At 61.5% G+C, this 225,113-nt stretch carries 209 protein-coding genes, 2 tRNA genes, 1 other RNA gene and 5 pseudogenes (1 of these 217 running past the window's edge); 141 read left to right on the top strand and 76 right to left on the bottom strand.

Features of this window, described 5'->3' with window-relative positions; translation table 11 throughout:
* The 9 genes in view from ACFOGH_RS16315 to ACFOGH_RS16275 are tightly spaced (at most 60 nt apart) and all read left to right on the top strand, a layout consistent with a single transcriptional unit that may run on beyond the window.
* Window positions 1-187, top strand: the 3' portion of a protein-coding gene (locus tag ACFOGH_RS16315; RefSeq protein ID WP_380074220.1) for a cytochrome c oxidase assembly protein. 410 nt of this gene lie to the left of the window's left edge; only the last 187 of its 597 coding nucleotides appear in the window; its start codon lies beyond the left edge, outside the window; it ends in the stop codon at window positions 185-187.
* Between the two features lie 27 nt (window positions 188-214).
* Window positions 215-1,021: a cytochrome c oxidase subunit 3 gene (locus ACFOGH_RS16310; RefSeq protein WP_380074219.1), complete on the top strand. Its 807-nt coding sequence runs from the start codon at window positions 215-217 to the stop codon at window positions 1,019-1,021.
* A gap of 56 nt (window positions 1,022-1,077) precedes the next feature.
* Window positions 1,078-1,746 carry an SURF1 family protein gene (locus tag ACFOGH_RS16305; RefSeq protein ID WP_380074218.1) on the top strand — a complete coding sequence of 223 codons (669 nt, stop codon included), beginning with the start codon at window positions 1,078-1,080 and terminating at the stop codon, window positions 1,744-1,746.
* 9 nt (window positions 1,747-1,755) lie between these two features.
* Entirely contained in the window at window positions 1,756-3,141 is a 1,386-nt protein-coding gene (gene thrC, locus ACFOGH_RS16300; protein WP_380074217.1) for a threonine synthase, read from the top strand.
* Complete coding sequence (locus tag ACFOGH_RS16295) at window positions 3,138-4,412, top strand: M16 family metallopeptidase (protein ID WP_380074216.1); 1,275 nt, start codon at window positions 3,138-3,140, stop codon at window positions 4,410-4,412. The genes thrC and ACFOGH_RS16295 overlap by 4 nt, the downstream gene beginning before the upstream one ends.
* The gene (locus ACFOGH_RS16290) at window positions 4,412-4,996 is read left to right on the top strand and encodes a GNAT family N-acetyltransferase (protein WP_380074215.1); all 585 of its coding nucleotides are present in this window, start codon (window positions 4,412-4,414) and stop codon (window positions 4,994-4,996) included. Before ACFOGH_RS16295 ends, ACFOGH_RS16290 begins: the two co-directional genes overlap by 1 nt.
* 60 nt (window positions 4,997-5,056) lie before the next feature.
* The gene (locus ACFOGH_RS16285) at window positions 5,057-5,599 is read left to right on the top strand and encodes a DUF1697 domain-containing protein (RefSeq protein ID WP_380074214.1); all 543 of its coding nucleotides are present in this window, start codon (window positions 5,057-5,059) and stop codon (window positions 5,597-5,599) included.
* Between the two features lie 36 nt (window positions 5,600-5,635).
* On the top strand, window positions 5,636-7,051 hold the full coding sequence (locus tag ACFOGH_RS16280) for an FAD-binding oxidoreductase (RefSeq protein ID WP_380074891.1): 1,416 nt from the start codon (window positions 5,636-5,638) through the stop codon (window positions 7,049-7,051).
* A gap of 59 nt (window positions 7,052-7,110) precedes the next feature.
* Window positions 7,111-7,503, top strand: coding sequence for a DUF1428 domain-containing protein (locus ACFOGH_RS16275; RefSeq protein WP_380074213.1), 393 nt, complete (start codon window positions 7,111-7,113; stop codon window positions 7,501-7,503).
* A gap of 420 nt (window positions 7,504-7,923) precedes the next feature.
* Here the strand turns inward: ACFOGH_RS16275 and ACFOGH_RS16270 are convergent, their stop codons facing one another.
* From ACFOGH_RS16270 to ACFOGH_RS16255, 4 genes are read right to left on the bottom strand one after another with little or no spacing between them, the layout of a single operon-like run.
* Window positions 7,924-8,454 carry an adenine phosphoribosyltransferase gene (locus ACFOGH_RS16270; RefSeq protein ID WP_380074212.1) on the bottom strand — a complete coding sequence of 177 codons (531 nt, stop codon included), beginning with the start codon at window positions 8,452-8,454 and terminating at the stop codon, window positions 7,924-7,926.
* Between the two features lie 10 nt (window positions 8,455-8,464).
* Complete coding sequence (locus tag ACFOGH_RS16265; protein WP_380074211.1) at window positions 8,465-8,935, bottom strand: DUF2269 family protein; 471 nt, start codon at window positions 8,933-8,935, stop codon at window positions 8,465-8,467.
* Window positions 8,935-10,188 (bottom strand): SDR family oxidoreductase, encoded by a 1,254-nt coding sequence (locus ACFOGH_RS16260; RefSeq protein WP_380074210.1) that lies wholly within the window; start codon window positions 10,186-10,188, stop codon window positions 8,935-8,937. Before ACFOGH_RS16260 ends, ACFOGH_RS16265 begins: the two co-directional genes overlap by 1 nt.
* Window positions 10,185-11,057, bottom strand: coding sequence for an S-methyl-5'-thioadenosine phosphorylase (locus tag ACFOGH_RS16255; RefSeq protein ID WP_380074209.1), 873 nt, complete (start codon window positions 11,055-11,057; stop codon window positions 10,185-10,187). The genes ACFOGH_RS16260 and ACFOGH_RS16255 overlap by 4 nt, the downstream gene beginning before the upstream one ends.
* A 145-nt stretch (window positions 11,058-11,202) precedes the next feature.
* Between ACFOGH_RS16255 and ACFOGH_RS16250 the strand changes: the two genes are divergently transcribed.
* From ACFOGH_RS16250 to rnpB, 6 genes are all read left to right on the top strand, one after another.
* Entirely contained in the window at window positions 11,203-11,832 is a 630-nt protein-coding gene (locus tag ACFOGH_RS16250) for a dimethylsulfonioproprionate lyase family protein (protein WP_380074208.1), read from the top strand.
* A 153-nt stretch (window positions 11,833-11,985) separates the two neighbouring features.
* Window positions 11,986-12,273, top strand: coding sequence for an Asp-tRNA(Asn)/Glu-tRNA(Gln) amidotransferase subunit GatC (gene gatC / locus ACFOGH_RS16245; protein WP_380074207.1), 288 nt, complete (start codon window positions 11,986-11,988; stop codon window positions 12,271-12,273).
* Between the two features lie 2 nt (window positions 12,274-12,275).
* Complete coding sequence (gatA, locus tag ACFOGH_RS16240; protein ID WP_380074890.1) at window positions 12,276-13,760, top strand: Asp-tRNA(Asn)/Glu-tRNA(Gln) amidotransferase subunit GatA; 1,485 nt, start codon at window positions 12,276-12,278, stop codon at window positions 13,758-13,760.
* Between the two features lie 114 nt (window positions 13,761-13,874).
* Window positions 13,875-14,582: a hypothetical protein gene (locus tag ACFOGH_RS16235; RefSeq protein ID WP_380074206.1), complete on the top strand. Its 708-nt coding sequence runs from the start codon at window positions 13,875-13,877 to the stop codon at window positions 14,580-14,582.
* A 71-nt stretch (window positions 14,583-14,653) separates the two neighbouring features.
* Complete coding sequence (locus ACFOGH_RS16230) at window positions 14,654-15,268, top strand: N-acetylmuramoyl-L-alanine amidase (RefSeq protein ID WP_380074889.1); 615 nt, start codon at window positions 14,654-14,656, stop codon at window positions 15,266-15,268.
* A 12-nt stretch (window positions 15,269-15,280) separates the two neighbouring features.
* An RNA gene (gene rnpB, locus ACFOGH_RS16225) (RNase P RNA component class A) lies at window positions 15,281-15,729 on the top strand.
* Between the two features lie 9 nt (window positions 15,730-15,738).
* Here rnpB and ACFOGH_RS16220 read toward each other — a convergent pair.
* A complete protein-coding gene (locus tag ACFOGH_RS16220) occupies window positions 15,739-16,845 on the bottom strand; it encodes a hypothetical protein (protein ID WP_380074205.1) in 1,107 nt (368 codons plus the stop codon).
* The gene (locus ACFOGH_RS16215) at window positions 16,835-18,520 is read right to left on the bottom strand and encodes an Hsp70 family protein (protein ID WP_380074204.1); all 1,686 of its coding nucleotides are present in this window, start codon (window positions 18,518-18,520) and stop codon (window positions 16,835-16,837) included. Before ACFOGH_RS16215 ends, ACFOGH_RS16220 begins: the two co-directional genes overlap by 11 nt.
* 199 nt (window positions 18,521-18,719) lie before the next feature.
* Between ACFOGH_RS16215 and rpmG the strand changes: the two genes are divergently transcribed.
* Complete coding sequence (gene rpmG, locus ACFOGH_RS16210; protein WP_054005708.1) at window positions 18,720-18,887, top strand: 50S ribosomal protein L33; 168 nt, start codon at window positions 18,720-18,722, stop codon at window positions 18,885-18,887.
* A gap of 297 nt (window positions 18,888-19,184) precedes the next feature.
* Here rpmG and ACFOGH_RS16205 read toward each other — a convergent pair whose 3' ends face one another.
* The 7 genes from ACFOGH_RS16205 to ACFOGH_RS16175 are packed head-to-tail and all read right to left on the bottom strand — an operon-like array spanning window position 19,185 to window position 29,899.
* Window positions 19,185-20,063, bottom strand: coding sequence for a hypothetical protein (locus ACFOGH_RS16205; protein WP_380074203.1), 879 nt, complete (start codon window positions 20,061-20,063; stop codon window positions 19,185-19,187).
* Window positions 20,060-21,565 carry an AlbA family DNA-binding domain-containing protein gene (locus ACFOGH_RS16200; protein ID WP_380074202.1) on the bottom strand — a complete coding sequence of 502 codons (1,506 nt, stop codon included), beginning with the start codon at window positions 21,563-21,565 and terminating at the stop codon, window positions 20,060-20,062. The genes ACFOGH_RS16205 and ACFOGH_RS16200 overlap by 4 nt, the downstream gene beginning before the upstream one ends.
* A 13-nt stretch (window positions 21,566-21,578) precedes the next feature.
* Complete coding sequence (locus ACFOGH_RS16195) at window positions 21,579-23,189, bottom strand: hypothetical protein (RefSeq protein ID WP_380074201.1); 1,611 nt, start codon at window positions 23,187-23,189, stop codon at window positions 21,579-21,581.
* An 11-nt stretch (window positions 23,190-23,200) separates the two neighbouring features.
* Window positions 23,201-24,469: a restriction endonuclease subunit S gene (locus ACFOGH_RS16190; protein ID WP_380074200.1), complete on the bottom strand. Its 1,269-nt coding sequence runs from the start codon at window positions 24,467-24,469 to the stop codon at window positions 23,201-23,203.
* Entirely contained in the window at window positions 24,466-25,941 is a 1,476-nt protein-coding gene (locus tag ACFOGH_RS16185; RefSeq protein WP_380074199.1) for an HsdM family class I SAM-dependent methyltransferase, read from the bottom strand. Before ACFOGH_RS16185 ends, ACFOGH_RS16190 begins: the two co-directional genes overlap by 4 nt.
* Window positions 25,938-29,291 (bottom strand): type I restriction-modification system endonuclease, encoded by a 3,354-nt coding sequence (hsdR, locus tag ACFOGH_RS16180; protein ID WP_380074198.1) that lies wholly within the window; start codon window positions 29,289-29,291, stop codon window positions 25,938-25,940. The genes ACFOGH_RS16185 and hsdR overlap by 4 nt, the downstream gene beginning before the upstream one ends.
* Window positions 29,292-29,338: 47 nt before the next feature.
* Entirely contained in the window at window positions 29,339-29,899 is a 561-nt protein-coding gene (locus tag ACFOGH_RS16175; RefSeq protein WP_380074197.1) for a site-specific integrase, read from the bottom strand.
* Between ACFOGH_RS16175 and ACFOGH_RS16170 the strand changes: the two are divergent.
* The 7 genes and pseudogenes from ACFOGH_RS16170 to ACFOGH_RS16140 all read left to right on the top strand — a co-directional run.
* Window positions 29,838-29,996 (top strand): annotated as a pseudogene (locus ACFOGH_RS16170) (hypothetical protein); the annotation flags it as partial. The gene ACFOGH_RS16175 and the pseudogene ACFOGH_RS16170 sit on opposite strands and share 62 nt — an antisense overlap.
* A 24-nt stretch (window positions 29,997-30,020) precedes the next feature.
* Window positions 30,021-31,058 carry a tyrosine-type recombinase/integrase gene (locus tag ACFOGH_RS16165; RefSeq protein WP_380074888.1) on the top strand — a complete coding sequence of 346 codons (1,038 nt, stop codon included), beginning with the start codon at window positions 30,021-30,023 and terminating at the stop codon, window positions 31,056-31,058.
* Window positions 31,059-31,178: 120 nt separating this feature from the next.
* Complete coding sequence (locus ACFOGH_RS16160; protein ID WP_380074196.1) at window positions 31,179-31,379, top strand: hypothetical protein; 201 nt, start codon at window positions 31,179-31,181, stop codon at window positions 31,377-31,379.
* A 159-nt stretch (window positions 31,380-31,538) separates the two neighbouring features.
* Window positions 31,539-32,180 carry a hypothetical protein gene (locus ACFOGH_RS16155; protein WP_380074195.1) on the top strand — a complete coding sequence of 214 codons (642 nt, stop codon included), beginning with the start codon at window positions 31,539-31,541 and terminating at the stop codon, window positions 32,178-32,180.
* A gap of 700 nt (window positions 32,181-32,880) precedes the next feature.
* On the top strand, window positions 32,881-34,107 hold the full coding sequence (locus ACFOGH_RS16150) for a hypothetical protein (protein ID WP_380074194.1): 1,227 nt from the start codon (window positions 32,881-32,883) through the stop codon (window positions 34,105-34,107).
* Window positions 34,071-34,586, top strand: coding sequence for a site-specific integrase (locus tag ACFOGH_RS16145; RefSeq protein ID WP_380074193.1), 516 nt, complete (start codon window positions 34,071-34,073; stop codon window positions 34,584-34,586). Before ACFOGH_RS16150 ends, ACFOGH_RS16145 begins: the two co-directional genes overlap by 37 nt.
* A 382-nt stretch (window positions 34,587-34,968) precedes the next feature.
* Window positions 34,969-35,661 carry a VIT1/CCC1 transporter family protein gene (locus ACFOGH_RS16140; RefSeq protein WP_380074192.1) on the top strand — a complete coding sequence of 231 codons (693 nt, stop codon included), beginning with the start codon at window positions 34,969-34,971 and terminating at the stop codon, window positions 35,659-35,661.
* A 74-nt stretch (window positions 35,662-35,735) separates the two neighbouring features.
* On the opposite strand, the gene ACFOGH_RS16135 is transcribed toward ACFOGH_RS16140, so the two are convergent.
* From ACFOGH_RS16135 to ACFOGH_RS16125, 3 genes are all read right to left on the bottom strand, one after another.
* Complete coding sequence (locus ACFOGH_RS16135) at window positions 35,736-35,942, bottom strand: hypothetical protein (RefSeq protein WP_380074191.1); 207 nt, start codon at window positions 35,940-35,942, stop codon at window positions 35,736-35,738.
* Between the two features lie 114 nt (window positions 35,943-36,056).
* Window positions 36,057-36,791 carry a Bax inhibitor-1/YccA family protein gene (locus ACFOGH_RS16130; protein WP_380074190.1) on the bottom strand — a complete coding sequence of 245 codons (735 nt, stop codon included), beginning with the start codon at window positions 36,789-36,791 and terminating at the stop codon, window positions 36,057-36,059.
* A gap of 141 nt (window positions 36,792-36,932) precedes the next feature.
* Window positions 36,933-37,163 carry a DUF1127 domain-containing protein gene (locus ACFOGH_RS16125; protein ID WP_380074189.1) on the bottom strand — a complete coding sequence of 77 codons (231 nt, stop codon included), beginning with the start codon at window positions 37,161-37,163 and terminating at the stop codon, window positions 36,933-36,935.
* Between the two features lie 133 nt (window positions 37,164-37,296).
* On the opposite strand from ACFOGH_RS16125, the gene ACFOGH_RS16120 reads away from it, so the two are divergent.
* Complete coding sequence (locus ACFOGH_RS16120) at window positions 37,297-38,169, top strand: LysR family transcriptional regulator (RefSeq protein WP_380074188.1); 873 nt, start codon at window positions 37,297-37,299, stop codon at window positions 38,167-38,169.
* 90 nt (window positions 38,170-38,259) lie between these two features.
* Here the strand turns inward: ACFOGH_RS16120 and ACFOGH_RS16115 are convergent, their stop codons facing one another.
* Complete coding sequence (locus ACFOGH_RS16115; protein ID WP_380074187.1) at window positions 38,260-39,234, bottom strand: NADPH:quinone oxidoreductase family protein; 975 nt, start codon at window positions 39,232-39,234, stop codon at window positions 38,260-38,262.
* Between the two features lie 416 nt (window positions 39,235-39,650).
* Between ACFOGH_RS16115 and ACFOGH_RS16110 the strand changes: the two genes are divergently transcribed.
* The 7 genes from ACFOGH_RS16110 (at window position 39,651) to ACFOGH_RS16080 (ending at window position 46,337) form a co-directional block, all read left to right on the top strand.
* Complete coding sequence (locus ACFOGH_RS16110) at window positions 39,651-40,010, top strand: helix-turn-helix domain-containing protein (RefSeq protein WP_380074186.1); 360 nt, start codon at window positions 39,651-39,653, stop codon at window positions 40,008-40,010.
* A gap of 160 nt (window positions 40,011-40,170) precedes the next feature.
* Window positions 40,171-40,971: an inositol monophosphatase family protein gene (locus tag ACFOGH_RS16105; RefSeq protein ID WP_380074185.1), complete on the top strand. Its 801-nt coding sequence runs from the start codon at window positions 40,171-40,173 to the stop codon at window positions 40,969-40,971.
* Between the two features lie 195 nt (window positions 40,972-41,166).
* Complete coding sequence (locus ACFOGH_RS16100) at window positions 41,167-42,501, top strand: 8-oxoguanine deaminase (RefSeq protein WP_380074184.1); 1,335 nt, start codon at window positions 41,167-41,169, stop codon at window positions 42,499-42,501.
* Between the two features lie 359 nt (window positions 42,502-42,860).
* Window positions 42,861-44,036 carry an aspartate aminotransferase family protein gene (locus tag ACFOGH_RS16095; protein WP_380074183.1) on the top strand — a complete coding sequence of 392 codons (1,176 nt, stop codon included), beginning with the start codon at window positions 42,861-42,863 and terminating at the stop codon, window positions 44,034-44,036.
* Between the two features lie 147 nt (window positions 44,037-44,183).
* Window positions 44,184-45,110: an ornithine carbamoyltransferase gene (gene argF, locus ACFOGH_RS16090; RefSeq protein WP_380074182.1), complete on the top strand. Its 927-nt coding sequence runs from the start codon at window positions 44,184-44,186 to the stop codon at window positions 45,108-45,110.
* Between the two features lie 178 nt (window positions 45,111-45,288).
* Entirely contained in the window at window positions 45,289-45,777 is a 489-nt protein-coding gene (locus tag ACFOGH_RS16085) for a DUF1993 domain-containing protein (protein ID WP_380074181.1), read from the top strand.
* 2 nt (window positions 45,778-45,779) lie between these two features.
* Window positions 45,780-46,337 (top strand): isochorismatase family protein, encoded by a 558-nt coding sequence (locus tag ACFOGH_RS16080; protein WP_380074180.1) that lies wholly within the window; start codon window positions 45,780-45,782, stop codon window positions 46,335-46,337.
* 214 nt (window positions 46,338-46,551) lie between these two features.
* Here the strand turns inward: ACFOGH_RS16080 and ACFOGH_RS16075 are convergent, their stop codons facing one another.
* The 3 genes from ACFOGH_RS16075 to ACFOGH_RS16065 all read right to left on the bottom strand — a co-directional run bounded on the left by ACFOGH_RS16075 (window position 46,552) and on the right by ACFOGH_RS16065 (window position 49,761).
* Complete coding sequence (locus ACFOGH_RS16075; RefSeq protein WP_380074179.1) at window positions 46,552-47,709, bottom strand: MFS transporter; 1,158 nt, start codon at window positions 47,707-47,709, stop codon at window positions 46,552-46,554.
* A gap of 102 nt (window positions 47,710-47,811) precedes the next feature.
* Window positions 47,812-48,762 carry an aldose epimerase family protein gene (locus tag ACFOGH_RS16070; protein ID WP_380074178.1) on the bottom strand — a complete coding sequence of 317 codons (951 nt, stop codon included), beginning with the start codon at window positions 48,760-48,762 and terminating at the stop codon, window positions 47,812-47,814.
* A 60-nt stretch (window positions 48,763-48,822) separates the two neighbouring features.
* The gene (locus ACFOGH_RS16065) at window positions 48,823-49,761 is read right to left on the bottom strand and encodes a zinc ABC transporter substrate-binding protein (protein ID WP_380074177.1); all 939 of its coding nucleotides are present in this window, start codon (window positions 49,759-49,761) and stop codon (window positions 48,823-48,825) included.
* A 69-nt stretch (window positions 49,762-49,830) separates the two neighbouring features.
* Between ACFOGH_RS16065 and ACFOGH_RS16060 the strand changes: the two genes are divergently transcribed.
* The 4 genes from ACFOGH_RS16060 (at window position 49,831) to ACFOGH_RS16045 (ending at window position 54,757) form a co-directional block, all read left to right on the top strand.
* Window positions 49,831-50,340 carry a transcriptional repressor gene (locus tag ACFOGH_RS16060; RefSeq protein WP_380074176.1) on the top strand — a complete coding sequence of 170 codons (510 nt, stop codon included), beginning with the start codon at window positions 49,831-49,833 and terminating at the stop codon, window positions 50,338-50,340.
* Window positions 50,337-51,110, top strand: a complete 774-nt coding sequence (locus tag ACFOGH_RS16055; RefSeq protein ID WP_380074175.1) for an ATP-binding cassette domain-containing protein — start codon at window positions 50,337-50,339, stop codon at window positions 51,108-51,110. Before ACFOGH_RS16060 ends, ACFOGH_RS16055 begins: the two co-directional genes overlap by 4 nt.
* Window positions 51,103-51,894 (top strand): iron chelate uptake ABC transporter family permease subunit, encoded by a 792-nt coding sequence (locus tag ACFOGH_RS16050; RefSeq protein ID WP_380074174.1) that lies wholly within the window; start codon window positions 51,103-51,105, stop codon window positions 51,892-51,894. The genes ACFOGH_RS16055 and ACFOGH_RS16050 overlap by 8 nt, the downstream gene beginning before the upstream one ends.
* Window positions 51,895-52,261: 367 nt before the next feature.
* On the top strand, window positions 52,262-54,757 hold the full coding sequence (locus tag ACFOGH_RS16045) for a GcvT family protein (RefSeq protein WP_380074173.1): 2,496 nt from the start codon (window positions 52,262-52,264) through the stop codon (window positions 54,755-54,757).
* Window positions 54,758-55,021: 264 nt separating this feature from the next.
* Here ACFOGH_RS16045 and ACFOGH_RS16040 read toward each other — a convergent pair whose 3' ends face one another.
* The 7 genes from ACFOGH_RS16040 to ACFOGH_RS16010 form a co-directional block, all read right to left on the bottom strand.
* Window positions 55,022-55,813 carry a glycoside hydrolase family 25 protein gene (locus ACFOGH_RS16040; RefSeq protein ID WP_380074172.1) on the bottom strand — a complete coding sequence of 264 codons (792 nt, stop codon included), beginning with the start codon at window positions 55,811-55,813 and terminating at the stop codon, window positions 55,022-55,024.
* 117 nt (window positions 55,814-55,930) lie between these two features.
* Entirely contained in the window at window positions 55,931-57,007 is a 1,077-nt protein-coding gene (locus ACFOGH_RS16035; protein ID WP_380074171.1) for an NAD(P)/FAD-dependent oxidoreductase, read from the bottom strand.
* A 131-nt stretch (window positions 57,008-57,138) separates the two neighbouring features.
* Window positions 57,139-57,621, bottom strand: a complete 483-nt coding sequence (locus ACFOGH_RS16030; RefSeq protein WP_380074170.1) for a VOC family protein — start codon at window positions 57,619-57,621, stop codon at window positions 57,139-57,141.
* Between the two features lie 117 nt (window positions 57,622-57,738).
* Window positions 57,739-58,821, bottom strand: a complete 1,083-nt coding sequence (locus tag ACFOGH_RS16025; protein WP_380074169.1) for a BMP family ABC transporter substrate-binding protein — start codon at window positions 58,819-58,821, stop codon at window positions 57,739-57,741.
* Between the two features lie 21 nt (window positions 58,822-58,842).
* On the bottom strand, window positions 58,843-59,787 hold the full coding sequence (locus tag ACFOGH_RS16020; protein WP_380074168.1) for an ABC transporter permease: 945 nt from the start codon (window positions 59,785-59,787) through the stop codon (window positions 58,843-58,845).
* On the bottom strand, window positions 59,784-60,860 hold the full coding sequence (locus ACFOGH_RS16015; protein ID WP_380074167.1) for an ABC transporter permease: 1,077 nt from the start codon (window positions 60,858-60,860) through the stop codon (window positions 59,784-59,786). The genes ACFOGH_RS16020 and ACFOGH_RS16015 overlap by 4 nt, the downstream gene beginning before the upstream one ends.
* Complete coding sequence (locus ACFOGH_RS16010; RefSeq protein WP_380074166.1) at window positions 60,850-62,394, bottom strand: ABC transporter ATP-binding protein; 1,545 nt, start codon at window positions 62,392-62,394, stop codon at window positions 60,850-60,852. Before ACFOGH_RS16010 ends, ACFOGH_RS16015 begins: the two co-directional genes overlap by 11 nt.
* Window positions 62,395-62,919: 525 nt before the next feature.
* Between ACFOGH_RS16010 and ACFOGH_RS16005 the strand changes: the two genes are divergently transcribed.
* Entirely contained in the window at window positions 62,920-63,396 is a 477-nt protein-coding gene (locus ACFOGH_RS16005; protein ID WP_380074165.1) for a nucleoside deaminase, read from the top strand.
* Between the two features lie 157 nt (window positions 63,397-63,553).
* Here ACFOGH_RS16005 and ACFOGH_RS16000 read toward each other — a convergent pair whose 3' ends face one another.
* Genes ACFOGH_RS16000 through xdhA form a run of 4 tightly spaced genes read right to left on the bottom strand, consistent with a single transcriptional unit; the run spans window position 63,554 to window position 69,515 of the window.
* Window positions 63,554-64,843 carry an amidohydrolase family protein gene (locus ACFOGH_RS16000; RefSeq protein ID WP_380074164.1) on the bottom strand — a complete coding sequence of 430 codons (1,290 nt, stop codon included), beginning with the start codon at window positions 64,841-64,843 and terminating at the stop codon, window positions 63,554-63,556.
* 16 nt (window positions 64,844-64,859) lie between these two features.
* A complete protein-coding gene (xdhC, locus tag ACFOGH_RS15995) occupies window positions 64,860-65,789 on the bottom strand; it encodes a xanthine dehydrogenase accessory protein XdhC (RefSeq protein WP_380074163.1) in 930 nt (309 codons plus the stop codon).
* Window positions 65,782-68,124: a xanthine dehydrogenase molybdopterin binding subunit gene (xdhB, locus tag ACFOGH_RS15990; protein WP_380074162.1), complete on the bottom strand. Its 2,343-nt coding sequence runs from the start codon at window positions 68,122-68,124 to the stop codon at window positions 65,782-65,784. The genes xdhC and xdhB overlap by 8 nt, the downstream gene beginning before the upstream one ends.
* Complete coding sequence (xdhA, locus tag ACFOGH_RS15985) at window positions 68,121-69,515, bottom strand: xanthine dehydrogenase small subunit (RefSeq protein ID WP_380074161.1); 1,395 nt, start codon at window positions 69,513-69,515, stop codon at window positions 68,121-68,123. Before xdhA ends, xdhB begins: the two co-directional genes overlap by 4 nt.
* A gap of 748 nt (window positions 69,516-70,263) precedes the next feature.
* Between xdhA and dnaE the strand changes: the two genes are divergently transcribed.
* Together dnaE and ACFOGH_RS15975 are read left to right on the top strand one after the other, a co-directional pair.
* The gene (gene dnaE / locus ACFOGH_RS15980) at window positions 70,264-73,767 is read left to right on the top strand and encodes a DNA polymerase III subunit alpha (RefSeq protein WP_380074160.1); all 3,504 of its coding nucleotides are present in this window, start codon (window positions 70,264-70,266) and stop codon (window positions 73,765-73,767) included.
* A gap of 299 nt (window positions 73,768-74,066) precedes the next feature.
* Window positions 74,067-74,828 carry a sulfite exporter TauE/SafE family protein gene (locus ACFOGH_RS15975; RefSeq protein WP_380074159.1) on the top strand — a complete coding sequence of 254 codons (762 nt, stop codon included), beginning with the start codon at window positions 74,067-74,069 and terminating at the stop codon, window positions 74,826-74,828.
* Window positions 74,829-74,948: 120 nt separating this feature from the next.
* Here the strand turns inward: ACFOGH_RS15975 and ACFOGH_RS15970 are convergent, their stop codons facing one another.
* Window positions 74,949-75,143, bottom strand: coding sequence for a SlyX family protein (locus ACFOGH_RS15970; protein ID WP_380074158.1), 195 nt, complete (start codon window positions 75,141-75,143; stop codon window positions 74,949-74,951).
* A 73-nt stretch (window positions 75,144-75,216) separates the two neighbouring features.
* Here ACFOGH_RS15970 and hisS point away from each other — a divergent pair, with 73 nt between their 5' ends.
* From hisS to ACFOGH_RS15950, 4 genes are all read left to right on the top strand, one after another.
* Window positions 75,217-76,899, top strand: coding sequence for a histidine--tRNA ligase (hisS, locus tag ACFOGH_RS15965; RefSeq protein WP_380074157.1), 1,683 nt, complete (start codon window positions 75,217-75,219; stop codon window positions 76,897-76,899).
* Window positions 76,896-77,987: an ATP phosphoribosyltransferase regulatory subunit gene (locus ACFOGH_RS15960; RefSeq protein ID WP_380074887.1), complete on the top strand. Its 1,092-nt coding sequence runs from the start codon at window positions 76,896-76,898 to the stop codon at window positions 77,985-77,987. The genes hisS and ACFOGH_RS15960 overlap by 4 nt, the downstream gene beginning before the upstream one ends.
* Entirely contained in the window at window positions 77,984-78,688 is a 705-nt protein-coding gene (gene hisG / locus ACFOGH_RS15955; RefSeq protein WP_380074886.1) for an ATP phosphoribosyltransferase, read from the top strand. The genes ACFOGH_RS15960 and hisG overlap by 4 nt, the downstream gene beginning before the upstream one ends.
* Before the next feature lie 69 nt (window positions 78,689-78,757).
* Complete coding sequence (locus ACFOGH_RS15950) at window positions 78,758-79,099, top strand: hypothetical protein (RefSeq protein WP_380074156.1); 342 nt, start codon at window positions 78,758-78,760, stop codon at window positions 79,097-79,099.
* Here the strand turns inward: ACFOGH_RS15950 and ACFOGH_RS15945 are convergent, their stop codons facing one another.
* Together ACFOGH_RS15945 and ACFOGH_RS15940 are read right to left on the bottom strand one after the other, a co-directional pair.
* Entirely contained in the window at window positions 79,100-79,978 is an 879-nt protein-coding gene (locus ACFOGH_RS15945; RefSeq protein ID WP_380074155.1) for a DMT family transporter, read from the bottom strand.
* 129 nt (window positions 79,979-80,107) lie between these two features.
* Window positions 80,108-80,536 carry a DUF1489 family protein gene (locus tag ACFOGH_RS15940; protein ID WP_380074154.1) on the bottom strand — a complete coding sequence of 143 codons (429 nt, stop codon included), beginning with the start codon at window positions 80,534-80,536 and terminating at the stop codon, window positions 80,108-80,110.
* 192 nt (window positions 80,537-80,728) lie between these two features.
* Between ACFOGH_RS15940 and ACFOGH_RS15935 the strand changes: the two genes are divergently transcribed.
* Window positions 80,729-83,005 (top strand): adenosylcobalamin-dependent ribonucleoside-diphosphate reductase, encoded by a 2,277-nt coding sequence (locus ACFOGH_RS15935; RefSeq protein ID WP_380074153.1) that lies wholly within the window; start codon window positions 80,729-80,731, stop codon window positions 83,003-83,005.
* Between the two features lie 41 nt (window positions 83,006-83,046).
* A tRNA-Gly gene (locus ACFOGH_RS15930) sits at window positions 83,047-83,120 on the top strand.
* A gap of 139 nt (window positions 83,121-83,259) precedes the next feature.
* Here ACFOGH_RS15930 and ACFOGH_RS15925 read toward each other — a convergent pair.
* The 4 genes from ACFOGH_RS15925 to fabA all read right to left on the bottom strand — a co-directional run bounded on the left by ACFOGH_RS15925 (window position 83,260) and on the right by fabA (window position 86,665).
* Window positions 83,260-83,628, bottom strand: a complete 369-nt coding sequence (locus tag ACFOGH_RS15925) for a site-2 protease family protein (protein WP_380074885.1) — start codon at window positions 83,626-83,628, stop codon at window positions 83,260-83,262.
* Window positions 83,629-84,045: 417 nt separating this feature from the next.
* Window positions 84,046-84,834 (bottom strand): enoyl-ACP reductase FabI, encoded by a 789-nt coding sequence (locus ACFOGH_RS15920; RefSeq protein ID WP_380074152.1) that lies wholly within the window; start codon window positions 84,832-84,834, stop codon window positions 84,046-84,048.
* Window positions 84,835-84,860: 26 nt separating this feature from the next.
* Window positions 84,861-86,090, bottom strand: a complete 1,230-nt coding sequence (fabB, locus tag ACFOGH_RS15915) for a beta-ketoacyl-ACP synthase I (RefSeq protein WP_380074151.1) — start codon at window positions 86,088-86,090, stop codon at window positions 84,861-84,863.
* 65 nt (window positions 86,091-86,155) lie between these two features.
* Complete coding sequence (fabA, locus tag ACFOGH_RS15910; RefSeq protein WP_380074150.1) at window positions 86,156-86,665, bottom strand: bifunctional 3-hydroxydecanoyl-ACP dehydratase/trans-2-decenoyl-ACP isomerase; 510 nt, start codon at window positions 86,663-86,665, stop codon at window positions 86,156-86,158.
* Between the two features lie 160 nt (window positions 86,666-86,825).
* On the opposite strand from fabA, the gene irrA reads away from it, so the two are divergent.
* Window positions 86,826-87,278: an iron response transcriptional regulator IrrA gene (irrA, locus tag ACFOGH_RS15905; protein ID WP_380074149.1), complete on the top strand. Its 453-nt coding sequence runs from the start codon at window positions 86,826-86,828 to the stop codon at window positions 87,276-87,278.
* A 315-nt stretch (window positions 87,279-87,593) separates the two neighbouring features.
* On the opposite strand, the gene ACFOGH_RS15900 is transcribed toward irrA, so the two are convergent.
* Together ACFOGH_RS15900 and ACFOGH_RS15895 are read right to left on the bottom strand one after the other, a co-directional pair.
* Window positions 87,594-88,136: a fasciclin domain-containing protein gene (locus tag ACFOGH_RS15900; RefSeq protein WP_380074148.1), complete on the bottom strand. Its 543-nt coding sequence runs from the start codon at window positions 88,134-88,136 to the stop codon at window positions 87,594-87,596.
* 105 nt (window positions 88,137-88,241) lie between these two features.
* Complete coding sequence (locus tag ACFOGH_RS15895) at window positions 88,242-89,750, bottom strand: bifunctional metallophosphatase/5'-nucleotidase (RefSeq protein WP_380074147.1); 1,509 nt, start codon at window positions 89,748-89,750, stop codon at window positions 88,242-88,244.
* A 145-nt stretch (window positions 89,751-89,895) separates the two neighbouring features.
* Between ACFOGH_RS15895 and ACFOGH_RS15890 the strand changes: the two genes are divergently transcribed.
* The 7 genes from ACFOGH_RS15890 to ACFOGH_RS15860 all read left to right on the top strand — a co-directional run bounded on the left by ACFOGH_RS15890 (window position 89,896) and on the right by ACFOGH_RS15860 (window position 95,053).
* Complete coding sequence (locus ACFOGH_RS15890) at window positions 89,896-90,234, top strand: DUF952 domain-containing protein (protein ID WP_380074146.1); 339 nt, start codon at window positions 89,896-89,898, stop codon at window positions 90,232-90,234.
* A complete protein-coding gene (locus ACFOGH_RS15885; protein WP_380074145.1) occupies window positions 90,231-91,286 on the top strand; it encodes a quinone-dependent dihydroorotate dehydrogenase in 1,056 nt (351 codons plus the stop codon). Before ACFOGH_RS15890 ends, ACFOGH_RS15885 begins: the two co-directional genes overlap by 4 nt.
* Before the next feature lie 44 nt (window positions 91,287-91,330).
* Window positions 91,331-91,723 carry a GNAT family N-acetyltransferase gene (locus ACFOGH_RS15880; RefSeq protein WP_380074884.1) on the top strand — a complete coding sequence of 131 codons (393 nt, stop codon included), beginning with the start codon at window positions 91,331-91,333 and terminating at the stop codon, window positions 91,721-91,723.
* 120 nt (window positions 91,724-91,843) lie between these two features.
* Window positions 91,844-93,073, top strand: coding sequence for a tryptophan synthase subunit beta (trpB, locus tag ACFOGH_RS15875; protein ID WP_380074144.1), 1,230 nt, complete (start codon window positions 91,844-91,846; stop codon window positions 93,071-93,073).
* Window positions 93,074-93,404: 331 nt separating this feature from the next.
* On the top strand, window positions 93,405-93,881 hold the full coding sequence (locus ACFOGH_RS15870; protein ID WP_380074143.1) for a PepSY domain-containing protein: 477 nt from the start codon (window positions 93,405-93,407) through the stop codon (window positions 93,879-93,881).
* 101 nt (window positions 93,882-93,982) lie between these two features.
* Entirely contained in the window at window positions 93,983-94,477 is a 495-nt protein-coding gene (locus ACFOGH_RS15865; RefSeq protein ID WP_380074142.1) for a hypothetical protein, read from the top strand.
* A 54-nt stretch (window positions 94,478-94,531) separates the two neighbouring features.
* Window positions 94,532-95,053: a helix-turn-helix transcriptional regulator gene (locus ACFOGH_RS15860; protein ID WP_380074141.1), complete on the top strand. Its 522-nt coding sequence runs from the start codon at window positions 94,532-94,534 to the stop codon at window positions 95,051-95,053.
* Between the two features lie 22 nt (window positions 95,054-95,075).
* Here the strand turns inward: ACFOGH_RS15860 and ACFOGH_RS15855 are convergent, their stop codons facing one another.
* The 3 genes from ACFOGH_RS15855 to ACFOGH_RS15845 are packed head-to-tail and all read right to left on the bottom strand — an operon-like array spanning window position 95,076 to window position 97,390.
* The gene (locus ACFOGH_RS15855; RefSeq protein WP_380074140.1) at window positions 95,076-95,786 is read right to left on the bottom strand and encodes a hypothetical protein; all 711 of its coding nucleotides are present in this window, start codon (window positions 95,784-95,786) and stop codon (window positions 95,076-95,078) included.
* Window positions 95,783-96,157: a DUF2237 family protein gene (locus tag ACFOGH_RS15850; protein WP_380074139.1), complete on the bottom strand. Its 375-nt coding sequence runs from the start codon at window positions 96,155-96,157 to the stop codon at window positions 95,783-95,785. Before ACFOGH_RS15850 ends, ACFOGH_RS15855 begins: the two co-directional genes overlap by 4 nt.
* A gap of 21 nt (window positions 96,158-96,178) precedes the next feature.
* Complete coding sequence (locus tag ACFOGH_RS15845) at window positions 96,179-97,390, bottom strand: FAD-dependent oxidoreductase (protein ID WP_380074138.1); 1,212 nt, start codon at window positions 97,388-97,390, stop codon at window positions 96,179-96,181.
* 117 nt (window positions 97,391-97,507) lie between these two features.
* Here ACFOGH_RS15845 and ACFOGH_RS15840 point away from each other — a divergent pair, with 117 nt between their 5' ends.
* Entirely contained in the window at window positions 97,508-100,282 is a 2,775-nt protein-coding gene (locus ACFOGH_RS15840; RefSeq protein ID WP_380074137.1) for a DUF2339 domain-containing protein, read from the top strand.
* Here the strand turns inward: ACFOGH_RS15840 and ACFOGH_RS15835 are convergent.
* The gene (locus ACFOGH_RS15835) at window positions 100,259-100,663 is read right to left on the bottom strand and encodes a group III truncated hemoglobin (RefSeq protein ID WP_380074136.1); all 405 of its coding nucleotides are present in this window, start codon (window positions 100,661-100,663) and stop codon (window positions 100,259-100,261) included. The genes ACFOGH_RS15840 and ACFOGH_RS15835 overlap by 24 nt on opposite strands.
* A 521-nt stretch (window positions 100,664-101,184) precedes the next feature.
* Here ACFOGH_RS15835 and ileS point away from each other — a divergent pair.
* Complete coding sequence (ileS, locus tag ACFOGH_RS15830) at window positions 101,185-104,112, top strand: isoleucine--tRNA ligase (RefSeq protein WP_380074135.1); 2,928 nt, start codon at window positions 101,185-101,187, stop codon at window positions 104,110-104,112.
* A 178-nt stretch (window positions 104,113-104,290) separates the two neighbouring features.
* On the opposite strand, the gene ACFOGH_RS15825 is transcribed toward ileS, so the two are convergent.
* Window positions 104,291-104,482: a hypothetical protein gene (locus ACFOGH_RS15825; protein WP_380074134.1), complete on the bottom strand. Its 192-nt coding sequence runs from the start codon at window positions 104,480-104,482 to the stop codon at window positions 104,291-104,293.
* Window positions 104,483-104,564: 82 nt separating this feature from the next.
* Between ACFOGH_RS15825 and ACFOGH_RS15820 the strand changes: the two genes are divergently transcribed.
* The 3 genes from ACFOGH_RS15820 to ACFOGH_RS15810 all read left to right on the top strand — a co-directional run bounded on the left by ACFOGH_RS15820 (window position 104,565) and on the right by ACFOGH_RS15810 (window position 106,870).
* Window positions 104,565-105,473: a LysR family transcriptional regulator gene (locus ACFOGH_RS15820; RefSeq protein WP_380074133.1), complete on the top strand. Its 909-nt coding sequence runs from the start codon at window positions 104,565-104,567 to the stop codon at window positions 105,471-105,473.
* Complete coding sequence (locus ACFOGH_RS15815; RefSeq protein WP_380074132.1) at window positions 105,473-105,919, top strand: methylated-DNA--[protein]-cysteine S-methyltransferase; 447 nt, start codon at window positions 105,473-105,475, stop codon at window positions 105,917-105,919. Before ACFOGH_RS15820 ends, ACFOGH_RS15815 begins: the two co-directional genes overlap by 1 nt.
* 90 nt (window positions 105,920-106,009) lie before the next feature.
* A complete protein-coding gene (locus ACFOGH_RS15810; RefSeq protein ID WP_380074131.1) occupies window positions 106,010-106,870 on the top strand; it encodes an EamA family transporter in 861 nt (286 codons plus the stop codon).
* Between the two features lie 103 nt (window positions 106,871-106,973).
* Here ACFOGH_RS15810 and ACFOGH_RS15805 read toward each other — a convergent pair whose 3' ends face one another.
* From ACFOGH_RS15805 to fsa, 4 genes are all read right to left on the bottom strand, one after another.
* Window positions 106,974-107,672, bottom strand: a complete 699-nt coding sequence (locus ACFOGH_RS15805; protein WP_380074130.1) for a CDP-alcohol phosphatidyltransferase family protein — start codon at window positions 107,670-107,672, stop codon at window positions 106,974-106,976.
* Between the two features lie 49 nt (window positions 107,673-107,721).
* Window positions 107,722-108,648, bottom strand: coding sequence for a tyrosine recombinase XerC (locus ACFOGH_RS15800; protein WP_380074129.1), 927 nt, complete (start codon window positions 108,646-108,648; stop codon window positions 107,722-107,724).
* Window positions 108,645-109,337 carry a DUF484 family protein gene (locus ACFOGH_RS15795; protein WP_380074128.1) on the bottom strand — a complete coding sequence of 231 codons (693 nt, stop codon included), beginning with the start codon at window positions 109,335-109,337 and terminating at the stop codon, window positions 108,645-108,647. The genes ACFOGH_RS15800 and ACFOGH_RS15795 overlap by 4 nt, the downstream gene beginning before the upstream one ends.
* A gap of 102 nt (window positions 109,338-109,439) precedes the next feature.
* Window positions 109,440-110,093, bottom strand: a complete 654-nt coding sequence (gene fsa, locus ACFOGH_RS15790) for a fructose-6-phosphate aldolase (protein WP_380074127.1) — start codon at window positions 110,091-110,093, stop codon at window positions 109,440-109,442.
* Window positions 110,094-110,166: 73 nt separating this feature from the next.
* Between fsa and ACFOGH_RS15785 the strand changes: the two genes are divergently transcribed.
* The 3 genes from ACFOGH_RS15785 to ACFOGH_RS15775 all read left to right on the top strand — a co-directional run bounded on the left by ACFOGH_RS15785 (window position 110,167) and on the right by ACFOGH_RS15775 (window position 113,728).
* Window positions 110,167-112,359 carry a primosomal protein N' gene (locus ACFOGH_RS15785; RefSeq protein ID WP_380074126.1) on the top strand — a complete coding sequence of 731 codons (2,193 nt, stop codon included), beginning with the start codon at window positions 110,167-110,169 and terminating at the stop codon, window positions 112,357-112,359.
* Between the two features lie 27 nt (window positions 112,360-112,386).
* Complete coding sequence (locus tag ACFOGH_RS15780) at window positions 112,387-113,259, top strand: 50S ribosomal protein L11 methyltransferase (protein ID WP_380074125.1); 873 nt, start codon at window positions 112,387-112,389, stop codon at window positions 113,257-113,259.
* Between the two features lie 172 nt (window positions 113,260-113,431).
* The gene (locus tag ACFOGH_RS15775) at window positions 113,432-113,728 is read left to right on the top strand and encodes a hypothetical protein (protein WP_380074124.1); all 297 of its coding nucleotides are present in this window, start codon (window positions 113,432-113,434) and stop codon (window positions 113,726-113,728) included.
* Between the two features lie 165 nt (window positions 113,729-113,893).
* On the opposite strand, the gene ACFOGH_RS15770 is transcribed toward ACFOGH_RS15775, so the two are convergent.
* Window positions 113,894-114,097 (bottom strand): DUF1127 domain-containing protein, encoded by a 204-nt coding sequence (locus ACFOGH_RS15770; RefSeq protein WP_284323863.1) that lies wholly within the window; start codon window positions 114,095-114,097, stop codon window positions 113,894-113,896.
* A 342-nt stretch (window positions 114,098-114,439) separates the two neighbouring features.
* Between ACFOGH_RS15770 and ruvC the strand changes: the two genes are divergently transcribed.
* From ruvC to ACFOGH_RS15685, 17 genes are all read left to right on the top strand, one after another.
* Complete coding sequence (ruvC, locus tag ACFOGH_RS15765) at window positions 114,440-114,958, top strand: crossover junction endodeoxyribonuclease RuvC (protein ID WP_380074123.1); 519 nt, start codon at window positions 114,440-114,442, stop codon at window positions 114,956-114,958.
* Window positions 114,955-115,635 (top strand): Holliday junction branch migration protein RuvA, encoded by a 681-nt coding sequence (ruvA, locus tag ACFOGH_RS15760; protein WP_380074122.1) that lies wholly within the window; start codon window positions 114,955-114,957, stop codon window positions 115,633-115,635. The genes ruvC and ruvA overlap by 4 nt, the downstream gene beginning before the upstream one ends.
* Window positions 115,635-116,660: a Holliday junction branch migration DNA helicase RuvB gene (gene ruvB, locus ACFOGH_RS15755; RefSeq protein ID WP_380074121.1), complete on the top strand. Its 1,026-nt coding sequence runs from the start codon at window positions 115,635-115,637 to the stop codon at window positions 116,658-116,660. Before ruvA ends, ruvB begins: the two co-directional genes overlap by 1 nt.
* Before the next feature lie 214 nt (window positions 116,661-116,874).
* Complete coding sequence (locus ACFOGH_RS15750) at window positions 116,875-117,486, top strand: hypothetical protein (RefSeq protein WP_380074120.1); 612 nt, start codon at window positions 116,875-116,877, stop codon at window positions 117,484-117,486.
* Window positions 117,483-118,163 carry a DUF2161 family putative PD-(D/E)XK-type phosphodiesterase gene (locus ACFOGH_RS15745; RefSeq protein ID WP_380074119.1) on the top strand — a complete coding sequence of 227 codons (681 nt, stop codon included), beginning with the start codon at window positions 117,483-117,485 and terminating at the stop codon, window positions 118,161-118,163. The genes ACFOGH_RS15750 and ACFOGH_RS15745 overlap by 4 nt, the downstream gene beginning before the upstream one ends.
* Window positions 118,150-118,548, top strand: coding sequence for a tol-pal system-associated acyl-CoA thioesterase (gene ybgC / locus ACFOGH_RS15740; RefSeq protein ID WP_380074118.1), 399 nt, complete (start codon window positions 118,150-118,152; stop codon window positions 118,546-118,548). Before ACFOGH_RS15745 ends, ybgC begins: the two co-directional genes overlap by 14 nt.
* A 154-nt stretch (window positions 118,549-118,702) precedes the next feature.
* Window positions 118,703-119,398, top strand: coding sequence for a protein TolQ (gene tolQ / locus ACFOGH_RS15735; RefSeq protein WP_380074117.1), 696 nt, complete (start codon window positions 118,703-118,705; stop codon window positions 119,396-119,398).
* 1 nt (window position 119,399) lies between these two features.
* Entirely contained in the window at window positions 119,400-119,864 is a 465-nt protein-coding gene (gene tolR, locus ACFOGH_RS15730) for a protein TolR (RefSeq protein ID WP_380074116.1), read from the top strand.
* 6 nt (window positions 119,865-119,870) lie between these two features.
* Complete coding sequence (locus ACFOGH_RS15725; RefSeq protein WP_380074115.1) at window positions 119,871-121,115, top strand: hypothetical protein; 1,245 nt, start codon at window positions 119,871-119,873, stop codon at window positions 121,113-121,115.
* 107 nt (window positions 121,116-121,222) lie between these two features.
* Window positions 121,223-122,539 (top strand): Tol-Pal system beta propeller repeat protein TolB, encoded by a 1,317-nt coding sequence (gene tolB, locus ACFOGH_RS15720; protein ID WP_380074114.1) that lies wholly within the window; start codon window positions 121,223-121,225, stop codon window positions 122,537-122,539.
* Between the two features lie 96 nt (window positions 122,540-122,635).
* Window positions 122,636-123,166, top strand: a complete 531-nt coding sequence (gene pal, locus ACFOGH_RS15715; protein ID WP_380074113.1) for a peptidoglycan-associated lipoprotein Pal — start codon at window positions 122,636-122,638, stop codon at window positions 123,164-123,166.
* Between the two features lie 66 nt (window positions 123,167-123,232).
* The gene (gene ybgF, locus ACFOGH_RS15710; RefSeq protein ID WP_380074112.1) at window positions 123,233-124,072 is read left to right on the top strand and encodes a tol-pal system protein YbgF; all 840 of its coding nucleotides are present in this window, start codon (window positions 123,233-123,235) and stop codon (window positions 124,070-124,072) included.
* The gene (tilS, locus tag ACFOGH_RS15705; RefSeq protein ID WP_380074111.1) at window positions 124,063-125,292 is read left to right on the top strand and encodes a tRNA lysidine(34) synthetase TilS; all 1,230 of its coding nucleotides are present in this window, start codon (window positions 124,063-124,065) and stop codon (window positions 125,290-125,292) included. The genes ybgF and tilS overlap by 10 nt, the downstream gene beginning before the upstream one ends.
* A gap of 84 nt (window positions 125,293-125,376) precedes the next feature.
* Complete coding sequence (gene ftsH / locus ACFOGH_RS15700; RefSeq protein WP_380074110.1) at window positions 125,377-127,290, top strand: ATP-dependent zinc metalloprotease FtsH; 1,914 nt, start codon at window positions 125,377-125,379, stop codon at window positions 127,288-127,290.
* Window positions 127,291-127,514: 224 nt separating this feature from the next.
* A complete protein-coding gene (locus tag ACFOGH_RS15695) occupies window positions 127,515-128,783 on the top strand; it encodes a tyrosine-type recombinase/integrase (protein WP_380074109.1) in 1,269 nt (422 codons plus the stop codon).
* 443 nt (window positions 128,784-129,226) lie between these two features.
* A complete protein-coding gene (locus tag ACFOGH_RS15690) occupies window positions 129,227-130,300 on the top strand; it encodes an AAA family ATPase (RefSeq protein WP_380074108.1) in 1,074 nt (357 codons plus the stop codon).
* The gene (locus tag ACFOGH_RS15685) at window positions 130,242-132,728 is read left to right on the top strand and encodes a S8 family serine peptidase (RefSeq protein WP_380074107.1); all 2,487 of its coding nucleotides are present in this window, start codon (window positions 130,242-130,244) and stop codon (window positions 132,726-132,728) included. Before ACFOGH_RS15690 ends, ACFOGH_RS15685 begins: the two co-directional genes overlap by 59 nt.
* A gap of 104 nt (window positions 132,729-132,832) precedes the next feature.
* Here ACFOGH_RS15685 and ACFOGH_RS15680 read toward each other — a convergent pair whose 3' ends face one another.
* From ACFOGH_RS15680 to ACFOGH_RS15665, 4 genes and pseudogenes are all read right to left on the bottom strand, one after another.
* Window positions 132,833-133,000, bottom strand: coding sequence for a Pam3-gp28 family putative phage holin (locus ACFOGH_RS15680; RefSeq protein WP_380074106.1), 168 nt, complete (start codon window positions 132,998-133,000; stop codon window positions 132,833-132,835).
* A gap of 13 nt (window positions 133,001-133,013) precedes the next feature.
* Window positions 133,014-133,259: pseudogene (locus ACFOGH_RS15675) on the bottom strand (TIGR02594 family protein); the annotation flags it as partial.
* Window positions 133,258-134,193: pseudogene (locus ACFOGH_RS15670) on the bottom strand (baseplate megatron protein TIM-barrel domain-containing protein); the annotation flags it as partial. The pseudogenes ACFOGH_RS15670 and ACFOGH_RS15675, both read right to left, overlap by 2 nt.
* Window positions 134,187-134,564 (bottom strand): annotated as a pseudogene (locus tag ACFOGH_RS15665) (phage terminase large subunit family protein); the annotation flags it as partial. The pseudogenes ACFOGH_RS15670 and ACFOGH_RS15665, both read right to left, overlap by 7 nt.
* Before the next feature lie 228 nt (window positions 134,565-134,792).
* Between ACFOGH_RS15665 and ACFOGH_RS15660 the strand changes: the two are divergent.
* Window positions 134,793-135,047: a hypothetical protein gene (locus tag ACFOGH_RS15660; RefSeq protein WP_380074105.1), complete on the top strand. Its 255-nt coding sequence runs from the start codon at window positions 134,793-134,795 to the stop codon at window positions 135,045-135,047.
* Window positions 135,044-135,379, top strand: coding sequence for a hypothetical protein (locus tag ACFOGH_RS15655; RefSeq protein ID WP_380074104.1), 336 nt, complete (start codon window positions 135,044-135,046; stop codon window positions 135,377-135,379). Before ACFOGH_RS15660 ends, ACFOGH_RS15655 begins: the two co-directional genes overlap by 4 nt.
* A gap of 50 nt (window positions 135,380-135,429) precedes the next feature.
* Here the strand turns inward: ACFOGH_RS15655 and ACFOGH_RS15650 are convergent, their stop codons facing one another.
* A complete protein-coding gene (locus ACFOGH_RS15650; protein ID WP_380074103.1) occupies window positions 135,430-136,317 on the bottom strand; it encodes a DUF4238 domain-containing protein in 888 nt (295 codons plus the stop codon).
* A gap of 285 nt (window positions 136,318-136,602) precedes the next feature.
* Window positions 136,603-137,079, bottom strand: a complete 477-nt coding sequence (locus ACFOGH_RS15645; RefSeq protein ID WP_380074102.1) for a pyridoxal-phosphate dependent enzyme — start codon at window positions 137,077-137,079, stop codon at window positions 136,603-136,605.
* A 293-nt stretch (window positions 137,080-137,372) separates the two neighbouring features.
* On the opposite strand from ACFOGH_RS15645, the pseudogene ACFOGH_RS15640 reads away from it, so the two are divergent.
* From ACFOGH_RS15640 to ACFOGH_RS15610, 7 genes and pseudogenes are all read left to right on the top strand, one after another.
* Window positions 137,373-137,576, top strand: a pseudogene (locus tag ACFOGH_RS15640) (integrase core domain-containing protein); the annotation flags it as partial.
* A 206-nt stretch (window positions 137,577-137,782) separates the two neighbouring features.
* Window positions 137,783-141,106: a helicase-related protein gene (locus ACFOGH_RS15635; RefSeq protein ID WP_380074101.1), complete on the top strand. Its 3,324-nt coding sequence runs from the start codon at window positions 137,783-137,785 to the stop codon at window positions 141,104-141,106.
* On the top strand, window positions 141,099-145,241 hold the full coding sequence (locus ACFOGH_RS15630; RefSeq protein WP_380074100.1) for an Eco57I restriction-modification methylase domain-containing protein: 4,143 nt from the start codon (window positions 141,099-141,101) through the stop codon (window positions 145,239-145,241). Before ACFOGH_RS15635 ends, ACFOGH_RS15630 begins: the two co-directional genes overlap by 8 nt.
* Complete coding sequence (locus ACFOGH_RS15625; RefSeq protein ID WP_380074099.1) at window positions 145,238-146,884, top strand: hypothetical protein; 1,647 nt, start codon at window positions 145,238-145,240, stop codon at window positions 146,882-146,884. Before ACFOGH_RS15630 ends, ACFOGH_RS15625 begins: the two co-directional genes overlap by 4 nt.
* 9 nt (window positions 146,885-146,893) lie before the next feature.
* Window positions 146,894-147,814, top strand: a complete 921-nt coding sequence (locus ACFOGH_RS15620) for a DUF5655 domain-containing protein (protein ID WP_380074098.1) — start codon at window positions 146,894-146,896, stop codon at window positions 147,812-147,814.
* A 174-nt stretch (window positions 147,815-147,988) separates the two neighbouring features.
* Window positions 147,989-148,777 carry a methyltransferase domain-containing protein gene (locus ACFOGH_RS15615; RefSeq protein WP_380074097.1) on the top strand — a complete coding sequence of 263 codons (789 nt, stop codon included), beginning with the start codon at window positions 147,989-147,991 and terminating at the stop codon, window positions 148,775-148,777.
* A gap of 1 nt (window position 148,778) precedes the next feature.
* Window positions 148,779-149,375 carry an MOSC domain-containing protein gene (locus ACFOGH_RS15610; protein WP_380074096.1) on the top strand — a complete coding sequence of 199 codons (597 nt, stop codon included), beginning with the start codon at window positions 148,779-148,781 and terminating at the stop codon, window positions 149,373-149,375.
* Here ACFOGH_RS15610 and ACFOGH_RS15605 read toward each other — a convergent pair.
* The gene (locus ACFOGH_RS15605) at window positions 149,372-150,634 is read right to left on the bottom strand and encodes a calcium-binding protein (RefSeq protein ID WP_380074095.1); all 1,263 of its coding nucleotides are present in this window, start codon (window positions 150,632-150,634) and stop codon (window positions 149,372-149,374) included. The genes ACFOGH_RS15610 and ACFOGH_RS15605 overlap by 4 nt on opposite strands.
* Window positions 150,635-150,938: 304 nt before the next feature.
* Between ACFOGH_RS15605 and ACFOGH_RS15600 the strand changes: the two genes are divergently transcribed.
* The 6 genes from ACFOGH_RS15600 (at window position 150,939) to ACFOGH_RS15575 (ending at window position 156,003) form a co-directional block, all read left to right on the top strand.
* The gene (locus ACFOGH_RS15600) at window positions 150,939-152,615 is read left to right on the top strand and encodes a formate--tetrahydrofolate ligase (protein WP_380074094.1); all 1,677 of its coding nucleotides are present in this window, start codon (window positions 150,939-150,941) and stop codon (window positions 152,613-152,615) included.
* Window positions 152,616-152,702: 87 nt separating this feature from the next.
* Complete coding sequence (locus ACFOGH_RS15595; protein ID WP_380074093.1) at window positions 152,703-152,999, top strand: chorismate mutase; 297 nt, start codon at window positions 152,703-152,705, stop codon at window positions 152,997-152,999.
* 56 nt (window positions 153,000-153,055) lie between these two features.
* Entirely contained in the window at window positions 153,056-153,307 is a 252-nt protein-coding gene (locus ACFOGH_RS15590) for a hypothetical protein (RefSeq protein WP_380074092.1), read from the top strand.
* A complete protein-coding gene (locus tag ACFOGH_RS15585; RefSeq protein WP_380074091.1) occupies window positions 153,288-154,166 on the top strand; it encodes a bifunctional 5,10-methylenetetrahydrofolate dehydrogenase/5,10-methenyltetrahydrofolate cyclohydrolase in 879 nt (292 codons plus the stop codon). The genes ACFOGH_RS15590 and ACFOGH_RS15585 overlap by 20 nt, the downstream gene beginning before the upstream one ends.
* Before the next feature lie 12 nt (window positions 154,167-154,178).
* Window positions 154,179-155,069, top strand: a complete 891-nt coding sequence (gene folD, locus ACFOGH_RS15580) for a bifunctional methylenetetrahydrofolate dehydrogenase/methenyltetrahydrofolate cyclohydrolase FolD (RefSeq protein WP_380074090.1) — start codon at window positions 154,179-154,181, stop codon at window positions 155,067-155,069.
* Between the two features lie 190 nt (window positions 155,070-155,259).
* Window positions 155,260-156,003 carry a LytTR family DNA-binding domain-containing protein gene (locus ACFOGH_RS15575; RefSeq protein WP_380074089.1) on the top strand — a complete coding sequence of 248 codons (744 nt, stop codon included), beginning with the start codon at window positions 155,260-155,262 and terminating at the stop codon, window positions 156,001-156,003.
* Window positions 156,004-156,272: 269 nt separating this feature from the next.
* On the opposite strand, the gene pdeM is transcribed toward ACFOGH_RS15575, so the two are convergent.
* Entirely contained in the window at window positions 156,273-156,920 is a 648-nt protein-coding gene (pdeM, locus tag ACFOGH_RS15570; protein WP_380074088.1) for a ligase-associated DNA damage response endonuclease PdeM, read from the bottom strand.
* A gap of 104 nt (window positions 156,921-157,024) precedes the next feature.
* On the bottom strand, window positions 157,025-159,415 hold the full coding sequence (locus ACFOGH_RS15565) for a ligase-associated DNA damage response DEXH box helicase (RefSeq protein WP_380074087.1): 2,391 nt from the start codon (window positions 159,413-159,415) through the stop codon (window positions 157,025-157,027).
* Between the two features lie 145 nt (window positions 159,416-159,560).
* Between ACFOGH_RS15565 and ACFOGH_RS15560 the strand changes: the two genes are divergently transcribed.
* The 5 genes from ACFOGH_RS15560 to ACFOGH_RS15540 all read left to right on the top strand — a co-directional run bounded on the left by ACFOGH_RS15560 (window position 159,561) and on the right by ACFOGH_RS15540 (window position 163,877).
* Window positions 159,561-160,373 carry a TIGR00282 family metallophosphoesterase gene (locus tag ACFOGH_RS15560; RefSeq protein WP_380074086.1) on the top strand — a complete coding sequence of 271 codons (813 nt, stop codon included), beginning with the start codon at window positions 159,561-159,563 and terminating at the stop codon, window positions 160,371-160,373.
* Entirely contained in the window at window positions 160,370-161,305 is a 936-nt protein-coding gene (locus ACFOGH_RS15555; protein ID WP_380074085.1) for a DMT family transporter, read from the top strand. The genes ACFOGH_RS15560 and ACFOGH_RS15555 overlap by 4 nt, the downstream gene beginning before the upstream one ends.
* An 84-nt stretch (window positions 161,306-161,389) precedes the next feature.
* Window positions 161,390-162,133 (top strand): YebC/PmpR family DNA-binding transcriptional regulator, encoded by a 744-nt coding sequence (locus ACFOGH_RS15550; protein ID WP_380074084.1) that lies wholly within the window; start codon window positions 161,390-161,392, stop codon window positions 162,131-162,133.
* Window positions 162,134-162,315: 182 nt separating this feature from the next.
* Window positions 162,316-163,515, top strand: a complete 1,200-nt coding sequence (locus ACFOGH_RS15545) for a GTP-binding protein (protein ID WP_380074083.1) — start codon at window positions 162,316-162,318, stop codon at window positions 163,513-163,515.
* Window positions 163,512-163,877: a DUF6525 family protein gene (locus tag ACFOGH_RS15540; protein ID WP_380074082.1), complete on the top strand. Its 366-nt coding sequence runs from the start codon at window positions 163,512-163,514 to the stop codon at window positions 163,875-163,877. Before ACFOGH_RS15545 ends, ACFOGH_RS15540 begins: the two co-directional genes overlap by 4 nt.
* Here the strand turns inward: ACFOGH_RS15540 and ACFOGH_RS15535 are convergent.
* The 5 genes from ACFOGH_RS15535 to ACFOGH_RS15515 all read right to left on the bottom strand — a co-directional run bounded on the left by ACFOGH_RS15535 (window position 163,874) and on the right by ACFOGH_RS15515 (window position 167,394).
* Window positions 163,874-164,290, bottom strand: a complete 417-nt coding sequence (locus tag ACFOGH_RS15535; protein ID WP_380074081.1) for a GFA family protein — start codon at window positions 164,288-164,290, stop codon at window positions 163,874-163,876. The two genes, ACFOGH_RS15540 and ACFOGH_RS15535, sit on opposite strands and share 4 nt — an antisense overlap.
* Before the next feature lie 17 nt (window positions 164,291-164,307).
* A complete protein-coding gene (locus tag ACFOGH_RS15530) occupies window positions 164,308-164,772 on the bottom strand; it encodes an SRPBCC family protein (protein WP_380074080.1) in 465 nt (154 codons plus the stop codon).
* On the bottom strand, window positions 164,769-165,107 hold the full coding sequence (locus tag ACFOGH_RS15525) for an ArsR/SmtB family transcription factor (protein WP_380074079.1): 339 nt from the start codon (window positions 165,105-165,107) through the stop codon (window positions 164,769-164,771). Before ACFOGH_RS15525 ends, ACFOGH_RS15530 begins: the two co-directional genes overlap by 4 nt.
* 101 nt (window positions 165,108-165,208) lie before the next feature.
* Window positions 165,209-166,024: an SDR family oxidoreductase gene (locus ACFOGH_RS15520; RefSeq protein WP_380074078.1), complete on the bottom strand. Its 816-nt coding sequence runs from the start codon at window positions 166,022-166,024 to the stop codon at window positions 165,209-165,211.
* A gap of 482 nt (window positions 166,025-166,506) precedes the next feature.
* Window positions 166,507-167,394 (bottom strand): LysR family transcriptional regulator ArgP, encoded by an 888-nt coding sequence (locus ACFOGH_RS15515; protein WP_380074077.1) that lies wholly within the window; start codon window positions 167,392-167,394, stop codon window positions 166,507-166,509.
* Window positions 167,395-167,490: 96 nt separating this feature from the next.
* On the opposite strand from ACFOGH_RS15515, the gene ACFOGH_RS15510 reads away from it, so the two are divergent.
* From ACFOGH_RS15510 to galE, 8 genes are all read left to right on the top strand, one after another.
* Complete coding sequence (locus ACFOGH_RS15510) at window positions 167,491-168,096, top strand: LysE/ArgO family amino acid transporter (protein WP_380074076.1); 606 nt, start codon at window positions 167,491-167,493, stop codon at window positions 168,094-168,096.
* Window positions 168,097-168,114: 18 nt separating this feature from the next.
* On the top strand, window positions 168,115-168,996 hold the full coding sequence (locus ACFOGH_RS15505) for a DMT family transporter (RefSeq protein WP_380074075.1): 882 nt from the start codon (window positions 168,115-168,117) through the stop codon (window positions 168,994-168,996).
* Window positions 168,997-169,120: 124 nt separating this feature from the next.
* Entirely contained in the window at window positions 169,121-170,722 is a 1,602-nt protein-coding gene (locus ACFOGH_RS15500) for a DUF2793 domain-containing protein (protein ID WP_380074074.1), read from the top strand.
* Between the two features lie 10 nt (window positions 170,723-170,732).
* Window positions 170,733-171,146 (top strand): hypothetical protein, encoded by a 414-nt coding sequence (locus tag ACFOGH_RS15495; protein WP_380074073.1) that lies wholly within the window; start codon window positions 170,733-170,735, stop codon window positions 171,144-171,146.
* Window positions 171,146-172,012 carry a hypothetical protein gene (locus ACFOGH_RS15490; protein ID WP_380074072.1) on the top strand — a complete coding sequence of 289 codons (867 nt, stop codon included), beginning with the start codon at window positions 171,146-171,148 and terminating at the stop codon, window positions 172,010-172,012. The genes ACFOGH_RS15495 and ACFOGH_RS15490 overlap by 1 nt, the downstream gene beginning before the upstream one ends.
* Window positions 172,013-172,167: 155 nt before the next feature.
* Window positions 172,168-173,472, top strand: a complete 1,305-nt coding sequence (locus ACFOGH_RS15485; RefSeq protein WP_380074071.1) for a UDP-glucose dehydrogenase family protein — start codon at window positions 172,168-172,170, stop codon at window positions 173,470-173,472.
* A 72-nt stretch (window positions 173,473-173,544) separates the two neighbouring features.
* Window positions 173,545-174,462: a hypothetical protein gene (locus ACFOGH_RS15480; protein ID WP_380074069.1), complete on the top strand. Its 918-nt coding sequence runs from the start codon at window positions 173,545-173,547 to the stop codon at window positions 174,460-174,462.
* Between the two features lie 98 nt (window positions 174,463-174,560).
* On the top strand, window positions 174,561-175,547 hold the full coding sequence (gene galE, locus ACFOGH_RS15475; protein ID WP_380074883.1) for a UDP-glucose 4-epimerase GalE: 987 nt from the start codon (window positions 174,561-174,563) through the stop codon (window positions 175,545-175,547).
* A 544-nt stretch (window positions 175,548-176,091) separates the two neighbouring features.
* On the opposite strand, the gene ACFOGH_RS15470 is transcribed toward galE, so the two are convergent.
* Window positions 176,092-176,859 carry a nitrilase-related carbon-nitrogen hydrolase gene (locus ACFOGH_RS15470; RefSeq protein WP_380074068.1) on the bottom strand — a complete coding sequence of 256 codons (768 nt, stop codon included), beginning with the start codon at window positions 176,857-176,859 and terminating at the stop codon, window positions 176,092-176,094.
* A gap of 105 nt (window positions 176,860-176,964) precedes the next feature.
* Here ACFOGH_RS15470 and ACFOGH_RS15465 point away from each other — a divergent pair, with 105 nt between their 5' ends.
* From ACFOGH_RS15465 to cydX, 6 genes are all read left to right on the top strand, one after another.
* Window positions 176,965-177,918: a glycosyltransferase family 2 protein gene (locus tag ACFOGH_RS15465; RefSeq protein ID WP_380074067.1), complete on the top strand. Its 954-nt coding sequence runs from the start codon at window positions 176,965-176,967 to the stop codon at window positions 177,916-177,918.
* Between the two features lie 93 nt (window positions 177,919-178,011).
* Window positions 178,012-179,664, top strand: coding sequence for a thiol reductant ABC exporter subunit CydD (gene cydD / locus ACFOGH_RS15460; RefSeq protein ID WP_380074066.1), 1,653 nt, complete (start codon window positions 178,012-178,014; stop codon window positions 179,662-179,664).
* Entirely contained in the window at window positions 179,661-181,298 is a 1,638-nt protein-coding gene (locus tag ACFOGH_RS15455) for an amino acid ABC transporter ATP-binding/permease protein (protein WP_380074065.1), read from the top strand. The genes cydD and ACFOGH_RS15455 overlap by 4 nt, the downstream gene beginning before the upstream one ends.
* A 91-nt stretch (window positions 181,299-181,389) precedes the next feature.
* Window positions 181,390-183,000 carry a cytochrome ubiquinol oxidase subunit I gene (locus ACFOGH_RS15450; RefSeq protein ID WP_380074064.1) on the top strand — a complete coding sequence of 537 codons (1,611 nt, stop codon included), beginning with the start codon at window positions 181,390-181,392 and terminating at the stop codon, window positions 182,998-183,000.
* Window positions 183,001-183,004: 4 nt separating this feature from the next.
* Window positions 183,005-184,168, top strand: a complete 1,164-nt coding sequence (gene cydB, locus ACFOGH_RS15445) for a cytochrome d ubiquinol oxidase subunit II (protein ID WP_380074063.1) — start codon at window positions 183,005-183,007, stop codon at window positions 184,166-184,168.
* A 12-nt stretch (window positions 184,169-184,180) separates the two neighbouring features.
* The gene (gene cydX / locus ACFOGH_RS15440) at window positions 184,181-184,297 is read left to right on the top strand and encodes a cytochrome bd-I oxidase subunit CydX (protein ID WP_380074062.1); all 117 of its coding nucleotides are present in this window, start codon (window positions 184,181-184,183) and stop codon (window positions 184,295-184,297) included.
* Window positions 184,298-184,390: 93 nt separating this feature from the next.
* Here the strand turns inward: cydX and ACFOGH_RS15435 are convergent, their stop codons facing one another.
* From ACFOGH_RS15435 to ACFOGH_RS15425, 3 genes are all read right to left on the bottom strand, one after another.
* Window positions 184,391-185,392, bottom strand: a complete 1,002-nt coding sequence (locus tag ACFOGH_RS15435) for a hypothetical protein (protein WP_380074061.1) — start codon at window positions 185,390-185,392, stop codon at window positions 184,391-184,393.
* A 178-nt stretch (window positions 185,393-185,570) separates the two neighbouring features.
* Entirely contained in the window at window positions 185,571-186,362 is a 792-nt protein-coding gene (locus tag ACFOGH_RS15430) for a dimethylarginine dimethylaminohydrolase family protein (RefSeq protein ID WP_380074060.1), read from the bottom strand.
* Window positions 186,363-186,428: 66 nt separating this feature from the next.
* Window positions 186,429-187,337 (bottom strand): LysR family transcriptional regulator, encoded by a 909-nt coding sequence (locus tag ACFOGH_RS15425; RefSeq protein WP_380074059.1) that lies wholly within the window; start codon window positions 187,335-187,337, stop codon window positions 186,429-186,431.
* 165 nt (window positions 187,338-187,502) lie between these two features.
* Between ACFOGH_RS15425 and ACFOGH_RS15420 the strand changes: the two genes are divergently transcribed.
* The 7 genes from ACFOGH_RS15420 to ACFOGH_RS15390 all read left to right on the top strand — a co-directional run bounded on the left by ACFOGH_RS15420 (window position 187,503) and on the right by ACFOGH_RS15390 (window position 196,964).
* Window positions 187,503-188,327 (top strand): aldo/keto reductase, encoded by an 825-nt coding sequence (locus ACFOGH_RS15420; protein WP_380074058.1) that lies wholly within the window; start codon window positions 187,503-187,505, stop codon window positions 188,325-188,327.
* Window positions 188,328-188,336: 9 nt separating this feature from the next.
* Complete coding sequence (locus ACFOGH_RS15415) at window positions 188,337-189,500, top strand: MFS transporter (protein ID WP_380074057.1); 1,164 nt, start codon at window positions 188,337-188,339, stop codon at window positions 189,498-189,500.
* A 206-nt stretch (window positions 189,501-189,706) separates the two neighbouring features.
* Window positions 189,707-190,525 carry a PRC-barrel domain-containing protein gene (locus tag ACFOGH_RS15410; protein WP_380074056.1) on the top strand — a complete coding sequence of 273 codons (819 nt, stop codon included), beginning with the start codon at window positions 189,707-189,709 and terminating at the stop codon, window positions 190,523-190,525.
* A gap of 187 nt (window positions 190,526-190,712) precedes the next feature.
* On the top strand, window positions 190,713-193,604 hold the full coding sequence (locus ACFOGH_RS15405) for a hybrid sensor histidine kinase/response regulator (protein ID WP_380074055.1): 2,892 nt from the start codon (window positions 190,713-190,715) through the stop codon (window positions 193,602-193,604).
* Between the two features lie 159 nt (window positions 193,605-193,763).
* Window positions 193,764-194,753, top strand: coding sequence for a ligase-associated DNA damage response exonuclease (locus ACFOGH_RS15400; protein ID WP_380074054.1), 990 nt, complete (start codon window positions 193,764-193,766; stop codon window positions 194,751-194,753).
* On the top strand, window positions 194,750-196,303 hold the full coding sequence (locus ACFOGH_RS15395; RefSeq protein ID WP_380074053.1) for a cisplatin damage response ATP-dependent DNA ligase: 1,554 nt from the start codon (window positions 194,750-194,752) through the stop codon (window positions 196,301-196,303). The genes ACFOGH_RS15400 and ACFOGH_RS15395 overlap by 4 nt, the downstream gene beginning before the upstream one ends.
* A 235-nt stretch (window positions 196,304-196,538) precedes the next feature.
* Window positions 196,539-196,964: a response regulator gene (locus ACFOGH_RS15390; RefSeq protein WP_380074052.1), complete on the top strand. Its 426-nt coding sequence runs from the start codon at window positions 196,539-196,541 to the stop codon at window positions 196,962-196,964.
* A 98-nt stretch (window positions 196,965-197,062) separates the two neighbouring features.
* Here the strand turns inward: ACFOGH_RS15390 and ACFOGH_RS15385 are convergent, their stop codons facing one another.
* The 3 genes from ACFOGH_RS15385 to ACFOGH_RS15375 form a co-directional block, all read right to left on the bottom strand.
* The gene (locus tag ACFOGH_RS15385; protein WP_380074051.1) at window positions 197,063-198,160 is read right to left on the bottom strand and encodes a sensor histidine kinase; all 1,098 of its coding nucleotides are present in this window, start codon (window positions 198,158-198,160) and stop codon (window positions 197,063-197,065) included.
* A 138-nt stretch (window positions 198,161-198,298) separates the two neighbouring features.
* The gene (locus ACFOGH_RS15380) at window positions 198,299-199,102 is read right to left on the bottom strand and encodes a metallophosphoesterase family protein (RefSeq protein WP_380074050.1); all 804 of its coding nucleotides are present in this window, start codon (window positions 199,100-199,102) and stop codon (window positions 198,299-198,301) included.
* Window positions 199,099-200,046 carry a diacylglycerol/lipid kinase family protein gene (locus tag ACFOGH_RS15375; RefSeq protein ID WP_380074049.1) on the bottom strand — a complete coding sequence of 316 codons (948 nt, stop codon included), beginning with the start codon at window positions 200,044-200,046 and terminating at the stop codon, window positions 199,099-199,101. The genes ACFOGH_RS15380 and ACFOGH_RS15375 overlap by 4 nt, the downstream gene beginning before the upstream one ends.
* A gap of 297 nt (window positions 200,047-200,343) precedes the next feature.
* Between ACFOGH_RS15375 and ACFOGH_RS15370 the strand changes: the two genes are divergently transcribed.
* From ACFOGH_RS15370 to ACFOGH_RS15350, 5 genes are all read left to right on the top strand, one after another.
* A complete protein-coding gene (locus ACFOGH_RS15370) occupies window positions 200,344-201,660 on the top strand; it encodes an RsmB/NOP family class I SAM-dependent RNA methyltransferase (RefSeq protein WP_380074048.1) in 1,317 nt (438 codons plus the stop codon).
* 217 nt (window positions 201,661-201,877) lie between these two features.
* Window positions 201,878-202,498, top strand: coding sequence for an SOS response-associated peptidase (locus ACFOGH_RS15365; protein WP_380074047.1), 621 nt, complete (start codon window positions 201,878-201,880; stop codon window positions 202,496-202,498).
* Between the two features lie 499 nt (window positions 202,499-202,997).
* Window positions 202,998-203,120, top strand: a complete 123-nt coding sequence (locus tag ACFOGH_RS15360; RefSeq protein ID WP_380074046.1) for a hypothetical protein — start codon at window positions 202,998-203,000, stop codon at window positions 203,118-203,120.
* A complete protein-coding gene (locus ACFOGH_RS15355; protein ID WP_380074045.1) occupies window positions 203,113-203,517 on the top strand; it encodes a hypothetical protein in 405 nt (134 codons plus the stop codon). Before ACFOGH_RS15360 ends, ACFOGH_RS15355 begins: the two co-directional genes overlap by 8 nt.
* Window positions 203,514-203,894 carry a hypothetical protein gene (locus ACFOGH_RS15350; protein ID WP_380074044.1) on the top strand — a complete coding sequence of 127 codons (381 nt, stop codon included), beginning with the start codon at window positions 203,514-203,516 and terminating at the stop codon, window positions 203,892-203,894. The genes ACFOGH_RS15355 and ACFOGH_RS15350 overlap by 4 nt, the downstream gene beginning before the upstream one ends.
* 117 nt (window positions 203,895-204,011) lie before the next feature.
* On the opposite strand, the gene ACFOGH_RS15345 is transcribed toward ACFOGH_RS15350, so the two are convergent.
* Window positions 204,012-204,101: transfer RNA gene (locus ACFOGH_RS15345), tRNA-Ser, on the bottom strand.
* Window positions 204,102-204,295: 194 nt separating this feature from the next.
* Between ACFOGH_RS15345 and ACFOGH_RS15340 the strand changes: the two genes are divergently transcribed.
* The 8 genes from ACFOGH_RS15340 (at window position 204,296) to ACFOGH_RS15305 (ending at window position 211,954) form a co-directional block, all read left to right on the top strand.
* Window positions 204,296-205,141: a hypothetical protein gene (locus ACFOGH_RS15340; protein WP_380074043.1), complete on the top strand. Its 846-nt coding sequence runs from the start codon at window positions 204,296-204,298 to the stop codon at window positions 205,139-205,141.
* 309 nt (window positions 205,142-205,450) lie between these two features.
* Window positions 205,451-205,903, top strand: coding sequence for a 50S ribosomal protein L21 (gene rplU, locus ACFOGH_RS15335; protein WP_380074042.1), 453 nt, complete (start codon window positions 205,451-205,453; stop codon window positions 205,901-205,903).
* A 6-nt stretch (window positions 205,904-205,909) separates the two neighbouring features.
* Entirely contained in the window at window positions 205,910-206,179 is a 270-nt protein-coding gene (gene rpmA, locus ACFOGH_RS15330) for a 50S ribosomal protein L27 (RefSeq protein WP_380074041.1), read from the top strand.
* Window positions 206,180-206,511: 332 nt separating this feature from the next.
* A complete protein-coding gene (locus ACFOGH_RS15325) occupies window positions 206,512-207,072 on the top strand; it encodes a GNAT family N-acetyltransferase (protein ID WP_380074040.1) in 561 nt (186 codons plus the stop codon).
* A 202-nt stretch (window positions 207,073-207,274) separates the two neighbouring features.
* Entirely contained in the window at window positions 207,275-208,306 is a 1,032-nt protein-coding gene (locus tag ACFOGH_RS15320) for a GNAT family N-acetyltransferase (RefSeq protein ID WP_380074039.1), read from the top strand.
* Between the two features lie 160 nt (window positions 208,307-208,466).
* On the top strand, window positions 208,467-209,489 hold the full coding sequence (gene obgE / locus ACFOGH_RS15315; RefSeq protein ID WP_380074038.1) for a GTPase ObgE: 1,023 nt from the start codon (window positions 208,467-208,469) through the stop codon (window positions 209,487-209,489).
* On the top strand, window positions 209,477-210,604 hold the full coding sequence (proB, locus tag ACFOGH_RS15310; protein ID WP_380074037.1) for a glutamate 5-kinase: 1,128 nt from the start codon (window positions 209,477-209,479) through the stop codon (window positions 210,602-210,604). Before obgE ends, proB begins: the two co-directional genes overlap by 13 nt.
* 90 nt (window positions 210,605-210,694) lie before the next feature.
* Window positions 210,695-211,954, top strand: coding sequence for a glutamate-5-semialdehyde dehydrogenase (locus ACFOGH_RS15305; protein ID WP_380074036.1), 1,260 nt, complete (start codon window positions 210,695-210,697; stop codon window positions 211,952-211,954).
* Here ACFOGH_RS15305 and ACFOGH_RS15300 read toward each other — a convergent pair.
* Window positions 211,944-212,549 carry a histidine phosphotransferase family protein gene (locus ACFOGH_RS15300; protein ID WP_380074035.1) on the bottom strand — a complete coding sequence of 202 codons (606 nt, stop codon included), beginning with the start codon at window positions 212,547-212,549 and terminating at the stop codon, window positions 211,944-211,946. The two genes, ACFOGH_RS15305 and ACFOGH_RS15300, sit on opposite strands and share 11 nt — an antisense overlap.
* A 34-nt stretch (window positions 212,550-212,583) precedes the next feature.
* On the opposite strand from ACFOGH_RS15300, the gene ACFOGH_RS15295 reads away from it, so the two are divergent.
* The 3 genes from ACFOGH_RS15295 (at window position 212,584) to ACFOGH_RS15285 (ending at window position 214,525) form a co-directional block, all read left to right on the top strand.
* Window positions 212,584-212,769 carry a DUF3553 domain-containing protein gene (locus ACFOGH_RS15295; protein WP_380074034.1) on the top strand — a complete coding sequence of 62 codons (186 nt, stop codon included), beginning with the start codon at window positions 212,584-212,586 and terminating at the stop codon, window positions 212,767-212,769.
* A 116-nt stretch (window positions 212,770-212,885) separates the two neighbouring features.
* Window positions 212,886-213,671 carry a GNAT family N-acetyltransferase gene (locus ACFOGH_RS15290; RefSeq protein ID WP_380074033.1) on the top strand — a complete coding sequence of 262 codons (786 nt, stop codon included), beginning with the start codon at window positions 212,886-212,888 and terminating at the stop codon, window positions 213,669-213,671.
* Complete coding sequence (locus tag ACFOGH_RS15285) at window positions 213,668-214,525, top strand: lysophospholipid acyltransferase family protein (protein WP_380074032.1); 858 nt, start codon at window positions 213,668-213,670, stop codon at window positions 214,523-214,525. Before ACFOGH_RS15290 ends, ACFOGH_RS15285 begins: the two co-directional genes overlap by 4 nt.
* A 61-nt stretch (window positions 214,526-214,586) precedes the next feature.
* Here the strand turns inward: ACFOGH_RS15285 and ACFOGH_RS15280 are convergent, their stop codons facing one another.
* Entirely contained in the window at window positions 214,587-215,207 is a 621-nt protein-coding gene (locus ACFOGH_RS15280) for a thiamine phosphate synthase (protein ID WP_380074882.1), read from the bottom strand.
* 102 nt (window positions 215,208-215,309) lie between these two features.
* Between ACFOGH_RS15280 and ACFOGH_RS15275 the strand changes: the two genes are divergently transcribed.
* From ACFOGH_RS15275 to ACFOGH_RS15260, 4 genes are all read left to right on the top strand, one after another.
* Window positions 215,310-216,050, top strand: a complete 741-nt coding sequence (locus tag ACFOGH_RS15275; RefSeq protein ID WP_380074031.1) for an RNA methyltransferase — start codon at window positions 215,310-215,312, stop codon at window positions 216,048-216,050.
* 177 nt (window positions 216,051-216,227) lie between these two features.
* Complete coding sequence (ctaA, locus tag ACFOGH_RS15270; RefSeq protein WP_380074030.1) at window positions 216,228-217,397, top strand: heme A synthase; 1,170 nt, start codon at window positions 216,228-216,230, stop codon at window positions 217,395-217,397.
* Window positions 217,394-218,872: a carboxypeptidase M32 gene (locus ACFOGH_RS15265; RefSeq protein ID WP_380074029.1), complete on the top strand. Its 1,479-nt coding sequence runs from the start codon at window positions 217,394-217,396 to the stop codon at window positions 218,870-218,872. The genes ctaA and ACFOGH_RS15265 overlap by 4 nt, the downstream gene beginning before the upstream one ends.
* The gene (locus tag ACFOGH_RS15260) at window positions 218,869-220,047 is read left to right on the top strand and encodes an MFS transporter (RefSeq protein WP_380074028.1); all 1,179 of its coding nucleotides are present in this window, start codon (window positions 218,869-218,871) and stop codon (window positions 220,045-220,047) included. The genes ACFOGH_RS15265 and ACFOGH_RS15260 overlap by 4 nt, the downstream gene beginning before the upstream one ends.
* A gap of 23 nt (window positions 220,048-220,070) precedes the next feature.
* Here ACFOGH_RS15260 and ACFOGH_RS15255 read toward each other — a convergent pair whose 3' ends face one another.
* Entirely contained in the window at window positions 220,071-220,859 is a 789-nt protein-coding gene (locus ACFOGH_RS15255; RefSeq protein ID WP_380074027.1) for an enoyl-CoA hydratase, read from the bottom strand.
* A 54-nt stretch (window positions 220,860-220,913) separates the two neighbouring features.
* Here ACFOGH_RS15255 and ACFOGH_RS15250 point away from each other — a divergent pair, with 54 nt between their 5' ends.
* A complete protein-coding gene (locus tag ACFOGH_RS15250; protein ID WP_380074026.1) occupies window positions 220,914-221,333 on the top strand; it encodes a PaaI family thioesterase in 420 nt (139 codons plus the stop codon).
* A 55-nt stretch (window positions 221,334-221,388) separates the two neighbouring features.
* On the opposite strand, the gene ACFOGH_RS15245 is transcribed toward ACFOGH_RS15250, so the two are convergent.
* Window positions 221,389-221,766 carry a bactofilin family protein gene (locus ACFOGH_RS15245; RefSeq protein WP_380074025.1) on the bottom strand — a complete coding sequence of 126 codons (378 nt, stop codon included), beginning with the start codon at window positions 221,764-221,766 and terminating at the stop codon, window positions 221,389-221,391.
* Window positions 221,767-221,948: 182 nt separating this feature from the next.
* Here ACFOGH_RS15245 and ACFOGH_RS15240 point away from each other — a divergent pair, with 182 nt between their 5' ends.
* Together ACFOGH_RS15240 and ACFOGH_RS15235 are read left to right on the top strand one after the other, a co-directional pair.
* Window positions 221,949-222,932, top strand: coding sequence for an agmatinase (locus ACFOGH_RS15240; RefSeq protein ID WP_380074024.1), 984 nt, complete (start codon window positions 221,949-221,951; stop codon window positions 222,930-222,932).
* Between the two features lie 74 nt (window positions 222,933-223,006).
* Window positions 223,007-224,668 carry an amidohydrolase gene (locus ACFOGH_RS15235; protein ID WP_380074023.1) on the top strand — a complete coding sequence of 554 codons (1,662 nt, stop codon included), beginning with the start codon at window positions 223,007-223,009 and terminating at the stop codon, window positions 224,666-224,668.
* Window positions 224,669-225,113 lie beyond the last annotated feature (445 nt).

The following is a 225,113-nucleotide window of genomic DNA, read 5'->3' as shown; positions in this document are numbered from 1 at the left end:
CGGCGAGCGTGTGCAGATGCCGGTCAGCTTTTACGTCGATCCGTCGATTGTGAAAGACCCTGAGGCCAGCCTGATCAAGGAAATCACGCTGTCTTACACCTTCCATGTGGCGGATATTCCGGAAAAGCAGGCGGCCAATACCACCCCGCCTGCTCTTGCCGAGACACCCGTCAAGCTAGTACAATAAGACCAAGAAAACCGAGGGAACCCCAATATGGCCCACGCCAAGAACCACGACTATCATATCTTGCCGCCGTCGATCTGGCCGTTTGCCGGTTCGCTTGGCGCGTTCATCATGCTGTTCGGCGCGGTGCTGTGGATGCACGGCTCGGGCCCCTGGATGGGTCTGGTGGGGCTGGCACTGGTGCTTTACGTCATGTTCGCCTGGTGGTCGGAAGTGGTGCATGAAGGTCAGACCGGCGATCACACCCCGGTGGTGCGGATCGGCCTGCGTTATGGCTTTATCCTGTTCATTATGTCGGAAGTGATGTTCTTCTCGGCGTGGTTCTGGACCTTCTTCAAGCACGCCATGTATCCGATGGGGCCGATGAGCCCGCTGAAAGATGGCGTCTGGCCGCCGGAAGGCATCGTGCTGTTCGACCCGTGGCACCTGCCGCTGATCAACACGCTGATCCTGCTGTGCTCGGGCTGCGCTGCGACCTGGGCGCACCATGCGCTGGTGCATGAGAACAACAACCGTTCGGCGATGAAGCAGGGGCTGATTCTGGCGGTGCTGCTGGGCCTGCTGTTCACGTTCTTCCAAGCCTATGAATACAGCCACGCAGCCTTTGGTTTTGCCGGCAACATCTATGGCGCGTCGTTCTTCATGGCGACCGGGTTCCATGGTTTCCACGTGATCATCGGCACGATCTTTTTGCTGATCTGCCTGATCCGCACCTACAAGGGCCATTTCACCCCTGAACAGCACGTTGGCTTTGAGGCTGCGGCTTGGTATTGGCACTTTGTGGACGTGGTCTGGTTGTTCCTGTTTGCTGCGGTCTACATCTGGGGCAGCGCATAACCATCAAAGACAGCGCGCGGGCCCGGTGGCCCGCGCAGCTTTTTCAAGGTTGGCTGATGAAATTCCGTTTGATGTCTGCGCTGCTGCTGGGTTTGGCTGGCGTGGGTTTTCTGTGCAGCCTTGGCATCTGGCAAGTGCAGCGCATGTATGAAAAGCGCGCGCAACTGGATGAGATGACAGCGGGGATATCCGAACCTGCGGTGGTGGTGCCTGCGGTGCTGGACCCAGCGCGCGACAGGTATCGCCCGGTGATTGCGGCGGGGCGCTTTACGGGTGAGACGCTGTATGTGCTGTCTGGCCAGCCGATGATTGGCGCCGGTGTGCAGGTGATCTCGGTTCTGCAAATGGCGGATGGGCGGCGGTTGCTGGTGGATCGCGGCTTTCTGCCGGATGATGAAAAGCACAAGGCGCTGCATGTCACCGATCTGACGGTGCAGGGCAATCTGATGTGGCCACGCGACAGCAATCAATACACACCGCCACCAGACCCCAAGACCGGCATGTGGTTTGGCCGCGATGCCGAGGCGATGGCGGCAGTTTTACACACAGAGCCGACATTTATTGTCGCCCGCGAGCCAACTGGTGACGGGATAGAAGCGATGCCGGTCGATACATCGTCTATTCCAAATGATCATTGGGGCTATGCGATCACCTGGTTTTCGCTGGCCTTCGTTTGGGCGGTGATGACAGCGGCGCTGGTCTGGCGTATCAGGCGGCAAATCTAGGGGAAGATGATGCGGTATATCTCGACGCGGGGGCAGGCTCCGGTTTTGAATTTCGGCGAAGCGATGATGACGGGGCTGGCACGCGATGGCGGGCTGTATGTGCCGGAAGTTGTGCCTGCGCTGTCAAAGGCCGAGATCGCTGCGATGGCCGGGCTACCGTATGAAGACATCGCGTTTCGGGTGATGCGGCCCTATCTGGGTTCGACCTTTACGGATGATGAGTTCAAGGGCCTGATCGCCAAGGCTTATGCGGGCTTTGGCCATGCCGCGCGCGCGCCTTTGGTGCAACTGGGGCCGAACCATTTCCTGCTGGAGCTGTTCCACGGGCCGACGCTGGCGTTCAAAGACTTTGCCATGCAGTTGATCGGCCAGATGATGCAGGCGGCTTTGGCCAAGACGGGTGAGCGGATCACCATTGTCGGGGCCACCTCTGGCGATACTGGGTCGGCTGCGATGGAGGCGTTTCGGGGCTTGGCGAATGTCGATCTGTTCATCCTTTATCCGCATGGCCGGGTGTCGGATGTGCAGCGCTGCCAGATGACCACGCCGTCTGAGGCCAATGTCTATGCGCTGGCGATGGATGGCGATTTTGACGATTGCCAAGCCCGCGTGAAGGATATGTTCAACGATTTTGGCTTCCGTGATGGCGTGCGGCTGGCGGGCGTGAACAGCATCAACTGGGCGCGGGTGCTGGCGCAGGTGGTGTATTACTTCTACGCGGCGGTGGCTTTGGGTGCGCCGGAGCGTGCGGTATCGTTCACCGTGCCGACGGGCAATTTCGGTGACATTTTCGCAGGCTACATTGCGCGCAAGATGGGCTTGCCGATTGAGAAACTGGTGATTGCGACCAACCAGAATGACATTCTGGACCGGGCGATGAAGTCGGGCGATTATGTGCAGAACGGGGTGAAAGCCTCGATCAGCCCGTCGATGGATATTCAGGTGTCGTCGAATTTTGAGCGCGCGCTGTTTGATGCTTATGGGCGTGATGGTGCCGCGATCTCGGCTTTGATGGATGAGTTGAAAGCGGGCGGGTTCCATATCAGCCAAGGCGCGATGGGGATGCTGCGCGAGACCTTTGCTTCGGGGCGGTGTTCCGAGGAGGAAACCTTGGCCACGATCACCCGCGCCTATGCCGAAACCGGCGAGGTGCTTTGCCCGCATTCGGCGGTGGGGGTGAAGGTGGCGGAGGAACATCTGGGCGCGGCGCCGATGATCACGCTGGCGACGGCGCATCCGGCGAAGTTCCCCGATGCGGTCGAGAAGGCGATGGGGGTGCGTCCGGCACTGCCGCCGCGCATGGCGGACTTGTTTGAGCGCCCGGAACGTGTCACCCGTGTGCCGAATGATCTGGGCGCTTTGCAGGCGCTGATCCGCGAAAGGATTGCCCGTTGAGCCACGCATCTGCCGGTCTGCGCCTGACCACCCTGCCGAATGGCTTCCGCATCGTCACCGAGAACATGCCGGGGCTGCTGTCTGCCAGCGCCGGAATCTGGGTGATGGCGGGCGGGCGGCATGAGACTCCGGCGCAGAACGGCATCGCGCATTTCCTGGAGCATATGGCGTTCAAGGGCACCAAGCGGCGCACCAGTTTGCAGATTGCCGAAGAAATCGAGGATGTCGGCGGCTATATCAACGCCTATACCAGCCGCGAGATGACGGCCTATTACGCGCGGGTGTTGCAGGCCGATGTGGCGCTGGCGCTGGATGTGATTGGCGATATTGTGCTGAACCCGTCCTTTGACAAAAAGGAAATCGAGGTTGAGCGGCATGTGATCTTGCAGGAAATCGGGCAGGCGCTGGATACGCCCGATGATATCGTGTTCGATTGGCTGCAAGAGGCAAGCTACCCGGATCAGGCGTTTGGCCGCACGATTCTGGGGCCGGAAGAGCGGGTTTCTTCGTTCACGCGCAAGGATTTGCAGGGCTTTGTCGCCGAGCATTATGGCCCCGGCCAGATGATCTTGGCCGCCGCCGGGGCTGTGGATCATGATGCGATTGTGAAACAGGCCGAGGCGATGTTTGGCGGCATGAAGGCCAAGCCCGCGACCAGCTTTCAGGCGGCGGTGTTCAAGGGATCAGAGCGGCGTGAGGTCAAGGATCTGGAGCAGGTGCATTTCGCCATGGCGTTTGACGCGCCGGGCTATCGCCACCCGGATGTCTACACAGCGCAGGTCTATGCGATGACGATGGGCGGCGGCATGTCGTCCCGGCTGTTCCAGAAGGTGCGGGAAGAACGCGGCCTTTGCTATTCGATTTTCGCGCAGTCGGGCGCTTATGAGGATGCCGGGCAGATCACGCTTTATGCGGGCACTTCTGCGGAAGAAATCGGCGATCTGACCCAGATCACCATGGATGAGTTGAAGCGCGCGGCGGATGATATGTCCGAGGCCGAAGTGGCGCGGGCGCGCACGCAGATCAAGGCGGGGATGCTGATGGGGCTGGAAAGCCCGTCGAGCCGTGCCGAGCGGATCGCGCGGCTGCTGGCGATTTATGATCGCGTGCCGGGGGTGGATGAGGCCGTGGCGCGGATTGATGCGGTGTCTGTAGCCGATGTGCGGCGCTATGCGGGCGAATTGGCGGCGGCGGATTCGGCGCTGGCGCTGTATGGGCCGGTCGCGGATGCGCCCTCGCTGGAGGATATCCGCAAGCGTCTGGCGGCGTAATGCTGTCGTTTCGCCGCAGGCCTGTGGTTGAAACCGAGCGCATGACATTGCGGCTGCCGACCCATGCCGATTATCGGGCGTGGTCGGGGTTGCGCGAAGCCTCGATCGAGCATCTGCGGCCGTGGGAGCCTGTCTGGTCGCATGATCATCTGTCGCGCAAGGCGTTTACCAACCGGGTGTATTGGGCGGGGCGGGCCGAGGCGGCTGGCACGGCGCTGCCGATGCTGATGTTTCGGCGGGCGGATCAGCAGTTGCTGGGGGCGGTGACGCTGGACAACATCCGGCGTGGTCCGGTGCAGGCGGGCACGATGGGCTATTGGATCGGCGCGGAATTTGCGCGGCAAGGGCTGATGAAGGAAGCCGTGCAGGCGATGGTGCATTTTTCCTTCGCGCAGCTTGACCTGAGCCGGATCGAAAGCGCCTGTTTGCCGGAAAATGTGGCCTCGCGCGGGGTGCTGGAGAAATCCGGCTTCAAATACGAGGGCGTGGCGCAATCTTATTTGCAAATCAACGGGCGTTGGCGAAACCATGTGTTATACGCCAATTTACGGAATGACCGACGTGGTCGCACGGACGTAGGATAAGCCACTGGTTTCAGCGGTAGCCCTACGCTGGAGCGGGTGGGGTCTTGCCGGGAGAATCCCATGAGCGAAATCAAAGTCCTGCTGCTGCGCGGCGTCAATGTCGGCGGTGCCAACCGTCTGCCGATGCCGGAATTCCGGCAAATGCTGCTGGAACTGGGGCTTCAGCATATTCACACCCATCTGCAAAGCGGCAATGCGGTTTATCTTGATCCGGGTGTGGCGGGGGTAGAGGCGAAGATCACTACGGCGATGAAAGAGCGGTTCGGCTTTGCGCCGCCGATGTTCGTAATGACCTTGGCGGAATATGACGCTGTGCTCGCGGCAAATCCGTTCAAAAAGCAGGGCGAGGCCAATGGGGCAGCGGTGCATATCTGGTTTCTGGAAAGCCCGGCCTCGATCAGCGCGCAGGCCTTTGCGGCGCATGCGGCGCAAGGCGAGCAGATCTTGTTTTCTGACAAGGCGATTTATCTGCTAGCGCCGAATGGCATTGGTCGGTCTGTGTTGGCGGCCAAGCTGGAAAGCGGGCTGAAAATGGTGAAAACTGCGCGCAACTATACCTCGGCCCTTGCGATTGCGGCCTTGGCGCGGACGATTCCGCTGTGATCAGGGCCGCCCTGACCGATGGCTACAAGTGAGACTGTGATGCTGAACCCTGCCGATACTGCCTTTGTTGATCACCTGCGCGCGCTGTTGCCTGAAGGTGCGCTGCATGCCCCCGAGCCGCGCTATCTGGAAGAGCCGCGCGGGCGCTGGCTGGGGCAGGCGGGTGTGGTGGCGCTGCCGCGCTCGGTTGATGAGGTGGCGGTGGTGGTGCAGGCCTGTGCTGCGGCGCGTGTGGGGCTGGTGGCGTGGGGCGGCGGCACTGGGCTGGTAGGCGGGCAGTTGCTGCCGGATGGACCTGCGCCGGTGGTGATTTCGCTGGAGCGGATGGCGGCTTTGCGCGGGATTTACCCGGATGAGAACGTGCTGGTGGTCGAGGCCGGGATGATCCTCGCGGATGTGCAGCGCCATGCCAGCGATGTGGGGCGGGTGTTTCCCTTGGCGCTGGCATCGGAGGGCACCTGTCGGATTGGCGGCAACCTTTCAACCAATGCCGGGGGTTTGAACGTGCTGCGCTATGGCAACACGCGCGATCTGTGTCTGGGTATCGAGGCGGTTTTGCCGGATGGCAGCGTTTTCAATGGCTTGAAGCGTCTGCGCAAGGATAACACCGGCTATGATCTGCGGCATCTGTTGATCGGGGCCGAGGGGACGTTGGGGGTGATCACGGCTGCAAGCCTGCGGCTTTATCCGCAGCCCGCAGTCGTGGGCACCGCGTTGATGGCGGTGGAAAGCCCGGAGGCCGCGCTGAAACTGCTGTCTGTGGCGCAGGAACGGCTTTCGGGGATGGTGTCAGCGTTTGAGTTGATTGGCCGGATGGGGTTGGAGTTTCTGGCCGAGAAAATCCCCGAAGTGATATCGCCGATCGGGATGCCCGACTGGATGGTGTTGATCGAGATCGGTCTGCCTGCCGGCTTTGGGCTGGCCGAGGATCATCTGGGCGGGCTGTTTGAGGCGGGTTTGGCGGCTGGGCTGGTGTCGGATGGGGTGATTGCGGCATCCGAGGCGCAGCGGGCGGGTCTGTGGCGCATCCGCGAGGCGATCCCCGAGGCGAACCGGCTGATTGGCGCGGTCAGCAGCCATGACATTTCGGTGCCGCTGGGGCTGGTGGCAAAATTCATCGCCAAAGCGGGGCCACGGTTGGCGGCGATGGGGGATTTCCGGGTGAATTGTTTTGGTCATCTGGGTGACGGCAATCTGCATTACAATGTGTTCCCGGCCTTGGGGCGCAGCCGGAAAGACTATGAACATCAACGCGATGCGGTGAAGGCTTGTGTGCATGATCTGGTGGCGGAACTGGGTGGCTCGATGTCCGCCGAGCATGGGTTGGGCCGTCTGAAGGTGGATGATCTGGAAAAGTATGGCGACCCCGGCAAGATCGCGGCGATGCGGGCGATCAAGGCGGCGCTGGACCCTGCGGGCATCATGAACCCTGGTGCTGTGCTGCGCGGATAGGGAACGGATTTTAGGATCGGTGGTTTTTGGGGTATGATTCCGAAACAGGAGGGGTAGGCATGAGCTATATTCAAGGATTTCTGATCGCGGTGCCGAAGGACAAGAAGCAGGCCTATATCGACGCAGCGCGCGCCTCGGCCCCGATCTTCAAGGAATACGGCGCGTTGCGGGTGGTGGAGACCTGGAGCGAGACCACCCCGGACGGCAAGATCACCGATTTCAAGCGCGCGGTGCAGGCAAAGCCGGATGAGGCGGTGGTGTTTGCCTGGATCGAATGGCCGGATCAGGCAACTTACGAGGCTGCCTCGGATCGGATGCAGACCGATGAGCGTTGGCGTGCGATGCCCGAAATGCCGTTTGACGGGCAGCGCATGGTGTGGGGCGGGTTCGATCCGATCTTTGACACCGCAGATACAGGCTGGCCGGGGGCTGGGTTTGCCAGTTCTTCGTGATGGAGCCTAAAGAAACGCCCTGCCGGTAAACCGACAGGGCGCTGGGGTTGGGTGGGTCACGTGTTGCAAGCAGCGTCACCCTAAGGCTGGGTAGGCCTTAGGTGTTCCGGTGTAGGATGATTCGGTAAACAAGCCGTTAAGGGTGATGTTAACCTGTCTTCAGCATTCCCCAACACTGGGCACCACACAGGGCAGTGCCAGACCGCCGGGTGGGCGAGCCACCGAATTTCTAGGCGCTTTATGGTTCAGCATACTCCCCAGAATTTCTAGGCGAGACATGGCAATAGCGCCCGCCCGAGGGGGCGGTCGGGCGCTGCCCGGCGGCGCATTCGCGCCTTGATTCCGGGCTTGGGTGGCTTGCTTGGTGTGAGTCGGAAGCCCCGGATCAAGTCCGGGGCGGCGAGGGGAGAGAGAGATGCTCTACAGCCCCTCGAACGCGCAGAGGGCGTGCACGTCCATGCCCATGCTTTCCAGCTTTTTGCGCCCGCCCAGATCGGGCAGATCGACCACAAAGGCGCAGCCGATCACTTGCGCGCCAAGGCGTTCGATCAGTTTGATGCCTGCCTCGGCGGTGCCGCCGGTGGCCAGCAGATCATCGACCAGCAGAACCTTTTCGCCCGCCTGCATGGCGTCGTCATGCACCTCGACCACGGCCTCGCCATATTCCAGCGTATAGGCTTGGGAAATTGTCTGGCCGGGGAGTTTGCCTTTTTTGCGGATCGGCACAAAGCCGGTGGAAAGTTGATGCGCGACAGCGCCGCCAAGGATAAAGCCGCGGGCCTCTAGCCCCACCACCTTGTCAATCCGCATCCCGGCATAGGGGGCAAGCAGTTGATCAACGCACATGCGAAAGCCGCGTGGATCGGCGAACAGGGTGGTGACATCGCGGAACAGGATGCCTTCGTGCGGGAAATCGACGATGGTGCGGATGTAGTCTTTGACGGTTTTCATCGGTATCCCCTTAGAGCTCGGGCCTGTTTACCATCAGCCAGAATACCGCCACAAGGGCGGCAAAGGCGGGCCAGCCCAAGGCGAACCAAATGCGGTAATAGTGGTGCGCAAGGGCGGGGAGCGGCGTGCCTGCGGCCAAGGCTTGTGCGGCCATGTCGCGGATGCGCAGTTGCAGCACGACCACCGGAGCCCAGCACAGGAACGCGGTGGCATAAAGCGCGTAGGTGGCCAGCAACCACGGCTCGGTCAGGCTGTAACCTGCGAGGTGGATCAGCCAGAGGCCGGTTAGCGGCTGGATCACGCCTGCGGGCGTGGTGAAGATCCAATCGGCGACAACCACGCCAGAGGCGACGGAATGGATGGTCTCGACCCGGCCGGTGCGCATCGCCCAGACCATCTGGAACGCGGTGCCCATGCCGGTGCCGAACAGCACGGTCGAGGACAGGATATGCAGCCAGCGGGCGGTGAGATAGGCGTCCATCACCGTTCTTCCACCAGCGCAAGATGGGTCAGGATCAGCGCCAGCACAGGCAGGTTCTTGAGCAGGCTGCCGAAGGGGTCAAGCCACAGGGCGGGGGCGATCAGCGTCAAGCCCAGCGTATACCCCGCGACCAGCAGCAGTTGCAGGATCGCGGTGGTTTTGGGCCGCCAGTCGCGCAGCAGGGCAAGGCCAAGCGCCGCGTCGGCGAGGCCGCCGGCTTTGGCGAGGATCACCGCGAGCGATGCGGGCAGGTCGATTTGCGGCAGATAGCTGGCCGAGGGCGTCAGCAGGCCGAGGGCTGCCGAGGCCAGCCAGAGCGCCGCGAGTGTCAGCCGGATCAGCGGTTTCAGCAGGTAGAGCCGGGCTTGCCACAGGTCTTGCGTGCCTGCGGGGCGGGTTTGCAGGAACTGGGTGAACGGGCGCGGCTTGTGGTGCAGCGTTTCCAGCAAGGGGGTGGCATCGGCCAGCACGCCTTGGTGCAGTTGCGCGACGGAAGTGGCCGAGATCGGGCCAAGCCGCAGCGCATCGCCGATCTGACCGAAGCGGCGGGCGAGGGGCAGCGGGATGCGCAGCAGGGGCCGTTGCGGCAGGCCTAGCCAGCTTTGCGTGGCGCGCAGCAGGCCGGTTTGGCTGACGGTTTGCGGACCACCAATGTCATAGGTGCCGGGGGTGGGGTTTTGTAGGCATTCAAGGGCCACAGCAGCAAGGTCACTGGCGTGGATCGGGTTGAAGGCTTGTTCGCCATTGCCGATCACCGGGGTGACAAAGGGCAGCGCGGCAAGGGCGCGGATCAGTGACGAGCCGCCGTAGGACGTATCGGCCAGCACCAGCCCCGCGCGCAGGATGACGGCTTCGGTGGCGCGGGCGGCAGCCTCGCCTGCGCGCCGCCATTGGGCAAAGGGGGTGTCGGCCTCGATGCCGACGGCCGAGATCAGCAGGGCCTGGGTGCCGGGATGGCGGGCGGCATAGGCGGCGGCGGGCGCCAACACATGCACGGCCTCGAGTGCCGCAGCGGTGCCGGTCAGCAGGCCAGCGGCGTTCAGGATATGGGTTTGTGCATCCAGATGCGGTGCCCAGAACGCTGGCGCGTGGGTGGCGCGGTTGGCAAGGTCGGCTTGCAGCGTGGCAAAGCCCATGCGTTTCAGGCGGGCAGGGTTGCGGGCTTGGGCTATGACATGCACGCCTTGGGCGCGCAGATGAAAGGCTGCGTGGCGCCCGATGAAGCCATCAGCGCCCAGCAGCAGAACTTTCATTTCAATACGCGCCCAGCGACGGCGTCGAGTTTCGCCAGCAGATCGGGATCGCGTTTGTCGGGCGCTGTCATCAGTGCGTAGGTCAGGGCGTGGTCGCAGCCGTGCGGGCAGGTGGGATGGTCGGGCAGCAGCGCGGGCAGTTCGCTGATCAGGTTGCGGGCGGCATTGGCGTTGGCGGTCAGGGTCTGGATAACCTGCGCCACATCCACCGCGCCGTGATCCGTGTGCCAGCAATCGAAATCGGTGATCATGGCCAGCGAGGCATAGCACAGCTCGGCTTCGCGGGCGAGTTTGGCCTCTGGCATCCCGGTCATGCCGATCACATCCGCGCCCCAACTGCGGTAGAGGCGCGACTCGGCGAGGGTCGAGAATTGCGGGCCTTCCATCGCGAGATAGGTGGCAGAGGCGTGGGTCTTGATGCCCGCTGCCTTGGCGGCGGTAAGGCAGGCGGCCCCAAGGCGCGGGCAGGTCGGGTGGGCGAGAGAGACATGGCCGACACAGCCGGGGCCGAAGAAGCTTTTCTCGCGCGCGAAGGTGCGGTCGATGTATTGATCGACCAGCACGAAATCGCCGGGCTGGTAATCGGGGCGCAGGCTGCCCACCGCCGAGACGGCGACGACATCGGTGCAGCCCAGCCGTTTCAGCGCGTCAATATTGGCGCGGTAGGGGACGGATGTGGGGGTGTGGACATGGCCGCGTCCGTGGCGGGGCAGGAAGGCCATCGGGGTGCCATTCAGGCGACCGACAAGGATTTCATCCGAAGGTTTGCCCCAGGGGGTGCTGACTTTGACCCAGCTTGCACCCTCAAGCCCCTCGATCTGATAGACGCCAGAGCCGCCGATGACGCCGATCATGGGGGGCGGGGGCATTGGGGGCATTGCAGGCTCCGCTATTGGGGTTTGGGCGAGTTTAGGGGCGGATTAGGCCGAGGGGAAGGGGAATCTCTGATGCTACCGCGTTGGGGCCATTGTTTTCATGGGGGAATTTCAGGGGGGTGGGGTGTAGGGTGAATGGGTGGTAAACAGGTTGTCGATCAGCCGTGGCGCGGCTGCGTTTGGTGTTTGGGATGAGGGCGGGATGGAGCGTTTGCTGGGCAAGGTGCGGCAGGCTTTTGCGGGTGTGCCAGAGGCGGCGGCGTTTTTGGCGGATTGGCCAGAGGCTGATGTGCGGCGGGTGGTGTCGCCGTCTGCGCTGCCTGTTTGCGATTGGATTGCGGGGTTGCAAGGCGTTGCGGCGACGCAAGCGGTGTTGGCCGAGGTGCAGCGTTTGGCGGGTGGTCTTGCGTGGCGGCAGACCTATGGGGCTGCGGATTTTGGCGCGGATTTTCTGCGCGGCTATGGCTGGAGCGAGTTCATCGGCCTGCGTGGTCCGGTGCCGAGTGAGCGGATTGCTTGTGGGGTGTTGTTGCTTGCCCCCGGTATTACCTATCCGGCGCATGCCCATGCGGCCGAGGAGGTTTATCTGCCGATTGCGGGCGTGGCTGCGTGGCAAAAGGGCGATGCGGCCTTTGCCGATGTGCCGGTGGGGCAGGCGATTCATCATCCGGCTTGGATGCCGCATGCGATGCGGACCAAGGATCAGGCGCTGGCGGCGCTGTATCTGTGGCGGGGCGGTGATCTGGCGGCGAAATCGGTGATTTTGTAGGCGAGTCGCGTCTGGCTGGCGCAAGGCGATTTCCGCGCGGAAATCGTAGACGGAATTCGCGCGAATTCCGCGCCCGACGGGATTGGTGCGCGCTACTTGCGGCATTTGATCTTGGCGGGTAAACGTCGCGCAATCAATTTGCGGAGAGACCCCATGTCTATCGACATCGACACCGCGCGCAAGGTGGCCAAGCTGGCGCGTATCCGGGTGGAGGAAGCGGCTTTGCCCAAGCTGGCAGAGCAGTTGTCTGGTATCCTTGGGTTCATGGAGCAGTTGAACGAGGTCGATGTCACGGGCGTCGAGCCGATGGTGTCGGTGACGCCGATGCGCCTTGCGCGCCGTGCCGATGTGGTGACGGATGGCAACCAGCAGGCGGCGGTTCTGGCCAATGCGCCGGATGCGCGGGAAGGGTTTTTTGCAGTGCCGAAGGTGGTGGAATGAGCATGACTGGACGCGCGAACTCTTGGACGATTGCGGCGGCGCGGGATTGCTTGCGCAAGGGTGAAATCTCGGCCGTTGATCTGACGATGGCTTGCCTTGCGGCGATGGATGCGGGCGATGGGCTGAACGCCTTTGTGCACAAGACCCCGGAACTGGCGCTGGAGCAGGCACGGGCGGCGGATCTGCGCATCAAGGCGGGCGATGCGCCGGATCTGTGCGGGATTCCGCTGGGGATCAAGGATGTGTTCTGCACCAAGGGCGTGGCGTCGCAGGCGGGGTCGAACATTCTGAAGGGCTTTGTGCCGCAGTATGAATCCACCGTCACCGCCAAGCTGTTTGATGCGGGCGCGGTGATGCTGGGCAAGCTGAACATGGACGAATTCGCCATGGGCTCGACCACGGAAAGCAGTTGCTACGGCCCTGCGGTGAACCCGTGGAAGGTCGACGAGGTGTTGCGGACGCCGGGGGGGTCTTCGGGCGGCTCGGCGGCGGCGGTGGCGGCGGATTTGTGTCTGGGGGCCTTGGGCACCGATACCGGCGGCTCGATCCGCCAGCCTGCGGCGTTTACCGGCACGGCGGGGATCAAGCCAACCTATGGCCGGGTCAGCCGTTGGGGCATTATCGCCTATGCGTCCAGTCTGGATCAGGCGGGGCCGATGGGCAAATCGGTGCGCGATTTGGCGATCATGCTGGGCGCGATGGCGGGGCATGATGCCAAGGATTCCACCAGCGCCGATCTGGCGGTGCCGGATTTTGAGGCGGCACTGACCGGCGATATTCGCGGCAAGAAGATCGGTATTCCGCGCGAATATCGCATCGAGGGCATTCCGGCTGAGATTGATGCGATCTGGGCGCAGGGGCGCGAGATGCTGCGCGATGCCGGGGCCGAGATTGTCGATATCTCGCTGCCGCACGCCAAATACGCGCTGCCCGCCTATTACGTGATCGCGCCTGCCGAGGCGTCGTCGAACCTCGCCCGCTATGACGGGGTGCGCTATGGCCACCGCGCCAGCTTGGCGGCAGGTGATGGCATCACCGAGATGTATGAGAAGACCCGCGCGGAAGGCTTTGGCCCGGAAACCCAGCGCCGGATCATGCTCGGCACTTACGTTCTGTCGGCGGGGTTCTATGACGCCTATTACAACCGCGCGCGCAAGGTGCGGGCGCTGATCAAGCGCGACTTTGAACAGGCGTTTGCATCGGGGATTGATGCGGTGCTGGCACCGATCACGCCCAGCTCGGCCTTTGGTCTGGGTGAGATGGACAAGGCCTCGCCGGTTGAGGCCTATCTGAACGATGTGTTCACCGTGACCGCGAACCTTGCCGGATTGCCGGGCGTCGCCGTGCCGATGGGGCTGGATGCCAAGGGGCTGCCGATGGGGCTGCAACTGCTGGGGCGGCCTTGGGATGAGGCCGGTTTGCTCAATCACGCTTATGTTTTGGAGCGTGCTGCGGGCTTTGTGGCCAAGCCCGAAAAATGGTGGTAAGCGCCAATATCAGAATAAATCGCCGAGGCAGAGACGATGCGTAGCGCAGTGATGATTTTGGCCGCTCTTGGGTTGGCTGGGTGTGGAACCGCCGTTCCTGATTCGGGGGCGGGCGTGGGTTTTCAGGATTATGACAGCTATAACGCCCCGGCTCCGGCCCCGGCGGCACCTGCGCCTGCGGCGGGGTTCTCGACCGGGGGGGCGTTGGCGGCGATCGACAAGGCCGAGGGCAAGAACACCGATACCGCGCTGACACCGACCAACCAGCCGCTGAGCGCGCAGGCGGCGGCTTCGCCCTATGCCCAGCCGCAGCAGGGTGCGGTGATTGGCGGCACGACCAGCAGCGGCGAGCGTCCGCGCGGCAACGCGCCTGCGGGGATTGCCGAGACCACCTCGGAGATGGCGAATGTGCCGGGGTCTTCGGCGAATGTCGGCACCGTCTCGGACGAGCAGGATTTTCAGGCGGTGACCAAGCGCGAGACCATCGAAAGCGACAAGGCACGGATCGAGCGCAACCGGGCGCAGTATCACGTCGATCAGCCGACGGCTTTGCCGCAGCGCGTGGACGACGGGGCACCGAATATCGTGCAATTCGCGATTTCGACAAACCATCCCAAGGGCACGCAGATGTACAAGCGTGGCGGGTTGCGGCTGAACAGCTATAACGCGGCCTGTGCCAAGTTTGCCTCGCCCGATCTGGCGCAAGAGGCGTTTCTGGCGGCGGGCGGGCCGGACCGTGACCGCAAGGGGCTGGACCCGGATGGCGACGGCTATGCTTGCGCGTGGGATCCGACGCCGTTCCGGGCTGCCGTTCAGAATTGAGCGCCACCGCAGAAGCGCTGCCCTGGCCCTCGCCGAATTATGGCGCGCGGCGGGGTGGGGTTTTGCCGTCCATGATTGTGATCCACTACACCGCCATGGCGACCTGCGCCGAGGCGCGGGTGCGGCTGTGCGATCCGGCGTTTGAGGTCTCATGCCATTGGCTGATCTCGGAAGCGGGCGCGGTCGAAGGGCTGGTGCCCGAGGATCAGCGGGCTTGGCACGCGGGCGCTGGGGAATGGGCGGGGGTGACGGATGTGAACTCAGCCTCCATCGGGATTGAGCTGGCGAATACCGGGCGGCAGCCGTTTGCCGAGCCGCAGATGGCGGCGTTAGAGGCGTTGCTGGCAGGGATCATGGCGCGCTGGAGTATTCCGCCGCATCGCGTGATTGGCCATTCGGACATGGCCCCCAGCCGTAAAGGCGACCCCGGTGCGCGGTTTGATTGGCGGCGACTGGCGTTGCAGGGGCTTTCGGTGTGGCCCGATGCGCGCGCGGCGGATGTGGCGGCGTTCTGGCCTGCCTTGCGGCAAGTTGGCTACCCCGAGGCCCCGGAGGCCGATCTGCTGGCGGCATTTCGGCTGCGCTTTCGGCCATGGGCGCGTGGGCCTTTGGACGCGGTGGACGCGGGGCTGGCCTGCGATCTGGCGCAGCGCTTCGCGGTTGACCTGCCGCCTGCGCCAGCGTAAAGCCCGCTTCGCGCGGATGGCTGGATGACCGCGGGGCGCAAGTCTCGAGGAAAGTCCGGACTCCATGAAGAAAGGGTGCCGGGTAACGCCCGGCGAGGGTAACCTCAGGGAAAGCGCCACAGAGAAAAGACTGCCGTGGTTCTGGGCCAATCTCGCAAGGGACGCTCAGGCACTCCATGGTGATGGTGAAACGGTGGGGTAAGAGCCCACCACGGACTTGGCAACAAGGACGGTATGGCAAGCCCCACCCGGAGCAATGCCGAATAGGGGCCTCGCGTGGTAAGGTCCGCGACTGACAAGGGCGCAAGCCCGCGACGATAGCGGAGACCACCACAGGGACCTTCAGCCCAGAGGCCCGGGTTGGCAGCTTGACTGCCCGTGGTAACACGGGTGGCAGAGGAATGGTCATCCAGAGGCGGCAACGCCTTGGACAAAATCCGGCTTACAGGCCGTCCGCGCAATTTTAGCTGTTATCTTGTGCTTGCGCGCCGCGCGCGGAAGCGCTTCAGCCGCTGCCATAGTGGGGCGAGGAGCAACACGTAAGCTGAAATGAGCAGGGTTGGGGCAACCCATAGTCCGAGCAGAGTGTAGTCGGCGGACCCATCTGGGCGCGCCATTGGCAAAACCAAAGCCGGTAGGAACAGGCCGAACCAAAGCGCGATGGCTGCGGCGAAGCGTGTTGGACGTATGCGCCGCTGAGCGGTGAAGAACCACGCCATGATCGCAATGTCGGCCAAGACCACGGTCAAAACTATCAGGGGTGTTTCGTAGGCTGTTCCCTTAACCGATGCAAAGAGCAAGGGGAACAGTTTGATCAGGGCGATGAGTGTGACGACTCTGACGACTACATTCGAGAATATAGCTTCTATCGGCCCTTGTGGCTTGGGTGGTGCGGCGGCTGCCCTCTGGAGACTGCCATAGGCGCGGCTGGCGAGTTCGTGTTGAAGGGTGGCGTCGTGGCCGAAATCTTGCCGGAACGCGATGTAATCGTTCAGCCAGCCAAAGCGGGCATCAAGGGCCAGCAGGGCTTCGGCAGTGATCTGGGGCGATAGGGTCGGGATGCCATCGTCGCTGTCCCGCAGCATGTCGCGCAGCAGTTGGGCGCAGGCATGACGCAGGGGAATTTGGGCCTCGGGCGCGTGGCTGAGCGGGTTGTCCAGCGCTTGCAGGATGCGCGCCGAGGCGGGCGCGAACAGGTTGCCATTGCTGATCATGGCGATCATGTCGCGCATGGCGGCTTCTTTCGCAATCTGTGCGACTTCTTCGGGGCTGGGTGGCGGCGGGGTGGGTGGCACTTCGGCCACCAGATCGCCTTCTGCATGGTTTGATGCCGCTGCGGTGGCCTTGCGGGTGCGGCGTTGGGCATTCTGGGCGCTGCGGCCCTCGCGGATCGCCATGGCGGCGTCGTAGGCGTGGCGCAGGGCGGCAAAGGCTTCGGGGTCGCGAGCTTGGTCGATCTGTTTCAGCGCCTGCGCGTAGGCGCGGCGGATGTCGCGGGCTTCGGACGGCATTTTGGGCAGGTGCAGCACTGACCATGGCCAGGCAGCGGTTTCGGCTTCGGGGGTGTCAGGTGACATAATGCGCCTCGAACTCGTCCAAAGCTTGATGCAGATCGCGGCGCAGCTCGGTCAGAGCGTGGGGGTCTTGCGCCTCAATCGCCGCGTCAAGTTGCACCAGAAGGTTGGCCACCCAATCGCGGGCATCGGCGCGCGCCATGCCATAGGCGGCTTCGATCCGGGTGCGCAGGTGGATGTTGGCGGCATCGTCGCGGGGGTGCTGTTTCAACGCGGCCATTTTCTTCAGGGCGGCGGCGATTTCGGCTTCCGACATCTCGCCCGCCAGTTTCGAGATCACCAGCGACGCCTTTTTGCCGGTGGATTGCACCGTCACGTCAACCTCCAGCAGACCCGAGACGTCGTAGGTAAAGCGGACCACGGCGGTTTCGTGGTATTCCATGTTGCGCGGCACTTTCACCTCGATCTCTCCCAAAGCGAGGTTGTTCATCGCCAAGGGCGACTCACCTTGGAAGATGCGAAAGCGCAGGGTTTCTTGACCAAGCTGGACAGTTGAGAATATCTCTTCGCGTGAGGTGGGGATGATCGAGTTGCGCTCGATGATCGGTTGAAAATAGCCCCCACGGTGGCTGTTGCCGATCTGGCGCGTGGTGTCACAGCCCAAAGTGAAAGCGGACACATCGGTCATCACCACATCATCAAGTGCGGCGTCGCGGGCAACAAGGGCGGCTTGCACAGCGGCCCCCAGCGCCACCACTTGATCGGGGTCGAGGCCCATCACCGGGAATTGCCGCAGCTTGCGGCCGGCATAGGCGCGCACGGCGGCCATGCGGGTGGCACCGCCGACCAGCACCACTTTGTCGATCTGCCCCGCGTTGAAGCCCGAATCGTGCAGGGCGCGATCCAATGGGGCGGCAAGGCGGGTCAGCAGCGGCGCGGTGATGTCGTCAAACCGCTCGCGCGAAAGGTGCAGGTCGATGGGTTTGCCGCTCAGTTCGGCTTGCAGATGGATTTGCGCATCGGACGACAGGCCCAGTTTGGCTTGCTCGGCCAGTTTGATCAGCGCGGGGCGGAAGGCGGGGTCGTTGGCATCAAGGCCGGACTGCGTGGCGATATAGCGGGCGAGGGCGTCGGTGAAATCTTCGCCGCCCAGAAAGGCATCGCCGGCGCTGGCGCGGACTTCGATGACGCCATCGAACAGATCGAGGACCGAGACGTCAAAGGTGCCGCCGCCCAGATCGAACACCAGAATCTTCGCCTCGGCATCGCGCTCGTGCAGGCCATAGGCGAGGGCGGCGGCAGTCGGCTCGTTGATCAGGCGGGTGACGTTCAGCCCGGCAATGCGGCCTGCGGTGCGCACGGCTTTGCGCTGCAACTCGTTGAAATAGGCCGGAACCGAGATCACCACATCGCTGACAGGCACGCCGCAATAGGCCTCGGCATCGGCCTTCAGCGCTGCCAGCACCATCGCGGAAAGCTCGGGCGCGTTGTAGTCGGTTTGCCCCAAGCGATAGACGCGGTCGGTGCCCATGGCGCGTTTGAACAGGGCTGCCGATTGCGCGGGCGCAGTCAGCGCGATGGCGCGGGCGGGTTCGCCCACCACAAGCCGACCCTGATGCAACGCCACCACCGAGGGCGTCAGCACCTGACCCAAAGCGTTGGGGATCAATTCGGATGTGCCATCCCGGAATACGGCAATCAGCGAGTTCGTGGTGCCCAGATCAATTCCAAAATGCACTGTCTTCTCCGGGGCAAATCACAAGGCTTTCGCAGGTTTGCACAGTTAGCGGGGCCGCCCAAGGGGGATTGTGGCTGGCCTGCGGGAAATGCTGGCTTTCCTGCGGTTTGGCTGTTGACTCTGCCGCGCCCATCCGTAAAAGGCAGGCTTCAAGGATTTCGCGGGGCAACGGTGTTTCCCCGATCTAGGAGAGACGACTATGGCCAAACCGGCGACGATCAAGATCCGTCTGAACTCGACGGCTGGCACCGGGCACTTCTATGTGACCAAGAAGAACGCTCGGACCATGACCGAAAAGATGACGGTCAACAAGTATGACCCCGTCAAGCGTCAGCATGTTGAATACAAAGAAGGCAAGATCAAGTAAGGTCTTCTGCCGCTAAGCCTGTTTTTCCCTTTAACTTCATCACGTTGGGGGGTGGCGAATAGCGGCGGCAAAAAGTTGTGTAGGCGACTGTGTAGGCAGTCGCACATTTGCAGGGTGTTGCAGAAATGCAGCGCCCTTTTGCTTTTGGACTTCACTTAGTCAAGCCGCCGCCGCCGCTGACTGCCCATTGTGCGCATAAATGCGTGTATGGCCCGCCAAGTTTTTCCGCCATTTCCGAGCGTACTACGGGGTCGTGATAAAAACCAAACGGCAATTGCGCCGAACTTCATGGAATGCTTAGGCACTCGACAGGTCTCTCATGACCAATGCAATCGCAGATTGGACCAGGACAGGATCGACGCCGCCAAGTATCTCCCCATTGCTGGCAAGTTTGTTTTTGGAGAAGCGTTTCAGCACCGCTTGCTCAACTTCCCGTGCTACATCTTCACTGGACGTAGGCTGCTGGAACTCGGCCCGCCACCGCAGCCCTGTCACTTCGAATGCCATCGGGTCATTGTGGGCGGCCTCCCGGGCCTCGGGCGCGTTGGAGTATCCGACCTTCACGGCGAGCGCCTTCTTGCGTTCATCGCGCAGAATGAGGGCGTAGACATACCAGACATCGTGATCCCCAAATGACCCGGTGAAACTGCCATGATGCTTGGGGGCCAACTTGCTGTTTTTCTTTATCACCAGCCCCTTGCCGAACTCGGTCGTCGGCATGGCAGGCGGCACCTCGCGTCGCTCAAGCTGCATCAAAGGCTCAGCGGTGATCGCGTCGAGTTCGACGATCTTCGATTGGGCTTGCAAGTGATGGTTCGGTGTCAGTGGCCCGACCAGTTCCGCGAACATGCTGTTCGGGTCTATGATCTCCCAGACAGTGATCGGGTGGAGGGCGAACGGGAAGCGCGTCACGCTATCGAATCCGGGATTGTGCCGCTCGCGGGGCAGGTCATAGTTTTGCGTGTTCACTTCCAGATCAGAAACGCGAAATGCGCCAACGACGCGGCCCTTGTGAGCTTCTTCCGTTGGCTCTCCTCTGGTGCCCACTGCGAAAACCAGATCGCCCTCAGTCAGAACCTTGCGAGCGTGGGACCGGGCGGCTTTGGTGGCGAATGTCAACGGCCAAGCCGGGTTTCCGGGCGGACCCCAGACGTAGGTGAAGAAGACTTTGGTCATTTCGGTTGCTCATTGCTTTCAAGTTCATCAAGGCGAGCAGCGGCTCTGAAAACGCCACTGCGGACATTTGCGTCGCCATCTGCATCTCGATAGATGTCTCTGAGAAGATCGAAGAGTGGTTCGGTCAGTACAAAGCCATTGGGTAGGCTACGAATGCCGCGCACGATCTGGAAGTCGTTAAACCCTTGTCGCAATTCTTCAAAGTGACCAGCTTGTAGGGCCGCAACAACTTCGAGGATAGCGCCACTTGGCTTTTCGAATGCAGATCGCTGCTGGCGCAGACGTTGAAGGGCGTTTGCCCTAGATACCCGGTAGACAGCGTTCGTAGCGTCTAGCGCCGCAATGGCAGTGTCCAGGTCACCACCCGCAAGCCTGACGAAGTAGAAAATGGGCAACCATCTATTTTGTACCTTTGCCGACATACATACGTATTCGAGCGGAGTGTGAACCTCTTCGTGGGCCAAGAAAGCACAAAGAACGGCATCAGCATCCAGCGCCCGCCCCTCGATCCGTGCGACTACCTGCCCCGCTGGGTCTACCGCATGAACATCACCGACCAGCCGCAAGGCAGGTGCCCCGGCGCGTTCTTCAAACTCGCCTTCGCGAATGAAATTGAGCTGGTCGGCTAAGGCGCGGTCGATCACGATACGCTTTGATCCAGCGTCCAACTCGCCCTTTTCGGTATCCACGATCAACGCCCTATCCGCGCCGATTTCACTCAATCGGGTCGCACTTGCAAGCAAGATTTGGGTCGCTGCCCGGTCGCGTTCGCGCAACATGGCCAGCAGATCACCAAACTTGATCTTTCCAGACTGCCCCGGATAGCGAAACAGGATCGTGCCGTCCTCTAAACCCTCCGCATCTTTGCAGACAATCACTGGCGGGTGCGGATACTTCTCCACATGAATGACGCCAACTACCAAGCCCCCCAGGTTGATAACTTCCTTTGCGAAATCCGGCGTCGGGGTTAAGAGCGTTTTCACTTTGTCGGTGATCCGAACAATGTCGGTATCCTGAAAGGAAGAATTTGGCATTCCGACAACGCGACAGTCAGTATTCTGGACACCGACAAAGACACGGCCGCCTCGATTATTCGCTAGTGCGGCAATCGCCCGAACAATTGGCTCCAAACGGCGTGGGTTAAATTCTGCCTTGCACTCCTGATCCGAGGTCTCTCCGTCCGCGAGAAACCAATCGCCGTCACGTTGCACGAAGCGGGCGAGCGCCCTTTCAGCCAATGTGGGTTCACGCGAAGCTCCGGCTTCGATTACCACCCCCACCTCGGTGGGTGCAAATCCAGCAAGGAAGGCATCCAATGCGGCTTCCGTCGCCACTGGCACCTCAGGGCCATAATGCCCCGCATTGATGCCGGTGATCCTGCCAGAGTTCACCGGCCGATCTTGGCGGTTGAAGTAAAACTGGATGTCTCGGTTCCGCATCCCCCGGCGCAACATCGCCTTGATCAGGCCGATTTCTTCATCTGTGATGCTTCTTCGCGGCATTGCTCGACAATTGTTAAGTTGCGTTGGTGTGACGATGGCTTGGCAAGTGATCGATCACCGTCTGTTGCAGTTCTGGTTCCCAGAAATAGTAGATGCGCAGACAGCGTTTGGGATCGCGGGAGTTCCCCCCAGTCTTCACGTGCCAATCAAGGTCATAGGACCGGCCTTTCCATTCAGCCCGATATGTGTCTCCACCGCACGGGGAATTTAGAATTCCGCTCTCTACGGGCATATCTCTTAATGAGCCGCCCCCTGCCTGCCGGATTTCATGCTGTACTGTCGCAAGCCAAGTGACAACACGTGCGACCAGCTCAACATTCTCGTATTCAGGCGATTTGACCATTCGACGGGCAGCGGGCGTCATCAATACGCGGTCGGGATAAGTGTTATCGAACCAATCTAGGAAATCGCCCCAGACCAATGGCATGGGTGGTTCGAGGGTTGGGGTTTCACCGCCCTTAGCCAATGCCTCTTTGAGCTGCTTGACTTTGAACAGAAGCGCCCTGTTTTCTTGTTCTGCCGCAAGTGCACGCGCTTCCGACGCTTCACTCAAATCAAGGTATGCGTCGATCTCGCCTGTCTTTTCGACAATCTGCTTTTCAAGACTGTCGATAAGCTGCTGTGCTGTCTCCAGCAGCTCAGCGTCGGGGGCGGCACGGTCGCTTTTGTCTTGAGCTTTGATGCGATGACTTGCGGTCCGGACGCTCGAAAACTCCAAGACCTCTTTGCCCAAACGGGTCGTAGCAATGCTGGTATCAGCCGCCACTGTTCTTAGCCAATTTACACAGGCGTTTGCTGCTCCAGCGATACGCAGAGCATCGCCAAGAAATAGGCGGTGCCCATAAGGATCATCAGCAGCCGAAAAGCCCGCCATATAAACCCGCACGCCACCGTTAAAGACCGACCGATAACGGCCAAAGCGGTTTGTCAGAACCCGACTAAAGGCTTCGGGGATGCGGACCACACGCGCCAGTCCTGCTGTTGCTTTTGCCAATTCGACATCATTGATGGGCGGAGGGCCGCCATCATCGGGAGTGACGATAACAAACACAGGCAGACGGCGATCCGGGTCTTCAAGATGATCGCAAAGGTCTTCGGCGTCGTTTTCTGACTGGATCAATCTGGGTACCGCTAGCAGAGGCCGCGCGCCTCGGATCAGACCGGGCGCTTCGATCATCTGCAACACAGTGCCCGGAACGTGAGGTTCGATCCGAAAGTCTGCTTCATTGGTGCTGACGATCAGGCGCAAGCTGAGGTGCGGACGTTTTCCGGCCTCACCGCCGATCACTACCTCGGTGGACCAGATGCGTCCGGCTACAGTCTTGTCTGGGTCTTCTGCCCGCAGAGCCCATAAGTCCATTTCGTCGTTTGAAATACGAACAGCTGTACTGTTGCGCCCCCCTGCCATGAGGTCAAAGTCCCGCTGTTCCCAGGCATCTTTCGGCAACACTGCCCCAGCGCGTTTACTTGCCCATTTCAACACGGCTGCGCGGGCCCTGTTTGCAGACGCGTCGAAGCCATCGCCGTCCAATTGGGCCGAGACACGAAGGATTTCGATACTCCGCGCCGCGCGGGGCATCGTTCGGGCGAGGGGTGTCAAAGCATCGGCGAAACTGGTTGCCATGGAATACCTTTCTAAGCTGACGGTTTTCTCACCCGCTTTCCCTTTACCGCGCTCAACCGCTCTTCGCGGATGCGGGCGAGGAGGGTTTCGGCGGGTTCGTCGGTGGGGTCTTGGGGGACGAGGTCGCCTGCGAAGGCTTTGGCCAGAATGCGCTGGTCGAGGTGGCCCACCAGTTTCAGGGCCTTTGCGGCCTCAGCGGCGAGGCGGTCGATCTTGGCGAAGGCGGTTTCGATGCGGCGGACGATTTCGTGTTGTTCGTCGGTGTCGGGCACCCAGAACGGTGCAGCCATGAGTGAACGCTGATAGATCGCAGCAACGCTTGTGGTCGCACTGATGAAGCCCTCGATGTAGCGGCGGAAGGGCGGTGAGGACATCTGCCAAAAGGCAAAGGCGGGCACGACATCTTCCGAGAAGCGCATGCGAAGTAGGTTGTTGTTGAACAGGTAGCCGTCCTTGCCCTCTGGCCAGATCGCCACTTTGCCAACCAGTTCCGCACTGTTCCGTGTGTTGAAAAGCAGGTCGTGTGCCCTCAACTGGTAACGCTCAAACTCGGACGAGGTAGCCGCGACATACGTGAGGTCGCGGTCATTCCACCTGCCAGCCAAGTCATAATGGTTCATTCGGATGTATGGGTAACCTTCGTCTGCGGTCTGCTCGGCTTTGCTTCTGACGAGACCGGTTTCGGCATGCTCCAAACAGCCTGCAATGGTGGTATTACACCCCGCGTCCCATGCCGTCCGAAACGCAGCCTCCAGAACCGCCGTCCGATACCGCTCTGCCAGCTTTTCGATGGCGGTGAGGTGAGAGCGGGCTGTGGTGCTTCGGGCGCTGAGGGTGTCGAGCTTGCGCGCAATCCGCCGCTGCTCGGGGAGTGGCGGGAGGGGGATTTCACGCTCAAAGGTCGCGTTCACCTTTACAAAAGGTTGTGCTGAACCGCCTTTCTCCCAGAAGTTCTCATCATTCAGAAGCAACTGAAGCCAGTCGGTATCGACGGCGATTTCTTCCGGCCAGACGATGTGGGTATTCGCTACTGCGCTCCATTGACCAGTAGCGCGAAAGGTCTTGCCACATCGCGCTCCGACCGCCGAAATGATGATGGCATTTCCCTCGTGTTCGGGATGGGCTACCCACACGTCCTGACCTGAGGCGCTGAACGCGGGGAACAGGCCCGCCGCTGGTTCCTGCGCCTGTTGGCCCTTGATGAGTTTCGAGTTCCCGGAGCGGGACCGGGCAAACGTGTTGATTGGAGCCAGTGCCCACCCAGTCGGCATCCCCGTCATTGCGCCGCCTCCACCATCGGCGCGGCGTCGAGTTCCTCGGCCAGCCCTTCGATCTCTTCCATTGCGGCGCGCAGGTGGCCCATGATCGCGGCGGCGATCTCATCGGGTTCGGTCATTTCGTCTTCGGGATCACCGCTTTCATCACGCAGCCATGTCCAATCAAGGTTGTCGCCCCGCGCGGCGATCTGTTCCCGCGTCAGCTTGCGCCAGCGACTGGCGTCACCGCCTTCTTCGCGTTCTGATCCGCCCTTTGGGTCGGGGCCGAACAGCCGCTCAAACTCCTCGAAATGCGCTGCCGTCAGGGCGTTGGTCTTGCCAAAGGATGGCATGTTGGTGCGCAGGTCGTAGAACCAGACGGCTTCGGTCGCCTGCACCTTATGGTTGGCGGGATAGACCTTGTCGGTCACGCGGGTGAAGAACATGACGTTGGTCTTGACGCCTTGGGCATAGAAGATGCCCGTTGGCAGGCGCAGGATAGTGTGCAGGTCGCAATTCACCATTAGGAAGCGCCGCAGATCTGCGCCCGTACCATCGCCGAACAGGATGTTGTCGGGCATGACGATGGCGCAACGCCCGCCAGGTTTCAGGCTGCGGATGGCATGTTCAAGGAACGGCATTGGGCCGACCCGTTCGCCCGCTGTCAAAGTAAAGTCAGGCCGATTGACGTTCGACGGCATCTTGTTGAAGGGCGGGTTCGTGAGGATCACATCCGCGCGGCCCAAGACCTCGCCCTGTGGCGCGCAGCTGTCTTCACAGCCGACGAGGCTTTCGATCCCGTGCAGCAGCATGTTCATGGCGCACAGGCGGCGCGTATCCGGCACCCATTCGTGCCCACGGAAAGCCATGCGGCGCTGAAAACGGCCTTGATCCTCGGACAGTTTGAACAGATCGTCGGTTGCGTCTTTGATAAAGCGGTCAGCCGCGATCAGGAAGCCAGCGGTGCCAGCGGCGGGGTCTTGCACAATCTCGCCCGCCTGCGGTTTGATCACGCGTATGATGCTGTCGATCAGTGCGCGGGGGGTGAAGTACTGGCCAGCCTTGGACTTGGTGTCTGACATGACCTTTTGCATCAAACCTTCGTACATGTCGCCAAGGCCGTCCTCGCGGGCGGTGAACCAGTCGATCTTGTCGATGTTGGTGGTCAGCGTTTTCAGGTCTTTGGGTTCGCGCAGATGGGTGATGGCATCGGTGAAGATGGCCAGCACCATGGGGTTATGGACGATTTCGGGATCGCCCAGATCAAGCAGCAGTTTTTTATAATAACGCAGCTGGTCGCCGCCTTCGGCTTTGGAAAGCTCGATCCAGCTGTATGCGGGCGGGATCAGACTGGTTTGGCCGGTTTCCTCCAGCATTTTTAGGAAAAGGAGGTAGGTGAGTTCATTCACGTAATGCATAATCGAGATACCCGCGCCTTGCAGCGTCTTGGCTTCGCGCCATAGTTTGGCGACGATGTCGGCGGTATTCGGGTTCATGCGCTCACTTTCCAAAGTTCTTCGTTGAAGTCGTGCAGGATGGTTTCCAGCTGACCGTTAAACACCTTATTCAGCCGGGTGAAACCCCCATGAGCGGCGAAGTTGCCGTGGTCGATGCTGTCGCGGTCGAGCACGATTTCTTTGGCGATCTGTTCGGCGATCCTGCGTAGCCACTGCTTTTGCGGATCGGTCCATTTCGTTTTGGCGATGATTGCCTTGGTGGCCTGCTGGACGCGGGTTTCAAACGGGATCAGAGGATCGCCAAGCGCAGCTTGACGGACGAAGCCGATGATAGAGGCGGCGATATCCTCATTCGAGGCATCGTTCCACGCTCGGCGCAGGCTGGTTTCAGAAAAGCCCATCTTGTCGAGTTCAAGGCGTAGGCTGCGAAGCTCGGCCCGCGTTAGGTCGCGCGGGCGCTGCACGACCACTGTGAGCGCCGCGATCTGGTTCTGGTTGTTCTTTACGAAAGAACGGAAGGTGTCGAGGAAATCCTCGGGCTTGTCATATTCGCCATAACCCGTAGTGACGGCGTGCATGCTGTCTTGGTGGTGCGAAATTGGGATTAGGTTCGGCCCTGATCCGTCCGGGTTCCAGTCAAGGATTTTGCCAAGGCTGATAAATCTCTTGGCATGTGCTGCGGCATCGCCGGGCGAGCCTTGGTGCAGTCGGTCGCGGAGCTGTTCCACCGTCTCGCCGGTCATGTCCTCAACCATCTGTGCGACCTTGCTGGGCAGCTTTCGCAGCTTGCGGTGCAGTTTGGCCAGAACCTGATCGCGGACGAGTTCGCGCTGGTCTTCCTCGGTCACGGTCGCCAGTTCATCGAAAAGCTGCTCGAATGTCAGCTTCGGATTGCTGGCAACCGGCTTCATCTGTGTCAGGTCTTGCAGCGTGGCGTAGAGGTCCACCGCGTCGAAGATGCGGAAAACTTCCTTGCCGATTTCATCGCATCGGCGGGTGGCCCGGCCCAGCATCTGTTCATAGAGGATGCGGCTGTTGACGCGACGGATGAACACGAGGTTGGTGATCTTGGGCACGTCGATGCCGGTGGTCAGCAGATCCACCGTCACTGCGATCTGCGGGAAGGCGTCGTTGCGGAAAGACCGGATCAGGGTGCCGACCTTGTCCACGCTGCCCGTGATCTTGCGAACGGCGGCATCTTCAATCGACCCATATTGCGCAGCGAAGGCCTTTTTCAACTGATTGACCACGATGTCGGCATGCGCATCCGTCGCGGCAAAAACAAGGGTTTTCCCCTCAAGACTGGGATCAATGTGCTTGGCCAGTTCTACTGCAATGACCTTATTGAAGGGCTGGGTGATGACTTTTCGGTTGAAGGCCTCGACCTGAAAACTCAGTTCGTCCGGTGCCGTCGCGTTCTGCACCTCGCCAGTCTGACTATTCAACAATTCAACGTCTTCACCGGCTTCAAAGATGATACCGGCTTTGGCCAGTGCCGTTTGGAAGCGGATTGGCGGTTCGTGGTCGATCAGCCAACCGTCCACCACTGCCTCACGGTAGCTATAGGTGTAGATGGGATCACCGAAAATCTGGGCCGTATGAAGTGCAGGGGTGGCTGTGAGGCCAATCTTCACCGCATCGAAGTGTTCGAGCACGCGACGATACTTCGATACGTAATCCTCTTGCCCCCGAAAGCTCAGCTCAGCGTCCGACATTTCCCGGTCTAGCAGATAGCCACGGTGACATTCGTCAATCACCATCAGGTCGTATTGACCGATGGGCGGCACGTTTGCGGGTTCGGCATTGTATAGAACCCGCTTAACGAGCCCTTGGATCGTGCAGATGTGCACGCGGGTCTCCGGGTCTGGCTTAATGTCCTCAAGCCCCTTGATACCGAACAACTGGCCAAAGGTCTTTGGCCCTTCGATGGCCGTGCTCATGAATTCGTCGGTGGTTTGCGTCCCAAGGGCGGAACGGTCAACGACGAAGCAAATGCGGCGGAAGCGCTTGGTCGCCAACAAGCGATATAGCATAGCGATGGCCAGCTTGGTCTTACCCGTGCCGGTCGCCATGGCCACAAGCATTTCTCGCTTTTCGGTGGCGAGTGTCTTCTCGACCTCCCGGATCGCCGCTTCCTGATAGGGACGCAGATCGAACCCGAAGTCGAAAGATTTGGCCTGCAATGCAGCCTGCGCCTTTGCCTTCTCCACTTCGAGCATCGAAATCAGTTCTTCAGGCCGGAACCACCCCGCCAAGGCGCGACGCAGGTTATTGGGGAGCCGCACATCCCGAAACCAGATGCCGCTCTCTGTCTCCACCTGTTTAAGATATGGGCGTCCATTCGTGGCAAAGACGAATGGAACAGCAAAGCCATCACCCCAAGATTCCGAATTGTCGGGCCACGAAAAACCTTTCGAATAGCGCTCAGCTTGATCGACTGACGCAGGGATGTTTTTTCGGTAACGCTTTGCCTCAACGATACCGACACAGGTTCCTCCCACAAAAAGCGCGTAATCGGCAGGCCCAGACTGCGTCGGCCATTCTGCAATCGCCATGTAGCGGCCCTTGACGGGCCGAGAGCCCTTGCCGTAGCGCAAGTCAACGCTGTGGGCCTCCCAGCCTCGATCCCGAAGTTGCTGGTCGATCAGGGCACGGGTCGCCTGTTCGTCTAGGTCGATCACGCCCGCCGCTTCGTTGGCAGCCGCTACGAAAGACATCTTCGCAGCAGGCGCTTGGCGCTGTGCTTGTTCGACGAAATCGCGCAGTTGCTGATCTGCATCCTGCGCAAGGGCTTCCCAAGTCTTCCGTTCTTCCTGTTCCCGAAGATGCCGCGCTTCTGCGGTTTCTGCGGCCAAACGTGCTTGTTGATGCGCTTCCTCTGCCCTTTGGGCCGCGCTCAGTGCATCGTTGCGTTCGACACGCAGCCGCTCAAGTTCTTGCTGCAATTCTTCGTTCGGGTTCCGGGGCGACGCGGGAGGCAGGAAAGGCCCTGACGAAAAGTTTTTATCTGCGGTACTCGTGCGAACATGCCAGACGCCGAGCTGGACTGCCATTTTCAAACAAGCCAGCGCTTCGCGGTGATTGCCTGCGCCATCGTGAACTGCGGCATTTCCGAGTTTCCGAATGTGGTGCAGAACATCAAGAACCCGATCCGGGGCAGACCGTTCATAGTGAAGGCGGCGCAATACATCGGCTTGGGTTTCACCATCCTGCACATCGCTCCCGACCAGAGCAGCATGTCGACGAGTCAGTCGCTCGCCGAATTGGCGCAACTTAATCAGGCTGGTGCTGGGATCCTCTTGAAAATAGCTCTCTGCTAGCCTGCCGAGGTTGGCAAGTTCACTGTCCAAAAGGTCGAGAAACTCGAAATTACTATGACGCTGATCCATCGCACTATTTCTGCGCGAGCCCTGCCAAAAATGCAACGTAGCATCGCTTACAATAGCACCCCCGCCGCGTTGCCGTCGAACATTCCGGCGTCCCTGACATAGCGGGCGAGCATCATGTCCGAAGCGTGGCCTGTCTGTGCCCGTACCTTGTAGGTCGGCACCCCGGCCTTGATCGCGCTGGTAGCAAGGCCTGCCCGCAGGGAATGGCCGCTGTAGCCTTCGGGGTCGATCCCCGCCCCGGTGAGGCGGTCGCGCAGGATGGTGGAGACGGCATCGCCACGCAAGCGGTCGGGTTGGATGTTGCCGTGGCGATCAACCGGGCGGAAGAGGGGGCCGTGATCGGTGGCTAGCACCTCGCGCCATGCAGTTAGGGCAGCAACGGGGCAGTGGCGGGTTCTCCCTAGTGGAATGCCGATCTTTCGGCCTTGGCCCGTTTGGTCAGTCTTGGAACGGCGCAGGTGCAGGATCAGCCCTTCCCTCGCCTCTTCCACATCGGCCAGATCAAGCCCGGCCAGTTCGGAGCACCGAAAGCCCCCGGCCCAGCCGATGAGGAGCAGTGCCCGATCACGGCGCTCGCGGGGGGCGGTTCCGATGGCGTCTAAGATCAAGAAGAGGTCTTACTATGCGGAAAGCAGGGTGGCGGGCCGCACTCGCCGCGTCACTATCGGGCGGTCTGACTTGTTCACACTGGATGAGGCACGGAAGCAAGCCCGCGTAACCCTTGGCTCAATGGCCACCGGGATTGATCCTACAAAGGCCAAGGCGGATGCCCGTGCCAAGTCCATCACCCAAGAGGACGCCGTGACTAAGTTTCTTGCGGGCCGTGACCTCAAAGCGGGAACCCGCGCCGATTATACGATGATCCTTGAAACCTACTTTGGTGGCTGGAAAAAGAAGCAACTCAAGGACATTACCCCTAACGATTGCGTTGCGCGGTTCGATAAGATCACTCGCGAAAATGGCCCTACAACGGCGAACCTCGCCTTTCGCGTCTATCGGTCAATGTATGGCTATGCCCGCGCGGCAACGGCGGGGCCTGATGGCCGCTACACTCTGCCCGAAAATCCCGTGAAGCGGCTTTCAGACCTGCGCCGCTGGCACAAGGCCAAAAGACGGCAAAGCTATCTGCCTGACGACCTGTTTCCGGCCTTGAAAGCGCACCTTGATTCCCTTCGTTCCGATCTGCACCCGGCAGCGCCTGTCTTCGCTGACTACGTTGAATTGTTGCTGAGGACAGGGCTTAGAAAATCGGAGGGGCTAGGCTTGCTCTGGTCCGATGTAAACATGACTGCCCGCACCTTCACCGTCCGAGACACCAAAAATAGAACCGATCACACTCTGCCAATCTCCGTGCAATTACTTGAACTGTTGCAGCGGCGGTTTGAAAGTAAGACAGATGAATTTGTTTTCCCCGGAAGGGATGGGGCCAATACTGGCTTTCAAAGTCGCCTTACAAAGCTGCGGGAAATTATCGGTTACCCCCTGCAATATCATGATCTTAGGCGGAATTTCAGTATTTTAGGGTCGAATCTTAATATTGAGCACTATGCCCTGAAAAAATTGCTAAACCATACGACTAGTACCGACGTAACGGCGGGCTATGTGATTATTACCGTCGCGAGGCTCAAAGGGCCAATCCAAACTATAAGCGATGAAGTTGACAGACTGTTCGGCTCTGCCTCGGTCACGCAATCCGACTCTGTAGAAATTGAAAACAAAAAATATACTGGCGCAATACCTCTTGCAAATCTTTCGCTACTCTCCTAGATTCGTTCTTGATCTTGCATTTATGGTTGGCGAACTGTGCAAGACGCCATGGAGGGCTACGCCTGATCGTTCCGGGATTATCTCGGGTCGGTGTGTTAGCTCTCTCATGGAGTGCCTACCATGGCGCAAGAAAAACGTTATCTGTCCAACAAAGAATCCGCTGATCTGATTGGAATGAGCGAGTCCTATCTAAATCAGGATCGCTACTTAGCCAAGGCGTCCGGGGCAACTCCGAGGTTTCCGTTTATACGCATTGGCCGCACCATCAAATACGACAGGGACATTCTTGCGCAGATCATGGCGCAAAGTCTGGTGGATTGACGGGCGAGTTTGCCCGCCAAGTCAACAGAAAAGGGGACCAGTTTGGCCTGATCCCCTTTTGTAATCTTTGGTGAATTTGCATGTCTAGTGCTTGACTATAATACCGCAATCAATCTGCGAAGCAAGCGTTGGCATGCCTCTAATTTGGAGGTTGATGAAATGCGGAGCGACAAACAAGAGCGGCATGACCGCTTGTGTGGTTTGATACTAAAAGCAGTTGCCGACAATGGGCAAGAGAAAGATGGGCAGATTTGGGCGTTGAAGCCAATGACAGAGTGGGAGAAATTGATGGGGTTAACTCGTCGCAGCATTCACGACCTCATAAAAATTGAACCGATCCAGACCCTCGGTACGGGTGCATATGAGGATGACGGCTCCTTTCGTCGGATTGTCGCGCTTCGGGTAGGTGAGGTGGGCAGCACCGTGGAGAAGACAAAACGCCACCTCGCCAATATCATGGCCAAGATATTCCGGGAGAAGACAGGAAAATCGGTTCACCGCAAATCCTACGGTTGTCTAATAGGTTTGGCAGAAATTTGGCCGGAAGGGCATCAGGTAGCGATATTCAAGGACATGCTGCACAACTGGGGTTCATTCATGGTGGCGGCGAAATTCCGAATCAACATTGATCAGAATGTGCTTGGGATAGAGGGGCTGAAACAGCGCTACTATCGGTTCCCAATTATCGGCCTGTTGCGTAGATATCCATACGTCGCACAGGATGCGTTTCTCACGCATTTACAGATAGGCAGCGGCGGCAAGGCCATCCTACCTTTTCCCTACCACTACACCGACCATTAGACCCAACCATGCAAATATTTGCATACATCTTGGCCTACTGGTCCTAACTTTCCCAACCCTCCTAATCCAATGTAATAGACACTAGAGACTCTAATCACTCTCATAATGAGCAGTATGGACAGGATAGTTGAGAAAGTTATGAGAGTGATTAGACGTGCCCCTCACGGGTCACGTCGTTTCGAGAAGAAGTTACGACAGGATTCCGGAAAGAAAGATATTAGCTGCGCAGGGGCGGGCCAACGGGGGCGTTGGGGTTATTGGCGATAAACCTTTGCCGGATACCAGGGATGCCCCCCACACGGCCACCCTATTGAGTCTGGCAGGCATATGCGGGAAAGTGTCTCAGTGCGGATTCATTATCCGTGAGATAAAATAGCTTCGAAAGCATGTCGGGAGTGGCGCTGCTCCAACTCGTCGTGCTATTTGCCGTGCAAATATTTGCACAGATTGTCGACTGCTAACCGTCCGCAGCAAACGTGAAGAGCAGGTATAGCTTTTTGATACCGCCCACTTCGTACCTCTGTAAGTGAATCTGAGATACAAGTTTGTGACACTTTGGATTTAGCCGTCTTTGATTTTTGTCAGCCTTTGAGCGGTTCTCTCGATTTTTGTCAGTAATTCGCACTGTTCTTGACACTAATGACACAAAAACATGGCGATTGCCCGGTATGCGTTTGCCGTGCAAATATTTGCACACTTAATGAACAAACGCGCACCGTCTCTATACAAACCCACTGAATTAAATCCCTTATTGCAAATTTTTCTATGCAGTATAGTGATAACGAGGGTAACTAACGCCTCCGCAAAAAACGGAGACGTGACGATGCTTTCTCTAAATTTCTGTCAAGATGCCATATTGGGTCGATTGCACGACCTCACCGCATCGTATACCGCAAGGTCGCTGACAAGCCTGCCCACTTTTGATCGTTACCTCGCAGCCAGTTTGCTGCAAAAGGCCATACGGCGAGATGAATTCGAATTGGCATGGCAAGCATCAAGTTTTCTGCTAGAAAACTTTCCAGATTATTTTTGGCGGCGCGTTCCCATCATCGCGCTGGAGGACATTGGATTAGGCGATCTCGACGTCACGATGATGGCGATCATGGTCGGCACAAATGCAGAACTTCGAGTGAGGCTTGGAGGATGCACTACTGTCGCAAATGCAATAATCCATGCAATGGCGGCGGCAACAAAGGACAGATCATCCGACGACCTATACGACGTGGTATCCCGGTGCCACATCTTGCGCGAATCTCGCATCGCCCTATTTGAAGCTGCAGAGACCGAAGAAATGCCTCGGCACTCACCCCCGGTAGGAGGGGTTCTGCACACAGCAAATCTCATGTCGGTCCGGGCGGGATTTGTGGGAGACCTTCCGTCGGCTGGCATAAACAAAAAGGTTTGGGCTGACGCGATCAATCGCGCTGCTTCGGATGGCACTCAGGAAAGATTGATCGAGACTAGCCTGCTAGGACTCCAAAAGACTGGTTCCATTCTTGCGCCGATGCTGTTTGCTGCTGGCGAGTGTGATAGGGAGATTGGCCCAGCAACTGACGACATCTTTCTCGACAGCCCTCCGCGAACGGTTCTCCCCATATGGGTTCTTGGGCAACACACGAGGGTGGGTTTGGAGGGATTTCGAAAATACGTCGGCATGTCACAGAAAATCCGAGATTTCCTTGTCGAATTTGCAGATGGCTCAGTGTCCCGGCCTCGGGTAGTCGGTGCGCTGATTTTTAGAATGGATTGCGGTCAGCTTCGACATCGCCGCGCCTCTCTAGCAGCGTCAGGTTTGAAAACATACGCCACTAGCCTCGGATGGGGAATTCCAGATTTGGCAGTGCCCCAAGCGCTTTCAATTATCCGGGAGGAGTTTGACCTTGTGAACGAATGTCGCTCTCAAGCCCTGACCGAATATTTCAAATGAGCACATTGCCTCGTTTCAACACCAACCCCCATCATCCTCTAACTCGGGATAATATTCACTTATCCCGGGCCATAAATGACCCCATGAGCGACCCAGCGGCTGCCTCAAATACAACAGAAACATTCATCCGGGCCAGTATTTCCGAAAGCACGCGTAGAGCCTATCGTGCTGACCTTGCCCATTTTGCGGCATGGGGCGGGGCTATGCCCGCGACAAAAGAAATGGTTGCCCGATACCTTGCCGAACATGCTGACACCCTCGCCCCCGCCAGCCTAGCGCGGCGGGTAGCGACGCTCAGCAAGGTTCATGCCGCGAACGATTGGTCTAACCCCTGCCAAAGTGAGATGGTGCGAGCAATACTCCGGGGGATTAAGCGTGTGAAGGGTGCGGCCCAACATCAGGCCAAGCCGCTGGTACGGGAAGCCTTGCCACCCGGCGTTGCCCTAACGCCAAAGCCTTGCAGGGTTTCGTCATTATAGAGAACCTGCCCGCTATTGGGCGTCGGAAGGTCGCGGACGGTAGCGGCGGTCAACTTCAGTTTAGGCATCCCCATGGCCCTCCTATGGCCGCTGATTTGCCTTGCTGCGCCCCATTGTGTAGGCAATCTGTAGGCAAAAAGCATGAAACCAGTTAGAAGGCGCTGAATCATCATGCAAGAGTAAGCCGCGGATAACACAGCATTTTTGTAAGAGCCTGCAACACAAAGGAAGGCGAAAAAAGACGTGGAGGCCGAGGCAAGATCAAGTAAGGTCTTGCAGCTTCTCTGTGCGGAAGTGCCGCGCCCCATCGGGCGCGGTTTTTCGTTATGCGCGCCCGACTTTCCATGCTTAAAGCTGCATATGTCAAGCAGGGGAATCTCCGATGGAGCGCAATCACTACGAGGAGCATTATGTCGCGCGGGTCGGATGGCTGCGCGCGGCGGTGCTGGGGGCGAATGACGGCATCATCTCGACCGCCTCGCTGATCATGGGGGTCGCGGCAGCTTCGGGTCGGGCCGAGGTACTGGTGGCGGGGATGGCGGGGCTTGCCGCCGGGGCATTGGCGATGGCGGCGGGGGAATATGTCTCGGTCAGCTCGCAAGCCGATACCGAAAAGGCGGATGCGCTGCGCGAGCAGGCCGAGATTGCCGCCGACCCCGAGGAAGAATTGCGCGCGCTGGCGGGGATCTATGAGGATCGCGGGCTGACACCTGCGCTGGCGTTAGAGGTGGCGACGGCGCTGCATGCCAAAGACCCGCTGGCGGCGCATCTGCGCGATGAGTTGGGATTCTCGCCCCATTCCGAAGCCAAGCCGCTGGTGGCTGCCGGTGCATCGGCTGCGAGTTTTGCGATTGGTGCGGCGCTGCCGCTGGCGACCGCGGCGCTGGTGCCAGAGGCGGGGATCAGCCTGTGGGTGACGGTGGTGTCGCTGGGGTTTCTGGCAGCGCTTGGCGCGGTGGGGGCCAAGGCAGGTGGTGCGCCGATGGGGCGTGCTGTGGTGCGCGTCACGTTCTGGGGCGCTGTGGCGATGGCGGTGACGGCTTTGGTCGGCAGTTTGTTCGGGGCGGTGGTTTAGCGAGAGTTTATGCAGATTCCAGTGAATTTGAACTTGATAGAAGGCCGGGCGTAGACCCGGCTTTTCACTGAAAACTATTCGCCGCCATTGGTGGCACGATCATTCTGGCGGGCCTTGCGATCCCCCGCTTCGCGGTTCTGGCCGCCAGCATTCGGCTCGGTGTTGCCGCGCATGGTGTTGGCGTGCTTCGCAGCCGCCGCGTCCATCTTTTGCTTTTGCGCGTCGGCCTGCACGTTGAACTTGGTGTCGGTGGTCTGCTTTGTTTGATCGAGTTTGCTCATGTTCAGTCCTCCTGTGGCAAGCAAACGCGCCGCAGACGCTGGGGTTCCTCGCAAAGAAAAACCCCGCCAGCGCTGGGCTGGCGGGGTTTGAATGTTGTTCGCTGTCGCTATGGCTTATTCGCGGTTGCCCAGGAATTGCAGCAGGAACATGAACATGTTGATGAAGTCGAGATACAGACGCAGCGCGCCCATGATCGCCGATTTCCCCAACCAATCCTGATCGCCGTATTGGGCGTGCTGGATGTATTCGTTCTTGATGCTCTGGGTATCAAATGCGGTCAGACCTGCGAAGATCAACAAGCCGATCACCGAGATCGCGAAAGCCAGCGCGCCAGAACCCAAGAAGATGTTCACGATCGAGGCGACGATGACGCCGATCAGGCCCATCATCAGGAACGTGCCCATGCCCGACAGGTCTTTCTTGGTGGTATAGCCATAGAGGCTAAGCCCCGCGAAGGCGATTGCGGTCACAAGGAAGGTCTGCGCGATCGAGGTTTGCGTGTAGACGGCAAAGATGAAGGCCAGCGACAGGCCCACCGCAGCAGCATAGACATAGAAGAACAGTTGTGCAGCGGCGACCGACAAGCGGTTGATCAGCGCGCCAAAGGCGAACACCATGATCAGGGGCGCGAACATCACGACCCATTTCAGCGGGGTCATGAAGATTTGCTGTACCAGCGTTTCATTGGTGCCAATGGCCCAAGCAACGCCGCCGGTGATCAGCATGGCCACGGACATCAGCCCGTAAACCTTGTTCATATGCGCCCGCAAACCTGCGTCGATGTTGGCGCTCCGTGCGCCAACGCCGGCGGTCTGGCCCGAGGGGCGGATCGTCTGATAGTCAGCCATGGAAGCCTCCGAATAGATGGACTGAAGGTCGCGCGGGTCTCCGCGCTGCCTAATGCTGTCAATATCGGGACTGTTGGGCGTGATTTCAAGGATTTCCGATACAGGAAATCCTTGGGGCGTAAATGTCGCAGTAACGACGTTTCAGCGCAGCCAGTTGCTGGGCACATCCCATGCCGAACGCGCGGCTTCGGTGGCGGCTTGACGCGGCGAGATGCCGATATCGGCCAGCATTGCATCATCCAGTTTTGCCAGCTGTGCGCGCTGGCGGCGGGCGATCATGGCAAGGCGAAAACGCTTGGCCAGATCCGCAAGAGTGCCGCGCGACTGCACATGGGCTACGGCCAATGTGGAGGTGTGGAGCGAGGCGAACATAGTGATATCCTTTCAGGTTCATCGGCGTCGGTGATGTGAGTCGTTTGTTTCATCACAGCACTTGATCCTTATGCCCGAATCTGTGACATTATAAAAATGAATGCTTTTGACTTCTCGCATCAAGGATTGTGATATGACGCGGAATCTCGATCTGACCTCGCTGCGCTCTTTCGTGGCGATTGCCGATGCGGGCGGTGTGACCCGTGCGGCAGGCTTTCTCAATCTGACGCAATCGGCGGTGTCGATGCAGATCAAGCGGCTGGAGGAAATGCTGGACACGCAGCTTCTGGATCGCTCGGCGCGGCAGGTCGGGCTTACAGCGGCGGGTGAGCAGTTGCTGGGCTATGCGCGGCGGATGCTGTCATTGAACGACGAGGTGTTCGGGCGGCTGACCCAAGCCCAGCACGAGGGTGAGATCGTGCTGGGTGTGCCGCATGACATCGTGTACCCGGCGATCCCGCAGGTGCTGCGGCGGTTTGCCAAGGAATATCCGAAGATGAAGGTCTCGCTGATCTCCTCCTTCACGCGAGTGCTGAAGGCGCAGTTTGCGCGCGGCGAATGTGATGTGATCCTGACGACCGAGGCGGAAGTGTCGCCGGGCGGGCAGACTTTGGCCGAATTGCCGCTGGTCTGGGTGGGCGCGCCCGAGGGCACAGCGTGGAAGGGGCGGCCATTGCGGCTGGCCTTTGCGCATAACTGCATCTTCCGCCAAGGTGTGCAGGCGGCGCTGAATGAGGCAGGCATGCCGTGGGAGATGGCGGTCGAAAGCGACGACACCCGCGGGATTGAGGCGAGCGTTTCAGCCGATCTGGCGGTGCATGCGGTGCTGGCAGGATCAGAGCCGCCGTTTGTCGAGCGCATCGCGCATGGCGGGGCACTGCCCGATCTCGCGGTGATCAAGGTCAATATGTATGTGGCCGACCCGGTGCATTCCGAGGCGGTTTCTGCGCTGGCCGGGATGGTGCGGCAGCATTACCTGTCGCGGGCTATCCGTTCGGTGGCGTAACCCAGCGCACTAAGCCACCCAGGACTTGTTCCGGGGCCTCCGCTTTGGCCATGAGGCCCCGGATCAAGTCCGGGGCGGCTTGGGAAGGGGTTAGAGCGTGATCACCACTTTGCCGGTGGCTTTGCGCGTGCGCAGCAGTTCCAGCCCTTTAGGGTAATCGGCGAAAGGCAACTCGTGGCTGATATGTGGGCGCAATCCGCCCTCGGCAAACCACTGGAACAGCGTGCGCAGGCTGTCGGCCAACACTTGCGGTGCGAAGGTCATATAGCCGCCCCAATACAGCCCCATCACGCTGAGGTTTTTCACCAGCAGGTGATTGGCAGGGATATCGGGCAACTGACCCGAGGCAAAGCCGATGGTCAGCAGGCGGCCCTCTGGGCGGCAAGCCGACAGGGCAGCGGCAAAGGCCGGGCCGCCGACCGGATCATAGACCACATCCACACCGCCCCACGGCTTTGCGGCGGCCTTGAGCGCGGCTTTCAGATCGGGTGTATCGCTGTCGATCAACACATCTGCCCCGGCGGCGCGGGCAATCTCCAGCTTTTCTGCCCCACGCGCGCAGGCGATCACCCGCGCGCCCATACGCTTGCCGATTTCCACCGCCGTCAGCCCGACACCGCCTGCTGCACCAAACACCAGCAGAACCTCGCCAGGTTGCAGGCGGGCCTTGCGGTCAAGCGCCAGATGCGAGGTGCCATAGGCAATCTGAAATGCGGCCGCCTGCGCAAAGCTCATGCTGGCGGGCAGCGCGATCAGATGTGCGGCCTGTGCTGTGACATACTCGGCCAGTGCTCCGCCACTGGCAAAGCCTGCGACGCGATCACCGGGTTGCAACCCAGTGGCGCTATCTGGGGCGATGCTGTCGATTGTGCCTGCAAACTCCATCCCCGGAATGAACGGGAGAGTGGGGCGTTCCTGATACTTGCCCTCCGCCATGAGCAGATCGGCGAAGTTCAATCCCACCGCAGCTACTTTCACCCGCGCCTGCCCGGAAGAGGCGACTGGCAGCGCCCGCTCTGTGCGCTCTGCCGGATGGCCCAGGGCCGTGACTTGCCAAACCTGCATATTCTTCCTCTGCCTTGCGCGACGTGGTGTCAGATAGTGTGAAAAAAGGCCAAGAAAAATGCCAGTTTTGCGTGTTTCGAGACAATTTCTGTTGCGCAGCATCATCGCCGATTTACTGGAAACGATGCCACATTCGTTAACCTTCGCAATATGCGAAGAATGGGCGATTTTCATTGCATATTGCGATGCAAAATAGAACACACGCTAAAGCAGAGTTGCGCGCCTGACGTAAACGCGTGGGGGTGTAGGCTACATCCGGGGGCTGTTTCTTGTTCGCCTGTATAATTGGACATATCCAAAAAGACAGGTTTTCAGATGGCTTTCAGAGAATCTGAGGAGAAAATCGAATTTACGAAAATTGGCACGGAAATTGCTTATATGAGGGTGTTAAGGTAGCATTGAAAGTGGAGACTGTTATGAAGCACCCCGTTGACGCCCATGTCGGCAAACGTGTCCGCCATCGCCGGTGGATGATCGGCATGACGCAACAGCAGCTTGCCGATAAGGTGGGTATCAAGTTTCAGCAGATTCAAAAATATGAAACCGGGATGAACCGGGTTTCTGCCTCGCGGCTGTGGGATATCGCAGATGCGCTTGGGGTGACGATTGCATTTTTCTTTGAAGGTTTGGCCGATGGCGCGCAGGCTGCTGCGGCTGGTCACGATATGATGGCGGACAAGGAAGCCCTGGAACTGGTTCGGTCCTACTACGCCATCCCCGAAGCACAGCGCCGGCGTTTGTTCGATCTGGCGCGCGTGTTGAGTGAAGCTGCGTAACGAGTGCTTTGGTTTCTGTAACGAGTAAAGCGACGTTTCTGTTGCGTGAATTGCCCCCAATTACGTGATTGACGAAGCTTGACCGCTCGCCCGCAAGTGCTTAGCCAAGGCTGAACACTTTGCGGGCGACGGGCGTTTTAGCCCTGTGATGGGGCAAGAGATGAGAAATTTCTCCGACAATGAAGCGCAAGACATCATCGCCACGGCGGCAGCTTTGGCGGATGCGGCGCGTGTGGCGACGTTGCAGCATTTTCGCAGCGATGGGTTGACGGCAGATAACAAGGAAGCGGCGCGGTTTGATCCGGTGACGGTGGCGGACAGGCTGTCTGAGCAGCGGATGCGGGCGATCCTGGCCGAACGGCGACCTGCGGATGGGATTCTGGGCGAGGAATTCGCGCCGGTTGCGGGCACTTCAGGGCTGACATGGGTGCTGGACCCGATCGACGGCACGCGCGGCTATCTTTCTGGCACGCCAACCTGGGGTGTGCTGATTTCGGTCCGCGATGCCGATGGCGTGATTTATGGTGTGATCGACCAGCCCTATATTCAGGAACGCTTTGAGGGTGGCCTGGGTCGGGCCGAGGTGAATGGGCCGATGGGGCGGCGGGCGCTGAAAACCCGCCCGGCGCGGCCGCTGTCAGAGGCGATCTTGTTTTCGACCTTTCCCGAGGTGGGCACGGCAGACGAGGGTGCGGCGTTTCGCCGGGTGGCCCCCAAGGCCAAGCTGGTGCGCTATGGCATGGATTGTTACGCCTATGGTCTGATCGCGGCAGGGCAGATTGATCTGGTGATCGAGGCGGGGTTGCAGGCCTATGATGTGCAGGCGCCGATTGCGGTGATCGAGGCGGCGGGCGGGATTGTCACCGATTGGGCCGGCAAGCCCTGTCTGGATGGCGGGCGGGTGCTGGCGGCAGCGAATGCCGAGATCCACGCCGAGGCTTTGGCTTTGCTGAACGGCTAGACGATTTTTGAGAAAAATCGCGGGGGCTGTCTGCCCCCGACGGGCTTCGCCCTCCCCCCGAGAGTATTTCTGCCAAGATGAAGGGGCTTGGCCTGTGCGCGCGGCTTTGGTAGGTTTTGTGGGCGCGAGTCCTTCACTCCCCCTTCTGTCGCGCATTCCCTGATCCACCGAAGGGGGTGGTGAAACGGGGAAATCATGTCTGAAATTCTGATCAAGAACGCCGATGTCGTGGTGACGATGGACGGCGCGCGGCGCGAGATTGCGGGCGGCGATGTGCTGCTGCGCGATGGGGTGATTGCGGCTGTGGGGCAGGGGTTGACGACGACGGGCGCGGTGGTGGAGGCGCGGGGCTGTGTGGTCACACCGGGTTTGGTCAACACGCATCATCACCTCTATCAGACGCTGACGCGGGTGGTGCCGGGGGGGCAGGATGCGCTGCTGTTTGGCTGGTTGCAGACGCTCTATCCGATCTGGGCGAAGTTCGGGCCGGAGGAGATGTTTGTATCCGCGCAGGTGGGCTTGGCGGAATTGGCGCTTTCGGGCTGTTCGCTGACCTCGGATCATCTGTATCTGTTCCCGAATGGCGCGCGGTTGGATGATACGATTGCGGCGGCGGGCGAGGTCGGCTTGCGGTTTCACCCCACACGCGGGGCGATGAGCATTGGCGTGTCGGATGGCGGTCTGCCGCCCGACAGTCTGGTGGAGCGGGAAGCGGCCATTCTGGAGGATTGCATCCGGGTGGTGGACCGCTTTCACGATAAAGCCGAGGGGGCGATGGTGCGGGTGGGGATTGCGCCTTGCTCGCCGTTCTCGGTTTCCCGCGATCTGATGCGGGAAGCGGCGTTGCTGGCGCGCGACAAGGGGGTGATGCTGCACACCCATCTGGCGGAGAATGACGAGGATATCGCCTATTCGCTGGCGAAGTTTGGCTGCCGTCCGGGGCAATATGCCGAAGATCTGGGCTGGACGGGTGCGGATGTCTGGCACGCGCATTGTGTCAAGCTGGACGCGGGCGAGATTGACCTGTTTGCGCGCTCGGGCACGGGGGTGGCGCATTGCCCCTGTTCCAACTGCCGCTTGGGGTCCGGCATTGCGCCGGTGCGGGCGATGCGGGATCGCGGCGTGAAGGTGGGGCTTGGCGTTGATGGCTCGGCCAGCAATGATGCGGGCAATCTGGTGCTGGAGGCGCGGCAGGCGCTGCTGTTGCAACGGGTGGCCCGCGGTGCCGATGCGATGGCCGCGCGCGAGGCGTTGGAGATTGCGACGTTGGGCGGCGCACAGGTGCTGGGCCGCGGTGATTGCGGCAGCCTTGAGGTCGGCAAGCGCGCTGATCTGGCGATCTGGGATGTGTCGGGGATCGAGGCGGCGGGGTCTTGGGACCCAGTGGCCAGCCTGATCCTGTGCGGGCCTACCCGCGTCCGCGATCTGTTTGTCGAGGGGCGGGCGGTGGTGCGCGAGGGCCGGATAGCGACGATTGATCTGCCTGCCGTGATCGCGCGGCAGAACCGCTTGGCGCGGGCCTTGGTCTGAACCGGCGCAGGCTTGAGAGGTATGCCGTGAGAAATGCGCATTCCCAGCTGGGAATGACTTGTGTATTTCTGTCAAATTTTGGCCATTTTATACCATATGTTGTGATTGCGGGCTGTCCTGTGGCCAATGGGGCCCGCAATTGCTGCAAAACAGCCTGGAAATAGATTTACAGCCCAAGCCGCATCCGCTAAGACCGCGGCCATGATCACACGGACCGCCCTTATTGCCCGTCCCCGACGCCTGCGCTGAAAAGCCCAGACGTTTGATCCGCTTTGGCCCGGCGAAATGGGCTGACCCTCGTTGACTTGTCCCCTTGTCCTTGGCTACGCCTAAGGCATATCCCGTGAAAGGCCCCGCCTATGATCACCGCCGTTTTGCCCACCTATAACCGCGCGCCGATGGCTTTTGTCAAAGGCGAAGGAAGTTGGTTGACCGCCGAGGATGGCAGCCGATATCTGGATCTGGGTGCTGGCATTGCGGTGAATTCCTTGGGCCATGCCAACCCGGCGCTGGTGGCGGCTTTGAGCGAACAGGCGGCGCAGTTGTGGCATGTGTCGAACCTTTACCGCATCCCGCAGCAGGAAAAGCTGGCCGAGATGCTGGTGGACAAGACCTTTGCCGATACCGTGTTCTTTACCAATTCCGGCACCGAAGCCTGCGAATTGGCGATCAAGATGGCCCGGAAATATCACTATGACAACGATCAGGCCGACCGGGTGGAGATCATCGCGTTCGAGGGGGCGTTCCATGGTCGCTCAACCGGGGCGATCGCAGCGGCGGGATCGGAAAAGATGGTCAAGGGCTTTGGCCCGCTGATGCCGGGGTTCCGGCAGTTGAAATGGGGCGATCATGATGCGCTGCGGGCAGCGATCACCACCCGCACCTGTGCCGTGATCATCGAGCCTGTGCAGGGCGAAGGCGGTATCCGGGTGGTGCCGGATCAGTGCCTGAAGGGCCTGCGCGATCTGTGCGATGAAACCGGCACGCTGTTGATTTTCGACGAGGTGCAATGCGGGGTCGGGCGGACGGGCAAGCTGTTTGCGCATGAATGGTCGGGGATCACGCCGGATATCATGATGGTCGCCAAGGGCATCGGCGGCGGCTTTCCGTTGGGCGCGGTGTTGGCCACGGAAAACGCTGCCTCTGGCATGGTGGCGGGAACGCATGGGTCGACCTATGGCGGCAATCCGTTGGGCTGTGCGGTGGGGGCCAAGGTGATGGAGATTGTGGCCGAGGATGCGTTCCTCGACACGGTGTCGCGGCGGGCTGCGCAGTTCCGGCAGGGGCTGGAAGGGCTGGTCGCCAGCCATCCGACGGTGTTCGAGGCGGTGCGCGGGCAGGGCCTGATCCTGGGGCTGAAGTGCAAGGCGGCGAATTCTGATGTGGTGAAGGCGGGCTATGCCGAGCATCTGCTGACGGTGCCCGCGGCCGATAATGTCTTGCGGCTGCTGCCTGCGTTGAACATCACTGAGGCTGATATTTCGGAAGCGCTGGCGCGGCTGGACCGGGCGGCGGCGCGGGTTGAGGCGGCCTGATGTATCTGACCCATCCCAGCGCTGAAGCCGCGCATTGTGCGTCCCGACGAGTAGGGTGCTGACCCTTTGGTCATCCTCTCTGCTCAAATATCCCACGGGGGTTTGGGGGTGTGAAACCCCCAATCTTCGCCCAACAAGAGACGCGACATGAAACACTTCCTTGATATCCACAAAACCGATGCCAGCGATTTGCGGGCGATGATCAACTCGGCGCATGCGATGAAGCAGGCCCGCAACAACCGCCCCAAGGGCACGCCGGATGATGACCAGCCGCTGGCGGGGCGCATGGTGGCGCTGATTTTCGAGAAACCCTCGACCCGCACGCGTGTGTCGTTTGATGTCGGTGTGCGGCAGATGGGCGGGCAGACCATGGTGCTGTCGGGCAAGGAAATGCAACTGGGTCATGGCGAGACGATTGCCGATACCGCGCGGGTGTTGTCGCGCTATGTCGATCTGATCATGATCCGCACCTTTGAGGAAGCCACGCTGCTGGAGATGGCGGAACATGCGACGGTGCCGGTGATCAATGGCCTGACCAACCGCACGCATCCCTGTCAGATCATGGCGGATGTGATGACCTATGAAGAGCATCGCGGCCCGATTGCGGGCAAGAAGGTGGTCTGGGCCGGGGACGGCAACAACGTCTGCGGGTCGTTCCTGCACGCGGCGGGGCAGTTTGGCTTTGATTTCACCTTTACCGGGCCAGAGACTTTGGACCCAGAGGGCAAGTTTGTCGGCTTTGCGCGTGAGAAGGGCAGCCGGGTGACGATTGAGCGGGATCCGGTCAAGGCTGTCGCCGGGGCCGATCTGGTGGTGACGGATACTTGGGTTTCCATGCACGACCCGGAATCGGCCAAGGAGCGCCGTCACAATCAGTTGCGGCCCTATCAGGTGAATGAAGCCTTGATGAGCCGCGCCAAGCCTGACGCCTTGTTCATGCATTGCCTGCCGGCGCATCGCAATGATGAGGCGACCAGTGCTGTGATGGACGGCCCGCATTCGGTGATTTTCGATGAGGCGGAAAATCGGCTGCATGCGCAAAAGGCTGTGATGCGCTGGTGTCTGGGCGTTTGATCGCGGCCTGCCCGTGCGCGGGCAAGCTGTATTTCATATCAAAATCAATGGCTTAATGGGAGGGTATTGACCTCTAGTCAGGCCTTGAACCCCGGCGTGTGTGCTGCGCCGGGGCTTGCAATTCGCGGATTTGTGCGGCCTTGTGGCGGGCGAAATCATCGCCCGAAAGGCCCTTAAAATGCAGAACCCGGTTCCGTTCTTCACCCATTCGCTGACCGCTTTGTCGAAGATCCTTGATAAGGCCGAGGCCTTTGCCGAAGCCCGCAACATCAAGCCCGAGGTGATCCCGCAACTGCGTCTGATCGCCGATATGCTGCCGCTGTGGCGGCAAGTCACCATCGCCTGCGACCATGCCAAGGGCGCGCCTGCGCGGCTGGCGGGGCTGGACGTGCCGAGCTTTGCAGATACCGAAACCACGCTGGCCGAGCTGAAAGAGCGGATTGCCAAGACCATCGCCTTTATCGCCACCATCCCGGCGGATGCGTTTGAGGGCGCCGAGGCGCGCACGATCAGCGTCAAGGCAGGCCCGCGCGAGTTGAGCTTTCCGGCGGCGCAATATTACCACGGCTTTGCGGTGCCGAATTTCTATTTCCACATGAGCACCTGCTACAATATCCTGCGCGCCAATGGGGTTGAGATCGGCAAGACCGATTTTCTGGGGGCATAAACATGGCGACGGCATTGCTGGTGATTGACGTGCAGATGGCTTTCGTCGAGCGGCGGGCCAAGGGCTTTGTCTGGGGCAATCCAGAAGCCGAGACCAGCATTGCCGCTTTGCTGAAAGCCTTTCGCGACAAAGGCTTGCCGATGGTGCATGTGCATCACCACGACCCGAACCCCGGCGACAGTTTTCATGCCGATCAGCCCGGATCAGCGGTGCAGCCTTGCGCGGCACCGCTGGCGGGTGAGGCGGTGTTCATCAAGCAAGGCTCGTCCGGGTTTATCGGCACGGGTTTGGGTGATCATCTGGCGGCGCAGGGCATCACCGATCTGGTGGTGATTGGCGGGGCTGCGAATTACTGCGTGGAAAGCACGGTGCGGATGGCGGGGAACCTTGGCTATGCCACGACGGTGGTGGGCGATGCGCTGATCAACTTCCGCCAGATTTTGCGCGATGGCCGGGAAGTGGCGGCAGCGGATGTGTTGGAGATGACGCTGGCCAATCTGGATGGCGAGTTCGCGCAGGTCGCCAGCGCGGATGAGGTTTTGGCGCGGGTGGCGGCGTAATTTTCATTGCGGTTTGGGTGTCTTGCCCGATTTGGCCCGTGACAAATCGGGGCGCGCCTGCCTGCCCCTTGGCAGGCGCGAGTCCGCGCCCGCCCAGTCAGGCGCGCCCCGATTTTCATGGCGAAGGTTTGTGGCACAACGCCCCTTGCTCAACGGCGTTCCGCCTTATGAGCAATGAAGCGGAAAACTCTGCCCCGCAGAGTTTTCTTTCGCTTCAAAGGGGCTTCACCCCATCAGCGGCTTTGACCCTTGGCGCAAGCGCTGTGACCACCAGCAGCACCACGGCCAAAGCGGCATAGGTGGCACGGAAGCCGATGTGATCGGCGACAAAACCGATGGTCGAGGGGGCAACGAGGATGCCTGCGTAACCGACCATGGTGACGGTGGAAATCGCAGCCCCTGCCGCCATGCCGGGGTGGTTTCCGGCGGCAGAAAACATGATCGGCACCATGTTTGCCACGCCAAGGCCTGCAAAGGTAAAGCTGGCGATGGCCACGATGTCATTCGGGGCAAGCGCGCCGCCCAGCAGGCCTGCGGCCGAGATAACGCCTGAGATTTGCAGGGTTCTCACCGCGCCAAAACGATTGCGCAGACGGTCGCCGGCAAAGCGCATCACGGCCATGGCGGCGGCGAAACCAGCAAAGCCCAGACCGGCGCGGAAGATGTCGGCTCCAAGCTCGCGGCCGAGATAGATCGCGGCCCAATCCAGCACGGCACCTTCGGGCACCATCGAGAACAGCGCCATGAAGCCCAAGATCCACAGGCTTGCGTCGCGCGGCAACAGCGCATGTGGGGCGGGCTTTTCGGCTGTGGGGTGGGGCGCGTCGGTGATCAGTTTCGGCTCGGCCAGCAGCACCGTAGCCAAGGCAATCGCGGCGACCATCAGTGCCTGCGGCTCTGCCCCCCATCGCGCGATCACATAGCTGCCGCCAAGGCCGCCGACAAAGCCGCCAAGGCTCCAGAAGCCGTGGCTGGAGGACATGATGGCGCGGCCCAGGCGGCGCTCGACCTCGACCGCATTGGCGTTCATCGCCACATCCATGCAGCCGATCAGCGCGCCCATCAGGGCCATGGCGGGGGTGAGCAGCCACAGGTTCGGGGCCAGCACCACCAGCGGCAAGGCGGGGGCGGTGGCCAGACCAAAGGCGCGGGCGACGCTGCGCGAGCCGTAGGATTGAATCAGGCGGCCCGCAAACAGCATCGCACCGACAGCGCCCAGGCCAAGGGCCAGGATCAACAGGCCAAGGGCGGTGTTGCTGATGCCGTGGCGCGACAGCAGCAGCGGGATTTGCGGTGCCCAAGCGCCCATGACAAAGCCGTTGGTGGCAAACATTGCCGCGACGGCCCAGCGACCGATGTTTGGTTGTGACATGCTGCCTCTCCCTCGTTAGCGCTGACAGCAGTAGAATCTGTTCAGCGGCGGGGGAAGGGGGCGGGCTGCACCTTTTGTTTCAACTGTTTCAGGTCGGTGTGTTCAGACTGGTGGGGTGAAGCGCCATTCGGTCACTTGGGTCAGCGTGTCGCCTGCGCGCAGGGTGATCGGCGGGAAACCGGGTTTGTTGGGCGCATCGGGCCAGCCTTGGGCCTCGATCGCGACACCTTTGAAATGGTCGTGGCGGCAGTCGTAGACTTGAATGCCGGGTTCGGTGGTGGCGACGGTCAGTTGCAGGCCGGATGCGCCCGTCAAGGTCAGCGCATCGCGCAGTGGGGTTTGCTGGGTGCCTAGACAAAAGCAATTATCAAGGTCGGGGGTGTGGGTGGAAATGGCCTTGGGTTTGCGGAAATCGAACATTCCGGCGGCGGCGCGGATTTCGCCGGTGGGGATGAATTCGGGCGTGGTGGGCAGGTAGTGGTCGGCTGGGATTTGCAGGCTGTGGCCGCTGAAATCGGCGCTGCCGTCAAGGTTCCAATAGCTGTGGTTGGTGGCGTTCAGGATGGTGTCGGCGTCGGTTATGGTGGTGATGGTCAGGCGCAGGGTGGCGGGGGCTTCGGCGGTAAAATGCGCCTCGATCCGGCGGTTGCCAGGGAAGCCGCCTTCGCCATCGGGCAGGGTCAGGGCAAGGCGGCATTCGGATTGCGTGGCGTGCAGGATTTCCCACACTTTCAGATGCGTGCCCGCATCGCCGGAGTGCAGGGTGTGCTGGCCGTTGAAATTGACCTGAAACTGCAGGGTTTTGTCATCAAGCGGGGCTGTGGCATTGGTCAGGCGGTTGACGACGGGGGCGATGATCGAGCCGTGGTAGCGCAGATCGCCTTCGTAATCGGCGAGGGTTTCGGAACCTAGGGTCAGATCATGCGGGATGCCCGCCAGACGGACGGACTGCAGCACAGCCCCCCATGTCAGGATCTGGGCTGTCAGATCGCCTGCGGTCAGGGTGATGCGATCAACCGTTTCACCCGCTGCCGTTGTGCCGAAATATGCCATATGCCCCTCCTGTGCGCGGCGATCAGGGACCATCGCCGCGCCGAGGTCAAGTCGAGACGTTTAGGGTTTGGCGTTCAGGCAATCTGCCAAGGTGGTGGCGATAGAGCGCATCAGCGTGTCATAGGCATCCGGGCCGAAGGGCAGCGACGAGCCGACGGGATCCAGCGCTGCGCCGAGTTTGGTGGTGCTGCCCTGCATCAGTTGCGTCAGCAGGGCGGGGTCGTGCTGCACTTCCGGGAAGGCGCAGGCGTAGGCACCGGCCTTGAGATCGGCTTGCAGGGCGGTGAGTTTGGCAGCGCCGGGGGTGGTGGCATCGCCCAAAGCCAAGGAACCGTGGTGGGCAAGGCCGTAATGGGCGGCGAAATAGCCATAGGCGGCGTGGAAGGTGACGAAGGGTTTGTCTTTGATCGGGGCCAGTTGCGCGGTGATCTCGGCATCCATCGCCACAATGCGGGCCTTGGTGGCGGCGGCATTGGCGGCGTAGGTCGCGGCATTGTCGGGGTCGAGGCTGGAAAGGTCAGCCGCGATCAGGTCAACCCAGATTTCCGCGTTGGCGGGGTTCATCCAGGCATGCGGATCGGTGCCGTCATGGGCGTGCTCGGCGTGGTCATGCGCGGCGTGGTCGGCCTCGTCTTCGTGATGGTCCTCTTCTTCTTCGCCTTGGCCTTCGGGATAGGCTTGGGTCTGGGTGCCTTTTGCATCCAGAAGCGGCAGGGAAACCGCTTTGCTGTCTGTCATCGCACGGTCGAGCCATGGGGTCAGTTCCGGGCCGATCCAGATCACGGTATCGGCGTCTGCGATGCTTTGCATCTGGCTGGGGCGCAGTTGAAAATCATGCTCGTCTGCGCCCTTTTCCAGCAGCAGAACCGGCGTGCCAAGGTCGCCCATCACTTGGCTGACCAGCGCGTGGACGGGGGGGATGTCGGTGACAACACGCGGCACTTCGGCAAGGGCGGCACAGGGCAGGCTGGCAAGGGCGAGGGATATGATATAACGCATCGGTTGGGTCTTTCGTTTGGCGACGAAGGGCGGTATGATTGTTATATTATAACATGTCAAGGGGCCGAGATGGCAGATGATCACGCGTGTCCGGGCTGCGAGGTGCCCGATCTGGCCTTTGCGGCGCATGACCATGCGCATTGCGCGGCGGATGCTTTGACGCGGGCCGAGACTTTGGTGGCCGAAAAGGGCCTGCGGCTGACCCCGGTGCGCCGCCGTGTGCTGGAGATTTTGCTGGAGGAGCATCGCGCGCTGGGCGCTTATGATGTGCTGAACCGGCTGGCGGCCGAGGGTTTTGGCAATCAACCACCCGTGGCCTATCGCGCGCTGGATTTTCTGGAAGAACAAGGGCTTGCGCATCGCATCCGCCGCCTGAACGCCTTTACCGCCTGCATGCATCCGGGTGAGGCGCATGCGCCTGCGTTTCTGATCTGCCGCGCTTGCAATATTGTCGCCGAAGCACCTGCCGCCCCGGTGATGGTGGCCTTGCAGGGCGCGGCGGCGCAAAGCGGCTTCGTGATCGAGCGCAGCACGGTTGAGGCGTTGGGGCTGTGCCCAAGCTGTCAGGTGGCAGCATGAGCTTGCTGGCGGCGAAGGGGCTTTCGGTGCGGTTTGGCGCCGAGCCGGTGCTGAGCGATGTGTCGCTGGCGATTGAAGCGGGCGAGATCGTGACGATTCTCGGCCCGAATGGCTCGGGCAAATCGACGTTGCTGCGGGCATTGTTGGGGATTTTGCCGCTGGCGGCGGGGACGGTCACACGCGCGCCGGGGCTGCGGTTGGGTTATGTGCCGCAAAAGCTGTCGATTGACCGCAGTATGCCGATGACGGTGCGGCGGTTCTTGTCGCTTCCCGTCCGGGTGACGGATGCCGAGGCCACCAAGGCCTTGGCACGGGTGGGCTTGCCGGGGGTCGAAGAGAGGCAGATGGTGGGCCTGTCGGGCGGGCAGTTTCAGCGCGTGCTGCTGGCGCGGGCTTTGCTGGTGCGGCCACAGGTGCTGATGCTGGACGAGCCGACGCAGGGTCTGGATCAACCCGGCGAGGCGGGGTTTTACCGGCTGATCGACGAGGTGCGGCGCGAAACCGGGGCGGCGGTGCTGATGGTTTCCCACGATCTGCATGTGGTGATGGCGGCGAGTGACCGGGTGATCTGTCTGAACGGGCATATCTGCTGTCAGGGCTCGCCAGTGGTGGTGTCGAATGCGCCGGAATATCGCGCGTTGTTTGGCTTGGGGTCGCAGGGCGCGCTGGCTTTGTATCAGCACCAGCATGATCACAGCCACGAGCCGACCGGGGTGGATGCTTTTGGGCGGGCGCCGTCTGACCCGCATCATGGACATAATCATGCTTGACGACTTTCTGATGCGGGCGGCTTTGGCCGGGGTGGGGTTGGCGCTGGCGACGGGGCCGCTGGGGTCTTTCGTGGTCTGGCGGCGGATGGCGTATTTTGGCGATGCCACCAGCCATGCGGCGATTCTGGGCGTGGCTTTGGCGCTGGCGCTGCATCTGCCGATTGGGGTGGGCACGCTGATTGTGGCGCTGGCGATGGCGGGGACGGTCTCGACCCTGGCGGCGCGGGGCTGGGCGATGGATACCACTTTGGGCGTGCTCGCGCATTCGGCGCTGGCGTTCGGGTTGGTGGCGATTTCCTATGTGCCGGGGGTAAGGGCGGATTTGTCGACCTATCTGTTCGGCGATATTCTGGCGGTGTCGAAACAGGATCTGGCGTTCATCTGGGGCGGGGCGTTGTTGGTGGTGGCGCTGCTGGTCTGGCGTTGGCAGGCGCTGTTGACGGCGACGCTGAATGAGGATCTGGCGCATGCCTCGGGGTTGAACCCGGACCGCGAGCGGCTGGTGCTGACGCTGGCTTTGGCGCTGGTGGTGGCGGTGGCGCTGAAGATCGTGGGGGCACTGTTGATCGCGGCGATGCTGATCATTCCGGCGGCGGCGGCGCGGGGGCTGGCGCGGACGCCCGAGGCGATGGCGCTGTATGCGGCGGGGTTTGGGGCCTTGGCGTGCCTTGTCGGGTTGCGGCTGTCGCTGTGGCAGGACACGCCTGCGGGGCCGTCGATTGTGTCGGCGGCGGCGGTGATTTTCGCGCTGGTGGCGGTGTTTGGGCAGGTGCGGCGGGGGTAGGGGGTTGGCAGATTTGGCGTCAAGTCGTTTGCCAAGCAAACCGCCACCGCCCGGAATCAAGGCGCTTTAGCGCCGCCGGGCAGCGCCCGACCGCCCCCTCGGGCGGGCGCTATTGCCATGTCTCGCCTAGAAACCCTGGGGGATTTGGTGAGGCATAAAGTGCCTAGAAATTCTGTGGCTCGCCCACCCGGCGGTCGGGCGCTGCCCTGTGGTGGGCCTTGTGACTTAGTTGAAAATCCACGTCACAATCGCGCTTCCATGCCGCTTTCTGACACTCATGTCGTTTTTATCCGCCAGATGTCGGCTGGCCTTGCCCGCGCGGGCGTGCTTGCGGCACATATGGGGCAAATTTCCTTCGGAGAGACTCATGAAGACTCATGTCAAGGCGCTGGTTGTAGGCGGTGGTGCGGTCGGCAATGGCATTGCCTATCATCTGGCCAAGGCCGGATGGGATACCATGCTGGTAGAGCGGGACGAGCTGACCTCGGGCTCGACCTGGCACGCGGCGGGCTTGTTGCCGTTGTTCAACATGAGCTTTGCGACCACGCATATCCACAAATACTCGGTCGATTTCTACAAAAGCCTTGAGGCTGAAACCGGCCTGAACGCAGGCTTCGCGGTGGTGGGCAACCTGCGGATGGCGCAGCATCAGGAACGCATGGACGAATACATGCTGTATTCCTCGGTGGCCGAAACCGCGGGCGTGTATCACGAATTCCTGACGCCAAAGGAAATGAAAGATCGCTGGCCGCTGTTGCGCACCGACGATCTGGTGGGCGCTTTGTATCACCCGCAGGATGGCTACATTAACCCCGCCGACGTCACGCAAGCGATGGCCAAGGGCGCGCGGCAACATGGCGCGACGATCGAGCGCAAGATTCAGGTCGATGGCTACAAGTGGACCGGCAGCGAATGGATCGTGTCTTGCACCCGCATGGTGGATAAGGGCGGCAACCTGATCGCTTCGGAAGAAAAGTTCGAGATCCGCGCCGAGCATGTTGTGACCGCAACCGGCAACCATGCACAGCGCACCGCTCGGCTGTTGGGCATCAAGATCCCGGCGATTCCGGTGGAACATCAGTTCATCGTGACCGAGCCCGATCCGATGCTGCAGGAATACCGCAAGAACAACCCCGAACACCCGGTTCTGCGCGATGCAGATGCCAAATGGTATGTGCGTGAAGAACGTGGCGGCTGGATTCTGGGGCCGTATGAAAAGGGCGCACCGGCCCGGTTTGAATATTCGGTGCCAGACAGCTTCCGCGCCGATCTATTCCCGTTGGATCTGGAGCGGATCGAGGCGGAATATATGTCGATGTTGCATCGTCTGCCGTCGTCGGAAACCGTTGGTCTGAAAGACGATTTCAACGGTCCGATCTGCTACACCCCCGACGGCAACCCGCTGGTTGGCCCGGTGCCGGGCTTGCGGAATATGTGGATCGCGGAAGGCTTCTCGTTCGGTATCACCGCCGCTGGCGGCACCGGCTATTACCTCGCGCAGATGATGGTGAATGGTGAGGCCGAGATCGACATGGCCAGCCTTGACCCGCGCCGCTATGGCAGCTGGATGACCACCGAATACGCCGCGCGCAAGAATGAAGAATGTTACGATCACGTCTTCATTCTGCACCACCCGGATGAAGAACGCGAAGCGGCACGTCCGCTGCGCACCGCCCCGGTTTATGATCGGCAGAAGGCTTTGGGCGCGCAGTTTGGTCAGGTGAATGGCTGGGAGCGTCCGATCTATTACGGCCCGCTCAACGCGCCGGAAGATTTTGATCACCACACCCGCAGCTTCCGTCGTGGTGGCTGGTGGCAATATGCGGTGGATGAGGCCAAGGCGATCCGCGAAACCGCTGGTCTGATCGATGCGACTGCCTTCACCAAGCATGTGGTGAAAGGCCCCGGAGCGACGGCGTTCCTCGATTGGTTCACCTGCAACACGCTGCCGAAAGTGGGCCGGATCAACCTGACGTATGCGCTGACGCCCACCGGCACCACGCGTACCGAATACACCATCGTGCGCAACGGCGAGAACGATTATTACCTCGTTTCGGCAGGGGCTTGGACGGCTTACGACGCCGACTATCTGCGCAAATGCGCGGAAGATAAGGCGCCGGAGTTTGGCTATATCGAGATCCATGATGTGACGACCCAGTGGGGCGTGTTCGCCCTTGCCGGGCCGAATGCGCGCAAGATTCTGGCCGAGGTGATCAAGGACGAGTTCCCGGAAACCGCGCTGTCGAACAAGCGCTTCCCGTGGCTGTCGGCGCGCCGGATTGAACTTGGCATGTGCCCTGTCAATGCGATCCGCGTGGCTTACACCGGCGAATTGGGTTGGGAATTGCACCACCCGATCGAGATGCAGCGCTATCTTTGGGATCTCCTGCTGAAGGCTGGAGAGAAGCACGGGATGAAGCTGGTTGGCGCACGGGCGCAGAACTGGCTGCGGCAGGAAAAGTCGTATCGTGCGTTCGGCAACGAATTGGGCCGCGATGCAACGCCGCTCGAGGCCGCTTTGGATCGGTTCGTCGATCTGAAGAAGGATTTCCAAGGCAAGCAGGCGATGCTGGATGTGGGCATCCGTTCCAAGTGCTGCACGCTGCTGATCGACGGGCCGAGCGATACCGATCCGTGGGGCAAAGAGGCGCTGTTGCTGGATGGCGTCAAGATTGGGCGTCTGACTTCGGGCGGCTACTCGGTGGCTTTTGGCAAGCAGATCGGCATGGGCTATGTGCGGCCTGATCTGGCGGAGGTCGGCACCAAGCTGAAGGTGCGGATGAACCGCGAGCTTTGGGATGCTGTGGTGGTTGAGGATAGCCCGTTTGACCCGAGCAACGCGCGTATTCGCGTGGATGGGTGATCTGACGCAGGTTTGAGGCATGGGGCGGTGGGAGTGATCCTGCCGCCCTTTGCTTTTGGGGCTGGCGTGTCTCTATAGGCCCGAACCGAAAGAAAACTCTGCGGGGCAGAGTTTTCCGGTTCGTTGCTTGTAAGGCTGAAAGCCGTCGAGCAAGGGGCGTTGTGCCACAAACCGTCGGGTTGGAAATCGGGGCGCGCCTGCCGAGGGCAGGCAGGCGCGGCCCGATTTGTTTTCGAACAAATCGGGCAAGAATGGCGAGGTTGATTAGTGCTGGCTGGCCGCCAGCCATGCGCTCCAGTCGCGGGCGTTGCCTGCGAAGGCGTTCAGGTCGACCTTGCCGATGATGCCCGGCACCTGGCCGGTGCCGCTGTATTGCCAGAATGTCCAATGCTGGCCCGCGTAGAGGTCGCTCGGGTGGGCTGCGACCGAGCGCAGCCAGAAATCTGCGCCTTGGATCTTCCACATCTGGTTGTCTTCGAAGAAGTCGATGGCGGTGTAGACGATGGGGCGTTGGCCGTAATGCGATTGCAGGGCACGGATGAAGATTTGCGCCTCTGACCGGATATGCTCGGGGCTGTTGCGGATGCGGCAGGTGGGTGAGGTCGGCGTCCATTCCATATCCAGCACTGGGGGCAGCGCGCCACGGGTGCGGGGGACATGGGCGATGAACCAGCGCGCCTGTTCGATCGCGGGGCGGCAGTGGTAGAAGAAGTGATAGGCGCCGCGCGGGATGCCTGCGCGGGCGGCACCGTTCCAGTGCTGATCGAACATCGGGTCGGCCTGATCGCCGCCCTCCGTCGCCTTGATGAAGGCAAAACTGACGCCATTGGCCTGCGCGGTTTGCCAATCGACGGCGGTCTGGAATTTTGACACGTCAATGCCGTGGATGCGGTGGTCTTGTGGTGCGACCGAGCCGAAATCCTGCGGATGGGCATCGCCAAAATTCGCCCGCTGCGGTGTGGCGGTGTGGGAAGCGGTGGATTGCGTGGTTTCCCGCGGGCGACCGCCGCAGGCGGCGAGGGTCAGGATCAGGGCGATGGTGAGGATGTGGCGCATCGCCGCAATTTGCCAGAGGCCGCGGGGTTTGTCAGTGGGGGATTTTCGGGGGTCGGCGGGAATCCCCAAGCTGACGACGAGGCCCCGGCCTGCGCCGGGGCGGCGTGGTGTTGGGTTTTAGCCGAAGCGGGTGGGCGACAGGGCGGCGATCAGGCTGGGGCTGACGCTGGGGGTTTGGCCGGTGATCAGATCGGCGGCGAGTTGGCTGGCGGCGGGGCTGGATTGAAAGCCGTAGCCGCCCTGACCTGCCAGCCAGAAGAAGGTGGGGTCGGTCGCATCGGGGCCGATCACCAGCACGCGGTCGGGCGAGAAGGTGCGCAGGCCCGCCCAGTTCGACAGCAGTTTGGTGACGGGTTCGGTGACAAATTCTTCATATCGGGCCAGACCTTCGGCCAGCACCATATCATCGGCCCAAGCGTCGTGTGGATCCATCGGGTGTTCTTCGGCGGGCGAGACGATGAGGGCACCGGCGTCGGGCTTGGCATACCATGTCTCACCACAGCCAAACATCATCGGCCAGCAGCTGACATCATGGTCGCCGGGGGCGGGGATGCGGGCCATCGAGCGGCGATTGGGCTGGAATCCCAAGGGCTTGATGCCTGCCATTGCGGCGATCTGATCTACCCAAGCGCCAGAGGCGTTGATCAGAACGGCGGAGTCATAATCGCCCGTGGCGGTGCTGACACGCCAGCCTGCGGCGGTTTTGGCGATGGCGGTGACACGGGCATTCAGGTGAAACTCGGCACCGTTGGCGCGGGCTTCGCGGGCGAAGTTTTGCAGCAGCAGGTCGGTGTCGATGTCCCAGGCGTGATCGGCCAAGGCGGCGCGGCTGACGGTCTCGGGATTCAGGATCGGCACCAAGGCGCGAGCCTGCTCGAACGGGACTTCGGGCAGGTGCATGTCGGCGATGTCATGCGCGAAGGCGGCATCCTCGCCGGGGCGGCCGAGGATCATCAGGCCGCGTGGCGACAGCACGTTTTCGGCGGCGCGGAAGAAATCGCCGGACGCGAGCGACAGCTCGACCACCGGCGCGAGACCATAGCGCGGTTCATAGAGCGCGGCCGAGCGGCCCGAGGCGTGGTGGGCGAGGTTCGATTCCGCTTCCAGCAGGGTGACCTTGCCGTGGTGTGACAGCCGGGCGGCTGCCGAAACCCCTGCGATACCGCCACCGATGATCAGGAAATCTGTCTGCATCTTTGCCCCCTTGTTGGCGCGATTGGTCAGCAGGCTTGCGCAGAATGCAAGGGGGCGGCGGCGAAATGTTGTGAGATTCCGGCGATGTGGCGGCTGGGCCGCGTGCCGGGTGGGCGGAGTGCCGGGGGTGGTCAGCCGCGGCGTGCAGCCTCGATTTGCGCCACGTCGATCTTTTGCATCGTCATCATTGCGGCAAACGCACGTTGGGCTTCACCGCCGCCTGCGGCCATGGCTTCGGTCAGGGCGCGCGGGGTGATTTGCCAGTTGATGCCCCATTTGTCTTTGCACCAACCACATTCGCTGGCCTGCCCGCCGTTGTTGATGATGGCGTTCCAATAGCGGTCGGTTTCTTCCTGATCATCGGTGGCGATCTGCATCGAGAACGCTTCGGAATGTTTGAACATCGGGCCACCGTTCAGTCCGATGCAGGGGATGCCGCAGACGGTGAAATCGACGGTGAGGACATTGCCCTTTTGGCCGGAGGGATAGTCACCGGGGGCGCGGAACACGCCGTTGACAGAGGAATCGGGGAACAGGCTGGCGTAGAAATTGGCGGCCTCTTCTGCGTCTTTGTCATACCAGATGCAGATGGTGTTTTTTGCAGCTTTGCCCATGAGAATCGCCTTTCGGATTTGCTTTGAATTCAAGGTAGTTTTTCATCCAAGCGCGGCGATGGCAAGCAAAAGGCCCGCGCAACGCGGCGCGGGCCTTCTATGTTGGCAGAGATTGGCTTACGAAGCGCTTTCGACGCCCTTCACGAACCAGTCGATGGTGGCGAGTTGCTCGAGCGTCATCACCTCGCCCGCCTTCACCTTCTCATTGCCGTCCTGATCAAAGATCGGGCCGGTGAAGATGTCGTAGCTGCCATCCTTGTAGCCCGCCTGAACGGCATCGGCCAAGGCCACCACATCAGCGGGCACGGCGGCGTTGTAGGGCGAGATCACCACGGTGCCTTCTTTCATGCCATCCCAGGTGTCGGTCGAGGTCCAGGTGCCATCGACAATCGCCTGCGCGCGGGCGACGTAGTAGGGGCCCCAGATGTCTTCGATTGCGGTCAGGTGGGCGGTGGGGGCGAAGGCCGACATGTCAGCGCCTTGGCCAAAGCCGTAAAGGCCTTTTTGTTCAAGGATTTGCAGCGGGCCGGGGCTGTCGGTATGGGTGGTGACGATATCGCAGCCGAGGTTGATCAGCGTATCGGTCGCAGCGGCTTCTTTCGGCGGATCGAACCAGCTGTCGATCAGCACCAGTTTCACCTTGGCATCGGGGTTTTGCTTTTGTGCGGCCAAAGCAAAGGCGTTCACGCCCAACACGACTTCCGGCACCTTGTAGGAACCGAGATAGCCCAAGGTGCCGGATTTCGACATCTTGCCCGCGATGGTGCCCAGAACGGCGCGGCCTTCGTGGAATTTCGAGTTGTAAGTGGCCACGTTGTCGGCGCGTTTGAAGCCGGTGCAGTGTTCAAACTTCACATCGGGGAATTCTTTGGCGACGGTCAGGGTCTGTTCCATGTAGCCATAGGAGCAGGTGAAGATCAGCTTGCAGCCTTGGTTGGCCAGATCGCGGATCAGCGGGATCGCCGAGGCGTCTTCGGCGACGTTTTCGACATAGACCGTCTCGACCTTATCGCCGAGCGCGGCATCGACAGCCTCGCGGCCTTTGTTATGCGCCCAGGTCCAGCCGTAGTCGCCGATGGGGCCGAGGAAGATGAAGCCGATCTTGATCTTGTCTTCGGCCCGCGCGGCGGTGCCGACCAGAGAAAGCGTCGCGGCAGCGCCTGCGGCTTTCATCAGGTTGCGACGGTTGAGTGTCGTCATTTTAGTCTCCTAGTTGGTGTTTCAGGTCGAGGGTAGGAAAGGTTTGCCAAGGCAGGCGGGCGCGGATGCGCCGATATTGCCGCGCGACGAGATCAGGGTCAGCGCGACGACGGTCATCACATAGGGCATGGCGGCCCAGACTTGCGAGGGGACGTTTTGCAGGAAGGGAAGGCTGTCGCCAAAGCCGTTGGCCTTGGCGAACAATTCCAGCCACATCAGGAAGCCGAAGAAATACGCGCCCGCCAGCAGGCGGCCGGTGCGCCATCCGGCGAAAACCACCAGCGCGAGGGCGATCCAGCCTTTGCCTGCGGTCATTTTCTCGGCCCACATCGGGGTGATCACCATGCTGAAGTATGCGCCGCCGATGCCTGCCATCGCGCCACCAAAGGCAATGGCGGCATAGCGGACGCCGATGACGGAATAGCCGATGGAATGGGCGGAATGATCGTTTTCACCGACGGCCCGCAGGATCAGGCCCGCGCGGGTGGATTTCAGGAACCAAGCGGTCAGCGGGATCATCGCCAGCGCAAAATAAACCAGCGGCGAGTGGCCAAACAGCAGCTTCCAGATCGGGTCTTTCGCCAAGGCGGCGGGGAAGACCGAGCCGAACTGCGGCACGATGCGCCCGGTAAAGGCATTGCCGATCAGCGATGACAGCCCGGTGCCGAAGATCGATAGCGCAAGTCCGGTGGCGACTTGGTTAGAATTGAGTTGCAGCACCAGAACGGCGAACAGCATCGACGACAGCGCGCCACCTGCGGCAGCCCCCAGCACACCCAGCCAAGGGTTGAAGGTATAGGCGGTGATGGCAAAGCCGGTGATGGCGCCCATCAGCATCATGCCCTCGACCCCAAGGTTCAGCACGCCGGATTTCTCGGTGATCAGTTCGCCCAAGCCCGCCAGCAGGATCGGGGTGGTCAGGCCGATGATGGTGACGATGGCGGCGATGATGAACTCGGGGCTCATGCGCGCGCTCCTTTGGGTTTGACGATGCGAACGCGGTAGCGGATCAGGATATCCGAGGCGAGGATGAAGAACAGCATCATCGCCTGGAAGATGCCTGCGGTCGAATTGGGGATATGCACGGTAGTTTGTGCCACTTGGCCACCGACATAGGTGATGGCCAGCACGATGCCCGCGATCAGGCAGCCGATGGGGTGCAGGCGGCCCAGGAAGGCGACGATGATGGCGGTAAAGCCATAGCCCGAGGGGAAGCCGAGGTTGACGGCCTTGAGGCTGCCAGTGAACTCCAACGCGCCCGCAAGGCCCGCCATGCCGCCGCCAATCAGCAGGGCGGCCCAGATGGTTTGCTTGGCGTCAAAGCCGCCGTGGCGGGCGGCATGCGGGGCCGAGCCTACGACGCGGATCTGAAACCCAAACACCGAGCGCGACATGATCAGCCAGAACACGAAGGGCAGGATCAGCGCAATGGCGACGCCCAGATGCACGGTGGTGCCTTGGAACAGGATCGGCAGGGTCAGTTGCTCGGGCAGGGGGGCGGTGGCGGGGAAGTTGCGGCCGTTCGGGTCTTGCCACGGGCCACCGACAAGGTAGCTAAGCACCTGGAACGAAACGTAAGTCAGCATCAGCGACGACAGGATTTCGTTGACATCCCAACGGGTTTTCAGAAACGCCGGGATCGCGGCCCACAGCGCACCGCCAAGGATGCCTGCAAGGATCATCGGAATCAGGGTAAGGCTGGAGGCATCGGGGCCAGCGGCGATGCCGACGCCTGCGGCGAACAGTGCGCCCAGCACGTATTGGCCTTCCGCGCCGATATTCCAGATTTGCGCACGGTTGCCGATGGAGAGCCCCAGCGCGATGATGATCAGGGGGGCTGCCTTCACCGCCACGTCTTGCCATTTGTAGCTGGCAAGGATCGGGGTAAGGAAGATGTCGATCACCGCGCGCTCGCCCTGAATGCCGATGGCATCAAACACGATCACGCCGATCAGCATGGTCAGCAGCACCGAAGCAATCGGCGTGGCGATCAGCATGAAGGTGCTGGGGGCGGGGCGTTTTTCCAGCTTAAGACGCATGGGCAAGCTCCGCTGCGGGATGGGTTTCGCCATGGATGCCGCCCATCAACAGGCCGATTTCTTCGATATTGGCACCGGGGACGGGGATGGGCTTGGACAATTTGCCCTCGTTGATCACCGCAAGCGTGTCGCAAAGCGAAAGAAGTTCATCAAGATCCTGGCTGATCACCACAATGGCCGAGCCAGTGGCGGCAAGGTCCACCAGCGCCTGATGGATCGCGGCGGCGGCCCCGGCATCGACGCCCCAGGTCGGCTGGCTGACCACCAGAACCTGCGGTTTCTGCATGATCTCGCGGCCCATGATGAACTTTTGCAGATTGCCGCCTGACAGGCTGTCGGCCATGGCTGCAGGCCCGGTGGCTTTGACCGAAAAGGCCGCAATCACCTCGCCCGCGTAGGTTTTGGCGGTGCGCGCGTTGACCATGCCGCCCGAAACCATGCCCATCCGGTCGCGCGCGGTCAGGATGGCGTTGTCGGACAGGCTGAAATCGGGGACGGCGGCGTGGCCGTTGCGTTCTTCGGGCACGCTTGCCATGCCGGACAGGCGGCGTTGCTTGGCGGTCAGTTGGGCCACGCGCTTGCCGTCGATCTGAATGGCGTCAGGGTTGGCCGAGGGGGTTTCGCCCGACAGCGCCAGCAAAAGCGCGTTCTGGCCGTTGCCCGCCACACCGGCGATGCCGAAAATCTCACCGGCTTTCACCGAAAAGCCGATGTCTTTCAATGCGATGCCGAAGGGGCCGTCTTTGGGCACCGACAGGCCCTGCACCACCAGCTTGGGCGCACCCAAGGCGCGACCCTCGCCGCGCGTGATATCCTTCAGGCTGCCGCCGATCATCTTTTCCGCCATCGAGCGCGAGGTTTCTACCGCCGGATCGCAGGTGTCCACCAGTTTGCCACCGCGCAGGATGGTGGCGGTGTCGCACAGAGCTTTGATTTCATGCAGTTTGTGGCTGATATACAGGATCGAGCAGCCTTCCTTGGCCAATTGCCGCAGCACGACGAACAACTGTTCCACCTCTTGCGGGGTCAGCACTGAGGTGGGCTCGTCCATGATCAAAAGGTTCGGGTTCAAAAGCAGGGCGCGCACGATCTCGATGCGCTGACGCTCGCCCACCGACAGGGTCGAGACGATGCGGTGGGGTTCCAGTTTCAGCCCGTATTGCTGCATCACGGCGATAATTTTCGCCTCAAGATCACGGGCGGGGATTTTGGCATCCATGCCAAGGGCGATGTTTTCCAAGACCGTCATCGCCTCGAACAGCGAGAAATGCTGGAACACCATGCCGATGCCCAGTTTGCGCGCGGCCTTGGGGTTGGCGATGGTCACGCGCTGGCCGTTCCAGGTGATTGCCCCGGCATCGGGTTGCATGATGCCGTAAATCATCTTCACCAGCGTCGATTTTCCGGCGCCATTTTCGCCCAGCAGAGCGTGGATTTCACCGGGTTGCACCGCGAAGCTGACGTTGTCATTGGCCAGCACCCCGGGGAAGCGTTTGGTTATGCCCGAAAGGTCAAGACGTGGCGGGGTTTGCATCGGGCGCTTGGTCCTTCGGGCTACAGTTACCGGGTGGGCAGAACACGGGTGGGCAGAAATGCGGTCGCATAGTTGATAATCGGCGCGCCGCTCTTGCCTACGCGGTTTGCGCTTGAAGCACTTTCAAGATTTTGCGGGGTAATTGCCATGGCTTTTCTTGAAAGCGGGCAAGGTTGTGGCGGATGGATCGGCACGTTGAACGCTCCCCGAGGCGATGAGTTCTGCGATTTTTGTGCAGATCGTTGCGGCAAGGTTAGACCGGATGGACAAAGCCTCGCAAGGGGCGCGTAGGGATTATGCAGAGAATTGTGACAGGCTGCGCGCGACGTAAAGTGAATTTATTTCAATGTGTTATGCCGGATTTCGTGGTCCGGTTGCATGATGGCTTGCGTGGGGGATGCCGTATTTTCAGGCAAAGCCTGCAACAGTTGTTGAATTTTGCCGCGCAGTGAAGGCGAAACGGCGCTTGATTGCGGGGGGCGATGCGGCTTCTCTGTGGGGGTGGATCAGCAAGGAAGGCGGAAGATGGCGGAACTCGATCATGTGGCGTTGCTGCGGGTGGCGATTGCGGAATCGGAGAAAGCCAAGCAGGCCGGGGTGCATCCGTTTGCCTCAATCCTCGTCGGGCCGGATGGTGCGGTGCTGATGACGCAGCACAACGCCTTCATGCCCGATCACGATATGACCGGCCATGCCGAGCGGGTGCTGATGACTCGGGCCTCAACCAGCTTGCCGATGGAGCTGCTGCGCGAATGCACGATCTACACCTCGGCCGAGCCCTGCGCGATGTGCGCGGGGGCGATCTATTGGACCGGTTTGAAGCGGGTGGTTTACGGCATGTCCGAGCATCAGTTGAAAGAGATCACCGGCAACCATCCCGAAAACCCGACGCTGGATCTGCCCTGCCGGGTGGTGTTCGCGGCGGGGCAGCGGCAGGTCGATGTGATTGGGCCGATGCTGGAGGATGAGGCAGCGGTGGTGCATCAGGGCGTGTGGGGGTAGCGATTTTTCTGCGAAAAATCAGGGGGGCTTCCGCCCCCCTCGGCTGCGCCTCACCCCCTGAGAGTATTTAGCCCAAGATGGAGAAGCGGGCCCGGTGCGGCTTCATCTTGGGCTAAATACTCCCGCCGGAGGCTTCGACAGCGCGGAAGGGGATAGGTTAGTAGTCTGGTGCAAAGCCGATGGCAGGGTCGATGCTGCTGGGGCGGCCTTGTAGCGACAGTTGGGTGATGCGGGGTTCGGTGCGGGCGATGATCTGGCCTGCCTTGATCACCAGCAGTTTGGTGGCTTTCAGCCGCAGCGCTTCGGCAGGGTCGCGGGCTTGCAGCAGGACCAGATCGGCGTTGCGGCCTTTTTCCAGCCCGTAGTTTTCAAGGCCCATGGTTTTGGCGGAATTCACGATCAGGGCGTTGAAAATCTTGGTTTTGTCGTCAAGGCTGCCCATCTGCGCCGAATGGATCGCCATATGGCCGACCTCGAGCATATCGCCCGAGCCCATCGCATACCATGGGTCCATCACGCAATCATGGCCGAAAGACACGTTGATGCCTGCGGCCATCAGCTCGGGCACGCGGGTCATGCCGCGGCGTTTGGGGTAGGTGTCGTGGCGGCCTTGGAGCATGATGTTGATCAGGGGGTTCGGGATCACGTTCATCTGCGCTTCGGCGATCAGCGGGATCAGTTTGCTGACGTAATAATTGTCCATCGAATGCATCGAGGTCAGGTGCGAGCCTGCGACGCGGCCTTGCAGACCATGGCGGATGGTTTCTGCAGCGAGGGTTTCGACGTGGCGGGAATGGGGGTCGTCGGTTTCGTCGCAGTGCATGTCGACGGGCAGGCCGCGGTCGGCGGCGAGGCGGCAGAGCGCTTCGACCGAGGCCTGGCCTTCGGCCATGGTGCGCTCGAAATGCGGGATGCCGCCGACGATATCGACGCCCATGTCGAGGGCGCGGGTGAGGGAGGCTGCGCCTTCGGGGGCGCGGTAGTAGCCGTCTTGCGGGAAGGCGACAAGTTGCAGGGTGATGTAGGGGGCAACGCGCGCCTTGACCTCTAGCATCGCCTCAACAGTGGTCAGTTTCGGGTCAGAGGTATCGACATGGGTGCGGATTGCCAGCAGGCCTTGGGTCACGGCGAGGTCGCAGTAGCGCAGGGCACGCTCGACCAGTGCGTCGATGGTCAGGGTGGGGCGGAGTTCGCCCCAGAGGGCGATGCCTTCCAAGAGGGTGCCGGAGCGGTTCATCCGGGGCAGGCCCAGCGACAGGGTGGCGTCCATGTGGAAATGTGGGTCGACGAAGGGCGGCGATGCGAGTCGGCCGGTGGCGTCGATCTCTTGCCGTGCGGTGGCGTCGATGTTGGGGGCGATTTCGGCGATCTTGCCGGCGCGGATGGCGATGTCTTGGGCTTTGCGGCCATCGGGCAGGTTGGCGCGGCGCAGGATCAGGTCGAACATGGGGCCTCGTTTTCGGTCAGGCGGTGAGGGTTTGGGCGGTTGTGGCGCGCGGGCGTAGTAGGTGTGCGGCGACGCTGATGGCGATGGCTTGCGGATGTTTGCCAAGGGCGGGGTCGCCGATTGGGCAGGTGATCTGCGCGATGGTTTGCGGGGGATGGCCCAGCGCGCGCAGGCGGGATTGGAAGCGCGCCCATTTGGTTGCGCTGCCGATCAGGCCGCAGCTTTGGAAGCCGTGCAGCAGCAGGCGGTGGCAGAGGTCGAGGTCGAGCGCGTGCGAATAGGTCAGGATCAGGTGTTCGGCATAGCGCGGCGCAAGGCGGACGGCATCGGCGGGGTTGGCGACGGGCAGGGCGGTGGTGTTGGGCGGGATTTCGTCGGGGAAGCGATTGGGGGCGGTGTCGATCCAAGTGATTTGGAGATCGGGCAGCGGGGCGAGGGTGTGGACCAGCGCGCGGCCAACATGGCCAGCGCCCCAGACCCAAAGCGCGCGCTGGGGTTTGGCGAGCGGTTCGATCATCCAGCCTTGTAGCAGGTGCGGGGCGGGCAGGGTGCCTTGGTTGCGGGCATCGGCCAGCAGGCGTTTGACGGCCAGCGGCATCGGTTGGTCGGTGGTCGGGCGGGCGATCAGGGGGGTGGCTTCGGGCAGGGTTTCGGCACTGAATACCTCGGTGAACAGGGAGACGGCTCCGCCGCAGCATTGGTTGAGTTTTGGGCCTAAGGCGGTATGGGTCAGGGATTTTCCCTGTGTTGCCAGCAGGGCGCGGGCCTGTTCGGTGGCTTGGTGTTCCAGGGCGCCGCCGCCGATGGTGCCGGATTGGCCGGTGGCCCAGACCAGCATCGCCGCCCCCACTTCACGCGGGGACGATCCCTTGTGCGCGGCGATCACCACGCGGGCGGTGGGGCCGTGGCGGGCGACGGTTTCGGCAAGGGTGGGAAGGTCAAACATGGCGCTGCGCCTGCACCGCCATCAGAATGCGTTCGGGCGTGGCGGGGGCGTTGAGGTTGGGATAGCGGCTGCCATCGCCACAGGCGGCAATCGCATCCGACAGCGCGAGGAAGGCGGAAATTCCGAGATTGAACGGCGGCTCGCCCACGGCTTTGGATTTGCCGACGGTGTCTTCGCGGTTGGGTTCATCCCACAATGCGACGTTGAAAATCGGCGGGCGGTCGGAACAGGCCGGGATTTTATAGGTGCTGGGGGCGTGGGTGGTGAGCGCGCCCTTGGCGTTCCACACCAGTTCTTCGGTCGTCAGCCAGCCCGCGCCCTGCACATAGGCGCCTTCGACTTGGCCAATATCCAGCGCCGGGTTCAGCGAGGTTCCGGCATCGTGCAGGATGTCGGTGCGCAGGATGCGGTTTTCGCCGGTGAGGGTGTCGATCACAACTTCGGTGACGGCGGCACCATAGGCGAAATACAGGAAGGGGCGGCCTTGGCCTTTCACGCGGTCCCATGTGATTTTGGGCGTGGCGTAGAAGCCGGTCGAGGACAGCGAGATGCGGGCTTGATATGCCCAGCTTGCGACTTGCGCGAAGGGGTAGGATTGCGCCCCGGCGTGAACTTGGCCGTTCTCGAAGCGGATGTCGTTGGCGCGGCTGCCGAGTTTATCGGCGAGGAAATCGGCCATGCGGTCGCGGATGATCTGGCAGGCGTTTTGCGCCGCCATGCCGTTCATATCGGCCCCGGACGAGGCGGCGGTGGCCGAGGTGTTGGGGACTTTGGCGGTGTCGGTGGCGGTGATTTTCACCTGCGCTGTGTCGACCCCGAACACCGAGGCCGCGACCTGCGCGACCTTCTGGTTCAGCCCCTGACCCATCTCGGTGCCACCGTGGTTCAGGTGGATCGAGCCGTCTTGATAGACATGCACCAGCGCGCCCGCTTGGTTCAGCCATGTCAGGGTGAACGAGATGCCGAACTTGACGGGCGTGAAGGCGAGGCCGCGCTTCAGGATCGGGTTTGTGCTGTTCCACGCGGCGATTTCGGCGCGGCGGGCGGCGTAATTGCTGGATTTCTCCAAGGCATCGGTGATGTCTTGGCCGATGAAATCCTCGACCTCCATGAAATAGGGGGTGGTTTGCGGGGCGGAATTGGCAGGCGAATAGGTGGATCCGATGCGGTGGCCGGTGCCGGGGCCCGTGGGGCCTGCGGCGCGGTAGTAGTTGAGTTTGCGGATGGCGTTGGGGTCTTTTTTCAACGCATGGGCGATATGGTCGATCACCCGTTCAATGCCGACAATCCCCTGCGGGCCACCAAAGCCGCGATAGGCGGTGGCGGATTGGGTGTTGGTTTTCAGCCGATGCGATTCAATGCGGATATCGGGCAGATGATAGCAGTTGTCGGCGTGCAGCATGGCACGGTCGGCCACCGCGAGGCTCAGGTCTTGCGCCCAGCCGCAGCGGATCAGATGGGTGAAGTCGATGCCCAGAATCCGGCCTTCGGCGTCGATGCCCGTGCGGTAATTGATGCGCAGATCGTGGCGTTTGCCGGTGATCATCATGTCGTCGTCGCGGTCATAGCGCAGCTTGCAGGGGCGGTTCAGATCGCGCGCCGCAATGGCGCAGGCGATGGCGAGCGCGTTGCCTTGGCTTTCCTTGCCACCGAAACCACCACCCATGCGGCGGGTTTCGACCCGCACGGCAGACATCGGCAGATGCAGCGCGTGGGCGACTTTGTGCTGAATCTCGGTCGGGTGCTGGGTGGAGGAATAGATATGCACGCCATCTTCTTGTGGCAGGGCGGCGGCGATCTGGCCTTCGAGGTAGAAATGCTCCTGCCCGCCGACTTCCATCGTGCCCTCGATCACTTGGGGGGCGTTGGCGATGGCTGTGGCGGCGTCGCCCTTGGCCCAGATGATCGGCCCGGATTCAAAGCGCGAATTGGCGGCGAGGGCATCGTCGACCGTCAGTAAGGCGGGGCGTTCGGCGTATGTGATTTTGCCAAGCCGGGCGGCTTTGCGGGCATTCAGGTGGGTGTCGGCGATCACCAGAAAAACGGGCTGGCCGAGGTAGTGGACTTCGCCTGTCGCCAGCAGCGGCTCGTCATGGGTGGAGGGCGAGCAATCGGGCATCTCGGGGAAATCGGCGGCGGCATAGACTTTCACCACGCCGGGTGCGGAGTGGACTGCTGAAAGGTCGATGGCGGTGATGGTGCCATGGGCGCAGGTGGACAGGCCGAAGGCGGCATGCAGGGTGCCTGCAGGCAGCGGCAGATCATCGAGATAGCGGGCCTGGCCGGTGACGTGCAGCGGCGCGCTGTCGTGCGGAAGGGGTTTGCCCATGGTCATAGCGCGACCTCCAACACGTTGGTTCTGGTGCCGTTCAGATCGTGGAAATAGCGGATCAGCAGGTTCTGCGCGGTGGTGAGGCGGTAGGTGGAGGAGGCGCGCATATCGGTCAGCGGTTGGAAATCACGCGCAAAGGCGGGCAGGGCGGATTGCAGGGTTTCCAAGGTGAAGGGGCGGTTCAGCAGGGCGGCCTCAACCGCGGCGGCGCGTTTGGGGATGCCTGCCATGCCGCCGAAGGCGATGCGGGCTTGGGTGATCTGGCCTGCTTCGATGGAGAGGTTGAAGCAGCCGAGCACTGCGGAAATGTCTTGGTCAAAGCGCTTGGTCAGTTTGTAGCAGCGCAAGTTCGGGGCGTTGGTGGGCAGGGTGATGCCTGCCACGAATTCACCGGGCTGGCGGTCTTGTTTGCGGTAGTCGAGGAAGAAGTTTTCCAACGGCATGGAGCGGGAGTCGTCGCCCCGGCGCAGGTGCAAGGTGGTGCCAAGGGCGATCAGTGCGGGCGGGCCGTCGCCGATGGGCGAGCCGTTGGCGATGTTGCCGCCGATGGTGGCGGCGTTGCGGACTTGTTCCGAGGCGTAGCGGCGCAGGAGTTCGGCGAAAGAAGGGTGGTGCGGGGCGAGGGCCGTGCGGAGTTGGGTGATGGTGACGCCCGCGCCGATGTGCAGGTGGCCGGGGGTTTGCTCGATCTGTTGCAGGTCGGAGACGGCGTTGAGGAAGGCGATGGGGCCGAGGTCTTTGAGTTGCTTGGTCACCCAGAGGCCGACATCGGTGGCCCCGGCGATCAGGGTGGCGGTGGGGTTTTCGGCATACCAGTCGGCGAGATCATCCGAGGTGGTGGGGCGGTAAGCGCCGGAGAGGCTAACCGCCTCCCCGGACCCCACCACGGCGGGCAGGTTGTGCTGGTCGGTTTGCATCCAAGCGGGGATGGGGGCCATGGCTGCGGCTTCGGCGGCGCGGATGATCGGGGCGTAGCCGGTGCAGCGGCAGAGGTTGCCCGCAAGGGTGGTGTCGTGGTCTTGCCTGCCGGTGGTGTGGGCGGTGGCCATCGAGGCGATGAAGCCGGGGGTACAGAAGCCGCATTGGCTGCCGTGGTGGGCAATCATCTCGGCCTGCACGGGGTGAAGCTCGCCTGCGGGGCCGGAGATGCCTTCGACAGTGCGGACGGCTTTGCCGTGAAGCTGGGGCAGGAACAGGATGCAGGCGTTCAGCGCGCGGGGGCCGTTTTCATCTGTCACCATGACGGTGCAGGCGCCGCAATCGCCTTCGTTGCAGCCTTCCTTGGTGCCACAGAGATGTTGGTCTTCGCGCAGATATTCCAGCAGGGTGCGGGTGGGGCTGTCGCCTGATACGCGCACCGGCGTTCCGTTCAAGAGAAACGCTGTGTCGGTCATGGTCTGTCCTGCCGCGGTCTGCCTATAGGGCCATGTCGCGCGCCCGCCCGATGCGGCGTAAAGCGGGGGCGCTGGCTGTGGGGCTATCAAGCCTTGGTCGCGGGGTTTGTGCAAGCGATAGATTGATCGGTTTTGCGAAAGGAGTTTTCGGGAAAAGATGGGGGTGGCGGGGTGGTCCCAACTCGGGACCTTTTTTAGTTGTTTTATATCAGTGGGTTGGGGTGGTGAGTTTAAGGGTTTGTTAAGGATTTGGGCTGGGGCATGTTGCGGGTGGGGGCCAGGCCTGCGCTGGTTTGGGTTGGGGGGATGCACATGGAGTGAGCAGAGTTTGCTTTGACACGCTTGAAAAGCAAGCCGTCCAAGCCCGGAATCAAGGCGCTTTAGCGCCGCCGGGCAGCGCCCGCCTCCCGGCCCGGCCACGGGCCGGGCGTTCTTCGCGGAAATCCTCCACTGGAGGATTTCTGATCGGTCATCACCCCCCTCGGGCGGACGCTATTGCCATGCCGCGCTTAGAACTTCTGGGGAGTATGCTGAACTATAAAGTGCCTAGAAATTCTGTCACTCGCCCACCCGGCGGACGGGCGCTGCCCTAGGTTGCTTGTGGGCTTTAGGGTTGAGGCCACGGCCTGCGCCGGGGCGGCTTGGGGGAGGGGGATGGTTCGCCCACCCGGCGGCCGGGCGCTGCCCTGTGGGCTGATGGCGGAACTGCCTCCTTTCCCCCGCCACTCTGCCGGGTTACTCTGCCCCCATGTCAGCACCTCGATTCATCCATCTGCGCACCCATACCGAACACTCGCTGCTGGAAGGGGCGGTGCCTGTGAAGGCGCTGATCAAGCTGTGCGTCAAGCATGAGATGCCCGCGGTGGCCGTCACCGACAGCAATAACATGTTCGCCGCATTGGAGTTTTCGGTTTACGCCAGAGACGCCGGGGTGCAGCCGATTGTGGGCTGTCAGGTCTCGGTCAACTATGATCCGGGCGCGCCGGGAGAGAAGGTGAAGGCTGCGGCCTCGGTCGTGCTGCTGGCGCAGGACGAAGCCGGTTACATGAACCTGATGAAGCTGAACTCTTGCCTTTATATCGACAAGGCTGGGGCTTTGCCGGAGGTGACGGTTGGTGAGTTGGAGCGGTATTCAGCCGGGTTGATCTGCCTGACGGGTGGCGCAGATGGCCCGCTGGGGCGTTTGGTGCAGACGGCGCAGATGCCAAAGGCGAAGGCCTTGTTGCAGCGGATGGCAGCGGCTTATCCGGGGCGGCTTTACGTGGAATTGCAGCGCCATCCGGTTGAAGGTGGGGCGGGTGAAGGCGGGCGGCTGACCGAAGCCGAGGCTGCGACCGAGCGGTGGTTCATCGAGACCGCTTATGAGTTGGACCTGCCGCTGGTGGCGACAAATGACGTCTATTTCCCCGCGCCGACGATGTATGAGGCGCATGACGCGCTGATCTGCATCGCCGAGGGCGCTTACGTCGATCAGCAGGGCCCGCGCCGCCGTCTGACGCCGCAGCATTACTTCAAGACCGAAGCCGAGATGGTGGCCTTGTTCGCCGATCTGCCGGAAGCGGTTGAAAACACGGTCGAAATCGCGCGGCGCTGTGCCTTTGCCACCTACAAGCGCAAGCCGATCCTGCCGAAATTCGCCGATGACGAGGTGAACGAGTTGCGGCGTCAGGCCAATGAGGGCTTGCAGCGGCGGTTGGCGGTGATCCCGCATGCGGTCAGTGTCGAGGAATATCAGGCGCGGCTGGATTTTGAGCTGGGCATCATCGAGAAGATGGGGTTTCCGGGCTATTTCCTGATCGTGGCGGATTTTATCGCCTGGGCAAAGCAGCATCATATTCCGGTGGGGCCGGGGCGCGGCTCGGGTGCGGGCAGTCTGGTGGCCTATGCGCTGACGATCACCGATCTGGATCCGTTGCGCTATGCCTTGCTGTTTGAGCGGTTTCTGAACCCCGAGCGGGTGTCGATGCCCGACTTTGATATCGACTTCTGCATGGATCGCCGCGAAGAGGTGATCCGCTATGTGCAGGGCAAATATGGCCGCGACAAAGTGGGGCAGATCATCACCTTTGGCGCGCTTTTGTCGAAGGCTGCGGTGCGCGACGTGGGCCGGGTGTTGCAGATGTCTTATGGGCAGGTGGACCGGCTTTCCAAAATGATCCCGGTGGAGGGGGTGAAGCCTGTCAGCATCACAAAGGCGTTGGCGGATGAGCCTCGGCTGCGGGAAGCGGCGAAGGAAGAGGTCGTCGCGCGGCTGCTGGATTACGGCGCGCAGATTGAAGGGCTGTATCGTAACGCCTCGACCCATGCCGCCGGGGTGGTGATTGGCGACCGGCCTCTGGATGAGTTGGTGCCGCTCTATCAAGATCCGAAGTCGGACATGCCGGCGACGCAGTTCAACATGAAATGGGTGGAACAGGCGGGGCTGGTGAAGTTCGACTTTCTCGGGCTGAAAACGCTGACGGTCATTCAGAACGCGATTGATCTGATTGTGGATGAGGGGCGCGGGCGGCCCTTGCATATGCACGCAGACGGGCGGCAGCTTTATACGCCGCCGCCGGGGGCCGAGAACGACATCGGCCATATCCCGCTGGACGATAAGGCGACCTATGAGCTTTACGCCGCCGCCAAGACGGTTGCGGTGTTTCAGGTGGAATCCAGCGGCATGATGGATGCTTTGCGGCGGATGAAGCCGACCTGCATCGAGGATATCGTGGCGCTGGTGGCTTTGTATCGCCCCGGCCCGATGGAGAATATCCCGACCTATTGCGAGGTGAAGAACGGCCAGCGCGCGCTGGAATCGATCCATCCGACGATTGACCATATCTTGGCCGAGACCCAAGGCATCATCGTGTATCAGGAACAGGTGATGCAGATCGCTCAGGTGATGGGCGGGTATTCGCTGGGCGGGGCGGACCTTTTGCGCCGCGCGATGGGGAAAAAGATCGCCGAGGAGATGGCGAAAGAGCGGCCCAAGTTTGTCGAAGGCTGTGCGAAGACCCATGGCATCGACGGCAAGAAATCGGGCGAAGTCTTTGACTTGCTGGAGAAGTTTGCCAACTATGGTTTCAACAAAAGCCACGCGGCGGCCTATGCGGTGGTCAGCTATCAGACCGGCTGGCTGAAGGCGAACCACCCGGTGGAATTCATGGCCGGGGTGATGAATTGCGATATTCATCTGACCGACAAGCTGGCGGTCTACAAGCGCGAGGTCGGCAAGCTGGGCATCAAGACGGTGGCGCCCTGCGTCAATGCGTCTTTGGCGACCTTTACCGTGCGCGATGGTGCGGTGGTTTATGGCTTGGGCGCGCTGAAGGGTGTCGGCGTTGAAGCGATGAAGCTGATCACCGAGGCGCGGGCGGGCAAGCCGTTTGCGACGCTGTTCGACTTTGCCCGGCGCGTGGATATGAAGCGCGTGGGCAAGCGCCCGTTGGAGATGCTGGCGCGGGCGGGGGCGTTTGACGTGCTGGATGGCAACCGGGCGCGGGTGTTTGAGGGCCTGGATGCGCTGGTGGCCTATTCGGCGGCGGTGCATGAGGCGCAGAACTCGAACCAGGTCAGCCTGTTTGGAGAATCGGGGGCGGATATTCCAGAGCCGCGCTTGCCCTATCGCGACGACTGGCTGCCGGTGGAGCGGTTGGCGCAAGAGCATCTGGCGATTGGCTTTTATTTGTCGGGGCATCCGCTGGACGACTATATGTCGGCGCTGAAGAAAAAGGATGTGCTGACGCTGACCGAACTGACCCAAGTGGCCGAGCGGGGCACGGTGATCAAGAAAATCGCAGGCTCGGTTGCCAGCAAGCAAGAGCGGAAATCGGCCAAGGGCAACCGCTTTGCCTTTGTGCAACTGTCGGACCCGACCGGGCTTTATGAGGTGACGGTGTTTTCCGATACGCTGGAAGCCGCGCGCGATCTGCTGGAGCCGGGGATGAACGTGGTGCTGACGGTGAAGGCGGAGCTTGAGGGCGAGACGCTGAAACTGCTGGCCAATGCGGTGCAGCCGGTGGGCCAAGTGGCCGAGGCGGCGGGGGCGCAGGATTTGCGCATCCATCTGAACAAGCCCGAAGCGGCGGCCTCGATTGCCCTGCTGCTGACGAAGCTGGAAGGGCGCAATCGCGCGCAGATCACGCTTTGCGTGCCGGATGAGGACGGGCGCGAGATTGATCTGCTGCTGCCCCAGCCCTATCCGGTGACGGCGCAGATCAAGGGCGCGATCAAGGCGATGCAGGGCGTGGTGATGGTGGAAGAGGTTTAGGCTGGCAACATTGCCGGGTCACCTATCCCACGCCACCCCGGACTTGATCCGGGGCCTCTGTTCACAGCACGAGGCCCCGGATCAAGTCCGGGGCGGCGTGAGGAGGGGGCGAATCCGCGTTTGAGGTCGCGCGGCGTTGCGGCTTCGGGGTGTGCGGAACCTCGCCGATCATGCCGCTTTTATCCGCAAAACGGTCGAATCCCTCTCTAATTGCTGCAAAAGAGAAGAAAATGGTTGTTTGCTGCCTTAAATCTGTAAATATCTACGGTAATAGTCGTAATTAAGAGGGCGGAATCGGTATGGATAGTATCTGGGACTACATGCTTATTGGATTCATCGCGCAACTGGTGGATGGGTCTTTGGGTATGGGCTTTGGGGTGATCTCATCCGCGGTTCTGCTGGCGCAAGGTGTGCCGCCGCCCTTGGTCTCGGCTTCGGTCAATGCGGCGAAACTGCCGACGGGGGGGACGGCGGCGCTGTCGAACCTGTATCACAAGAACATTGACTGGCGGATTGTTGGGGCGCTGGCGGTGTTTGGATCGCTGGGCGGGATTTTGGGGGCGACGCTTTTGTCGGGGTTGAAGGGCCATGCGCTGCAATATCTGGTCAATGGCTATCTGCTGCTTATGGGCGGTTACATCGTTTATCGCGGGTTCAAGGGCATTGCGGTGCGGATGGTGAAAACCCGGCGCTTTCAGACCATTGGCTTTGCGGGTGGCATCATCGAGGGCATTGGCGGCTCTTGGGGGCCGATTGTGAACACCGGGCTTTTGGGGTCTGGGGTTGAGTCGCGCTATGCGATTGGGTCCACCAATTTTTCCGAGTTCATCGTCAGCTTTGTGGTGTTTGTGGCTTTGGGGATTGCGTATTTATTTGGCTGGTGGGGCGAGGAAACCGATTGGAGCCAAGTGCGGATGACGGTGTTCGGGCTGGCCTTGGGTGGTTTGCCGGCGGCATTCTTCGGCGGTTATCTGGCCAAGATGGCGCCGCGCCGCCCGTTGACGATTGCGGTCGGGCTGTTTGCGCTGGGCGTGGCGGTTTACCGTTTGGCGAACATGTAATCAGCAGGGTTCGGCCATGATCTGGGCGGAGTGCGGTTTTCCCAGCTGGGAGTGACTTGTATGGCGGGGCGGCTGGCACACCATATGTTGTGTCGCCGATAGGCCAGCCTTGATAAACCGTTACCAGTGCGGCGGGCGGACATTGGCTTCGGGCGCTTGGCCGGTGGCTTCACGCTCGGCCTCGCGCTCGGCCAGAAGTTGCGTCAGGCGCAGCAGGCGATCGAGGTCTTTGGATTGGCGCGCAACGACATCGGAGAGGTCTTCGACGGTGCGGGTCAGATGGGCGATGCGTTCTTCCAATGCGGTGATGTCCATGGCCCTGCCTGTGCTTGCTGCGGATGCCCCCATCCGTTACACGGGGCGCGAGAAAAAGCGAAGGCTGCAAGCTATGGCAAACGACAAAACTCCAGTTGCAAAAGCGGCGCGTCGCCCGCGTGCGGAAACCCCGCGTGGGTTTCGGGATTACTTTGGCGCGGAAGTGACCGCACGCAAAGCGATGCTGGACAAGATTGCCGAGGTTTATCATCGCTATGGCTTTGATCCGCTGGAGACGAGTGCGGTCGAGACGGTTGAAGCCTTGGGCAAGTTCCTGCCCGATGTGGATCGCCCGAATGAGGGGGTGTTTGGTTGGCAGGATGAGGATGCCGACTGGCTGGCGTTGCGCTATGACCTGACGGCACCGCTTGCGCGGGTGGCGGCGCAGTATCGCAACGATCTGCCCTCGCCTTACCGTCGCTATGCGATGGGGCCGGTTTGGCGGAATGAAAAGCCCGGTCCGGGGAGGTTCCGGCAGTTTTATCAATGCGATGCCGATACGGTGGGGTCGGGATCGGTGGCGGCTGACGCCGAGATTTGCGCGATGCTGTCGGATGCGTTGGAGATCGTGGGGATTCCGCGCGGCGACTATGTGGTGAAGGTCAACAACCGCAAAGTGCTGAACGGCGTGATGGAAGTCGCGGGTTTGGCCGGGGATGACAAGGAAGCCGAGCGCGGGATCGTGCTGCGGGCGATTGATAAGATCGACCGGCTGGGCGACGAGGGAGTGCGGGCGCTGTTGGGCGCGGGGCGCAAGGATGAAAGCGGCGATTTCACCAAGGGCGCGGGGCTGAGTGACGCTCAGGCGAATGTGGTGATGGGGTTCGTTTCGGCAAACAAAGCGGTGACGGCGCGTCTCTCCAATGAGCAGGATGTCGCACTTGCCGCGGGCGATACGGTGCTATCGACTATTCTCGGTTATGCTGCGGCGATTGGAATTCCCGGTATCGAAAGAAAAGAACGAGGAAATATTCCAGCCGAAAGTTTTAGGCTTCGCAACCACAAAACAATCGAGCATCTTCTCAGCATTGTTGACCAGTCAGTGGCCGGGCGCGAGGGCGCTCTAGAACTTGCAGAAATCGCTAGGTTGCTGGAGTCTCAAGGCTACTTCGCTGACAGAATTAGGATTGATCCAAGCGTTGTACGCGGCCTCGGCTACTACACCGGTCCGGTCTACGAGGCGGAACTAACCTTCAATATTGTCGATGAGAAAGGCTATACTCGCAACTTCGGCTCGGTTGCGGGCGGGGGGCGGTATGACGATCTGGTCAAGCGCTTCACGGGTCAGGCGGTGCCTGCGACGGGGGTTTCCATCGGGGTGGATCGGTTGCTGGCGGCGCTGTCGGCCAAGGGGCGGATGGCTGCGGATACGGCGGGGCCGGTGGTGGTGACGGTGATGGACCGGGACCGGATGGCGGATTACATGGCGATGGTGGGCGAGTTGCGGCAGGCGGGTATCCGGGCCGAGGTCTATCTCGGCAACCCCAAGCAATTCGGCAATCAGTTGAAATATGCGGATAAACGGCAGTCTCCGATTGCGGTTATTCAGGGTGGGGATGAGGCGTTAACCGACGAAGTTATACTGAAAGACCTGATCCTCGGCTCAAAAATTGCAGAAAGCGCGACTTTGGAAGAGTGGAAGGGGCGGCCTGCTCAGGTGAAAGTGAAGCGTGAGGACTTGGTGGAGCGCGTCAAAGCTATGCTGGAAGACCAAAAAGCTATGCGGGATGCGAAGCCGCTGAGCGAATGGTTGTGAGCAAGGCAGCGATCCGGGCCGAGGCGGGACGGCTGTTCGCGGCGTTTCAGGCGGCGGGTGCGGTGCCGGTTGAGGCTGATCTGCTGCTGCCTGCCGAGACGATGCTGGACCTTTACGGCGAGGATATTCGGGCGCGGGCTTATGTGACGACCGATCCGCTGCGCGGTGAGATGATGCTGCGGCCGGATTTTACCGTGCCGGTGGTGCAGGCGCATATGGCGGATGGTGCGGACCCGGCGCGCTATTGCTACATGGGCGAGGTGTTTCGCAAGCAGGAGCACTTGGGCAACCGGGCCAGCGAGTATTTGCAGGTCGGGTTCGAGGTGTTCGACCGGGCAGCACCTGAGGCGGCGGATGCCGAAGTGTTCGCGCTGTTCGCGGGGCTGGTGCAGGGTTTGGGCTTGCGGGCGGTGACGGGGGATATCGGTATCCTGATGGCCGCGGTGCGCGGGCTGGAGACGACCGAGCGCCGTAGGGCGGCGTTGTTGCGGCATATCTGGCGGCCCAAGCGGTTTCGGGCGCTGCTGGATCGGTTTGCGGGCCGGGCGGCGGTGCCTGCGGGGCGGGTGGCGTTGCTGGAGCGGTTGGCGGGCGGTGCGCCCGAGGATTTGATCGCGCAGGCGGGGGCGTTTATTGGCTTGCGCGCGCCGGAAGATATTGCAGCGCGGGCGCAGGCGTTGATCGAGGATTCTCAGGCGGCGCCGATCAAGGCGCCCGAGGCGGCGTTGCTGTATGATCTGTTGGGGTTGCAGGCCCCGGCTGAGGCGGCTTTGGGGCATTTGCGCGGGATAACCCCGTTGCTTCCGGCGATTGAGCCTGCGGTGGATCGGTTTGCGGCGCGGCTTCAGGCGTTGAGGGCGCGTGGGGTGGCGGTGGAAAGCCTCGCGTTTGAGGCGAGCCTTGGGCGGACCTCGATGGAGTATTACGACGGCTTTGTGTTCAGCTTTCACGCCGAGGGCATGCCAGCGGTGGCGACGGGTGGGCGCTATGATGCGCTGACGGCGGTGCTGGGGGCGGGGCGGTCTATTCCGGCGGTGGGCGGGATCATTCGCCCTCACCTTGTGGCGGCGTTGCGGGGGGCGGTCTGATGTTGAAGATCGGGGTGCCCTCGAAGGGCCGGTTGATGGAAAAGACCTTTGAATGGTTCGGCAGCCGGGGCGTGACGATGCGCCAGACCGGGGCCGAGCGGGAATACTCGGGGGCGGTCGATGGTGTCGAGGGTGTAGAGCTGGTGATGCTGTCGGCGGGGGAAATTCCGCGTGAGTTGGCGGCGGGGCGGATACATCTCGGCGTGACCGGCAGTGATCTGGTGCGCGACAAGCTGGCGGATTGGGCGGTGCAGGTGGCGGAACTGGCGCCGCTTGGTTTTGGCCATGCCGATCTGATCATCGCGGTGCCAAGTTGCTGGATTGATGTCGATACGGTCGATGATCTGGACGCGGCGGCGGCGGCGTTTCGGGCGGTGCATGGCTTTCGCTTGCGGATTGCCACCAAATATCACCGGCTGGTGCGCGAGTTTCTGACGGCGCAGGGGGTGGCTGATTATCAACTGGTTGATAGTCAGGGCGCGACCGAGGGCACGGTGAAGAACCTGACGGCGGAAGCGATTGCGGATATTACCTCATCCGGCGAGACGTTGCGGGCCAACCATCTGAAAATCCTGTCAGATTCGGTGATCTTACAAAGTCAGGCGATGCTGTTTGCCAGCCGATCTGCCGACTGGGCCGAGGCGCGTGAGGTGCTGGAGCGGTTGGCGGGGCAGGTCGGGTTGGCGATGCCCGAGATTTAGCTGCGCTTCAAGTCGCTTGACCTCGGCGCGCGCTGCGTTAACTCTGGCGCCAACCTGAGGAGGCTTGCCGTGCGCTATATCCTGCCGTTGCTGTTGCTGGCGACCCCCGGTTTTGCGGCCGATCTGGCGACGGGCGATGCCATTCGCGCGGCGCTGGTTGGCAATACAGTCACCGGCAGCATGTCGGCCTCGGGCGGGTATGCCGAGTTTTATGCCCCTGATGGCAGTATTCGCGCGGCGGATTACACCGGGGCTTGGGCGGTGAAGGGCAACAAGATGTGCTTCACCTATGGCCAAGACCCGGAAGTGTGCTGGTCGGTTGCGATCAATGGCAGCCAAGTCACCTGGATGAGCGAAGCCGGTGAAGAAGGTCATGGCAAGATCAAGCCGGGCAATCCGGGCGGCTGGTGATCAGGCTTTTGGTTTGCGGCTGACCAAAGCCACACCCAGACCCGCCAGCGCCATTCCTGCCCAGGCCAAGGGCGGCATCGCCTCGCCCAGCAGTGGCCATGCGAACAGGGCTGACAGCGCGGGCACAAGGTAGAACAGGGCCGAGACTCGGGCGACTTCGCCTGCGCGGATCATGGCCAGCAACAGGCTGATCGCGAGGATGGAATTGCCGATCACCAGATAGCCGAGAATGGCGAAAAACTCGGGCGTCCATGCCACGGCCATGCCTTCGGTCAGATAGGCGGCGGGCAGGGTAAACAGCGCGCCGGTGGCGTATTGGATCAGGTTGGCGGTGATCGGGTGCTGGCTGGTGCCGAAGCGTTTTTCGTAAAGCGTGCCTGCGGTGATGCCGATCAGCGCCCCGAAGGTCAGCAGGATGCCCCAGGCGTTTTCTGCCTGCACCGAGGAGCGCGACAGGATCACCACAGCCGCCCCGGCAAGGCCAAGGATCAGGCCGATCCAGCCCTTGCCGCTGGTGGCCTCGCCCACCGTGTAGGGGGCGGCGAGGGCGACGAGAATCGGTTGCAGGCAAACGATGATCGCCACACCGCCCGCCGAGACGCCGGATTTGAACGCGACGTAGCAGAGGCCGAAATACACCACTTGGATCAGAAAGCCGGTGATTGCGATATCGGCCCAGGCGCGCGGGGTTTTCGGCAAGGGCGGGCGGATGATCAGCGCCAGCGGCAGCAGCAGCGCCAGAACGCAGGTGTAGCGCAGCGCGAGCAGGGTGAGCGGTTCGGCATGTTGCAGGCCAAGTTTGGCAATGGCAAAGCCCGCCGACCACAGCAGCAGAAAGATCACGGGGGCTGCGACGAGCCAGAGCGGGCGTTTGATCATATCGCGGTTGTGGCGCGGATTGCAGGGGAAGGGAAGGGTGGATGTGGTGGAATTGGGGGTTTCACACCCCCAAACCCCCGTGGAGTATTTGGGCCAATGTGAAGGCAAATTTTAGTTAAATTTTACGGGTTAGCGCAGGCCTATTTCTGCCAAGGCGGCGGCGAGGGCCGGGGGCAGGGTATCGTCATTGGCGCGGGTTTTCGGCAGATCGGGCGGGGATTCAGCTGCGGGCAGATAGCGCCAGCCTTGGAACGGGCGGCGCAGGGCGTTTTCGGTGCGGATCACCTCGGCATTCAGCACGAGGGCGCAGCGCAGGATGCCGTCAGAGCCGCGGCGTTCGGCGAGGCCGATCAGGCGCTGGCGGGCTTGGATCACGCCCTTGATCACCCAGTAGAGCGAGCCGCCGTTGAGAATCTCATCCTCGCGCTTGGGCCACATGCGGGTGACGTGTTCGGTGGTGCCGGGGGCCCAGATGTGGCGGTGGGCATCGTGCCATGCGGTGAGGTCTTCGACCGACTCGGTGCCGACGCTGAGTTTGATAAGGTTGAGCGTGGCCATGAGTCGCTTGATCTGTCCATCAAAGTTAGATGGTGTAGAATAGGCCTAAATCTGGTAGGCTCAAGGCTTGCTCGTTCAAATGTGTTGTGCTGAACACAATGTCTCAGATGGACATTCTGTCGCTTGCCCGTCGCTTCGCTTGCCGTTAACAGTCGCCCCTTATTCGATGCCCCCACAGGAAGGACCGCCCTCATGTCGCGCTTTGCCGCCCCTATTGCCGAGCAGATTTGGGACATGAAATATCGGCTAAAGGCGCAGGATGGCACGCCGATTGATGGCTCGGTCGAGGATAGCTGGCGGCGAATCGCCCGGGCTTTGGCCGAGGTGGAAGCTGAGCCTGCGGTGTGGGAAGAGCGGTTCTATAACGCGCTTGAAGGCTTCAAGTATCTGCCTGCGGGGCGGATCACGGCGGGGGCTGGCACGGGCCGCAATGTGACGATGTTCAACTGTTTTGTCATGGGCACCGTGCCGGACAGCATGGGCGGGATTTTTGATGCGCTGAAAGAGGCCGCGCTGACCATGCAGCAGGGTGGCGGCATCGGTTATGACTTTTCCACCATCCGCCCGCGCGGGGCAGAGGTGAAGGGTGTGGCGGCGGATGCTTCGGGGCCGCTGTCGTTCATGGATGTGTGGGATGCGATGTGCCGCACGATCATGTCGGCAGGCTCGCGTCGTGGTGCGATGATGGCGACGATGCGTTGCGATCACCCGGATGTAGAAGCCTTTATCGAGGCCAAGAAGGATGCCGCCCGGCTGCGGATGTTCAACCTTTCGGTGCTGATCACTGACCCCTTCATGGATGCCGTGAAGGCGGATGCGTCGTGGGATCTGGTGTTTGAGGGCAAGGTGTATCGCACGTTGCAGGCGCGCGATCTGTGGAACAAGATCATGCGCAACACCTATGATTTTGCCGAGCCGGGCGTGATCTTCATCGACCGGATCAACAAGGCCAACAACCTGGGCTATTGCGAGACGATTGCGGCGACCAACCCTTGTGGTGAGCAGCCGCTGCCGCCTTATGGCGCGTGTCTGCTGGGGTCGATCAACATGCCGACGCTGGTTTCGGGGGCCTTTACCAAGGCTGCGAAGCTGGATCAGGTCGCGCTGCAGGATCTGGTGCGTCTGGCGGTGCGGATGATGGACAACGTGGTGGATGCCAGCCGTTTTCCGCTGCCAGAGCAGCAGGCTGAGGCGAAGGCCAAGCGGCGGATTGGCTTGGGTGTGACCGGGCTTGCGGATGCGTTGCTGATGGTGGGTTTGCGCTATGGCAGCCCTGAGGCTGCGGCGCAGACGGAAGTTTGGATGCACGCGATTGCGCGGGCGTCTTATCTGGCGTCGGTCGATCTGGCCAAGGAGAAGGGCGCGTTTCCGTTGTTTGAGGCTGAGGGGTATCTCGCTTCCGGCAACATGATGCAGATGGATGACGATGTGCGCGAGGCGATCCGCACGCATGGGATTCGCAATGCGCTGCTGACCTCGATTGCGCCGACGGGGACGATTTCCTTGTATGCAGGGAATGTCAGTTCGGGGATCGAGCCGGTGTTTGCCTATGCCTACACCCGCAAGGTGTTGCAAAAGGACGGCTCGCGGACCGAGGAAGAAGTCGTTGATTACGCGGTGCGGTTGTGGCGCGAGTTGAAGGGCGATGCGGCGTTGCCGGATTACTTTGTCAACGCGCAGACGCTGCCGCCGCTGGACCATGTGCGGATGCAGGCGGCGGCGCAGAAGTGGATTGATAGTTCCATTTCTAAGACGATCAACTGCCCGGAAGATATCAGCTTTGAGGATTTCAAAGAGGTCTATATGGCCGCTTGGGATCAGGGCTGTAAGGGCTGCACCACTTACCGCCCCAATGCGGTGACGGGTTCGGTTCTGACGGTTTCGGAAAGCACCGATAAAGTGCCGGCCGAAGCACCGGCAATGGTGGCGGGCGGTGAGGTGGTGTATCTGACCGATCCGCTGGACCGTCCTGCGGCGTTGGAGGGGCAGACCTATAAGGTGAAATGGCCGGGCTCGGAACACGCGCTGTATATCACCATCAATGACATCATCATCGCGGGGCATCGGCGGCCGTTTGAGGTGTTCATCAACTCGAAAAACATGGAACATTTCGCCTGGACCGTGGCGCTGACGCGGATGATCTCGGCGGTGTTCCGTCGAGGTGGCGATATTTCGTTTGTGGTCGAGGAGTTGAAGGCGGTGTTCGATCCGCGCGGTGGGGCGTGGATGGAGGGGCGGTATATTCCGTCTATCCTCGCGGCCATCGGCGGGGTGATTGAGCGGCATCTGGTCAGCATCGGCTTTATTGAAGGCGAGGGGATGGGGCTGAAAACCGATCCTCATGCCGAGGTGATTGCGGTGGGTGAACGGCCGAAGGGGAAGGCTTGTCCGTCGTGCGGGTCTTATGCGTTGCAGATGAAAGAGGGCTGCATGACCTGCAATGATTGCGGCCATTCGAAGTGTGGCTGAGGGTTGAGCCTGCCGTTCTGGGGTGCTAGAAGGCAGGCAGCGCGGGCGTTGTGTAATGGTAAGACCTTAGCCTTCCAAGCTAAAGACACGGGTTCGATTCCCGTCGCCCGCTCCAGAAATTTTGGTCTGATAGGATGGTCCCGGTTCGGGACCATTTTTGTTTGCGCGGGTTTAGGGGACATGAGGGCCGCTGACGCGAGCCAAGCAGGCTATTCACCGCCCGGAATCAAGGGCGTAGCCCTGTGTCGTGCTTTTCAGAACAGGCTTTGCACGAATTGCGCGGCACCGAGGTAAAGCGCGCCTGCTGTGCTAAGGTAGGCGGCCAGCGCGATCCATGCGGTGGATTTGCGCATCGGGCGTTGGATTTCGATCAGTTGCTCGGATTGGATCAGGCCTTGCCAGCCCAGTAGCACGAAGAACAGCAGGATATAGGAATGCGTGGCGACGCAAAGCGCTGCTGCGGCGGCTGACATCAGGATTGACACCGCGCGGGTGGCTTTGGGGAAGAAGGTGTAGGTCAGCAGGCGCACGATCTTGCCGCCGTCCAGTGGCCAGAATGGCAGCAGGTTGAACAGGTTCAGCCCGCCCAGCACAAGAGCCTGAATATAAAGGAAACTCGCCACGCCGGGGGCTTGGGTAAAGATCAGATCGGCCAAGGCAAAGCACAAGGCCATCGGGCCAAGGCAGATGGCAGGGCCCATCAGGCTGATGAACAGGTCGCGGTCGTGGCTGGCGGGCAGGCTGCGCGACACGGCGACGCCGCCGAACAGTGGGATCAGGCGGAACTGCGCGTCTTTGTGGCCGCAGACGCGGAAGGCTGCGACGTGGCCAATCTCGTGGATCATGATGGCGATGATGAAGGCAAGGCCATATTGCCAGCCGAAAAACCAGATAGCGGCGACGACAGCAACCGCGGAAAGCCCAAGGGCGTTGACATCAAAGCCGACGCGATTCCAGCCCGCGCCGCTGAAGCCGCCGCGCAGGGCAACGCCGGTGCCTGCGATCAGGATAATCGAGAGGATGAGAGCAAGCACCTGAGTTTACAGGTTTTCCTGCTGCGGCATACCCAGCACGTGATAGCCGCTGTCGACATGGATAATCTCGCCCGAGGTGCAAGCGCCGTAGTCCGAACACAGGTAAACGGCGGTGCCGCCGATGGCTTCCAGCGTGGCGTTGGTGCGCAGGGGGGCGTTGGCCTCGGTATGGCGGAAGGTGGCGCGCGCGCCGCCGATGGCGGCCCCTGCAAGGGTTTTCATCGGGCCGGGGCTGATGGCGTTGACGCGGATTTGCTGCGGGCCAAGGTCATTGGCAAGGTAGCGGGTGGCGGATTCGAGCGCGGCTTTGGCCACACCCATGACGTTGTAATTCGGTGTCACGCGGTTCGAGCCGCCATAGGTCAGCGTGATCAGGCTGCCACCGTTTGGCATCAACTCAGCGGCGCGGCCTGCCACGTCGATGAAGCTGTAGCACGAGATGCACATCGAGTTCTTGAAGTTCTCGCGGCTGGTGTTGATGAAACGCCCGGTCAGTTCGTTTTTATCCGAGAAAGCAATGGCATGGATCAGGAAATCCATAGTGCCCCATTTGTCTTTCAGCGTGGCAAAGCAGGCATCAAGGCTGGCGTCGTCGGTGACATCGACATCCACCATGACCTCGCTGCCAACGCTGGCGGCGAGGGGGGCGAGGCGTTTGCCGAAAGCATCGCCCTGATACGAAAACGCCAGCTCTGCACCTTCATCGGCCAAGGCTTTGGCAATGCCCCAGGCGATCGAGCGTTCATTCGCCACACCCATGACAAGCCCGCGCTTGCCCTTCATCAGATCAGCCATACTGGCACTCCCGTTTTGGTGGCGGATTAGGCCAGATACTTGCTCATCAGAAGGGTCGCGTTGGTGCCGCCGAAGCCAAACGAGTTCGACAGGACCGAATCGAGTTTGACGTTCTCGCGCAGGGTGGTGACGATTTCCGACGGATCAAGCGCGGGGTCGAGGGTGGTGATATTGGCGGAAGCGGCGATGAAATCACCGTTCATCATGATCAGGCTGTAGATCGCCTCGTGCACGCCGGTGGCACCCAAGGAGTGGCCGGTCAGCGATTTGGTCGAGGCGACGGGCGGGGTGTTGCCACGGCCCCAGACGCGGCGGATCGCCTCCATCTCGGTGACGTCGCCGACCACGGTCGAGGTTCCGTGGGAGTTGATGTAATCGACGTGGCGGCCTTCGGGCAGGGTCGCCAGCGCAAGTTTCATCGACCGCTCACCACCTTCGCCCGAGGGGGCGACCATGTCGTAGCCGTCCGAGGTGGCCCCGTAGCCGGTGACTTCGCCGTAGATTTTCGCGCCGCGTGCAAGGGCGTGGGAGAGTTCTTCCAGCACCACAACACCGCCGCCGCCTGCGATGACAAATCCGTCGCGGGTGGCATCGTAGGTGCGCGAGGCGGTTTCGGGGGTGTCGTTATATTTGCTGCTCATCGCGCCCATTGCGTCGAACAGGCAGGACAGGGTCCAGTCGAGTTCTTCGCCGCCGCCCGCAAAGACCACGTCTTGCTTGCCCATCTGGATCAGTTCCACGCCATTGCCGATGCAATGCGCAGAGGTCGAGCAGGCCGAGGTGATCGAATAGTTCACGCCTTTGATCTTGAACGGGGTGGCGAGGCAGGCCGAGTTGGTGGAGGACATGCAGCGCGTCACCATGAACGGCCCCATTTTCTTCGGCGCGCCCTTGTTGATCACGGCGTCGAAGGCGAGGAAGAAGTTTGAGGTGGACGGGCCGCCCGAGCCCATGATCAGGCCAGAGCGTTCGTTCGAGACGTCTTTTTCTTCCAGCCCGGAATCGGCGATGGCTTGCTGCATGGCCAGAAAGTTATAGGCCGCACCCGGCCCCATGAACCGCATGTCGCGTTTGTCGATATGTGCGGCAAGGTCGATCTGCGGCATGCCGTGGACCTGGCTGCGGAAGCCGTGTTCGGCATATTCAGGGGCAAAGACGATGCCCGACTTGCCTGCGCGCAAGGAGGCTTCGACCTCGGCGGCGTTGTTGCCGATGGGGGAAACGATGCCGATTCCGGTGATGACGACGCGACGCATGGGCTGTCTCCTTTTGTGCAGTGGGCTTGTCGGGGCGCTGGCCCGACGCGCAAGGTCTTGTCGGATCAGGTTTCCGACAGGGCCACTTTCATATCTTTGACAAGGTAGATGGTTTCGCCATCGGCCTCGACCCGGCCATCCGCGACGCCCATGGTCAGGCGACGGGTTTGGATGGCTTTGGTGAAATCAACATAATAGGTCAGGCGCTTGCGGTCAGGACGGACCATGCCGGTCAGCTTGACTTCGCCGACGCCAAGCGCGTAGCCGCGCCCCTGCCAGCCGCGCCAGCCGAGGTTGAAGCCGGTCAGCTGCCAAAGCCCATCAAGGCCAAGGCAGCCCGGCATGATCGGGTTGCCGGGGAAGTGGCAGTCGAAGAACCACAGATCGGGAGTAATGTCGAACTCGGCCACCACATGACCCTTGCCATGTGCGCCGCCGTCTTCGGAAATATCGGTGATGCGATCCATCATCAGCATCGGTGGGGCGGGCAGTTGTGCGTTGCTGGGGCCGAACAGCTCTCCGCGCGCGCATTTCAGCAGATCGTCCTTGGTGAACGAAGTTGGAAAACTGCTCATGCCCTCGAAATCTCCCCAGTGATTGGCCGTGCGGTTGGCCGTTTTCCCCATGTAACACCCGCCGCAGAGGCGAACAAGTGTGGGGCAGAGGCGCGGAGGTGGCGAGTTTGGGGTTTTCGTTTGAAAAGCATCGCCAATCCACATTATATAGGGGGCGGGGATGAATTTGGGCTGCGGCCCGACTTGGAAAGTGACGATGACTTTGGTCGAACAACAGCGCAGCACGGTTTGGCTTGCTCGGGGCGGATTGCGCCCAACGCGGCAGCGGCTGGCTTTGGCCGGTTTGCTGGTGGGCGACGGGATGGACCGGCATGTCACGGCGGAAAGCCTGTATGCGGCGGTCGGGGCTGCGGGCGCGAAGGTGAGCCTTGCCACGGTTTACAACACGCTGCGGGCATTTTGTGAGGCAGGCTTGCTGAACGAGGTCGTGGTTGACGGCGCGCGCAGCTATTTTGACACAAGGCTGGATGATCATCCGCATTTCTATTGGGAGGACAGCCATCAGCTGACCGATGCCCCGGCGGAAGATCTGGTGATCGCGGGCCTGCCCGACGCGCCCGAGGGCATGGCGGTGAGCCGGGTTGATGTGGTGATCCGTCTGAAACGCGCCTGAGCGCTGCCAAGGCTTTTCAAATAGCGCGGCCAAGGCCGCTTTGTCTTTGGCTCGCCTGCGCGGCGTGCCGCCGCTTGTCTCGGTGGGGAGGCTGCATCGGGGGATTGCGCGATGGGCCGTGCTGCGGCTGGCATTTGCGGCGGAGCCTCCGGCGGGGATATTTGTGCCAATGTGAAAGTGTCAGGTGCTAGCTGTGTGGGTTGCTGCGATGGTGTGAAAAAAGGCGCGATCTGCGACTAGGCAGACCGCGCCGCTCAGGTCAGCGCGGGGAGGAGAGCCACGCTGAATTGGCACTGGTTACTTGGAACTCGTTACTCACTTCGGCAGCAAAACTTTGTTCACGACTTGAATCACACCATTGGATTGCTCGACATCTGAGATGGTGACTTTCGCGGCTTTGCCGGATTCGTCGTAGATATAGAGGCTGCCGCCCTTCATCTTGGCCGACAGATGGTCGCCCGACAGGGTGGTCATGTTGAAATAGCCGTCTTTCGAGGCTTTGGCTTTTTTGGCCATCTGCGCGGTGGTGAACTTGCCAGCGACGACATGCGCGGTCAGGATTTTGGTCAGCATGTCTTTGTTTTCGGGCTTCAGCAGGGTTTCCACCGTGCCTGCGGGCAGGGCTGCGAAAGCGTCATTGACGGGGGCGAATACGGTGAACGGGCCTGCACCTTGCAGCGCATCGACCAGACCTGCGGCTTTAACAGCGGCGACGAGGGTGGTGTGGTCTTTGGAATTGACGGCATTCTCGACGATGTTCTTGTTTTCATACATCGCAGCGCCGCCGACCATCGGGTTTTCGGCAAAGGCGGGGGCAGAGATCAACGCGAAGGCAAGCACAAGAGCAGAGGTTTTCATGGCGACTCCCTTTCATCGGCCGGTTTATTCCGGGCGTATGCAAGGGAAACGGGGCGGCTGGGGGGGAAGTTTCAGCCGCCCTGCTTGATCACGCTTTCGTGATCTCTATTGACCCAGCTTCTTGATGCGCCCCTCGACCTTGGCACTCACGGTTTTGGATTTTTCAACGTAGTTCATCACATCGGTGGCCACGAGATTGCCCGCGCCAGTGTCGGTGATCAGACGCCCGCCGCCCAAGGCGTCATAGCCATCGCCTCCGCCAAGGATGTAGTCGTTGACGGCCACCTTGTAGAGCGCGTCGGGGTTCAGCGGTTGGCCGCCGACCATCACCTCGGACACGCGGGCACCGGGTTCGGCGCTGGCGTCATAGACGAAGGTTACGCCCGAGACTTGCGCAAAGCGGCCCGCGCCCTTTTCGACTTGGCTGACGCCGTTCTCCAACGCGCCGAGCAGTTGGCTGCCGGGGATTTCGGTCAGCACCGTGACATTACCGAAGGGCAGTTCGGTCAGGATATCGCGGCGGGTCAGTTTGGTGCCAGCGTCATAGGTGCGGTCGGCGCGGATGCCGCCGCCGTTCATGATCGCCACATCGGCTTTGGTGGCGTCGCGCATTGCATCGGCGATCAGGTTGCCGATGGCTGCTTCCTCGGCGCGCACCACGTTGCGGCGGCTGTCCAGCGGGGTTTCGGTGGTGCCGATCTCGACATTCAGCGTCTCATCAAGGCCCGCGGAGAGTTTATCGACCATGGCTTGCGTTTCGGGATCTGGGGCAACGCTGGCCGTGTCGACGAAGCGGAAGGCTGGGGTCCAGGCGATGGTGCGCTTGCCGTCTTTCTCGCCGACCGTGATATTCAGATCGACGGGCGACAGGAACTGGCCGTCGATCGAGGTTTCAACATAGGCGGTGACGCCATCGTAGGCGGTGGCGTAGGAATGATCATCGCCCGACAGGATCACATCAAAGGCGTGCGATTTCAGCAGTTTGCGATCGTTGTCCATATCGGTTTGCACCACGCCCACCACGATATCGGCACCATCCTCGCGCGCGGCTTTCGCGGCTTTGATCGCGGTATCGACGGTGGGCAGGAATTTCAGATCGCCGGTCGAGGCGACTGAGGGCGAGGTGTCTTGCGCCACCGGGATGAGGGCGACTTTCAGGCCTGCGATGTCTTTGACCATCACGCCGCCGAAACCGTCGAGCGGTTTGTCATCGGCTGTGGTGATGTTGATCGCGGCCCATGGGTATTTCGAGGCCTTCACTTTCTCGAGGAAATTGGCAGGGCCGAAATCAAACTCGTGGTTGCCGGGGACGGCGAGGTCAAAGGGCACGATGTTGGTCAGATCAATGGTGTTCTGGCCCTTGTCAAAGCCCGACAGCAGCGAGGGCGACAGCATATCGCCGTCAAACAGATAGAGCGTGTTGGGATTGGCGGCGCGCTCGGCGCGGGCGACGGCGTTCAAGCGGGCAAAGCCGCCGCGCCCGTCCTCCTCGGTGAAGTTATAGACATCGCCGACGCCAAGCAGGGTGAGTTTCACGGACTCCGCCTGCGCTGCGAGGGGCAGCAAAGCTGTGGCGCAGAGCAGGGCGGCGAAGAGCGGGCGCTGGGCTGGCATGGTAATCTCCACTGTGAACGAGGCTTTGAGTGTGCAACCGGGGCTTGAGTCTGTCAAAGCCCGCATCGCGACAGTTTTCCACTGGGCCATGACGCGCCGATGACGCAGGCTTGACCGAAAGCCCGCAGAAGGGCATGAGGCGCACATGCTGATTTACAAGATATTCCGGCGCGTCGAATGGGACGCTTTTCGTGAAGCGGGTCACACGGCGGGTGCGCCGGTTGATCTGGCGGATGGCTTTGTGCATTTCTCGGGTGCGCCGCAACTGGCGGAAACGGCGGCGAAGTATTTTGCCGATGTGTCCGATCTGGTGCTGGTGGCCTGCGATGCTGATCGGCTGGGGCCTGCGCTGAAATGGGAGCCTTCGCGCGGCGGGGCGTTGTTTCCGCATCTGTATCGCGATTTGGTTTTGGCTGATGTGGTGTGGGACAAGTCGCTGCCCTTGGGGGCTGCGGGCCATATCTTCCCGGAGGGCGTGTTTTGATCGAGGCTTTGGGGCTGGCGGTTCTGCATCGGTTTGATCCCGAGCGCGCGCATGGGTTGTCGATCAAGGCGCTGGCGGCGGGGTTGGTGCCTTTGACGGGGGTGGTGACATCGGATCGGCTGCGCACGCGCATGGCGGGGTTGGATATGCCCAATCCGGTTGGGCTGGCAGCGGGGTTTGACAAGAACGCGAACGTGGTCGGGCCGTTGTCCCGCGCGGGCTTTGGCTTTGTTGAGGTGGGCGCTGCGACGCCGCGCCCACAGCCGGGCAATCCGCAGCCGCGGCTGTTTCGGCTGACCGAGGATCGGGCGGCGATCAACCGGTTTGGCTTTAACAACGAGGGGGCCGAGGCAATTGGCGCGCGGCTGGCTGCGCGCAAGCCTACGGCGGTGCCGGTGGGGCTGAACCTTGGGGCCAACAAGGATTCGGGCGACCGGGCGCAGGATTTCGCGCGGGTGCTTGCGGTCTGCGGGCCGCATGTCGATTTCGCCACGGTGAATGTCAGTTCTCCCAACACCGAGAAGCTGCGGGATTTGCAGGGGCGGGCTGCGTTGTCGGCGCTGCTGGCGGGGGTGATGGAGACACGGGCGGCGCTGGCGCATCCGATCCCGGTTTTCCTGAAGATCGCGCCCGATCTGAACGCCGATGAATTGGCCGAGATTGCCGAGGTGGCCTTGGCATCCGGTGTGGCGGGGATCATCGCGACCAATACAACCTTGTCGCGAGAAGGTTTGATAAGTGCAGATAAAGCACAGATGGGCGGGCTTTCTGGCGCGCCATTGTTCGAAAAATCCACGCAGGTTCTCGCTCAGCTTTCGGTTTTGACAGATGGCAAGCTGCCGTTGATCGGAGTTGGCGGGATTTCCAGCGCTGAGGAGGCGTTTGTGAAAATCCTCGTTGGCGCTTCGGCGGTGCAGTTTTACACGGCGATGGTGTATCAGGGGATTTCGCTGGCGGCGAAGATCGCGCGGGGTCTGGATGCGCTGCTGGAGCGCGAAGGCTATGCCTGCGTGGCCGATGCAGTTGGGAAAGGGCGGGCGCAGTGGCTGTAAAGTTTCGCGATGCCAAGGCCGGGGATGTTGCGGCATTGGTGGCGATGCTGGCCGATGATCCTTTGGGGCAGGCGCGGGAAAGCAGCAATCTGGCCCCCTACGAGGCGGCCTTTGCCGAGATAGCCGCCAACCCGATGCATCAGCTGATCGTGGGCGAGTTGGACGGGCGGATCGTGGCGACCTGCCAGTTGACCATCCTCGCGGGCCTATCGCGGCAAGGTGCCAAGCGCGCGCTTGTCGAGGCGGTGCGGGTGGTGGCCGATCTGCGCGGGCACAGGATTGGCGAAGCGCTGATGGCGGAATGTGAGGCGCGCGCGCGGGCTGCCGGGGCGTCGGTGATCCAGCTTACGACTGACAAGACCCGCCTGCGGGCGCATGCGTTTTATGATCGGCTTGGCTACACGCCCAGCCATATCGGCTACAAGAAGTCGCTCTAGCGCCTTCGGACCGCTGAAATCGTCACGGGGGGTGAGCCCGACAGGGCGAGGGGGCCGGAAGGCCCCTTTTCCCCGGCGCACAAGGGCGCTACATCCTGTGCAACACAAGGGAGATCAGCGATGGAAGACGGCATCAACAGCTTTATGACCGGGCCGGACGAGCAGGGCCGCTTTGGCAAGTTTGGCGGGCGGTTTGTCTCGGAAACGCTGATGCCGCTGATCCTTGATCTGGAAGAGCGTTATGAATTCGCCAAGACTGATCCGACGTTCTGGGCGGAAATGGATGATCTGTGGAAGCATTATGTGGGCCGCCCCTCGCCCTTGTATTTCGCGCCACGGCTGACCGAGCATCTCGGTGGTGCAAAGGTCTATATGAAGCGCGATGAGCTGAACCACACCGGCGCGCACAAGATTAACAATGTGCTGGGGCAGATCATCCTCGCCCGCCGCATGGGCAAAACCCGGATCATCGCCGAAACCGGCGCGGGGCAGCATGGCGTGGCCACAGCTACTGTCTGCGCCAAGTTTGGGCTGAAATGCGTGGTCTATATGGGCGCGCATGATGTGGAGCGGCAAGCGCCGAACGTGTTCCGCATGCGGTTGCTCGGGGCAGAGGTGGTGCCGGTGACGAGCGGTCGCGGCACGTTGAAGGATGCGATGAACGACGCCCTGCGCGATTGGGTGACGAACGTGCGCGACACGTTCTATTGCATCGGCACAGTGGCCGGGCCGCATCCTTACCCGGCGATGGTGCGCGATTTCCAAAGCATCATCGGCAAGGAAGTGCGCTGGCAGTTGGCTGAACAGGAAGGCGAGGGCCGTCTGCCCGATACCGTGGTGGCGGCGATTGGTGGCGGCTCGAACGCTATGGGGCTGTTCTTCCCGTTCCTGGATGATCCGTCGGTGAACATCATCGGGGTCGAGGCCGGTGGCAAGGGCGTCGATGATCGGATGCAGCATTGCGCCAGCCTGACCGGCGGTCGCCCCGGCGTGCTGCATGGCAACCGCACCTATCTGTTGCAGGACAATGATGGGCAGATTCTGGAAGGCTTCAGCATCAGCGCGGGCTTGGATTATCCGGGTATCGGGCCAGAGCATAGCTGGCTGCACGACATGGGCCGCGCGCAATATGTCAGCATCACTGACGCCGAGGCTTTGGAGGCGTTTCAGCTTTGCTGCAAGCTGGAGGGTATCATTCCCGCGCTTGAGCCGAGCCATGCGCTGGCCCATGTGATGAAGATCGCGCCGACGCTCCCGCGCGATCATATCATCGTGATGAACATGTGTGGGCGGGGCGACAAAGACATCTTTACAGTCGCCAAGCATCTTGGTTTCGATATGAAGATCTAAGGCACAATCTGATCTGCCATAAGCCGCGCCTGTGTAAACGGGCGCGGCTTTTGCATGATTGGTGCGAATCGCTGAATTTGGCCGTTCGGACCATGGTCTGATGTTGACGCGCAAAGCCTTGGACCAATGTCTTAAGCATTTGATATAGGGATATTTTTGGCAGGGCGCTGGCGGTGTTTTACCCTAAACTGCGGTTTATTCCCGCAAACTGGCGGCGCATTTCGCAGCACTAAACCCCACGCCAATATCCAGCGCCGTTCTGGGCTGGCATTGCTGATCTTGTCGCCGGATGCGGCATGATTTGATCTTTCAGCAAAGTTGGGAACACAAAATGAAACGGACAGCGAAGCCTTTGATCCTTGCCCTGATGCTGGGCTTTTCGGCCAGCATGGCGCAGGCGATCACGGTGGCCGATGTGGTGCGCACCTATCAGGACGGCGCCTATACGGGCATCGAGGTGAAGGAAAGCCCGAACCAGATCAAGGTTGAGGCCGTCAAGGATGGCGTCAAGGTTGAGGCGGTTTATGACAAGGCAACGGGTGAAGTGATCAAGCAGGAATCCGAGACCGTGGGTGCGGGTTCGACTGGAACGGGTGTCGAGGTTTCCACCACCGATCACGACTTTACCGACGATGACAATGGCGACGACAACGGCGCATCGGACGACGATGGGTCTGACGACAATGGCTCGGACGATGGTCCCGATCATGACGTTGGCGATGATCACGGTGGCAGCGGGCATGACGATGGTGGCCACGACGATGGCGATCACAGCGGCAGCGGCCACGACGGCAGTTCGGATGATTAAGCCCTGACGGGTTCTGCCAGACGCGCCGGACTTGCCGGGGCGTCTGGCTTGGGTGATAATGCAGCAGACCGGGGTTGAAATCTGACCCTGAGGGAAACCGGATGAACCGCAGAGTTTTCTTGACGCGTTGTGCGGCTGGCGTGCTGGGCGCTGTCGGGGTGGCGCAGGCCGCGTCTGCAGGCAGCTTTGAAGAGTCGGTGGTGACGCAACTGCGTGGGCAGGGATATCGCGACATCAATGTGGCGCGCACCATGCTGGGCCGGGTGCGCATTGTCGGCGCGCGGCGCGGCATTACGCGCGAGATCATCCTGAACCCCCGCACAGGTGAGATTTTGCGGGATGTGGTGCTGGGCGATGACGGCCAGGTTTCCGTGCAGATCAGCGATGACGATCCCTCGGGCAGCGGCCGGTCGGGCGATGACAGCTCTGACGATGATGGTGGCGACGACGGCGGTGATGACGGCGGTGACGACGGCGGCGGCGATGATCACGGCGGCGAAGATGGCGGTGGTTCTGGAAGCGGCTCTGGCAGTGGCTCGGGCGGGGGATCTGGCAGTGGTCATGGCGACGGCGGGGGCGATAATGGGGACGATTGATCGCCCGATGCCGCAGTGGCACTGCCGCAAAACCCTGCGCTGGAAGGGGTGGATGTGAGACATCCGGCCTTTGTCTTTGCGATCTTTCTGTTGCAGGCGGCCTGCGCGATCTTTTTCGTGTCCGATATCCTGTCGTCTTTCGTGGGCATCACCACCACTCCGCTGCCATGGGAAGTGCGAGAAATCCTTGAGATTTGGGCCGCGTTCGGATTGATTGTCGGCGTGGTGCTGGGGGCAATCTTGCTGCGCCGCGCGATTGTGGATCGGCGCGAGGCCGAGACCCGGCTGCGTCGGGCCTCGGGTGCGTTCATGGTGTTGCTGGCAGAGCGGTTCGCGGAATGGGGGCTGACGCCTGCCGAAAAGGATGTGGCGCTGTTTGCCATCAAGGGTATGTCTACCGGAGAGATCGCGGCACTGCGCAGCACTTCGGAGGGCACGGTCAAGGCCCAGACCAACGCGATCTACCGCAAGGCAGGGGTCAGTGGGCGCTCGCAACTTTTGTCGCTGTTCATCGAAGATCTGATGCGGGACGAGGACGGCACCCTGCGTCTGCCCAGCACGCAATCGGCTGCCTAAGCGGACGGGCAGCAATCGTTGGTCAGGGGCTTGGGGGCAGGCTATCCAGCGCTTCACGCGCAAAAACGCAGGCGGCGAAGCCTTTGTCTTTGGCCAGATTACAGGCTTCGAGATAGTGCTGGCGGGCGGCGACGGCATCTGGTGCGGTGCCCTCACCAAGCGCCTGCGCTTGCCCCAGCATGGCACAGCCCCAGCTATCGCCAGCTGTGCAGGCGGCCTGAAAGCTGCGGTAGAGGCAATCTGACTTGGCAGTCTCTTGCTGAACTGTCGCGGGTTCTGGCCACCACGGATCGCCTACGGCAGGCACGTTGCGCATGCCGCCGCCGCGATTGGTGCAGCCGCTGGCCTGACCCAGCGCGCAGGCCAAGGCGTGATAGCGACGGGCTGGCAGTTCGAGGTCCGGCAGGCCGGCCATTTCCAGCGCATGGGCCAAGGCGAGGCAGGCCTTGCCATCCAGATCGGTCTTGCAGGCTTCGGCGCAGGCCGCGGCATGGTCGTGGCAATAGCTGTGGCTGTGCGGGGCGTCAGATTGGAACATGTCGCGCAGCAGATTGCGGCGGCTGGCATAGATGTCGGCGGGGCAGGCGGCCAGCAGCGCGTCGCTGTCAGGCAGCGATGTGGCTTGGGCTGCGGCGGCGCGCAGGGCATTTTGTGCTGCGATTTCTCGCTCGGTTTGGTCCGCCAGGGCGGGCGTCGTGGCCAATAGAAGTGCCAGAAGCGTCGCGCGGGTCATGGAGCGTCGGTGGCGTAACGCTCCAGCAGGTCACGCGCCACCACATCCAGCGTGCGTTGATGCGTGGCTTTCAGGCGGATTTGCGGGGCGACGCCTTCTTCATGCGCTTGCAAGAACCGGCCCGCGCACAGGCACCATTGATCGCCGGGTTTCAGCCCCGCAAAGCCATATTCCGGTCGCGGGGTGGACAGATCGTTGCCGAGGTATTTCGAATAGGCCAGAAATTCGGCCGTCATCAGGGCGCAGACGGTGTGCAGGCCCTGATCCATTGGCCCGGTGTTGCAGCAGCCATCACGGAAGAACCCGGTGACGGGCGCGGTCGAGCAGCTTTCCAGAGCGCTGCCAAGCACGTTGAGAGAGGGATCACGCATCGGGTTTCCTTTGGCATCAACCTAGCGCTTGGGGGCGCGCTGTCCAGCGGTTTGCGGCCAATCCATCCCGGCGATGGGCGGCAGCATGGTGCCCGAGACCAGCGCTGTCAGCAGCCGATTGATCGGCCAAAGCGCGGCCATCGGGGCCAGCAGATGATCGCGCAAGCCGGGCAGGATGGTGCTGTGCGATTGATACATCGGGGTGAAGGCGGCTGACATGGTCTGGTAGGCACGCACATGCCAGCGGCGCATCTGTGCATAGCGGGGCAGCGCCTGATCCAGCGGCAGGCGCAGGGCCTGGGTCAGCGCAAAGGCATCGAGCAGCGCCATATTCGCGCCTTGGCCCAGTTGCGGGCTGGCGCGGTGGGCGCAATCGCCGATGAAGGCGAGTGCGGGCGCATAGGGGCGGCGCAGGGTGCCGTGGCTGTAGCGCGCAGGCGTCAGATCGGCGGGGCTGTGCAGGCTGGTCAGGAACGGGGCCATTTGCGGCCAGAGGGTAGTGACTTCGGCTTTCCACGCGGGCAGGTCTTGGGCAGGCCAATCATCCAAGGCGGCGCGGGGCAGCGACCAGAATACTGCCGCTTGTGGGGTGGGGTTGTCGGGCAGCCGCCCGATCGGTAGCACCCCGGCCATATGGCGCGCGGCAAGGTAGCGTTGGCTGAGTTCGTGGCGGGCAAGTGGGGTTTCTTCGGGCCAAGGCACGGTGCCCCAGACCGCGCCAAAGCCAAGCGGGCGCGCCTGCATCGGCGTCAGCGCCGATCCGGCACCAGAGGCGTCGATCACCAGATCAAACGGGCCAAGTGGCTCGGCCCCGTCGCGCAGGATCAGGCGTTTGCCGTTCTCTAGCGGGGCGGCGTGGCAGGCAGCCCCGGTTTGCAGGGTGATGCCTGCGGCGGTTGCGGCCCTCCACAGCACGGAAAACAGGCTGGCGCGGTGGATGGCAAGGCCGGGGGCTTGGGGCGCATAGGACACGTCCAGAACCTGCCGCCGCCCGGCATGGCCGCGCATGCGGGTGATCGGGGCACCAAAGGCGCGGGCATCGGCCCCGATGGCATCCAGCACCGCAAGCCCAACGGGTTGCAGCACAAGGCCCGAGCCGAGCGGTTTCGGCGTGGCAAAGCGTTCGACCAAGGTGACAGCATGGCCCGCTTGGGCGCAGAGGGCAGCAGCGGCCAGACCGCCGATGCCCGCGCCGACGATACCTATGCTCAGCAAGGGGGAAGCGATGCTCATGCTGGGTATTTTGCGGGGAATTGCTGCGATGGCAAGGCTTTATAGGGTGCGATATTCCCCACTGTGCAGCGGCGCGGGCTGGGTCTAAGGTGGCGCAAAGTGCTGGAGGGGACGCGGATGGAAGGGTTGCTGGTTCTGCTGGCTTTGGTGGCGCTGGCGATTCCGGTGCTGATCATCGTGCTGTTGGTCGGGCAAAGCGGCTTGCGCAGCCGTGTCGGCATGTTGGAGCATCGGCTGGCCGAGCAGGACAAACGCTTGCAGGATTTGCTGGCGACGGCGGTGGGGCCGGTGTTGGCACCCGCGACGGTGGTTGTGGTGGACCCGGTGTTGCCCGAGCCTTCGCCGGTTGAGGATGCTCTGCCGATCACCGCGGCGCCGGTTGCCGAAGTGGCGGGGACAGAGGCCGTGCGCCCGATGACACCTTGGGATCGCGCGGCGGCGCGGGCAGCGGGTGTCGCCTCTGCAACAACCCCTACCGAGGCAGCGCCCCCCTTGCCGCGCGCTCCGTCCGGCCCGAGCGTGTTCACCCGGTTTGCGGCTTGGCTGAAGCTGAACTGGGTCTATGCGGTTTCCGCCGCCTCGTTGGCTTTGGCGGGGGTGTTTTTCGTGCAATATGGCATCGAAAATGGCCTACTGCCGCCTGGATTGCGGGTCTTGGCGGGGATTGCCTTTGGCCTGTGCCTGATCGCGGCGGGGGAATGGTTGCGCCGCCGCTCGGGCGATGGCGAAGATGTCTCGACCGCCTATCTGCCTTCGGTTTTTGCCGGGGCGGGGCTGGTTTCGGTGTTTGCCGCCGTGTTGTCGGCGCGGCTGATGTATGGGCTGATCGGGCCGCAGATGGCGTTTGTCGGCCATGTGGCGACGGCGGCACTGGCGCTGGTGCTGGGCTGGTTCTATGGGCCGCTGCTGATCGCGGTGGGTCTGCTGGGCGCTTTTGCAGCGCCGTTTGTGGTGAATGGCGGAGCGCAGGCGGCCCCATGGCTTTACGGCTATTTCGCCCTGATTGCGGCTTTGGGCTTGGGTGTGGATACGCTGCGGCGCTGGGCTTGGGTCTCGGTGCTGGCGCTGGTGCTGGGCTATGCGGGCGGCTGGCTGTCGCTGATGGGCGGCGCGGGTGTGGCCGGTTGGGTGGCGCTGCTGGTGGTGCTGCCGATGCTGGCGGTGGCGGTGCCCGAGCGTGGGCTGATCCCAGCGCAAGACGGGCCGTCTGTGCTGATGGCCGCCATGCTGGGCAAACAGCGCCCGCCGTTTCCGGTGCTGCTGGCGGCAGGAGCGGGCGTGGCCTCGACCGTCGGGCTGGTCCTGCTGGCGGGGGCGACGAGTGCCGAGGCGATGCTGGCGCTGGGCGGTCTGGTGCTGTTGGCACTGGCCTATGTGATCTGGGCCGAGCGGGCCGAAGGGCTGGCGGATCTGGGCTTTGTGCCTGCGGTCGGGTTCTGGCTGGTGCTGGTGCAGGCGGGATCGGCGGGCTTGCCGCTGTATTGGGATTTCCTGGGCGCGATGGATCGCGCGCCAGAGGTGCCAGCACCGATGACGATCACTTGGCTGGTCGGCATGGCGGCGCTGATCTCGGCGGCTTTCGCGTGGCGCTCGCGGCAGATGGGCGTGCTGGCCTTGCTGCATGGCGCGGCGGCGGCCTTAGTGGCCCCGGTGGCGGTGGCGATTTTGGCGCTGCTGTGGCTGCCCGAGCGGGTGATCGGGGCCTATCCTTGGGCGCTGCATGTGATGGCGGTGGCGGCGGGGATGGTGGCGCTGGCGGTGATGTTCGCGAAGGGCGAAGATCGACGCCGCCCGGCCTATGCCACCTTGTCGGCGCTGTCGCTGATCGCACTCGCGCTGTTCCTGCTGACCACCCACACTGCGCTGACCTTGGCGCTTGCGGCTTTGGCGCTGGTGGCGGCGGGCTTGGATCGGCGGTTCAAATTGCCCGAGATGGGTTGGTTCATTCAGGCGGCGGTGGCGGTGCTGGGCTATCGCTTGCTGGCCGATCCGGGGCTGGATTGGGCGTTCATCGCCCCGCTGCGCCAAGTGCTGCTGGCCTTTGTCGGGGTGATTGTGGCGCTGGTGGCGGCGTTGCGTATCCTGCCTGAAGGGCGGGTGCTGCCCAAGGGCGTGTTGGAATCGGCGGCGGCGGGGTTGTCGGCGATTTTGGCCAATATCCTGATCACGCGCTGGGTTCTGCCGGAAGGGGCCTTTGGCAGCCTTGACACCCATTACTCGATGAGCCTGAACGCGCTGCCGTGGCTGGTGTTGATGCTGATGCAGATCTACCGAGCGCGACTGGGCGGCGTGTTGTTGCGCCTGCGGCAAGCGATTGCGCTGGTGGCGGGGCTGCTGGCGGCGGGGGCTTTGGCGCTGGCGGTGGGGCCGTTCAACCCGTTGTTCAGCTATTACGCCGAAGATCCGGGGGCTTTGGTGGTGGGACCGATGCTGCTGGACAGCCTGCTGCTGGCTTACGGTGTGCCGGGCCTGATCTTGCTGGCGGCGGTGTGGAAACTGCCGGGGCTGGGGCGGCTGCGCATGGCCTTCCTGACCGTGGGGCTGGCACTGCTGGCGCTGTATCTCGGGCTGGAGATCCGGCGGTTCTGGCAGGGCGATTGGCTGGGTGCGCCGGGGGTGAAGCAGGGCGAGCTTTACAGCTATACCTTGGCGCTGATGCTGCTGGGGGCGGGGCTTTTGTATCAGGCCATCGCGCGGCGGTCTGGCACGTTGCGACGGGTGGCGATGGCGGTGATCGGCTTGACCATTGCCAAGGTGTTTCTGCTCGATGCGGCGGGCCTGACCGGGCTGACGCGGGTGGTCAGCTTCCTTGGGCTGGGGCTGTGTCTGGCGGGGCTTGCGTGGCTGAACCGCTGGGCGGGCGAGGTTTCAACGCAGAAGCGGGACACCTGAGGCGGTTTTCGCGCTATCGACCAAGCCATAGCGCAAACCGCGCCCGATCCGGTGGGCAAGGGCGGACCATTGGGCGGCAGTCTCGGGCGGCAATTCGCGGGCCAGGGTGGCGTCGAACACCGCCAGCCAGCCGTCAAACATGCCGGGATGCACATTGCCCGCCGCCTTATGCACCGCCATCGGATTGCCGTTGTAGCCGCCCTCCAGCAGGATGGCATTGCGCCAGAACCGGGCGATTTTCGCCTCATGCGCGGGCCAGTCTTCGACATGGGCGGCAAAGATCGGCGCCAGCATCGGATGGCGGCGCACGGCGGCATAAAACGCGGCGACCACGCGGTCGATTTCTGCGGCGGTGATGGCAAAGCGGGCGAGGGGGGGCATTGGATACTCCTGTCCGATACAGCCTCGCGGTTCTGCCGGGGCTGCGCAATGCTGCGCATAGTCGCAGGCAGGCCGAGGGCCGATCGACAGTCGCGCACATGGGTGCAGGCAGTTCCGGGCGGAAACAGGAAACGCATTGCGTTTCCCCGCCCGCGGGCGCGGCCTCATCCTGTAGTCGGCTCAGCAAGAAACCCCCTGAGGCCAGTGCCCGACCCGGCGGGCGAGAAGCGCCCGCCGAGGGCGGGGCGGGCGCTGGCCGGGCCTTTGGGGCCCGGCGGTTTCAGCGGCAACCGCATCGCATGGCGAAGGCGATGGCCTTCGCCAAGGCGTGCGAGATGACTGTCGATGCACCTTTGACGCAGCGGGCTTTGACCTTTCCGTGCGGGCTTTCTATAAGGCGCGCATGGACCGCATATTCGTGAGCATGTTCCGAATTATCGGCCCGGCGCTCTGAGCTTTCAGACGCCGGGATTCTGGTGCTTGGCACCCCGCAACCCGATCATGTTCAAAGGACTGCCGCGATGTGCGCTGACGTAACTGCCGATTATTCCAACACTGTTTTTCTGCCCGAAACCGAATTTCCGATGCGCGCGGGCCTGCCTGCGCGTGAACCCGATTGGCTGGCCCGTTGGGAACAAATCGGCGTCTATGACCGCCTGCGCGAAAAGCAGGGCCGGGTGCCGTTCATCCTGCATGACGGCCCTCCTTACGCCAACGGCCATCTGCACATCGGCCATGCGCTGAACAAGATCCTGAAGGATATGGTGGTGCGCAGCCAGCAGATGATGGGCCGCGACGCGCGCTATGTGCCGGGTTGGGATTGCCACGGTCTGCCGATCGAATGGAAGATCGAAGAACAATACCGCGCCAAGGGTCTGAACAAGGACGACGTGAATGTAGTGGCCTTCCGCCAGGAATGCCGCAAATTCGCCGAGGGCTGGATTGACGTGCAACGGTCCGAGTTCAAGCGGTTGGGCGTGACGGGGAAGTGGGAAAAGCCCTACCTCACCATGGATTACCACGCAGAAGCGGTGATCGCGGATGAGTTCATGAAGTTTGTCACTAATGGCTCGCTGTACCAGGGCTCCAAGCCCGTGATGTGGTCGCCCGTGGAGAAGACGGCTTTGGCCGAGGCGGAGATCGAGTATCACGATCACACGAGCCATACGATCTGGGTGCGGTTTAAGCCGCATTCAGTTCCACAGACCAATGACATTGACCTGCGCACTCATGAAGATTTGCGTAACGCCGCAGTCGTAATCTGGACGACGACGCCTTGGACGATCCCACAAAACCGGGCCATCGCGTTCAATCCAACGATTGAATATGGCCTGTATGAGGTTGTTGAGGCTGCTGACAACTCGACGGCTAAAGTTGGCGAACTTATCGTTCTCGCGAACAAGCTTGCTGAAAGCGTAATGTCGGCTGCAAAAGTTACGCAGTTTGCGAAACGCCGGGACGTGCCGGCGATCCAGTTGGAACAGATGAACTTTTCGCATCCGTATCGCGGCATTGAAGGCGGAAACGGTGAGTGGGACTATAATGTTCCGATGATCGCGGGCGATCACGTCACCGACGATGCGGGCACGGGTTTTGTGCATACCGCGCCCAGCCACGGAGATGACGACTACCAGATGGGGCTGAAGTTCCAGCTGCCGATGACCTATAATGTCGAGGCGGATGGGTCTTACCGTGCCGACCTCCCGCTGTTTGGCGGGCAGTTCATCATTGGCGCGGATGGCAAAGAGGGGGCGGCCAACGTCAGCAATATCAAGGCCCTTCACGCGCAGGGTGCGCTGCTGGCCAAGGGCAAGGTCAAGCATTCCTACCCGCATTCCTGGCGTTCAAAGGCTCCGGTGATCTATCGCAACACGCCGCAGTGGTTTGTCGCCATCGACAAGCCGCTGGATGACGGCATGTCGACCTATGGCGACACGATCCGCAAGCGGGCGCTGAACTCGATCAACCAGTTGGTGACTTGGACGCCGATTGCCGGGCGCAACCGCCTGCATTCGATGATCGAAGCGCGCCCCGATTGGGTGCTTTCGCGTCAACGCGCCTGGGGTGTGCCGCTGACCTGCTTTACCAAGGTGGGCGCCAAGCCGACCGATGCCGATTTCATCCTGCGCAATGCAGAGGTGAATGCGCGGATCAAGGCAGCGTTCGAGGCCGACGGCGCGGATGTCTGGTATGTGCAAGGGTTCAAGGAAAAGGTGCTGCAAGGCATCGTTGATCCGTCGCAATATAACCAAGTGTTCGACGTGCTGGACGTGTGGTTCGATAGCGGCTCGACCCATGCTTTCGTGCTGCGCGACCGCGAGGATGGCTCGGCTGACGGCATTGCTGACCTGTATCTGGAAGGCACCGATCAGCATCGCGGCTGGTTCCATTCCTCAATGTTGCAAGCCTGTGGCACCAAGGGCCGCGCGCCTTACCGCGGTGTGCTGACGCATGGGTTCACGCTGGATGAGAAGGGCATGAAGATGTCCAAATCCATCGGCAATACCGTGGCACCCGAGGAAGTCATCAAGGAATACGGCGCGGATATTCTGCGGCTGTGGGTGGCGCAAAGCGACTACACGGTCGATCTGCGCATCGGCAAGGAAATCCTGAAAGGCGTGGCCGACAGCTATCGCCGCCTGCGCAACACCATGCGGTTCTTGCTGGGCAATCTGGCGGGCTTCACCGATGCCGAAAAGGTCGCCCCTGCCGATATGCCGGAACTGGAGCAGTGGGTGCTGCACCGCTTGGCGGAACTGGACGGTGAGGTGCGCAAGGGCTATGCGGCCTATGATTTCCAAGGCGTGTTCCAGAAGCTGTTCACCTTTGCCACCACCGATCTGTCGGCGATCTATTTCGATATCCGCAAGGATTGTCTGTATTGCGACCCGGCGGATGCCCTGCGCCGCCGCGCCGCGCGCACGGTATTGGATATCGTGTTCCACCGCCTGACCACCTGGCTGGCCCCGGTGCTGGTGTTCACCATGGAAGAAGTCTGGCTTTGCCGCTTCCCCGGTGAGGGCTCGTCGGTGCATCTGCTGGATATGCCGGAAACCCCGGCGGAATGGCTGAACCCGGCGCTGGCCGCGAAATGGGAAGGCATCCGTGTCGCCCGCCGTGTGGTTACAGGGGCGCTGGAAGTGCAGCGCACCGCCAAGGTGATCGGGGCAAGCCTTGAGGCGGCACCCGTGGTGCATGTGGCCGATACGGCCATTCTGAGCGCGCTGAAATCGCTGGATTTTGCCGAACTCTGCATCACCTCGGATCTGCAACTGACCGCTGACCCGGAACCTGCCGAGGCGTTCCGCCTGCCCGACACGCCGGGCATCGGTGTGGTGTTTGAGCGGGCGATGGGCGAGAAATGCCAGCGCTGCTGGCGGATTTTGCCGGATGTGGGCAGCCACAAACACCCCGGCACTTGCCAGCGCTGCAACGATGCTTTGGGTTGAACCAGCGCCGCCCCGGACTTGATCCGGGGCCTCCACGCCGCCCATGAGGCCCCGGATCAAGTCCGGGGCGGCGTGGGAATTGTGGCAGGCACAAAAAAACGGGCAGAGGCTGCGACCTTTGCCCGTTATAGTTTTCAGGGAAATCTCTGGCCCGATGGTCGTCGGGCCGCGATCGTCGTCAGGCGTAAAGCACCGCATAAACCTCGGATTTTGCTTGCCGGGGCAGGCGGGCGGCCAGAAGCGATTCCATCTCGGCGCGCGTCAGACCGATATCCTCAAGCAAATGATCATCAGCACGACGCAGCAGGCCGTTGACGGACTGACGCAGAGCATGGCGCTGGCGCAGATTGGCAAGAATGGAACGGATCATGGCGGACTCCTTCATGGGGCGGATCGTTTCGGACAAGGCGGTTTTGCCAGAATCGTTGACATAAGACAAACGCATAGAAATTATGCCAGCCATCGGTTTTATAGATGGCGCCAGCATGATCCCCCTCGACAGTGATTTGATGCGGGCGTTTCTGGCGGTGGTGGACGAAGGCTCGGTCACGGCGGCGGCGGATCGCATTGGGCGGACGCAATCGGCGGTGTCGATGCAGATCCGCAAGCTTGAGGAAAGTCTGGGTCAGCCGCTGTTCACCCGACTGCCGCGCGGGGTGGTGCTGACGCCACGGGGCGCGCAACTGTTGCCTTATGCGCGGCGGGTGACGAGTTTGCTCGAGGAGGCCGCCACCGCCTTGCGGGAAAAGCCGCTGGCGGGGCCGGTGCGGATTGGCATCCCGGATGAATATGCCGAAACCATCCTGCCGCGGGCACTGGCCGCGTTTTCCGAGCGGCATCCGGGGGTGGAAGTGACGGTACGCTGTGATTTCACAGCACCCCAGCAGGCGGCGCTAGAGGATGATCAGCTTGATCTGGCGGTGATTTACGACAGCAGCCACACCTCGGGCGATGAGGTTTTGTGCCTTGATCCGACGGTCTGGGTGACATCCATCGCTCATGCCCAGCATCTGCAACAGCCGGTGCCGGTGGGGGTGTATTTCCGGTCTGACTGGTGCCGCGATTTCGCGCTGCGATCCTTGGATCAGCAAAGCATCCCGTGGCGGGCGGCGTTTGAATGTGACACCTCGGCCAGCCTGCGGGTGGCGGCGCGGACCGGGCTGGCGATTTCGCCCTTGTCGCGCAGCACGATTCCGATGGGGTGCCGCGAGCTGACCAATGTCGATGGCTTTCCCATCGTGGATCGGGCGCGGGTGGTGTTAAAGCGCAATCCGCGCGGCGGATCGCCGGCGATTGAGGGGCTGGCGGATATGCTGCGTGAGGCGTTTCGGCCTTTGGCATCTGCCAATGTGGTGGCGTGATGCAGGCGGGGATGGACAGCCCGCTGGGGCCGATCAGCGTGACCGAAACGGCGGGGGTGATCACGGCGCTGCATTGGCAGACGGGGCCAGCGCCTGAAACGCCGCTGCTGGCCGAGGCTTTGGCGCAGTTGCAGGCCTATTTCGACCGCCGCCTGACCGCGTTTGATTTGCCGCTGGATTTTGGCACTGGGTTCTCAGAGCAGGTGCGCCGGGCGATGGCGGCGATCCCCTATGGCCATACCCGGCAATATGGCGATCTGGCGCGCGAGATCGGTGCGCCTGCGCAGGCGATTGGGCAGGCCTGCGGGGCCAATCCGATCCCGGTGCTGATCCCGTGCCACCGCATTCTGGCCGCCAAGGGATTGGGTGGGTTTTCTGCGAAGGGCGGGGTGGAAAGCAAGGTGTTCCTGCTGAAGCTGGAAGGTGCAGCCAGTTTGCTGATCTGATCTGGCCTTATCGGCAGGACCGCGCCGGATATTGCCGCCGCTGCAAAGGCTCTGTAACAGTTCTGTAAAATTATTCGGGGCGGGCTGATTTTGAGTTTAGCTATCCTGCTGGCCGTCCTCGGCTCGGCTTTCCTGCATGCCCTCTGGAACGCGCTGATCAAAACCGGAACTTCGCGGCTGGGCGCGATGATCATCCTGTCGATTGGCGAGGTGCCGATTGGCCTTGCGGTGGCCAGTTTCTGCCCGTTGCCCGCGCCCGAGGTGTGGAAATGGGTGCTGATGGCGGGTTGTGCGCATTTCTTTTACAAATCCTTCCTGACCTATGCCTATGAGCATGGCGATCTGAGCCGGGTTTACCCGATTGCGCGGGGTTCGGCCCCGTTGATCGTGGCGGTGCTGGGGCCAGTGCTGGCGATGGTGTTTCCCACCGCGATGCCCGCCGATACGCTGACCTTGCACGAATATGCCGGGATTTTCGTGCTGGGCTGCGGGATTTTGCTGATGGCGCAGGGGATTTTCTCGAATGGCGAGAACCGCAAGATGCTGCCGTTTGCGCTGGGCTCAGCCTGTGCGACCGCCAGCTACACGCTGCTGGATGGCCATGGCGCGCGGGTGGCGGGGGATGCGATTGCCTATGTGGCTTGGGTTTTTGTCGCCGATGGTTTGATGTTTGCGACCGGCATGCTGGCCTACAAGGGGCTGGATGTGCTGCCGCGGCAGGGTAAGGCCTGGGGTGTGGGGATGATTGCGGCGGCGGCGTCTTATGGCGCTTATGGCGTGTCGGTTTGGGCAATGACCAAGGCGCCGATTGCCGTGGTGGCGGCGGTGCGGGAAACCTCGATCCTGTTTGCAGTGCTGATTGGTTGGCTGGCCTTTGGCGAGCGGATGACGCGCGGCAAGGCGATTGCGGCGGTTGTGATCGTGGCAGGCGTGATCCTGACGCGGCTGTAGATGTCTTCCCATCTGGGAATGACTTGTGTATTGCGCAGCATTTTGGCGGGTTTTATACCATATATTGTGGTTGTCGCCGCTTTTCGGGCCGCGCGCCGATGGACTACTGCGGCGATCTGTCGGGGATGATCTGCTGCACGATGCCTGCAAGGCAAAGGTAAAGCGAGGTCAGCACCAAGCCCCAATGCGCCAGGGAACCTTCGGAAAAGTTCACCCAAGCCGCCCATGCGGCAAAGATCACCCAAGCGAGCGAGGCGGGCAAGGTGATCCAGCGCCAGCGTTTGGTGCGGGTGGGGTGGACGAATTTCAGCCGCAGGAACATCGCCACGGTCAGCAGCACCACGAAGAACAGGATCACCCATTGCGACGGATCAACCGCGAACAAGACCAGCACCACCATGTTCCAGCAGGCCGGAAAGCCTGAGAAGCTTTTGTCTTTCGTCTTCATCCGGGTATCGGCAAAGTAGATCACCGAGCCGTAGCAGATTGCGATGATGGCAAACCAGCCGGTCCAGCCATCCAGCATGCCGGATTTGAACAGGGCAAAGGCGGGGATGAACACATAGGTCAGGTAATCGACGATCAGATCCATCAACACGCCGTCATAGATCGGGAAGTTGTTGGGCGTGTCGAAGCGTCGTGCCAAGGGGCCGTCGATGCCATCGACGATCAGCGCGACCACCAGCCACAGGAACATCACGCGCCAGTTGCCCTCTACCGCTGCGAGCATCGCAAACATCGAAAGCACTGCGCCGGTGGCGGTCAGCAGGTGGACGGAAAGGGCTTTGAGACGAATATCCATAGGCTTTGATCGCTTAAATCGGGATTCGGGGCAAGTCTTGGGGCGGGGGTCAGGCGCGGGGATGCGCTTTTTCATACACTTCCATCAGGCGGGCGGCATCGACAGCAGTATAGGCCTGGGTCGTGGAAAGCGAGGCGTGGCCCAGAAGTTCCTGAATGGCGCGCAAGTCTCCGCCAGCCGAAAGCAGGTGGGTGGCAAAACTGTGCCGCATCGCGTGGGGGGTGGCGGTGGCAGGCAGGCCAAGCTGCATCCGGGCTTTCTCCATCACCAAAGCGATCAGGCGCGGGTTCAGCGGGCCGCCCCTTGTGCCGCGAAACAACGGCGCGGTCGCGGCCAGATCATAGGGGCAAAGCTGGGCATAGCGGGCAAGCGCCTCGCGTGCGGCGGGCAGGGTGGGGACAAGGCGCTCTTTGCCGCCCTTGCCGTGGATGCGCAGGGTGTCAGGCAGCGGGTGGGCGGTGCCGGTCAGATTGAGCGCCTCGGATATGCGCAGACCGCAGCCGTAAAGCAGGGTCAGCACGGCGATGTCGCGCGCGGCGATCCAGTCTTCGCGGGCTTGCGCGCCGACTTGGGCGATCATGTCGCGCGCGCCATCGACCGACAGCGGGCGCGGCAGTTTGCGGCGGAATTTCGGGCCACGCGTGGACAGCACCGCGGTGGCGTCGATGGTTTCGCGGTCAGCGACCCAAGCGATGAAGTTCTTCACAGCCGAAAGTTCACGCGCGAGGCTACGGGACGAGATTTTACGCTCGCGCTCATGTGCCATCCAGGCCCGCAGATCGGATTGATCGACCTTGGCGATGGCGCTTAGGCCTTCGGATTCTCCGTGATGCACGGCAAGGAAGGCCAGAAAGCCTGTCACATCGCGGGCGTAGGCGGTGACGGTGTGGGCGGCGGCGGCGTCCAGCGCGCGCAGGTGATCCAGCCAACGCGCCAGCGCGTCGCGTTGCGCGGGCGGGATGGCCAGCGTGTTCACGACAGCCAGCGGCGCATGGTGCGTTCAAACACACCGGCGAAGAACGCCAAAAGGTCAGTGCCATGGGTGGGTTTGAACTGATGCGGGTCTTCAGCGCCCAGCACCAGCATCCCCGGCAGGCGACCCTTGCCGAAATCGAGTTTCATCAAGGCTTCGGAGCGCACCCAACCGGCGCGTTCACCGTAAAGCGCATCCGATTGCGGTAGCACTTGCCGCAGCACGACGGGGCGCAGCGGCACATTGCGCCCGGCCGAGATATAATCGGCGACAAAGCCGGGTTCGGCCACGTAAAGCACATCACCCAGTTTGCGTAAGCTGGGGTCTTCGGCATCCTGCACCGATTCCAGCACGAGGCGCACACAATCGACGCGCAGGGTGCCTGCCACATCAGAGGCAAGGGTTTTCAGAAACTCTTCGAAACTCAGCGGGTCCATCATTTGCAGGATGGCACGGTGCACTTGGTTGGTGCCGGCGAGGTTTTCATAGGCGGCAGCAATAACGGTGCGGTGGGTGTCTTCCAGACGGTCCAGCCGGCCTTCAAGACGTTCCATCGCGATGCCGCGCAGATCGACGATATTGCTGCCCATCAACCGCTCATTCGCGCCGATCAGCGCATTCATCACATCGCGGTCTTCCAGCAGAACCTCGGGTTCCGCGAGGATTTTGTCGCGCAGTTCTGGGTCGATCATGCTTGGCCTATCTTGGGGTTTTCGTCGGCATGGGGCGCATTGAATCAGAATTCGCCCACAGGTGTGAGCGAATTCTGCCGGTATCGGTCAAAAAACCGCTGGTTACAGAATCTTCTGCCCGGTCTTGGCCCAGTCTTTTTCAAACTGCGCAAGGCCCGCGTCGGTCAGCGGGTGGTTGGCCAGCGCCTTGATCACAGCCGGAGGGGCGGTGATCACATCGGCGCCGACGAGGGCGGATTGGGTGACGTGGTTCACCGTGCGGATCGAGGCCGCGAGGATCTGGGTGTCAAAGCCGTAGTTGTCATAGACCTGGCGGATGTCGGAAATCAACTCCATCCCGTCAAGGTTGATGTCATCGAGACGGCCCACGAAAGGCGAGATGAAGGTCGCCCCAGCTTTGGCTGCGATCAGCGCCTGATTGACGCTGAAGCACAGGGTGACGTTGACCATTTTACCTTCGCCCGACAGCACCTTACAGGCTTTCAGGCCGTCCCATGTCAGCGGGACTTTCACGGTGATGTTGGACGCGATCTCGGCCAGTTTGCGACCTTCGGCGATCATTGCATCGGCGTTCATCGACACCACTTCGGCCGAAACCGGGCCGGACACGATGCTGCAAATCTCACGCGTGACTTCCAGAATGTCGCGGCCTGATTTCAGGATGATCGACGGGTTGGTGGTGACGCCATCCACCATGCCCAGATCGTTCAATTCCTTGATGGCGGCGACATCGGCGGTATCTACGAAGAATTTCATCGGCGTATCCTCAGGGTGGGTTGCGACTGCTTGGGGCGGGGTTTACCTCAAACAGGCGAAAAGAAAAGGGTGGATGGTGGTCGAACGGGTCTATCAGGCGGGGGATTTGGTCGGCGTGCTGACCACCGAGCCTTTGGGCCGTGTGTTGGATTATAAAGCACCCGAGGGCGGATGTGGAGATGGCGATTTCGTCGAGGTGCCGCTGGGGCCGCGCCGCGTCATCGGTGTGGTCTGGGGGCCGGGCGAGGGCAAGTTTGACCCCGCGCGGATAAGGTCGGTCAATCGGGTGCTGGATGCCGCACCGATGCGGGCCGAGTTGCGGTCTTTTCTGACGCGGGCGGCGGAATATACGCTGACGCCGATGGCGGCGATGTTGCGGCTGGCCACGCGCGCGCCGGGGTTGGGCGACCCGCCGTCGATGCGCAAGACTTATGTGCTGGGGCCGGTTATCCCGAACCAGATGACCGAGGCGCGGTTTCGCGTGGTTGAGGCTTTGCGGCGGTTTGGGCAGGCTCCGGTCACGTTGGGCGAGTTGGCCGAGGAAGCGGCTTGCGGGCCTGCGGTGGTCAAGGGCTTGGTCAAGCTGGGCGTGGTGCTGGAGCAGGACGCGCCGCGCGATCTGCCCTATCCGCCGCTGAACCCGGTGACGAACACGCGGCTGGCGGGTGATCAGGTGGCGGCGGCGGATGCGCTGGTGGCGCTGGTGGCGCAGGGGGGATATTCTGGCACGTTGCTGAAGGGCGTCACCGGGTCGGGCAAGACCGAGGTTTATCTGGAGGCGGTGGCGGAATGTTTGCGCCGGGGGCGGCAGGCGCTGGTGCTGTTGCCCGAGATTTCGCTGACCGCCGATTTCCTGACGCGGGTGCAGGCGCGGTTTGGCGCGCGGCCTGCCGAGTGGCACTCGGGTGTCACGATGACCGAACGGCGGCGGCTGTGGCGGATGGTCGGGCAGGGCGAGGCGCAGTTTGTGGTGGGGGCAAGGTCGGCGCTGTTTCTGCCCTACCGCGATCTGGGGCTGATCGTGGTCGATGAGGAACACGACACGTCTTATAAGCAGGAAGAGGGCGTGTTTTATAATGCCCGCGATATGGCGGTGCTGCGGGCGGCGATCGTCGGTGCGCCGATTGTGCTGGCCTCTGCGACGCCGTGTCTGGAGACTTGGGCGAATGTCGAGGCGGGCAAATATGGCCGCTTGGATTTGGGCGCGCGGTTTGGCGCGGCGGAACTGCCGGATATGCAGGCGATTGACATGCGGGTGCAGAAACTGGCGTCAAACGCGTGGATTTCGCCGAAGCTGGCGGCAGAGGTAAAGCTGCGGATTGAACGGAAGGAACAGTCGCTGCTGTTCTTGAACCGTCGTGGCTTTGCGCCGATCACGCTCTGCCGGGCTTGTGGGCATCAGGTGGGCTGCGACGATTGCGATGCGCGGATGGTCGAGCATCGTTTTTTGAAGCGTCTGGTCTGCCATCAGTGCGGAGCAACCAAACCGATCCCAACGGAATGTCCGGCTTGCAAGGTCGAGGGCAAGATGGCCCCCGTCGGGCCGGGGGTGGAGCGGTTGGCCGAGGAGGTTGCCGCCCTGTTCCCCGATGCGCGGGTGGCGGTGCTGTCGTCTGACCTGTTCGGATCGGCCCGCGCGTTGAAAGAGCAGATCGTGGCGATTGCCGAGGGGGCGGCGGATATCATCATCGGCACGCAGATCGTGGCCAAGGGGCATAACTTTCCGCTGCTGACCCTGGTGGGGGTGATTGATGCGGACCTTGGCTTGCAAGGGTCGGATTTGCGGGCGGCAGAGCGGACCTTTCAACTGATGCGGCAGGTGGCGGGGCGGGCGGGGCGGGCGGATAAACCGGGCACGGCACTGTTGCAGACGTTTCAGCCCGAGCATCCGGTGATCCGCGCAATCCTTGGTGGCGATGAAGAGGCGTTCTGGCGGGCGGAAGCGACCGAACGGCGGATGGCGGGTGTGCCGCCCTATGGCCGGATGGCGGGGATCATCCTGTCGTCGCCCGATGTGGCGCAGGTGTTCGATTTCGGGGCCGAGCTTGCCCGCCGCGATGGGCCGCTCCGCAAGATCGGCGCGCAGGTTTACGGGCCAGCCCCTGCGCCTGTCGCGCGGGTGCGGGGACGGCATCGGGTGCGGCTGCTGATCAAGGCCGAGAAGACCGCGCCGCTGCAAGCTGCCTTGGCCGAATGGGTGGCGCAGTTCAAACTGCCGAACAATCTGCGGCTTTCCATCGACATTGACCCGCAAAGCTTTTACTAGGCGCGCAACCCTAGAACGGATACGCCCATGCCCACCTATACCGCTTTGACCACCCTGATGGGCGAAGACGCCGCCAATGCCTTGGCCGAGGCCATCGAAAAGATGGAACCAGAGCCCACGGGTGTGGGTGTGTTCGAGATTGAAGATGACTCGGGGCTTTGGGAGGTCGGCGCCTATTTCCTTGAGCCGCCGAATGAGGTGATGCTGGAAGTGCTGGCGCTGGCGTTTGATGCCAAGCCGTTTGCGCTGTCGGAATTGCCGGAAATCGACTGGGTGGCGAAGGTGCGCCGCGAACTGGCCCCGGTCGAGGCGGGTCGGTTCTTTGTTTATGGCAGCCACGATGCCGACAGGGTGCCCGCCGACCGGATCGCCTTGCAGATTGAGGCGACGGTGGCCTTTGGCACGGGGCACCATGGCACGACCTTGGGCTGCCTGCGGGCGTTTGACCGGCTGTATGGGGAAGGTTTCCGCCCTGCCAAAGTGGCCGATATCGGCTGCGGCACCGCTGTTCTGGCGTTGGCGGCGGCGGCGGTGCTGCCCGATGCGCTGGTGCTGGCCAGCGACATCGACGAAGTGGCGGTCGATGTGGCCGAGGCCAATGTGGCGATCAACCATATGGATGGCCGGATCGAGACGATGGAGGCCGCAGGTTTCGCGCATCCGCGTCTGGCCGAAGCCGCACCTTATGATCTGGTGTTTGCCAATATCCTGAAAGGCCCGCTGGTCGAGCTTGCCCCGGATATGGCCAAACATGTGGCGCAAAATGGCCTTATTATCCTGTCAGGTCTGCTGGTGGTTCAGGCCGACTCGATCACCGCAGCCTATGTCGCTAATGGCTTTACCCCCGAGGCCCGCGAAGACCTTGGCGAATGGTCCTGTCTGGTGATGCGGCGGAACTAAGACGTGATCTGCGGCTTCGCGGCGAAATGGCGGCAATTTTAGACAAGCGCCCAAATTTTGCCACAATCCGCTTGTAGTAAGTTGTCAGGCGGGGGCCAATTCGTGTGGAGTAATTCGGATGGCCGACCCGAATCTTGTAGATTTTTACAGTAACGTTGCGCGCTTTGAAAAAATGCGCGCCAAAGGCTATGGCTTTGATGCCGCTGGCACTTTGGGACGCTCGCATTTCAACCCGACCGCCCGCAAACGCCGCAGCTATCTGTTCCCGATCGTGATGGTGCTTTGCGCAGGCTTTGGCCTGAAAGGCATGATCTATCAGTCGGTTGGTGCGAAATCCTATGATCAGCGTGTGCAGGCCTTGCAAGTGGGCGAAGGCTTTGACCGACTGGGCGGCTGGCTGATGCAGGCTGATCCGGTGACGGTTTATGTCGCAGGCAAGATCACCGAGGGTTTGAAGCTTTTCAAATAAGCCGGGCGATACGGATAAAAGCGGGCAAGGCCACGGCGGCTTTGCCTGTTTTTGTTTGCGCGCAGATCAATATCTGCGGGTCTGTTAAAACCATGATTCCACAAACGCAAAGGGTCGATGCCTGATGGCACCGACCCTTTTTACATCCGATAAGATCAGAGCCAGTTAACGGCCGATCAATTCCACATCACCACGGCACAGACCGATATCATCAAGCTCACGGTCAGACAGTTTGCCCAGAGCGCGACGCGTCACGCGTGCATCATTCCAGGCAGCGAAGCTGTTCGCGAACGTCGAAACGAACTGAACAGAGCGGAAAATCGAGATGGCGCCAAACGGCGCCGCGCGGGACGACTCATAGGCGGCCATAGCGGTAATCCTTTTCTAAACTTGCATCTCCGGTAAGCCCCTTGCTTCCGGTGAGGCCTATCTAGCTATGCTGCATGTGCGAAGCAATGGTTGCGCAAGCAAGTCTGCATTGCGCCTATTGCATAGCCTTTCGCCACAATTTCGCCGTTATTTTATAGGCGGTTTGGAAACAACGTGTTTTCTGGTCGTGTTTCGCTTGCGACATGTCGTTTTGCTGCATCTGCATAATCCCCGGTTGTGGGGGCGGCAAGCCATAAATCACACTTGGCGGATGTTCTCTTTTCGTGCTAATTCAGGAAAAAGCAGAAAATCTGTGCAGAACAACAGAAAAAAGGGGCGCGGATGCGGGTTTTGGGAATCGATCCCGGTTTGCGCAACCTCGGTTGGGGGGTGATTGATGTGGCAGGCTCGAAACTGTCGCATGTCGCGAATGGCATTTGCCATTCAGCCCCCGGTGAGGGTGACGGCGATCTGGCGCAACGATTGTTCTCATTGCACAGCCAGTTGACCGAGGTGTTGCGGCAATACGCGCCCGATGCGGCGGCGGTCGAGCATACCTTTGTCAACAAGGACGCGGTGGCGACGCTGAAGCTGGGGCAGGCGCGTGGCATTGCGCTGCTGGTGCCGGCGCAATTTGGCCTGACGGTGGGCGAATATGCGCCGAATGCAGTGAAGAAAACCGTGGTCGGCGTGGGCCATGCCGACAAGGGGCAGGTTGATCATATGGTGAAGGTGCAACTGCCCGGGGTGAAGATTGCGGGGCCGGATGCGGCGGATGCGCTGGCGATTGCGATCTGCCACGCGCATCATCTGCAATCGGCGGGGCGGTTGCAGGCAGCGGTGAAAAGGGCTGTGGGATGATCGGAAAGCTTTCGGGGCGGCTGGATTGGCGCGGGTCTGATCAGGTGCTGATCGACGTGCGCGGCGTGGGCTATATTGTGCATGTGAACGAGCGGACGCTGGCGGGCCTGCCCTCGGTCGGTGAGGCGGTGTCGCTTTATACCGAACTGCTGGTGCGCGAGGATTTGCTGCAACTGTTTGGTTTCCCAACGATGTTGGATAAAGAGTGGCACAAGCTGCTGACCACAGTGCAGGGTGTAGGGGCCAAGGCCGCGATGGCGATCATGGGCACGTTGGGGGCCGAAGGTGTGGCGCGGGCGCTGACCTTGGGCGATCAGCGCGCGATACAGGCGGCGCCGGGTGTGGGGCCGAAGCTGGCGCAAAGGGTCATTCTGGAACTGAAATCCAAGGCGCCCAGCATCATGGCGATGGGGGCGAACCTCGCCGTGGCGGCGGAAGCCGACGATTCCGTGCTGGAACCCGTGGCCCCGATGGCCCCGCGCAAGACAGCGGCCCCCTCGGCTGCGCAGAACCGGGCGGGGTTTACGGCGGATGCCTTGTCGGCGCTGGTCAATCTTGGCTATGGGCATGGCGAGGCGGCGCAGGCGATCAGCACGGTTGCCGTCGATCAGCCAGAGGCTGACACCGCCGCGCTGATCCGGGCTGCGTTGAAATTGCTTGCTCCGAAGGCGCGCTGATGAAATCTGACCCCGATCTGCGCCCCGAAGCCCTGCCCGAAGACCTTGACCGCGCCCTGCGCCCGCAGGTGCTGGAGGAATTCGTTGGCCAGCAAGAGGCTCGCGCCAATCTGCGGGTGTTCATCGAAAGCGCCAAGATCCGCGGCGAGTCGATGGATCATACGCTGTTTCACGGGCCGCCGGGGTTGGGGAAGACCACGCTGGCGCAGATCATGGCGCGCGAGTTGGGGGTGGGGTTTCGGATGACCTCGGGCCCGGTGCTGGCGAAACCGGGTGATCTGGCGGCAATCCTGACCAATCTGGAACCGCGCGATGTGCTGTTCATTGACGAGATTCATCGGCTTTCCCCGGTGGTCGAGGAGGTTCTCTATCCGGCGATGGAGGATTTCGCGCTGGATCTGGTGATCGGCGAAGGCCCTGCAGCGCGGACGGTGCGGATTGATTTGCAGCCGTTTACGCTGGTGGGGGCGACGACTCGGTTGGGTCTGTTGACCACGCCGTTGCGGGATCGGTTTGGGATTCCGACGCGGTTGCAGTTTTATACCGAGGATGAGCTGGATCTGATCGTCACCCGCGGCGCGCGGCTGCTGGGGATTGCGTCTGACCCCGACGGCACGCGGGAAATCGCGAAACGGGCGCGGGGCACGCCTCGGATCGCCGGGCGGCTTTTGCGCCGGGTGGTGGATTTCGTCACGGTCGAGGGCGATGGGCGGCTGACGCGGGCGATTGCGGATCGGGCGCTGACGCGGTTGGGGGTGGATGAGATTGGCCTTGATGGCGCGGACCGGCGGTATCTGATGCTGTTGGCCGAGCATTATGGCGGCGGGCCGGTCGGGGTGGAGACGATTGCTGCGGCTTTGTCGGAGGCCAGGGATGCGGTGGAGGAGGTGATCGAGCCTTACCTGCTGCAACAGGGGTTGTTGCAACGGACCCCGCGTGGGCGGATGCTGGCGGCGCGGGCTTGGCGGCATCTGGGGCTGGATGCGCCGAGGCCGCCGGGGCAGCAGGATCTGTTTGAGAGTTAGGTGTGGTCAGGCCTTGATGCGGCGGGCCTGCGGCTGTGGCGGAGCCTCCGGCGGGAGTATTTGGGCCAATGTGAAATGGGCAGGGGTTGGCTTTGTGGTCATCCTCTCTGCTTAAATATCCCCGCCGGAGGCGCAGGTTTCCGGCAGATCAGCGGTGCAGGATTGAGCCTTGTCGCAAGCCGCGCTATCCGGTGTCTGCAAGACGGAGGCCGCTATGACACCCGAACACGTCCAGACATTCTTCACCCGTAGCGACGGCAGTTATCTGTGCGCGCGTTGGGGGCGACCGATCGTGCCAGTGGTGTTTGGGGTTGAGGATGCGACCTTGCGGGTCGTCAAGGGTGCGATCGAGGCGATGGTGACGCTGGCTGGGCATAAGATGGCCGAGACTGATCCCGAGCTTGGCGCAAATTTGATGGTGTTCTTCTTTCGGGAATGGGCGGAGTTGCCGCAGGTGCCGAACCTGGAGCGGCTGCTGCCGGATTTGGCCCCGCTGTGCGCGCGGCTGGAGCAGGCAGAGGCCAATCAGTATCGGTTTTTTCGCTTTGACCCGGATGGCGCGATCAAGGCGGCGTTTGTGTTTTTGCGGATGGACGACCATTTGGCCGCCATTGCTGCCGAGGATCTGGCGCTGGCGCAGGCGGCGCAGGTGATTTGCCTGTGGTCGGACCGGGCTTTTGCCGAGGTCTCGCCGCTCGCGCGCGTCGAGGATCGGGTGATTTTGCGGCCTGATGTGGCCGGGATCATCCGTGCGGTTTATGCCCCGCACATGCCGGTGGTGGCGCGCGATGCCTCGCATGCTTTGCGCATCGCGGCCCGGCTGTGAAAGAAGCCGATCTTTACCCCGCCCTCAAAGCCTATCTGGAGGCGCAGGGCTATGTGGTGAAGGGCGAAGTGGGGGCCTGCGATATTCTGGCGCGGCGCGGCGATGAACCTGCGGTGGTGGTCGAGATGAAGTTGTCGTTTTCGCTGGCTTTGGTGATGCAGGGCATCGCGCGGCAGGGGCTGTTTGACGATGTGTATCTGGCGGTTCCGGTGACGGAAAAGGGCTGGAAGCTGCGCTACAAGGATATTGTGGCGTTGTGCCGGCGGCTGGGGCTGGGCCTCTTGGCGGTGAGGGGCGATCAGGTGGAGGCGCATCTTGATCCGGGGCCGTATGTTCCGCGCAAGAACAGCGCGCGGGCGGGGCGGCTTTTGCGAGAGTTTGAGCGCCGGGTGGGCGATCCGAACCGGGGCGGCACCACTGGGATCAAACGGGTGACGGCGTATCGTCAGGACGCGTTGCGCTGTTTGGCGGTGCTTTCGGCGGGTGAGATGAAGGCGGCGGCGGTGGCCAAGACCGCTGGCGTGGCACGGGCGGGGGATTTGCTGCGGGCGGATCACTATGGCTGGTTTGAGCGCGTCTCGGTCGGGGTTTACGCTGTCACACCGCAGGGGCGGGCGGCGATGCTCAGCGAGGCTGCCGAGATTGCGCGATTGGGAGGGGCGGATGCACAGGTTTGATTTGCGGGTGTATTATGAAGACACCGATCTTGCCGGCATCGTCTATTACGCCAATTACCTAAAGTTCATTGAACGCGGGCGCAGCGAATGGGTGCGGGATTTGGGCGTGGATCAGGTGGCCCTGAAGGCGGTGCAGGGATTGGTATTTGCCGTGCGCCGGGTTGAGGCGGATTATCTGCGGCCTGCGAAGTTTGACGATGCGTTGACGGTGGTGACGGAATGTCTGGCGATCACCGGGGCGCGGATCGAACTGCGCCAGCAGGTTTTGCGGGCGGGTGAGGCATTGTTCGTGGCTTTGGTTACATTGGTTTGTCTGGGCGGCTCTGGCCAGCCTGCGCGGATTCCGGCGGATATACGGGCCAAGCTTTTGCAGGCATTGCCTTAATTTGCCGCAACACCGCAGCATTTGCGTTCACGCGGCCTGAAATATGGGGCGGTTTGTTGCCGCAATCGCGCCATTGTGTTGGCAATAGGGTTCAATTCTTGTTAAGATTGGGGCAATAGGCGGCCAAAGAGCCGTGATAACAAGAGCAGGCGTTATGAACACTGAAGCCGTCGGTATGGCGCAAGAGATTGATTTCTCTATGCTGGCCCTATTTTTCCGCGCAACCCTCACGGTGAAACTCGTGATGATGTGCTTGATCGTGATGTCGTTCTGGTCATGGTCGATCATCATCCGCAAACACATCCTGTTTCGCCAGTCGCGCGGTGAGGCGACGATTTTTGACCGCGAGTTCTGGTCGGGGGAGCCTTTGGACGGGCTGTTCGAGAAGATTGGCGGCGATCCGCAGGGGCCTTCCGAGAAGATTTTTGCCGCCGGGATGCTGGAATGGCGGCGTAGCCATCGGCAGGATGGCGGCTTGATCGCGGGCGCGCAGGCGCGGATTGACCGGGCGATGGATGTGGCGATTGCGCGTGAGTCTGAGGCTCTGAACAAGGGATTGTCGTTTTTGGCGACGGTGGGGGCGACCGCTCCGTTTATCGGGCTGTTCGGCACGGTTTACGGGATTATGCACGCGTTTACCGAGATTGCGGCGTCGAAAAACACTGATCTGGCGACGGTGGCGCCCGGCATTGCCGAGGCTTTGATGGCGACGGGGATCGGTCTGGTTGCGGCTATTCCAGCGGTTATCTTCTACAACAAGCTGAATTCTGACAGCGAGCATATCATCAGCGGCTATGAGGCCTTTGCTGACGAGTTCGCGACGATCCTGTCGCGCCAGTTGGACGCGTAAGATGGGCGCGGGGGTTGTCAAGAAATCCGGTGGCGGCGGGCGCAGGCGCAGGCGGGGTTCGTCGGCGGCGATGGCCGATATCAACATCACGCCGTTTGTGGATGTGATGCTGGTGCTGCTGATCATCTTCATGGTGACAGCGCCGATGCTGACCGTGGGCGTGCCGCTGGAACTGCCGAAGACGGCGGCGGCCAGCCTGCCGACCGAGCAGGAGGAGCCACTGACGGTGTCGCTGACGGCGGATGGTCTGGTGATGATCCAGACCTCGGCTGTTGATGAGGCGCAGTTGATCCCCAAGCTGCAAGCCATTGCCTCGCAACGCAAATCTGACAAGATCTTCCTGCGCGCCGATGGCACGCTGCCCTATACGCGCGTGGCGGAGGTGATGGGTGCGCTGTCGGCGGGCGGGTTCAGCAACATCGGGCTAGTGACTGATGCAGGCGGGCCGAAGATGGACGGCAACTGACGCGCGATGGACAAAAGCCAGATCCTTTCCGGCGTGGGCCATGCGGCTGTGATCACCTGGGTCGTCCTGGGCGATTGGCTGTTTGCGCCGCGTGAACTGCCGCCGCCGGATTCCGTGCAGGTGTCGATGGTGTCGGAATCCGATCTGAAAGCCATGCAGGACGCGGCGGCGAAATCGGAAAAGCCGCCCGCGGAGGTGCCCGAGGTGAAGCCCGCCACGCGCCCCAAGCCGCAAGTGGAAGCGCCGCCACCGGTAGAGCCCGAGGCCGCAGCGCCTGCCGAAACTGCGCCTGCGCAGCCCAGCCCGGATATTCCTGTGGCGGATAATCCGCAGCCGAATGAGGCTCCGCCTGCCGTGGCCCCGATCGCCGAGGAAGAACAGCCGATCCCGGTGCCGACGATTGACAAAAAGCCCAAACCCCGGCCCGCCAAGCGCATCACCGACACGCCGGTCGAGCAGACGGTGGACACGCCAGTTGAGGCCGATACGCCCTCGCCCGAGGTGACGGACCAGCCGACCGATCAGCCGCCGGTGGAAGAAAACAAACCCGCCGCCGCCCCGCAGGAATCGGCCGCGCAGACCGCCCCTGATGCCGTGGTGGAAGACGCGCCGGAACTCGCGCCAACTTCTAGCCGTCGCCCGCAGACGCGGCCCGATAAGCCTGTCGTCGAGACGCCTACGGAAGACCCGCAGGTGGCGATTGACGAGCAAGCGGCGAAGGATGCAAAGGCCAAGGCTGACGCACAGGCCAAAGCCGATGCGAAAGCCGCCAAAGAGGCCAAGGCGAAAGCCGATGCGCAGGCCAAGGCCGATGCCGAAGCCGCCGACAAGGCAGCGCTTGAGGCCGCACTCGCCGATGCCGCGACCGACGCCCCGGCGCAGGATGGTGGCCAGACCGATATTCCCGAAGGCCCGCCGATGACGGCAGGCGAGAAGGAAGGCCTGCGGGTGGCGATCAACCAATGCTGGAACATCGGCACGCTTTCGACGGCGGCGCAGCGCATCAAGCTGACGCTGCGGGTCGAGATGAAGGAAGACGGCACGCCCGACAGCAACGGCATCACCATGACCACCTTCTCGGGCGGTGACGATGCCGCAGCGGCGCAAGCGTTCGAAGCCGCCCGCCGCGCCGTGATCCGCGGCGTCAAGGGCTGTGGCGGCAAGGCGGGCTACGATCTGGACCCCGCCAAATATAGCGAGTGGAACGTGATGAACCTGAACTTCGACGCCAGCGGTATGAGGCTGAGATGAGTTTCATATCTTTCCCCTGCAAAACCCGCCCTAAAACCATACATTCCGAAGGCCAGAGCAGGCCAACGTATTCGCCACAAAAATCGCCCTTGAAAAACGAGGACAATATGCGCCCATTCAAATCTCTGACCGCTGCCCTGCTGATCGGGCTTTTCAGCCTGACCACAGCGGCGCAGGCCGAAATCACCATCGACATCAACTCTCCGGTGATCGAGCCGATGCCTTTCGCGGTGCCGGATTTCATCGACGAAGGCGGCGCTGGTGATTATGCCCGCGATATTTCGCGCGTGGTGGCGGCGGATCTGGCGGGGACGGGGTTGTTCATCGAGACGCCGAAAGACGCCTATATCAGCAATGTCACCTCTTTTGACGCGCCGATTTCCTACCCGGATTGGCAGGCGATCAACACCCAGGCCCTGATCACTGGGGCGGTGCAGGCGGGGGGCGACCGGATTGTGGTTAAGTTCCGCCTGTTTGACGTGGCATCGGGGCAGCCGCTCGGCGAAGGGCTGCAATTCGCAGGCACCCCGGCTAGCTGGCGGCGGATGGCGCATAAGGTGGCGGATGCGGTCTACAGCCGGATCACCGGCGAGGGGCCGTATTTCGACAGCCGCGTGGTCTATGTCGCCGAAAGTGGCCCGAAAAACCAACGCCAGAAGCGTTTGGGCGTGATGGATTACGACGGTGCGAATGTGAAATATCTGACCGACAGCAGCAGCATCGTGCTGGCGCCGCGGTTCTCTCCCACCGGCGACCGGATTTTGTTCACCTCTTACGCATCGGGTTTCCCGGCGATCTATGTGATGAACGTCGGCAATCTGAAAACCCGCAATCTGGGCGAAGTGCCCGGCACGATGACCTTCGCGCCGCGCTTCAGTCCCGACGGCAACACCGTGGTGTTCAGTCTGGAAAAGGGCGGCAATTCGGACATTTACTCGATGGACATCAATTCGGGTGCGATGACGCAATTGACCAATTCGCCGTCGATTGAAACCTCGCCCAGCTTTAGCCCAGATGGCAGCAAGATCGTGTTTGAGTCCGACCGCTCGGGCACGCAGCAGATTTACATCATGGGCGCAGGCGGCGGCGAAGGCGTGCGGATTTCCGCAGGCAAGGGGCGCTATTCCACCCCGGTGTGGAGCCCGCGCGGCGATATGATCGCCTTTACCAAGCAGAACGAGGGCCGCTTCCATATTGGCGCGATGCTGACCGATGGCACCGAGGAACGCCTGCTGACCGCGTCGTTCTTGGATGAAGGCCCGACCTGGGCCCCGAATGGCCGGGTGATCATGTTCACCCGCGAAGGCGCGGGCGCGGGCGGTCAGGCGGGGCTGATGTCGGTTGATGTGTCAGGGCGCAACCTGAAGGCGGTTCCGACCGACGGCCCGGCGTCTGACCCGAACTGGTCGCCGATGCTGCCGTAATAGGCTGCCACAAATCTTGTAGCGCCGCCGATTCCCATGGCGGCGCAAAGCTGATATAACGGGCGCAATCGAGCCCATAAGAAAAGGATAATCCTGATGACCCTGCTTCCCAAAGCCCTTCTGATCGTCGCCGCCCTTGGTCTGGCCGCCTGTAACAACCCCGACCGCTACAAGAATGGCAACGGTGCCAATGGCGCGAACAATGGTGCGGGCGTTGGCGGCATCAACACTGGCGGTCTGGGTGATCCGTCTGATCCGCGCTCGATCGCCTATTTCAACCAATCGGTTGGCGACCGCGTGTTGTTCCCGGTGGACCAATCGACGCTGACGCCGGAAGCACGCGGCATTCTGGCAGGGCAGGCGGCTTGGCTTGCGACCAACGCCGATTACGCGATCATCATCGAAGGCCATGCCGATGAGCAGGGCACGCGCGAATACAACCTTGCCCTTGGCGCGCGTCGTGCGGCTTCGGTGCAGGATTTCCTGATCAGCCAAGGCGTGAAACCTAGCCGGATGCGCACGATTTCCTACGGCAAGGAACGCCCGATTGAAGTGTGCTCGGATGAGGCGTGCTATTCGAAAAACCGTCGCGCTGTGACGGTGCTGTCGATGGGCGCAGGCGCGTAAGCCTGACCCAAGATTTACGGGGGCTGCTGGCGCGGCCCCCATTTTCGAAAGACGGAGACTGATCAGATGCGTTGGCTGCTGCTGAGTGCCGCTTTGCTTGCCTCTCCTGCCTTTGCGCAGGACAAGGCGCAAACCCTTGCCGATCTTCAGGCCGAACTGGCCAAGTTGTCGGCAGACTTCAATGGCTTGAAGGCCGAGTTGGTTCAGTCAGGTGCGGCTTCCACTGGGGTTGCGGGCGGCGATGCCTTGCAGCGGATGGATGCAATCGAGGCGGCGCTGACCCGGATCACCGCCAAGACCGAGGAAATCGAGCTGAAGGTCAACCGGGTGGTCAGCGATGGCACCAACCGGATTGGTGATATCGAATTCCGGCTGTGCGAGGCGACCGAGGGGTGTGACCCGTCGAATATCCCCGAAACCCCGGTTCTGGGCGGCGGTGATACGGCCGCGGCAGCACCTGCGGCGACGGCCCCGGCTGCTTCGGATACGACCACGGCTCCGGCGGCGGATGCACCGGAATTGGCAATGGGTGAGAAGAACGATTTCGACCGGGCTAAGGGGGTGCTCGGTCAAGGTGACTTTCGCGCCGCCGCGGACCTCTTTGCGACCTTTACGCAATCCTATCCTGGCAGCCCGCTGAGTGAGGAAGCCAATTTCAACCGCGGCGAGGCTTTGGCCAAGCTGGGCGATACTGCCAATTCGGCGCGGGCCTATCTTGAGGCGTTTTCGGGTAAACCCGACGGGCCTTTTGCGGCTGAGTCGTTGCTGAAACTGGGGCAGGCTTTGGGCACTTTGGGGCAAACCCCGGATGCCTGCGTGACCTTGGCCGAGGTTGGCAACCGCTTTCCCGGCACCATTCACGCCACCAATGCGCAGGTCTCGATGCAGGGGCTGGGGTGTCAGTAGACGCGCCTCTGCTGGAGATTGCCGCGCGATATTGTGCCGAGGGTTCTGCCCTCGGCATCATGGTTTCTGGCGGCGGCGATTCGATGGCACTGCTTGATCTGTTGCACCGGGCGGCGGTGGGGCAGCGGCTGGAGGTTCTGACGATTGACCACGGCTTGCGCGCGGCCGCGCGGGCCGAGGCAGAGATGGTTGCCGCCTATTGTGGCGCGCGGGGGATTGCGCATCAGATTAGCCGTTGGACGCGCGGCGAGGCTGCGGGCAATTTGATGGATGCGGCGCGGCAGGCGCGCTACCTGATTGCGGCGGATTGGGCGCAGGCGCGCGGGCTGTCGCGCGTGGCGGTGGGGCATACCGCCGATGATCAGGCCGAGACGTTTCTGATTGGGCTGGCGCGGCAGGCGGGCATTGATGGGCTGTCAGGGATGCGGCGGCACTGGATGCAGGGTGGTGTCCGCTTTGACCGACCCTTGTTAGGCGTAACGCGGGCCGATCTGCGCAGCTATCTGCGCCGCAATGGTGTGGTTTGGGCCGATGATCCGACCAATGACGACACGCATTACACCCGTGTCAAGGCACGCAAGGCCTTGGCGCAGCTTGGATCTTTGGGCATCACGGCGCAGGGTCTGGCTGCGGTCAGCGATCATCTGGAAACCGCGCGGCAGGCTTTACTGGGGCAGCTTGGCACGGCGGTGCAGAGTGTCACGGAAACCGCAGCGGGCAGTCTGATGATCCCGCGGGCTGGGTTTGAGGTTTTGCCAGCCGAAATCAAGCGTCGCCTGTTGATCGCTGCGCTGCGCTGGATCTCTGGGGCCAACTATCCGCCGCGCGAGGCGGCACTGGCGAACCTTATGCAGGTGATGGGGCGTGGCGGCGATACGACGCTGGGTGGTGTGCGATTTCGCAGCACCGCCAGCACCATCACGGTGCAGCGTGAGGCGCGGGCGCAGCGTGGCCAGATTTGTGCAACCTATCAGACTTGGGATGGCCGCTGGCAGCTTTCCGGCCCCCACGCGCCCGATCTGACCATCCGCGCATTGGGGGCCGATGGCTTGCGGCAGATCAAGGATTGGCGCGACACGGGCTTGCCGCGCGAGGCCCTGCTGGTGACGCCCGCGATCTGGCAAGGACAGACGCTTATTGCCGCACCCTGTGCTGGATTTTCCAATGGTTGGTGCGCAAATTGCAGCGCCAGCTTCGCTTCCTTTGTCTTATCGCATTGAACCCGGCAGACTTATCTCTATCTTAAGGACAATCGCCAAATATGGCCCCAAACGGGCCTCCCGGCCAATCAAACGGAGAAGTTCGTGGGTAACGCACGAAACATTGCATTCTGGGTCGTCCTCTTTCTGCTGATCCTTGCGCTTTTTCAGATGTTTAACAGCGGTGCTGGCACCTCGGCTTCGTCCAATGTGCCGTATTCTGAATTCATTCAGCGGGTTGACGCCGGTGATGTGGCCTCGGCCAAGCTCGACGGTGAAAGCGTGATCGTGAAGGGCAAGGATGGCTCGACCTATGCCACCATCGCGCCGAATGATCCGATGCTGACCGATCGTTTGCTGGCCAAGGGCGTTGTGGTTGAGGCAAAAAGCCAACAGCAATCCGGCATCCTGTCGCTGATGTCGGTCTGGCTGCCGTTCATCGTGCTGATCGGCGTGTGGATTTTCTTCATGAACCGCATGCAAGGCGGCGGGAAGGGCGGCGCGATGGGCTTTGGCAAATCGCGCGCCAAGCTGTTGACCGAAAAGCAGGGCCGGGTGACGTTTGACGACGTGGCTGGCATTGATGAGGCCAAGGAAGAACTGGAAGAGATCGTTGAATTCCTGCGCAATCCGCAGAAATTCTCGCGCCTTGGCGGCAAGATTCCGAAAGGTGCTTTGCTGGTTGGCCCTCCGGGCACCGGTAAAACATTGCTGGCGCGCGCGATTGCCGGTGAGGCAGGGGTGCCGTTCTTCACCATCTCGGGCTCGGATTTCGTTGAGATGTTCGTTGGCGTTGGCGCAAGCCGCGTGCGCGACATGTTTGAGCAGGCCAAGAAAAACGCCCCCTGCATCGTGTTCATCGACGAGATTGACGCGGTTGGTCGGGCGCGTGGCGTCGGCATGGGCGGCGGCAATGATGAGCGCGAGCAGACCTTGAACCAGCTTCTGGTCGAGATGGACGGTTTTGACGCCAACGAGGGTGTGATTATCGTCGCCGCCACCAACCGTCGCGATGTGCTGGACCCGGCGCTGCTGCGCCCCGGCCGGTTTGACCGCCAGATCCACGTCACCAACCCCGATATTCGCGGGCGTGAGAAAATCCTGTCGGTGCATGCGCGCAAGGTGCCGTCTGGCCCCGATGTTGACCTGCGGGTGATCGCGCGCGGCACGCCGGGGTTTTCGGGTGCTGATCTGGCAAACCTTGTCAACGAGGCGGCCTTGCTGGCGGCCCGCGTTGGGCGGCGGTTTGTGACGATGACCGATTTTGAGAACGCCAAAGACAAAGTGATGATGGGGCCGGAACGCCGCTCGATGGTGATGTCCGACGAAGACAAGGAAATGACCGCCTATCACGAGGCGGGCCATGCGATTGTCGGCATGAAGCTGCCGAAATGCGATCCGGTCTACAAGGCCACGATCATGCCGCGCGGCGGGGCCTTGGGCATGGTGATGAGCCTGCCGGAAATGGACCGTCACAGCTGGCACAAGGACCAGATGAAGGATCGTATCGCCATGGGCATGGCGGGCAAAGCGGCCGAGATCAAGAAATGGGGCGAAGACCGCGTGTCCTCGGGTGCCAGCGGCGACATTCAGAACGTCTCGCAAGTGGCACGCGCCATGGTGATGCGTTGGGGGATGTCTGACCAGATCGGCAACATCGACTATTCCGAGGCGCATCAGGGCTATGAGGGCAACACCGGTGGCTTCAGCGTGTCGGCGGCGACCAAAACCCTGATCGAAGCCGAGGTGAAGAAGATCATCGACGAGGGCTTTGAGCGCGCGATGAAGGTGTTGACCGACTATGAGGACGAGTTCGAGCGTCTCGCCAAGGGTTTGCTGGAATACGAAACCCTGACGGGTGAGGAAATCCGCAAGGTGCTGGCCGGTGAAGCGCCCGATACGCCCGACGATGGCATGGGCGATGGGCCAAGCGGTGGCTCGGGTGTGATCGCGATCCCGAAAACCCGGGCGCGCAAGCCGAAAGCGGCACCGCCCGCCGCGCCGGAGCCCTCTGCGTGAGCGCAAGCTCAAATGATTGGAACCCCGAAACCTACGCAAGGTTTCGGGCGTTTTTCTGCCCTCAACCTACTAAACCTTTGAAATAAAGCGATATAGCCCAAGTTTTCACCTTAGATAACGGCCTATATTCCCCGAGTATCCCCTGTTTGCTGCTCATTTTGCTGCACATTTATCATCACAGCACACCCTTGCAGCCATAGGGCGACTTCGCGCATGATGCCAAAATGAAGTTTATTCGCCGCGAATCCACCCTGCACATCCGAAAGCGCGTGCCCCGCAGGTATGTGTCTGTGGAGGAACGCGAGTATGTTTGGATTTCCCTGCATACCGACAGCGAACAGGTGGCGATGCGTAAAGCGCCCGCAATCTGGGATCACATGATCGAGGCATGGGAGGCAAAGCTCGCTGGTGCCGATGCTGATGCAGATGCGCAGCTGGCCGCAGCCAAGAACCTTGCCGCGATGCGCGGGTATCGCTACCTGCAAGCCGCAGAAGTTGCCAAGCTGCCACTGGACGAGGTGTTGGCGCGCGTTGAAGGCGTGGTGACGCCCAGCGGGAAGATCGACCGGCAGGAGGCGGATGCGCTGCTTGGCGGTGCCGTTTCTCCCAAGCTCACGGTGACGAAGGCGCTGGATGATTTCTGGGGTATTTCCAGGGATAGGATCGCTGGCAAAAGCCCTGAACAAATCCGCCGTTGGGAAAATCCGCGCAAGAAGGCCATCGCGAGCTTCGTCAAAGCAGTCGGAAACTTGGAATTGGCCGAGATCACCACCGCAGACATGATGACCTTCCGCAACTGGCTGGCCGGGCTTGTTGTCGAGGGCAAGGTGAACGAGGGAAGCGCCAACAAAGACCTGATGTTTCTGGTGGGCACCCTGAAGGATGTCGCCTTTGCCAATGACATCCCGATCAAATTCAATACCGATCGGTTGATGTTCAAGCCGGGGAAGCCCGTCACTCGGCCGCCATTCTCGCGCGCATGGATAACTGAAAAACTGCTGGCCCCCGGTGCGTTGGACGGCCTCAATGCCGAGGCCCGCTGCATTTTGCTCGGCATGATCAACACCGGATACCGACCAAGCGAAGGGGCGAGCCTTGGTGCAGCCCAGATCAGGCTGGATGCCAACATCCCGCACATCAAGATCGAGCCAGTTGGACGGAAGCTGAAAACCGATAGTTCGGAACGGATCATCCCGCTGGTGGGCGTCAGCTTGGAAGCCTTCCGGCAGTTCCCCAACGGCTTCCCCAGATATGCGGATCGCGGCGTCCTGTCCGACACGATCAACGACTATCTGCGCGAGAACAATCTGCTCGAAACTGACAAGCACACACTCTATGGGCTGCGCCACAGCTTCGAAGATCGGATGCTGGCGGCCGGAGTTGATGAACGAATCCGCATGGATTTGCTTGGCCACCAGATCAAGCGAGAGCGGTACGGGGCCGGGGCCAATCTGGAGCACTTGCAACGTGTTGTGCAGGAAATCGCATTGTGAGTTCACAATTGTTTGGCTTTTGCATTTCAAAGCATTTCCGCGTTTAGTGATTTACTAAGGCTCATAACCTGAAGGCCGCAGGTTCAAATCCTGCCCCCGCAACCAAAAAGACTATACAAATCAAGACGTTACAGGCAGCCCTCCGGGCGGCTTCTTGCTTTGCCGCAACCCAGGTCAACAATAGGTCAACAAAATCGACCAAGTTGCGACAAACGGTTCCGGGACGAGAGGTTCGGGCTCATTCCGGCTCGCGTTCGGCTGAACTTTCGTAGTAGACGCGTCCACAGTTGGTGCAACGAAAGCGCGCGCTACCTTCACAGGTAGGGCCGCCTGACTGACGGCCGAAGGGGCAAAGGGAAAAAACAGGCGACAAACGATGGCTGCCCGGCTACAATTTTGCAAGTCAGTCGTGGCTTGCCTCAGATCGATCTTCTAGGAATGTGATGGCCCATAGTGATCTCTTGGTTTCCCTAGTGCGTGCGGCAGCGGCCGGCGATCGGGAAACCTTGCGCTCAACAACTGAAGCCTTGGCTGCGGACGAGCGTTCGAAGAAACACCACATCTTGGCGGACCGGCTTCAAAGGGCACTAGCGGCTGTTCCAGTGACGCCGCCGCCGCTTACCTCCCCCAACAATACTGCTACAGGGTCCGGCAGAGACGCAATAATTGAAGTCGAACCGCGCGTTCGCCTTGATGATCTCGTATTGCCGCTGCCGGTTCGTGAAAATGCTAGGCAGCTGGTTGAGGAGCATGTTCGAACTGATGTTCTACGGGCCCATGGGTTTGAGCCCCGGCATCGTGTGCTGCTCTCTGGCCCGCCTGGAAATGGCAAAACATCGTTTGCAGAGGGCATCGCTGAGGCTCTCGCATTGCCGCTTTTGGTTGTTCGCTATGATGCTCTGATCGGAAGCTACCTGGGGGAAACGAACACTCGGCTCCGCAAGCTTTTTGATTTCGTCCGGACACAACCCTGCGTGTTGTTTTTTGACGAGTTCGATGCCATCGGCAAAGAGCGCGGTGATACTCACGAGACCGGCGAAATCAAGCGAGTGGTTTCGTTTCTCTTGATGCAACTGGACCAATTGCCCAGCTACGTCATCGTCATCGCCGCCAGCAACCATGCTGAACTGCTTGATCGCGCCGTATGGCGTCGCTTCCAGTTTCGGCTCGCCTTTCCTGCGCCCGATCGCAAGCACGTCGAGGTATTTCTTGACAGGGTTATTTCTAACTGGCCGGATCAGCCCCGTATTGGGGTGTCAAAGATCGCCGAGAAGCTTGGGCAAGTGAGTTATGCTGAAGCGCTAGATTTTTGTCAGAACGTGCGTCGTCGACAGATTTTGGGTCTGGGAGAGTTGGGTATTGATGAAGTGGTTAAGTCTGAGATCGATCTTTGGTCGTCTCGAGTCAGGCCTGAGGCACTGAATGCCGAGCGATCCGAACAAGCCACTGCTGCGGTTGATGCCCCAAGCCGAGGTGGCAAGACCCCTCGGAAGACAGCAGATCGTACCGAAACCTGATGGATTTCCGCAGGCGCGTCAAACAGGGCAGTTCTCTCCAAAATTCAATAGGCTGGCTGAGGTTCTAAATCGAGACCCGACAGGGCTCGAGTTGACGGCAGACCCTGCCGCTCTTGCACCGGAGCGGCTTCTAGTTTTTGAAGTTCGTGGCTCGATTGGAAATTTTGCCAAAGCCATTCGGAACGTGCCTGGCCTCGAACTGATTGACGAGGAGGAATTGGCGGCGGATGGCGAAGATAAGGCTCCGGTCGCGTATCTGATGGTCCCAGATATGAGAGCGCTGCGTGATCTGGAATCCCTTTGGCGCCGATGGCTTCGCGGTGAATTAGTGCGTGGAGAAACACCGTGGCGAGATGTGTTCTCCCTGTTGCGCGATCTTCGGTCCTGGGGGCCACGCGATCGCGTGCAAGCAATGGACTCGGAAGTCCTAAGCGAAATCATCGCAGGGCTTGCAGACGATGACCCTGTCCGGCTGGAAATTGAAATAGTATTTCGTTCCAATGGCGACGTAGCCAAAGCGCGCGAAGCTGATCTGCGAGCCGCCGTTCAGGCGCAAGGCGGACGTACAATTTCCACCTCAAGGATTATCGATATCGCCTATCACGCAGTTCTGGTTGATTTGCCCGTGCGATCGGTGCGTTCGATCATCGATCGCGCTGCTGACGGGATAGCAGCTCTAGAGCCCGTGATGCATATTCGGCCGCAAAGCATTGCAAGCTCGATTGAGCTTGGGGATACGGCAGAATCCGATGTGCAGCCTGTTGCTCCCGCGTTGGGTGATCCCGTACTCGCTTTGCTAGATGGTGTGCCTGTTGCCGCACATCGGCTCTTTGGCGACCATTTGGTTGTGGATGACCAATTTGGTTTGGAGCCCGATGCACTGGTTTCTGAGCGGGTGCATGGCACAGCGATGGCTTCCCTTATTGTTCATGGCGACAGAAATCGGCGTGAACCACCTCTACCCCGTAGAATCCATGTTGTCCCTGTTTTGGGGCAGCAAGACAGATTTCCGGCGGACCTCCTAATTGTTGACGTGATCTATCGTGCGATTTTTGCAATGCGCGATGGCCAACAGCCGACCGCTCCAGGAGTAGTGATTGTCAACATTTCCTTGGGGAATCCGCGGCGGCGGTTTTCGGGCCAACTTTCCGCATGGGCTCGACTACTTGATCGCCTAGCCTATCGATACGGAATCCTATTCGTCGTAAGTGCAGGGAATTGCGTCGAACATTTTGGAATTCAAGCCTTCGCCGGACGGATTCAACTGGAGGACGCAACCGCTGATGTCCGGGCTACGGAAACGGTTAGAGCCTTGGGTGCAATCTTAGCTGATCGGCGCCTGTTCTCTCCGGCTGAAACCGTCAACGGCCTGACGATCGGTGCCTGCAACACGGACGCCGTAACCGCCGCCGATCGAGTGGGTGCGCGAGTAAACGTCGATCCCTATTCTGGTCAGCTGATGGTGAATCCTTCGAGCGCCCTCGGCCCCGGTTTCGCACAGTCAGTCAAACCTGACCTATTGATGCCGGGCGCACGAGAACACCTTCGCTTCGTGAATAACCATGTCCATGTCGTGGTCTCTCCGGTCGGTCCTTCCCGTTCGGCTGGTCTGCTTGTTGCAGCGCCACCGTCCGGTGGAATGGAAAATAGAACTGGATACACGAACGGCACAAGCGCAGCTGCCGCTCTAGCATCCCGAACGGCCCATCAGATCCATGACGCGCTCGAATTGGAGTATGGCGAACTGTTCCGAATGCTGCCGCACCTTCAACGTGCAGTTCTGCTGAAGGCGCTGCTGGCGCACCCGGCTAAGTGGCCTGATGCGGCTGCATCCTTGATCCGCACAACGATTGGTCCAGCAGATGGCCGACAACATGTGCGACAAAAGGATAACATCCGTCGGTTTCTTGGATTTGGCATTGTTGACGCCTCAGACGCAGTTGCGTGTGCCGGAGACAGGGCGACATTCTGGGCAACTGGCTTGCTTCACGCTGACAAAATAGCCAACGTGGCTGTGCCCATTCCAATTGCTATGGCGGGGCTGGCGAGACCACACGCACTTGCGGCGACCTTGGCTTGGTTTACGCCGACGTCACCTGGTCGGAAAAGCTACAGATCCGTTAGGCTAAAACTGATCGAGCCAAATGATGTTGCTGCACTGCGGGTCAAGGCAAGCGGAAACCAGCCAGACCAGAACCAAACCAATCGGGGCACGCTGTTCTCGAGGATATGGACCGGTGACAAGGCGCCGGTAGTTGGTGCTGATATGAATATCGTGTTGTCAGTGCAGCGTGATCCTGATCAGGGAACGCCCATCGACGAACCGGTTCCATTTGGGCTGGCCGTTACCCTGTCCATGCCTGGGGTGATCGAAATCTATGACCAAGTGCGCCAACGGCTAGCGATCGCTCAGCGCGCACGCGCTTGATTTGTTTCAAGACTTTGTTAGTGGAGAACCCATTGTCTTCATTTGGGTGGAAGCTACCAGCACTGCATCCACCCAAATAGATAGGCTCGGGATGGGCCCAGTGCTCAGCGCCCTCGCTTGTCAGCGACTGACCAGACCACCGAACCGATGGTCAGCAGCGCTCCGATCACCGGTTCGACATCGGTGGCTTGGACAAGCCCCCTTGCGACCAGCGCAGTGCCAGCGACGGTCAGAACTTGGCGGATGAGTGCCAGAATTGCGGGTTTCAGCATGGTAGACACCTCTTCAGATTTCATTGGTGGTGGTCAGGAATTCGCCCGGCTTCATAGTCGGCAGGCGTTGCAGGCGAGGGGGATAGGTGAGGGGCCAGCGCGCGCCGAGCAGGCGGGATTTGGCGACCCGAGCGACCGTGACTGCATTGGATTGGTTGCCGCCCAGCACGAAGAAATTCGTGTCGTCCTGGCCGATTGCGAAGCCGACATGGCCGCCGAAACCGCGTTCGAATACCAGCACCGCGCCGATGCTCGGCTTCCAGCCGCAGCAGGGATGGCGGCAGCATGGCGGCAAAGGCCTCGATCCCGACCCAAGCCTCAAACAGCGCGCGGCGGCAGCGCCGCTCGGCTTCCTCCGGAGGGACGGCCAGCGGGAAGCTTTCTGATGCGGTGCGTGCCGAATCCGCAGTGATCCGCCGCGCCTCGACGCCCACGGAATCGTAATCCTCGTCTGATCGTACCACCGCCCATTTCAGGGCCTGCGGCAGATCGGTGGTCTGCGACCTGGTCATCTCGAACGGCTCGGCCTTGGCATCGGTTCCGGCCACCAGCTGGTCTGGCGTCAGGGACACGACCGCCGCCCGACCGCGCGCGACGAAGCGGATGTTGCCGTCGGATTCCACCGCATCGAAGCCGAAATGCCGCGCCAGAACCGCAATAGAATTACGCGGCGATTCCAGGGCCGCAATTACATAGCCTTCGACGGCGCCATGCAGCCCCGAGACGTCGATCCGGTTGGCCGGAAAGCCCGCTCGCAGGCACAAAGTCCTGACCAGTGCCGACAGCGACACCGCGCCGAGACGGCCGGTCAACCAATGGCCCAGCGTCCAGTTCGCCGAATCCGCCCAGACGTCGGTAAGCTCTGGAAAGAACGGATAGGGCCGGGCATCCCAGGTCCAGACCGCGCATTCATTGACCGACACCATCGGCTGGCCATAGACCGAGGACGTCGGGTTGTTGGCCGCATCGCCCCAGAAGGTCAGCGAGGCCTCGATATAGGCCCGCTGGATCGCATCATCCCTGTAGCCGCGCGAGAAATAGGGCACGAAGCTTTCCGATGACTTCGGGTCGTAGAACACATTTGGTTGGTTCGTGCCGCGATCGATCGCCGGGCAACCGAGTTCGGTGAACCGGATCGGTTTGGACTGTGGCACCCATAGGCTCGCGGCACCGGGCGTCCCACCGGGGCGGTGGTTGACCGCGACGGCAAGACCAGGGCCCGCAAATCCGGACTTTCCTCAATCAGCGGGTCGATCCGCTGTTGCGACAGGCGTTTCGCCAGATCGACGGTGGGCTGCACCGCCAGAAACGGACCCGGCGCCCGGTGCATGCAGAACCCGATCCAGTTGTTTCCGGCCTCGGTCGCACCCACCTGCGCCGCCTTCATAAATACCACGCGCTGCGCCGGGTTACGGGGCGACAGGGCGTCCATCACGGCTTTCATGTAAGGCGTCCGCGCCGTGCGGTAGGGCCCTGCCTCCGACGCCGCTCGCGACGACAAGACGCGGTGCCGATCGGCCCATTGCGAAACGGTCAGCGACGGATCGGGGGCAAGACCGGCCATCCAAGCGCGCCGAACCTCTTCGGACCCATCGAAAGTCTCAACGGAGCTCAATCTTGACCTCCGCCATATCCGTCAGATGGGCGCGCAGATACATGTCCAAAACCTGCTCCATCCGATGGGCATCGACGCCCAACTCAGCCGCCATGTTCGCCGCCACCCGCGGCGGCCAGTTCAGCCACCGACACAGCCTCGGCGATCGTCGAAGAACCGGCGGCAGCGATCGCACCGGTGATCGGCAAGCGCCAAGCCATCCTCGATCAGGTCCAAACTGGTGCATTGCCGCAGCCGCCAGATTTCTCCAAGCCTACCCACGCCCGGTTCCGCACTAAGCTGGCGCAGATCGTGGCTTTGGCCGAAGCGGGCGACATCGCCGGTTTGCAGGCTTTCGAGATCAACCCGGTCTCGTCCAGCCCGAAAGCCATGGCGCGCTACCGCGACCTTTGCGTGATCGCCATCACCGCCCGCGTGCAGGTGGCGGCATGAAGATCACCCACGAATTCTGCCCCGGCGATCGCTACATCTACGATTTCGGGCTTTGCAGCTACGAGACGGGCTGGGCGCAGGTCGATACGGCGCAGGATGCTTCCTATTTCGGGACTTGGGCCAACCCGACCCGGTTGATGATTTTCACCTATTGCGAGGGCGACACGACCTTGAAGGAGGCCGCGTCGCCCGAGGAGTTCGCCGCCGAACTGCGGGAGGTGGACGCTTGGAACCGGGCGCATGGCTATGGACCGGCGCGGATCGATCCGGGCTTTGATCCAGCGATGAAGGTGGCATTTGAGCGTCTTGGGTTGGTGCAGATGCTGCATTGATCGTGAAGGATAGAATGACTTGGCTTATTGATCAGCATAACTCTAGTATTCTAGAATAATGATTCCAAGACAGCGCGGTCGGGCCCAATGATTACAGATTTCATGCGGTCAGCTTGTTCGGTATTGACCAATGCAACCATTTCCGGCGTCGCTTCCCGTCTGCCGTAAATTACTTCCCGTCCGTCCCCCGGCATGGCCAATAGTGCCAAGTTTTTTGACAACGGCACAGTAAACCCAAATGCGAGGTCGTGGAGGGGCATTGGGCGGTCGGATAGGACGTAGTTGGCCCCTTTTGGCGCGTCCAAAAGGAATAGATTTAGGACGGAGATTTGTGTGGCCACGTTGTTTACAGCCGACAAGGAAATTTGCTCCGGCAACTTAGGGTCTTGCGGTGTGAGGTGTTCAACTTCTTCGGCTTCGGCAATGAGATTTGATGGATCAGCTAACAGAAGTCTTTGATATTCAGCAGTGCTCAAATCAACACCAAACTTTTGCTTTGTTTCGCCGAAGAAGGCAGCTGCATCGTTAAATGCCCGCACATCAGCTAAGTGCCAAGCCAGCTCCTTTGACCTTGTGTGACCAGTTTGCATTGTGTCAGGATGACGGCACACTGTTAGGGCTAGGAAATGGCAGAGGTCGATCCATCCTTTGTCATTTGGCTGAACGGGCGAAGTATGCAGCGACTCAAAAAGTTTCGCGGCGCGGCTTTCTTCTATTGATAGCGCATCCTCGAGTTCGTCGCTCGGTCTCCACCATTCATCGAAAACCGTGTATATCCAGTCACCGCTCATGATGTCAGCGACCGCGATTTGGGTAACGTCTTTGCCGTCTTTGATCGCCAAGACACGCCCATCCTGACCAGCAAAACGGCTAAGCCATGAACGTGGCACAAAGTGTTGGTTCTCCTTTACGGACCTAGGCGGGAGTCTGTTCGTCATCGGATCAAGGCCCTTTTCAACGAGGTGGCCACAACAAAAGCCAATGAATAAGCGCACTCATTGGCGAGGAAGCGGTGCTACGTTCCAGAACAATACCTTTCCCGGACCATGCATCGCAACGCATAACTCCCAAGCCTTCGCGTCATAATGCGGGTCCGCCGGGAAAGGCGCGCCCATGATGGCCACCTGTCCGAAGGCCCGAGGATAGATATGGATGCGGGCGCCAGCGACATCCTTTGGCGCAAGTTCCCGCCCGACTTGCACGACGTGGCGCCGCGCTTTCGGCTAGGCCAGAGCCAGCCCGCGCGCCAACACGCCCGAGCCTGCCGCGCACCAAACCTCGTCCGGTTCAAGGCCGGTCTCTCGGGCGGCAGCGGCGATTGCTTCGATGCCGCCAGGGATGTTTGCCCCGAACGGGATCAGCGATGCCCCACCGTTGCGGCAATATTCTCGGGCCCGGCTTTGCACGACAGCGAGATATCCAGGCGAGACGGGCACAACCTTGGCGCCGAGGCGGGCGGCTTCCAAAGTTCGGGCGTGAGGTTTGGCGCGTTGCGCCACAAAGATCGTCGCCTTCTTGCCCAGCGCCCGGGCGACATGCGCCAGGGCGGTTTGGGCGCCGCCCTCGGGCGGGCTGGCATATACGGCTTCCTGCCCGCCATCGAACACCCTGCCGATGAACCGGGCTTTGGTGCCGCCAGGGTTCAGGTCGTCACGGACCACCCAGATCCCCGAATGGGTTTGCACAACAGGCGCGGTCATTCCTGGGGTGCCTCGTCGGCGGTGCCATCGGCCTCGTCAATCTCACCGAATTCCACCTGCCCGATTAGCAGCTTAACCTGTGCAGATTCCGCTGGGTCGATACACACATTTCTTGATCTCCTTGCAATCCTTATCCCAGCCTCAGGCTGCGAGCTGGAATTCCACGCCTTTTCGCAGCATCGCCCAGATGATCCGGGCGTTTTTGTTTGCCACGGCGACGATTGTGCGGTTGACGCCGCGCCGCTCGCGCAGCGCATTGATCCATCGGCTGAGCGCATCGGTCTTGCCCGCGGCAACCCGGTCAGCCGCAGCAGAACGCTTATATCGAACGCTACAACCGAACCGTCAGGCACGAATGGCTCGACCAATACATCATCGAAACCATCGAGGAGGCCCAAGATCACGCCACACAATGGTTATGGACTTACAACAACGACCGCCCCAACATGGGCATTGGCGGCATCACTCCCGCCCAGAAACTAAAAATGGCCGCGTAAGTTCTACGAATGCACCCCGCTAAAAATGGGGGGATTACCTCAGGAATTCAACCCTCTACAGCATGTATCGTACTCGTGCTGCCAGCAAATCCTTGAACTCGATGGTGATCCAAGTAGGGTTGTGGCAACAGTCACTTAGCCCCAGACGAAGCCGAACCCCCGCCTTACAAGCAACGAGAACCCTCTGAAAGATCGAAGCCAACAGAATGAAGACAGAAAACCACCCTTCCTTGCACGGACTTCGAGATAATCATTCAAGAGGATCAGTTGCTGATTTCTTGAGATCCCGCATATCTGAAGGGTCAGATCTGTCTGTTGTTTCAGCCTACTTCACTATTCACGCCTACGCAGCGCTCCGTGACAAACTGGATGGAATAGAGCGGCTACGGTTCCTTTTTGGAGAGCCAAGTTTTATTGCTTCACTTGACCCCGAAAAGACTGATCGAAAGAGTTTTGCAATTGTTGAAGATGGACTCGAGCTCACGAATAGACTTCAGCAAAGGAAAGTTGCCTTTGATTGTGCTGAATGGGTGAAGAAGAAGGTTGAAATTCGCTCCGTCACCGATACTAGATTTGTGCATGGCAAAATGTATCACATTGATGATGGTCGAAGAGAGCATGCTATCATCGGGAGCTCGAACTTCACTCGTAGGGGCCTTGGGCTGTCCGGGGGAGCGAATATTGAACTAAATCTAATAGTGGACAGCGATCGTGATCGCGCTGATCTTAGAAGCTGGTTCGATGAACTCTGGAATGAGACTGGTCTTGTTTCCGACGTCAAAGATGATGTTCTTCAGTATTTGGAGCAGCTCTACGTAAACCATGATCCAGAGTTCATATACTTTAAAACCCTATTTCATGTTTTTGAGCGTTTCATTTCTGGGCAGGAAGCCGATAAGGCGCTCTTCGAGCAGACGGCGATTACTGATACAGATATATGGAAGGCGCTGTTCGACTTTCAGAAAGATGGAGTCAAAGGTGCGATCCATAAAATAAATGCGCACAATGGTTGCATTTTGGCAGATAGCGTAGGTTTAGGCAAGACGTACTCTGCCTTGGCGGTGATCAAGTACTTTGAGCTTCGAAATCATAGAGTATTAGTTCTGTGTCCAAAGAAGCTCAGAGACAACTGGACGGTTTATCTTGCGCAGAACAACAGCGATCTTAATCCTTTTCTGAAGGATCGGTTTAGCTACACTGTTCTTTCGCACACTGATCTTTCGCGGGAATCAGGTCGAGTTGATGGAGTCGATCTGGGCTCGATTAATTGGAGCAATTTCGATCTAGTTGTCATCGATGAATCTCACAACTTCCGAAACAATACCAAGGGAAAAAAGGACGAAGACGGCAATATAATAAAGAAGAGTAGGTACGAACGACTTATGGATGACGTCATCAGGAAGGGCGTCAAGACAAAAGTACTGCTGCTTTCTGCAACGCCGGTCAACAACGATCTGAGTGATCTGAGGAACCAAATATACTTCGTAACTGAGGGGCGCGATACCGCGTTCTCCAGCAATCTGGCCATTGGTAGTATCAAGGATACCCTAGCAACTGCACAGAAGACCTTTATGGAGTGGGCCCGCCGCAGCGGTGAGCGAGATGCTCGTGACCTGATGGACCGCCTGTCTGCATCGTTCTTCACCCTCCTTGATGAGCTCACAATCGCACGATCGCGGAACCACATAAAGAAGTACTATCGATCATCGCTTCAGCAGATAGGCCAATTCCCAAAGCGAAGAAAGCCCATTTCCGTTTACTCGGAGATCGACCTTCGAGGGCGGTTTCTCTCATATGACCGACTGAATGATGAGATTGGCAAGTATCAACTTTCCCTCTTCAATCCCTCAGCTTATGTTCTTGATGGTTTTAAGCAGAACTACGCTGAGCGAAAGATTGCCAATTTTTCGCAGGAGAATAGGGAGAAGTTCCTGATTGGCATGATCAAGGTGAACTTTCTGAAGAGACTGGAAAGCTCCATTCATGCATTTGCGATCACTATGGAGCGAACAGTTGCAAAGATTGAGGCGCTCGAAGAGCGTCTAAGGTCGTACAAAGTTCATGCCGATGCTATGGGGTCTTCTCTTCAAGGTGACCTCTTTTCTGAAGTGGACGAAGATGATGAAGAGCTGACGGAGGCCTTCCAGGTAGGCTCAAAGCTCAAGTTTGAGATGGCTCACTTGGATGTCGACGGTTGGTTGAGAGACCTCGCCACTGACAAGCAGCAGCTTTCTCTGTTGTGTGAGGCAGCGCAGGCTGTCGATCGCACTAGAGACGCAAAGCTCGCTGAACTACGTAAGCTCATCGAGGCAAAGGTCCTCAATCCGACAACAACTAACCAAGGAGAAAGGAATCGCAAGGTCCTTGTCTTCTGCGCTTTTGCGGATACTGCAGATTATCTCTTTGAGGCACTCGTTGATTGGGCTAAAGAAACTCTAGGGGTTCACATCGCGCTTGTTTCTGGCGGCGCGCGTCCGAATCGGTCAACCTTTGGTAAGCCAGATTTCGCAAACATTTTGACAAATTTTTCGCCGCGCTCGAAGAAGCGCGATAAGATAAAATCTATGCCACAGAACGGGGAGATCGATATCCTGATCGCTACTGATTGCATTTCGGAAGGTCAGAACCTGCAAGATTGCGACTACCTTATCAACTACGATATTCATTGGAATCCTGTACGCATCATTCAGAGGTTTGGTCGTGTTGACCGAATTGGAAGCCAGAACGCCCATATTCAGCTGGTGAATTTCTGGCCTACACCTGACCTCAATAAGTACATTAACCTCAAGAACAGAGTGGAAGCGCGAATGGCGCTTGTCGATATTGCGGCAACAAATGAAGATAATATTCTGAATACAAAGGATATTGAGGAGCTCGTCCAGAGTGATCTTCGGTACAGGGACAAGCAGCTGCTTCGATTGAAGGATGAAGTTCTTGATCTTGAAGACTTCAATGAGACCGTTGCTCTGAATGAATTCACCTTAGACGACTTTAGGGCTGAGCTACTCAGCTTCATTGAAGAAAATCGTGTCAAGCTTGAGAGCGCGCCGTTTGGCTTGTATGGAGTGGTCCCCGCCAGTGTAGCTTCCGGAGTTATCCAGCCAGGGACTATCTACTGCCTTCGACAGAGAAATGATGATCTTGGGTCAGAGAGCGTGAACGCGCTCCAGCCATACTTCCTCGTTTATGTTCGCGATAGCGGTGAGGTTCGCTATAACTTCACTTCGCCCAAGCAGATTCTTGAGATCTTCCGCGCGTTGTGTCAGGGCAAGGATCAGCCCTACTTGGAGTTGTGCAAGCTTTTCGACGTGGACACCAGTGACGGGCGAGACATGAGGCGTTACAGTGACCTTCTTGATGCAGCAATAAGGGCGATAGCTGCCCAGTCGGAGAAGAAGAACTTGGGTAACCTCTTTATGGGACGTGGCGGCAAGCTTGTCGATTCCACCAGCTTGCCGAAGACGTCGCTCGATTTCGATCTCGTCTCTTGGCTTGTAATCGTCGATCCTTCGAGGGCTCTCGATGAGTGATGTTCGAGCCGCAGTTCAGGCTGCATTACAAGAGACTGAACCTAGTTCCTTGAAGCGGTCCGTTATCGCTTTATTAGGCGCATTAGGTTATTCTAGTCAGAAGACAGTTAACCTTGATGGCACGCCCCGGGCGTTTCTCGATCTTGTTGATCGGGACAATAGACTAGCAGCAAGACGAGACGCCCAGACCAACTACTGGAAGCGCGTCGACTTTCTTTTTCAGCTTACGAATGATGAGATCCCGGCGCTTTCTCAGGGCACCCGCGATCTGTTTGGCGGAGCGCAAGACTACCGAGCGTCAATCATCGAGTCTTTTGTCTTCTTGGCCATCGAGTTGGATGGCGAGGACTGGAGCAGGACGGCGCTAGCCGGAATAAGCCGCGAGGTAAATCGGGTTTTCCCAATGCCTGCGGTCATCATCTTTCTTCATGGTAGCTTTGTGTCATTGGCGGTGATCGATCGGCGACAGAACAGACGTGACCTATCTCGCGACGTCATTGAAAAGCGAATTTCGATCGTCAAGGATATTCGGCTCGATGCCCCCCATCGCGCGCATTTGGACATTCTGGGCAGCATTGCTCTGGCCAACGTCAAAGTTCGCTCCAAGGGAGTCCCTACGAACTTTCGTGAGCTGTACGATGGATGGATTGAGGCTCTTTCTGCCCAAGCCCTGAACGAGCGCTTCTACCGCGAACTTGCCAACTGGTTCTTCTGGGCCACGAAGAATGTTGAGTTTCCCGCTGCAACAAGGGCGCGTGACAACGAAACAACGGAGAAGGCAAGGCGTGAGGCTTTCGACGCTCAGAACCAGATATCCGTAATTCGACTCCTAACAAGGCTGATCTTCGTCTGGTTTATCAAGGAGAAGGGCCTCGTGCCCAACGAACTGTTCGATGTGCCGTCGCTTCGAGCCTTGATGGTGGATGATCCCACCGAAAAACGGGACGCCAGCACCTATTACATGGCTGTGCTTCAGAACCTGTTTTTCGCCACGCTGAACACGGAAATGAGTGACGATCGAAAGTGGAGGACGAAGGGCAAAGATGGGGGGCTCGACGGTCAGTATCTGATCCACACCGTCTATCGGTTCCGCGACGCGTTTCGCGACCCGGACAAAGCTCTCGAGCTGTTTAAGCAGGTCCCCTTTCTTAACGGGGGGCTCTTCGAATGCCTCGACCGCGACGTTTCGGAACGTGACATTGAGCGCAACCCTGACCTGAAGAAGCGCATCACCCGAGAGGGCAAGAAGGACGTCCTTCGGATTGATGGTTTCTCGGAGCGTGCAGACAATGCTTTGCGTGTGCCCAACAAGCTGTTCTTCGCCTCTCGCGAAGAGGTCGACCTAAGTGAAGAGTACGACGCGAAGTCGCGGTCGGCCGAGAAGGTCGACGGCTTGATCGAGTTGTTTTCGCGCTACAAGTTCACGGTTGAAGAAAACACACCTGTTGAAGAGGAAGTGGCACTTGATCCTGAACTCCTTGGCAAGGTGTTCGAGAACCTTCTTGCAAGCTATAACGCTGATACGCGCACCACGGCACGAAAGAAGTCCGGCTCGTTTTACACCCCGCGCGAGGTCGTCGACTATATGGTCGACGAAGCGTTGATCGCCTATTTCGAGCAAAAACTTGCCGTTCAGCCGACCGTTGCCTCCTCTAGTAGGCCTCGGCAGCAGGCGCTGGGTATGGCGATGCCTGGAGAATTTGACCTTAGCAGCACAACTCAAGCTGAGAAGCGCGACACCTCTGGCGCAGATAGCCACAGACCACGCCTCGTCAATCTGCTCAACCTGGCGATCAAGGACGGCAATCCTTTCTCGTCGTCTGAGACGGACCTCCTGATTTCCGCCATCGACAACCTGAAGGCGCTTGATCCGGCTTGTGGTTCTGGCGCCTTCCCGATGGGGCTGCTTCAAAAGCTGATCCACGTCCTGCATCGGCTCGATCCGGACAATGCCCGGTGGAAGGCGCAGAACCGCAAGCCCTTGGAGCTGCGCCTCGCTGCCGCCCTGCAAACCCCAGATCCTTCCCGTCGAGAGATCGAGGTGGAAGAGGCCGAGGCTGCCCTCGCCAAGCTTGACCGAGATTTCTCGAACGCAAACAAGCCAGACTACGCCCGGAAGCTGTATCTGATCGACAAGTGCATCTTTGGTGTCGATATCCAGCCCATCGCTGTGCAGATCGCCAAGCTGCGCTTCTTTATCTCTCTGGTGGTCAGCCAGAAGATCGACCGCACCGAAGACAATGCTAACATCACAGCACTGCCGAACCTGGAGACAAAGCTCGTCGCAGCGAACAGCTTGATCCCGATCGAACGGCCGCGGATTGACGACCTCTTTCGGAACAAGGCGATCGAACAGAAAGAGGCCGAACTTCGCAGTATGAATGCGCGCTACTTCTCGGCACGCACGGCAAAGACCAAACGGGCGCGCCGCGAAGATATCGCCCGGCTTCGAGATGAACTGGCTGAACTGCTAAAGGCTGAGCGCGGGCTGCCAGCACAGGACGCCAAACAGATGGCCACCTGGGACCCGTTCGATCAGAACAGCAGCGCCGGGTTCTTTGATCCGGAGTGGATGTTCCAGCTTGCCCCACCGTCGAACAGCTTTACCGGCGACTATCGCGCAGGTGCTTTTGACCTTGTGATCGGTAACCCGCCCTATGTAAGGCAAGAGGCGATCAAGGATCAGAAGCCCGCCCTGGAAAAGCACTATGGCGGCAAGGATCGGCAGGGCAACCCGACTGGGGCTTATGCCGGAACGGCTGACCTGTTCATCTACTTCATTCAGCGCGGGATCGAGCTTTTGTCGCCTGGCGGGGCATTCGCTTACATCACCTCGAACAAATGGTACCGCGCCAAGTATGGTCAGAACCTTCGGGGCTGGCTTAACCGGAACGCGGAACTCCGGCGGGTTGTCGATTTCGGTGATGCCGAGGTGTTCGATGCTGTGGCCTATCCCACAATCTTGGTCGCGACGCGGCGGGCGGCGCCTGTGCCAGCCCCGAGTACCAGCGACACCCTGCGGGTCATGAACTGGCCGCAGGAACTAGGGCGCGAAGAGATCCCGAACTTCCCCGCGATGGTCGAAGAGATCGGCTTCGACATGCCGCAAAAAACCTTGGCAGCGGATGGGTGGCAGCTGGAGCCGCAGGCGAAGCGAGGGTTGCTGGATCGTATTCGGGCCGCGGGGATGCCGTTGGGCCAGTACGTCGAGGGGAAGTTCTACAGGGGCGTTCTGACAGGATTTAACGAAGCTTTCGTGATTGATGGAGCGACCAAGGATCGATTGATTGGCGAACACGCTAGCTCCGCTGAGCTTATCAAGCCCTTCCTCCGAGGCAGAGATATCAAGAGATGGCGGGTTGAGCCAAAGGATTTGTGGCTCATACGTATTGAGTCCTCTGAAAACCAAAGGCACTCATGGACTGGGTTGGCCGATACAGAGGCTGAGAAGGTTTTTGCGCTAGAGTTTCCTGCCATTCACTCATTCATGAGTGGATACCGAAAAGAACTCGTCAGTCGATACGATCAGGGGAAGTATTTCTGGGAGCTACGGTCGTGTGCGTACTGGGAAGACTTCGATGGGCCGAAGATTCTCTATCCAGACATATTTGAGCATCAGAGCTTTGCCTGGGACCTGGATGGATTCTACACAGCAAATACGGGCTACTTCATTCCAACACATGAACGATGGCTCATAGCTTTTCTGAACTCGACGCTGTCGGAATGGTTCTATTCTCAGATTTCGAACCGTATTCGCGGAGGCTACCTGCGCTCCTTTAGTGACTACATGAAGCAAATACCCATACCTAGCGATGCCAGCGTTTCGATGCGATCGCTCATGGATATCGGTGTTGGCATTCAGCTGGTTAAGTCTGACGGACGTTTCGAACAACTCCTCAACGGCTTCGTCTACGAGCTCTTCTTCAAGGACGACCTGCACACGCGGGGCTTGACCCTGTTCGAGGAAGCAGAGCGCGCGGGTCTTGGCCGCCTTTCCGGCCTGGAAGGCCCCGAACTTCTGAAAGCCGCAGAAAGCTTTGCCGCCACCCACCTGATCCCCGGCGCGCGGCTGCGAACCATGCTGTCCGATGTTGCCACGCTCGACGTCGTCCGCATCATCGAGGGCCGCGAATGACCGATGCAGCACCAGCCCCCGCCGCCCAAGCCCCCGCCGCTGCAGCCCAAGCAGCTGCGCCAGCCGCCGCCCCAGCCGCACCGGCTATCAAACCCCCGAGGATCAAATCCTTCACCCTATGCGACTTTCGCGCATTCGCCGGACCCGAGCCAGTCACTTTCCAATTGGATGGCAAGAACCTATTGATCTACGGCGAAAACGGGGCCGGAAAGTCGTCAGTTTTCTATGCCTTGGACGAGTTTTTTTCGGTCGCCCGACGGAATCCGCAAGCTCGTAAAGAACGATTGCTGGGACTGAAAAACGTCTTCTCAGGTCTGCCAGAGACTGGAGTGAGAATCGGCGTCGAGTTTGATGACGGAAAACCCGCTGCCGACTGGACGACAATCAGGCACCCGGTCGATATCACGCCCACCGCAGATGATCGGGTCAAGAACGCGGCTTACCGTAAGGCCATTCTGGATTATCGGTCACTTCTTGATACAAACTATCGGCATGGCGACGGCCCGGTGAACCTGTTCGACGTCTGCATCAATCTCCTGCTGCGGGACTTTGAGGCGCTGCATGATGGAAAGCAGCGCAAGATTTTCGACCTTTGGTCAGAGTTGCTGGAACTGGCTGATGTCGGATCGCGTGATCGCAAACGGCTCAGCAAGACCGAGAAACCCAAGGTTCTGGCGCTTCTGCCTTCGATCAATCAGGGTCTGCGTGATGCGGTAGCGGCAGTGCAGCCGAAGATCGATCCGCTCTTGAAAGCACTTGGATGGAAAGACCTTGACGGCATCGTCCTCGACGTTCCGGGCATCACCTACAAGGATGACGTGACGGTTCCGCCGCTGGATCGAATTCAAACCCGCGAGATTGGCATCACGATGAACTTTCGAAATCAACCTGTCGACCGACCCCAACTGTTCTTGAATGAGGCACGGTTGTCCGCACTTGCGCTGGCCATCTATCTGGCCGGGCGCAAAGTTTGCGCTGCTACGCTGCAAGCTGACACACCGCGCCTGATTGTGCTTGATGATGTGCTGATCGGGCTGGATCAATCAAACCGCCTGCCAGTCATCGATGTGTTGGCAGACCACTTCCAAGACTGGCAAATCATTCTTCTTACGCATGACCGAACTTGGTTTGAAATGGCGCGCACTTACCAAAGGCAACACAACGCGGATCGCTTTTGGAAGTACATGCGAATACACTCAGACGACAATCCTACCCGTGCGCCAGTAGTCTTCTCTGTCAGCTCAAGTGCCGCTGTCGATGCGATAAAGACTGCAGAAGGCTTCCTACGTGACGGTCATTTGAATGCAGCGGCAAACTATTCACGCATAGCTGCGGAATTTGGATTGCGTGAGTTCTGTGAGATCAAAAAGCTTCAAACAACCTATCGGCAGCAGCCCGACAAAACTCCGTTTAGCGAATTGCTTGCTGCGGCAAAGGCGCATAGTGCAACGCAGAACGGCGGAAAATTTGATGCCGTTTTGGCCTCGATTGAAGAATTTACTAGTATGCTCTTGAACCCTCTTTCTCATGGTGGCGTCAATAGTCTGACCGCGCACGAGGTTCATCGAGCAATTGTCGAGGTTGAGAAGTTGCTGTTTTCTTTGAAAGTTGCGCCTTATGGGGCAAAACCGAGATATTCATGAGGCCTGCCCATGTCAGACATCAAGCTGTTTCGCATCGCTTCTGGCGCCGTTACCGAACTGGCCGGAACGACTGACACTGTAGAAAAGTCCGTTCAGGTCCTATTCGAGAAGAACCTCGAGGCGCTGCTAGGCGTCCGCTTCCTAGCCACCGAGTACACAACCACCCATGGCGGCCGGATCGACACGCTGGGGCTGGACGAGAACGGCTGCCCGGTGATCCTCGAGTACAAACGGGCCAGCAACGAGAACGTCATCAACCAGGGGCTCTTCTACCTCGACTGGCTGATGGATCACCGCAAGGATTTCCAGTGGCTGGTGATGGAGACGCTCGGCAAGGCCGCCGCCGACGGTGTCGACTGGTCCGCACCGCGGCTGATTTGCATCGCGGGCGACTTCAACCGGTATGACGACCACGCTGTGAAGCAGATGCAGCGGAACATCGAACTGATCCGCTACCGGCGCTTCGGGCCCGAGCTTCTGATGCTCGACCTTGTCGCGGCGACATCGACCAAGGGTGTATTTATCGACGCGAAAGCCAGCCCGGCCGAAGGTGGGGTAGGTGGGGGAAACAAGTACAAGACAATCGGCACCGTCCTGCAGGAACTTGATCCCGGGATGTTGGACCGTTTTGAGGCCTTGCGCGCCTACATGATGGCTCTGGGCGACGATGTGCAGGAGACGACGCTGCGCTTCTACATCGCGTTCAAGCGGATCAAGAACTTCGCCTGCGTGGAGTTCCGCCCGACGACCGGCAAAATTCTGATGTTCTTGAAAGTTGACCCGTCGACGGTCCAGCTTGAGCCGGGCTACACCCGCGACGTCTCCAATCTTGGCCACTTCGGGACCGGCGACCTTGAGGTCATTCTATCAAAGGCCGAGGATCTGGAAAAAGCGAAGCCGCTTATCGAACTCAGCTACAGTGCGTCATGACGTATGACTTTGCCGTACCACTTCATTTTCGTGGGGTGCCATTTACCCACCTATAATGAAATTATCAAAGCTAAGTATAGGAGAATTAATGTTGACCTGATAGAGAATTAATCATGGAAAACGACTATGTATTGCTGCACATTTAGCAGCACAAATTTGGAATAATTTGGATGAATGAGTCTTATTTTGTTGGGTTTTGATTGGAACCCCGAAACCTACGCAAGGTTTCGGGGTTTGCGTTTGCGCCCCGGCTTAGATTTGTTGGCGCAGGTGGGCGAGTTGCCCGCAGGTGCGGTGGTTGATCTGGGATGTGGCGATGGCGCCGTTGGCCCGGCGCTGGCAGCACGGTTTGAGGGGCGCAGTTTGGTCGGCGTGGATAACTCGCAGGCGATGCTGACCACGGCGCGCGGCCTTGGTGTTTACGATGCGCTGGAGGCTGCGGACATTGCGGCTTGGCGGCCAGCGGCGGCACCTGCGCTGATTTTCTCCAACGCAGCACTGCAATGGTTGCCGGATCATGCCGCGCTGATGCCACGGCTGGCGGGGTATCTGGCCCCAGGTGGCGTGCTGGCCGTGCAGATGCCGCGGCAGTTCAATGCGCCTTCGCATCGGTTTTTGCGCGATATTGCAGCCTCGATGTTCCCGGATCGGTTTGATTTCAGTGGCGCGATCTCGCCCTGCGCCAAGGCCGAGGCGTATTTCGCCATGCTGTCGTGCTTGGGCGAAGTCATGGCTTGGGAAACTGAATATATTCAACGGCTTGAATCCGTGGCGGCAATGCATCCGGTGCGTGCCTTCACCGAAGCCACCGCGATGCGCCCGATTGCCGAGAAGCTGTCGCCGGGTGAGCTTGCCGCTTTCACCGCCGCCTATGAGGCAGGCCTTGCCGCCGCTTATCCGCTGCTGCCCGATGGGGCGGCTTTGTTCCCGTTCAAGCGGGTGTTCTTCACGCTAAAGGTCTGACATGGCAGCCATTATCCCCACCGACTTCTATGGCACGATCACTTGGCTTGGCCGTGTGGCCGACCGCGACGCGGCGCTTGAAAGCGCGCCGCTGACCGAGATATTTGCAGGCTTTGATGGCCCGGAAGGTGAGGCACATGGCGGCATCAATCGCCCTGCTTGCAGCCGGGTGGCCTCGCTTTACAAGCGCAACCTGCCGATCCGCAACACCCGGCAATTCGCGGTGATGTCGGCAGAAGATCTGACGCAGATCGCCGCCAATATGGGCTTGGAACGGCTGGACCCTGCGCTGCTGGGCACGTCGTTGGTGATCGAAGGCATCCCCGATTTCAGCCACCTGCCACCCTCTAGCCGCTTGCAGGCCGAAGGCGGCGCGACCTTGGTGGTCGATATGGAAAACCGCCCCTGCACCTTGCCCGCCCGCCCGATCGAGACCTCGCATCCGGGCTTTGGCAAGAAGTTCAAACCCGCAGCCCAAGGCCTGCGCGGCATCACCGCTTGGGTCGAGGCTGAGGGCACGCTGCGGATCGGTGCCAAGGTGCGGCTGTTCGTGCCCGACCAGCCGGCTTGGGCGCATCTGGAGCAAGCGCGCGGTTAAAGCATGAAGTCGGTCGAGACCATGTTGTTCACGCCGATGACAACGAAACTGAAATCGGTGATTCTGTCACCGTTCATGTCGGCCATCACCAGTGTATTCGCCCCCGAGTTCACCGCCCGCAACGCCCCAAGCGTGCCGTCAAAGCCCGCAGTGCCGCGCCAGGAAAACTGCTGATCATTGGCCAGTGCCAGATTGGTGTCGATGGCCGTAAGGTCGATCTTGTCACCTTGGGCACGGTTGAAATCGTAGATGACATCGCGCGCACTGGGCAGCGCCGTGCTGTCGGCCACTTCGACGAACACGAACCGGTCAGCCCCGAGGCCGCCATAAAGCCGATCCAACCCACTGCCGCCAATCAACCGATCTGCGCCGTTGCCGCCATAAAGACTGTCATTGCCAACGCCACCCTCCAGCCGATCAATGCCATCTTCGCCGCGCAAAGTGTCGTTGCCCGTGCCGCCATAAAGTGAATCGTTGCCAATACCGCCATAGCCGCTGTCGTTGTTGCCGCCCAGATTGAGAATGTCATTGCCAGACAGGCCTCGGAAGACATTGGCATTATTGGCATTGCTTAACGGTGAATCCGTCAAAGTGTCGTTGAAATTGCTGCCAATCACGTTGTTGATGCCATAGATCAGATCGCCTGCCGCATCACCGCCGGAGCTGGCGGTGGAGTTGCTGCCCGCGATCAGAACCACCTGCACAGCCGCTTTTGACTGTGAATAGGAAACCCAGTCCGATCCGTTCGAGCCGCCGTATAGCGAATCCGCGCCCGCGCCGCCTTGCAGGATGTCGGTGCCATCGCCGCCATAGAGCAGATCGTTGCCTGCATCGCCGAACAGTTGATCGTCATCATATGATCCGCTGATTTCGTCATTTCCAGCACCGCCGTAGATGGTGTCGTTGCCGGTATGGCCGCCCAAGGTATCACTGCCGCCTGCGCCGCCGCGGGCTTGGTCGCCGAAAATCAGATTGTTGGCCTCGTTGCCATTGACCCAATCGGCGCCGATGCTGCCGCGGACATTTTCGATCAAACCATTTACGACCAGCGAATAGCTGCTGTTGTCGGGGTTGAAATACGTCACGCGCGCCTGCTGTGAGACGCCACTGGACACCAGCCATTCCAGCCGGAACGTCGAATAATCGCGGTGAATGCCGGTCAGGCTGAGCCAATCAATGCCAGTGCCATCGTCGGTTATGGTGACTGTGGAATTGGCACCTGCGGTCAATGCCTCGACATCATAGAAATCATCGGCCATCGGAATCCTCCTGATCAAAACAAGTGGTCAGCATTTCAAAACGTCATCGTCCAATACCGACAAAGTGACCGCATCTGGCCCACCCGTCAAGCGCCGCGCGGGCAGGGGCGGGTGACGAATACTGTCATGCAAATTGCAGGGAAATTTCAGCTTGGGATTTTTCCTGCTTATGCTCCGCACTTTCCGATCGGAAACGGAAGCTGGCGATTTTGCATGGGAAGAAGTCGGAAAAGCGCGTTTGGAAAGCCGTTTTCTCCGCTATCACGTCGCCAACGGGACAGTCCGTGCCCCTTGGGAGATAAAAATGGCCTTCAAAACCGACATCGAGATTGCACGCGAAGCCAAGAAAAAGCCGATCATGGACATCGGTGCAAAGCTGGGCATCCCGGCCGAGCATCTGCTGCCCTATGGCCATGACAAGGCCAAGGTCAGCCAAGAGTTCATCAAATCTCTGGCAGGCAAGCCTGATGGCAAGCTGATCCTTGTCACCGCGATCAACCCGACCCCGGCAGGCGAAGGCAAGACCACCACCACCGTGGGTTTGGGCGATGGCCTGAACCGCATCGGCAAAAAGGCTGTGGTTTGCATCCGCGAAGCCTCGCTTGGCCCGAACTTCGGCATGAAGGGCGGCGCTGCGGGCGGCGGCTATAGCCAAGTCGTGCCGATGGAAGAAATGAACCTGCATTTCACCGGCGACTTCCACGCTATCACCTCGGCGCACAACCTGCTGTCGGCGATGATCGACAACCACATCTACTGGGGCAATGAGCTGGAAATCGACGCCCGCCGCATCGTGTGGCGTCGCGTGATGGACATGAACGACCGCGCGCTGCGTGACATCGTGGTCAACCTCGGCGGCGTGTCGAACGGCTTCCCGCGTCAGACCGGCTTTGACATCACCGTGGCTTCGGAAGTCATGGCGATCCTGTGCCTGTCGAACGATCTGGAAGACCTGCAAAAACGTCTAGGCGATATCGTGGTGGCCTACACCCGCGCCAAGACCCCGATCTATGCCCGCGACATCAAGGCTGACGGCGCAATGACCGTTCTGTTGAAGGACGCAATGCAGCCGAACATCGTGCAAACGCTGGAAAACAACCCGGCCTTCGTGCATGGCGGTCCGTTCGCCAACATCGCCCACGGCTGCAACTCGGTGATCGCGACGAAAACCGCGCTGAAACTGGGCGAGTATGTTGTGACCGAAGCCGGTTTCGGCGCTGACCTGGGTGCCGAGAAATTCTTTGACATCAAGTGCCGCAAGGCTGGTCTGAAGCCCTCGGCTGCGGTGATCGTGGCGACGGTGCGCGCAATGAAGATGAACGGCGGCGTGGCCAAGGCTGATCTGGGTGCGGAAAACGTCGAAGCGGTGAAAAAGGGCTGCCCGAACTTGGGCCGTCACATCGGCAACGTCAAAGGCTTTGGCGTGCCGGTTGTGGTTGCGATCAACCACTTCTACAGCGACACCGATGCCGAAATCGCAGCCGTGAAAGCCTATGTGGCCGAGCAGGGCGCAGAGGCGATCCTGTGCAAGCATTGGGCCAATGGCTCGGCTGGCATCGAAGATCTGGCGCATAAGGTTGTGCAACTGGCGGAATCGGGCGCTGCGAACTTCGCACCGCTCTATCCCGATGAAATGCCGCTGTTCCAAAAGCTGCAAACCATCGCCAAGCGCATCTATCATGCGGATGACGTGATCGCCGACAAGTCGATCCGCGATCAACTGAAGGCTTGGGAAGCGGCTGGCTACGGCAATCTGCCGATCTGTGTGGCCAAGACCCAATACTCCTTCACCACCGATCCGACCGTGCGCGGTGCGCCCACTGGCCACACCGTTCCGGTGCGCGAAGTGCGTCTGTCGGCAGGCGCTGGCTTTATCGTCGCGATCTGCGGTGAGATCATGACCATGCCGGGTCTGCCGAAGGTGCCGTCGGCCGAAGTCATCCGCTTGAATGCGGACGGCAATGTCGAAGGTCTGTTCTAAGGCTGATTGAAACGGGCTGGGGCCATTCGTCGCCTTGCCTTTGGACGGTATCGGAATTAACTCGAGACCAGCCCAAAGGAGAGTGCGATGAAGGCCCCCGCTGACTGCCATTCCATGCAAGACCTGCGCGTGCAGATCGACGCTTTGGATGCCGAGATTGTGGCAAAACTGGTGGCGCGGGCCGGATATATCGACCGCGCCATTGTCTTGAAGCAAGGCGAGAACATGCCCGCCCGGATCAATGACCGGGTCGAGGATGTGGTCGCCAAAGTGCGGGCTCGGGCGGCCGATCAAGGTCTGGACCCCAACCTTGCAGAAGACCTCTGGCGGCGGATCATCGAATGGTCCATCGCGCGCGAGGAAAAGGTTCTGGGGCAGGGGTAAGCCATTTGGGCGCACATCACGGCAGGACAGGCGGTAGGCCAGCAGAACTTGTCGTTATGCTTTGCCTTCTGGTGTTCTCGGTCGGTTTGCTTGCTGCGGATTTCTACGCTTGGATGCTTCTCGCCGTTTGGGTCGTGGATCACTTGGGGCCGGGTATGCTGATTGCCTGTAGTGGTGCCCAGTTCGCAGTGTCGATGTGGATTTTGCGTCGGGTCTGGGTGCTTGTGCTCAACTACTACAAATATGAGGCGCACACTCTGCGTCCGGTTACGGGTAAGGAAAGCCGGAATGACGGCGACGCTGATTGACGGAAAAGCCATTGCGGCGCGGATGCGGGCCGAAACTCTGGCCGAGGCGCGGGCCTTGGCTGAATCCGGTTGGGCGCCGAAGCTGGTGTCGATCTCGGTCGGCGATGTGGCAGCGGCGGAACTCTATGTGCGCAACCAGCAGCGGCAAGCGCAGGATGCGGGCGTGGGGTTTGAGGCGCGCAACTACCCCGAAACCATCTCGCTGGAACAATTGACCGGCGTTTTGGCGGGTCTGAATGCCGATCCGCGTGTGAACGGCATCATCATCCAGCGCCCGCTGCCTGCGCATATCCCGGTGAAGGCGCTGCAAAAGGCCGTGCATCCGCTGAAGGATGTGGAAGGCATGCACCCGGCGAGCATTGGCAATATCGTTTACAATGATCTTGCGCTTGGGCCTTGCACCGCCGTGGCTGCCGTTGAAATTCTGAAAACCCTGCCATTGAAGCTGGAGGGCCTCGACGTGTGCGTCATTGGCCACAGTGAAATCGTCGGCAAACCGATTGCGTTTCTGATGATGGGTCTGGGGGCGACCGTGACCGTCTGTCACCACATGACCCGCCAGGTCGCGGTGCATAGCCGTGCGGCGGATGCGGTGTTCGTGGCGGTGGGCAAGCCTGGCCTCGTGACGGGCGAGATGCTGAAACCCGGCTCGGCGCTGATCGACATCGGCATCAACCGCATCGATGGCAAAACCGTGGGTGACGCCGATTTTGAAAGCTGCGCCAAGGTGGCGGGCTGGATCACCCCCGTTCCCGGTGGCGTTGGGCCTGTGACCGTCGCCACATTGATGAAAAACGCCGTTCTGGCGACCCGTATGCAAATGGACCACTATCGTCACGCCTTCGCGGCGGCGAGTTAAGGGAGACACGACATGACCGCTAAAGTGATCGACGGCAAAGTGTTCGCGGCATCCGTCCGCGCGCAGGTGCAAGAGCATGTCGCCAAGCTGAAGGCCGATCACGGCATCCAGCCGGGGCTGGCGGTGGTTCTGGTCGGTGAAGACCCGGCCTCGAAAGTCTATGTGAAGAACAAGCACGCCTCGACGATCGAAGTCGGGATGGCCTCGTTTGAACATCGCCTGCCTGCGGATACGTCCGAGGCTGATCTGCTGGCGCTGGTGAAATCGCTGAATGCTGATCCCAAGGTGCATGCGATCCTTGTGCAACTGCCGCTGCCTGCGCATCTGAATTCGGAACTGATCATCAACACGATTGATCCGGCCAAAGACGTTGATGGCTTCCATATCTCGAATGTGGGCCTTCTGGGCACCGGGCAGAAAAGCATGGTGCCCTGCACGCCGCTCGGTTGCCTGATGATGCTGCGCGATCACCACGGCAGCCTTGCTGGGCTGAACGCGGTTGTGGTCGGGCGCTCCAACATCGTTGGCAAACCGATGGCGCAATTGCTGCTGGGTGACAGCTGCACGGTGACGATTGCGCACAGCCGCACCAAGGATCTGGCCGCCGTGTGCCGGGGTGCCGATATTCTGGTCGCCGCCGTGGGTCGCCCGGAAATGCTGACCGGGGATTATGTGAAACCTGGCGCCACCGTGATCGACGTGGGCATCAACCGCATCGAGCGTGACGGCAAGGCCAAGCTGGTGGGCGATGTGCATTACGAATCAGCCGCCGCAGTGGCCGGTGCGATCACCCCGGTTCCGGGGGGCGTCGGCCCGATGACCATCGCCTGCCTGCTGGCCAATGCCCTTACGGCATGTTGCCGCGCCAATGGCCTGCCTGAACCCAAGGGTTTGACGGCCTGATCCCGACAGAGCGTTGTTAAAACGCTGCAGTCATCCGATTGGATAGGGGTACTTATCCATTTGGATAATTGAAATGTTGCCACAATGAAAACCAGTCGCTAAGCACCGCCGGATGTAACCAGTAACGCGCCAGAGGGCCATGTCGGCGTTCGTCCAGAAATTCAAACAAGAAATTCGTTCAGGCGTGTCCATGATTTTCTGGGCAGGCCTGATCTTTTTTGTGGCCCTTACCGGCCCGTTCGGCACCTACGCCGCCTATAGTTTTGGCCAGCGTCTGTTGGCCGTGACGCCGCTTCTGGCGGCGATCATGCTGGTGGGTTTGGTGATCCGGGTGCTGGTGTTCAGTGCGCTGCCGCCGTGGCGTTATCGATCGGCGACGGTGCTGAATGCAGGGCTGGCAAGCCTGATCATCGCGCCGATGCTGGACCAGTTTTTGCACCGCATCCCCCCGACCGACACCGTCAGTTATCCCGGCCTGGGCGAGTTGATGCTGCTGGTGTTTTCGCTGTCGCTTGGGCTGTCGTCGCTGCGCCGCAGTGTCGCCGCAGCCGAAGATGCGTCATTTCCGCCCGCTGACGCCGCCCCTGCTTTTACCGTTCCTCCAGAGCCCGAGACCCCGCGTTTGCCGCGCCTGTTGCAGCGGCTGGACGTTGCCGATCCGGGGGCGCTGTGGTCAATCTCGGTGCGCGATCACTATGTCGACGTGCAGACCAGCGCCGGCACAAACAGCCTGCTGATGCGGCTGAGTGACGCGATGGCCGAAACCGATCCGGTCGAGGGCGCGCAGATCCACCGCTCGCATTGGGTGGCCTGGGCTGCGGTCGAGGGGGTAGAGCGGGACGGCACCAAGCTGTTCGTGGTGCTGACGGGCGGTGCGCGGCTGCCGGTGTCGAAAAACCACCGAGAGAAACTGGTGCTGCGCGGCCTGCTCTAGTTGCGGCCTGCTCAAGGGCCGATCGACATTCACCTTGGACAGTCTGGCGAAGGCCATCGCCTTCGCCATGCGGTGCAGAGGCCGCTGAAACCGCCGGGCCCCAATGGCTCGGCCAGCGCCCGCCCCGCCAATGGCGGGCGCTGGCCTCAACAGGTTTTTCGCTGACGCGACTACAGGGTGAAACCGCCCACGCGGGCGGGGCAACGCAATGCGTTTCCTATTTCCCCCCGGGACCAAGGCGCATGCAAGCGCGTGAATGTCGATCCGCTCTAGCCCTTGCGCGGCATCGGCAAGGGTAGGGCGGTCTTGCCAATCGCCACCGCCAAAGCATCGGGTTGCATCAGTGCGGTCAGGGCGGGATCGTGGCTCCACAGCCCGCCGGTATAGCTGCCATAGGCGGGCAGAATCACCCGCGCCGCATCCAGCAGAAAGCAGCGCCGCGCTTGCCCTGCCAGCCGCAGCTTTGGGTGGTAGTGGCCTGAAATCTCGGGCGTTTCTGCCGTTGCGATGTGGCGGAACGCCAGCGGGCCGATCACCATTTCAGCGCGGTGACTGCCGCCCAGCGCCAATGGCCCGGCATCATGGTTGCCCTCGATCCAGATCCATTCGCGCCCCGCCATCAGCCGTGTCAGCCACAGCTGATCATCTGCGTCCATCGCATCGGCGGCAGCAAGATCGTCAAAACTGTCGCCCAGACAGATCACCACCCGCGCGCCCGTGGCCTCCAGATCATCATCCAGCCGCCGCAGGGTGTCGCGGGTTTCAAAGGGCGGCAGCAAGGCCCCACCGCGCCGCGCCAGCCGCTCCGATTTGCCGAAATGCAGATCGGATACCACCAGCAGCCGCTCGGCAGGCCAGTGCAACGCGCCCGAGGGCAGGGCAAAAAGTTCAGCGGATGACAGGGGAAACCGATACATGGCCGCAGCTTTGCCGCAGGTATCCGGGCTTGACAAGGCGGCACCGTATCGCATGGCAATGCCGCCGCGTGGTGGCTCGATGCCACCCAAGGCGGCGTTTCCGTTCAGGTTAGCCCCGCATCCCGCATCAATTGCGCTGCTGCATCCTCGGCTAGTCGATCGCGCCCGGCACCCTCCACCGGCACCCGGCCCATTTCCAGAAACAGCGGTGCGGCGAGGGGCGAGGGGCGGTCCAGCCGCACATGGTCAATCCGGTCGCCTATGCGTTCCAGCATCGCCTCAAGCCGCGAGAAATCAATCAGCCCGCGCATCGCCTCGGCTCTTGTGATCGCTAGCATCAGATGACCCGCATCATATTTGCGCAGGGTGTCATACAGGATATCGCTGGAAAACGTCGCCTGCCGCCCCGATTTGCGCCGCCCCTGATGGCTGCGCTCAATCAACCCGGCCACGATGGCCACATTGCGGAAGGTGCGCTTCATCACCGCATTGCCGCCCAGCCACCCTTCCAGATCGGCGCGCAAGGTGACACGGTCCAGCAGGGCTGCGGGGTCTGCTACCGCATCCAAGCCCCAGATCATCGTGGCATAATCGGTGGCGACAAAGCCCAAGGGGTGCAGGCCCTGATCCTCCATCCTCTTGGTCGCCAAAAGCCCCAAGGTCTGCTGCGCATTGCGCCCGGCAAAACCATACAGCACCAGATACTGCCGCGACTCATAGCCGAAACTTTCCACCAGCAACCGCCCCGGCGCGGGCAGGCGCGAAACCTCGGTCTGCAAGCGCAGCCAATCGGCGGTGTGGCGCGGCAGGTCGGACCAGTCACCCCGTTGGAAAATCTGCAAGATGCGTTCGGAAAGCTGGGTTGAGGTGGCAAATTTCGTCCCCGAAAACACCGCCACCTTCGGATCACGCCCCGGCTGCCGCGTCACCTCGACCGTCATTTCGCGCAACCCGTCATAGCGCACCACTTGGCCGCCGATCAGAAAGGTGTCGCCGGGGGTCAGGGTGCTGGCGAAACTTTCCTCAATCTCGCCCAAGGGCGTGCCACCTAAACGGCCCTTCAGCCGCACCTTCAGGGTTTCGGTGTCAATGATGGTGCCAAGGTTCTGGCGGATCACCGCCGCGCTGCGCGGATCGCGCAGCGACCATTTGCCATCCCGGATCATCAAGCGCTGCCATTTGTCATAGGCGCGCAAGGCATAGCCGCCGGTGGCGGTGAAATCGAGGCAATCGTCGAACTCGGCGCGCGTAAGGTTCACGTAGGGCCCTGCGGTGATCACCTCGGCGTAAAGCGCATCCGCATCAAACGGTGCAGCGCAGGCGGTGGCAAGGATATGCTGGCAGAGCACATCCAAAGGCCCCGGCCCACGCGGGTCGCCATCCAGTTGGTGCGCGGCAACCGCCTGCAAAGCCGCCTGACATTCTACGACCTCAAAGCGGTTGGCAGGCACAAGCAGGGCCTTCGATGGCGCGTTATAGCGGTGATTTGCCCGCCCGATCCGCTGCACCAGCCGCTTGACGTTCTTCGGCGCGCCGACCTGAATGACGAGATCGACATCGCCCCAGTCAATGCCCAGATCAAGGCTTCCAGTGCAGACAATCGCGCGCAGGCGGCCATCGACCATCGCCTGTTCCACCCGGTCGCGTTGCTCGCGCGAGAGACTACCGTGGTGGATGCCGATCGGCAGATCGTCGGCGTTCAACAGCCACAGGCGGTGAAAGAAAATCTCGGCCTGCGCGCGGGTGTTGTGAAAGATCAGCGTGGTCTTGTGGCGCTTGACCTGTTCCAGAATCGCCGGGATCGCATAATGCGCGCCATTGCCCGCCCAAGGTGGGGCCGCATCTGTGATCAGCATGGAAATGTCCGGGTCAGGCCCCGGATCGGCCTGCAACACTTGCGCGCCCGCCCCGAGGAAAGCCGCCAGCGCGGGCGGGTCTTCCACGGTCGCCGACAGGCCCACCCGGCGCAGTCCGGGCGACAAAGTCTCCAGCCGCGCCAGTTGCAGCATCAACTGATCACCGCGCTTGCTTTCGGCCAGCGCGTGAATCTCATCGACAATCACCCGCCGCAGCCCCCCAAAAATCCGCGGCGCATCCTCGTATGTCAAAAGCAGCGCAAGACTTTCCGGCGTGGTCAGCAAGATATGCGGCGGATCGGCACGCTGGCGGCGGCGCTGCGTGTAGGTGGTGTCGCCGGTGCGATCCTCGATCCGGATCGGCAGGCCGGCGCCCTCTACCGGCCTGCGCAAATTGCGCCGGATATCCGCCGTCAGTGCCTTCAGTGGCGAGATATAGAGCGTATGCAGCCCCTGATGCTGCCCGTCTGCCAACTCGGCCAAACTGGGCAGGAACCCCGCCAAGGTCTTGCCCCCCCCGGTGGGTGCGATCAGCAAAGTCGAGGCATCGCATGCCCGTGCCAGCATCGCCCGCTGATGCGGATGCAGCCCCCAGCCTTGGGCGTCAAACCATTCCTGCAAAGCCTGCGGCACATCCATGGCGCTAACCTAATCCCCGTCCACCCAAAGAAAACCCCCTTGGCCATTCATCTTGGCCCAAATACTCCCGCCGGAGGCTCCCCACGCCGCCACAATGTCGCGGATAGGCTTGCTGCCGCCCCGCTCTCAGCCTAATCCAATCCCCATGAAAATACTTTTCCTTGGCGATGTGATGGGGCGGTCGGGCCGGGCCGCGATAGTCGAGCGTTTGCCGACGCTGCGGCGCGATTGGGGCCTCGATTTTATCGTGGTCAATGGCGAGAATGCCAGCCAAGGCGCTGGCCTGACCGCCGAGCATGCGCGGGTGCTGCTCGGGGCAGGGGCCGATTGCCTGACCTTGGGCGATCATGCCTTCGACCAAAAAGACATGCTGCAATACATCGAGCAGGAACCCCGCATCATCCGGCCGCTGAACTTCTCGAAAGTCGCCCCGGGTCGCGGCGTGAAGATCTTTGAGGCCACGCAGGGCCGCAAGGTGCTGGTGACGCAGGTGTTGGGGCAGGTGTTCATGAAGCGCCCGTTTGACGATCCGTTCAGTGCGGTGGAAACCATCCTGAAAACCCATCGCATCGGTGCCACGGTGCAGGCGGCGGTCGTGGATGTCCATGCCGAGGCCACGTCCGAGAAGATGGCGATGGGGCATTGGTGCGACGGGCAGGCGAGCCTTGTCGTTGGCACCCACACCCATGTGCCGACGGGGGATGCGCAAATCCTGCCCGGTGGCACCGGCTATCTGACCGATGCAGGTATGTGCGGCGACTATAATTCGGTGATCGGGATGGAGAAACTCGAACCCCTGCGGCGTTTCATCACCGGCATGTCCAGCGCGCGGTTTACCCCCGCCGAAGGCCCCGCCACCTTGTCAGGCGCCTATGTCGAAACCGATGACCGCACCGGCAAAGCCCTGAAAATCAAGATGATCCGCAATGGCGGCACATTGGAGCAATCAAGTCCATGACCGCAATCGTCGCCCCGCTTGTGCAGCCAAAACGCTGGCATCTGCTGCTGATCCTGCTCTGCCTTGGCTTGGGCTGGGGCATGACGCAACCCTTGGGCAAGATCTCGGCCTCCACCGGGCACAAACCGTTCGGGTTGATCTTCTGGCAATTGACCGTTTGCACCGCCGTGCTGGGCACGCTGACCCTGCTGCGCGGCAAGCGGCTGTCGCTGCGGCCCGAGGCGCTGAAATTCTACGTTATCGTGGCAATTCTGGGCACGCTGGTGCCAAACTGCACCTTCTATATCTCAATCGCCCGGCTGCCGTCGGGCATCATGTCGATCCTGATTTCGATGGTGCCCCTGCTGGCCTTCCCGATGGCGATGGCCTTGGGGATGGATCACTTCTCAGTCCGCCGCCTGGCGGGTCTTGGGCTGGGCCTGACGGGTGTGCTGCTGATCGCTTTGCCAAATGCCAGCCTGCCCGACCCGGCGATGGCCGCCTTCCTGCCGATTGCGATGATCGGGCCGCTGTTCTACGCGATGGAAAGCACCTATGTCGCCAAGACCGGCACGGCGGGGATGGATGCGTTGCAGGCGATGTTCGGTGCATCCTTGGTGGGGCTGATCCTGTGCACGCCGGTGATGCTGGCCTTGGGGCATTTCTTTCCGATGCCGCTGCCACCGGGCAAGGCCGAATGGGCGCTGATCGCCTCATCGGCGATGCACGCGCTTTTGTATTCCGCCTTCGTCTGGCTCGCCGCCAAGGCAGGCGCGGTGTTCGCCTCGCAATCCAGCTACATCGTCACCGCATCCGGCGTGATCTGGGCGATGCTGCTGCTGGGTGAGAGGTTCAGCCCCTGGGTCTGGGCAGCGGCGGCGGTGATGCTGCTGGGCCTCAGCCTTGTGCAGCCGAAACTGCGGGTGCAAACCCTGCAACCGTTGAACGAATAGGCCCAGAATGCGGGCGGGGTTGCAGGCGCACCCTTGGCTGGTGTAAGGCAGCCCATCATCTGAAGAAGCGATCGGAGACGGGTCATGGCAGGCCATTCAAAATGGGCGAACATCCAGCACCGCAAGGGCAAGCAGGATAAAGCCCGCTCAAAGGTGTTCTCGAAGCTGGCGAAGGAAATCACCGTCGCGGCCAAGATGGGGATGCCCGATGTGGACATGAACCCGCGCCTGCGTCTTGCCGTGAAAGCGGCGAAGGCGGTGTCGATGCCAAAAGACGTGATCGACCGCGCCATCAAGAAATCGCAGATGGGCGACGGTGCCGATTACACCGAAATCCGCTACGAAGGCTACGGCGCAGGCGGCATCGCGATCATGGTCGAGGCGATGACCGACAACCTGAACCGCACCGCCTCGAACGTGCGCAGCTATTTCACTAAATTCGGGGGCAATCTGGGGCAGACCGGCTCGGTCAGCCATGGTTTCGACCGTCTGGGCGAGATTTCTTATCCGGCCTCGGCAGGCTCGGCCGATGATATCATGATGGCGGCGCTGGATGCTGGCGCCGACGATGTGGAATCCGATGAGGACGGCCACTGGATCTATTGCGCCGTTGAAAACCTGAACGCCGTTTCCGATGCGCTGGAAAAGGCTTTGGGGGAATCGTTGGAGTCCAAACTGATCTGGAAGGCACAAGTGCTGACCGAGGTCGATCTGGACACCGCGACCAAGCTGATGAAGCTGATCGACATGCTGGAAGAGGATGACGATGTGCAGACCGTCACCCATAACTTCGACATGAGCGACGAAGTGGCCGAGCAACTGGGCTGACCTTTCGCGATATTTTGATCTGAAAAGCCGCGCTAAACCAGCGCGGCTTTTTCATTTTCGCACACCACAGGGCAGCACCCTTGATTCCGGGCGGTGAGCTTTTCTGTGATATGGCAGTTACCAATCCTTGTAGTCCCGAATCCATCTTGATACGTTATATTATAACATAACGGAATCACACCATGACCCATCTTCCCGTCACCGTCCTGTCCGGCTTTCTCGGCGCGGGCAAAACCACCTTGCTGAACCATATTCTGAACAACCGCGACGGCCGTCGGGTGGCGGTGATCGTCAACGATATGTCCGAAGTGAACATCGACGCCGATCTGATCCGTGACGGTGCCAGCCTCTCACGCGCCGAGGAAAAGCTGGTCGAGATGACCAACGGCTGCATCTGCTGCACCCTGCGCGATGACCTGCTGACCGAGGTGCGAAAACTGGCCGCCGAGGGCCGCTTTGATTATCTGCTGATCGAATCCACCGGCATTGCCGAACCGCTGCCGGTCGCTGCCACCTTCGACTTTCGCGATGAAAACGGTGACAGCCTGTCGGATGTGGCGCGGTTGGATACGATGGTGACGGTGGTCGATGCGCTCAACCTGATGCGCGATTTCTCCAGCCACGATTTCCTGTCAGACCGGGGCGAGACGATGGACGACGGAGATCAGCGCACACTGGTCAACCTGCTGACCGATCAGATCGAATTTGCCAATGTCATCGTGCTGAACAAGATCAGCGATGCTGGCCCCGCCCGCGCCGATGCTGCCCGCAAGATCATTCGCGCGCTGAACCCCGACGCCCGCCTGATCGAGACCGATCACAGCATCGTCGCAGCCGACGCGATCTTTGACACCGGCCTGTTCGATTTCGACCGCGCGCAGGAACATCCGCTGTGGGCCAAGGAACTCTACGGCTTTGCCCACCACACGCCCGAGACCGAGGAATACGGTATCTCGTCCTTCGTCTACCGCGCCCGCGCGCCGTTTGATCCCGCGCGCATCCATGCCGTGCTGAACGGCGATCTGCCCGGCGTGATCCGTGCGAAGGGGCATTTCTGGATCGCCACCCGCCCCAATATGGCGCTGGAGTTCAGCCTGGCCGGGGCGCTGTCGAGCGTGACGCCACTGGGCGGCTGGTGGGCCAGCGTGCCGCAAGCCCGTTGGCCGACGCACCCCGACGCTTTGGCCGAGGTCGCGGCGCAATGGGTCGAACCTTGGGGCGATCGGCGGCAGGAACTGGTGTTCATTGGCGCCGATCTTGACCGCGCCGCGATCACCGCCGCCCTCGACGCCGCGCTGTTGCCAACCAAAACCTTCGCCCCCACGTCTTGGGCCAAACTGCCCGATCCATTCCCGGAATGGCGCCGGGTCGCCGCCGCATGAGTGGCGGCAACCTTGCCACCCGCCTGCGCCGCAGCCCGCGCCCGGATACGATGCAGGCCTATGACGCCCTGCCACCCGAGGCGCGGCGCTGGCTTGCAGGCGCAAAACTGCCGTGGAGCGCGCGGTCCGTCGCAAAGCTTTGGGCGCGGGCTTGGCATGATGCGGGCGGCGATCTGGCCGCCGTCCGCGCCCGGATGGATGCCGCACAGGCGCGCAAACTTGCCCGTGATGCGGCGGATGTTTGGGGGCGGCACTACCCGGCCGAGCCGCCCGCCACGCCGAAGCCAGTGCGCAAACCGCAGGCGCAGCTGCCATTCTGGCAAGCGCTGAACACCCCTGCACTGGCGCAGCGCAGGGCCTAACCCGTTGGCATCATGGCAAATGTCTGCAAGCCCGCAGGCAGCGCATCCCAAGCCTGCCCACGCGCGGCATAGGTGACGAACTGCGGCGCAAACAGCGATGGGTCATCCAGACTGCCGGGATGAAACGCGATCATCTGCGGCGCTGCGGCAAAGCTGACAAACACCGGCGTGCCGCAGGTCGGGCAGAAGGCATGGTATTTCATATTGCCGCTGTCGCCCGCAATGCTCCAGCTTTGCACCATGCCGGTCATGGCCAGATCATCGCGATCCGCGAACACCAGATAGGCCGAATGGCCTGCCCCGCTGCGCTGGCGGCAATGCACGCATTGGCACAGCACTTCCGCCACCGGGCTTCCGGTTTTTTCGTAGCGCACCGCACCACAGGCGCAGCCACCTTTGTAAACCTTGGTCATCACACCCTCCTGCGGCCTCAGGCCGCTTTTTTGCGCCCCGACAGATCAAAGCCGGTGCCGGTTTCCAGATAGGATTTCAGGCTCGACAATACCCACGGCCAGCCTTTGGTCACACCAGCCGCCATGGTGCTGCCCACCTCAAGCTCGTCGTGGCTGACCGTCAGCCGCACGCCGTTTTCATGCGGCTCGACCTCAAACGTCACCCGGCTATAGCTGTCAGGATTGTCGGCCTGCGAGGCCCCGGCCCACGAGATCACCAGGCGGTGCGGGGCAGAAACCTCCAGCACCTTGCCGACGATCTCGACAGGGCGGGCGTCATTGTCACGCACATGCTGCCAGTCGGCCCCCACCGTCCAATCCGAGATATTCTCATGCCCCCAATACTGCCGTGCCATTTCGGGCCGGGTGATCGCCGCGAACACCTTTTCGGGCGTTGATGCGATATAGGTCACATAGACAAAACGGGTGGTCTGCTTGGTCATTTCTCGCCTCCTTCAAGGTCGGATTTCAGATCATGCAACAGGTTCAGCCGCGGGGTTTCAAACTTGCGCACCCAGCGCGCGTAAATGTCATGCAGCGGCACAGGATTGATAAAATGCAGCTTTTCCCGCCCGCGCCGCTGGGTGGTCACAAGGTTGGCGGCCTCGAGCAGTTCAATATGCTGGGTGGCCGATTGCCGTTTCATGTTCAGGTTTTCGCAAAGTTGCCCCAGCGTCTGCCCGTTCTTCTCGCTCAAAAGGTCAAGCAAGGTGCGCCGCGTCGGATCGCCCAACGCCTTGAACACCAGATCCTCGGCAATCTGCTTTTGAGTTTGCATGAGGTTAATATGCAGGTAAATACCTGCATGTCAACAGGTGCAAGATTGCTTGGCCAAAGCGGCGCGAGAATCGCCAAGGTCTGAAGCCAAGCGGCCTGCGCTTATTCCAGCCGCATCGGGCCATGCGGCACCGGCATCCCTGCCGCAACCGCGCCCCAGACCGATTGATCGAAATTCACAATCGCCCCGGTCATCAGCCCCGCATCGTCGGATACCAGAAAATTCACCGCGCGGGCGGCCTCTTCCGGGTCGACAAGGCGGCCAAAGGGCAGGGCGGCAGCGGCTTTGGCCTCCCACTCCGGGTCGCCCGCTGCGGCTTGAATCTCGCGCTCGTGCTCCGAGGCCATCCAGCCGATGTTCAACTGATTGACCCGGATGCGGTTTGCCATCACCGAAAAAGCGGTGTTGGCGGTCAGTGTGGTCAGCGCACCTTTCGAGGCGCAATAGGCGTTGATGAACGGCTGCCCCGCCAGGGCCGAAATCGAGCCGATATTGCAGATCGCGCCGTGAATATCCTTGGCGATCATCAGCCGGATCGCCGCCTGCATCAGAAAATACGGCCCGCGCACATTGGTGGAAAACAGCGCGTCAAAGGTTTCGGGGCTGGTGTCCAGAATGGTGCCGCGCGCGGTGGATGCGCCTGCGTTCACCAGCACATCCACCCGGCCAAAGCGGGCATCGGCTTCGGCAATCACCCGCTGACAATCCTCAACGCTGCCGAAATCGGCCTGCACGAACAGCGCGGGGCAGGGCAGCGCCTCGGCCACTGCCCGCCCTTTGACGGCATTGCGCCCCATGATCACCACGCCAGCCGCGCCCGCCGCCGCCAGCCTGCGGGCGATAGCCGCGCCAAGGCCCTGCGTTGCCCCCGCGATCACGCAGATTTTGCCATCCATCCGGTTGCCGGAAAACTCCATCTCGCCCCCCTTGCAGCCTGCGGATTTCACCACCGCTGCTGCTGTCCATGCGCCGCTGACGCGCCCGAAGTTTCAAGCACAGTTCGACCCGCAACTCCAGCACCCAGCGCCGCTGGACAGCGGCCAAGTGTTAAAAAAGTCTTAAAAGCACTACCCTAAGCCATTGATCAGAATACACAAAAAAAGGTCCCGAGTTGGGACCAGCTTCAGGCTTGATCGCTATTAACGTGACTGGATGCGCCCAGATCCGGGCGGAAATAGGAAACGCATTGCGTTTCCCCGCCCGCGCGTGTGGCCTCACCCTGTCACCAGTGCCGCCAAAAAAACCAAAGGCCAGTGCCCGACCCGGCGGGCGAGAAGCGCCCGCCATCGGCGGGTCGGGCGCTGGCCGGGCCTTTGAGGCCCGGCGGTTTCAGCGGCACCTGCACCGCGTGGCGAAGGCGGTGGCCTTCGCCAGATTCTCCAGAAGCGAAGGCACATCCCTAAATCACCACCAAAACCCGCGCTGCCGCCGCGCGGATTTCCCGCGTCAGCGGGGCTAGTGCCGGGGCGGTCAGCCGGCTGAATTGCCAGTGCAAGGCCACATCCAGCGCGGTGTTGGGCACCATTTCAACCAGCGCCCCGCTGGCCAGATGCGGCGCCACCAAAGCCTCGGGGTTCAAGGCCCATCCCAGCCCCGCAAGGCAGCCATCGACAAATCCCTGACTGCTGGCCAGCCGATGGCTGGGAAACGCCGCCCGCTTGCCGCGTCGCCCAAGCTGGCGGTCGACCCAGATTTCTTGCAGCCGATCCTTTTCCGAAAACGTCAGCGCGGGGGCGGTGGCAAGGCTGGCCGCCGTCACCCCCTCGGCCATCCAGCGCGCCATAAAGGCGGGCGCGGCGGTGGCCCGGTAACGCAAGGCCCCCAGCGGGATCGTATCGCAGCCCTGCAACGGGCCGGGATGGGCGGTGATCGCGGCGGCGACCTCACCGCGTTTCAGCCAATCCTGGCTGACCTCTTGATCGTCGATCACCAGATCAAACAGAAACCCGGTGGTCGCCGCCAGCGCCGGGATCACCCAAGTCGCCAGACTGTCGGCATTGACCGCGATCCGCAAGGTGGCAGGTCGGGGTGACAGCCACGGCAGATCGGTGGCAAGCGTCCGCTCCAGCAGCGTCACCTCGTCATGGTGCCGGATCATCCGCAGGCCCGCAGGCGTGGCGGTGCAGGGCTGACCGCGCCGGATCAGCAGCGTGCCCGCAACCTCTTCCAGCGCCTTCAACCGCTGCGAAATCGCCGAGGGGGTGACATGCAGTTCCGCCGCCGCAAGGTCAAAAGATCCGCCACGATGCACGGCAGCAAGGGCGGCGAGTTGGGCGGGGTCGAACATTAGAGCGGCTTATCTGATCGCAGCAGGATTAATTTGATTGAAGCGAGCCTTCCCTGATAGGTCAAGCGCAAAGCAACGAAGCGCGGGGTCGGGTGGATGTTTGAAGCGGCAGTGCATGGCTATCTGGTGTCGCTCAGTCTGATCCTTGCGATTGGCGCGCAGAACGCCTTTGTGCTGCGGCAGGGCCTGCGGCGCGAGCATGTCGGCGTGGTGGTGCTGGCCTGCGCCGCGTCGGATGCGATCTTGATCGCGCTGGGCGTGACGGGATTTGGCGCGGTGTCTGGGGCGGTGCCGTGGCTGGCCGAGGCGATGCGCTGGGGCGGCGTGATCTTTCTGCTGGTCTATGGCGCGCTGCGGTTCAAGGCGGCGCTGGCCGGGGGTGAGGCGTTGCAGCCGGGGCAGGGGGCTGCGGCATCGGTCCGCTCGGTGCTAACGACGGTGCTGGTGCTGACTTGGGCCAACCCGCATGTCTATCTGGATACGGTGGTGCTGCTGGGCTCGATCTCGGCGCAGTATCCGGGGCATCGGCTGGCGTTTGGGGTGGCGGCGGCGCTGGGCAGCTTCAGCTTTTTCACCGCGCTGGGCTATGGCGCGCGGCTGCTGGCGCCGGTGTTTGCCAACCCAAAGGCTTGGGTGGTGCTGGAGATAATCGTGGGTGCGACGATGTGGGCAATCGCGGCGGGGCTTGCCTTTGGCGGCTAGGCTTGCTTGATGGCGGCCATGCAAATGACTGATCTGGGACGGCCCCGCGAAGGGGTGATGTGGATGGTGTTGTCGGGGCTTTCCTTTGTGGGGGTCAACGGCATCGTGCGTTATCTGGGCACCGACCTGCCCGCCGCGCAATCGGCGTTCTTGCGGTTTGCCTTTGGCGTGGTTTTCCTTGCTCCGGTGCTGCCGGGAATGCTGCGCGGACTGAGTGGCCCCGCGCTGCGGCTGTTTGCGTGGCGCGGGGTGATGCACACGATTGCGGTGCTGTTCTGGTTTTTCGCGATGGCGCGCATCCCCGTCGCCCATGCCACCGCGATTGGCTATCTGAACCCGGTGCTGATGTTGATCGCGGGCGCGATGATCCTGCACGAGCCACTGTCGGCGCGGCGGGTCGTCGCGGTGGTGGTGGCGTTTGTGGGGGCGTTGATCGTGCTGCGGCCTGGGGTGCAGGCGCTGAACCTGGGGCATCTGAGCCAGATCGGCGCTTCGGTGTTTTTCTGCGGCAGTTATCTGTTTGCCAAACGGCTGACGGGATTGGCGAGTGCCAGCGTCATCGTGGCGATGATGTCGGTGACGGTGACGATCGGGCTTGCGCCTTTGGCGTGGTGGGTCTGGGTGCCGGTGAGTTGGGCACAGGTGGGATGGCTGGCGATTGTGGCGGGCTGTGCCACCTCGGGGCATTATTGCATGACGCGGGCGTTCCGGGCTGCGCCTTTGACGGTGACGCAGCCGGTGACATTCCTGACGCTGATCTGGGCTACGGCGGTAGGGGCGATTGTGTTTGACGAGGCGGTGGATGTGTTCGTGCTGCTGGGTGGGGCGATGATCATCGGCGCGATTACCTTTGTGACCTGGCGCGACGCCGTGGATGCGGCGGCCTTGCAGCAGGATTGAGCGGATCCTGCCGCACAGGCACCATACCGCGCCGGTGTTGCACTGGGCAGCGCGCGCTCTGGTGCGGTGGTTTTAACGGGTATTGCATAGCTTCGGCCTCCATGAGCGTTCCCGGAGGTTACAGATGCCCGATACTTCGACAATTCTGTCGTTGCCCCTGATTCAACCTGCGCAGGCGCAAAAGCATGTCACCCATAACGAGGCTGTTCGGCTGCTGGACCTGATGGTGCAACTGTCGGTCACCTCGCGTGTTCTGACCGCGCCGCCGGTCAGTCCCGTGCTGGGTGATCGCTATATCGTGCCAGCGGGTGCAACCGGTGCATGGGCCGGTCAGGCGGGCAAGATTGCGATGTTTGAAACCGAGGTTTGGCAGTTCTTTGCGCCGCTCGCGGGCTGGCAGGCTTATGTCGTCGCGGAAGCGACGATGGCGGTGTTCAATGGCAGCGCGTGGCTGGCGTTGACGGACGGGCCTTTGTCGGTGGGGCAGCTTGGCGTCTCGGCGACGGCGGATGCGACCAACCGGCTGGCGGTTTCCGCGCCTGCCTCCCTGTTTGATCATGCCGGGGCGGGGCATCTGATGAAGCTGAACAAGGCCTCGGCAGGCGATAGCGCCAGCCTGGCATTTCAGACCGGATATTCCAGCCGGGCGATGCTTGGAACCCAAGGCGCGGATGATTTCAGCCTGAAAGTCTCGCCCGATGGCAGCAGCTTTCTGGATGCGGTAACGGTGGCGGCGGGTACGGGCTATGTCGCACTGCCGCAGGGCGTGTTGGCGAACGGTTTCAGCCTGCGCGATCCGTCTGACCCCAGCAAGCGCGCGGTGTTTTCGGTGGCGGGCGTATCGGCGGGAGCGACGCGGACCTACACATTGCCGAATGCCAGCAGCGAATTGGCGGGGCTGGCGGGCACGCAGACTTTCAGCGGGGCGAAGACGTTTTCCGGTGGGCTGACCGTGAGCGGCGCGAGTGCCAGCATTGGCACCTCAACCGCCAACAGCACCTACAGCGTGGGCGGGGGCGCGACGGCTTCGGGCAATACGTCGACCATCAATTTGGGCACGGGGGGCGTCAGCGGCTCGACGACGGTGGTAAACATCGGATCGAGTGTGGCGGGTGCCGGGGGCAGCACGGTGATCAACAGCCCCAGTGTCAGCTTTGCGGCATCGGTCGCCAGTATCGCGGCGCCCAATGCCGCGTTGACGGTGGATGAACTGGGGGTGGGTGGGGCCAGCCCGGATGCGACCAACCGCCTGTCGGTCAATGCTCCGGCGACGCTGTTGAACCATGACGGGGCCGGGCATCAGTTAAAGCTGAACAAGGCAGCGGCAGGTCAGACTGCCAGCCTGACGTTTCAGACCGGATTTTCGGGGCGCGCCGAGATGGGCACCACCGGATCGGATGATTTCGCGATCAAGGTCAGCCCGGATGGCAGCACATTTTACACCGCAATGACAGTCGCGCGGGCGACCGGGCAGGCTACCTTGCCGCAGGTGCTCAACCTCGGCGGGCAGGCGGCGGACCCGGTCAATGGCATGGTCTGGCTGAACACCACCACCGGCCAGGTCAAGGTGCGCAGCGCCGGTGTCAGCCAAGCGATCAGTGCAGGCATCAGCGACGGGGCCAAGGGGGATATCACAGTCTCGGGCGGCGGCACGGTGTGGTCGCTGGCGGCACCTGTCAAATACGGCGTGCAGGTCGCGCTGAACCAACAAGCATTCATCAACTAGGAGAGCGGCAATGCCCGGCAATACTTCCCCGATTTTCTCGAAAGTGGCCCGTGTGGAATGGGCGGGCGGCATTACCGCAGCCAATACCGCCAAGGATGGCACCGGCACGGTGGACACGGTGTTCACGGCGGATGCGACCAATGGGTCGTATCTGCAAAAGCTGGTGGTGCGACCCAAGGGCACCAATGTGGCCTCGGTGCTGCGGGTGTTTCTGAACAATGGCGCAAGCAATGCAACTGCCGCCAACAATGCGCTGATTGCCGAGTTGTCGCTGCCTGCCACCACGCTTTCGGAAGTGGCGGCGCTGTCGGGTAATGAACTGCCGCTGAACATCCCGGTGCCGCCCGGATACCGGGTACAGGTGACATTGGGCACGGCGGTGGCGGGCGGCTATGCGGTGACGGGTTTCGGGGGGGATTACTGATGAGTTTTCCGCATTTCCTGCCGCGAGAGGCGGGACAGACCCGGCGGTTTGATCCGATCGGGACGGCGGGCCAGTGGCAAAGCTACTCGGTGCCGCTGGGGGCGGTGCTGCTGGAGATCCTGCTGGTGGGCGGCGGCGGGGGGGGCGGCGCAGGCTTTGCGGCGGCAGCGGCTTCGGCGCGTGGTGGCGGTGGCGGGGGAGGATCGGGCACGGTGTCCCGACTTGTGGTGCCAAGCGCCCTACTGCCGGGCACGCTGTTCATCTCGCCGGGAGGTGGCGGGGTTGCAGGGGGTGCGGGGGGCGCGTCCACCGTTGCACTCGCGCCATCGTCAGCGGCGGCGGCGCTGCTGGCCAGTGCGAATGGTGGCGGCGCGGGGGGCACCGGGACGGGCGCTGCGGTGGGGGCGGCAGGTGCGGCTGGCACCATCACCTCGGGCGGGGCCTATTCGGCACTGGGCAGCTTTGTCAGCATTGCTGGTCAGGCCGGAGGTGCAGGGGGTGCCGTCGCAGGCGGCACGGGAACCTCCGTGGCGTTTGGCGGCGTAAACATCTTCGTCAGCGGTGGTGCGGGGGGCGGGGGTGCGACCTCTGCCGATTTCGCGGGTGGCGGGGTGAATGGAGCAGGGCTGTGCCCGACCATCGCAGGCGCTGCGGCAGGCAGCAATACGGGTGCGGCGGGGTATGAGCTGTGGTTGCCGCCAACGTTCTCGGGTGGCTCTGGCGGTGGTGCTTCGAACGCGGGAACAGGGGGAGCGGGAGGCGCTGGCGGGCGCGGGTCGGGCGGTGGCGGCGGTGGCGCGGGTGTCACCGCAGGCTTGGGCGGTCGCGGCGGCGATGGCTTTGTGCTGATCACCTGCCTTTCCTAAGTTGCGACACAGCGCTGTGGCCGGGAGGATCAATCCTTCCGGCCTTTTGCTTGATGGCCCCTTTGCGCTTGATTTTCTTTGGTTTGATTGTTCGCGGATTTGACACAGTCGCACGCTCTGCCTAAGACAGGACTGGAACAGCCAGGAGTGTTGGCATGAAGATTGCGATGATCGGAACCGGCTATGTCGGCTTGGTTTCGGGCGTGTGTTTCTCGGATTTTGGGCATGAGGTGGTCTGCGTCGACAAAGACCCCGGCAAGATTGACCGTTTGAATGCGGGCCAGGTGCCGATATTCGAGCCGGGGCTTGAGGCCTTGATGGCCAAGAACGTCAGTGCTGGGCGTTTGTCGTTTACGCTTGATCTGGCCGAGGCGGTGGCGGGTGCGGATGCGGTGTTTATCGCTGTGGGCACGCCGACGCGGCGCGGTGATGGCCATGCCGATCTGACCTATGTGATGGCAGCCGCCGAAGAAATCGGGCGGGCGCTTACGGGCTATGCGGTGATTGTCACCAAATCGACGGTCCCGGTGGGCACCAACCGCAAGGTGGCGGAAGCTGCGGCTGCGGCGAACCCGGATGCCAAGTTCGACGTGGCCTCGAACCCGGAATTCCTGCGCGAAGGCGCCGCGATTGACGATTTCATGCGGCCTGATCGTGTTGTCGTCGGCGTGGAAAGCCAGCGTGCGCGCAAGGTGATGGCTGACATCTACCGCCCGCTGTTCCTGCGCGAATTCCCGGTGGTTTATACCGGCCTCGAATCCGCCGAGATGATCAAATACGCCGCCAACGCGTTTCTGGCCACCAAGATCACCTTCATCAACGAAATCGCGGCTTTGTGCGAGAAAGTTGGCGCGGATATCAAGGATGTGTCGAAAGGCATGGGTATGGATGGCCGTATTGGCAACAAGTTCCTGCATGCGGGCCCCGGTTATGGCGGGTCGTGTTTTCCGAAAGACACCATGGCCTTGGCGCGGATTGGGCAGGACCATGCCGTGCCGATGCAGATCACCGAGACGGTGATCAAGGTGAATGATGAGATCAAGCGCCGGATGATCGACAAGATCGTTGACCTCTGTGACGGCAGCCTGAACGGCAAGACCATCGCCGTGCTGGGCGTGACCTTCAAGCCCAACACCGACGACATGCGCGACGCGCCGAGCCTGACCATCGTGCCCGCTTTGGTGGGTGGCGGGGCCAAGGTGCGGGTGGTTGATCCGCAGGGCCAGCGCGAGGGCGAGGCCTTGTTGCCCGGCGTGAAATGGGTCGAAAGCCCCTATCAGGCGGCGCATGGGGCGGATCTGGTGGTGTTGCTGACTGAATGGAACGAATTCCGCGCGTTGGATCTGAGCAAGCTTGCGAAAAAGATGGAAACGCCGCGGATGGCCGATTTGCGCAACATCTATTCGCTGGAAGAAGCCACCGAGGCCGGGTTCCAGACCTATGCTGCAGTCGGGCGCTAGCGGATAGGCGTGTAAAACTCTGCCGGGGCGATACGGCCCGGCACTCTGGTGTGGTTGTGTGGGGTCGCTCGGATGTCGGATGCCAAAGAGTCAATCCTGTTCGTGGTGGATGGTATGGGGCTGGAAGCGCAATCGCTGCTTCTGGCCGCATCCTTGGCCAAGCATCACCCGGATCGCGGAGAGGTCGCGCTGGTCGCCTATGTCTCGCCACGTTCGGCCAGCAGTCTGACGCCGGTGACGCGGGCGCTTTATGCCAAATGTGGCGTGCAGATGCGGCCTCTGCCTGTGGCAGACGGGGTTTGGGCCAAGCCTTATCCGCATGGCAACAAGATTCTGGCCTGTGCGGCACCGCGCACGTCGCAGCGCAGCCAGTTCATCGACACCGATACCGTCTGTCTGGGGCCGCTGGCGGGGCTGGATCTGACAGACCCCGAAGTGGTGGCGATGGTGCCCGAAGGGTTGCCGACCTGGGGCAAGGAGGACGGCAAGTGGCAGCGCGCTTATGAGTTTTTCGGCCTGCCGATGCCAGAGGATCGTGTGGAACTGACGCGGGGGCGTCATGTGACCTATCCGCCCTATTTCAATGCCGGATTTATCAGCTTCAGCGATATGCCGCGCCCGGATACCGGTGACAATTTCGCGCAAAGCTGGCTGAAAACGGCAATCGAGTTTGACAACCGTTGCCCGATCAAGGGCAAGCGGCCATGGCTGGATCAGATCACGCTGCCGCTGACCATGAAGCGGTTTGGCTTTGACTATCAGGTCTTGCACGAGGTGTGGAATTTCTCGATTGCTGACCGGCTGAAATTGCATCGGGCCAAGAAGGCGCGGTTGATCCATTATCATCGCGGCGTGCATTTGCGGCGGCTGGATTTTTACAACGATTTCGTCGCCAACGCGCTGGCCTGCGTGCCCGAAGCGATGGCCGGGGCGCTGATGGAGCAGATCAGCGGCTTGGTCGCAGACCCGGTTGAGGCTGCAGCCGAGTGACCGAGAATTTGGTCTGCCCGTGGCTGTTTGCACTGGACCTTGGCGCGGAAAGCCCCTTTTAGTCGCGGCACGGGTGGCGGAATAAGCGGAAGACGATGATGCAAAAGCATGTGCTGGTTACGGGTGGGGCGGGGTATATCGGGGCGCATGCTTGCAAGGCGCTGGCGCAAGCGGGATTTGTGCCGGTGGCGTTTGACAACCTGTCGACCGGCTGGCGTGATGCAGTGAAGTTTGGCCCGTTTGTGCAGGGTGATCTGCTGGACCGCGCCAGCATTGATGCGGCCTTCCACCAGTTCCGCCCGGTTGCCGTGATGCATTTTGCCGCCCTGTCACTGGTGGGCGAGTCGATGACCGATCCGGGGCGGTATTGGCGCACCAATGTGAACGGCTCGCTTAATCTGGTGGAGGCGGCGGTGCATGCGGGCTGCATGAATTTCGTATTCTCATCGACCTGTGCCACCTATGGCGATCAGGATGGGGTGGTGCTGGATGAAGACACACCGCAGCATCCGATCAATTCCTACGGCGCGTCGAAAAAGGCCATCGAGGAAATCCTGAAAAACTTTGGCGCGGCTTATGGGCTGAACCATGTGATCTTCCGCTATTTCAACGTCGCAGGTGCCGATCCCGAGGCCGAAGTGGGCGAACAGCACCGCCCGGAGACGCATCTGATCCCGTTGATGCTGGATGCGATCGAGGGCCGCCGCCCGGCGCTGACGGTGTTCGGGCAGGATTACCCCACGCCGGATGGCACCTGTGTGCGCGATTATGTGCATGTGGTGGATCTGGCCGATGCGCATGTGAAGGGCGTGAATTGGCTGCTCGATGGTCGCGGCAACCGGGCATTCAACCTTGGCACCGGGCACGGCTTTTCGGTGCGGCAGGTGGTGGATGCCAGCCGCGCTGTGACCAACCGCGATGTGCCGATCATTCAAGGGCCGCGCCGTGCGGGGGATGCGGCGTCGCTGGTGTCGGGGTCTGACCGTGCGCGGACGGAACTGGGGTGGGAGCCTGCACGCTCGACCCTGCCCGAGATGATCCGCGATGCTTTGGCATGGTCGCAAAAGCCGGGATTTCTGCGCTAAGGCGGGTGGCGGGCGGCTGAGGTTTTTTTCCCATCTGGGAGTGACTTGTGGTTTTGGGGCGGTTCGCGGGCGTTTTTCACAATATGTTGTGGTTTGGTGCTGGTTTGAGGGTTTTTGCTTCTGTGATCGCGGAGGGTTTGCCCGCGTGTTTTGGCAGCGTTGCGCTGGCGTTCGACCCCAACCCCACGCCGCCCCGGACTTGATCCGGGGCCTCTGGTTGGCGGGTAGAGGCCCCGGATCAAGTCCGGGGCGGCGTGGGATGTGTGGGGACCGACATTCAGCTTCTGCGGTCTGGCGAAGGCCATCGCCTTCGCCATGCGGCGCGGGTGCCGTTGAGACCGCCGCGCCTTAAGGGCCCGGCCAGCGCCCGACCCGCCGATGGCGGGCGATTCTCGCCCGCCGGGTCGGGTGCTGGCCTCGTGGGGTGATTTCTGAACTGATCACAGGGTGAGACCGTTCGCGCGGGCGGGAAAACGCGGTGCGTTTCCTACTTCCGCCCTACTTGGGCGCAGGCAAGCAAGCGAATTTCTGTCGGCTTTTGGGGCTAGCCGATGCGGCGATAGTCGCGCGCTTGGGTGGAGAGCCGTGCGGCCTCTACCTGCGGCACATCGGCCACCAGCAGGGCGGGGCCCATGCCCGCTTGCGCCAGCACATCGCCATCTGCCCCCACGATCAGCGAGCCGCCGGCATAGTGCAGATCGCCCTCAATCCCGCAGTAATTGGCATAGACAATCGTGATGCCGTGATTGGCGGCCATCGCGGGGACGGTGGCGCGCATGACATGGGTGTAGGGCAGCATATTGGCGGTCGGCACCAGCAGAACCTTGACCCCTGCCGCTGCCAAGGCGGCGATATGGGGGGCAAATTCCACATCGTAGCAGATCAGCAATGCCGCCTTGTGCCCCGCCAGATCGAAGCTGACGTAAGCGTCGCCGGGGCGGTAGATCGAAGACTCTCGCGGGCCGTAAAGCTGAATCTTGCGGTAATGCGCCAGTTCGGCCCCATCCGGCCCCAAGGCCAAGGCAGAATTGTAAACTGCGTCGCCGTCACGCTCGGCATAGCCGAACACCACACCGCAGCCTGCGTTGCGGCAGGCCTTTGCAAGCTGATCCTGCCAAGCGCCGCCACGCATCAGCGCCAGTTCGGCAATCGCATCGCTGTTGTATCCCGGTGCAAAGCTTTCCGGCACCACCAGCATATTGGCCCGCGCCGCACCCGCTGCGCTCAATGCCTGTTCCACGGCGCTGACGGCTGCAGCGCAATCTCCGGCGGGCGAGGGCGCTTGCAGCAGGGCAAGGCGAAGATCGGGCATGGGCAACTCCTGTCAGGTTTGGCGCATCATGGCGCGGGGCGGGCGCGGTGTCACCCCCGTGCTGGATTGACTTTCGGCTTGGGCTTTCCTCATCTGGCGCAAAGCATGAGGTTCCGCTTGCCGCCCCGCCATACGTTGATTTCCAGTGTCAAAGATGAAGGCCCGTTTCTGCTGGAATGGGTGGCGCATCACCTTGTGCTGGGGTTCGACCGTATCCTGATCGCCTCGAACGATTGCAGCGATGGCAGTGAGCGGTTGCTGGGGGCGCTGGATCAGGCGGGGTATATCACCCACGTGCCGAACAAGCTGAAACCGGGCGAGATTCCGCAGCACGCAGGCTATGAGAAAATCCGCCGTTTGCATGGCATTGATCAGACCGAATGGCTGATGATGCTGGATGCGGATGAGTTCTTGAACGTGCATGTCGGCGATCACCGCGTGGCCGATCTGACTGAGCGGGCCGAGGCGGATGTTGATGTGGTGGCCCTTTACGGGATGTTCTTCACCAGCCATCCGGTTGCGCGCTGGCAGGCGGGGCGGGTGTGCGCGGCGTTCACGCATCGGTTGCCGACGCAGCACAAGGCCAATGCGGCGCTGAAAACCCTGACCCGAAATCCGGGCCGGTTTCGCGGTATCCACAATCACTCGATGGTGGGGTTCAAGGACAAGGTGCCGTTGCAGGTGATGTGGGGCGATGGCACGCGGACCCAGACCGATCCGGCGTTGCCGCTGTGGCGGCAGTTGCGCAATGGCGATGTGAAAGCGGTGTCGCATCGCTTGGCGCATTACAACCATTATGGGCTGAAAGCGCCAGACAGCTATGCGCTGCGGCGTGCCCGTGGGCGCGGCGCGGTGGCCGAGACCAATGCCGAGACCGCGCGCCACACCGAGGCCTATTTCGCCGAGCGCAATCAGCCCGGCGGCGAGGATCACTCGATTGCCCGCTATGGTGCGCAGGTGCAGGCGATGATGGGCGAGATGTTGGGGCATCAGAAGATCAAGCGTCGGCAGCGGGTGTGCGAGGAAAGCTACGCCGCGATGCTGGCGGCGTTGCGGTAGCGGGGCAGACCCTTTGCCGCAGGCGGGCGGCATTGTGCTGCTGGCGGCGTGGCCCCAGATTGACGGCAGCAAGGGCGTGGGGCAGGCAGCGGGATGGGGCAGCAGGATCAACAGACTTCAGCCGCCGTGCTGGCCGGGTTGATTGCGCCTGCGCGCGGGCGGCTGCGGGTGTCGGCGGTGTTTGCAGGGGCGGCGGCGCTGATCTGGCCGATGCAGGCGGCGTTGGTGGCGGCGGCACTCGCTGGATTGCTGACGGATGCGCCGCCGCTGTGGGCCTATGCGGTGTGCTTCGGGCTGCTGGGGTTGTTGCGGGCGGTTTTGACTTACTTTTCAGAAGCGGCGGCGAGTCGGGCGGGGCTTGCGGTCGTTGGCGCGTTGCGGGCCGATTTGGCGGCGCGAGAAGCGGCGCGCAGCACAGGGCCAGCGGCGGGGGGCGTGGCGGCGCTGGCGGGCGAAAAGCTGGAGATGCTGCTGCCTTACGTCAGCCGCTATGCCCCTGCGCGGGCGCGGGTGATGCTGGTGCCGGGGCTGATTTTGGTGCTGGCGTTCTGGCAATCCTGGGCGGTGGGGGTGGTGTTGCTGATCAGCGGGCCGCTGATCCCGGTGTTCATGGCGTTGATCGGTTGGGCTGCGCAGGCGGCAAGCCAGCGGCAGATGCAGGAAATCGGCACGCTGAACGATCTGTTGATCGAGCGGTTGCACGCGTTGCTGGACATCCGGCTGCTGGGCGCGGGGGCTGCGGTGGGTGCGGGCTTTGCCGAGGCGGCCGAGCGGTTGCGCGCACAGACCATGGCGGTGCTGCGGGTGGCGTTTTTATCCTCGGCAGTGTTGGAGTTGTTCGCGGCGCTTGGGGTGGCGATGGTGGCGGTGTATGTCGGCTTTTCGCTGCTGGGGGTGTTGGAGTTTGGCAGCTATGGCACGCCGCTGACGCCTGCGGCGGGGATATTCTTGCTGCTGCTCGCGCCCGAGTTTTATCAGCCTTTGCGTGATCTGTCGGCGGCCTGGCATGACCGCGCGGCGGCGCTGGCGGTGGCGGATGAATGGGCGGAGTGGCAGGCGCGCAGCGATGAGGCGCCGCTGCTGGGGCAGGGGGCGCAAGCGGCGCGGTTGCCGGGGCCTGCCGATATTGCGATGACGGGGGGGCAGGTGCGGCTGGGGGCAAGGGTGCTGCAACTGCCGGATTTCACGCTGAAAGCGGGCGAGACTCTGGCGCTGCTGGGCCCCAGTGGCAGCGGCAAGACCACGGTGCTGCGGGCGCTGGCCGGGATGCAGCATTTGGCGGCGGGGCAGATCACGGTGGCGGGCCAGCCCTTGAGTGACGCAACGGCGGATGGATGGCGGGCGCGGCTGGGCTGGATGCCGCAACAGCCGCAGTTTTTGAACGGCAGTCTGCGCCATAACATCAGTCTGGGGCAGGGTGATCCCGGCGCGGCGCTGGCGGCGGTGGCGATGCTGGATGTGGTGCAGGCTTTGCCGCAGGGTGCGGCCACGCGGCTGGGCGAGGGCGGCGGTGGCCTGTCGGGCGGTGAGGCGCGGCGGCTGACGCTGGCGCGTGCGCTGCACGCCCGCCCCGATGTGTTGCTGGCGGATGAGCCGACCGCTGATCTGGATGCGGCGACCGCCGCCATTGTCACCGCGGCGCTGCTGGCGTTGGCTGAAAGCGGGTGCAGCCTGATCATCGCCACGCATGATGCGGGCCTTGCGGCAAAGATGGATCGGGTGATCCGGCTGGAGGCGGCAGCATGAGGCCGCTCTGGCAGGTGTTCCGGCTGATCTGGCAGGCGCAGCGGGCGGCGTTGTTGCGCGGGGCGGTGCTGTCGGTGGTGGTGCTGGTGGCGGGGGCAACGCTGTTGGGGGTGTCGGGCTGGTTCATCACGGCGGCTGCGGCGGCGGGGCTGGCGGGGATGGGGGCGGTGTTTGACGTGTTCCGCCCTTCGGGCGCGATCCGGTTTCTGGCGCTGGGGCGGACGGCGGCGCGCTATGGCGAGCGGGTGCTGACGCATGACGCCACCTTGCGCGCCTTTGCCACGCTGCGGCTGCGGGTGCTGCAAGCCTATCTGGCAGCGCCTTATGATCGGCAAAGCCGGTTGCGCGGGCCGCAGGTGTTGAACCGCATCACGGCGGATATTGATGCGCTGGATGGCCTGCCGCTGCGGCTGATCCTGCCGCTGATTGCCGGGGGGATAACGCTGGCGGCCAGCTTTGCGGTGCTGTGGGCGCTGGCGGGGCTGGCGATTGCCGCCACGGTGGCTTTGGGCTTTGGCTTGGGTGGCGCGGTGGTGCTGATCTGGGCGGGGCGGGCGGGATCAAAGCCTTCGCGGCGGGTGGAATATGCCGCGCAGGCGTTTCGCGCGCGGTTGATTGATCTGGTGCAGGCGCGGGGTGATCTGGCGGTCTATGGCCAGCTTGCCGCGCAGCATCAGGCGGTTCTGTCTGCCGAGACGCGGCGACAGAGCGCGCGGCTGGCGCAAGACCGCATCGAGCGGCAGGCGGGGCTTTTGCTGTCATGGCTTGCGACGGCGGTTGCCACGGCCGCGCTGCTGTTGGGCATGGCGCTGGCGGAACAGGGGGCGCTGAGCCCGGCGGTGGCGGCGGTTGGCTTTTTTGCCGCCCTTGCGCTGGCCGAGGTGTTGGCTCCGCTGCGCCGCGCGGTGGCCGATCTGGGCCGGATGCGGCTGGCGGCGCGGCGGGTGGTGCAAAGCCTGCCCGCGCCGGTGGCGTCTGCCGGGGGCAGATACGTGGCGGGGGCGTTGCGGTTTGATACGGTCAGCCTGCAACGCGCCGGGGCAGCGCGGGCCAGTTTGCGCCCGCTGAGTTTCACGCTGCAGGCAGGCGCGACACTGGCGCTGACTGGGCCGAGTGGGGTTGGCAAATCTACCGCCCTGTTGCTGGCCGCGGGTATGTTGCGCCCCACTGGCGGGGGGATCACGCTGGGCGATCATCCGCTGCCGGAGTGGGAGGAGGCCGCGCTGCGCGAGGCGGTTGCATTGCTGCCGCAGCGTGCGGGGCTGATGGCGGGGCGTGTGCGGGCAGGGTTGCAGCTTGCCGCGCCTGATGCCGATGAAGCAACGCTGTGGGCGGTGCTGGAGGCGGTTGCGCTGGCCGATGTGATCCGCGCCAAGGGCGGGCTTGATGCGCGGCTTGGGCCGCGTGGCGCGGGGCTGTCGGGCGGCGAGGCGCGGCGGCTGGCCATTGCGCGCGTGCTGCTGCGCCGGCCTGCGATCTTGCTGCTGGATGAGCCGACCGAGGGGCTGGACACCGACACCGCGCTGCGCGTGCTGCGGGGTATCCGCCAGTATCTGCCGCAAGCGGCGATCCTGACTGCGTCACATCGCCCTGTCGAGACGGATTGGGCTGACTTCACACTGGAATTGTTCTAACTTGTATCGGTGATGTGGCTTTGAGCCATCACACCGCCGCCAGCGCCATCGGACAAGCGATTTCGGCGCGGTCGATCAGCAGGAGCATGATATGGAATTCGGCATCGTTGAACTTTCCCGGTTGCAATTCGCCACCACGGCGATGTTCCACTTTCTGTTCGTGCCCTTGACGATTGGCCTGTCGATCATCGTGGCCTGCATGGAAACCGTCTATGTGATGACCAACCGCCCGATCTGGCGGCAGATGACCAAATTCTGGGGTGCGTTGTTCGGCATCAACTTTGCCATCGGCGTGGCGACGGGGATCACGATGGAATTCCAGTTTGGCATGAACTGGAGCTATTACAGCCAATATGTCGGTGACATTTTCGGCGCGCCGCTGGCGATTGAAGGGCTGATGGCGTTCTTTCTGGAGGCGACCTTTGTCGGGCTGTTCTTCTTTGGCTGGGACAAGCTGAGCAAGGTGCAGCACCTAATGGTGGCTTGGCTGGTGGCGATTGGCTCGAACATGTCGGCGCTGTGGATTCTAATCGCGAATGGCTGGATGCAAGACCCGGTGGGGGCCGCTTTCAACCCGATGACGATGCGGATGGAGATGACCGACTTTTGGGCGGTGCTGTTCAATGAGGTGGCACAGGCGAAATTTGTCCACACGGTTTCAGCGGGTTACGTGACGGCCTCGGTGTTCGTGCTGGGGGTGTCGGCGTGGTATCTGCTGCGCGACCGCCATGTTGAACTCGCGCGCCGCTCGATTGCGGTGGCGGCGGCGTTTGGCTTGGCCTCGGCGTTCTCGGTGGTGCTTTTGGGCGACGAATCCGGTTATAACGCCACCCACAGCCAGAAGATGAAACTCGCAGCGATCGAAGGCATGTGGCACACCGAGCCTGCGCCCGCGCCGATCACCGCCTTTGGCTTCCCGGATCAGGCGGCGCGCGAGACGCATTACGCGATCCACATTCCCTACGTGATGGGGCTGATTGGCACGCGGTCGCTGACCACGGAAATCCCCGGTATCTCGGAACTGGTCGAGCAAGCCGAGGTGCGCATCCGTTCGGGCATGATCGCATATGAAGCGCTGCTGACGCTGCGGGCCGAGCGGGATGCGACGCCGCAGGTGGTCAAGGACACGTTCGAGTTGCACTCGGCTGACCTTGGCTTTGCCCTGCTGCTGCGCAAATACACCGACACGCCGCATCTGGCGACGGAAGAACAGATCAAGATGGCGGCGAATGACACGGTGCCGACGGTCTGGCCGCTGTTCTGGGCCTTCCGCATCATGGCGGGGCTGGGGTTCCTGTTCATCGGCACGATGCTGTATTTCTTCTACCGCGCCTCGTTCAAGCGGATGCAATTCCCGCGCCCCGCGCTGCATATGGCGGTGTGGATGATCCCGGCGCCGTGGATCGCGGCCGAAATGGGCTGGTTTGTCGCCGAATTCGGCCGCCAGCCGTGGACGGTGGACGGGGTGTTGCCCACGGCGATGTCAGTCTCGGCCTTGTCGATGACCGAGGTGGCGATCACGTTGGCGGGGTTTGTGATCTTTTACTCGGTGCTGTTCATCGTCGAGATGGGGCTGATGCTGAAATACATCCGCAAAGGCCCGTATCTGGAAGTGGCGGAAACCGAGGCGTGGATGAAGCGCCATGAAATCCGGCTGATGGGGCGCAAGAACGCCGATGCCATCGCAATGCCAGCGGAGTAACATCATGATCCTGAACGAACTTGTCAGCTATGAAACTCTGCGCCTGATCTGGTGGGTGCTGGTGGGCGTGCTGTTGATCGGCTTTGCGCTGACCGATGGCTTTGACATGGGGGTGGGGGCGCTGCTGCCGTTTGTCGCCAAGACCGACACTGAACGCCGCGTGGCGATCAACACCATCGGCCCGGTGTGGGAGGGCAATCAGGTTTGGTTCATCCTGGGGGGCGGTGCGATCTTTGCCGCTTGGCCGCCGTTATATGCGGTGTCGTTTTCAGGGTTTTATCTGGCGATGTGGCTGGTGCTGGCGGCGCTGATCGTGCGGCCTGTGGCGTTCAAATACCGGTCCAAGCGCGACTCGGCCCGTTGGCGCAATGGCTGGGATTGGGCGCTGTTTGCCGGGGGTGCGGTGCCTGCGACGATCTTTGGTGTGGCGGTGGGCAATGTGCTGCAAGGCGTGCCGTTTCATTTCACCGATGATCTGCACGCGATCTATGAAGGTGTGTGGTATGTGAAATTCCTGAGCCTTCTCAACCCGTTCGCGCTGTGTGCCGGTGTGGTGTCGCTGGCAATGCTGGTGATGCATGGCGCGGCTTGGCTGACGCTGAAGGCGGATGGCGCGGTGCAAACCCGCGCGCGGCAGATCGGCGCGGTTGCGGCGCTGGTGGCGGTGGGCGGCTATATCGGGTTGGGTCTGTGGCTGGCCTACGGCTTTGACGGCTACAGAATTGTCGGCGATTACGTGACCGATGGCCCGTCGAACCCGCTGCATTTCGAAGTGGCGAAGGGCGGCAGTTGGATGGAGGCCTATGCCCTGCGCCCGTGGATCGCGATTGCCCCGGCGCTGGGCGTGCTGGGCGGGCTGCTGGCCTTCCTTGGGCTGCGGGCGGGGCGCGAGGTGACAACGCTGCTGGCGTCGAAAACCGCGATCTTCGGCATGATCGCCTCGATCGGTCTGACGATGTTCCCGTTCATCTTGCCGTCGTCCAGCGATCCGGGATCGTCGCTGACGGTGTGGAACGCCTCATCCTCGCATCTGACGCTGTTCATCATGCTGGTTTCGACCGCGATCTTCCTGCCGCTGATCCTGCTTTATACCGCCTGGGTCTATAAGGTGCTGTGGGGCAAGGTATCCGAAGCGGATGTGGCCGAAAATTCGCACAGTCTTTACTGAAAGGAGCAAATCATGTGGTATTTTGCCTGGATGCTTGGCCTGCCTTTGGCCGCGCTGTTCGCGGTGCTGAACGCGATGTGGCTGGAGATGCAGGAAGACGCCCGCAAGATCGGCAATCTGGACGACTGAGGCTATTGCCACGCCGCCCCGGACTTGATCCTGGGCCTCTGCTTTGCCGCCATGAGGCCCAGGATCAAGTCCGGGGCGGCGGGGTGTGGGGGGCTAGCGCAGCCAGAGGCCTTCGCGCTTCAGCACAAAGCGGATGGCTTGTTCGCGCCGGGGCAGATCGTCACGGTCGAACAGCGCGCGCACCTTGCGGCCGCGGTTCTGGTAGATCATCAGGCGGGCAGGCTCGTGATCGCGCAGGATGCGGCGGATTTCCTTTTCTCCGGCCACTTGTTCCAAAACCTCAACCACGCGGTCAGTTTCGCGGGCGTAAAGCAGGGGCAATGTGCGATAATGGCAGGTCACATCGCCATCCAACCCCGCCAACTCTGGCCCCGGTCGCCCGCCGCCAAAGCTGTGGATCACCAGGGGCAAGGCGATCTGATCCAGCCAGGGGTAGATTTCCTGACAGATCAACGCCTCGGGGCGGTCATCGCGGATGGTCAGGGCATAGTCGAGAAAGCGCTGGCCAAAGGCCTTGGGGCTTTCGTGGAAAAACCAGCCTGCGTTGAAATAGAGGAAGCGCTGCCAGTAGTTTTCGGGCTGGCTGGTGTCGATGGTGCTGACAAAATCCAGACCAAAGCGATCATAAAGCGCCGCCCATGTTTGCCCAAGATCGGGGCCGTAAAGTTCCTGCGTGGGCCAAGTGCCCTCGCGCCGCATTGAGGCCGAGGGCTTGGCGAAATCAAACCCGACGCTGGCGAAATCGCCGGTGATCAGCGTGTCGGTGTCGAGAAACAGGAAGGGCTGGTCGGGCAGGGCGGCCAGTGCCTCGATCTTGTTGCCATGCGGATAGCTTTCGCCGAAATGCCGCGCTTCAAACGGCAGAAATTCGGCGCCAAGGTTGGTCAGCACCTCGCGCAGGGCCGGGTTGGTGACAGCGACCGATTTCGGCCACGCGCCGCCTTGCTGCGGTTCGGCCAGATAGAGCTTTCCGGCGAAATCAGGGTTGGTGGCGCGCAAAGAGGCGGCCAGCAGCAACGCCTCATATTGCAAGCGGCCCGATTGCACCACGGCCACGATATTGAAGGTCTGGCCCGCAGGCTTTGGGTCAGTCATACTCGCCTCAACCAATCCCACATTGTTTCGCGATCCGCATCAATCCCCACCATATTGCCGCGTGAAATTCAATCCGCGCAAGCGCTTAACCCTTCACATTGGTGATAAATACTCCCGCCGGAGGCTCCCCCCGCCAGCGACGGAAGCCTCCGGCGGGAGTATTTAGGCCAAGATGAAGTCAGCGTTTCGGGGTGAAGCGCAGCGAGAGACACGACATGCCGCCATCGAGTTTGGCGCATTCGCTGTTGCCGATCTCGACGACCTTGTAGCCCGCCTGATCCAAGGTTGCGCGGGTTTTCGGGAAGCCTGCGGGCATGATGACCAGATCGTTGAAGCGGATGGTGTTGGCGCAGGCTTCTTCGCCATCGGCCACATAGATCATCTTGTAGCCCGCAAAGCAGCCAGATGCGGCAAGGCGGCGGGTGGAGAGGATGGTTTCAGCGTCCAGCAGCGAGCAATCGGTTTTGAAGTGCAAAACCCCCGGCGGGGTGAAAACTTCGCGCACCGGCAGGCCCCAGTCGGCGACCAGACGGGTGAGTTCCGCCACCCCGGCGGCATTGGTGCGGGCCGAGCGGCCGACGAGAATTTCGGTCTCGGTCGTCAGGATGTCGCCGCCCTCGATATAGCTGTCGTCGCCCGTGATGCGCAGGACGGTGCCGTAAAGTGCTTGCAGATGTGGGGCCATTTCGGCGGCTTCACCCAAGCGCGAGGGTGCGCCGGGGCGCATCACCACGGCACCTTGCGGCAGACAGAGGGCGGTATCCTCGACAAACACCGAATCCGGGAAGGCTTCCAGCGCGTCCAGCTCGATCACTTCGGCCCCGGTCGCGCGCAGGGCTGCGATGTAATCGACATGGTGCGCCTGCATGACGCCAAGATCCGGCGTGCCGGTATCGACCGCGCGCAGGCCCGCGATGATGCTGCGCGAGGGCTTGCGGGTGATCGCGTGGCTGAAGGTGTAAGATTGCATGGAAGACTCCTGATCCGAACTGGCGCGACCTTAGGCGAAACTTCGGCGGCCCGCAAACGGGGCAACTCAGTCCGCGACGGCCAGAAAGGTGCGCAGCTTTGGCACCATGAAATCGAGAAACGCCCGCACCCGGCGCGGCATGTGATCGCCGCCCAGAAACACCGCATGCACATCTTCACGGTCGCCTGCGATGGCATCGGCCAGCACCTCGACCAAGGCACCGCTGGCCAGATCGTCGCGGATGTGAAACTCGCCCATCCGCGCAAGGCCCATGCCCGCCAGCGCCATCCGCCGCAGGGTTTCGCCGTTGTTGGCAGATAGAGGCCCGGAGACGTGGCTATCCACCACCCGGTTGCCGTCGTGCAGCGGCCAGACCGGGGCCACGCGGCGGAAGTTGAAGCCAAGGCAGGCGTGATCGGCCAGATCGGCGGCAGTTTGCGGGGTGCCGCGGCGGTGCAGATAGGCGGATGCTGCCACGATCTTGCGCGGTGCAGAACCCAGCTTTACCGCGGTCAGCCCGGAGTTGGCCAAGGGGCCGACGCGAAAGGCCACATCGGTGCGGTCGAGATAAAGATCGACCACCTCATCCGAGATCGACAGATCCAGCGCGATATGCGGAAACTCTTGCCAGAAAGCGGGTAGAAGCGGCTCGATGGCCACCATGCCAAGGCCCACCGATGCCGAAACCCGGACGGTGCCGGTGATGCTGGCCGCGCCTTGGGTCAGATCACGCTCGACGGCATCGAGTTCGCGGATCAGGCTTTGGCTGCGGTCGTAATAAATCCGCCCCTCGCCGGTCAGCGACAGCCGCCGGGTGGAGCGTTCAAGCAGGCGCACACCCAGCCGGGCCTCGATCCGCGCGATCAGCTTTGAGACGGTGGAGGGCGTCATGCGCAGATGCCGCGCGGCTTCCGAGAAGCTGCCGCTTTCGACCACCCGCAAAAACACCTGCATTTCGCCGGCGCGATTGTCCATGTCTGTCCTCATCTGTGAAGTATGTTCACAGATGATGCGAAGATTGGCCGGATTATCAAGGCCCGACGGCAGGTCTATGTCAGCGTCATTGCAAAGGCAGGTCGATGACAGCGATGGCTTTGCCTTGCGCGACAGCGGCACCTGCCGTGTGACAGGAGAGATGATATGCAAACCATAACGGCCCATGGGGCCAGCATCCCCGCGCTTGGATTTGGCGTGTTCCGCATGACCGAGGCCGAGGTCGAAGCGGTGGTCCCCGCCGCGCTGGAAACGGGTTTCCGGCATTTCGACACCGCGCAGATTTATGAGAATGAGGCTGCGCTTGGCCGGGCGCTGGCGGCGGCGGGGGCCAGACGTGACGATCTGTTCCTGACGACGAAAGTCTGGGTGGCGAACTACAGCGCCGAGCGTTTCATGGCCTCGGTCGATGAGAGTCTGGAGAAACTGGGGGTGGACCGGGTCGATCTGCTGCTGGCGCATTGGCCCGGCGATGCGGTGCCTGTTGAGCGCCAGATCGAATGGCTGAACGCGGCGCAGGCGGCGGGCAAGACCCGGCTGATCGGCGTCAGCAACTATAACCGCGACCAGTTGCGTCGGGCGGTTGCCGCCAGCGCTGCGCCCATCGTGACCAACCAGATCGAGATGCATCCCTATCTGGACCAATCCGCCATGGTGGCGGCGGCGCAGCAGACCGGCACAGCGCTGACCGCCTATTTCGGCATGGCCGATGGCGCGGTGCCGCGTGATGCGCTGATCGCAGAGATTGCCGCTCGGCATGGCAAGACGGCGGCGCAAGTCGGGTTGCGTTGGTTGATGCAGCAAGGGGTGATCACCCTGTCCAAGACCGCCAAACCCGCCCGTCTGGCCGAGAACTTTGCCATTTTTGACTTCACTTTGACCGAGGCCGAGATGGCCGCAATCACCGGCCTCGCCCGTGCGAACGGCCGCATCGTCAGCCCCGAGGGTCTGGCCCCGGACTGGGTCGCGTAAGGAAACATCATGCAAACGCAAAAATTCAACTGGCCACTTCTGGCCCTTGCCATCGGGGCTTTTGGCATTGGCGTCACCGAGTTCTCGCCGATGGGGATGCTGCCGGTGATCGCCGAGGGGGTGGGGGTTTCGATCCCATCGGCGGGGCTGCTGGTCAGCGCCTATGCCATCGGGGTAATGGTGGGCGCGCCGACGATGACGCTGCTGTTCGCGCGCTTTGGCAAGCGCATGGCGCTGATGGCGCTGATGGCGATTTTCACGCTGGGCAATGTGATGTCGGCGCTGTCGCCGGATTACTGGACGTTGTTGGCGGCGCGGGTTGTCACCAGCCTGAATCATGGCGCGTTTTTCGGGCTGGGGTCGGTGGTGGCGGCCAGTCTGGTGCCAAAGGACAAGCAGGCGAGTGCCGTGGCCACGATGTTCATGGGCCTGACCATCGCCAATATCGGCGGTGTGCCGGTGGCGACATGGATCGGGCAAAGCGTGGGCTGGCGGGCGGCATTTGGCGCAACCGCGCTGCTGGGGCTTTTGACCATGGCGGCGCTGTGGCTGGCTTTGCCTGCGACGGCGGCAGGGGCGCGGCCTGATGTGCGGCGCGAGTTGCGGGTGCTGACCCGGCCCGAGGTGCTGTTGGCGTTGTGCACCACCACTTTGGGGGCGAGTGCGATGTTCGCGCTTTACACCTATGTCGCGCCGGTGCTGACCAGTTTGGCCGGGGCCTCGGACAGCTTTGTGACCTTGGCGCTGGTGTTGATCGGTCTGGGCTTTACCGTTGGCAACTGGCTGGGCGGGCGCGTGGCGGATTGGTCGCTGGATGGGGCGACGGCGATCTTTCTGGGTGCACTTGCCACGATCATGTTGGTGGCTCCGCTGACGCTGAACAGCCAGATCGGGGCTGCGATCACCGTGTTTCTGTGGGGCGCTGCGGCTTTTGCCATTGTGCCGCCGGTGCAGATGCGGGTGATGCAGGCCGCAGCCGATGCGCCGGGTCTGGCGTCTTCGGTGAATATCGGGGCGTTCAATCTGGGCAATGCCATTGGCGCGGCCTTGGGCGGGGCGGTGATTGCTGCGGGGTTTGGCTATGCGGCGGTGCCGGTGATCGGCAGCGTAACGGCGGCCACGGGGCTGGCACTGGTCTGGCTGGGCCGTCAGCGGGTGGCTGTGGCTGCGTAAAGCGGCGGAATTGTTCTGATCGGCAAAGGGGCGGCAAAGCCAGTATTTGTTGCCCTTTTGCGACCTGTTCGGCACAGCACGTTCCGCCGCAACGCGCGAATGACTATCTGGTTCCGATTGAATTTGTTGATTAATTTCGGAACCACACGGTAGGAGTGACGTTTTTCAGACAGCGCTGAATGCGTCACATCATATTGGAGATAGAGATGAAAAAGCTTCTGCTTTCCACCGCCCTGCTTGCTGGTCTTGCCGGTGCCGCTGTTGCACAAGACGTTGCTGCGTTTCGCGCTGCTGCCGATCCGATGAATGTGCGGGCCTCGGACTTTATCGGGATGCGCATCTACGCATCCGAAGCTGCGATTGATGCCACCGAATACAACGGCACCCAAGAAGGCTGGGATGACATCGGCGAAGTCAACGACGTGATCCTTTCGCGCGATGGCAAGGTCGATGCGGTTCTGGTTGATATCGGCGGTTTCCTTGGCATGGGCGAGCGTCAGGTCGCCGTTGGCATGGAGGCGATCAAATTCGTCAGCGACAGCGCCACCGCAGACAAGCCGGATGACTTCTTCCTGGTGATGTCGGCCAAGCGCGCCGATTTCGAAGCGGCACCGCCCTATGCGATGAACGGTGATGCGATGGCTCCGGCGACCGAGGCTGCGCCTGCGGCTGATGCCACTGCGACCGATGCGATGGCCGCAGGCGCTGCGCGCGCACCGATGACCAAGGACGGCTATGTCGCGGCGGATGCCACGATGCTGACCTCGGAAAAACTGACCGGCGCCAAGGTGTATGATGCCACCGATGCGTCGATCGGCGAAGTGGCCAACCTTGTGCTGTCGGCAGATGGCAAGGTCTCGGACGTGATCATTGATGTCGGCGGTTTCCTTGGCATGGGCGTAAAGCCCGTAGCCCTGCCGCTGGCCGATGTGGACATCCTGAAACAAGCCGATGGCGACGAGCTGCGTGTCTATCTGGGGCAGACCAAAGAGCAACTGGAAGCCCTGCCGAAGTATGAAGGCTAACAGCCATTTCATGAAAAAGAAGGCCCGCCCTTGTCGGCGGGCCTTTTTGCGACATTATCCGTTCAGTGGTAAATGTCCGACAGCATGGCACGGGCCGTGTTGACAAAGTTATGTGCTTGTTTAACCCGGAAGCAACCTTTGATCGGGCGCGCAGCAGTCGGCCCACCCTGCCACGAGGACCGCGCGGATGTTGATTGATCTGGATGCCATCTTCGCTTCGTCGCCCTCGCCGCATGTGCTGCTGGACCGCGACTTGCGGATGATCTGGGCGAATGATGCCTATCTGACCGTCACTGGCCGTAGCCGCGCGCAGGTGATTGGCCGTATCATCACCGAAGAATTTCCCGCCCCGCCCGACTCTATCGCCGAACGCATGCTGAACGCCTCGTTCAAGCGGGTGTTTGAAAGCGGCGTCACTGATCATCTGCCGCTGATCCCGTATCCGATCACCACGGCGGACGGCACGGCGCAGGCCCGGTATTGGAGCGCGACACACACGCCGCTGCTGGATCCGCAGGGGGCGGTGGAATATCTGCTGCAAAACACCAATGACGTGACCGAGCTTTATGTCGCTTCGGCGGCGGAGCGTGCGGCGAACCCCGCCGATCACACCACGATGGTGCGCCGGGCCGAAGTGGTGGCGCGGCAGAACCTAGAGCTTGGCAGCATCGCGCAGTTTTTCCGAACCATATTTGATCAGGCCCCCGGCTTTATCGCCATTGTGTCGGGGCCAGAGCATGTTTTCCAACTGACCAACGACGCCTATAAAGAGTTGATTGGGCGGGCGGATGTGTTGGGCCAAACCGTGCGGGCGGCCTTGCCCGAGTTGCAGGGGCAGGGCTTTTTTGAATTGCTGGATCAGGTTTATGCGTCTGGCACACCGTTTTCGCAGACAGGCGCGGTGGTGCGGCTGCGCCCAACCGAAGGCGGCGCTGAAATCGAGCGTCATGTCGACTTCATCTTTCAGCCCATGCGCGACTCGGAAGGTTTGACCACCGGCATTTTCGTGCAGGGCCATGACGTTACCAAACAAAAGGCCGCCGAATCCGAATTGGTCGAGACGCGCGAACGTTTCCGCGTCATGGCGCAATCCATGCCCAATCAGGTCTGGACCGCCGCACCCGATGGCGGCTTGGACTGGCTGAACGATCAGGCCTATGCCTATACCGGGCTTGATGAGGCTGGGCTTTACGGCTCGGCCTGGGGTCAGGCGGTGCATCCCGACGATTTGCCGACTGCCGCGGCGCAGTGGGCGGCGGCGGTCGCGACGGGCCAGTTGTACGAGACCGAGTTCCGCATCCGTCGCTATGATGGCGTCTATCGCTGGTTCATCGTGCGGGCCGTGCCGATCTACAGGGCCGAGGGCGTCGTCGATCGCTGGGTCGGCACCAACACCGATATTGAAGACCGCAAGCTGGCCGAAGCCGCGATTGCGCAGATCAACCAGACACTCGAAGACCGCGTGGCCGAGCGCAACCGCGAGCTTGAGGTGGTTAACGCCGCCCTCCGCCAAAGTCAGAAGATGGAGGCGATTGGCAATCTGGCGGGCGGTATTGCGCATGATTTCAATAACTTGCTGCAAACCATCAGCGGCAGTCTGCAACTGGCGATGCGCCGCATCGACCCCGGATCAGACGTGCTGCCGCGCATCGAACTGGCAATGAAGGCGGTAGAGCGGGGGGCGACCCTTGCCTCGCAACTGCTGTCGTTTGGGCGCAGGCAACCGTTGGCGCCTAAGGTGATCAATCTGGGCAGGCTGTTGCGTGATGCGGGCAATATCGTGCGCAGCGCCATCGGCGAGGGTGTCGAGGTGGAAACCATCGTCGGCGGTGGGTTGTGGAACACCTGTGTAGACCCCACCAATGTTGAAAGCGCCGTGCTGAACATGGCGATCAATGGCCGCGATGCGATGGAAGGGCACGGCAAGCTGACCATCGAGATTGGCAACGCCTATCTCGACGAGGCTTATGCCCGTGCGCATCTGGATGTGGTGCCGGGGCAATATGTGATGCTGGCGGTGACAGACACCGGCTCGGGCATGTCGGCGGATGTGATCGAGCGGGTGTTTGACCCGTTTTTCACCACCAAACCCGAAGGGCGCGGTACTGGCTTGGGCATGTCGATGGTCTACGGTTTTGTCAAACAATCTGGCGGCCATATCAAGATTTACAGCGAAATCGGCAGTGGCACTTCGGTGAAAATCTATCTGCCCCGCTCGCTGGATGCCGAAGAACTGCCGCCGAGCTTGACCGCTGATGATCTGGCGGGCGGGCATGAGACCATTCTGCTGGTGGAAGATGACGAGGATGTGCGCATCACCGCAGCGCATCTGCTGAACGATCTGGGCTATACCGTGCTGCAAGCCCGCGATGCCGAGCGGGCCTTGGCGGTGATCGAAAGCGGCGCGCGGATTGATCTGTTGTTCACCGATGTGGTGATGCCGGGCAAAGTCACCAGCCGCGAGATGGCCGACCGCGCGCGCCATCTGATCCCGCATCTGCCGGTGCTGTTCACCTCGGGCTATACGCGCAATTCGATCGTGCATGGCGGCAGGCTTGATCCGGGGGTGCAACTGCTGAGCAAACCCTACACGCAAGAGCAACTGGCGCTGAAAATCCGCGAAGTGCTGGGCAAGCCCTGTGCGCCTGCTGTCGCCGTTGCTTCGCAGCGGGCGGAGACTGCCGTGTCGGCGCCTGTGCAAGTGGTGACGGCCTCGGCTGCCATCGTTGGGTTGCGGGTGCTGGTGTGCGAGGATCAGATGCTGATCCGCATGGATCTGGTCGATGGGCTGGTCGAAAGCGGCTGTGTCGCGGAAGGCGTGGGTTCGGGCACCGAGGCGTTGGCGCTGTTGCAGGCGGCAGATTTCGATCTGTTGATCGTCGATGTCGGTTTGCCGGATATGTCGGGTGTGGAAGTGGCGCAGCGTGCTGTGGCGATCAAGCCCGATCTGCCGGTGATCTTCGCGACCGGCGGGCGCAGCGTGACCGGGGCGGAAGGGTTGCAGAATTATACCATTCTGGGTAAGCCGTTCTCGGACCGCGAGTTGAAAGATGCCATTCTGACCGTGTTGGAGAAATAGCGCTGCCGTGATGCCTGGGGCATGGCGGCTGCTGTGGCGCGGGAACGATTTCGGCGCGGCGTTGTTATCAGTCTGATGTCATGGGAATTCTTGCGATGAAGCCAGCCTGCCGCGCCGCTCCAGCCTTTGCTCGGCCCCTAGCACCCGGCGCTTGTTTCGATGCGCGCTGACGAAATCCTGTATCCCACCGAGATGGGGCTTTATTGCGCCCCCGGTGATTTCTATATCGACCCATTGCGCCCGGTGCCGCGCGCCTTGGTCACGCATGGCCATGCCGATCACGCTCGCCCCGGCAATGGCGCGGTGATGGCGACGCGGCAGACGCTGGAGATCATGGCGATCCGCTACGGCGATGATTTCACCGCCAGCCGTCAGATCGCCGAAGGGCCGCTGCGGGTGGGCGGTGTGACGGTCAGCTTTCACCCGGCGGGGCATGTTCTGGGTTCGGCGCAAATCCTGATCGTGCCGGATAATGGCCCGCGCATCGTGGTGTCGGGGGATTATTGCCGCGCGCCGAACCCGGTGTGCCTGCCGTTTGAACCCGTGCCTTGCGACATCTTCATCACCGAGGCGACCTTTGGCTTGCCGGTGTTCCGCCATCCCGATCCCTTGGCCGAGGCGGCGCGGCTTTTGGCCAGCATGGCCGAGTTTCCCGACCGCCCGCATCTGGTGGGCGCCTATGCGCTGGGCAAGGCGCAACGGGTGATTGCGCTGGCGCGGGCGGCGGGCCATGACGCGCCCATCGCTATCCATGGTGCGCTCAAGAGGCTGTGCGATTATCATGTGGAACAGGGCATCGACCTGGGCCCCTTGGTGTCGGCCACCGACCCCGGCGATGCCAAGCTGATCATCGGCCCGCCCTCGGCCTTTGCAAGCCCCTGGGTGCAGCGCTTTCGCGATCCGGTGATCGCCTATGCGTCAGGCTGGATGACGGTGCGGGCGCGGGCGCGGCAGCGCGGGGTGGAACTGCCCTTGGTGATCAGTGACCACGTTGATTGGCCGCAACTGACAGCCACCATCCGCGAACTTGGCCCCCAAGAGGTCTGGATCACGCATGGCACCGAGGATGGGCTGATGCGCTGGTGTGAAATCGAGGGCATAGCTGCCCGCCCGTTGCGGTTGGTGGGCTATGAGGATGAGCCGGAATGAAAGCCTTCGCCCGCCTGTTAGAGCGTTTGGCCTTTACCGCGGGCCGCAATGCCAAGCTGACCATTCTTGCGCATTATTTCGCCGCCACGCCTGACCCGGATCGCGGCTGGGCTTTGGCGGCGCTGACGGGGGGCCTGGATTTGCGGCAAGTCTCGCCCTCGTTGCTGCGGCGTTTGGCGGGCGAGCGGGTGGATGAAAAGCTGTTTGCGCTGTCTTATGATTTCGTCGGTGATCTGGCGGAAACCATCGCGCTGATCTGGCCTGATGGCTGTGTGGTTGGCCCCGAGGTGACGCTGTCTGATGCGGTGGCGCTGCTGCGCGACACTGGCAAATTGGCGCTGCCCGCCGCGATTGCGGCGATGTTGGATCGAATGGCCCCGCCCGAACGTCTGGCGTTCCTGAAACTCGCCACCGGCAATATGCGGGTGGGGCTGTCGGCGCGGCTGGCGCGGGTGGCCTTGGCGCAAGGCTCGGCCCGCAGCGTTGAAGAGATTGAGGAAATCTGGCACGGTCTGGTGCCACCTTACGGCGTGCTGTTTGCGTGGCTGGCTGGCGGGGCGCGCCCTGAGGCTGCCGCTGCCGCACCATTCCGCCCGGTGATGCTGTCAACGGCGATCACCCCCGACGACCTGCCACCGCTTGATCCGGCGGATTACTTTGCCGAATGGAAATGGGATGGCATCCGGGTTCAGGCGGTATCCGAGGGCGGGATGCGGCGGCTTTATTCGCGCACGGGTGAGGATATTGGCGCGGCCTTCCCCGATCTGTTGGATGTGCTGGATTTTGAGGGCGCGGTGGATGGCGAATTGCTGATCCGGCGCGACGCCGATGTCGCGCCTTTTGCCGATCTGCAAAAGCGATTGGGCCGCAAGGTGGTCAGCAAAGCCATGCTGCAGAGCCATCCGGCCAGCCTGCGGCTTTATGATGTTCTGACCTGGCAGGGTGAGGATTTGCGCACGCTGCCGCTGTCAGAACGCCGCGCCCGGTTGGAAGGGGTGGCGTTCACCAGCCCCCGCATTGATCTTTCGCCATTGCTGCCTTTCACCAGTTGGGATGAGTTGACGGCCATTCGCGCCAATCCTCCGGCGCAGGTGATCGAAGGCGTGATGATCAAACGCCGCAACGCGCCCTATGTTGCGGGGCGTCCGCGCGGGCCGTGGTTCAAGTGGAAACGCGATCCGATGGTGATTGATGCGGTGCTGCTTTACGCGCAAAGCGGCCATGGCAAACGATCAGGCTTTTACAGCGATTTCACCTTTGGCGTCTGGGATGGCGCAGAGCTGGTGCCGGTGGGGAAGGCATATTTCGGCTTTACCGATGAAGAGTTGAAAGAGCTTGATCGCTTTGTGCGCAAGAACACCACCCAGCGCTTTGGCCCGGTGCGGCAACTGGCCCCCTTGTTGGTGGTCGAGGTCGCGTTTGAGGGGCTGAACCTTTCGACCCGCCACCGTGCCGGCCTTGCCATGCGGTTTCCGCGCATTTCGCGCATCCGCTGGGACAAGCCCGCCGCCGAGGCTGACACCTTGGCCACACTGCGCACGATGTTGTGAATTCCTTAGCAAAATAAGGTTGTAATTGGCGCAATCGCCCTTAAATCGGCGCAAATGGCGGTTATTCAGCATTTCAGCGTGTAAACTTGGCTTGTCAGTGACCTGTAAGATGTAAGATTCCGCGCAACATGTAGCGCGCAAGCCGCACTGACAGGGAACCATGCTTTTGATGGCCCGTTAGACTAGGCCTCGTGTGATTTTCGAGGCAGAATGTGTGAAACGAATAGGTGTTAACATGGCAGGACGCATTTTGATTGTCGAGGACGAGATCATCGTCGCGATGGATCTGGAAGCGACGCTCGAAGATTTCGGGTTTGAAACGGTTGGCATTGCTGCCGACACTCCAAGCGCGTTGCAGCTTGGGGCGGCAAATCCTGATGTGGCGCTGGTGGATGTGAACCTGCGCGATGGCGCGACGGGGCCTGAGATTGGCGCGCGTCTGGCGCGTGATTTCGGAGTGAATGTGGTGTTCATCACCGCCAACCCCAGAATGCTGGGCGATGGCGTGCCGGGTGCGATTGGGGTGCTGCACAAGCCGACCGATCCGCATACCATTCGGCAGACGGTGGAATATGTGATGGGTCTGAAGGGTGCCGAAAGCAACATGGCGCAGCCGCCCTCGGCGCTGACCGTGTTTCCCGCGCAAGAGCGTCGGGCCTGAACGCAATCGGCGGGCCGATCAGGCCCGTGCCTTTGAATAGAAAAAATCCGCCTGATCGCAGGCGGATTTTTCATTGTGCGAGGCTCTGCGATTTAGCGTCAGGCCTCTGGGGTATGCGGCGTGTAAGCGGCGCGCAGCAGGCTGGAGCGCGGGCAGGTGACTGTCACCACAAGCCCTTCGGCATTCCATTTCCAGCCGATCTTGCCGTTCAGATGCGATTGCGAGCTGGCCAGCATCAGCTTGGTGCCAAAGCCTGTTTCGGTGGGCGCAGCGGCAATCCCCGGCCCGCCTGTCTCGGTCCAGATCAGGCTGCATTCATCGCCTTCGCACGACGAGGTGATGTCAACCTTGCCTGCCTCGGCAGACAAAGCGCCGTATTTCTTGGCGTTGGTTGCCAACTCGTGCAGGATCAGCGCGAAGGGTGTGGCCGCTGCATCATCTACAGAAACATCCTCACCGCCGATGGTGATGCGACCGTCATCCATGGCGATATAGGGCCGCAGGATTTCGCGGGCCAGACCGTGCAGCGTGACACCGCCATGATGCGGGCGCGATTGATCGCTGTGCGGGCGCGCCAGATCATGCGCCCGCCCCAAGGCCGCAATGCGCGCCTGCAAGTCGCGCGCAAAGGCGGCCGATTCCGGCGCACGGCGACCTGACAAGCCGATCAGGCTTTGCACAATCGCGAAAATGTTCTTGATGCGGTGGCTGAGTTCCTGGCTGAGAAGCTCGACATATTCCGCGGCCTTTTTGGTGTCATGGATATCGGTGCAGGTGCCAAACCAGCGCCCGATCTGCCCGTTGGCATCGCGCACTGCACGTGCACGGCCCAGCACCCAGCGATATTCGCCGGTATGGTGCCGCAAGCGATATTCGATTTCATAGGGCGCACCACTTTCCAGCGCTTGCGACCACAGCTTCCATGCCCGTTCCTGATCGTCGGGGTGGAACATGCCGTTCCAAGCCTCGCCATCGGTGCTGCCCACCGGCATGCCGGTGAATTCATACCAGCCAGCGTTGTAGTAATCGTGGAAGCCATCCGGCCGGGTCGACCACACCATCTGCGGCATCGCATCAGCAATCGCGGCAAAGTCGGGCATCGAGGTCTGAGCGGTCAGGCCGCCCGATAGGGCATCGGGCACGTCAGCGACAGCGCCCGGTGTTTTCGGCGGTCCGACGTATTTCGATGAGGTCATGCTGTGATTCCGAACGTGGTAGATGGTCAAGTATAATGCACAGCTTTGGTTTTGGTTCCCAAATGCGCAAGTCTGTGAGGGTCAGCGCAACTTGGCGCTGATCTAGAGACTTTGCAAAATCCTTTCCAGCCGCCGCAGTCAAGCGAACTTATGCCATAACCCCTTTTCATAGCCAAAAAGCGCCGGGGCTTCTGGCACAAACTGTGCGCGATCCTCTGCCACCAACCAGCGGGTTGCGCGCAACGTGGCGGGCTCGACCTCTAGCACGCAAAAGCCGTGATCACGCTCGCCTATACGGCTGCACAAGGCTGTGCCGGTCTGGATATGCAGCAGCGGGCGCGAGGCCTGCGCGGAAACACCAAGCCCGATGTTCCAATGATGCAGATGGCCCGACAGCACCACGTGCAGACCGGCTTCGGTCAGCTGTTGTGTCGCCTCAAGCCCGTTGCGGGTCTCGCCGCGTTCAAAGCCGGGGGGTTCCTCAAACGGGTGATGGCTGACCAGAATGTTGAACGTATCCTGTGGCCCCGCGCGCAAGCTGGCGCAGATGCGCGCAATTTCATCGCTGCGGGCAACGCCGCCGCGCCATTGCAGCGGATCGGCGGTGTTGACGCCAAATAGCCGCACGCGGCCCACCTGCATCACCGGAGTCATCTCCCGTGCAGCACCGCGCCGATAGGCGCCAAACGGGTTCAGCAGCCGCGCAAAGGGGTTGAACAGCGGCAGATCATGGTTGCCGGGGATTAGCATCAGCGCAATGCCCAGACCGCGCAGAAAATCCATCGCGGCGCGAAACTGACCTGACCGCGCCCGCTGCGTCAGATCGCCCGAGACCACCACCAGATCGGGGCGGTTCTCCAGAATGGCTGCCTGCAAAGGCTCCACCAGATCCGCCCGGTGCAGGCCAAAATGCAGATCGGTCAGATGCACGATCCGCATCATGCAGCGGTGGCCTTTTCGCCCCCGGCAGGCACGATCACCCGCAACGCATCCCGCTGCACCCGCAGTTTGAACGGCCCGGTTGCGCGTTCCTTCTCACCATCAAAGGCCAGCAGTCGGCGAGGTTGGCGCGAGTCGATCTCGATCTCATCGGCCACCAGCAGATCAAAATCCTGTCCCCGCACCGATTTGCCGATCACCAGCCGGAATCCCGCCACAATCAGTTGCCGCGGGCCGTGGCCCTTGGCCAGAAACAGCACCAACTTGCCGGCGCGGATAGCCTCGGCCCCCTCAAGCCCCATGTTTTCAAGCTGATAGGCACTGCGCGCCACAAAGGCGAGCGGCGTGTGGAACTCTTGCCGCTTGCCGTCCAGCGTCACCCACAGATGCATCGGGTCGCGCATTTCCCACAACGTGACCAAAGCCGACCAGTAGGCGGCAATCCGGCTGCGGCCCCAGCGTTTGTAAATCGCCTCGCGCCGCTCGAGGATCTTTGGATAGACGCCGAAACTGGCGTTGTTCAGGAAAACCCGGCCGTTGACATCGCCCACATCCATGCTGCGCACCTGGCCGGTGATCAGCGTGTCAAGCGCCTGCTCCAAGGTCTCGCCCACCTGCAACTCGCGGGCGAAATAGTTGAAGGTGCCGCCCGGCAGCACCCCCATCACCGATCCCGTGCCCGCAAGCGCCCCGGCCACCGCCGATTGCGTGCCATCGCCGCCGAGGGCAATCACCACATCGGCCCCGTCCTGCACCGCGCGCTCTGCCGCTTTGGGAATATCGGCACCGTTGCTGACCGGATAGGGCACAAATTCTTTGACATGCGGGGTCAGCTTGTCGCGGATCATGTCTTGATTGGCATGTCCATCGGCTTTGCCAGAAGCCCCGTTCAGCACCAAAGCCACCTTGCACGCGGCAAGGTTAAGGGTTGGGGATGGCGTGTTCATCGCGGCTCCTGCACTGACAGATGCTTGAAGTTGGACCAGTTTGTGCCGAATGCAATGGAGCGAGGGCAAATTTTCCGAACGGCGGCGGGCGCGCGGGTGGCGTAACAAAGAATGCCACCTGCCGCGCGGTGTCGAATTGGCCGCGCCGAGCGCGAATGGCGGTTTTCAAACACTGATCGCACCGTTAATTACGCCACAGGCGGCAAGGCTGCCGGGGGCTGACAAACAGGCGCGCGCAGCGACTTCGGCTTTCCCGCCTGACCATGCCTTTCACCATTTCAAATCGACCGTCTGATCGTGATCCCCACTCTGCTGCAAGCCACTCTTGATCTGCTGACTGAAGTTGAAACAGCCGCTCGGCCCGCCGATGCTGTCACGTCAGCCTTTTTCCGGGGCCGCCGCGATCTTGATGACCGCGATCGCGGTGCGGTGCTGGAATTGCTTTATGTTCTTTTGCGCCATCGCGCCCGGCTGGGCTGGTGGCTGGCGCGGCAAGACGCGCAGGACAAGCCGCGCAACCGGCTGTTGGCTTGGCTGGCACTTGGTGAGGGGCAAAACCCCAGCCAGATCCAGCGCCTGTTCGATGGCGCGCCATTCGCCCCCAGCGCCCTGACCGCTGCCGAAAATGCTCTGTTGGAGGCGTTGAAGGGGCACCGGCTGCGCCATCCCGATATGCCTGAAGCCGTGGCGCTGGAGTGTCCGGCTTGGGCGGTTGCGCCGCTGCAACAGCGGTTTGGCGCAGCATTTGGTGCCGAAATGGCGGCAACTTTGGCCCCGCCGCCGCTGGATCTGCGCATCAACCCGATCAAGACCGCCCGCGAGGCCACGCTGCGCAGATTGCAGGCGATGGGGCTGCGCGCGCAGCCGACACCGCTGTCGCCGCTGGGCATCCGTCTGGCCGAGCGTCTGTCACTGGCGCGGCTGTCGGGGTTGAAAACCGGCGATATCGAGATTCAGGACGAAGGCTCGCAGCTTGTGGCGCTTCTGGTCGATGCCAAGCCGGGCGAGCGGGTGGTGGATTTCTGCGCTGGGGCAGGGGGCAAGACGCTGGCCATCGCGGCGCAGATGAAAAACAAGGGCCATGTGGTTGCCTGCGATGTGAACGAAACCCGGCTGAAGCGCTGTGCCGAACGCCACCGCCGCGCCGGACTGCACAATGTCGAAACAAGGCTGCTGGCCAGCGAAACCGACCGTTGGGTCAAACGCCACAAGGGCGGGTTTGATCGCGTGCTGATCGACGCGCCCTGTAGCGGCACCGGCACGTGGCGGCGCAATCCTGATGCGCGCTGGCGTGCGCCGGAACTGGGGCTGGAAAACCTTGTCTCGCTGCAAGCCCGGATTCTGGCGAGTGCAGCGCGTCTGGTGAAACCCGGCGGGCGGCTGGTCTATGCCACCTGTTCGATGTTGCCCGATGAGAATGAGGCGCAGATCACCCGCTTTCTGGCGGCAAGCGCGGGTTTTCGCCTCTTGCCAGTGCCCAAGGCTGTGCCTGAACTGGCAGGCGCGATCCCGTCTGATCACCTGTCACTCACCCCCGCGCGTCATGGGACCGATGGCTTTTTCGCAGCCGTCCTGCAACGCGATGCCTTGCCTACCCCAAGCGATCAGGCCTGACGCGGGCCTGTGGCACGTTCGCGAGGTTAACTTCGCGACACAGGCTGGCGGTCGTCCGCTGGTGGGGGTTGCCTTTCCCGCCCACCTCCGGCCTGCACAGGATGGTAGTGGTATCCGCACGGCTTTTGCGACGTTATGCTTGGCAGAAGGCACCAAACTATGCGGGTCTCATGCATCCCATGGGCCCCACGGAAACGCCTGAGTTGAGGATGTCAGAGTGTGCAATCTCTACAATCATACCATGGCCGTTGATGCGATGCGCCAGCTGTTCGCAGGGCTTGAAAACAAAACCGGCAACCTTGAGCCGGGCGATATCTACCCCGACCGCTTGGCCCCGATCATCCGCCACAGGTCTGACGGGTTGGAGTTGGTGCGGGCGCGCTGGGGCATGCCGTCGCCGCCTTCGGTGCTGAAGACCGCGCGAGATCCCGGCGTGACCAATGTGCGCAATCTGGCCTCGCCGCATTGGCGGCGCTGGCTGGGCCCGGCCCATCGGTGTCTTGTCCCGGTGACAAGGTTTGCCGAGCCTAAACCGGGCGGCAATCAATGGTTTGGCCCCGCAGCAGAGGGGCAGCCGATGTTCTTTGCCGGGATCGAAGTGCGCGGCTGGAAATCGCTGCGCAAGGTGAAGGATGGCGAGACGACGGATGACCTGTTTGCCTTTCTGACCTGCGCCCCCAATGCCGAGGTTGCTTCGGTGCATCCCAAAGCGATGCCAGTTATTCTGACGAAACCGGATGAGTGGGAAACCTGGCTACAGGCGCCATTTGATGTGGCGGCACAGTTGCAGCGGCCATTGGCGGATGGCGCGCTTCAGTTGCTGGACGGGCCGATCTGACCGCCTGCTGGCACCGGCAGCGCCTTGAACCACAGGCCAGCCTTGCGGCACTGGATCGAGGGAAACCATTGGCGTTTTGGCTGGCCATGCCATGACCCGCCGCATGGAGTTAGATGCCGTGGGCCAGCTTCGCCCTGTCTTGCCTGCAAGATCAGGGAGGTTCGCCCGCGCCAAACACAATACTGCGGAACACACTCGTGTCGTCGTTCGCCGCGACATTCCGGCAGGGGCCGCACAGCGACCCTGCAAACAGGGCCTTATCAAGCGGTTCTAAAAGTGGGGGAAGTTCAAAGTCCCTGGGGTAAGTTCAACTACCCCAATTTTCGAAGGATCGCATCGCAACCAGTCTCTCTGCACAGGAATGCATGGAGACTGAAATGCCTGAAATCTACCTTTCTGATCGCCAAGTTGCGGCGCGCTATGGTGTTCACCACCTGACCCCGCGTCGCTGCCGGAGTTGGCCAAGGTGGGCGTTACCTCCCTGTCCACGGGTTCTATGATGTCTGCGGACGTGGCAGGCCGGGCGCGGGCCGTGGGCACTCTGGTGGGCGCTGGCATGACGCTGGAGAACGCGTTGCAACTGGTGGGCTGGGGGAAAGAGGACGGGCGGACCTATGAGTGATCAAATCGCCGCCGCTTTCCGTAGGGCTGCCAAAGTAAGCCCGCTCTACAGGCCGTTCCAGCTCTACAAGGCTGTGGATGCTCTAAACGACCGGGGCCGCCCAGTGGGTCCGGCGCTGTACGATTGGATTGAAACCGCACCCGGTTCGGTTCGCTGGAAAGAGGTGGACGCCAACAGCGCTCCCCACCTTATGCCGCTGGTGGGGCTGGGCGAAGGCGTGGTGACGATCCTTGCGCCGTTCACCGGGGCCATACCGGACGCGCTCCTAGACGCGGTGGGCCAGTGGTATCTGGTAGCCAACGGCGAAGGTGAGGACACGCTGGGCGTAGGTTATCGTCTTATCGTGTCCCGCTGGACCACCCAGCCCTTGCCCGTGGTGCGCAACGCAGCGCCATGACCAACCCCTTGCCCCCCGGCGTGGCCACGCGGCTCCTGCTGGAGCTTGCGGAGGACTTTGGCGTCAAGGCGGAGGTGGGGGAGTTGCTGGCACAGCGCGGGGGCACAATGCCGGAGCTGGGGCCGATGCTTCGCACGCACCGCAAGAGCCTCAATATGCCGTATTATGCCGTGACCGCGTGCTGTGGTTTGTCCGCTAGCCAGTTGGTGATGTTCGAGAATGGAAAGCAACTCCACCCCGGCCTGCGCACCATACACGCTCTGGCCTATGGCTATGGCTTGCCCTTTGGTGAAGTGCTTGCCGCAGCTCTGCGCACAGCGGGAGGGCCGGAGCCTGTATACCGCAAGCGCACCCGGCCTTCTGCCCTACAGGGATAGAGTCGCCCGCACCCGGTGCGGCTTACACATGCCAGAAACCAAACTGTGTATTATGTGTGTATGAGTTGCCAGAAATCCCAGATTTCCTAACAATTTCAATATGTTATGTGATGGGATTGGCGGAGAGACAGGGATTCGAACCCTGGGTCGGCGCGAACCGACAACGGTTTTCGAGACCGCCGCATTCGACCACTCTGCCACCTCTCCGCGGTAGGGATCGTGGCGGGGATTTAGCGAGGTCGGGCAGGGCTTGCAACCCCGATTTCACCTGTTCTTGCAAAGAGTTTGCCGCAAGCGTTGCGCGGGGCTTTGCCGATGCTCACCAAGGCGTGTCCGTCGCGGTCTTGGCAGCGCCGTCGCAACGCCGTAGCTAGGGTCGATATTGTCGTGAAAGGCTTGTCATGCTGCGCCCCCTGTTGCTTTCGCTTTGTCTTGTCATGCCTGTCACAGCCGCGCCGCTGTTGGCGCAGACGCAATCGGTGCGACCCGAGATTGCGGCGCTGACCCAGACCTTGAAGATCGACGCGCTGATCGCGGTGATGCGCAGCGAGGGGCTGGCCAATGGCAAGGATATGGAGGCCGATCTGTTTCCCGGCCAAGGTGGGGCGGCTTGGAGCGTGGTGGTCAGCCAGGTCTATGACGCGGGCCGCCTGCATGCGATTTTCGATGCCGCGCTGACCAAAGCGCTGCAAAACGATGCCGCGACGCAACAGGCGATGACCGATTTCTTCGGCACCGCCTTGGGCCAGAAAATTCTGGCGCTCGAGATTGATGCCCGCAAAACTCTGCTGGACGACAAGGCGACCGAGGCCGCAGCGCAGGTCTGGGCCAAGGCGGCAGCTGCCAAGACGCCGCGCGTGGCGCAGATCAATCACTTCGCCGAGGTCAACGATCTGGTTGAATCCAACGTCATGGGCGCGCTGAACGGCAATCTAGCCTTCTACCGTGGCATGAACGATGCAGGCGCTTTCCCGCAGCCGATGCCCGAAGATGACATGCTGGCCGAGGTCTGGGGCCAAGAAGCCGATGTGCGGCACGATACCACCGAATGGTTGTTTCCCTTCCTGATGCTGGCCTATCAGCCGCTGAGCGATCATGAACTGGATCAATACATCGCCTTTTCCGAAACCCCCGCCGGGCAAAAGGCCAATCGCGCGATGTTCACTGCCTTTGATGCAATGTTCGTGCAGGTCTCGAAAGAACTCGGCCAATCCGCGGGCCGCCTGATGGCTGGGCAGGATATCTGAACAGGCATGGCTTAGGTCATCATCCTCTCTGTTCAAATATCCCCGCCGGAGGCTCCTTTGGCCAATGCCGGATGCCTCCGGCGGGAGTATTTATGCCAAGATGAAAGCCAAAGACCTGCCTTCCGTCAGGCTTGACATCACCCGCAACCCACCGCATAAGCGCGCATCCCGACGAGGTGCGAATCTCGTCGGGTCTTTATTTCATGACGCCCCACAGGGGCGCGCTGTTCGAGGCGGGGCAACCCGGAACACGACACGGTCGAAAGACCGTTAGGGCCACAGAACGCGGAGCAAGAGAAGGAAAGACCCATGTTCGCGGTCCTCAAGACAGGCGGCAAGCAATACAAGGTGCAGGCGGGCGACGTTCTGCGCGTTGAGAAACTTGACGCAGTGGCTGGTCAGAAGATCCAGTTCAACGACATTCTCATGGTTGGCGGCGAAAGCACCACCATCGGCGTGCCCTTCGTGGCTGGTGCTGCGGTGCAGGCCGAAGTGATCGACCAGATCAAAGGCGAAAAGGTCATCCACTTCGTCAAGCGTCGTCGTAAGCACTCGTCGCAGCGCACCAAAGGCCACCGTCAGCACCTGACGCTGGTTCGCGTCACCGAAGTTCTGTCGGCAGGCGCTGACAAAACCGGCGTGGCTGCGGCAACCGGCACGGCTGACGCGCGTCGCGCGGCACATAACACCGCTCCGGCCGCTCCGGTCGAAGCCCCTGCGAAACCGAAGCGCGCTGCCAAAGCCGCTGCTGCACAGGAGTAATCCCCCATGGCACACAAAAAAGCAGGCGGCTCATCCCGCAACGGCCGCGACTCGGCTGGCCGTCGCCTTGGCGTGAAACTGTTCGGTGGCCAGCACGCCATTCCGGGCAACATCATCGTGCGTCAGCGCGGCACCACTTGGTTCCCGGGTGAAAACGTCGGCATGGGCACCGATCACACCCTGTTCGCCAAGGTCGAAGGCCACGTCACCTTCAAAAAGGGTTTCAAAGGTCGCACGTTCATTTCGGTTCTCCCGCTTGCGGAGGCAGCCGAGTAGGTCGAAAGCCCACATCGGAACAATCCGGGGGATCGGCCGCAAGGCCGGTCCCCTTTCTCATTTCGGCCCATCCTTCCTGTGCCTTAGGGGGCTGTCATGCCATCCGGCGTTCACAAATGCGCCGCTTTGATCTGGCAGAAGGGGTGGATGCGATATACCGCTTTGGTTGTATCGCGGAGGGGATTGGGCCGCGATGCAACGTGGCGGTTGCAAGCCGCAAGTACGACCGCGATTGGGCCCCGCCCGGCGTGGAGATTTGACACCGACCCGTGCGGCCCCCGCCGCGCGGTCACGATAACCGGGGATTTCCCCAGGCTTTCAGGAGTAAGCCCGTGGTTCTGGATATGATTGCTGTGCCGACCGATGGACAGATTGCCGCTGGTCGTTTTGTGCTGCGCCCCGTCCGCCGTTCGGATGCAGGCCTGTTTGCGCTTTATGCAGGTGACAAGCGCGTGGCCGAAGCCACCCATTCGATCCCGCATCCCTTGCCGCCGGGGGCGGCGGATGCTTTTGTGACCCGCGCGATGGGTGGGCGTTCGGATGAACAGGTCTGGGTGATGGACGGGTCTGCCACGGGTCTGGCCGAGGTTTTGGGCGTGATCAGCCTCAAGCCGATGGACGCGCACAAGCCCACGCATGGCCAATCCGAGGTGCGCTATTGGGTGGCACCTGCGTTCTGGAACACCGGCATCGCGTCCGAGGCCGTCAAGGCGCTGGTCACGGCCAACCCGCAGAAGAACTGCACGATCTTTGCCGAGGTGTTTCAGGACAACCCCGGCTCGGCCCGCGTGCTGACCAACACCGGCTTTCAATATCTGGGCGATGCCGAGACCTTCTCGGTCGCGCGCAACGGTCTGGTGCCGACATGGACCTATGTGAAAAAACTGGCGTGACGGGCCGCGCCCGCCGAACCGAAAGAAAACTCTGCGGGGCAGAGTTTTCCGGTTCGTTGCTCATAAGGCGGAACGCCGTTGAGCAAGGGGTGCTGGGCAGCAGACCAGTCAGTTGAGAAATCGGGCCGCGCCTGCCGGGGGCAGGCAGGCGCGGCCCGATTTGGCGCGGGCCAAATCGGGCAAAAAATGAAAGGGCGGTTTTGTGGAAACCTATGAAAATCTTACAAACCGCCCCCTGCGCCCCCACTTGCGCACCGCGCGCCTCACCCTGCGCCCGGTGGCCGCCGCAGACGAAACCGCCGTCATTACCCACCTGAATGATCTCGCCATCTCCGGCTGGCTCGCCCGTGTGCCTGTGCCCTACACCCCCGCCGATTTCCACGAATTCCTCACCGAAATCGCCTATCCCGGCGAGACCTTCACCATTGAAGACGCGCAAGGCTTCGCAGGCATCCTCGGCGCAGGGTTCGAGCTTGGCTATTGGCTTGCCCCCCGCGCGATGGGCCAAGGCTACGCCACCGAAGCCGCCCGCGCGGTGCTGGAAATGCAGTTCGCCCATGATGAAAGCACGGTCGCCGCGGGCTATTTCGAAGGCAATGCGGCCTCTGCCCGCGTGCTGGCGAAACTCGGATTTGTGGAAACCGGGCGCAGCCTGAAACACTGCCGCGCCGATGGTCAGGACCGCCCGCATGTCGATCTGATCCTGACGCCCGAGGCTTTCCTTGCCGCCAACCCGTTGGAAATCCTTACCCCCCGCCTGCGCCTTGCACCCCTTAACATCGAGCGCGACTGGCGCGACATCGCCCGCATTGGCGGCGATCCCTTGGTCGCGCCGATGACCTCGTCGCACCGCTCGCCGTGGCCCGAGGCCGAGGTGCGCGCCTTCCTCGCCGAAAGCCAATGGCAGGGCCGCCCCGGTTTCCGCCTTGGCATCTGGCATGGCGCTGCGCTAATCGGCGCGGTCGGCATCTGGGATGATCCGGCCGAAACCGGCTATTTCCTCGACCCCGCCTATTGGGGCCAAGGCTTTGCGACCGAGGCGATGCAGGCGTTTCTACCGCAGATGATGGCGCGCTTTGGGCTGACCGAAATGCAGGCCGACCATTGCACCGACAACCCAGCATCAGGTAGCGTGCTGCGCAAACTCGGCTTCCGCCCCATCGGCGAAGGCATCGGTGATAGTCTGGCACGCGGCCCGGTGCCGATCTCCCTCTATCGGCTGGATCGGCCATAAGTTAACAAAACGTTAAATTCACCACCATAACATGCTGAATTAAAACACTAAAATTTGGTCCCACGTTGGGACCACCGCAAACCCGGCCAGAATCCCTATACTTGAGTCCTGCCCCCCAATCCTGTATCGCCTGAACCTAATCTTTCAGAAAGCCGCCCAGATGAAATTCCTCGACCTCACCAAAGTCTATATCCGCTCCGGCGGCGGCGGGTCAGGCTGCGTGTCTTTCCGGCGCGAGAAATTCGTCGAATTCGGCGGCCCCGATGGCGGTGACGGCGGCAACGGCGGCTCGGTCTGGGCCGAGGCGGTTGATGGCCTGAACACCCTGATCGACTTCCGCTACCAACAGCACTTCTTCGCCAAATCGGGGCAGGGCGGCATGGGCAGCCAACGCACTGGCAAAACCGGCGACGATATCGTGCTGAAAGTCCCGGTCGGCACCGAGATCCTTGATGAAGACGAAGAAACCGTCATCGCCGATCTGGTGACGGTGGGGCAAAAAGTGTTGCTGGCCAAGGGCGGCAATGGTGGGTGGGGCAACCTCGCGTTCAAATCCTCGACCAACCGCTCTCCTGCGCGGGCGAACCCGGGTCAGGAAGGTATCGAGCGCACGATCTGGCTGCGCCTGAAACTGATCGCCGATGCAGGGCTGCTGGGCCTGCCGAATGCCGGGAAATCCACCTTCCTCGCCGCCGTCTCGAACGCGCGGCCCAAGATCGCCGACTACCCCTTCACCACCTTGGTGCCGAACCTCGGCGTGGTCGGCATTGATGGCGCGGAATTCGTGATGGCCGACATCCCCGGCCTGATCGAAGGCGCCTCTGAAGGCCGCGGTCTGGGCATCCAGTTCCTCGCCCATGTCGAACGCTGCAAAGTCTTGCTGCACCTCGTTGACGGCACCTCGAACACCATCACCAAAGACTACCGCACCATCATCAAGGAACTCGAAGCCTATTCCGACGTGCTGGGTGACAAACCCCGCATCCTTGCGCTGAACAAATGCGATGCTTTGGACAAAGCCACCATCACCACCCGCCGCAAGGCGCTGGAAAAGGCCAGCGGAGGCCCGGTGCATGTGATTTCCGGCGTGGCGGGCATCGGCCTTCTGGACACCCTTCGCGCCCTGATGGCCGAGATCAAGCGCGAGGCTCCGGTAGAGGAGGGCGCGCCGTGGCAGCCTTAAAACCCCTCACCGCGCCCGATATCCGTGACGCCAAGCGTCTGGTCGTCAAGATCGGCTCGGCCCTGCTGGTGGATCGCAAAAGCGGTCTGAAGCAAGGCTGGCTTTCCGCACTTGCGATGGATGTGGCCGAAGCCAAAGTGCGCGGCACCGATGTGGTGCTGGTGTCGTCAGGCTCCATCGCCTTGGGTCGCAAGGTGCTGGGCCTGGGCGACGGCATCCTCACGCTTGAGCAATCTCAGGCCTGCGCCGCCGTCGGCCAGATCCGCCTTGCCCGCGCTTACGAAGAAGTCCTCGCCCCCCACGGCATCACCACCGCACAGGTGCTGGTGACGCTGGAAGACACCGAAGACCGCCGCCGTTATCTGAACAGCCGTGCCACGATGGAAACCCTGCTGGGTCTGGGCGTGGTGCCGATCGTCAATGAAAACGACACCGTCGCGACCGATGAAATCCGCTTTGGCGATAATGACCGTCTGGCGGCCCAGATCGCTGTGACGGTGGGGGCGGATCAGTTGATCCTGCTCTCGGATGTCGACGGCTTTTATTCCGCCAACCCGAAAGAAGACCCGACCGCGCAGCGCTTTGATCTGGTGGAAACCATCACGCCGCAGATCGAAGCGATGGCGGGCGATCCGATTTCCGGCCTCTCTAAAGGTGGCATGAAGACCAAACTGCTGGCGGCAAAAACCGCCGTCGCGGGCGGTTGTGCGATGGCGATCATGGAAGGCTCGGTGCTGCGGCCGCTGTCTGCATTGGCCAATGGCGCACAGCGCACGTGGTTCGTGGCGCAAAGCGACCCGCAAGCCGCGCGCAAGCGCTGGATCAACGCGATGAAGCCGCGGGGCGAGTTGCGCTTGGATGCGGGGGCCGTGACGGCGCTGCGGGCGGGGAAATCCTTGCTGCCAGCAGGGGTTACGTCCGTGACTGGCAGCTTTGGCCGTGGCGATCCGGTGGCGATCCTGTCGCCTGCGGGGGACACCTTGGGCAAGGGTCTGGTGCGCTACACGGCGGTCGAGGCCAAAGCGATTGCCGGGCACCGCTCGGGTGAGATTGAGGCCATTCTGGGCTATCAGGGCCGCGCAGCACTGGTGCACCGCGACGATATGGTGATCTGACGGCGGCCGGGGCCGATTGGAAAGGCTGTGCTTTGGGCTGCGGTGGAAGCCTCCGGCGGGGATATTTGGGCCAATGTGAAAGGGCCGAAGATGGACGGACAAGCCGTTGATATGATGCAAGAGATTGGTCGTAAGGCCAAAGCCGCTGCGGCAGAGCTTGCCTGTGCCAGCCAGGAACGCAAATACGCAGCCCTGATCGGGGCCTCGGCGGCGATCTGGGCGCGGCGGCAGGAAATTCTTGACGGCAATTACATGGACATGGCTTACGGCGAGGAAAAGGGCCTGAGCCCGGCGATGCTCGACCGTTTGCGGCTGGACGACAACCGCATCCGGGGCATGGTGGATGCCCTGCGCGAGGTGGCGGAGTATCCTGATCCGGTCGGGCGGGTGTTGGCGGAATGGGACCGCCCTTCGGGCTTGCATATTCAGCGGGTGGCAACACCTTTGGGCGTGGTGGGGGTGATCTATGAATCGCGCCCCAATGTGACGGCGGATGCCGGCGCTTTGTGCCTGAAGGCGGGCAATGCGGTGATCCTGCGCGGCGGGTCCGAGAGTTTTCATTCGTCGGAAGCCATTCACGCCAGTATGCAGCAGGGCCTGCGTGAAGCGGGTTTGCCCGAGGATGCCATCCAACTGATCCCGACGCGCGACCGTGAGATGGTCACGGCGATGCTGCACGCCGTTGAGTATATTGACGTGATCGTGCCGCGTGGTGGCAAGGGACTGGTGGGGCTGGTGCAGCGCGAGGCCCGCGTGCCGGTGTTCGCGCATCTGGAGGGCATCTGCCACGTTTATGCCGACCGCGATGCCGATCTGGAAAAGGCGCGCCGCGTGGTGCTGAACTCGAAAACCCGGCGCACCGGGGTCTGTGGCTCGGCGGAGTGCCTGCTCATTGACTGGCAGTTTTACACCAAATATGGGGCGGTGCTGATCGAGGATTTGCTGAAAGCGGGTGTGGAAGTGCGCACCGAGGGCGAACTTCTGAAAATCCCCGGTACGGTCAAGGCATCGCCAGATGATTTCGGGCGCGAGTTTCTCGATATGATCATCGCGGCCAAACTGGTGGACGGGGTGGATGAAGCCATCGCGCATATCCGCAAGTATGGCTCCAACCACACCGAAAGCATCCTGACCGAGAACGACGCCACCGCCGCGCGCTTCATGCAGCGGCTCGACAGCGCGATCCTGATGCGCAACGCCTCGACCCAGTTCGCCGATGGCGGCGAGTTTGGCATGGGCGGCGAGATCGGTATTGCCACTGGCAAGATGCACGCGCGCGGGCCGGTGGGGGCGGATCAGTTGACCAGCTTCAAATACCTTGTCACCGGCGACGGCACGATCAGAAGCTAAGCCGGATTTCCGTCGCCGCCAGTTCCGTGGTCAGGCGGCGGTGCTGGCGGGTGATCTCATCCGGCACCAGCAGGAATTGCACCTGCGCCGGGCCGATGTCGGTCAATCCGGCGGGGTTGATCAAACCCTCCCACAGGCTTTCATCGACCTTCATTTTCGGCGCGGTGGCGCGCAATGCCCAACGCGCCTCATTGCGGTCAACCTGCACCTGCCCGCCATAGGGCAGCGCCGATTCGAGGCAGAGGATCAGCAAAAACACCAGCTTCACATCGCGGCGCGGCAGATCGGCGGGGCTTTCCCAATCAATCTGCACCCGTCCGCCATGCGTCATATCCGAGATCACTGACAGCACTTCGCTGCGCCCGATGCGCTGATCCGCCCCACTTGCGCCAAAGGCCACCCGGAAAAACCGGATGCGCGCATTGGCATGGCCGACGCTTTCGGTGATCAGCGCCATTTCTGGCCCCTTTGCCGCACCTTCCATCAACATCAGCTCTACCCCGTTGCCGATGGCGCCAATCGGGCTGATAAGGTCATGGCAAATACGCGAGCCGACGAGGGCCGCAAGATCAGGTCTGTCATGCACTTCGGTCATCCTTCAACGGGCCTGCAACAAGACGAGGGGAAACATGGCGGCATTATTGCAACCGGGGATGTGCGTGCGCCATCCGCAGCGGCCCGACTGGGGTTTGGGGCAGGTGCAATCCAGCATCGGCAACCGGGTAACGGTGAATTTTGAACATGCGGGCAAGGTGGTGATCGACCTCTCACAAGTGGATTTGACGCCGGATTTTGCACCCCGTCACGACCATTGACGCAGCAGGTGGTTAATCTTGCGTTAACAAAAATGACGACGCCCCCCAAGGTTGCATTGCGCCGCGCCAAAGCCTAAGAAAATCTGTCGCCCAAACGACCGGACCGGAAGCTGCCGATGATTTCTGACGACAAACACTTCATCTTGCGACTGGCGCAAGACGACCGCGACCTGCGCGCGGCGCAGCGCCTGCGGTATGAGGTTTTCGTGCAGGAACTGGGGGCCACCGTGGCGCTGGCCGATCATGATGCGCGGCTGGAGCGGGATGAATTTGACGCCCATTTCGACCATCTGCTGCTGATTGACCCCAATCGCTCGGCCGATGATTTACAAGACGTGGTGGGGGTTTACCGGCTGCTGCCGTCCGACCGGCTGGCGCTGACAGGGCGGTTTTATTCCGAAGCCGAGTTTGATCTGACAGCACTGAAAGACTCGGGGCGCAAGCTGCTGGAACTGGGGCGGTCCTGCGTGCATGCCGATTACCGCGGCGGCACGGCGATGTTGCTGTTGTGGAATGCGCTGGCCGATTACGTGCTGCACAACGGTATCGAGGTGCTGTTTGGCTCTGCCTCGTTCCATGGCACCGATATGGCGATGCTGGCGCAGCCGTTGTCTTATTTGCAGCATTTTCATCTCGCCCCGCCTGCGCTGCGGGTGACGGCACGTTCGGCGCAGGCGGCTGACATCCCGCTGATTCCCAAGGAAAAGCTGGATCGCCGCACGGCCATGTTGGCCACGCCCGCGCTGATCAAGGCCTATTTGCGCCTGGGCGGTTATGTCGGGCAGGGCGCTTGGGTCGATCACGCCTTCAACACCACCGATGTCTGTCTGGTGATGGATACCGCGCAGATGAGCGCCAAGCACCGCGACTTCTACATCCGCAAATCGGGGCGCGACGGATGAGCGATTGGCGCGATGATGCGCTGGCCGTGCCGCCCATCGGGGCCCTCGGCTGGCTCCGCGTGGCCTTGCGCGGCGGGCTGATGGGCTTGGTGATCTACACCGGCTTGCTGCTGTTGTTGCTGCTGCGGCTGATCGAACGCCCGCTGTTTGGCACATCGCGGCCATGGACGCCTTACATCACTCAGGCCGTCTGCAAACTGGTGTTTCCGATCATGGGCCTTGGCCTGATCATCCGGGGCACGCCGATGCAGCACAGGGGGGCTACGGTCGCCAATCACTCGTCCTGGTTGGATATCTTTGCCCTGAACGCCGCACAACGCGGCTATTTCGTCGCAAAATCCGAGGTCGAGCATTGGGCGGCCATCGGCTGGCTGGCCCGCGCCACGGGCACAGTGTTTGTTGCCCGCAAAGGCACCGAGGCCAAGCGGCAGCAAGCCGTTTTTGAACAGCGTTTGCGCGACGGCCATCGGCTGATGTTCTTCCCCGAAGGCACCAGCACAGATGCAATCCGGGTTCTGCCTTTTAAATCAACCCTTTTTGCCGCTTTCTTCACGCATGGGCTGGATCATATCCTGCATATTCAGCCGGTGACGGTGGTCTATCACGCGCCCGCGGGCCAAGACGCGCGGTTCTACGGCTGGTGGGGCGAGATGGATTTCGCGCCGCATCTGCTGCAGGTTCTGGCCGCCCCCCGGCAGGGCCGGGTCGAGGTGATTTTTCACCCCCCCGTTGCGGTCAATGCCTTCGCCAGCCGCAAAGAGCTTGCCGCCTATTGCGAGGCTGCAATTCGCGCCAGCCACCCACGCGCCGCCGACCGTGCATTGGACCAGCGCGCCGCAACCTACAAGATGTAGTGGTTTAAGCGCAAAAAAGCTGGCCAATTCCACAAGTCATTCCCAGATGGGAAGGAAACCATCACCCCAGCGGAGCCATCAGCGTCTTCAACGCCGCTGCTGGATCCTCCGCGCCCCAGATCTCCTCGCCCACCCCGAAGAAATCGGTGACAGGGCCGAATTTCTCGACCAAAGCCGTGGTCAGCGCCCCCTCGGCGATCACCGGCACTTCGATCACCGCACTCCACCACTCGAACAGGTCGAAATCAACACTGGCCCCGTTGCCGAGCGGCGTGGCCCCCACCGGGCCAAAGGCGATGTAATCTGCCCCGGCCTCACCGGCGTTCATGCCCTCGTGGCGGGTCACGCCACAGAACGCCCCGATCACCGCATCGGCCCCCAATTCCTTGCGGACATAGCGCACCTGCCGCGCGCCATCGGTCAGATGCACGCCATCAAGGCCCAGACGATCCACCATCAGCAGGTGGTTCTCGATCACGATGATCACATCGCGGGCATGTGCGACCTGACGGCAGGCATCGGCAGCGCGCTGGATGGTGTCTTCATCCTTGGTGGCCAAAGCCAGCCGGACGCAGGCGGTATCGACGCTGTCCAGAACGCTGGCGAGCCGGTCGGGGAAAGTCTCCAGATCAAAGCTGGGCGGGGTGATCAGGTTGATCTGGGGGCGGTCTTGCTCGGCCATCTGGGTATCCTGCATGAAACTGGCCCCTGATAGCGCAGAAAGCTGGCCTTGGCTAGCAAGGCAGGCTGGCGTATCAGGCGGCATCTTTGACGGAGAAACCCGATGATCCCGCCCGCCTTCATTCTCGTCCGCCCGCAGATGGGGGAAAACATCGGCTCTGCCGCCCGCGCGATGCTGAACTTCGGGCTGGAGCGGATGCGGATCGTCGCCCCCCGCGATGGTTGGCCGAATTCGGCGGCGGTGGCCTTGGCTTCCGGGGCGGGGCGGGTGCTGGATCAGGCGGGGTTGTTTCCCGATGTGCAGGCGGCGATTGCCGATTGCGATTTCGTCTTTGCCACCACCGCGCGCGGGCGCGAATTGACCAAACCCGTCTATACCCCCGAAGCCGCGATGGATCACGCGCGCGCTTTGGTTGCGGCGGGAAAACGGGTGGGCGTTCTGTTCGGGCCGGAACGCGCGGGGCTCGAGAATGAAGACGTGGTGCTGGCCAATGCGATCGTGACAGTGCCGGTGAACCCCGAGTTTGCCTCGCTGAACCTTGCGCAATGCGTGCTGCTGATGGGCTATGAATGGCGCAGGCAGACCGAAGCGGTCGAGGGCGTGGTGATGGAAATGGCGCGCACCGAGTTTGCCAGCGGCATCGAGGTGCAGAAACTGGGCGATCATTTCGAAGAACGGCTTGAGGCCGCCGGCTTTTTCTTTCCCGAAGCGAAAGTGCCCGGCATGAAAGCCAGCCTGCGCAACATGTGGTCGCGGTTGGGTCTGACCAAGGCCGAAGTTCAGACCCTCCACGGCATGCTGCGCCAGATCGCTTATAAGCTGCGCGCGCAGGGGGATGAATGAGCCGGCGCGCCTGCCGCAGGCGGCGTAGCCTCCGGCGGGAGTATTTAGGCCAAGATGAATGGCTGTGACCGGGTGGGTGAGACTGTGGTGTGTTTGCGGCATCTCGCCACCCGTGCAGCCCTTGAAGCTGCCAAGGGCGCGGCCTAGTGTCTGGCCCAAGCAACCAAGGGGTTCGGCATGGCCACCAAGCGCAGCATTTTTGAGGAAGTCGGCACCGGCGGGCCAGCGGTGGCAACGCCGCAAGGTGGGTTGATCGACGGGCGCGGCAAGGGCGCGCGGCGGGGGGTGCGGGTTTGGCTGCTGATGATCTTTGCGCTGGTAGCGTTGATGATCGTGGTGGGCGGGCTGACGCGGCTGACCGACTCGGGATTGTCGATCACGGAATGGAAGCCGGTGACAGGGGCGATCCCGCCGCTGTCTGACGCCGATTGGGCGGCGGAGTTTGCGAAATATCAAGCCAGCCCCGAATTCATGCTGCAAAATTCGGCCATGACGTTGGATCAGTTCAAGTCGATCTTCTGGTGGGAATGGGGCCATCGTCAGCTTGGCCGCGTGATCGGGCTGGTTTGGGCCGTGGGCTTTTTCGGCTTTCTGCTGGCGCGGCAGATCCCGCCGCGCTGGACCAAGCGGCTGCTGGCGATTGGCGCTTTGGGCGGGCTTCAGGGCGCGATTGGCTGGTGGATGGTATCTTCGGGCCTGACCAGTGGCATGGTTGATGTAAAATCGTACCGCTTGGCGACGCATCTCGGTCTCGCATTCATCATCCTCGGGCTGATCACCTGGTATGCGCTGCTGCTGGGCCGGACAGAAACCGATCTCTTGGTGGCGCGGCGGGCGGGGGAGCGTAAGCTGGTGGTCAAGGCCACGGGCCTCATGCATCTGGCCTTCGTGCAGATCTTGCTGGGTGCGCTGGTGGCGGGCATTGACGCGGGCCGCGCGTTTCCGACCTGGCCCGATATGAACGGGCAGTTCTTTCCGGCGGATGCGTTTTATGTGCCGGATGGCGCGGGCGGCAGTTTGCCGGTCTGGCATGCGTTCTTTGAAAACCCCGGTCTGGTGCAGTTTATCCACCGGATGTGGGGCTATGGGCTGTTTGCCTATGGTGTGCTGGTCTGGCTGCGCGGTCGCGCCTCGGGCAATTTTGCCACGCGTCGGGCGTTTCATGCGGTGATGCTGATGCTTCTCGCGCAGGTGGCCTTGGGGATTTACACCGCGCTGACGGCGGCACAGCCGCATGTGGCGATCACCCATCAGGTGGGCGCGGTGGTGCTGTGGGTGCTGATCATCCGGGCGCGGCATTTGGCGATGTATCCGGTGGCGGGTTCGATCCGGGAGGGAACGGCATGAAGAACAATCAAGCCTATGCAGAGCTGATGGCCTATCAGCGTGACACCGAAGCCTTGGGCAAGATTGCCGAGCGGACGGGCTGGGATCAGGAAACCATGATGCCGCAAGGGGCCGCAGATCAGCGCGGGATCGAGATGGCTGCGATGGAGGGCGTGCTGCACGCGCGCCGGTGCAACCCGCAGATTGCGCAGTGGTTGGCGGATGCCGAGGCTGCCGATGATGTGGCGGCGGCGCAGCTCTATCAGATTGATCGCAGCTACAAGCGCGCGGTGAAGGTGCCGGGGGATCTCGCGCAGGAAATGGCGCGGGTGACGAGCGTCGCGCAGGGCATCTGGGCGCGGGCAAGGGCTGCCGAAAAGGTCGCCGATTTCCTGCCAACCCTGCGCGAGGTGATCGCGCTGAAGCGGCAGGAAGCTGCGGCTTTGGCGGACGGCGGTGATCTTTACGACGCGCTGATTGATGATTACGAGCCCGAGGCGACGGCAGAGTCTTTGGGGGCAATGTTCGACCGGATGCGCCCCCGGTTGGTGGCATTGCGGGCGGCGGTGCTCGCGGCAGAGGCTCCGGCTGGGTTGTCGGGGCAGTTTCCGCAGGACGCGCAGTTGCGCCTCGCGCGCGATGTCGCGACGGCGTTTGGCTATGATTTCACCCGCGGGCGGATTGATCTGGCGGTGCATCCGTTCTCATCTGGCGGCGGCAATGACAGCCGGATCACCACGCGGGTGGTAGAGAGTGATCCGTTCAACTGTCTGTATTCAACGATCCACGAGGTTGGCCATTCCAGCTATGAACTGGCGATTGACCCTGACTATGGCATGACCCCGCTGGGGCACGGTGTCTCGATGGGGGTGCATGAAAGCCAAAGCCGGATTTATGAGAACCAGATCGGGCGGGGCAGGGCGATGACCGGCTGGATCTATGACCAGATGGCCGCGCGGTTCGGGCCGTTAAACGTCGATGGGCCAGAGGCGTTCTACCGCGCCGTGAACCGGGTGCATGCCGGTTTCATCCGCACCGAAGCCGATGAGGTGCATTACAACCTGCATATCATGATGCGCTTTGATCTGGAGCGGGCGTTGATCCGCGGCGATCTGGCTGTGGATGATCTTGAGGCTGCGTGGAATGATCGCTTCCTTGCCGACTTTGGGCAGGTGGTGGACAAGCCCAGCCATGGCGTGTTGCAGGATGTGCATTGGTCGGTGGGGCTGTTTGGCTATTTCCCGACCTATTCCTTGGGCAATGTCTATGCCGGTTGCTTGCACCGCGCGATGCGGGCGGCGGTGCCGGGGTTGGACGCGCAACTGGCGCAGGGCGATACCTCGGGGGCGGTGGGCTGGCTGCGGGAGAATTTGCAACGGCACGGCGGTTTGCGCAAACCGCGGGACACGATTGCACATGCCTGCGGATTTGAACCCACCGAAGGGCCGCTGCTGGATTACCTCGAGGCGAAATTCGGGGAATTGTATCGGTTGTGAGCTGGTTTTCCGGCCAGGCTGCAGCGGTTTGGCTGCTGGCCTTTGGGCAGACGCTGACCTATGCCGGGGTGTATTATGCCTTCCCGGCGCTGCTGCCGGATTTGCAGGCGGCGACGGGGTGGTCGGTGGCGGAACTGGCGTTCGGGCCAACGCTGGGGTTTCTGGTGATGGCGGCGCTGACGCCGTTCACCGGGCGCTGGGTGGATCGCGGCTGGGGCGGCGAGATGCTGACCTATGCGCCGATCCTCGCGGCGGTTGGCGTGGCAGGGCTGGGGTTGGCCGGGTCGCCGCTGATCTGGTGGGCGATCTGGGCGGTGTTGGGTGTCGCGCAGGCGTGCTGTCTCTATGAATCCTGCTTTGCCTTTCTGACCCGGCGCTTGGGGGCCGAGGCGCGCGGTGCCATTACCAAGGTGACGCTGGTTGCGGGCTTTGCGGGCACTTTGGCGTTTCCGCTGGGCGATGTGCTGGGCCGCAGCTTGGGCGGTCCGGGCGCGCTGATCGCTTTTGCCGGGTTGATGCTGCTGGCCGTGCCGATCAACGCCCATGCGGTACGCAGCTTGCGGCGGATGGAGCGGGCGGGCGGTATTGCTGCCGAGGCCACCCCCGGCGTGCTGCGCCAAGCCATGCGGCGGCCTGCGTTCTGGGCAATTGCGGCGGTGTTTGGCATGATCTGGCTCAACCACGGCATTTTGCTGACCTATGTGCTGATGCTGTTCGCCGATCGGGGGGCTGCAGCGGGGATGGCGACGCTGGCCGCGGCTTGCATCGGGCCTTCGCAGGTGTTGGGGCGGTTGGTGTTGCTGTTTCAGGGCGCGCGGATTGGCAATGCACGGGCAACGGTGTGGTCGCTGGTGGGCGTGGTCTGCGCCAGCGTGGCGCTGCTGAGCGCGGGCTGGTGGCCGCTGCTGATCTTTGCCTTTGCGGCCTTGCAGGGGGCGGGCGCGGGTTTGCTGTCGATCCTGCGGCCGATGCTGATCGTGGATATTCTGGGGCGGCGCGGCTTTGGCACGATTTCGGGTGCTGTGGCAGTGGCGCCAATTCTGGCTTCGGCCGCAGCACCTTCAGTCGGGGCGGGCCTACTGCATCTGGGCGGGCCAGAGCTGATCTACGGGTTCTGTCTGGCGCTGGGCTTGGGCGGCTTGGCGATTGGCATCGGGCTGCTGAGGCGGGGATGATCGGGCGTTGGGGTGGACCACCCCTACGCCCAGTTGGGTTTGCGCTTTTCCAGAAAGGCGGTGATGCCTTCATCTGTATCGGGCAGCAGGATGTTTTCGACCATGGTGGCCGAGGCGCGGGCGTAGGCTTCGGCGGTGTCCAGCGTTTGGGTGTCGCGGAAGGCGGCTTTGCCCATGTGCAGGGCTTCGGGCAATTTGGCGGCGAGGGTTTCGGCGAGGGCTTGGGTTTCAGCCTCAAGCGTCTCTGGGGTGGTCAGGCGATTGATCAGGCCGATCTCATAGGCGCGGGTGGCGTCGATGAAAGCGCCGGTTGCCAGCATCTCGAAGGCCACAGCGGGGGGAATTTTGCGGGCAAGGGCGACCATCGGCGTGCTGCAAAACAGCCCTATATTGATGCCGTTGACGCCAAAGCGGGTTCCGGGGGCGGCGGTGATCAGATCACAAGAGGCGGCGAGTTGGCAGCCTGCGGCGGTGGCGATGCCGTGGACTTGCGCGATGGTGGGTTGCGGCAGGGCTTGCAACGCCTGCATCACCTTTGCGCAATGCGCGAACAGCGCTGTGAATGCGGCGCGGCCTTGGTCGGGGGCAGCGCGGGCGGCCTGCATCTCGCGCAGATCGTGGCCAGCGCAGAAGGCTTTGCCTGCGCCTCTCAGGATCACCACTCGGATGCTGGTGTCGGTGTGCAGGCGGGCGATCTCGGACTGCAACGCGGCCAGCATGGCATTCGACAATGCGTTGAAACTGGCGGGCGCGTTCAGGGTCAGCGTGGCGATGCCGCCTGCGTCTTGGCGTAACAGGATCTCGTTGCTCATTGCATCCCCCTTCGATTGACGAAACTCTAGGCGGGTCTGGGGCAGGGGGAAAGCATGATCGTGATGGATGTGGCAGCACTGCAGGCGTTTCTGGCGCGCGATTTCGCTCAGGTGGCGGCGGATTTCGTGGTCGAGCGGGCCGAGGCTGATGGCCTGACGCTGCGGCTGAGGGTGCAAGAGCGGCATCTGCGCCCCGGCGGCACGGTGTCGGGGCCTGCGATGTTCGCGCTGGCAGATGTGGCGATGTATCTGGCGATCCTGTCGCGGATTGGCCCGGTGGCTTTGGCGGTGACAACCAATTGCAGCATGGATTTCATGCGTAAGCCGCAGGCCAGGGTGGATATGCGGGCCGAGGCGCGGCTGCTGAAGCTGGGGCGCAGTCTGGCAGTGGGGGATGTGATGCTGTTTTCAGACGGTATGGCCGAGCCGGTGGCCCGTGCCAGCCTGACCTATGCGATTCCGCCTGCGCGCTAACATGCAAAAAGGCGCGCAGGGCATGCGCGCCTTTGGGGTCGATGGGGCAGGCTGATCAGGCCTTGGCTTTGGTGAAGCGGCCTTCGATCTGGGCACCGCTTTCGATCACCAGCGTCGAATAGCTGATGTCAGCGGCCACTTGGGCTGCAGCGCGCAGGGTGAAGGTCTGGCTGTCGACGCGGCCATCGAGCTTGCCTTTGACCTCAACCGTCTCAGCGGCGACTTGCCCCGAGACGCGGCCTTCGCCGCCGATCAGCAGCCCATGGGCCGAGAGTGTGCCCTCGACCTCACCCAGCACTTCGATGGTGCCGGTGGAGGTGATATCGCCGACGATCTTCAGATCAGCCGACAGGACAGAGCGGTTGTTGCTGCTGATATTGCCCCCCGTAGGACGGGTCGGCGGGGCAGCGGGGTCGGCTGGCTTGGAAAACATGCGAAATCCTTGGGCGCAAAAGAGCGTGTTGCGCCGATAAGGACTGAAGGCGCGCTGCGGGTCAAGCCTTTGGCAGGCTGGTGGTGTCGCGAAACGGCCATGCGGGTCGTGGTTCGGCTGACAAGCGCCGAAGGATTTGATCATATGAGGGGAAAGAATCGCCCCGAAGGGGGGGGCAGTATATGACACTCCGCAATACGACTGAATTTTTCGCTCCGGTTTCCGGTTTCGATCTGCCGCGATTCGCAGGGATTCCGACTTTCATGCGGCTGCCGCATGTGCCGTTTGACCATGCGCGGTTTGCTGAGGTCGAGATCGGGTTGATCGGTGCGCCTTGGGATGGCGGCACGACGAACCGGCCGGGTCCGCGGCATGGGCCACGGCAGTTGCGCGATCTGTCGACGATGATCCGCGCGATGAATGGCACGACCTGGGTGGCTCCGTTTGAACTCGCCAACTGCGCTGATCTGGGGGATGTGGCGCCGAACCCGGCTGATCTGATGGATAGCCTTGCGCGGATGGAGGCGTTTTATGACCGGGTTGTGGCAGCGGGTGTATTGCCGCTGACCGGGGGCGGCGATCATCTGTGCAGCTTGCCGATCCTGCGGGCGGTGGCAAAGCAGCGCCCGGTGGGGATGATCCAGTTCGACAGCCATACCGATTTGAACGACATTTATTTCGGCACCTCCAAATACAACCACGGCACCCCGTTCCGCCGCGCGGTGGAGGAGGGGCTGATCGACCCCAAGCGCTATTGCCTGATCGGCATTCGCGGCACGGCGTATGGGCGCGAAGATTGGGATTTCGCTGCGGCCAATGGCATCCGCATCATTCCGATTGCCGAGTTCCACGCGCGTGGGCCCGAGGATGTGATGGCCGAAGCGCGCGAGATCGTCGGGCAGGGTGATACCTATATCACCTATGACATTGATTTCGTCGACCCGACTTTCGCACCCGGAACCGGAACGCCGGAAGTGGGCGGGCCGAATTCGTGGCAGGCGTTGCAGGTGGCGCGGCTGTTGAAGGGCGTGAATATCGTGGGCGCCGATCTGGTCGAAGTCTCACCGCCGTTTGATGCCAGTGGCGGGACGGCGTGGCTGGGGATTTCGATCATGTTTGAGATGCTGTGTGTGATGGCCGAGCGTGTGGCGGCTTTGCGGGGATAGCCCGTAACAGGCGGTTTGCTGCGCCGAGGGCGGATGCCTCCGGCGGGGATATTTGAGCAGAGAGGATGACCAAGATGGCCGTAGATATGATTGTGACGCATGCCAAGGTCTTGACGATGGATGCAGCAAAGCCGCGGGCCGAGGCTGTGGCCGTGGCGGGCGGCAAGATTGTTGCCGTGGGCACGACGGCTGAAGTGGCGGCGCTGGCGGGGCCGGATACGCGGGTGATTGATGCGGGCGGGCGCAGTTTGCTGCCGGGGTTTGTGGAAAGCCATTTGCATCTGGTGCTGGGCGGCAATGAACTGGCGCAATTGCAGATCGGCGGGGTGCATGGCTTTGACGCGCTGAAAGCGGCGTTTGAAGCCTATGCTGTGCAGTATCCCAACAATGCGCTGCTGATGGCGCAGGGGGCGTCGTATGAGATTCTTGACGCGCCGGTGACGCGGCAGGATCTGGACCGGGTGATTGCCGATCGCCCGATCGCGATGATGTCGCCCGATCACCATACGGTTTGGGCCAATACGGCGGCTTTGTCTGCGGCGGGTCTGCTGCATGGGGCTGCGATGCCGCATGGGCATGAGGTGGTGATGGCCGAAGATGGCACCGCCACCGGCGAGTTGCGCGAGTTTGAGGCGTTCGGCCCGATTCTGGCCTTGGGCGGCGAAGCGCATTTGCAGTTGGGGATTGCGACGGGCGGGGAGCCGGAGCCTTGGCCGTCGGACGCGGTGCGCGCCAAGGATAAAGACAAGATCGCGGCGGGGCTGGCGCATTGCGCCGCGCATGGCATCACCAGCATGGTGAACATGGATGGCAACCGCTACACCTGCCAACTGCTGCGCGAGATGAAAGACGAGGGGCGGTTGACCGCGCGGGTCAAGGTGCCATTCCACTTCAAACCGCATATGGAACTCTCCGAGCTGGAGCGGGCGAGTGCCATGACGGCAGAGTATAATGACGACTGGGTGTCGTCGGGCTTTGTGAAGATGTTCATGGATGGCGTGGTCGACAGCCGGACGGCCTTCATGCTGAACGACTATCCCGGCACCACGGAACGCGGCGAGCCTTTGTTCGAACCCGAGCGGTTCAAGGCGATCTGCACCGAGATTGATCGGCGCGGTTTGCAAATTGCGGTGCATGCGATCGGCGATGGCGCGGTGCGCACCACGATTGATGGCTATGAAGCGGCGGGGCAGGCCAATGGCCTGCGCGACATGCGGCACCGGATTGAGCATATCGAACTGATCGACCGCGCCGATATTCCGCGCCTGGGGGCGCTTGGGATCACGGCCAGCGTGCAGCCGCCGCATCCGCCGGGGGCGATGGATTTCCCGATGTCGACGATGGAGACAGTGTTTGACCGCGCGCGTTGGCCGGATGCCTATCTTTGGAAGACGCTGGCCGATCAGGGCGCTCCGTTGGCTTTCGCCTCTGACTGGCCGGTGACGGATGTCTCGGTGATGCGGGGCTTGCAGGCGGCGATGACGCGGGTTGCTTATGATGGTGCAGCCGATGAACGGGTCAGCCTGATGGACAGCCTCTACGCCTATACGGCGGGCGGGGCGTGGGCTGCGCATATGGAAAGCGTCACCGGCAAGCTGGTTGTGGGCCTTGCCGCTGACCTTGTGCTGATTGATGGCGATATCGAGGCGATAGATTCGCAGGATTTGGGCAAAACCGGAATCGCTCTGACGATTTCGGCGGGGCAAATCACCCATCAGGCACCGGGATTCGCCTGAATCGGGCAGAATCAGGGCGGCAGATTCGCGAGATTCGCCGGATTTGTCGCCCAAGCCGGTTTTCATCCTGCTGAATGGCTGGGCGTCGACAGTGAAAAACCCCTGTAAACATTGAGTGTGACAGAAAAAAGAAAGCGGATGTGTTTTTTCCTCTTGCGGCCCCCGGAAGCTTTCCCTAAATACCGCCTCACCGAAGACGAACAGACGCAGCGATGCAGACGGGATGGAACGGGAAGCGAGATGAAACGCTCGTAACGAAATCTGGATGCACGAAGGCAAGACGCCCGAAGTTCGGGTGTGTTGTTTGTTTTGTGTCCGCGCTCTTTGACATTGATGATAGTTGAAGGGATATGTGGGCGGTTTGGGCGCATCGGCGTCGCAATACGTAGCATATCTGACCAGCAGGGAATTTGGCGAGAGCTGAGCTACCGATGACCTGGTAAAG

The organism is Cypionkella sinensis (assembly GCF_042646385.1).
GTDB classification, from domain to species: domain Bacteria; phylum Pseudomonadota; class Alphaproteobacteria; order Rhodobacterales; family Rhodobacteraceae; genus Cypionkella; species Cypionkella sinensis.
Note: the sequence above shows the minus strand (reverse complement) of the source record. Positions and strands in the feature narration are given on the sequence as shown.

Bases quoted from the DNA above. Each gene is read 5' to 3' on its own strand.
- ACFOGH_RS15385 (WP_380074051.1), bottom strand. From the start codon at position 198,160: ATGACCTCATCGAAATACGTCGGACCGCCGAAAACACCGGGCGCTGTC.
- ACFOGH_RS15620 (WP_380074098.1), top strand. From the start codon at position 146,894: ATGTCAGACATCAAGCTGTTTCGCATCGCTTCTGGCGCCGTTACCGAA.
- ACFOGH_RS16115 (WP_380074187.1), bottom strand. From the start codon at position 39,234: ATGCAGGTTTGGCAAGTCACGGCCCTGGGCCATCCGGCAGAGCGCACA.
- ACFOGH_RS16255 (WP_380074209.1), bottom strand. From the start codon at position 11,057: ATGCCCCCGCCCCCCATGATCGGCGTCATCGGCGGCTCTGGCGTCTAT.
- ACFOGH_RS15480 (WP_380074069.1), top strand. From the start codon at position 173,545: ATGTCGGATGCCAAAGAGTCAATCCTGTTCGTGGTGGATGGTATGGGG.
- ileS (WP_380074135.1), top strand. From the start codon at position 101,185: ATGTGCGCTGACGTAACTGCCGATTATTCCAACACTGTTTTTCTGCCC.
- ACFOGH_RS16095 (WP_380074183.1), top strand. From the start codon at position 42,861: ATGATCACCGCCGTTTTGCCCACCTATAACCGCGCGCCGATGGCTTTT.
- ACFOGH_RS16310 (WP_380074219.1), top strand. From the start codon at position 215: ATGGCCCACGCCAAGAACCACGACTATCATATCTTGCCGCCGTCGATC.
- ACFOGH_RS15395 (WP_380074053.1), top strand. From the start codon at position 194,750: ATGAAAGCCTTCGCCCGCCTGTTAGAGCGTTTGGCCTTTACCGCGGGC.
- ACFOGH_RS15540 (WP_380074082.1), top strand. From the start codon at position 163,512: ATGAGTGGCGGCAACCTTGCCACCCGCCTGCGCCGCAGCCCGCGCCCG.
- ACFOGH_RS15635 (WP_380074101.1), top strand. From the start codon at position 137,783: ATGAAGACAGAAAACCACCCTTCCTTGCACGGACTTCGAGATAATCAT.
- cydX (WP_380074062.1), top strand. From the start codon at position 184,181: ATGTGGTATTTTGCCTGGATGCTTGGCCTGCCTTTGGCCGCGCTGTTC.
- ACFOGH_RS16270 (WP_380074212.1), bottom strand. From the start codon at position 8,454: ATGAAAACCGTCAAAGACTACATCCGCACCATCGTCGATTTCCCGCAC.
- ACFOGH_RS15805 (WP_380074130.1), bottom strand. From the start codon at position 107,672: ATGGATATTCGTCTCAAAGCCCTTTCCGTCCACCTGCTGACCGCCACC.
- ACFOGH_RS16070 (WP_380074178.1), bottom strand. From the start codon at position 48,762: ATGGCATATTTCGGCACAACGGCAGCGGGTGAAACGGTTGATCGCATC.
- rpmG (WP_054005708.1), top strand. From the start codon at position 18,720: ATGGCCAAACCGGCGACGATCAAGATCCGTCTGAACTCGACGGCTGGC.
- pdeM (WP_380074088.1), bottom strand. From the start codon at position 156,920: ATGTATCGGTTTCCCCTGTCATCCGCTGAACTTTTTGCCCTGCCCTCG.
- ACFOGH_RS15855 (WP_380074140.1), bottom strand. From the start codon at position 95,786: ATGACCCGCGCGACGCTTCTGGCACTTCTATTGGCCACGACGCCCGCC.
- ACFOGH_RS15590 (WP_380074092.1), top strand. From the start codon at position 153,056: ATGCTTTGCCTTCTGGTGTTCTCGGTCGGTTTGCTTGCTGCGGATTTC.
- hisS (WP_380074157.1), top strand. From the start codon at position 75,217: ATGGCAAACGACAAAACTCCAGTTGCAAAAGCGGCGCGTCGCCCGCGT.
- ACFOGH_RS16220 (WP_380074205.1), bottom strand. From the start codon at position 16,845: ATGTCACCTGACACCCCCGAAGCCGAAACCGCTGCCTGGCCATGGTCA.
- ACFOGH_RS16285 (WP_380074214.1), top strand. From the start codon at position 5,057: ATGAGCGAAATCAAAGTCCTGCTGCTGCGCGGCGTCAATGTCGGCGGT.
- ACFOGH_RS16125 (WP_380074189.1), bottom strand. From the start codon at position 37,163: ATGTTCGCCTCGCTCCACACCTCCACATTGGCCGTAGCCCATGTGCAG.
- dnaE (WP_380074160.1), top strand. From the start codon at position 70,264: ATGTCAGCACCTCGATTCATCCATCTGCGCACCCATACCGAACACTCG.
- ACFOGH_RS15275 (WP_380074031.1), top strand. From the start codon at position 215,310: ATGATCCCGCCCGCCTTCATTCTCGTCCGCCCGCAGATGGGGGAAAAC.
- ACFOGH_RS15455 (WP_380074065.1), top strand. From the start codon at position 179,661: ATGAGGCCGCTCTGGCAGGTGTTCCGGCTGATCTGGCAGGCGCAGCGG.
- ACFOGH_RS15430 (WP_380074060.1), bottom strand. From the start codon at position 186,362: ATGCAATCTTACACCTTCAGCCACGCGATCACCCGCAAGCCCTCGCGC.
- ACFOGH_RS16005 (WP_380074165.1), top strand. From the start codon at position 62,920: ATGGCGGAACTCGATCATGTGGCGTTGCTGCGGGTGGCGATTGCGGAA.
- ACFOGH_RS16045 (WP_380074173.1), top strand. From the start codon at position 52,262: ATGAAGACTCATGTCAAGGCGCTGGTTGTAGGCGGTGGTGCGGTCGGC.
- ACFOGH_RS16110 (WP_380074186.1), top strand. From the start codon at position 39,651: ATGAAGCACCCCGTTGACGCCCATGTCGGCAAACGTGTCCGCCATCGC.
- ACFOGH_RS15690 (WP_380074108.1), top strand. From the start codon at position 129,227: ATGGCCCATAGTGATCTCTTGGTTTCCCTAGTGCGTGCGGCAGCGGCC.
- ACFOGH_RS15785 (WP_380074126.1), top strand. From the start codon at position 110,167: ATGGTGGTCGAACGGGTCTATCAGGCGGGGGATTTGGTCGGCGTGCTG.
- ACFOGH_RS16035 (WP_380074171.1), bottom strand. From the start codon at position 57,007: ATGCAGACAGATTTCCTGATCATCGGTGGCGGTATCGCAGGGGTTTCG.
- ACFOGH_RS16015 (WP_380074167.1), bottom strand. From the start codon at position 60,860: ATGCGTCTTAAGCTGGAAAAACGCCCCGCCCCCAGCACCTTCATGCTG.
- ACFOGH_RS15285 (WP_380074032.1), top strand. From the start codon at position 213,668: ATGAGCGATTGGCGCGATGATGCGCTGGCCGTGCCGCCCATCGGGGCC.
- ACFOGH_RS16050 (WP_380074174.1), top strand. From the start codon at position 51,103: ATGCTTGACGACTTTCTGATGCGGGCGGCTTTGGCCGGGGTGGGGTTG.
- ACFOGH_RS15235 (WP_380074023.1), top strand. From the start codon at position 223,007: ATGGCCGTAGATATGATTGTGACGCATGCCAAGGTCTTGACGATGGAT.
- ACFOGH_RS15515 (WP_380074077.1), bottom strand. From the start codon at position 167,394: ATGTTCGACCCCGCCCAACTCGCCGCCCTTGCTGCCGTGCATCGTGGC.
- ACFOGH_RS15835 (WP_380074136.1), bottom strand. From the start codon at position 100,663: ATGCCCCCCCTCGCCCGCTTTGCCATCACCGCCGCAGAAATCGACCGC.
- ACFOGH_RS15420 (WP_380074058.1), top strand. From the start codon at position 187,503: ATGCAAACCATAACGGCCCATGGGGCCAGCATCCCCGCGCTTGGATTT.
- ACFOGH_RS15295 (WP_380074034.1), top strand. From the start codon at position 212,584: ATGGCGGCATTATTGCAACCGGGGATGTGCGTGCGCCATCCGCAGCGG.
- ACFOGH_RS15425 (WP_380074059.1), bottom strand. From the start codon at position 187,337: ATGGACAATCGCGCCGGCGAAATGCAGGTGTTTTTGCGGGTGGTCGAA.
- ACFOGH_RS16200 (WP_380074202.1), bottom strand. From the start codon at position 21,565: ATGCCGCGAAGAAGCATCACAGATGAAGAAATCGGCCTGATCAAGGCG.
- ACFOGH_RS15525 (WP_380074079.1), bottom strand. From the start codon at position 165,107: ATGCAAACTCAAAAGCAGATTGCCGAGGATCTGGTGTTCAAGGCGTTG.
- ACFOGH_RS16120 (WP_380074188.1), top strand. From the start codon at position 37,297: ATGACGCGGAATCTCGATCTGACCTCGCTGCGCTCTTTCGTGGCGATT.
- ACFOGH_RS16065 (WP_380074177.1), bottom strand. From the start codon at position 49,761: ATGCGTTATATCATATCCCTCGCCCTTGCCAGCCTGCCCTGTGCCGCC.
- ACFOGH_RS15450 (WP_380074064.1), top strand. From the start codon at position 181,390: ATGGAATTCGGCATCGTTGAACTTTCCCGGTTGCAATTCGCCACCACG.
- ACFOGH_RS16000 (WP_380074164.1), bottom strand. From the start codon at position 64,843: ATGTTCGACCTGATCCTGCGCCGCGCCAACCTGCCCGATGGCCGCAAA.
- fabA (WP_380074150.1), bottom strand. From the start codon at position 86,665: ATGAGCAGTTTTCCAACTTCGTTCACCAAGGACGATCTGCTGAAATGC.
- ACFOGH_RS15565 (WP_380074087.1), bottom strand. From the start codon at position 159,415: ATGGATGTGCCGCAGGCTTTGCAGGAATGGTTTGACGCCCAAGGCTGG.
- ACFOGH_RS16185 (WP_380074199.1), bottom strand. From the start codon at position 25,941: ATGAACCCGAATACCGCCGACATCGTCGCCAAACTATGGCGCGAAGCC.
- ACFOGH_RS15695 (WP_380074109.1), top strand. From the start codon at position 127,515: ATGAAGTTTATTCGCCGCGAATCCACCCTGCACATCCGAAAGCGCGTG.
- ACFOGH_RS16190 (WP_380074200.1), bottom strand. From the start codon at position 24,469: ATGACGGGGATGCCGACTGGGTGGGCACTGGCTCCAATCAACACGTTT.
- ACFOGH_RS15545 (WP_380074083.1), top strand. From the start codon at position 162,316: ATGACCCATCTTCCCGTCACCGTCCTGTCCGGCTTTCTCGGCGCGGGC.
- ACFOGH_RS15585 (WP_380074091.1), top strand. From the start codon at position 153,288: ATGACGGCGACGCTGATTGACGGAAAAGCCATTGCGGCGCGGATGCGG.
- hsdR (WP_380074198.1), bottom strand. From the start codon at position 29,291: ATGGATCAGCGTCATAGTAATTTCGAGTTTCTCGACCTTTTGGACAGT.
- ACFOGH_RS15595 (WP_380074093.1), top strand. From the start codon at position 152,703: ATGAAGGCCCCCGCTGACTGCCATTCCATGCAAGACCTGCGCGTGCAG.
- ACFOGH_RS15780 (WP_380074125.1), top strand. From the start codon at position 112,387: ATGCCCACCTATACCGCTTTGACCACCCTGATGGGCGAAGACGCCGCC.
- ACFOGH_RS16290 (WP_380074215.1), top strand. From the start codon at position 4,412: ATGCTGTCGTTTCGCCGCAGGCCTGTGGTTGAAACCGAGCGCATGACA.
- ACFOGH_RS15485 (WP_380074071.1), top strand. From the start codon at position 172,168: ATGAAGATTGCGATGATCGGAACCGGCTATGTCGGCTTGGTTTCGGGC.
- ACFOGH_RS15560 (WP_380074086.1), top strand. From the start codon at position 159,561: ATGAAAATACTTTTCCTTGGCGATGTGATGGGGCGGTCGGGCCGGGCC.
- ACFOGH_RS16020 (WP_380074168.1), bottom strand. From the start codon at position 59,787: ATGAGCCCCGAGTTCATCATCGCCGCCATCGTCACCATCATCGGCCTG.
- ACFOGH_RS15465 (WP_380074067.1), top strand. From the start codon at position 176,965: ATGAGGTTCCGCTTGCCGCCCCGCCATACGTTGATTTCCAGTGTCAAA.
- ACFOGH_RS15940 (WP_380074154.1), bottom strand. From the start codon at position 80,536: ATGGCCACGCTCAACCTTATCAAACTCAGCGTCGGCACCGAGTCGGTC.
- ACFOGH_RS15555 (WP_380074085.1), top strand. From the start codon at position 160,370: ATGACCGCAATCGTCGCCCCGCTTGTGCAGCCAAAACGCTGGCATCTG.
- ACFOGH_RS15815 (WP_380074132.1), top strand. From the start codon at position 105,473: ATGCAGGCGGGGATGGACAGCCCGCTGGGGCCGATCAGCGTGACCGAA.
- ACFOGH_RS15890 (WP_380074146.1), top strand. From the start codon at position 89,896: ATGCTGATTTACAAGATATTCCGGCGCGTCGAATGGGACGCTTTTCGT.
- ACFOGH_RS15615 (WP_380074097.1), top strand. From the start codon at position 147,989: ATGAGTCTTATTTTGTTGGGTTTTGATTGGAACCCCGAAACCTACGCA.
- ACFOGH_RS15650 (WP_380074103.1), bottom strand. From the start codon at position 136,317: ATGACGAACAGACTCCCGCCTAGGTCCGTAAAGGAGAACCAACACTTT.
- ctaA (WP_380074030.1), top strand. From the start codon at position 216,228: ATGGCCACCAAGCGCAGCATTTTTGAGGAAGTCGGCACCGGCGGGCCA.
- ACFOGH_RS16055 (WP_380074175.1), top strand. From the start codon at position 50,337: ATGAGCTTGCTGGCGGCGAAGGGGCTTTCGGTGCGGTTTGGCGCCGAG.
- pal (WP_380074113.1), top strand. From the start codon at position 122,636: ATGACCCTGCTTCCCAAAGCCCTTCTGATCGTCGCCGCCCTTGGTCTG.
- gatA (WP_380074890.1), top strand. From the start codon at position 12,276: ATGACTGGACGCGCGAACTCTTGGACGATTGCGGCGGCGCGGGATTGC.
- ACFOGH_RS15575 (WP_380074089.1), top strand. From the start codon at position 155,260: ATGATTTTCTGGGCAGGCCTGATCTTTTTTGTGGCCCTTACCGGCCCG.
- ACFOGH_RS15360 (WP_380074046.1), top strand. From the start codon at position 202,998: ATGTCTGCGGACGTGGCAGGCCGGGCGCGGGCCGTGGGCACTCTGGTG.
- ACFOGH_RS15470 (WP_380074068.1), bottom strand. From the start codon at position 176,859: ATGCCCGATCTTCGCCTTGCCCTGCTGCAAGCGCCCTCGCCCGCCGGA.
- ACFOGH_RS15945 (WP_380074155.1), bottom strand. From the start codon at position 79,978: ATGATCAAACGCCCGCTCTGGCTCGTCGCAGCCCCCGTGATCTTTCTG.
- ACFOGH_RS15505 (WP_380074075.1), top strand. From the start codon at position 168,115: ATGCAAATGACTGATCTGGGACGGCCCCGCGAAGGGGTGATGTGGATG.
- ACFOGH_RS15280 (WP_380074882.1), bottom strand. From the start codon at position 215,207: ATGGCCGAGCAAGACCGCCCCCAGATCAACCTGATCACCCCGCCCAGC.
- thrC (WP_380074217.1), top strand. From the start codon at position 1,756: ATGCGGTATATCTCGACGCGGGGGCAGGCTCCGGTTTTGAATTTCGGC.
- ACFOGH_RS15770 (WP_284323863.1), bottom strand. From the start codon at position 114,097: ATGGCCGCCTATGAGTCGTCCCGCGCGGCGCCGTTTGGCGCCATCTCG.
- gatC (WP_380074207.1), top strand. From the start codon at position 11,986: ATGTCTATCGACATCGACACCGCGCGCAAGGTGGCCAAGCTGGCGCGT.
- ACFOGH_RS15245 (WP_380074025.1), bottom strand. From the start codon at position 221,766: ATGTTTTCCAAGCCAGCCGACCCCGCTGCCCCGCCGACCCGTCCTACG.
- ACFOGH_RS16025 (WP_380074169.1), bottom strand. From the start codon at position 58,821: ATGACGACACTCAACCGTCGCAACCTGATGAAAGCCGCAGGCGCTGCC.
- ACFOGH_RS15750 (WP_380074120.1), top strand. From the start codon at position 116,875: ATGACACCCGAACACGTCCAGACATTCTTCACCCGTAGCGACGGCAGT.
- ACFOGH_RS16160 (WP_380074196.1), top strand. From the start codon at position 31,179: ATGGCGCAAGAAAAACGTTATCTGTCCAACAAAGAATCCGCTGATCTG.
- ACFOGH_RS15490 (WP_380074072.1), top strand. From the start codon at position 171,146: ATGAGTTTTCCGCATTTCCTGCCGCGAGAGGCGGGACAGACCCGGCGG.
- ACFOGH_RS15630 (WP_380074100.1), top strand. From the start codon at position 141,099: ATGAGTGATGTTCGAGCCGCAGTTCAGGCTGCATTACAAGAGACTGAA.
- rpmA (WP_380074041.1), top strand. From the start codon at position 205,910: ATGGCACACAAAAAAGCAGGCGGCTCATCCCGCAACGGCCGCGACTCG.
- ACFOGH_RS15535 (WP_380074081.1), bottom strand. From the start codon at position 164,290: ATGACCAAGGTTTACAAAGGTGGCTGCGCCTGTGGTGCGGTGCGCTAC.
- ACFOGH_RS16085 (WP_380074181.1), top strand. From the start codon at position 45,289: ATGCAGAACCCGGTTCCGTTCTTCACCCATTCGCTGACCGCTTTGTCG.
- tolQ (WP_380074117.1), top strand. From the start codon at position 118,703: ATGAACACTGAAGCCGTCGGTATGGCGCAAGAGATTGATTTCTCTATG.
- ACFOGH_RS16140 (WP_380074192.1), top strand. From the start codon at position 34,969: ATGGAGCGCAATCACTACGAGGAGCATTATGTCGCGCGGGTCGGATGG.
- ACFOGH_RS15510 (WP_380074076.1), top strand. From the start codon at position 167,491: ATGTTTGAAGCGGCAGTGCATGGCTATCTGGTGTCGCTCAGTCTGATC.
- ACFOGH_RS15880 (WP_380074884.1), top strand. From the start codon at position 91,331: ATGCTGGCCGATGATCCTTTGGGGCAGGCGCGGGAAAGCAGCAATCTG.
- ACFOGH_RS15255 (WP_380074027.1), bottom strand. From the start codon at position 220,859: ATGAGCAACGAGATCCTGTTACGCCAAGACGCAGGCGGCATCGCCACG.
- ruvB (WP_380074121.1), top strand. From the start codon at position 115,635: ATGAAATCTGACCCCGATCTGCGCCCCGAAGCCCTGCCCGAAGACCTT.
- ACFOGH_RS16105 (WP_380074185.1), top strand. From the start codon at position 40,171: ATGAGAAATTTCTCCGACAATGAAGCGCAAGACATCATCGCCACGGCG.
- ACFOGH_RS15265 (WP_380074029.1), top strand. From the start codon at position 217,394: ATGAAGAACAATCAAGCCTATGCAGAGCTGATGGCCTATCAGCGTGAC.
- ACFOGH_RS16155 (WP_380074195.1), top strand. From the start codon at position 31,539: ATGCGGAGCGACAAACAAGAGCGGCATGACCGCTTGTGTGGTTTGATA.
- ACFOGH_RS16080 (WP_380074180.1), top strand. From the start codon at position 45,780: ATGGCGACGGCATTGCTGGTGATTGACGTGCAGATGGCTTTCGTCGAG.
- ACFOGH_RS16010 (WP_380074166.1), bottom strand. From the start codon at position 62,394: ATGCAAACCCCGCCACGTCTTGACCTTTCGGGCATAACCAAACGCTTC.
- ACFOGH_RS15250 (WP_380074026.1), top strand. From the start codon at position 220,914: ATGATCGTGATGGATGTGGCAGCACTGCAGGCGTTTCTGGCGCGCGAT.
- ACFOGH_RS16100 (WP_380074184.1), top strand. From the start codon at position 41,167: ATGTCTGAAATTCTGATCAAGAACGCCGATGTCGTGGTGACGATGGAC.
- cydB (WP_380074063.1), top strand. From the start codon at position 183,005: ATGATCCTGAACGAACTTGTCAGCTATGAAACTCTGCGCCTGATCTGG.
- ACFOGH_RS15495 (WP_380074073.1), top strand. From the start codon at position 170,733: ATGCCCGGCAATACTTCCCCGATTTTCTCGAAAGTGGCCCGTGTGGAA.
- ACFOGH_RS15520 (WP_380074078.1), bottom strand. From the start codon at position 166,024: ATGGAGTTTTCCGGCAACCGGATGGATGGCAAAATCTGCGTGATCGCG.
- ACFOGH_RS16305 (WP_380074218.1), top strand. From the start codon at position 1,078: ATGAAATTCCGTTTGATGTCTGCGCTGCTGCTGGGTTTGGCTGGCGTG.
- ACFOGH_RS15300 (WP_380074035.1), bottom strand. From the start codon at position 212,549: ATGACCGAAGTGCATGACAGACCTGATCTTGCGGCCCTCGTCGGCTCG.
- ACFOGH_RS15870 (WP_380074143.1), top strand. From the start codon at position 93,405: ATGAAACGGACAGCGAAGCCTTTGATCCTTGCCCTGATGCTGGGCTTT.
- ACFOGH_RS16165 (WP_380074888.1), top strand. From the start codon at position 30,021: ATGGCCACCGGGATTGATCCTACAAAGGCCAAGGCGGATGCCCGTGCC.
- ACFOGH_RS15375 (WP_380074049.1), bottom strand. From the start codon at position 200,046: ATGAACACGCCATCCCCAACCCTTAACCTTGCCGCGTGCAAGGTGGCT.
- xdhA (WP_380074161.1), bottom strand. From the start codon at position 69,515: ATGACCGACACAGCGTTTCTCTTGAACGGAACGCCGGTGCGCGTATCA.
- ACFOGH_RS15725 (WP_380074115.1), top strand. From the start codon at position 119,871: ATGGACAAAAGCCAGATCCTTTCCGGCGTGGGCCATGCGGCTGTGATC.
- ACFOGH_RS15895 (WP_380074147.1), bottom strand. From the start codon at position 89,750: ATGCCAGCCCAGCGCCCGCTCTTCGCCGCCCTGCTCTGCGCCACAGCT.
- ruvC (WP_380074123.1), top strand. From the start codon at position 114,440: ATGCGGGTTTTGGGAATCGATCCCGGTTTGCGCAACCTCGGTTGGGGG.
- ACFOGH_RS15600 (WP_380074094.1), top strand. From the start codon at position 150,939: ATGGCCTTCAAAACCGACATCGAGATTGCACGCGAAGCCAAGAAAAAG.
- ACFOGH_RS15865 (WP_380074142.1), top strand. From the start codon at position 93,983: ATGAACCGCAGAGTTTTCTTGACGCGTTGTGCGGCTGGCGTGCTGGGC.
- ACFOGH_RS16265 (WP_380074211.1), bottom strand. From the start codon at position 8,935: ATGGACGCCTATCTCACCGCCCGCTGGCTGCATATCCTGTCCTCGACC.
- ACFOGH_RS15550 (WP_380074084.1), top strand. From the start codon at position 161,390: ATGGCAGGCCATTCAAAATGGGCGAACATCCAGCACCGCAAGGGCAAG.
- ACFOGH_RS15845 (WP_380074138.1), bottom strand. From the start codon at position 97,390: ATGAGCATCGCTTCCCCCTTGCTGAGCATAGGTATCGTCGGCGCGGGC.
- ACFOGH_RS15410 (WP_380074056.1), top strand. From the start codon at position 189,707: ATGAAAAAGCTTCTGCTTTCCACCGCCCTGCTTGCTGGTCTTGCCGGT.
- ACFOGH_RS16040 (WP_380074172.1), bottom strand. From the start codon at position 55,813: ATGCGCCACATCCTCACCATCGCCCTGATCCTGACCCTCGCCGCCTGC.
- ACFOGH_RS16145 (WP_380074193.1), top strand. From the start codon at position 34,071: ATGTCGCTCTCAAGCCCTGACCGAATATTTCAAATGAGCACATTGCCT.
- argF (WP_380074182.1), top strand. From the start codon at position 44,184: ATGAAACACTTCCTTGATATCCACAAAACCGATGCCAGCGATTTGCGG.
- tolB (WP_380074114.1), top strand. From the start codon at position 121,223: ATGCGCCCATTCAAATCTCTGACCGCTGCCCTGCTGATCGGGCTTTTC.
- ACFOGH_RS15390 (WP_380074052.1), top strand. From the start codon at position 196,539: ATGGCAGGACGCATTTTGATTGTCGAGGACGAGATCATCGTCGCGATG.
- xdhB (WP_380074162.1), bottom strand. From the start codon at position 68,124: ATGACCATGGGCAAACCCCTTCCGCACGACAGCGCGCCGCTGCACGTC.
- ACFOGH_RS15825 (WP_380074134.1), bottom strand. From the start codon at position 104,482: ATGATCCGTTCCATTCTTGCCAATCTGCGCCAGCGCCATGCTCTGCGT.
- ACFOGH_RS15350 (WP_380074044.1), top strand. From the start codon at position 203,514: ATGACCAACCCCTTGCCCCCCGGCGTGGCCACGCGGCTCCTGCTGGAG.
- ACFOGH_RS15900 (WP_380074148.1), bottom strand. From the start codon at position 88,136: ATGAAAACCTCTGCTCTTGTGCTTGCCTTCGCGTTGATCTCTGCCCCC.
- folD (WP_380074090.1), top strand. From the start codon at position 154,179: ATGACCGCTAAAGTGATCGACGGCAAAGTGTTCGCGGCATCCGTCCGC.
- ACFOGH_RS15820 (WP_380074133.1), top strand. From the start codon at position 104,565: ATGCCAGCCATCGGTTTTATAGATGGCGCCAGCATGATCCCCCTCGAC.
- fsa (WP_380074127.1), bottom strand. From the start codon at position 110,093: ATGAAATTCTTCGTAGATACCGCCGATGTCGCCGCCATCAAGGAATTG.
- ACFOGH_RS15530 (WP_380074080.1), bottom strand. From the start codon at position 164,772: ATGACCAAGCAGACCACCCGTTTTGTCTATGTGACCTATATCGCATCA.
- ACFOGH_RS16135 (WP_380074191.1), bottom strand. From the start codon at position 35,942: ATGAGCAAACTCGATCAAACAAAGCAGACCACCGACACCAAGTTCAAC.
- tolR (WP_380074116.1), top strand. From the start codon at position 119,400: ATGGGCGCGGGGGTTGTCAAGAAATCCGGTGGCGGCGGGCGCAGGCGC.
- ACFOGH_RS15685 (WP_380074107.1), top strand. From the start codon at position 130,242: ATGCCCCAAGCCGAGGTGGCAAGACCCCTCGGAAGACAGCAGATCGTA.
- ACFOGH_RS15290 (WP_380074033.1), top strand. From the start codon at position 212,886: ATGATTTCTGACGACAAACACTTCATCTTGCGACTGGCGCAAGACGAC.
- ACFOGH_RS15975 (WP_380074159.1), top strand. From the start codon at position 74,067: ATGGATAGTATCTGGGACTACATGCTTATTGGATTCATCGCGCAACTG.
- ACFOGH_RS16150 (WP_380074194.1), top strand. From the start codon at position 32,881: ATGAACAAACGCGCACCGTCTCTATACAAACCCACTGAATTAAATCCC.
- ACFOGH_RS15340 (WP_380074043.1), top strand. From the start codon at position 204,296: ATGCTGCGCCCCCTGTTGCTTTCGCTTTGTCTTGTCATGCCTGTCACA.
- ruvA (WP_380074122.1), top strand. From the start codon at position 114,955: ATGATCGGAAAGCTTTCGGGGCGGCTGGATTGGCGCGGGTCTGATCAG.
- ACFOGH_RS15355 (WP_380074045.1), top strand. From the start codon at position 203,113: ATGAGTGATCAAATCGCCGCCGCTTTCCGTAGGGCTGCCAAAGTAAGC.
- ybgC (WP_380074118.1), top strand. From the start codon at position 118,150: ATGCACAGGTTTGATTTGCGGGTGTATTATGAAGACACCGATCTTGCC.
- xdhC (WP_380074163.1), bottom strand. From the start codon at position 65,789: ATGTTTGACCTTCCCACCCTTGCCGAAACCGTCGCCCGCCACGGCCCC.
- ACFOGH_RS15970 (WP_380074158.1), bottom strand. From the start codon at position 75,143: ATGGACATCACCGCATTGGAAGAACGCATCGCCCATCTGACCCGCACC.
- cydD (WP_380074066.1), top strand. From the start codon at position 178,012: ATGGGGCAGCAGGATCAACAGACTTCAGCCGCCGTGCTGGCCGGGTTG.
- ACFOGH_RS16075 (WP_380074179.1), bottom strand. From the start codon at position 47,709: ATGTCACAACCAAACATCGGTCGCTGGGCCGTCGCGGCAATGTTTGCC.
- ACFOGH_RS15305 (WP_380074036.1), top strand. From the start codon at position 210,695: ATGGACGGACAAGCCGTTGATATGATGCAAGAGATTGGTCGTAAGGCC.
- ACFOGH_RS15605 (WP_380074095.1), bottom strand. From the start codon at position 150,634: ATGGCCGATGATTTCTATGATGTCGAGGCATTGACCGCAGGTGCCAAT.
- ACFOGH_RS15625 (WP_380074099.1), top strand. From the start codon at position 145,238: ATGACCGATGCAGCACCAGCCCCCGCCGCCCAAGCCCCCGCCGCTGCA.
- fabB (WP_380074151.1), bottom strand. From the start codon at position 86,090: ATGCGTCGCGTCGTCATCACCGGAATCGGCATCGTTTCCCCCATCGGC.
- ACFOGH_RS15415 (WP_380074057.1), top strand. From the start codon at position 188,337: ATGCAAACGCAAAAATTCAACTGGCCACTTCTGGCCCTTGCCATCGGG.
- ACFOGH_RS15840 (WP_380074137.1), top strand. From the start codon at position 97,508: ATGGAAGGGTTGCTGGTTCTGCTGGCTTTGGTGGCGCTGGCGATTCCG.
- ACFOGH_RS16030 (WP_380074170.1), bottom strand. From the start codon at position 57,621: ATGGGCAAAGCTGCAAAAAACACCATCTGCATCTGGTATGACAAAGAC.
- obgE (WP_380074038.1), top strand. From the start codon at position 208,467: ATGAAATTCCTCGACCTCACCAAAGTCTATATCCGCTCCGGCGGCGGC.
- ACFOGH_RS15680 (WP_380074106.1), bottom strand. From the start codon at position 133,000: ATGCTGAAACCCGCAATTCTGGCACTCATCCGCCAAGTTCTGACCGTC.
- ACFOGH_RS15920 (WP_380074152.1), bottom strand. From the start codon at position 84,834: ATGGCTGATCTGATGAAGGGCAAGCGCGGGCTTGTCATGGGTGTGGCG.
- ACFOGH_RS15655 (WP_380074104.1), top strand. From the start codon at position 135,044: ATGAAGATCACCCACGAATTCTGCCCCGGCGATCGCTACATCTACGAT.
- ACFOGH_RS16230 (WP_380074889.1), top strand. From the start codon at position 14,654: ATGATTGTGATCCACTACACCGCCATGGCGACCTGCGCCGAGGCGCGG.
- galE (WP_380074883.1), top strand. From the start codon at position 174,561: ATGCAAAAGCATGTGCTGGTTACGGGTGGGGCGGGGTATATCGGGGCG.
- ACFOGH_RS15850 (WP_380074139.1), bottom strand. From the start codon at position 96,157: ATGCGTGATCCCTCTCTCAACGTGCTTGGCAGCGCTCTGGAAAGCTGC.
- ACFOGH_RS15935 (WP_380074153.1), top strand. From the start codon at position 80,729: ATGTCGCGCTTTGCCGCCCCTATTGCCGAGCAGATTTGGGACATGAAA.
- ACFOGH_RS16275 (WP_380074213.1), top strand. From the start codon at position 7,111: ATGAGCTATATTCAAGGATTTCTGATCGCGGTGCCGAAGGACAAGAAG.
- ACFOGH_RS15380 (WP_380074050.1), bottom strand. From the start codon at position 199,102: ATGATGCGGATCGTGCATCTGACCGATCTGCATTTTGGCCTGCACCGG.
- ACFOGH_RS15435 (WP_380074061.1), bottom strand. From the start codon at position 185,392: ATGACTGACCCAAAGCCTGCGGGCCAGACCTTCAATATCGTGGCCGTG.
- ybgF (WP_380074112.1), top strand. From the start codon at position 123,233: ATGCGTTGGCTGCTGCTGAGTGCCGCTTTGCTTGCCTCTCCTGCCTTT.
- ACFOGH_RS15795 (WP_380074128.1), bottom strand. From the start codon at position 109,337: ATGATCGACCCAGAACTGCGCGACAAAATCCTCGCGGAACCCGAGGTT.
- ACFOGH_RS15610 (WP_380074096.1), top strand. From the start codon at position 148,779: ATGGCAGCCATTATCCCCACCGACTTCTATGGCACGATCACTTGGCTT.
- ACFOGH_RS16260 (WP_380074210.1), bottom strand. From the start codon at position 10,188: ATGAAAGTTCTGCTGCTGGGCGCTGATGGCTTCATCGGGCGCCACGCA.
- ACFOGH_RS15500 (WP_380074074.1), top strand. From the start codon at position 169,121: ATGCCCGATACTTCGACAATTCTGTCGTTGCCCCTGATTCAACCTGCG.
- ACFOGH_RS16205 (WP_380074203.1), bottom strand. From the start codon at position 20,063: ATGACCAAAGTCTTCTTCACCTACGTCTGGGGTCCGCCCGGAAACCCG.
- ACFOGH_RS15400 (WP_380074054.1), top strand. From the start codon at position 193,764: ATGCGCGCTGACGAAATCCTGTATCCCACCGAGATGGGGCTTTATTGC.
- ACFOGH_RS15240 (WP_380074024.1), top strand. From the start codon at position 221,949: ATGACACTCCGCAATACGACTGAATTTTTCGCTCCGGTTTCCGGTTTC.
- ACFOGH_RS16130 (WP_380074190.1), bottom strand. From the start codon at position 36,791: ATGGCTGACTATCAGACGATCCGCCCCTCGGGCCAGACCGCCGGCGTT.
- trpB (WP_380074144.1), top strand. From the start codon at position 91,844: ATGGAAGACGGCATCAACAGCTTTATGACCGGGCCGGACGAGCAGGGC.
- rplU (WP_380074042.1), top strand. From the start codon at position 205,451: ATGTTCGCGGTCCTCAAGACAGGCGGCAAGCAATACAAGGTGCAGGCG.
- ACFOGH_RS15775 (WP_380074124.1), top strand. From the start codon at position 113,432: ATGCGCGCCAAAGGCTATGGCTTTGATGCCGCTGGCACTTTGGGACGC.
- ACFOGH_RS16195 (WP_380074201.1), bottom strand. From the start codon at position 23,189: ATGGCAACCAGTTTCGCCGATGCTTTGACACCCCTCGCCCGAACGATG.
- ACFOGH_RS15405 (WP_380074055.1), top strand. From the start codon at position 190,713: ATGTTGATTGATCTGGATGCCATCTTCGCTTCGTCGCCCTCGCCGCAT.
- ACFOGH_RS15645 (WP_380074102.1), bottom strand. From the start codon at position 137,079: ATGACCGCGCCTGTTGTGCAAACCCATTCGGGGATCTGGGTGGTCCGT.
- irrA (WP_380074149.1), top strand. From the start codon at position 86,826: ATGAATTTGGGCTGCGGCCCGACTTGGAAAGTGACGATGACTTTGGTC.
- ACFOGH_RS16060 (WP_380074176.1), top strand. From the start codon at position 49,831: ATGGCAGATGATCACGCGTGTCCGGGCTGCGAGGTGCCCGATCTGGCC.